We start from the raw sequence: 230686 nt of genomic DNA, 5'->3' as shown, positions 1-230686 counted from the left end.
CTATGCTTACAACCTAGTTCACGGTTATGGCGCAGCAAAGAATATCAACGCAACACCTGATCATCTAGATAAGAAAATCTTCCCGATGGTAGAGAAGATCAAATCACTCTCAGGTTTAGATGAAGTGTTGATTCCATCGGGTGGTGACCAAGTTAATATCGACCCTGAGTTACCGAAAACCTTACAAGCCGCGACTGAGCGATCAGGTAAAGATGTCTACGTGATTTCGTCAATGGAAGCATTTGTTGATGTATTACGTGAGAATGGTCACACGTTTGAGACATACCAAGGTGAGTTCAAATTGCCACGTTACACACGCATTCATAAAACCATTGGTTCAGTGCGTTATGACATCAAAAAACTCAACTTTGAAATAGAACAGTTCTTATTGAAGAAACTTGAAGTCGTGGTTGCTATCGCTAAGGCGCAAGGTATTACTGTACACACTGAGTTAATCGATATTGCTTGGAAAAAAATCCTTGAGTGTCATGCCCATGACAGCATGGGTGGATGTAATAGCGATGCCACAAACGCCGATATCATGCATCGCCTCAAACAAGCGGAAGAGATTTGTCACGGCCTTTACAACCTTGTTATTAAAGAGATTGCCAGCGCATGTAACGACGATGAGTTGATGCTATTCAACGGTCAAATGACACCTTATAACGGGATGGTTAAGGCGGTTGTATTTAGTGCGAGTGAGAATATTGCGGTTCTGGAATCGGGTCTGCCCCTGCCTATTGAAGTTCTTAATAAAGAAACGTTAAGTGGCGGTAAGATCATTGAAGTAACGAAAGACGGCGAGAAAGAGGTCGACGTACCACCATACTACCGATTTGAGCTGAATGTGCTTGTTTCAGAATTACCTGCAATGGGTTATCGCGTATTTGAAGTTCAAGCGTGTAAGCAAGCTAATATGGAGCAAGTGAACAGCGAGCAGACGGTAATTGAAAACCAAGCGTTACGAGTTTCTCTAGAGCAAGGTCAACTGCGCTTAGAAGACAAACTCAATGGTCGCGTTATCGAGCAATTGCTGACGTTTGAAGAGCAAGCCGACGATGGCGACTCCTACGACTTCTCACCACTGGAAGGTGATACACCAAACTACAGCACTTCGCTTGAGTGGTTGTCATGTACCGTTGGTGAAACGCAACAAAGCTTATCTGTTCGAGCAACGTTAGTGGTGCCGCAAGATCTGACGGCACGCCAAAGTGGTGAGCAAAATAGACAAGCGGTATTCGACATCACGATGAGTCTGGTTAGTGGTGAGTCCCAGCTTCTGTTTGATATCAACACCTTGAACAACACTTGCGATCACCGTGTTCGCGTTTTGATTAACTCAGATCTTCAGACGGATACTTCAATTAGTACTCAACCCTTCGCACTGATGGAGCGTCCTGTTGCTCCTGACCTAGCGCAATGGCGTGAAAAGTACCGAGAGTGTCCTGTCGATATTGAAACCACAGATGGTTCTGTCGCGATTGCGGAATCGGAGCGATCTCTGATTTTAACGGGACGTGGCCTTAAAGAGTTTCAGATATTGAAAGGCTCAGAGAGCGATAAGATCGCACTGACTTTGTTTAAGTCGACCGGACGACTTGGTAAGGATGACTTGTTATGGCGTCCGGGGCGTGCATCTGGCATCAACAACACAGTGGTATATACACCCGATGCTCAACTGCAAAAAGCGATGAGCTTTAGCTTTGCTCTGGCTCTGTGTGATAACGCACAGCACAAGACCATTCGTCAGTTAGAGCGCCGGTATTTAGACCAGCCTTTTGGGTACCAAAAACAATCGCTGAACAGCTTTGAAAATCGTCTTGAACGCTTCCAAGTTCGCTTTGAACCGAGACAGCATTCACCTTCATTCAGTCTGTTCTCATTACCGCAAGCGCTGGAACTATCTAGCTTAGGACACGCCTTCTACCGCGATAATGCGATCATTCTACGCGTGTTCAACCCAACTGGGAGCCCAATCGAGCTTGACCTTGATTCGCTAAAGCACTTTGCTGACGTTGAATTGGTGAACTATCGCGAGCAGCCACTCGATGGCGCTTACATTGTGCGCCCTAACAACAGCTTAGATGTGCGTTTAACGCTTGGTCACAAAGAGAAGTAGGAGAGAGTCATGATTACTAGTGCGATTTACAACAAAGTTGCCAAGCTATATGGCAACGCCGATGCGACAGAAATTACCGATGATATTCTTGCTCTAATGAAAAAGTGGCAAGACAAAGCACCGCAATATCAGAATTGGGTTGATCAACGTACCTCTTACTTGATCGCTTATGGCGACAGTTTTTCTAATCAAGGAGAACCAACGCTAACGACGATGAAGACATTCGCTGATCGCTACTTGAAGGCGGCATTGAGCAACATTCATATTTTGCCAATGTTCCCTTATACCTCGGATGATGGTTTTAGTGTGGTCGACTACCGTCAAGTGGATTCTAATCTCGGTAATTGGGAGCAATTGAATGCACTATCTGAGAACTTTGACCTGATGTACGACTGTGTCATCAACCATATCTCGAAGAGCAGTGATTGGTTCCAAGGTTACCTAGCAGGTGATGCGAAATATCAAGACTACTTTGTAGAGTCGGATCCGAGCCTTGACTATTCAAGTGTAACGCGCCCCCGTGCGTTGCCGCTCCACACTCTGTTTAGCAAGGCATCGGGTGAGGCTGTACATGTATGGACGACTTTCTCGGACGATCAAATCGACATTAACTTTCACAGTCCGAAAGTGCTTTTGGAAAGCATCGATATCTTGTTGATGTACGCGGCAAATGGTGGACGTTCGATTCGCCTTGATGCGATTGGTTTTATCTGGAAAAAGCTCGGAACTACATGTATCCACTTAGAAGAAGCACATGAAATCATCAAGCTGTGGCGAATCATTTTGAATGAAGTGATGCCAGGGACGCTGTTGATCACTGAGACCAATGTGCCGCATAAAGAGAACGTATCTTACTTTGGGAGCGGCGATGAAGCGCATATGGTTTATCAGTTCCCACTACCGCCATTAACGCTGCACGCCTTGATGAGCGAAAATAGCGAGACATTGACGCAATGGGCGACTTCGCTGACAAATGAAGCAATGGCGCAACTCGCTCAAGGTGATAAAACTACCTACTTTAACTTCCTTGCCAGTCACGATGGGATCGGGGTTCGTCCAACAGAAGGCATCCTGACGGACGAAGACCGCCAAATGATGTGCGCGCAAGTCGAACGCAAAGGCGGTCGAGTGAACTACAAAAATAACGGTGATGGTACCCAATCACCTTATGAGCTGAATATTAACTACCTCAGCGCGATTACAGAGCCGACCGATAGCATTGACGACAAAGCGAAGAAATTCATCGCAGCTCAATCTATCTTGCTGTCCTTCATAGGTGTTCCAGCGATTTATTACCACAGCTTGTTGGGTAGCGAAAATGACGTACAAGGTATGCTCGATTCAGGGATTAACCGACGCATCAACCGTGAAAAATTGGATTTAGCGAAGCTAGAAAGTGAGCTGGCAGACGAAGACTCACTGCGATCAAAAGTATTCAAGCCAATGACGCGCTTATTGAGCCTTCGTCAGCAGTACGTCGCGTTCTCACCACAGGCTTCTCAACAAGTCATGAATTTGGGTGATGGTATCTTTGCATTGCAGCGTGGCGAAGGTGAAGAAGCCATTCGATTTGCGGTTAACCTAACATCACAAGCTCAAGCTGTAGTGTTAGCGGATTCCGGCTTTGACCTCATTAGTGAACAGTTCATGCCAACAGAATTTGAGTTGGCACCATACCAATTTGTTTGGCTGACACAGCAAAAATAAGGAGCACATCATGAAACTTGCCCAACTTACAACTCCTGAGCTGATCATGCTTGATGCTGTGTTTGGAGATCGCTTCGACGCCATCAATGCACTGACGGACAAGCTTGAACAAACAGGCAAACTTACTAACAAAGCACAATTTCTTGAGGCAGTATTAAAGCGCGAAGAAGAGGGACCGACGGCCCTTGGCGAATACTTAGCCGTGCCTCATGGTAAATCAGAGGCAGTGAAAGAGCCTGTCTTCGCATGTGCATTTGTGAAAGATGAGCTGATGTGGAAAGGCCTAGATGGCGATGAGCCAGTCAACATGATTTTCTTGTTAGCGATACCGCCAGCAGAGGCAGGTTCGACACACATGGAGGTTCTGACTACGTTGACGTCATCGCTGGTTGATGACGATTTCCGTGACCAGTTACTCGCTGCGCGAAATACTCAAGAGATCATGGCGTTATTTGAAAAAGGTGATGCTGCTAGCGAGCCTCAAGTTGATAAATCAGAAGCTGAATCAGCGCAACAAGACAACGTCGCAAAAGACATCAGCCATATTGCTTACCCGGCAGTGCTCGGCATTGGTGTCATCATCTCAGCATTTTTGTTCTTACTGCTTTAGATTGGTGCACTGCCAAGCAGGTTTGTGGGTGCATTGAGAAAGGCTTTGCGCAAGTATATCCGCAGGATTAATACAAACACCTTCCCCTCGCCGATGTTGGCGAGGGAGCCTAGGTGGAAGTACAACTAACGACGGTGGTACTAGAAATATCGCTGCGACTCTCAAGTTGGGTGCGTCGGTACTACTACGCCACCGCCTTATACTTCAATTTCAACTTAGTCAGCACTTCTTTACCCTTGTCGGTACTATAAGGCCACAATAAAACGATAAACTTACCCACGCCGCGATTCACATCAGCTTTGGTTATCGACTTGCCCACTGAGTTTGCCATTAAGTAACTCACCCAAAAGCCACCAACTACGCGCATCAATTCAATTAGCTCATCGATTTGATCGTCGTCGATGACAATAAATTCGTCGCGGCGCAGATTGAGCACCGACTCGTGAGCTCTAGCAACCAATACATCATGCGCTTGCAAATAGGCTTGATGCAGGGCTTTATCGCGCATCACGATTTCGGGCATGCTGGCGTGGAAAAAACGAAAGCGCCAGATACTGCCAAACACTTCTTCGCAATAGCGCTGCAGGTACACCTCCGCCGGGGTGTCACTGGATACCGGAACAAAGGACTCACGGACGTAGGCGATATAGTCGGAAAATATCGACTTGATAATGTCTTCTTTATTGCGAAAGTAGTAATAGAGATTGCCAGGACTCATCCCTAGGTGGGCAGCAATATGGTTAGTAGTAATGGCGCGTTCGCCTTTCTCATTAAATAGCTTCAAGCTGGCTTGAATGATTTTATCTCGGGTCTTCATACTCGTTAACGAATCTACCTCTATCGAAGAGCTTAATAAACAAAAGCCCCAGCAAAATGCTGGGGCTTCAACTCATTTAGCCTTGGTACTTGTAGAATACCGTTGAAAGCGGCGGCAGACGCAGTGAGAGAGACTGAGGCTGCGCTTCACTCTCAACAGTCTCCGTTTCTGCTACCTGAGCTACACCAAAACCACTGCCGGCATAGAGGCTGTCATCGGTATTTAGCAATAGCTCATAACGACCCGCTAACGGCACACCCAATCGGAATGCTTCGTGTGGTACTGGTGTAAAGTTGCTGACAACCAGCACACGTTCGCCATCTTCACTAATGCGCTCGTGCGCCAAAATACTCGCTTCTGCGGCATCTTGTAATCGCCACTCAAAACCTTGCGGATCTGAGTCTTGATCAAACAACGCTTTTTCACGGCGATACAATAAGTTCAAGTCTTTAGTCAGTGCTTTCACACCTTGGTGACGTTCAAAATCAAGCAAGAACCATTGAAGCTGGTCATCGTGGTTCCACTCACCCGTTTGACCAAATTCCGCACCCATGAAGTTCAGCTTCTTACCCGGCTGAGCATACATGTAACCCAAGTAAGCACGAAGGTTCGCTGTTTGTTGCCACTCATCACCCGGCATTTTGTTATGGATAGAGTGTTTGCCGTATACCACTTCATCGTGTGATAGCGACAGAACATAATTTTCACTATGTGCATAAACAAGCGGGAACGTGATGGTATCGTGGTGGTATTTACGATTAATTGGATCTTCTTGAATGTAGGACAAGCTGTCATGCATCCAACCCATATTCCACTTAAACCCAAAGCCTAAGCCACCAGCAAAGGTTGGCGCAGAAACACCTGGGAAGGCCGTCGATTCTTCGGCGATCGTCATGGCATTCGGGAAGTGTTTGTACACTTCTTCGTTCATCCATTTCAAAGTTGCAATCGCATCGTAGTTTTCACGGCCGCCATCGACATTCGGGATCCACTGGTCATGACTACGTGAGTAATCGAGATACAGCATAGAAGCCACCGCATCCACGCGGATGCCATCGATATGGAATTGCTCAAACCAGTAAAGGGCGTTAGATACCAAGAAGCGACGAACGTGCTCGCGTCCAAGATCGTAAATGTACGAGTTCCAATCTTGGTGCCAACCGCGACGTGGATCTGGATCGTGGAACAGCGGCGTGCCGTCAAAGTTCGCTAAGCCGTGATCGTCCGATGGGAAGTGCGCCGGAACCCAGTCAAGCACAACACCAAGGCCAGCTTGGTGACACTGATCGACAAAGTACTTGAAGTCATCGGGTGAGCCAAAACGGCTAGTCGGTGCAAACAAACCTACTGGCTGATATCCCCATGAACCGTAGAACGGGTGCTCAGAAACTGGCATCAATTCAACATGGGTGTAGCCCATATCGGTTAAGTAAGGGATCAGTTCATCAGCAAGTTCGCGATAATTTAGGAAGTCGCCATTGTCATTACGTTTCCAAGAGCCTGCGTGCAGTTCGTAGAATGACAGTGCTTCTTTGCGTTTTTCTGTTACCGGACGCTGCTGCCAGTTGGTATCTTGCCAGTCATAGCGGTCATGGTTATAGGTAACAGAAGAAAACGATGGGTATTGTTCAGAATAAAAGCCCCATGGATCCGCTTTGTGCGGCAGACCTTCACCATCAGGTCCTTTGAGCTCAAACTTGTATTGAGTGCCTTCAGGTAGGTTTGGAACAAACAGTCCCCAAATACCGTAATCAAGTCGCTGCATTGGGTTACGACGACCATCCCAAGCGTTAAAATCACCGACTATACTTACCGCTGTTGCATGCGGTGCATACACTAAGAAACGCGTACCTTCGATGTTTTCACCATCACGTTCTTGGGTAATAAATTGCGCCCCCATGTGGTGATACATCTCTTTTGGTGTATGCAGTTCTTCATATTCCGCATACAAACCGTGATATTGGTACGGATCATCGAGCATCTGCTCGGTACCATTCCAGTCAACAGCCAACTGATAGTGGGTAAATCGTAAATCGAGATCCGATTCAAGGATAAATCCAGATGCTTTGTCTCGAACCATTGGCATTCTGGTGCCATCTTTTAAAACAACCGCTGCGGCGTCCGCACCGGGCATCCAAACCCTTAGCGCATGAGTCTCATCTTGTAGGTATGGACCTAGGAATGAGAATGGGTCAGCAAACGATGCACTCGAGAGTCGATCGTACGCCTGTTGTTGTCTTTTAAGCCCTTTTTTGTTCAACGTTCATCTCCCTCGACCTAACACTGTACCCCCCCTTTTTATTGTTGAGTCCCAGCCAATGGCAAAGACGTCGGAGGCACAAAATAAAAAGCCCGCGATATGCGGGCTATCTTTAAGATTTCATTGTACTGGAAACATCCTGTACGGGAAGTGACAAGCGCCCAATTTTGCATTGCAATCGGCCTATTTCACCGACAATTTACAATATAAATTTGAGAATGATATAACCCAGCCGCCAAAACGAAGAAAAGCACGACTCTTTGGAAATGACAGAACAAATATCCAAAAGAGTCGTGCTTTGTTAGCGATTCAATAATCTATGATTAGCTGGCTTTCGCGCGTACTTCCGTGAGGCGTTTAGCGATGCGATTCACCCCTTCTTGAGCGAAGATTTCTTCAAGATTCATCGACAATTTACGACGCCAGTTCGGGTACTCATTAACCGTACCAGGAATGTTTACTGGCTTATCCATCTCTAGCCAGTCTTCTAGCTGAACACTGAGTAGTGCAGAAGAACCCGCGGCTACGTGAAGCTGTAGCGCTTCGCTCAAATGCGCGTCCATAGGGACAAGACTTGCATCGCGACCCACACCTTCAGGTAGATAACCATGCCATGCGACGCTATCAATAATGCCTTGTTTGCACACTAGGCGGTCATCAAATAGACCCGCTAGCTGTTCTTCATTTGGATACAGACCAATCTCGCGGCCCATCTTCAGGTCATCACAGTGCCAGAAGCCACGTAGCGTTGGCATATCGTGAGTACACAATGCAGACATTGATTGATCCGCATAGTGCTCAGGAGAGATAAAGCCGCCATCTTCTGCTGTTTCGAAGAAGAACACCTTGTAGGAGTGCACGCCAGCGTCACGCAGAATTTCTACGATTTCATCTGGCACAGTACCCAAGTCTTCACCAATAACGCTACATTGATGACGGTGTGACTCAAGCGCTAGAATTGCTAGCATGTCTTCTACTGGGTAGTAGATGTAAGCACCTTTCGTTGCGTTCTCACCTTTTGGAATCCACCAAAGGCGCAGAAGACCAAGAACGTGGTCGATACGCAATGAACCACAGTGCTTCATGTTAGCACGCAGCAATTGGATGTACGCATCGTAAGACGTAGCTTGCAATACCTGTGGGTTTAGTGGAGGTAGACCCCAGTTTTGACCCAGAGGACCCAAGATATCTGGTGGAGCACCGATGCTCGCATCCATCACTAGGTTGCCATTGTCTGCCCAAGTTTCAGAGCCAGAATCTGCAACACCTACAGCTAGGTCACGGTACAGACCTACTGCCATACCCTTCTCTTCAGCTAGTGCTTGAGCTTCGTTGATTTGAACATCAGCGATCCACTGCAAGTACATGTAAAGCTGAACTTTGTCTTGGTTATCTGCAATGAACTTCTGTGTTGCTGCATTTTCGAAACGGCGGTACTTCTCTGGGAATACTGGCCAGCCCCACATGTTGCTGTCTTCTGCATGAAGCTCAGCGTGGATCGCATCGAATGCGGCTTGATGCAGTAGGCTCTCACCACCTGCTTCAATGAAGTCTAGGAACAGTTTCGCGCGCTCAGAGTGTTTGTCTAGATGACGAGATTTGAACTCATCGAAAAGCAGCGGCAATACGTTCATCTTAAGCTCAGCCACTTCGGTGTAGTTCACCCAGTGTGACTCACGCGCTTTTTGTAGACGTGCTTGGAACTCAGAACCACCAACGATTTGTTGTGCGTCTGCGCTCAATGCAAACTCCGCGACAGAGCTTACGTCGATATAAAGAATATTTAGCCAGCGACGTGAAGATGGGCTGTAAGGGCTCGCACCTTCTGGGTTCGCAGGGAAAAGCGAGTGAATTGGGTTAAGACCCACAAAGTCACCACCGCGTGCAGCGATATCAGCAACCAACTGTTTAAGGTCGCCAAAATCACCGATACCCCAGTTGTGCTGGGTACGAAGCGTGTAAAGCTGGATACTTGGACCCCAAAGCTTTTTGCCGTCGTCAAATGCGCTTTGCTTGTAACATGCACGAGGTGTGCGAATAAGCGTCATCTCGTAAGGCGCTTTGCGGCGCTTACGCTCTAGGTAAAGCTTGTGATAACCCCATGGAAGGTTTTTTGGTAACGCAAATACTAAAGGGCCACCCTCAGCACGTTCATCACGAACGATCTGAGATTGAAGATAGCCTTCAAGTACTTCTCCTTGCTCGGTCTCTAGACGCCAGCTGAAATCGCTTTCTCTCGCGCTCACACCTAAATGAAGTTCTACTTCAACTGCATCACCGTCTTTAACAACCAGTACTGGATCCAGCACTTCTTTCTTGTGCTTTTTCTCGGCAGATTTTAGTAGTGATTCATCATTTGTCGTGTCGTAGCCTAAAGACGCAAGCAGACGAAGAATGGTTTCGTCCTCAACTTTGGCTGCATCGCCCCACGCACTTACGTAGCTGTCGGCTATTCTTGCCATCTCAGCAACTTGTTTTAATGCTGTTTGTTCTGTCATCGCTCTCTCCGAAGGACTTCTCTTAACCTTCAAATCGGTAGGGTTATTATTAATTCAAGTAAAAACCAAGGTACCTTTCGGTACCTTGGTTAAATTTGTTAGCGTGAAACTGATTCAAGCTTCCAAATGTTATTCACGTAATCGCGAATCGAACGGTCTGAGCTGAACTTGCCAACTAGCGCCGTGTTTAGAATCGCTTTCTTCGCCCAACCCGCTTGGTCACGGTATTGCGCGTCCATGTCTTCATGCGCCTTCACGTAAGATGCGAAGTCAGCAAGACATAAGTACGGGTCACCACCATCTAGTAGGCTGTCGTATGTTGCACGTAGTAGACCTGGTTGACCTGGAGTAAACTCTTCACCTAGCAGTAGGTCTAGAGATGCCTTCAGTAGTGGGTCAGCGTTGTAGAAGTCGTAAGGGTTGTAACCTGCCGCTTGCGTGCGTTTCACACCATCAACCTCTAGACCGAAGATGTAGATGTTCTCGTCACCGACTTCTTCACGGATCTCAACGTTAGCACCGTCCATCGTACCGATAGTTAGTGCGCCGTTAAGAGCCATCTTCATGTTACCTGTACCTGATGCTTCTTTACCTGCCATAGAAATTTGCTGAGAAACGTCAGCAGCTGGAATCAACATTTCAGCCATACTTACACGGTAGTCAGGAATGAATACCACTTTCAGCTTACCGCCTAGGCGTGGGTCGTTGTTTACTTTCTCAGCAACCTTGTTAATCGCAAAGATGATCTCTTTCGCTAAGTGGTAACCCGGTGCAGCTTTAGAGCCGAAGAATACAACGCGTGGCGTCATATCAAATGTTGGGTCATTCAATAAACGGTGATACAGAGACAACACGTGTAGCAAATCAAGCTGCTGGCGCTTGTACTCGTGTAGGCGCTTGATCATCACATCAAAGATAGCATTCGTATCTAGCTCGATACCCATGTTCGCTTTAACCCAGTCAGCTAGACGCTGTTTGTTCTGCTTCTTAACAGCCATGTAGTCTTTCTGGAACTTAGCGTCATCAGCGAATTTCGCGATACCTTCCAGCTGCTCAAGCTTAGCTGGCCACTCAGAACCAATCTTCTCAGTGATAAGAGCCGATAGACCTGGGTTACAGAATTTCAACCAACGACGTGGTGTCACACCGTTCGTTACATTATGTAGACGAGTTGGGTACATCTCGTGGAATTCAGGGAACAGATCTGTTTTCACTAGCTGAGAGTGAAGTGCTGCTACACCGTTCACTGCGTATGAACCGATAACACATAGGTTAGCCATACGAACCATGCGGTGGAAACCTTCTTGGATGATAGAAAGCTTCGCTTGTTTCTCACCATCACCAGGCCACATTGCACGTACTTCTTGTAGGAAGCGGTGGTTGATTTCAAAGATGATTTCCATGTGACGTGGAAGTAGACGCTGGATTAGCGACTCAGACCAAGTCTCTAGTGCTTCTGGAAGTAGAGTGTGGTTTGTGTATGCGAAAGTCTTAGAAGAAATCGCCCACGCCTCATCCCAGCTCAAACCTTTCTCATCTAGAAGGATGCGCATCAGTTCAGGGATAGCAATGGTTGGGTGCGTATCGTTAAGCTGAATGGTTTCTTGCTTAGGAAGATCCGCTAGCGTGTAACCTGCTGCTTCGTGACGACGTAGGATGTCACGTACAGACGCCGCTGAGTGGAAGTACTGCTGCATTAGACGCAGAGTCTTACCTTTCTCGTGGTTATCGTTCGGGTATAGAACCTTAGTGATGTTACCCGCATCGATTAGCGCGTGCTGTGCTTCGAAGTAATCACCATTGTTGAAGCTCTCTAGAGAGAATGGAGCAATTGCCTGACATTCCCAAAGACGCAGTGGGTAAACTGTATCTGACTCGTAACCAACAATTGGAAGATCCCAAGGCATTGCTTTTACAGACATACCAGGAACCCATTGACGTACTTCTTTGCCATCAACGTTTACAACTTCAACGTGACCAAAGAAACCAATCTCTTGTGCAAGCTCTGGACGAGCGACTTCCCACGGGTAGCCTTCAACAGCACGCCATGCATCAGGCGCTTCTTTTTGACGACCATCTTCGAATGACTGCTTGAATAGACCGTATTCGTAGTGAAGACCATAGCCTACAGTTGGGAATTCTTGAGCTGCACATGAATCCATGAAACATGCTGCTAGACGACCTAGACCACCGTTACCAAGTGATGGGTCACGCTCTTCTTCTAGAAGGTCAGTTAGGTTGTGACCTAGTTCAGCCATTGCATCTGTAACTTGCTCGTACAGACCCATGCTGATTAGGTTGTTACCTGTTAGACGACCGATTAGGAATTCTAGAGATAGGTAGTTAACACTTTTCGCGCCCTTGATGCGCTCGTCCGCTTCAGTTTCAAGCAGGTCAAAAGTCGTTAGCTCAGCAAGCGCACGACCCATTGCTAGATACCACTGACGTTCTGTCGCAGTTTCTACTGTCGTTGCATACGTTGCTGATAGGTGTTTTTTAACACTTTCTTGGAAAGAAGCTTTATCAAATTTTTTCTGTTGCGCAGGTTTCATTACGAAATCTCACTTTCAAGTTTTATCCATCTGTCACATATCGTGCATGGTGACGTATCCATAAACATCCTCCTAAGTCCGACTCCCTGGAGGATGAGTGAGGAGGGCGTAGAGGGCGTACTCCCCTCCACTTAGTGATCGATCTCCCATTCCGCTCTCTGATTCGGTTTTTTCAGGTGATTGCGATCACGCCAAGCTCAGTTTTTAATCTAGCCACGAACTAAGAAAGAAATACTATCCGGCGGATAACTAATTACAAAAATTGTTGTGAAGATCACAGTTACCCGCAAAAAAGAATCAAAATTTCCCAAAATTTTGTATACATGGCAGACCAATCTCCCCTACCACATCAAGGATATAGTGACAGAGATCACAAATCCGAGGCGTAGTCGAGGGATTGACCACACAATAATCAAAACCGAGCGCTTGATCAAAAACTGTATAACCTACTGTTTTATATCTTCGAGCTGGCTCAACAAAGCTGTGGTAAACACGCCCTCCACCCCAAGGGCATTGAAAATAATAATCGTAGGAAATAACTCATGTGGATTCCTTCAAAGTTGACTCGACCTGGCCGCTTACACAATGCCATTGTTCGTCCTCGAGTTTTAGACCTGCTTGCACAGGCGCCTTTCTATAAACTGGTATTATTTCGCTCGCCAGCCGGTTACGGCAAAACCACCATGGCCGCTCAATGGCTCTCGGACAAACCTCATGTAGGTTGGTACAGCATTGATGAAAGTGATAATGACCCATTTCGCTTCGTCAACTACCTGCTGCAAGCCATCAACAAAGCCACCAGCAACAGTTGCCCAAATGCGCAAAAGTTGGCAGAGCGCCGACAGTTTTCTTCTTTGCATTCCCTGTTTAGCGAGGTGTTCGCTGAACTAACCAGCTACCACCATGAGTGTTATATCGTTCTGGATGACTACCACCTCATCAGCGACGAAGACATCCATGAAGCAATGCGCTTTTTCCTAAAGCACATGCCAGACAACATTACTTTGGTCGTCACCAGCCGAGGTAACCCACCACTGGGTACAGCGAACCTGCGCGTTCGCGATCTCATGATTGAAATTGGTAACGAGTTGCTTGCCTTCGATACTGAAGAAACCACGCGTTTCTTTAGCCAGCGCCTTGCCAGTGAGATCGATAACGAAACCGCGAATACGCTTCGCACCTATGTGGAAGGCTGGCCATCGGCACTGCAGCTTTTCGCCCTTCAAGCACAACATCAAAAGCGCACACTGGCCCAATCGGTAGAGACTATCTCTCAGTTCAATCACGCACACCTTTGGGACTACCTTGTTGAAGAAGTGTTTGATCTACTTGATAAAGAAACCCGTCATTTCTTAATGCAGTGCTCGGTGCTTGATCACTTCAATGACAACTTAGTCACCGCACTGACCAAACGTGACGACGCACTCAGTATGATCGAGTCACTCAACCGCTTTGGTCTGTTCATCTATCCATTAGAGGGAGAGAACAACTGGTTTAGGTTCCATAACTTATTTGCTGAGTTCTTATCGCACGAACGTAAAGCACGAATTCCACAGCAAGAGAACGACTTGCACCTAGCCGCGGCTAACGCTTGGCTAGAACAGAAAGTCCCTCACCAAGCACTACGCCACGCGCGCCTTGCTAACAACGCAGATTTGGTGGCGAGTATCTTGCTGGAGTTTGGCTGGAAGATGTTTAACCACGGCGAATTAACCACCCTGGAAGATGCCATTGGTGTGTTAAGTGCTGATCAGCTTTACAGTCAGCCGAAGCTATGTGTATTGCAAGCTTGGTTGGCACAGAGCCAACACCGATACAATGAAGTGGGCGAGCTGATTGCCAAAGCTGGTGAAGAAATGGCCGCGCGCAAAGTCAATTTGAGCAAAAAAGAAGAAGGCGAATTCCACGCGCTTCGTGCTCAGGTGGCAATCAACCAAAACTCACCAGACCAAGCCATCGAGCTAGCTGAACTCGCACTGAGCGAGCTCGACCATTCGGAATATCGCAGTCGTATTGTCGCTACCTCAGTCGTTGGTGAGGTGAACCACGTGATTGGTAATCTCAGCCGCGCACTGTCGATGATGCAGCAGACTGAAAAGCTGGCGCGTCAATATCACGTGTATCATCAAGCCTTGTGGGCACAGCTACAACAAAGTGAAATCTTGATCGCTCAAGGTTATGTACAAGCCGCGTTCGAGATCCAAGAAAGCGCCTTTAAACTCATTGAAGAGCAGCAACTGCACCAAGTCCCACTGCACGAGTTTCTATTGCGCGTTCGTGCACAAGTGCTTTGGTGTTGGAATCGCCTTGATGAGGCCGAAGAGTGCGCTTACAAAGGCATCGACGTACTGGGTAACATCGACCCAAGTAAACATCTGCACAGCTACTCCATGATTGCTCGTATTGCTATCGGTCGTGGTGAGCTAGACAAAGCCTCGAAGGTGATTGAGCAAATTCAACACCTCATCAAACAATCTACCTATCACGTTGATTGGACGGCGAATGCTTCATTGTCACTACTGCTGTACTGGCAAGCAAGAAACGACATGGAATCAATTGAACAGTGGCTAGAAACCGCTACTCGTCCAGACGAAGCATGCAATCACTTCTCTCAGTTGCAGTGGCGTAATATTGCCCGTGCGCAGATCCAGTTGGGACAGTATGAGCAAGCGCAAAGCACGCTGAACTTCCTAGAGCAAGAAGCGAGCAAGCATCAGTTAGTGACCGATCGCAATCGTAACCTGATTGTCGAAGCGATCCTCAATGTGCACAGCAAGAATGAAGACCAGGCCAAACAACTTCTGAAAGAAGCGTTAGTACTGACTAACCAAACAGGCATGATTGGCAACTTCCTGATTGATGGCGCAACTATTGGGCACTTGCTGGCTAACCTAGTGTCGAAGTCCGATCTTGGTGATCTTGAGCGTCACCGCGCTCAACTGCTAATGAAAGACATCAACACCACTCAGCGTAGCCGCTCAGTGCACTTTAACGAAGAGTTTGTCGAGAAGCTGGTCAACCACCCTAATATCCCTGAGTTAGTACGTACTAGCCCTCTGACCCAGCGTGAGTGGCAGGTTCTTGGATTGATTTACTCTGGATTCAGCAACGAGCAAATTGCTCAAGAGTTGGATGTTGCAGGCACAACGATTAAAACCCACATTCGTAACCTGTACCAAAAGCTCAACATTGCTAACCGTAAAGAGGCGATCAGCACCGCCGAGAACTTGTTGCAGTTGATGGGTTACTAATCTTCCCTATCTTCCATTAAACAAAGCCCGAGCATCATTGCTCGGGCTTTTTGCTTTAAAAGAGCGCTCACAGGAAGGAGCACTTGGGTCAATGGCTTTGCATGAAGCAAACACTCTGGACGGCAGCCTAATACCCGAATTATTCCTCGATTCCGCGAATCCTCATATTGCGGCGCCGTAGATACTCTAGCGTCACCAATAGCAGTACCGACATCAGAATTAGTAGCGATGCCACCGCTAATATGGTCGGGCTAATTTGCTCGCGAATACCAGACCACATCTGCCTCGGCACCGTGCGCTGCTCGGCGCCAGTGATAAACAATGCCACAACCACCTCATCAAACGAGGTGCCAAACGCAAACAGCCCACCAGAAATCATCCCCGGCCGGATCAGCGGAAACGTCACGGCGCGAAAAGTGTACACCGGATTAGCGCCTAGACTTGCCGCCGCTTTGGTTAAGCTATGGTCGAAGCCGCTCAATGTCGCGCTGACCGTAATCACCACAAACGGCGTACCCAACGCAGCGTGCGCCAGTATTATCCCAGGCATAGTCTGCGCAAGCCCAAATCGGGTGTAGAAGAAGTACATTGCCGCGGCCGAAATGATCACAGGCACTATCATCGGTGAAATCAGTAGCGCCAATATCGCATTACGAAACGGTACTTTCTCGTTGGATAAACCCAGTGCTGCCAGAGTTCCCAGTAACGTGGCCAAAATGGCCGCCATCAGAGCGATAAAGGTGCTATTTTGCAAGGCTTGACGCCATTGCTGGTTTTCTATCATCTCTTGATACCAGCGTAGCGAGTACGCTTCTGGCTCTAGATTCAACATCCCCTCAGTGAAGGTGAAATAGGGCGTCGCATTAAATGAGAGTGGGACAATAATCAAAATGGGGGCAATGAGAAATAACAGCACCAAGGTACAAAAGCCAAGGTAAGCCCAATACCCCACCTGCTCAGTTCGCGATGCGTAAGTTGGTAAAACCATGCCTATCCTCCTACTCGAATGTTGTTAATGCCCACCAAGCGGTTGAACAGGTAAAACAGCCCAAGCACCAAGAGCAGCAGCAAACCACCGAGTGCCGCCGCCATGCCCCAGTTGAGAGACGTCTGCATGTGATAAGCGATCATGTTAGAAATCATTTGCCCGCTGCGCCCACCTACTAACGCTGGCGTAATGTAAAAACCAATGGAAAGAATGAAGGTCAGCAAGCAGCCCGCACCAACGCCAGGTAGCGTCAGTGGCATATAGACTTTGGTAAAGGCGACTCGAGGCGGTGCGCCTAATGAGCGCGCGGCTCTAAAGTAAGTCGGGCTAATGCCCTTCATCACGCTGTAGAGCGGTAAGATCATAAATGGCAATAAAATATGCACCATGGACACCACGGTGCCAAAGGTGTTGTGAATAAGCGCTAATCGCTCGCTGGACAGCCCACTCCATATCAGAAGATCATTGACTACCCCCTGATTTTGCAGCAAAACAATCCACGACGTTGTCCTGACCAGAAGTGATGTCCAAAACGGTAACAACACCACAATTAACAGCAAGTTTGCATGTTTGTCAGGCAAGTTGGCCAATAGGTAAGCCAACGGATAAGCAAGCGCCAAACAAGCCAAAGTGATCACCAACGACATCCATAAGGTTTTGTAAAACAGGCCTAGATAGATTTGTCTCGACGCAGATTGCTCGGTGATTTCGCCGTTTTCATCCACCTTCAAGTCCAATGCGGCAAGATAGAAGTGAGAGGTATAGGCGGAGTTCAAATTCTTAATCGCAGCCCAGTATTTAGGCTTCTGCCAGCGTTTATCGATAGCGACAAGCTGCTCATAGGTGACTAACTTTCCGTCCAGTTTCGCCAGCTTGCGACCCGTTTTCATAAGTAAGCTACGCATGCCCGAAATTTCGATATTAAAGCGATTGGCGACTTTTGGCAGCTGCTTGGAGAGATAAAGCGCAGTGAGCTCCTCACTAAACGTATGAACAAGACGCTCACTCGGCACTGATTGAATATCCCAAGAAGCAATTTCAACCGTGGTATCAGGCAGCGACTCCACCACCAAAGAGTTATCGATGCTGCGATAGAGCATCTCGCCGATGGGAAACGCAAAGGACAGCAAGATAAAGCAAACCAAAGGGAGGGTAAGAAAAAGAGAGCGTATCTGCTTACGTCTTTCTGCTTTTGCCAGTTGCTGGGCGAGATCAGGCGTGTGATTGGAGAGCTGCTTTTCCAGCTCGGTCACCGACTCCAAGGATGAAAGCTCGCGACTCATAACGCTTCCTCCACTTTTGCCCCATCACGAGTAGTCTTATGGCCTAGCCCAGAGCGATTCTGCGCCTGAGAATCCGGCTCATGAAAATCTAAGGCATGACAATCCTGTTTTCGCCAACCTATCTCGACCTGCTCCCCCACCCGCACCACCAAGCCTTGCCCAGAGTCATTAGGAACTTTAACCACCAACTTGGCAAAACCTGATACTTCAATAATCAAGCGGAAGTGATCACCATGATAGATCATTTCATTCACTCGACCGACAAACCGATTTTGCAGCTCCGGCCCTTGAGGATTAATGACGATCTTTTCCGGCCTTATCGATAATGTGGTGAGCGAACGTTCATTGGCCACTTGCACCGACTTTGCCTGAACTTGGTACGAGCCGACTACTACCTGACAATACTGATCTTCTAGCGACTGCACTTGGCCGACTATTTGATTATTTTCGCCAATGAACTGAGCCACAAACGCATTGCTTGGCGATTCGTATAGCTCGTTTGGTGAGGCTAGCTGTTGCACTTGCCCATCGTTAAACACCGCGATGCGATCGGACATCGTCAGTGCCTCATCTTGGTCATGCGTGACATACAAAATGGTGATGCCCAGTTTTTCATGCAAGTGTTTGATTTCCATCTGCATAGTTTCACGGAGCTGTTTATCAAGAGCGCCTAATGGCTCGTCCATCAGAACCAGCTTAGGCTCAAACACCAAAGCCCTAGCCAAGGCGACGCGCTGCTGCTGACCACCAGATAGTTGCTTGGGATAGCGATTCGCCACATGAGAAAGCTCCACCATAGACAAGATGTTCTCAACTCGCTCAGCGATTTCTCGCGCGCTCATATTGCGCACTTTCAATGGAAACGCCAAGTTCTCGGCGATGGTCATGTGTGGAAACAGGGCATAGTTTTGAAATACCATGCCGATCTCGCGTTTATGCGGAGCAAGATGGTTCACCGGTGTACCATCAATAAAGATTTCACCATGCGTCGCTGTTTCAAATCCCGCGAGCATCATCAAGCAAGTCGTTTTTCCTGAGCCAGATGGCCCTAACATGGTGACAAACTCACCTGGGGCAATGTCGAGGTTAAAGTCCTTCACGACCAAGGTTTTTCCATCGTAGGTTTTCTTTACATGCTGAAAACTCACATAATCCGTTCGATTCGTTTTCATAGTCTCTGCCTTGATTAGGTTAAGTTAAGAGCGCCCGTGATGAGCGCTCTGTGCTATTAGTTCTTTGCGCCATAACTAAAGCTGGTACTTACTCAGATCGGGACGAGTTGCTATAGCGGCTTCAACAAGCTGAATCACCTCTGCACGCTCAGCGCCTTGTAGCAATTGACGTGGTGGACGCACCTGCTCCGAACCACGACCGCAAACTTGTTCAGCTAGCTTGATGCATTGGACTAAGGTCGGAATCGTATCGAGTTTAAGAAGTGGCAAGAACCAGCGATAGATTTCGAGCGCTTCGGCATAACGGCCTTGGCTCGCCAGCTTATAGATAGCGACTGACTCCGCTGGGAACGCATTGGTTAGGCCAGAAATCCAGCCCGTAGCACCGAGCATTAACGACTCGAGGGCAATATCATCCACACCACCAAATATGGTAAAGCGCTGATCGAACTTGTTATAAAGCTCAGTAATGCGGCGCGTGTCCGTGGTCGACTCTTTGATTGCAACGATATTGTCGAACTTTGCCAGCTTTTCCATGATGTCCAGATTCACATCCACACCATAAGAGACTGGGTTGTTGTAAATCATCATCGGCATCTCAGGTGTTGCTTCCGCGAGCGTGCGGTAGTATTCATACGTCTCAGTGTCTGACGTACGATAAACCATGGCTGGCATGACCATACAACCGTCAACACCAATGGCTTTCGCATCTTGCATGTAATCAATCGATGCGGCTGTAATTGACTCTGCGGTGCCGGCAATAAGTGGCACTCGGCCATTAACGACTTCTTGGGCGGCTTGCAACACTTGGCGCTTTTCCTCTGGGTAAAGGGCGCAGTTCTCCCCCACCGTACCAAGACAAATAATGCCGTTAACACCGTCGTTGATTTGGTTGTCGATGACAGTTTGAGTCGCATCCAGGTCAATCGTTAAGTCGCGTCTAAACTGAGTACTGACCGCTGGGTAAACACCTTTCCAATCTACGTTCATTGAAATCCTTCCGTTTGTATATTGTATGCAATTTTAAAAATGAGCAAAAAGCTCTTCACTATCCCAATTCCACTTGGGCTAAGTTCGTCAGTACCACCTGCGCTGCCACGAGATCAGCGAGGGCGCTACCGACAGATTTATACAGAGTTATTGAATCGGGATCGGTTCGTCCCAAATCTGTGCTTTGGCTTGTTTTTTGGCTTGTTTTTTGGCTTAGTTCAGCACTGCAAAGCTGCGGTAAATCCGCCACTATCTGCTCTGGCGAGAAGATTTGCTCAGCAATTGGGATCAGTAACTCTCCAGCCTCGGCTAGAACATTGATGCGGCTATCGACATATACCCGCGATCGCAGCACCAATTCGCTGTCACATTCTCGGTGCTGACGATGATGATTACCTACCAAGTCAACATGTGTCCCCGGCTTTACCTGCTCGCCCAATATCAATGGTTCGAGAGAGCCCGTTACACAGCTGATGATGTCTGCCGCCTGAATACCTTGCTCTATATCCGTGACTATCGACACTGAGAACTGGCGCTCGCTTGGTAAGCGCTGGTATTCATCACCATGAACAATACGCTCTGCCGCATTCGCGGCTTTCGCGGCATCTCTACCCCAAACAATGACGCGTTCAATAGGGCGAATCGCTGCGTAAGCCCAAGCAAAATAAGGCGCTAATCGACCCGTGCCGCAGATCAGCAAAGTCTTTGACTCTTTACGCGCTAAGTAGTCCGCTGCAAGCGCCGATGCGGCTGCGGTGCGCCAATAAGTAAGTACTTTGGCATCCATGGAAGCGAGAGGTGCACCATCACTGCGACTAAACGCTAACAGTCGAGATGCCAACACATCTTTCCCTTGCTCACCATTGCCCGGAAAGTAAGTAAATGTCTTAACCGCGATCAACTCATCATTCCACGCAGGCAGTAATGCCAAGGCATCATGACTATCCGCAGCCAGTGGCAATACTTGGCGCTGAGGCACATTTGCCGGTTTGGCATAAGTTTGACGCATCGCCGCAATAAGCGATGTCATCGTCAAACTTTGGCTAATACGCGGTGATTCAATTGTTTTCATTCATCCTCCATTGAAGACACTCTCACTAAGAAAGGCACCAACACTGTTATCGCATATAGATTGGGGGAGCGAACTTCACCAGTGTTGAGCCGTGCACCTTTTAGGTTTGTCGATTCAAACTCTTAGCTAATTCAACAGCCAAGTATTGAACTCTTCATTTAACTCGTCAGCGTAATCAGACCACCATTCATCGTTGATCAAGAATGCGGTATCAAAATTACCTGGTGCAGTTGGCAAGCTTGCTAGAATGTCTGGTGCGACTTTGGCCGACGAGGACTTACGAGTAGGGCCGTAGGCCACATACTTAGCTTGCTCCGCTAATGGTGTGGTGCCAGATGAGAACACAATAAAATCGAGCGCTTTTTGTTTGTTCTTGCTGCCTTTTGGAATTGCCCAGCCGTTCATATAACCAATTTGGCGATCCCAAATAATCTTGAATGGCTGACCTTCGTCTTTCGCTGCGTTGTGAATGCGACCGTTAAACGCAGAAGCTATCACCACCTCTTTGTCAGCCAACATTTGTGGCGGTTGAGCACCCGTCGTCCACCAAAGAACTTGCTCTTTGATGGTATCTAGTTTGGCAAATGCGCGAGCACGGCCTTCTTCAGTTTCCAACAACTCGTAGACTTCTCCCGGTTCGACGCCGTCAGCAAGCAGTGCCCACTCTAAGTTGCCCTGTGGCTGTTTTTGTAGGGCGCGGCGACCTGGGAAGTTTTCCAAATCAAACAGGTCAACCAACTTGCTCGGCATGGCTTTGCCTTTAAATGCATCTTGGTTAACCGCTAGAATGGTCGATACGACTATCGTATTCACCGCACATTCATGGATAGCACCATCAATAAAATCTTTCTCGGCAGGTGTTCCATCTTCACCTTTAGGGAGCATGCTCGGATCAAACGGTTCTAGCAGTCCCTCAGCACAGCCACGCACGATATCGGGCTTGTCCAAAGAGACCAGATCCCAGCGAACATTATTGGCTTCTACCTGCGCTTTGATTTCAGCAAGGCCACCACTAAAGTCTTCCGACACTATGGTGGTTCCAGTGCTAGCGATAAACGGCTTGTGATACGCCTCTACCTGGCTTTTGGTGAATGCGCCACCCCAAGAAACCACCGTCAATTTATCCTCAGCGACAGCATTGAACGCCAATGATGCACTCACGGCAGTCAGCATCATGCTGGTTGGCACCAAGTGAAATTTAGACATTTTGTTCTCCTTTTTGTCTTGTTCCGAAAGGCATCTTGGTACGGCTTTGGACGCCCGTTTTTGTTAACCTTTAATTAACATAATAACGAAGTATATTTTATACAATATTAAATATTAAAATTTTTTAGCTAAATCGGCGTAGTGTGAATGGCGCCACATTTATCGAAGTTTGCTGATTGGTGATCAATTGACTGACCAAATCCGCCGTGATCGCTGCCTGCGTAAGTCCAAGGTGCTGGTGCCCAAAAGCCAACACGATCTTGTCATCGCAGATCGTATCGATCACTGGCAACGAATCACTAGTTGATGGTCGCTCCCCCATCCAGCGATCGCCAACTGCGCGACGATCAATCCCATCTTGCAGCATAATGTCACCCTGCTTTATCAACAGCTCGGTACGTTTATGGTTAAAGGGAGCGGAAGGCGAACCATACTCGACAGTGCCTGCTAATCGAAGGCCGTGCTTCATGGGGGTCATGATGAATTTTCGGTCGGCACTGCTTACGGCCATGGGTAATTCATGGTCGAATTTCTTTACCATGACATGGTAGCCACGTTCGGCTTGAATAGGCACTTTGATGCCCGTCAACGACGCCACCAGAGGCGCAGAATGAAGGCCCGCCGCGAGCACGATACGATCAAAATGTTGAGCACAATTTTCAGTGATGACTTCGCCTTGCTTAGTAAGTGACAACACGCCCTTTTCAATAAATTTACCGCCAAGATCTTGAAAGCGTTGATTGAGCGAAACGCAGAGCTCATAAGGCTCTATGGTATGTCCAGTGTTAGGAAAAAAGATCCCATAACGAACCTGCAAACCGAGCTTAGGTAGCTTTCTTCGCAGACGAAGTTGATCCCAAATTTGGTATTCAACACCCGCTTGATTTAGGGCATTAAGCGTCTCTTGATATGACTCAAACAGAGTTTCACTTTCGAACACGAGCAGAGAGCCATCGACCTTGATTAACCCCTCTTCGTTAATAGAACTAAGCAGTGTTTCCCAGCTCGGTAATGAATGCTGATTAAGCTCAGTTAGGGCGCGCGTCGATGCATCAAATGACCGTTTTCTGGCACTAAAAAGAAAGCGAACCATCCATGGAAAAGTGCTCAACACATCTCGCCAACGGATGGATAATGGGCTTTGCGGCGAAAACAACATACTGGGGATTTGTTTGATTGTGCTGGGCGAAGCAAGGGGAAAAACTTGCTCTGTTGCAATGTGCCCCGCGTTGCCCTTAGAGCATCCTTGCGCGGTGCCTTGAGGATCAAAAATCGTCACATTGAAACCGAGTTGCTGCAATTTAAGCGCCGATGTGATACCGATAACGCCCGCGCCGATCACGGCGACATTCTGTTGAGTTGATCCTTGTTTAGCGGTCATGATCTTGCTCCGTGTCACACTTCATAAAATAAATTGTATAAAATATATTTAACATCAAAGTAACATTGCTAGAGTGTAATTCAACCAATTTCTTATCAGAGGATCTGAAAATGAGACAAGGCACGTTTTTCTGTATTGATGCCCATACTTGTGGCAATCCGGTGCGACTCGTCGCTGGCGGTGTTCCCCCCTTACAAGGCTCCACAATGAGCGAAAAACGCCAGTACTTTATGGAAAACCTAGATTGGATTCGTCAGGCGTTGATGTTCGAGCCGCGCGGCCATTCCATGATGTCGGGTTCAGTCGTGCTACCACCATGCAGTGATAATGCCGATGCCTCAATTCTGTTTATCGAAACCAGTGGCTGTTTGCCCATGTGTGGCCACGGCACCATTGGCACCGTTACTTCTGCCATTGAGAACAAACTGATCCATCCAAAACAGCCGGGTAAGTTGATCCTCGATGTACCCGCTGGGCAAATTCGCATCGACTATCAGATGCAAGAAGACAAAGTCACCTCCGTTAAGATCTATAACGTACCTGCCTACCTTGCTCATCGAGATGTGAAAGTTTACGTGGAAGGTATGGGAGAGATCAGCGTCGACGTCTCATACGGCGGCAACTACTACGTGATCGTCGATCCACAAGAGAATTACCCAGGACTCGAACATTACTCTCCTGACGAGATTTTGATGCTCAGCCCCAAGGTTCGCCAAGCGGTGTCTGAAGCGGTGGAATGCGTGCACCCCGACGACCCAACCGTGAAAGGGGTTTCCCATGTCCTTTGGACGGGTACCCCAACCCAGCCAAATGCTACTGCTAAGAATGCTGTGTTCTATGGCGATAAAGCCCTAGATCGCTCACCTTGCGGCACGGGCACCAGTGCGCGCATGGCACAGTGGCATGCCAAGGGACTACTCAAACCCGGTGATGATTTTATCCATGAAAGCATCATCGGCAGTCTGTTTCATGGCCGAATTGAATCAGAGACCACCGTCAATGGCCGCCCCGCGATTCTACCGAGCATCGAAGGATGGGCACAGGTTTACGGACACAACACAATTTGGGTCGATGACAACGACCCATACGCTTACGGATTTGAAGTCAAATAACAACAAAGGAAACGACCACCATGCTCAAGCCCCCTACATTTCAAGCCATTAATGCCTTCACTGGTGAGCCACTAGCGGATGACTTTCCCGTTCATGGTAAGCAGGATGTGGATGTCGCCTGTGAAAGTGCCCATGAGGTAGCTCGCTCATTTCGCCAACTGAGTGCCGATAAGCGAGCGCAGCTTCTCGACACGATCGCCGCCAAACTAGAACAAAACGCCAGTGTCATTGCCGAGCGTGCGCACCTAGAAACGGCGCTGCCTTTAGTTAGGCTAAACGGCGAGATAGGCCGCACCGCCAATCAGTTGCGCTTATTTTCCGATGTCCTGAAACAAGGTGCTTGGTCACGGGCAACGCTGGATACGCCAAACCCAGCGAGAACGCCTCTGGCAAAACCTGACATTCGCAAACAGCACATTGCTATTGGTTCGGTTGCCGTCTTCGGAGCGTCTAACTTTCCGTTGGCGTTCTCAGCGGCTGGCGGCGATACCGCATCGGCACTTGCCGCAGGATGCCCAGTGATTGTTAAGGGTCACAGCGCACACCCTGGAACTAGCGCGCTCGTCGCTCAATGTATCGAGCAAGCGCTCGCCGAATGCAAGCTTCCTCAAGCCATCTTCACATTATTACAAGGTAATCAACGCGAACTTGGTACATCGTTAGTGACCCATCCAAGGATTCAAGCCGTTGGATTCACTGGCTCTGTCTCGGGCGGTCGTGCTCTGTTTGATCTTGCTCAGCAGCGCGCCGTCCCTATTCCGTTTTATGGTGAGCTTGGCGCCATCAACCCAACCTTTATTCTGCCTTCAGCGCTAGATGATCCACAGAAACTTGCTGAGCAGTATGTTCAGTCGATGACATTAGGTAGCGGGCAGTTTTGTACTAAGCCTGGTGTAGTATTTGTTGTCGATAGTGGCAATGCCAGCGCGTTTATTGAGTCGACTCAAGCTCAGCTTCTCACCCACGCACCACACACCTTGCTTACACCTAGCATCCGCAATAGCTACTGTGAGCAAAGTAAACAGCGAGCAAGTGAAGCGGGATTGATGTGCACCACCCAAGACCAAGATTTTACTAAGGTCACAAGTGCGCTGTTTGTTACCGACAGCGACGCATGGCGTGCCAACCCGCAATGGGAAGAGGAAATTTTCGGCCCACAATCTATGGTAGTGATGTGCAAAGGCGTTGATGACATGCTCTCTATCAGTGAAACGCTAACGGGCTCATTAACCGCAACACTCCACACCCAAGAAGCTGACTACCCTGCGGCGAAACAGCTACTGGCTAGGCTCGAAGAGATAGCTGGTAGAGTCGTCTTTAACGGCTGGCCGACGGGAGTTGAGGTGAGTTACGCCATGGTTCATGGTGGCCCTTACCCGGCTTCGACCAGCGCAGCCTCGACCTCGGTCGGTGCAAGCGCCATCGAACGCTGGCTAAGACCTGTTGCCTATCAAGCACTCCCCGATGCCCTGTCACCTGATGCGTTAAAATCAGGCAACCCATTGTCGGTGCCGCAAAACCTTGACGCGCTAGGTTAATGACTGTTCAAAAAGGCACCAATGGGTGCCTTTGTTGCCTCGTGCTTCTCATAATAATGGCAATCTAGTCGGAACCATCGCCAAATTCGCTACACTCAGTGTATATTGGATAAAATATCTTTTTCTTGGAGACTTGGATGTCACAAAAGCCCGTTTTTAAAACCCGTACTCAATTGGTAGAAGAGGCCATTCGCACGCAAATCCTCAAAGGTGAACTGCAAACTGGACAACCCCTCAGACAAGACGCCTTAGCCAAAGAGTTCAACGTCAGCCGCATTCCCGTGCGTGAAGCTTTAGTTCAGTTAGAGGCTCAAGGGCTGGTTAGCTTTGAGGCGCATAAAGGCGCCACAGTGACAGAGCTTTCACCGGATAAAATCGATGAACTGTTTGAACTACGTGCCGTCATTGAATGCCACATCCTTGAACGCGCCATCCAAAACATGACAGAAGACGATCTAGCCCGCGCTCAACAAGTACGCGAACGTTTTGAAAGTGTGGTCAATAGCGGTGATGAAATCGAAGAGTGGAGCAACTACAACTTTGAGTTCCACAAAGCGCTTTATAGTCCAGCTAACATGCCGGAAACCATGGATGTGATCAGCAATCTCAACACCAAATGCGATCGCTATATTCGCTTGCAACTTCTATTCACAACCGGCATTAAAAAAGCAGAAGATGAACACTTAGCACTGTTCGATATGTGCCGAAACAAAGACGTCGACGGCGCAAAATATTTGCTCAAAAAGCACATAGTCGAAGCGGGAAACGCCATTCGCGATCTGCTGCTTGAGAGGCAAAATACGCCCGCTTAATGACTGCAGGCAACTAGCATTAAAATCGCTTGGGAGGTAAGCAAGGATGCATATAGGACCTCGATTTATACTTGCGGCGATCCGCAAAAAACTCAAAGACGAGAGACTGGGGTACAGTGCGCTGTCCGAAAAGACAGGTATCCCACTGTCCACTATCAAACGTCATTTGCACAGCCCGACATTAGGTCTCGACAAAATTTTGATGTATGTAAACTATCTCAATACTGACCTGGTGGAGCTTTCCAAGATCGCCAATCAAATACAGCATGAAAATGCGCAAATGATTGGCGGCGATCTCAGTGAGCTGTTTCTTGAACACCCTTACTTACTCGACTTTGTCTACATGCTTACCGCACGTAACATTGCCCCAGAAGAGATCGCTAAAACCTACAACCTCGATGACACTAGTCTGCGCTTCTATCTGCGCATCGCTGAGATACTTGGTTATATCGAAGATTATGGAGACGGCGTCATCTACCAATCAGGCAGCCGTTTCCTCACTGAAGAAGGCTCTGAGTTAGACTCCCTGTTTCGACAACGTTTTCAAGACGACTCTCTCTCCCACCCTATCGCCCCGAGCTTTTGCATCGGACGTATCCGACTCACCCAAACCCAACAAGAACAGCTCGAACAAGACTTTTACGCCAAGTTGATTGAACTCAATGCGATCAACAACTCCAACGAAGAAGGAGAGCAAACCAACGTCCTCATGCGCTTCACCCCAGGCAAGCAAATCTTGTTTTCAGACGGCTTGCCAAATATAGATGGGGGGCTACTTAAAGAAGTGTCAGAGAGGTTTGCGGGTGTTAGTTAAAAATCCAAAACGTCTCTAGTATTTGGGCGGCAGAGCTTTGTCGACAACCCTTAATATTCATCCCAACCCACAATGGACTAAAGTCACCACTCGCCTGCGATTCTGCTTTTGAGCGAAGTGGTGCCATAGCGATTGACGCATACGGAAATGGCGGGGTTTTGGGTGATATAAAACCTTGTTCAAGCATGACTTTATTGATAATCCCTCTCGCAGGACGACCCGAGAAAACATTGGTGACTTCTGTTCTACTATCGCCAGATTGAATCGCCGAACGGTGTACTTGACTGGTTTTGGCTTCATCACAGAGTAGAAACGCTGTGCCTATCTGGACGCCGCTGCACCCCATCACCATCAAATGTTCAACGTCGGTGCTAGAGCCAATTCCACCAGCGGCGATAATTGGAACTGTCAGGTGTCGCTTTAGCTCGCTTACCAAGTCATTAGTAGTCATTTGACTGGAGAGATCGTCGGTTAAAAACATCGCTCGGTGACCACCGGCCTCAATGCCTTGAGCAATCACCATATCTGCGCCATTGTTTTGCAACCAAACACCTTCTTCAACGGTGGTCGCTGAAGAGAGAATCACCGAGCCCCAAGACTTAATTCTCGACACAAGGTCAGGTGAAGGAAGTCCAAAGTGAAAACTGATTACCGGAGGTTTAAACGCTTCAATCGCATCTGCTATACCAACGTCAAAAGGGTAACGCAGTCCACCGATTTCACTTGGCGGTTTTGCACCAAGCAAGTCGTAATAGCCTTGCAGAGTAGACTGCCAAGTCGCGAGTGCCTCTTCATCGATTAGGGGCATGTCGTGACAAAAGAAGTTGAGATTATAGGGCTTACTGCTGCGCGCCGTGAAGGCTTCAACTTCAGAGACAACTTGTTCGGAGGTTAACATGCCGCAAGGAATCGAGCCCAAGCCGCCAGCTTCAGACACAGCTAACGCCAATTCCCAATTTTGAACTCCCGCCATCGGCGCTTGAATAATATCGAGCTCTATGCCCAGGATTTGACTCAATGTTGCCTGCATGCTGATTCCTTTCAGATATGAACTGGTGCACGCATGAAAATAGCAAAGACAAGAAAGGTGTAAATTAGAATGTTAAAAAAGTGTGACTATGGATTCATAATGCCAAATGGTTAGTCTCAATTTCAGGAGAGTAGCACGGCATGAAGGCGCTTCTGATCTTCCATACCGTACCTAATCGACCCCAGTTCTATACCAGTAACGATTTCGCTGTCGCGACAACGTTTTCCGTTGTGAAACCAAACATCTTGAATAGCTCGCCTGCTGGTGCAGACTCACCGAATGTCGTCATACCGATGATCTTGCCACCGAAGCCAACATACTTGTACCAGTAATCCGCAATACCCGCTTCAACCGCGATACGCTTAGTCACTGCCGCAGGAAGAACCGCTTCACGGTATGCTTCATCTTGCGCGTCAAATACGTCAGTTGAAGGAAGAGACACTACGCGTACTTTCTTACCTTCAGCCGTTAGCTCAGCGTAAGCGTTTGTTGCTAGTTCAACTTCAGAACCGGTTGCGATAAGGATCAGCTCAGGCGTGCCTTCACAATCTTTCAGGATGTAACCGCCTTTAGCAACATTTGCTAGCTGCTCAGCGTCACGATCCTGCTGCGCTAGGTTTTGACGAGAGAAGATAAGCGATGTTGGGCCGTCTTTACGCTCAATCGCGTATTTCCAAGCAACCGCAGACTCAACTTGGTCACATGGGCGCCATGTGCTCATGTTTGGCGTTACGCGTAGTGATGCGATTTGCTCAACCGGCTGGTGCGTTGGACCGTCTTCACCCAGACCGATAGAGTCGTGCGTGTAAACTTGGATGTTTTGCACTTTCATCAGTGCAGCCATGCGCATTGCGTTACGAGCGTATTCCATGAACATTAGGAATGTTGCACCGTACGGTACGAAACCACCGTGCAGAGCAATACCATTGATGATCGCCGTCATACCGAATTCACGTACACCGTAGTGGATGTAGTTGCCAGACGCATCGTCAGCCGTTAGCGACTGAGAACCAGACCACATGGTTAGGTTTGATGGTGCTAGGTCAGCAGAGCCGCCCATGAATTCTGGAAGCATCTTACCAAACGCTTCTAGCGCGTTTTGAGACGCTTTGCGTGATGCAATGTTTGCTGGATTCGCTTGAAGATCAGCAATGATCTTACTTGTAGCTTGTTCCCATTCAGCAGGAAGCTCACCGTTCACACGACGCTTAAACTCAGCCGCAAGTTCTGGGTAAGCCGCTTCATAAGCTGCTAGCTTCTCGTTCCAAGCTGCTTCTTTAGCCGTGCCTGCTTCGTTTGCATCCCACTCAGCTTTGATATCAGCTGGGATTTCAAATGGACCGTGCTCCCAACCTAGGAATTCGCGTGCTGCTGCAATTTCGTCGTGACCTAGAGGTGCACCGTGACAGTCGTGAGAGCCCGCTTTGTTTGGCGAACCAAAACCGATGATGGTTTTAGTACAGATAAGTGTTGGACGTGGATCCGCTTTTGCCGCCTCGATCGCTGCATTGATCGCGTCAGCATCGTGACCATCTACTGCTGGGATTACGTGCCAGCCGTATGCTTCAAAGCGCTTAGGCGTGTCATCAGAGAACCAACCTTCCACTTCGCCATCGATAGAGATGCCGTTGTCATCCCAGAAAGCGATCAGCTTGCCTAGACCTAACGTACCCGCTAACGAACACGCTTCGTGGGAGATACCTTCCATCAGACAGCCATCACCCATGAAGACATAAGTGAAGTGGTCAACGATGTCGTGACCTTCTTTGTTGAATTGCGCTGCAAGGGATTTCTCAGCCAGTGCCATACCAACCGCGTTAGTGATGCCTTGACCTAGTGGGCCAGTCGTCGTCTCGATACCTGGTGCATAGCCGTACTCTGGGTGACCTGGCGTTTTCGAGTGCAGTTGACGGAAGTTTTTAAGATCGTCAATTGATAGCTCGTAGCCACTTAGGTGAAGCAAAGAGTAAATCAGCATTGAGCCGTGGCCGTTTGATAGTACGAAACGGTCGCGGTCAGCCCACTCTGGGTTTGACGGGTTGTGATTTAGGTGAGAACGCCAAAGAACTTCAGCGATATCTGCCATACCCATTGGTGCACCTGGGTGACCTGAGTTAGCTTGTTGAACACCATCCATGCTTAGCGCGCGGATTGCATTAGCGAGTTGTTTACGGTTGTTTGTATCAGTCATTATCGTGCTCAAAGATTAATATAAATGTTCAAATTCTTGGATTGTTGCTTTGCCGCGTAGGCGCAAGAAATTTAGGAAGCGGCTCGACGATGTCGACACAATGCGCTCTTCCGGTACTTGGTGTTTAGTTAGCAGGTCGATGGCTTTGTCGAGTTTTGAAATCTCTTCACAAAAGTGCGCATCAGAGCCCGTGGTGAAATACACACCAATTTCATTCCCTAGACGGACAATCTCATCACAACGTGTGTCACTGCCCTTGCGGCTTTTGCCAGTGAGTGATGTATTGTTCACTTCCACAACAATGTTTAAGTCTTTTGCGCACTGTAAAACTTTGCGCATATCAAACGGGTAGTTAGGATTTCCTGTGTGACCCAATACATCGATTCGACCACTATTCATGGCATTAATCAGGGCGTCTGTATGGGCTTGCTCTGTGGATGGCGGGAAAACTGGCTCATGAAAACTGGCGATAACCCAGTCTAAATGTTGGTCACTAGAGCTAGGAAGATCTATCTCTCCCTTAGTGTTTAGAATGTTGGCTTCTACGCCGCGTAGTATGCCGACATCGTGGAGAAATCGGGGCAGAATCCTCTGATTATTGAAATACCAGTAATGGGGGGCGCCTGGCATTTCAGGAGCATGATCCGTAATACAAAGAAGCTCCAGCCCCTTATTTTTTGCTGCTAACGCGTTTTCTAGGACAGTACTGTATGCATGGCCGCTAGCAATAGTATGAGTATGGGTATCAATGACTATTTTCATGACTCTCGTCCTCTATCGCTTAAATCTTGAAAGAACCATCTTGGTTTAGATACAGGTTCAAGTCTGCTTTTTGAGAGTTGTTCAATACGTTGTCGACATTGATAGCATCTGACTTGTAATAAAAATCCAAGGCATCTTCCTCAGATGTACCACCACGAACTTTACGATTCACCAACCGGTCTTGTAAGAACAGGGGATCGGTATCAATAAACACGGTGAAATCAGCAAAATTCTTTAAGCCATTCCAAACAGGTTGATCTAGCAAAAGATAGTTGCCTTCAATAACCACAATATTCTTATCAACCGTCAGTGCATCATCCACTGGATCATGCAGATTTCGGTCATAATATGGCCATTTAGGGGCAGGCTCTTTTAGCTGTCTTAATTTTCTGACTAGCTCGGTAAGATTAAAGGTTTCATAAGCCCCCTTTATTGAGCGAAGTAGTACCTCTTCGCCATTTCGAGTCGTGGTGTTGCTGTCTAAGATTTCATTGGGAAAGTGAAAGCCATCGAATGGCAATACTTGCAGGGTTTCTAACGTATCATCTTGCTCTGAAAGATGTTCCCAGAATGCAGCAAGTGTCGATTTACCGCTGCCTGGAGGCGCAGCAAGAAAGATAATGACTCGATCTTGTTTTTCTTTGTAGAGTTTGGAGAATTTTTCAACTAGAGGTTTATGGATTTGTTCAACGTCGTTATTGGGAAATTCAGCTTGGGTTTCAAAGCCGCTAACGTTTAAATTCACTTTCATAGTGACACCTTATTGATGGATCTCCTCTTCTATTTTTTGAATAAGCATTTCACAAGACAGCTTGAGAACTGTAATGGTGAGAGATTCGTATCTCATCTGTGAAAACGTCTCAAATGAAGAGAACTTTAGTTGTTTTAGAGATTCAATATAAAAGCTATCTTGTTGCGAAGATAATATGGCTTGGCTCTCAATAAAGTCATAAATCATGTCATCACTAAATGACACTTTTTCTGGCCTAGACAAAGCGTACTCCAGCACTTGGTCGTAGAGGCCGATATCCGAATAGGTTTCCAACGAAATCTTACCCATTGCGAATACTAACTTTGACACCACATCAGTGGTCACGAGAGGCCCATCTTCTTTCAGCAACGGGTCCACAGCATACTCCTTCACTAGCTCGTCTTGGACGAATACTGATGGAAGTATGGCTTTTAACTTGAGGTTTATAATTTTGTTTGAAACTTGAAGAAAGGCGGTGGCGTTATCGCACTCATCCAACTTCTCCAATAAATCTTCAATTCGTGACAAAGTTTCTAACCTTTTGATTATGTGGTAACCGTGAGGCTACCACATAAATAAGCTTCGACTAAACCGTCAAACTCACGTCATAAAACTCCAGTAACGCTTTTTCTGCTTCCGCATTCCAAACATAGTTGTTTTGCTTCAAAATCGCATCCAGCTCACCAAAGAATGGGTCACTGTCTTCTAGAGTCTTAAACTGGTCGATTGCTGTTAAAGGCAAGTCGATGTGAGGGTAGATCAGTTTCTTACCGCCCGGTATATCGAGCTGGTTTAGAATCGTATCCGGGGCTGCTTGTAGTCCGCCTACGTGTGTAATCATGAACGATGGGTTTATCTTCCCTTTTGCAGAGAGGTCTAGCGACTCAATCATATCTCCAGTAGAGCCTCCTGAGGTACCAACAATATGCGTCGCTTCATAGTGAACGTTGTAGAAGTTAAACGGTACTTTGAATTTCTTATCTGTAGGACCAGCGAAGAAGTTTAGACAGCCATCGTTACCAAGCAGCTCATCCGCTTGCTCTAATACTTGTGATACCGCTGCGTAGACCATGACGTCATCGTAACCTAATCCACCGTTCAGTGATTTAAGGTACTCAACCGGGTCTTCCACATTCGCCGTATTTACATAGTGAAGTTCTACACCATTCTCTGCCGCTGTGCTTACTGGAATTAAGCTCTCAGCGCGCGCTAGACGTTCAGCATCTATATCAGTAACCACCAGCAGTTTTGGTTTTACTGGGCCATTGATCGCGTAGTCGATGGCGCCAATACCCATTGGACCCGCACATGCGAGTAGCGCCAGCGCTCCACCTTCTTTTATGCCCATATCATGTTCATAGACGTAAGGTGTTGTGTGGTAGCTCGCATGATAAGCACCAATAATGCACGACATTGGTTCTGCTAGCGACGCATCAGCAAAGTAGCTGCCTTCATATGGAAGTACACAGCCAAGGTCGATAGCAATTTTAGGAATAATCGAATACGTTGCGTTGCCGCCAAATGTCTCGTAGCTGTAACCTGCAGAATAACCAGAAGGTAATCCCATTGCTGGTTGAAGTACAAAAGAGTCACCAGGCTTAAACTTATCTTTTAAGTTGTCGCCAACTTCAACAATGATGCCCGCATACTCGTGACCAGTGATTACTGGCGTTTCCGCGATATCTTCCGGTACACGTTTGTGTTTACTACCTAGAAGTGCTGCTTTATACGTTGATAGGCACACACTGTTGGAAATGTTTTTAACCAATAATTCATCAGCCGAGATTGCTGGAAGGTCAAAAGTGCGAAGTTGAATGTTCTTCTCACCACAGATAACAGCTGCTGTTGTTTCAACCATGTTCTCTCTCCTCGTAGGGGCGCCGAGACGCCCCTGAAATAGTATTTATTAAGCTTGTTGTTCGATAGTCACCAGCAGCTCATCTAGCGCTGGGTCATTGATAAAGTTCTTGATGGTAATGACCGGTAGTCCTGTTGCTTTCACTGCGCGACTTTCAAGGCTTTCATGAGTCACCACAATGTCTGCTTCGTTAGGGACTTTTTCGATAGCAAAGTTCTTCACTTCAACATCGTAACCCGCTTGGGTGAGCTTTCTCTTGAAGGTCGACGCACCCATTGCACTTGAACCCATACCTGCATCACAAGCAAATGCGACAAACTTAATGTTTTTACCGTCAGTTGCAGCTTGAGTCGCCGCCGCTGTATTAACAGCGCCTTCTGCTTTCATGTCTTTCATATTGGTCACTGATTGCTCGAAGTCCTCTTCAGACTCTGTGCTCTTAGACATTTTCAGAATTGCACTTGCTACCAAGAAAGAAACGATGGTTGCTGTCGTCACACCTGCAATAGTCGCTAGGAAGCTTCCTTTTGGCGTTAGTGCCAAGTAAGAGAAGATAGAGCCTGGGCTTGGACCCGCGACTAGACCTGCATCAAGTAGGTTGAAGGTTGCGATACCTGTCGCTGCACCAGCAATCATCGCTACGATCATGATTGGCTTCATCAACACGTATGGGAAGTAAAGCTCATGGATACCACCGAAGAAGTGGATGATAATGGCACTCGGCGCAGAACGCTTCGACAAGCCTTCACCAAATTTCGCATACGCAAGCAGCATACCTAGGCCAGGACCTGGGTTAGACGCCACCATAAAGAAGATAGATTTACCCGTTTCAGCCGCAGCTTGAAGACCTAGAGGGTAGTAAATGCCTTGGTCGATGGCATTGTTTAGGAACAGTACTTTTGCTGGTTCATTGATAATCGCCAGTAGAGGTAAGAAGCCTGTTGCAACCAAAGCTTCAATGCCTGACTTTACAAATAGGTTTGCAGCAGTCACCGCAGGACCAACAATCTCGTAAGCAAATAGGCACAAAAGCATACCTACAATACCCAGTGAGAAGTTGTTCACAACCATCTCAAAGCCAGATGGAATACGGTGTTGGATACGCTTATCCATTTGCACCACAACCCATGCACTCAATGGACCCATGATCATTGCACCGACAAACATAGGAATGTCAGCACCAACGATGACACCCATGGTAGCAATCGCACCCGCTACCGCACCACGCTTGTCACCAACAAGTTGACCACCGGTATAACCGATTAACAGAGGTAACAAGTAGGTGATCATTGGACCAACAATACTGCCAAACGCCTCGTTTGGCATCCAACCTGTTGGGATAAACAGGGCAGTGATAAAACCCCACGCAATAAATGCGCCTATATTGGGCAAAACCATGGCGGTAAGATGTCCGCCAAATGATTGCACTTTCGCTCTCATGTTTGTAGTCACGTTACATTCCTTATTAGCAGGTTTTTATAATATCCAAGACTTCAGTTTTCGATTTTGCTGCCGCGAGCTTCTCTATATTTGTCTCGTCAACAAGCATTTCACTTAAAGATTGGATTACTTGAATGTGGGTATCTGAATCCTTGGCAGCTAAGGTAAGCAGTACGTTAGCTGGGCCAAGGTCTGAGCCGAAGTCCACCGGTTCAGTGAAGATGTGGATGCCTAAGCCTGTTTTTAGTACACCGGCTTCAGGACGAGCATGTGGCATCGCAATGCCTGGACACAGAACATAATAAGGACCGTTATCGATCGTAGACTGAATGATGGCATCAGCGTAGTTCGACGTCACATAGCCCTTCTCTTCTAGGTATTGTGTGGTCGTTCTTACTGCTTGTTCCCATGATGTGTTATCATGTTTCACAACGTCTACTAGGTCATGGTCGATTAAGTCATACAGCATTGTCTTGCCCCATAATGAATGTCGTTTCGTTGAGTTCATTATGGATTCTTTTCTCTAGGGCATGCAATCAACAACAAAATGTGACACCAATCACTTAAATATAGATGTCAATAGCGAAAAATCGCTCTAGGTAACAATTATCAACTGTAACTTTTCATAGCTATTTTTGTTTAGTTACAAGTCAATATGTATAACTTGATAAACCTCACTAATTGACAATTATATTAAATAATCAACAATCCAACTTAGATCACATTAGGACTATTGACCATTTCAAAAGTGTGATTCATAAGACTTTGTGAAAATACGGACTTTATCTATTCTCGCTCTATCTCATACGCTCTAGCTCTCAAATTAATTAAACAACCTGATTTTGTTTGTTACTTTCAGGTGCACACGTCAACGATCGTATGCACCTTCTCATCGGTTTATATCCTCCTATAGGCACACTTTATTCTGCTGTAGTGAAACGCCATGTTGTCCCTTGCGTTGTCACACCACCTTCATGCGTATCTACTCGCCAAAAATAGCGACTATTTGGCGCTAAAGTGTCATCATCCGAATCGCGGATACAACAAACCAAACTAAACAGATTCCATGCCGAATTAGGCCCTTAAACTATCGAACTTCCTCCAGTCTCAAAAACTAAGCCCTACCAGCCTAACAATCGACCCTTTGTTAATGTCATGTTAACAATTTATTGCGGACACATTTTATACAATATACCTTTTCCTTGTGATAACGATAACGAACCAAACACAACGAGGAAGTGATGAAAAAGACCAAACTACTGATGTTAGGAACGCTCGTCGCCAGTGTGCTCGCGACGGGGGCAATAGCAAAACCGTACCCACAAGGCACGCAACTTGCGCCTGAACAATCAATCACGCTCAATAACGGTGCGGAAGTCACGTCGATTGACCCTGCCAAGCAAGCTGCTGAGCCAGCGTTTAACCTAGGGCGTGACCTGTTTGAAGGGCTCACCGTTCAAGACAAACAAGGTCGAACGATTCCAGGTATTGCTAAGTCTTGGAGTGCCAATGCCGACAATACGGTCTACACCTTTAGTCTGCGTGACTCTAAGTGGTCGAATGGCGAGGCATTAACGGCTCACGATTTCGTCTACAGCTGGCAACGTCTACTGAATCCAGAAACGGCCTCCCCCTATGCTTGGTTTGCCGCCATTCCGAAAATCAAAAATTCCGCCAACATTATGGCAGGCAAAGCCGCACCAGAAACCTTGGGCGTGCGCGCTATTGATGACCTAACTTTCGAAGTTACCCTCGAACAGCCAGTACCGTTTTTTATTAAGCTGCTAAGCCACCCTGTATTAGCACCGGTACATCAAGCCACCGTTGAAAAATACGGCAGTGAATGGACTCAACCTACCAATATCGTCACCAACGGCGCCTTCAGCGTAGAGAGCTGGAAAGTGAATGAGAAGATGGTGATGAAGAAAAACCCACATTATTGGGACGCCGGCAATGTGGTACTTGAAGAGATCACTTGGCTACCCATTGGTGATGCCAACGTCTCCCTCAACCGTTACCTAGCAGGTGAAATTGATGAAGCGCTGTCGATTCCATCGGCGCAAAAAAACAAGCTTCTTAAACAGTTCCCCGAACAAGTGGCAGATACCAGCGCATCACTCGGCTCCACGTTCTACTACCTCAACACTGAAAAAGGGCCGACCAAAGATGTTCGCGTTCGAACAGCGCTCTCTTACGCTATCGACCGCAGCATTCTGACCAAAGCAATTTTGAAAAACGGCGGCATCCCTATGTTTACGCTGGTGCCACCACAAACCGACGGTTATCGCAGCCACACGCCTGAGTTTGCCAACTGGACGCAGAAAGAGCGTAACCAAAAGGCGAAACAGCTTCTCGCTAATGCAGGATACGGCAAAGACAACCCACTCAAACTCACCTTTACGGTTCCGACCTTTTCTAACGATGTGAAGATGGCGACTGCGATGGTAGGGATGTGGAAAAGTGTCTTGGGCGTGCAAGTTGAAATCCAGCAGCTCGAGCCAAAAGTTTTTTACGCACTCAAAGATCCCGGCAACGTCAGCCGCGGCGGCTGGACAGCGGATTACAACGAAGCATCGACTTGGTTAGACATCTTTGTCTCCACTGGCGAGTACAACGACTCTAAATTCAACAATGCGCTCTACGACAAACTTATGAACGAATCGAAAGTCATGGCGGATCCATCACAAGCATACATAGAAGCAGAAACCCTGCTCATTGACGAGATGGCCATCATTCCGGTTTACCGCCCTGGTAATGACCAGTATCTGGTGAAGCCTCATATCGGTGGCTACGAGCGCTCCAACCCTGAGTCTTCTTATTACCGCAAAAACGTCTACGTTACAGCACATTAAGACACCCATTTTGGGTCGACCTGACAGCAACGTCATAGCACGTAGGTAGGCCCTTTTTTCTATATTGGAGACGATTATGTTGTGGTACATCCTTCGGCGTCTTTGTATCGCCATACCTACCCTGCTATTCATCGCCCTGGTCTCGTTTTGGCTGATGCACATTGCCCCTGGTGGCCCATTTGATATGGAGCGTCCAATGCCAGAAGTGGTGCGTGCCAATATCGAGGCGAAGTTTCACCTCAACGAACCCTTTTTGATTCAATACGGCATCTATATCAAAAATTTCCTTCAAGGCGATCTGGGGCCAAGTTTTGTTTATCAGGACTTTACGGTGACTCAGTTAGTCGCTCAGTCTTGGCCTGTGTCTGCGGTGTTAGGCGTATTGTCATTTTGTATTTCGGTGCCCGTCGGGATGATATTAGGGACACTGGCGGCGCTAAATCGTAACAGTCGTTTGGATTATTTTTTGATGTCGCTATCAATGACAGGCGTCGTGATTCCCGCCTTTGTGCTCGCGCCGGTGCTAGTGACCATTTTTTCGGTTCATTTAGGTTGGCTCCCTGCTGGCGGCTGGGAAAATGGCGCGGCGGCATTCTTGGTATTGCCGGTGCTCAGTTTGGCGATTGGATCGGTTGCCAGTATCGCTCGTGTCATGCGCGGGGCGATGATAGAGACGCTGAACCAACCCTATATTCGTACCGCTCAAGCAAAAGGGCTCTCCACCAGCTACATACTATTTCATCATGCATTGCGTCCGTCTTTGATACCGGTCGTAGCCATGCTTGGACCTGCGTTCGTTGCTGTAGTCACCGGCTCGGTAATCATCGATATCTTTTTTGGTACTGGTGGCATGGGTCAGCACTTTGTATCCGGCGCGCTTAACCGAGACTATGGGCTGGTTATGGGAATCACACTTATCGTCGCTTCGCTAACCATACTGTTCAACTTGATTGTCGATATCTTATACACAGTGATTGACCCACGAATTAACGTCTAGGAGGCACCATGATCACCACTAAAAAACTCGATGCCTCTCAATTGTCCGAGCAGGTCATCAACCATATTGAAACCAGTCAAATTGAAGCTGTCGAAGGTCGCAGCCTTTGGCAAGATGCATGGAGCCGATTTCGTAAAAATCGTGCTGCCATGAGCTCCATCTATCTGCTGGCTTTTATTGTGCTATGCATAACCGCAGGGCCACACCTGACCCCATTTAGCCATGATGAAATCGATTGGAACGTAGTATCAGACCCGTATGAGCTGGGCAAGCCATCAATCAGCTCGCAGCACTACTTTGGCACCGATGACTTGGGGCAAGACCTGTTCGCTCGCACCATGAAAGGCGGCCAACTCTCTATCATGGTGGGCTTTATGGGCGCGCTTGTCGCGGTGGTTATCGGCACCATTTGGGGCAGTATCTCTGGTTATCTTGGCGGTGTTGTCGATAGCGTCATGATGCGAGTCATTGAAATTCTCGATTCCGTCCCCTTCATGTTCATGGTGATCCTTTTTGTCACTCTGTTTGGCAACAACATCTACCTGATTTTTGTCGTCATCGGCATGGTTTCCTGGCTGGGTATCGCTCGTGTAGTGCGAGGGGTGACCTTCAGTATTAAAAAACGTGAGTTCATAGAAGCAGCGCACTCTATTGGCGTTTCAAGGCTCACCATAGTAAGGCGCCATGTTTTGCCAAATGTACTTGGCATTGTCATGATTTACTCCTCTTTAATGGTGCCAGGTTTCATCATGTTTGAGTCGTTTTTGAGCTTTTTAGGCCTCGGCGTTCAACCGCCAGATACTAGCTGGGGCATCTTGATTGCCGAAGGCGCAAAAACTATTGATGTGGCCTTGTGGCAACTGCTGTTTCCATCGGCTTTTTTGGTCGCCACCTTGTTCTGTTTTAACTTCATTGGTGATGGTCTTCGTGACGCACTGGATCCTAAAGACCGCTAGGAATGCACATTATGACGATATTAACGGTAAACAATATGAACGTTGAGTTTGCAACGCCTGACGGCACAGTCAAGGCGGTCAACAATCTCAGCTATAGCATCAGTGCCGGCGAGACTTTAGGTATTGTCGGCGAATCAGGCTCAGGCAAAAGCCAATCGGTATTCGCGCTCATGGGACTGACTGCTCACAATGGCAAGGTGTCTGGCGAGGCTAACTTGCATGGCGAGAACTTATTGGCGATGTCTAAACGTCAGCTCAACCACATTCGCGCAGAGAAGATCAGCATGATCTTTCAAGACCCAATGACCTCGCTCAACCCATTCATGAAAATTGGTAAGCAGCTTTGCGAAGTACTGATCATTCACAAAGGACTGTCGCTAGTTGAAGCAAAAGCGGAGTCAATTCGAATGCTTGATGCCGTGCGTATTCCTTCTCCAGAGACTCGCCTTAATCAATACCCTCATGAACTATCAGGCGGAATGCGCCAGCGGGTAATGATTGCTATGGCGCTGCTATGTCGTCCAGAACTATTGATTGCTGATGAACCAACAACGGCGCTAGATGTAACGGTGCAAGCGCAAATCCTGTCCCTTTTACGAGAGCTGCAACATGAGTTTAATACCGCTATTTTGCTCATCACCCATGACATGGGCGTCGTGGCCGAGATGTGCGACCGAGTGCTCGTTATGTACGGTGGCAACCGCATGGAACAAGCGGATACTGAAAGCCTGTTTGCTCACCCAGCACACCCCTACACTCAAGGACTGCTCAACGCCATTCCATCGGTAAGTGAAGACATGGAACGCCTGCCGACTATTCCAGGTAGTCCACCCAGTGCACTGATTAACCATAAAGGCTGCCCATTCAAAGAACGCTGCCAACACTATAAGCCTGAATGTAGCGCCTCCATGCCTGCGTTTTCGCCGATATCTCAGCAGCAAGCGATCGCTTGCCATATCGCTGCTCAGCAAACCGTAACGCCCCTTTTTAATCAACCAACGACTCAGTCAGCCTAAGGAGTTCCTATGCAACGCAAAGAGATACTAATGGCGGCGCAAGATCTGCAAGTACACTTTACGGTCAAAAAGCACCTTATCCCCAGAAAACGTAAGGTGGTCAAGGCCGTCAATGGCATTGATCTTGATGTTTATCGCGGCGAAACCTTAGGAATCGTCGGCGAATCTGGTTGCGGCAAATCAACGCTAGCGCGTGCGCTACTGAGATTGATCGAGCCAACTCAAGGCGAACTCATCTGGAAAGGTGAAGACATGCGCGCATTTGGCAAAGCCGAACTTGCTCGCCGCCGCCGTGAATTTCAAATGGTATTCCAAGATCCCTCAGCTTGCTTGAACCCTAGGCTAACTATTGCAGAGTGCATTGCCGAGCCACTGCTCACACACGAACCTCAGCTCAAACGCCAAGAAGTCGAACGACGCGTCATCGCCATGATGGACAAAGTTGGTTTGTTGGCAAGCCAGCGTAATCGCTATCCTCATGAGTTTTCAGGCGGTCAATGCCAACGTGTCGGCATTGCAAGAGCACTAATCCTCAATCCTGATCTCGTCGTCTGTGATGAGCCAGTCAGTGCATTGGACGTTTCGGTTCAAGCCCAGGTCATTAACTTACTCGATGACTTAAAAAAAGAGATGGGACTGACCCTGGTCATGATTGCGCACGATCTGAGTGTGGTTCGACATATCAGCGACCGCGTGATGGTAATGTATCTTGGCAAACCGATGGAAGTAGGACATTATCAGCAAGTGTTTGATGAGGCTAAACACCCTTACACTAAAGCACTCCTTTCCGCAGTGCCCATCGCCAATCCAACACTCGCCAAAGCGCGCGACATTCAACTTTTGAGTGGAGATTTACCTTCTCCACTCAACCCGCCAAGCGGCTGCGTATTTAGGACTCGCTGCCCAGATGCAACGGAGCAATGTGGACAGCAACCACCCACGAAAACGGGTAACCAGCATCACCATATTTTTTGTACTCACTCGACATTAGGAACGTCCCCTGTATGAAACAGAACCCAATTTGTGAGCGATTAGCTCTTCTGCGCAATGCCATGAAACAGCGTGGCTACAGCGCGTATATCGTCACCAATAATGATCCACACAACAGCGAATACTCGGCAGCTCACTGGCTAGCGCGCAGTTGGATCTCTGGCTTTACTGGCTCAGCAGGCGATGCCGTGGTCACCGCTCAAGGTGGCGGCGTATGGACAGATGGCCGTTACTATATTCAAGCCGAGGAGCAACTATCTGGTACCAGCTTGTCGCTGTTCAAAGCAAAAGAAGTGGAAACGCCATCTATTGCCAAATGGCTAGCACAAACTCTACCGACACAGTCAGTGGTCGGTGTCGATGGCCGCTCTATCAGCTACGCGTTCTATCAGCAGCTTGAGCAAGAATTGACCCCAAAAGGCATTCGCATTGAGCTTGCCGACATCCTCACGCCGATTTGGCAAGAGCGTCCGCTGCGCCCACAAGCGCCAATCTTCAGCCATGATATCGCCTATGCCGGTGAGTCGGTGGATGACAAGCTCACTCGATTGCGCGACTACCTTCGCAATGAGGACGCGCAAGCACTACTGGTCTCTACCCTTGACGATGTCATGTGGAGCCTAAACATTCGTGGTGCAGACACGCCATATTGCCCGATTTCAGAAGCTTACTTACTCGTTACTGCACAAAGCTGCCATTTATTCATCGACCGATTAAAAATCAATGCCGCGCTTGAAAAGCAGCTGTTAGATGCAGGCATTGTGACGCTCGACTACGGCAAAGTCTCAGACACTATCAACTTGCTACCGAGCAAAGCCAAGCTTCATTTTAGCTCAACCAATACTGACAGCCTGCTCGCCAGCTCGATTAATCTGACCATTTCGTTAGTCGATACCCCATGTGTCGTCACCAAAATGAAGGCTCAGAAGAACCCAATCGAACTGGCTTCCATGGAACAAACCCTGATTCAAGATGGTGTGGCCATGGTGCGCTTTATGCACTGGCTAGAACAGCAGGTTCCGAGCGGCCAAGTGACAGAACTCGCAGCAGAGCAGCAGCTACAAGGCTACCGCAAGCAGCTTGACGGCTATCTGTCCGACAGCTTTAGAACCATCGCAGGCTTTGCAGAACATGGCGCCAAAATGCACTATGCTGCCAACGAACAAAGCAATGCGACCGTCGATGAAAGCAATCTGTTTCTAGTCGACTCTGGCGGTCAATATCCGGGTGGCACCACTGATATTACCCGTACTTTCCACTACGGCCAGCCAACTGAGCAGCAGCGTGTCGATTACACCCTAGTGCTCAAGGCTGTCATTCGCCTAACGAGCGCGCAGTTCTTAAAAGGCACCACAGGAGCGAACCTCGACATCCTTGCTCGTGGCGTCCTCTGGCAGCATGGCATTGACTACAAATGTGGTACTGGTCATGGTGTGGGCGTCTGTTTGAACGTGCATGAAGGGCCGCAAAACTTCTCTCAAAACATCAAAGAAGTGGCGCTAGAGCTTGGCATGGTGATCACCAACGAACCTGGTATCTATCGTGAAGGCGAATACGGCATTCGCATTGAAAACATCATGAAGGTAGTGCCGCGCACCTCAAACGAGTTTGGTGAGTTCTATGGCTTTGAAACCATCACCATTGCGCCAATTGCAACCAATCTTTTAAACCTAGCAATGCTCGAGTCCACAGAGCGCTCATGGCTCAATAACTATCATCAACAAGTGTTCGAATTGCTATCGCCATATCTTGCTGGCGATACGCTCGATTGGCTCAAGGGCGCGACGCATCCGGTTTAATCACTTCCTCTCCCGTGTTCCTTTCACGTGTTAGCCAGATGAAAAGCAAGCTCTGATGGCTAGTGAAGAAAGGTTTGCCAGCGCAAGCTGGCTTTTTTGGTTTTGTCGATAAAAGGGAAAGGCGAGTTTGTGGTGGGTTAGCCCAAAGACAGGCTAACCCACTGCTACTTATCGCTTTTCATACAGCGGGACATTTTCTCCCACTATGTATTTTTGCCTCAGTGTGCTCGACACCTTATCTAGCCCCATAATGATGGCGACGAGAACAAGTGTGATAAATGTCACCACATCCCAGTTCCACAAGCGCATGTTTTCCGCATAAACCAAACCGATACCACCAGCGCCAACAAAACCTAATACCGCCGCAGAGCGGGTATTTGATTCCAGTTGATACAAGGTTAATGCAAGAAAGGTCGGGAATGACTGAGTAAAGATGGCAAAACGATGTTTCTGTAGATTGTTTGCCCCTAGCGCGGTTAGCCCACGGGACGGCTTATTGTCTGCTGATTCGTGACTCTCCGCATACAGTTTGCCGAATAGTCCCAAATCTTGAACAAACACCGCCATCACCCCCGCAAGAGGCCCCAGACCCACGGCACGAACGAAGATCATGCCCCAAATAGCCATATCAATGCCACGCAGTACATCAAACAGACGACGCATCAAGGTAGCGATAATGCGAAACGGTCCAGTCATCACGTTGCGAGCAGCCATAAAGGATAAAGGCAATGCTACAAGAGATGCGGTTAACGTGCCGCCGAATACAATCGCCAGTGTTATCGCAATTTGCTTAAAATAATAGGCAAACGGCCAATCCCAGAAGTCTCTCCATACAAACATATGCAGGAAATAGCTCATGATTTTGCTATTCCCCATTTCAAACTGCTTTGAAGACACACCAAAGAAAGTAAAGAATAGGAAGTAATACACCAAAACGCTGATCGCGAGCACTGCAACAATGGTCAAATAACGTTTTTGCTGCGAGAAAATCGCTTTATTTTCTTGTTTGATTTGCTCTAACGTTAATTCCGTCATTTTGCATCTCCACTGATGACTTTTTTGCGCAGAACGCCCGACGTCATGTCTATGAGCGCGACGACAAGGATGATCAACAACAGCGTGATGCTGACCTGATCATGTCGACCCAAGCTGATGTTTGTCATCAACTCTTGACCAATCCCCCCCGCCCCTACTAAGCCAAGAATGGTCGATGAGCGAAAATTGATTTCAAATCGAAGAAATATATACGACAGGACGGTTGGCTTAATCTGCGGCCAAAAACCAAAACGCAATCGCTGGACGGGTGTTGAACCACACGCGGTCAGGCCTCGAACCGGCTTATCTGAAATGGTTTCGATAGATTCATAGAACAGTTTGGTCAGGCTACCTATCGTATGCAGTGTCAAAGCCACGAAACCAGGGAAGGTTCCGACGCCATAAGCCATCACAAACATCACCGCCCAAGCAAGCTCCGGCATGGTGCGTAAAAAGGCCACAAAAGAACGCACTGCCACTCGAACAGGCGCAGGAGCATAACCATTACTGGCGGCCAAAAACGCCAATATGATTGCCACAACGGATGACACTAATGTCGCAGCAATCGCGACATTGATCGTTTCCCAAAGAAGAGGGATTTGAATAGGTAAACGATAGCCCCAATAAATCAAAGAGCCGGGTACTGCTCGACCGTTTTCGTCTCTGCTCGCAAATAAAACATCCCATGAAAGCTGCGGAAGCGTATCGTAGATATAGTCAAACAGCGCAGGTGCATTGCGCAAAATGGTTGAAAGACTGAACTCTGCATAATGCCCAGAAAGCAAATAAAGCAGCATAAACATCGATGACCACATAAGTGCGTCCATCTTCTGCTTGCGGCGAGCCTGTTGGTAATATTGTTCAAACTGCATGAAATTGACCGTAGAAGTAAGAAGCTGGTAGGCACCTACCAGCTTTGTATTGGGAAGGGATTAACGCTGAGCGAATTTAGTCGCTTGTACCAAATCGATAATTGACTGATATTCAGCAACACTTGTCTCTTCAAGGTGAAGCGAACCACCAGCCGCTTTGCTAAAGCAAGCATTGTCTTCACGATCCAACTTTTTCACAGCTGATACAAGCTTGTCTTTGAAGTCAGGGTCTAGGCGGTTACTTACAATCGTTGGACCGTTGGCAATAAGTGGCGATTCCCAAATAATGCGGATTTTCTGCATTAGGTCAGCGTCGTGATCCATGTATCGTAGTAATGCCCCAGCGCTGTACCCTTTGTCCGCTTCACCCACCATTGATGACCAAGTTACCGCAGCATCAAACTGACCATTTAGAACACCGACGATGTCTTGCTCATGTCCACCAGAGAAGTTGACCGATTTGAAGAAACCATCAAATTGATTATCCATGTTTCCACCCAGCGTATTTTCTAACTGGTTGTTTGGGATAAGAAAGCCTGAAGTCGAGTTAGGATCAGCGAAAGAGAACACCTTGCCTTTCAAGTCTTCAATAGACTTATATGGGCTATCTTCTTTAACCAATATAACCGAGTGGTAGCCGCGAGAGTTATCGGTGTTATCGACTGTGATACCAACTAGATCCACCGCTTTAGGGTCATTTAAGTACACCTCAGCGTATGACTTAGGTGACATGTTGATGACCAAATCGATTTTTTCACCCAGCAAACCTTGAATAACTGCGTTGTAATCGCTGGAGTTACGAATGTTGGTTTTCACACCCAGTTCAGCATTCAAGAAATCAGCAACACACTGGTTATCACCGATTTGAGCTGCTGCATTCTGGCCACCTAGGATACCTAGGTTGATTTCACTTGGAGCAGCTGCATTCGCGTTGAAAGTCATGGCTGACGCTACAGCGATACCAATAGATAGAAGCTTTTTCATCACTTGTCCTTAAAGATTTATTATCCAGTTTTCAGATTGGATTAGTTGATTTGGTCGATCTCATCACCATAAAGGTGATGTAAAACATCATCATTGAGGCCAGAAGGATGCCCGTCGTAAATCACCTTGCCTTTAGCAAGACCAATTACTCGGGAGCAATACTCCTGAACCAGTTCAATTGAGTGCAGATTCACCATTACTGCCACACCATCACTGCTCACTTTTTGCAGTGCTTCCATAATGCGAACGGTATTTTTTGGATCCAACGAGGCAACAGGCTCGTCGGCAAGAAGGATCTTTGGGTTTTGCATCATTGCACGGCAAATCGCGACACGCTGTTGCTGTCCGCCAGATAGGTTTTCTGCTCGTTGCAGTGCATAAGGCAACATGTTGAGCCATTTCAGCAATTGGATGGCTTGAGCTTTATCTTGATCACTAAAGATTTTAAGTAGCGACTTAAGCGTCGATGTATGGCTCAAGCGCCCAAGTAGGACATTGGAAATCACATCCAAACGAGGCACTAAGCAGAAATCTTGGAAAATCATGCCGCAATGAGTACGCCACTCGCGAATCTCTTTTCTCGACATCGACAGTACGTTGTCTGTCGATAGGTCTTTGTGAACATTTAAAATTTCGCCACTCGTCGCAGGTATGGTGCCATTCAACGTATGCAGTAACGTCGATTTTCCCGCTCCAGAACGCCCTACCACAGCAACAAATTCACCAGCGTGAAGCTCAAAGCTGATCCCATCGAGAACCACTTTTCCTTCTTGATAAGATTTAGTCAAAGCGCGAGTTTCAAGAACCTTTCTACCCAATTGCGGGGATGCAATCTCGTCTGCATCCGATACAACTGTCAGTTCAGGCATGGTCATGGCCATAAATATTATTCCAGTCAATAGTCGTTATTGATTGAATATTAGAACGTGGGATTTTGACGAATTCGGGATAGTTTTATGACTACTTTATGAACAAACAACATGCACCATTCGAAATAAAGGTGTGAATACCACCGTTTCACTCAATTTATTGACGAACAAAATTAAGCATCTTGATCATTACGCTGGTTTCTCAACTGGCTACGCCATCACGTAGGGAGGCACAAAAACAGCCTTCTTCACTTGCGTGGGGTTATGACACTGCAAAATCCTGTCATCTCGTATCAAGTTAATGTGAATCCAAGATATATATATGTCTGCAATCAGCGAGTAGAAAACCTCGTTTACCTCAATTAATTCAGACCCTTAAGTACAAACAGATAAGTTATCGACACTATTGAATTGTTGCAGTTCTGCAAACAAATCGACACGTAACTTTCATCTTGTCCCTTCAGAGTAGCGTTATCAGAGAAACATACACATGTGAAAAGCAGCAATGGACTTGCTGTTTTTTGGGTTAACACATGTCTAGATAACTTACTCGCGAAGGAGGCCAACATGCCAGTCTACTTAGATATTGCTTCGGTACTAGAGCAGGAAGTTCGTGAACGTTACGTTCCCGGCGATTACCTTCCTGCGGAAGGCAAGCTTGCGCAGCGCTTTGATGTGAATCGCCACACGCTTCGCCGAGCGATTGATGAGCTGGTAAATACTGGCATGGTTCAGCGCCACCAAGGCAAAGGCAATATGGTGGTAAGGCAACCTAATGAGTATCACGTGCATTCGGGTGCGCACTTTACCAAAAATCTGATTGAACAAGGTGCAAGGCCACGCTGCGAGGTAATTCAACATCGAGTGTTCGTCGCACCGCTAGACATCGCAACCAACTTAGGTGTCCCTGAGGGCAGCAAGATCATCCATATCCGTACACTGCGAAAGACCGAAGAGTGCCCTCGTACCATCATTGATCACTACTTAGCCAATATTGAGTGGTGGAGCATTTTGAAGAACTACCAGAGTGGTTCACTGCACGAATTTATTAAACGCGGACTTGATATAGAGCTCGAGCGCAAAGAAACCCGTGTGGGTGCAAAAACACCAACGGGTGAAGAGTGCCGACTGCTGCAAATTACATCAAGTACACCAATTCTAAGAGTTAAAACCAAGAACGTTATCAAGGGAACCAACTTGGTGGCCGAGTTTTCGACCTCCAATAGCCGTTCCGACACAACTGAAATAGTAATGGAGCATTAAATGACAGCTGTCAGCGAGAGAGCAAGCTGGATGTCAACATTGGCACAAAGTCAGCAGAGCGAATTAGAGCAACTGTGGCACTCAACCAAGATTGAAGCGAGTTACCAAATGGTACGTCAACCAGAGATCGGGTTGGCACAAGTCCGCGCTCGAATGGGGGGAAGCGGTCGTGAGTTCAATATGGGCGATGCCACGATCACTCGAGCTGTCGTCAAATTGGACAGTGGGGAGATGGGTTACAGCTACTTGCGCGGTCGCAATAAAGCCCAAGCAGAGCTAGCCGCCGTCATTGATGGCCTACTACAGACCCAATCACACCATGAGCAGTTAATGCGCATGGTCGTTGAGCCTTTGGCGGCGATGAAGCAAGAACAGCAGCAGCTCAGAGCAAAAGAAGTGGCGACCAGTAAGGTGGACTTTTTCACCATGGTACGCGGTGAAGATTGATTCAAGGTACATGAACAAAGTTGGTTTAACGAATTAACCAAGTAAGGCAGAGATAATGACCACAATTACTACTGCATTTAAAGATGCAGTCCACGACAGCCAGCAGTGCTTTAGATTGCTGCTTAAGGCGATGTCTGAGCCAGGTGAGAGCGTCGCTCTAGATATGAGCAAAGGCTTTGGCTCGATGCATAAAGCAGCAACACAAACCTTGTTGAGTTTAAGCGACAATGCCACGCCGATCTGGCTGTCAGAGTCATACCGAAAAGACGCCGCCATTCTCGAAAACATTCGCTTTCACTGTGGCAGTCCCGTTACCGAAACACAAAACAGTGCCAGCTTTGCTGTGATAGCGGAGCAAGATTTGGCTGACTTTGATTGGAACAAAGCAACATTTAGCCTTGGCTGCGAAGAGTACCCTGATCAATCTACGACGGTCATCGTTGAGCTAGGCAGCTTAAGCAATGGTACTGTAGAGAATCCATCTAAAGGTGGCATCACGCTTACGCTATCAGGACCGGGTATCGAATCACAATCGGCGCTGCACATTGGCGTGGTCGCTCAGGAATTTCAGCACTTCTTACAAGAACGCCAAGAGCACTTTGCCTTTCCACTTGGTATCGATTTGATCTTAGTGTGCGACGAGATCATTGCCTGCCTACCACGAACCACACTTGTTGAGGTGAACTCATGTATGTAGCAGTAAAAGGTGGTGAGAAAGCCATTAACAACGCCCATCAGTTACAGGCTAAAAAACGTCGTGGCAATACCGAATTAGCAGAACTGACAGTGGCACAAATCAGCGAACAGCTCTCAGGTAGCGTTGATCGTGTGATGACGGAAGGTGGCATTTATGACCGTGAATTAGCCGCGCTGGCTGTAAAGCAAGCAAACGGCGATCTAGTAGAAGCGATCTTCTTACTGCGTGCTTATCGCACCACGTTGCCACGCCTTTCAGTTTCTCAGGCAGTAAACACCAGTGAAATGCGCATTGAGCGCCGCATCTCCGCTACCTATAAAGACCTGCCAGGCGGACAAGTATTAGGTCCAACGTATGACTATACCCACCGTCTGCTGGACTTTAGTTTGATTGCTGAGGGTGAAGCACCTCAACTCGACACATCGGATGTTCAAGCGATGGAAACTTGCCCTCAAGTGATGAGTATTCTTGAAAATCTCGACTTGATGACGACTGAAGAAGACAACCAACAAACCCCAGAAGATATCACCATGCATCCGGTGAACTATCCGTGTGATCGCAGCGCGCGATTACAGAACTTGGTTCGAGGCGATGAAGGCTTTTTGCTGGCGCTCGGCTATTCAACGCAGCGCGGTTATGGCCGAAATCACCCATTTGCAGGTGAAATCCGCATCGGTTTCTGCGATTTAAGCGTGGTGCCTGAGGAGCTTGGTTTTGCCATTGATATTGGTGAGGTTGAGCTAACCGAGTGCCAAATGGTCAATGGTTTCGTGGGAAGCAAGACAGAAAAAGCCAAACTGACTCGCGGCTATGGGTTGACGTTTGGCTCGACTGAGCGCAAGGCGATGTCGATGGCGCTGGTTGATCGTTCATTGCAGGCGGCAGAGTATGACGAAGCCGTTGATGGTCCAGCTCAGGACGAAGAATTTGTGTTGTCGCATTCAGATAACGTAGAAGCTGCGGGCTTTGTCTCTCACTTGAAACTGCCGCACTACGTAGACTTCCAAGCAGAGCTAGAGCTACTTCGTAAGATGCACAAAGAGCATGATGAATTCACTCAGTCACAAGGCGAGAAAAACCAGGAGAGCCAGTCATGAGCCAAGTATCAACCCATACTCCGGCGCAAGGTGTAACCGGTTACAACTACGGTTACCTTGATGAACAAACCAAACGTATGATTCGTCGCGCTCTACTCAAAGCGGTTGCGATTCCGGGCTATCAAGTGCCATTTGGTGGCCGTGAAATGCCAATGCCCTACGGCTGGGGAACCGGGGGGGTTCAGATCACCGCAGCAATCATCGGTCAAACCGACACGCTAAAAGTGATTGACCAAGGTGCCGACGACACAACGAACGCGGTTTCCATTCGAGAGTTTTTCAAGTCTGTGGCAAGCGCGAAAACCACCGAGAAAACCGTAGACGCCTCAATCATTCAAACGCGTCACCGTATTCCAGAAATCACCCTCGATAAAGACCAGATCCTGGTGTACCAAGTGCCAATCCCAGAGCCACTGCGTTTTATTGAACCGAGAGAGACGGAAACGCGCAAAATGCACGCACTGGAAGAGTACGGGATAATGCACGTCAAACTCTACGAAGACATCGCACGATTTGGTCATATTGCCACGTCCTACGCGTATCCGGTGTGCGTCAACGATCGCTACATTATGGATCCTTCTCCGATCCCTAAGTTTGATAACCCCAAAATGGACAATATGGCGGCGCTTCAGCTGTTCGGTGCAGGTCGTGAAAAACGAATCTATGCCATTCCGCCATATACCAAAGTGAAAAGTCTGGACTTTGAAGATCATCCATTTGAAATCCAACAATGGGATGAACCGTGTGCCATCTGTGGCGCTACGGACACCTTCCTTGACGAGGTTGTTATGGATGACAAAGGCAATCATATGTTCGTTTGTTCTGACACTGATTACTGTTCACAGCAAGTAGAACAACACACCACCCATGCTAAGGAAACGGAGAGTTACGCATGAGCACGTTAGCGGTAGAACAGCCGACATTTGATACCAACGCTTCAAAGATAAGTGAGCAGCCACTATTGTCGGTTCGTAACCTCACCAAGCTTTACGCACCTGGAAAAGGCTTTACCAATGTCTCGTTTGATTTGTACCCCGGCGAAGTACTAGGGATCGTGGGCGAGTCCGGTTCAGGCAAAAGTACCTTACTAACATCACTGTCGGGTCGCCAAACGCCAGACAGCGGTGAGGTGCTTTACATCCGCGGTCGCGGAGAAGACCAAGTGACTCAACTTGAAGATCTCTATTCGATGGCAGAGAGTCAGCGTCGCCAATTACTGCGCACTGAGTGGGGCGTTGTGCACCAACACCCAATGGATGGACTGCGCGGCCGCGTGTCTGCTGGCGGCAATATTGGTGAACGTTTAATGGCCGTGGGCGAGCGTCATTACGGCGACATTCGAACTGCGTCAACAAAGTGGCTCACTGATGTAGAAATTCCTCAAGACCGAATTGATGACATGCCAACGACGTTCTCTGGTGGTATGCAGCAGCGCTTGCAGATTGCTCGCAACTTAGTCACGCATCCGAAACTGATTTTTATGGATGAGCCAACTGGCGGATTGGATGTATCGGTACAGGCAAAACTTCTCGACCTATTACGCCGCCTTGTCACAGAGCTGGAACTGGCGGTGGTTATCGTCACTCATGATCTAGCGGTGGCCCGTTTACTGGCTCATCGACTCATGGTGATGCGTCGCAGTGAAGTGGTAGAGACTGGGCTAACAGACCAAGTGCTTGATGACCCACAGCACCCTTACACCCAACTACTGGTTTCTTCCGTGTTGCAGAACTGATGACTGAATAAAGGAATTTCTATCATGACAACAGAAACAAAAATCATCGTTTCCAATGTAAGCAAAACCTTTGTTCTGCATAACCAAAATGGCATTACCTTGGATGTTCTTAACAACGCCAACTTTAGCGTCGCGAGTGGCGAGTGTGTGGTGCTTAATGGCCGCTCCGGTTCAGGGAAATCCACTTTGCTACGGGCACTTTACGCCAATTACCTTGTGGATACTGGCGACATCGAAGTCGAGCACCAAGGGCGCTGGGTCAATATTGCTAAGGCGCAGCCGCGTGAAATCATCAATGTTCGCAAGCATACCATTGGCTGGGTCAGTCAATTCTTGCGCGTCATCCCTCGTATTAGCGCATTGGAAGTCGTGATGCAGCCAATGTTAGAAATGGGTGGCTGCCGCGATCAAGCCCAGCAAAAAGCGAAAACACTGCTGACTCGTCTAAATGTACCAGAGCACCTTTGGAACTTGGCGCCAGCCACATTTTCCGGTGGTGAGCAGCAGCGCGTGAATATTGCTCGAGGCTTTATCGTCGATTATCCCGTTCTGCTGCTAGATGAGCCAACGGCGTCGTTAGATGCTACTAACAGTGCGGTTGTGGTGAATCTGATTCAAGAAGCGAAAGAGCGCGGCTCTGCCATTGTGGGGATTTTCCACGATGAAGCGACTCGAGATCAGGTGGCGGATCGTTTGTATGACGTGAAGAAACAAAACGATGCCTCTCAACAGTCTGAGCAAAGCAATACTCAATCAAACCCTATCTCAGCATGCGCATAACGGGAGAAAGCAGCATGATTATCACCAATGTAAATTTGGTTCTTGAGAACGAAGTAGTAAAAGGCTCATTAGAGCTTCGTGACGGCAAAATCGTTAGCATGTCAGATTCACAAAGCCAGGTAACAGGCGCCTATGACGGAGAAGGTGACTTTCTCATGCCGGGCTTTATTGAACTGCATACCGACAACCTAGAACAGTACTTCACGCCGAGACCAAAAGTGGATTGGCCGCCTTTCTCGGCGATGAGTGCGCATGATACTCAGTTGATTGGCTCAGGCATTACCACAGTGCTAGATGCGGTGGCGCTGGGTGATTTTCGAGATGAGAAGCGTCAAACCAACTTGGATCTGTTCATCAACACTGTGGTGGATAGCCAAAAACGTAATCTAACGCGTGCCGAACACCTACTTCACCTTCGCTGCGAAGTGCCCCATGAAAGCACTGTTGGTATGTTTGAAAAGTACGTCGATTTACCGGAAGTTCAGTTGGTTTCTTTGATGGATCATGCACCTGGTCAGCGCCAGTTTGTCGATGTAGAAAAGTACCGCACTTACTATCAGGGCAAACACAATCTAACAGACAGTGAAATGGCGGCGTTTGAGAAGAAGCAAGTAGCGCTTTCTGAACGTTGGTCGACGCAAAACCGCAATGAAATCTGTCGTCAGTGTCGCGAACACAACATTCCAACAGCAAGCCACGATGACGCGACGACGGCTCATGTTCAAGAGTCAAAAGACTTAGGCATGGTGATCGCAGAGTTCCCAACGACAGTGGAAGCGGCGAAACGCTCTCATGAACTTGGACTGAAAGTGCTCATGGGGGCTCCTAATGTGGTTCGCGGAGGGTCTCATTCCGGCAATGTCGCTGCGCACGAATTAGCTTCTCACGGTGTATTAGACATCCTATCGTCAGACTATTATCCAATGAGTCTGCTCGAAGGTATCTACAAATTATCATGGGATGAGCGCAACACCTTAACACTTCCACAAGCTGTTCAACTGGTCACCAAGAACCCGGCGCAAGCATTGAGCCTTGATGATCGCGGTGTGATTGCGGAAGGAAAGCGTGCTGACCTGGTGCTGGCGAAGCAAGTGGATGGGCATCCGTTGGTGGCTCGTGTTTGGCGACAAGGTAAAAAGGTGTTTTAGCCGATGACTATTAGCACACTATTAGAAGCATCCTCGGATGCTTCTTTTTCACCTACTGTGGACTTCGCCAACGCGTCTACCAAGCGCAAAGGCAAACTTTACTACGTGATAGGGCCTTCAGGTGCGGGCAAAGATACCCTGATAAATGCCATTCGCACCGATCACCCTGAAGATATTATCGTTGCTCATCGCTATATCACGCGTCCCTTCGGTGCCGGTGGTGAAAACCATATTGCAGTAAGTAAGCAGGAATACCTATCTAGACAGCAGAAAGGACTATTTGCCATGAGCTGGCAAGCCCATGGCCTCTGCTACGGCGTGGGACTAGAAGTGAAGACCTGGCTCGATAAAGGCTTTTCTGTCTTACTGAACGGCTCGCGTGCGGAACTGTCTCAAGCGCAGCAGTGTTTTGGCTCAGATCTGGTTCCGATTGTGGTCAATGTCGAGCTAGATGTACTGCGAACTCGATTGCAAAACCGAGGGCGTGAATCCATCGAAGAGATTGAACTCAGGTTACAGCGCGCCAGCGAATTTTGCTTATCGGAACAAGAGGGTTTTTACCCTATTGATAACAGCGGCGACGTGCAATCCAGCGCTAAGCAGTTCCGCGACATTCGTTTTCAGCTTGAAGGGAAGTCGTAATGAAACTTGTCATGTTGGGTACAGGGAACAGCGCCATGGTGCCAGTTTGGGGCTGCGACTGCGAAATATGTGCCGAAGCAAGGCAGGATAGAACCCTACGACGTGAGAAAAGCTCAGCCTATATTGAACACAATGGCCGTAAGCTGCTACTAGATGCCAATGCCCCCGATCTTCTGGATCGCTTTCCATCCGGGTCGATCGATAAGATTCTGTTAACACATTTCCATATGGACCATGTGCACAGTTTATTTGATCTTCGCTGGGGCAAGGGCGCGCTTATTCCTGTGCATGCACCAGAGGATGAGCAAGGGTGTGATGACTTGTACAAGTACCCCGGTATATTGGACTTTTCGCAACGTTCACAGCCGTTTCAATCCTTTATGTGGCAAGACATCACCATCACGCCACTTCCCCTCAATCACTCTCGACCTTGCATGGGCTATGCCTTTGAGCTTAATGGCCGCTGCATCGCTTATCTGACCGATACCAATGGCCTGCCTGACGCGACGACAGAGTGGCTTAAACGACGCTCTGTAAACTGGATTGTGACCGATTGCAGTTTTCCCCCTATCGAATGCGAGCACACAAGGCTTAGCAATAACCACAACGATATCTACCAAGTACAAACCATCGCTGAGCAATGCCAGTGTGAGCGCATTGGCCTAATGCATTTAGGTCACACCGTTTTACTTTGGGCTAAGCAACACCCGCAGTGTTTTTCTGACAGCTTTCAACTTCTTCAGGACGGACAGGAGATCCAACTATGAGTCAGCCTCTTTCACCAACCCTCTCTGCCGAGTCGAGCGTTTCGCCGTGCAGCCAATTACATCGCACGGAACTCGGTCGCTGGACTGAAGTTGCTCAGCGATGTGTGTTAAATAATGTCACCCTAGGTGATTACAGTTATATCCAAAATGATTGCAATTTAATGTTTACCGAAGTGGGTAAATTCACTTCCATCGCCGCTACTGTTCGCGTCAATCCAAGCAATCATCCATGGTGGAGACCGACATTGCACCACTTCACTTATCGTCCTGGTAAGTACGGTTTGGGAGAAAACCCATCGGTATTAGATGACGAAGTGTTCAGTTGGCGTGAAGAAGACAAAGTCGTGATCGGCCATGATGTTTGGATAGGTCATGGTGCAATTATTTTACCTGGTGTCACTGTCGGAAACGGTTCGATTATTGGGGCGGGAAGTGTAGTGACAAAAGATGTCCCGGCCTACTCGATTGTGGTCGGTAATCCGGCGCGAGTCCTGCGCCCACGATTTGAGGATGACAGCTTTGGATCTCGTTTAGAGGCGCTAGCTTGGTGGGACTGGAGTGATGAGCAAATTGCGATGGCGCTGCCGCTGTTTCAAAAGGATACGCGAGAATTTTTAGCTTACTTTGAAAATATGCAATAACGCGTTATAGAAAAAATCCCAGCCAAAGTGCAGCTGGGATTGAACCATTCACACAACAACTAACGTCGACATTCCGTCGTATCCAACTCAACGATCAGCGATGCACCACTGTACTCACCAGAGACTTGAATGTAGCCCCAATAATTATCTTGCTTATCCAATACAATACACTCGCCATTACCAAGCTGCGCAGAGACCACATCCGAAGCCGAGCCTGTTGGCCAGCCTTGGTTGCTATAACGAAGCGTTAAATCACCACTACCGTGTGCGGTTGAAATCGCGATACTGCTACTGGTATTGACCGCCTCAACACTGAGCCACAGCGGGGCACTTGAAGAAAGGCAAATCGCCTCACCAGCCGTAACGCGGCCGCTGCCTGTAGCGTTATTACCACTGCACACATCGGGCACCGGCACTCCACCAATCAATTGCTGTGTCCACTGTTCAAATTCACTTTGATATTGCACTGCCCACTGATTGACGTGACCTTTGTAAGCAGTCCAATCACCGCGCCTGGTTTCCACCAGCATGTGCGCTAACTCTTCTTTATGGCGCTCAAACATAAACCTTACCGCTAAGTAACCCCAACGATAGATTCGGTCGACATCAAAACCGTCGTAGGTGGTTTCAAATATCTCTTGCAGGGTAAACGCGCTGCCATCAGCAATGGTGTCCAGCGCCGCTTGGTTGTCGTTTTGTTTTGAGATGTACTCTGCCACCCCTTCACTCCACCACACCACTTTCTCAGTCGGTGTCGAAAAGTTGCCATATAAATCAAAACGACCATCTAGGTAATGGACATACTCATGCTCTAGGTTCCAGATAAAATGATCTGGGTTGGCATAACTCGCTTCATAGGCAATAAAATTGGGCACATTGCCCTGCACCGAAGGGTCGCCTTCTAGATACATGCCACCGTTGTTTGTATCGATACCAAAGATGGGGCCAGCGTATTTACGGTAATCCGTACTGGAGTTGAAGATATTAACTTGAAGCTGGGTATTGTAATCGTCAGCAACGGGTTGATTGCCGGTTTCTAATTCAAAGTGAAAATGCGTTTCTTCAAAACCCATCTTGTCACACGCAGCTTGCTGCTGCGTAAGGGTCAGATCTTGAGAGAGAATACGAATTGTATCGCTACAGGTGTAATTTTGGCTCAATACCAGACCTTTAAGCTCGGTTTCAAAGCCGCAAATGCCATAGTCAGCGCAGTCCGCGTAGTAGCTGGCAACATCCGCCGCAGCAAGCCACACTGAATCTCCGTTGCCATACATAGTGTATTGGTCAAATAAGGCGGAGAGCTCTGATGTAACCACTGGGGTGATGGCAGTATTGGTGTACTGCGTCATACGCGCCAATTCACGGCCAGCATTGACAGCCATAAACTCAGATTGGGAGTTGAGTTTGGCACTGTCTTTTGCGAACGCTGCCAGATTGCGCACTAAAGACTCTCGCCCACCAATAGCGGTTTTAAAAGCACTGCTCCACTGGCCGCGATACAAAATAGTGAAAATACCATTAACCGCATCACGCATATTCCAGTGCTGAGCATAATCATCGTTCCAGCGAGCTAACCACTGTTCGATAACGTCTAAATATTCATGTTGCAGGCTAGCGCTGTCCATGGTGGTGATCACTTCTGCCAACACTTTGCCGTGCGCATCATTGCTGGCATAGAAATGTGTGTTGGCCACAAAGGTATCGACCGCTTCTTTGACCGCTGTCGTTACCCAAGAAGTGAGGCTGACGCCGTCGTTATAAAACTCAGCGTAATAGCCTGCACGCAAATACAGAAACAACGCTTCCAGCTCATCGCTGCCGGTTCCGGAATAGGTTTTAGCCAGTTCAGTGGCGTGTTTGGCCACGTAATACATATTGTTGGAACTGAAGGCGTCGATTTGAATTTGACTGTCAGCGGAAAACAAGTCATTTACGCACTCCGCACCTTGGGTTTTCAGCTCATTGATAAGGGTTTGGCTGTTTGATGTCGCGAAAGAGGACACATCGCACTCAGCCACAGCTTGGACACTAAATGTCATAACTTGTGGTTGAGGATTAATGGTGATTGCCCGCTCTTGAGACGGGCCGGTATCTAGGTTGTCATTATGGTCATCACTTTCATGAGCGTGATGGTGGTCGGCATCAATGACTTGAGGTACTGGCGCTGTATCCGCCAGCGCAGAGAAACTAACCAAGGACGCTGCCAAGGCCAGAGAAAGTTTGTTCAATTCCATTTATTTTTGTCTCTTTGGTCTAGTTGTGTAAGCAAGCTGCGATTTGCTATGGTTTCCAATAGCAATTTTTGCAAATAGCAGTCGTTTCAAAGTGCGCTTTTCACCGCACTGGAACATTCACCAAACTAGACACCAACCCCAGAATCAGAAACATTTTATTAACATCACGCCAATTTGGTTTCAGATACTGGGACTGGTAGAGTCAAAAAATGATTTTATAAAATATACATTAATCTAATTGCGTACATAGACTAGAAAGAAGCATTAACTTGCACGTCGAGAGCATTGAGTCTGCTCACCAGTCATTTCTTTGAGTGTCATGGTGGTTGCCGATACCTCCAGTACTTCGGTAGTGAGCTCTTGATACTCGCGCAGCGCCTCGGCTAATGGTTCTGATAACTCATTACCATTCGAATTGGCTGTCGCCATACTTAGTACCTCAAAACGCTCTGTCAGCATTGTCCCGTCTAGCTGCCAACTGCCCCCGGTAACCAACTCAACTTTGACCGCACCTTTTCCAGTCGTCACAGGATAATTTAGGAACACACGACCACTAAACTCACCATTCTCTCCATATGCGACATGCACCTTGGATTTGATGTCCGTTAGCTTATATTCGCACTGCCACGCTCCGGCGATATTTTGCGGTGTAATGGCTAGCGACTGCTTGGCTTGGCTCTCTGGCTGACTGCACCCCGCTACCGTCAATGCGGTGATGGCCGCGACGATCACTCTTTTCATACTGCATCCTTGTACTGGACCGATTGTCACTATAATTGTAGTTAATCCATTGTTTATTTGGCTGATTTGCTTCAAAGCTTTTAGGCTGGCATCACAATTAAACCGAGCGGTTCGAGCAGCTGGGCTTGCTGCCAATCACAGATCTTTACACCGGTTAAGTCGATGCGCCTTGGATCGAGTCCCTCTAGATCCACATGGCATAGATCGGCACCTTGGAGGCGACATTGATCCCAACAATCAGGCGAAAATACGCCGCGACTTAAATCGGAACCTTTCAGCGACGCACCTTGCAAATTAGCGCCAATCCAACGATTCTCAAACAAATCACATTTCTCAATGACTTGACGCTCAAAATTGGCGTAAGACAAGTTACAACCAGTAATGAACACCGAGCAAAAATACATGGTATGGCTGACTTGATTGGCAAATCTCGCCCTCGCAAAATTAGCGCCTTTGAGGTCACACTCTCTAAACTCGGCTCCAAAACACTCCGCTCCCTCAAAATTGCTCATCGCCAACTGACAGTTCTTGAAACTGGCATCCTTGAGGTTAGCGTAATCGAAGTGACAGCCTTCCAAGTCGCTACGATCAATAAACTTACAATGCTCGAAGCTCGCATCAGATAAGTCAGCACGAGAAAAGTCACATTGGTAGAACTGGCAGTTGGAAAACGAAGACTGCGATAAATCCTGCCGTGAAAAGTCGTGTTGATGAAAGGTTTTGTCTTGGTAGTGCGAATTACTTTGATACATAGTTTCTCGATATATGTGCTGCTGCCCCAAAAGGCACTGTGTTCCTCACGATTGGTTTACGGAGCATAACATTGAGGGCAACCTGAAACTAATAATAAATATTCATTAAAAACAACAATTTAAACACATGCAGAATAGCCAATTTAAGGGGTCATTTCAGCATGCTAACCCCCATGAAATTCAATGAGCGCACGCTCATGTCAAAAAAATAATTTAGAGCCGGAGAGAGCGATAGATAAGCTTTCCAATACGTTAGTTGACTTAACAATGAATAACGATAGAATTGGTTGACTTGGTCAACTAACTTCCTTTCACAGCCTTAGTTGACGCATGCGTTCTATCGCTCTTCAATACATTCTCAACTTGAAGGATTTAAGCTTGAAACAACCTCAACCCGTGCTGGGATCAAAAGGCACCCTATTTTTCCTCGTCATTATCAGCGCCTTTCCCCCTCTGACGATTGATTTGTACCTGCCTGCCCTGCCCACTATGGTCGATGTCTTTAATACCACCGAGTCCATGGTCAACCTGACATTAAGTAGCTATTTCATCACCTACGCCGTTGGTCTTCTGTTTTGGGGACCACTGAGTGAAAAATTTGGCCGCAAACCCATTTTGCTGGTTGGTATTGGTAGCTATATGCTGGCCAGTATTCTGTGTGCGCTTTCTGGCAGCATTGAACACCTTATCGCCTCACGCGTTGTGCAAGCCTTTGCGGGCAGTGCCATCACGGTGGTGTCGACCGCCATCGTTAAAGATATGTTTGAAGGTAGAGAACGCGAGCGCATCATGGCCACCATTATGTCACTGGTGATCATTGCCCCTATGGTAGCGCCCGTATTAGGAGCATTTTTGCTGCAAATCGCCTCTTGGCGAATGATGTTTGTTACGCTCGCGATTTTTGGTGCATGTGCATCACTGTTAGCGTTTTGCTACAAAGAGACCTTAGAAAGCCGCTACACAGGTTCATTAGTGCGATCTTGGACTCGTCTTGGTGTCGTGATTCAAAACCCGCGCTTTGTGATTCTGTTGTGCATTTTCTCCATCGCACCTATGGCTTTGATGGGTTTTCTCGCGGCGGGTTCTTACATCTACATCAACGGGTTTGGTCTAACCGAACAGCAGTTTAGCTATTTCTTCTCGTTCAATGCCATCGTCGCCTCTTTTGGCCCAACCATTTATATGAAGCTTTCACGCCACATCGCCGTGCAGAACGTCATATCAGGGTGCTTTGCCGTATTGGTTGCCGTTGGTGTTATGACACTTACCTTCGGTGATACGTCTCCATGGGCATTCGCGCTACTTTGCGCCCCTGCAACGCTCATGGTAATTATGATGCGTGTTCCAGCGACCAACCTAATGCTTGATCAACAAGACAAAGACACCGGCTCCGCAGTCGCGCTAATTCAGTTCTTTGCCATGATTTGCGGCTCAGCAGGCATGCTGTTGGTATCGATTCGACCAGAATCACTGATTGCCAACCTTGGCATGATCCAACTATGTATTGGTGTGATTGGCGGCTTGATGTGGCTGATGGTGAGAAATCGCGCCTTTGTGACGGATAATCTTGTGAAAGCAGCATAGCTGTTCGAAACATTTCTAAAAGGGGCAAAACGCCCCTTTTTTTGTATACTCGATAATCACTTAGGTAAAAGGAGTCTATAGAATGAAGTTTTTGGTTTTTCTGGGTTCGGTTCGTGAAAGCACTCCCCCTAGCCCAGCTCGGCTAGGAGCAAGAATCAGCCAGGCCTGCGAGTCACTCCTTAATCGCGCTTACCCCGAACACAATGTAGAAATCATCGACCCACTAACTCTCGATCTAGGTGAAATTTTCAAACCCGAGTTTGCCTATAGCCGAAAACAAGTTCCCGCCGACCTAAAACAGCTTGCTGATAAAATCGCGGAAGCTGATGGCTATGTGATGGTCTCCCCCGAGTACAATCATTCTATGAGCCCTGCTTTAGCGCACCTTCTCAATCATTTCGGCAGCTCGCTGTTTTCTTATAAGCCAAGTGCCATCGTTACCTATTCTGCAGGTCAGTGGGGCGGCGCTAGAGCGGCCGTATCTATGCGAACGTTTCTTTCAGAGCTGGGCTGTTTACCCGTTTCAGCAATGATACATATTCCAAACGCCGCGAAGGTGTTTAACGATGAAGGCAAAGCACATAGTGAGGAAGCGCAGAAGGAGTGGGACAGTTATATGAATCGAACCATGGCTCAGCTCGTATGGTGGGCAGAGGGCACCAAGCAGCAACGTGAAAACCTAGACCCAAACTCACTCATTGAAGCATTTCAACGCGACCCTTCACAAAGAAACGCACCCAAGTAATCGGGTAGCAAAACTACGCAAGTCTATCGCTTGTATTTGTGCAGTATGTTTTTAGGGCTGTGGCAAGAGTCGTGAGGACGCAAACCGGAAAAATTGAAAAGAGAGGGCTTTATTCAGCCCTCTCTTTCGTCTTTGATAACGGGAAACAGCTTTACTTACTGCAACACGCAAGCATCGATAAGCGCCTTAATGTCTAGAACATGCTTTCGCAACATAGATTGCGCTTCCGCAATTTCGCCAGAGCTCAACAGCTGATAAATACGACGGTGATCTTCTAAAATCTCTCCGTACGCGTCATCTGTCGTGGTCAAATGGCTGCGAATAGCGCCGATGTGGAACTGCACTAATTGATAACTTTTTTGAAGCAGAGAGTTTCCACAAAATTTAAAAAACGACTCATGAAACTCGCCATCTAACAATAGGAATGCTTGGTAGTCACGGTTTCTAAATTTATGCTCCATTTTCACGATGCTAATCTCTAAACTTTCCAAGAAAGCTTGTGAATCATTTCGCATCGATTCTTCTAATGCAATTGGCTCTAGATAACCGCGAAAATTGCAAAGCTCAATGATTGATTGTTCATCAGGCTGGAAAACAAAACTTCCTTTTTGAGGAATGATATCGATTAATCCTTCCTGCTTAAGGATAAACAGCGCTTCACGCACGGGGGTCTTACTGACTCCGAACGTTTCAGAAAGAGATGCTTCAGAAAGAGGTTGGCCCAACTTTAACTCACCACTCACTATTGATTGGCGTAAGCTCTCTGCCACATTTTCCGTTAAACTTTTTGGGCGAGTGATAGCTTTCAATCTCGATACCTCAACACTAAAATTCAGATCTCGTCAGTCTACCTTAAACTGACTCTATTCTCAGCAACAAATAGAGTATGGAGCGACCGACAAATACGTATAAGATTCAAATTCGTGATGGGGTGCATACTGATACATCACAAATTTAATCAACTATTTAGCTAGCGCATAGATTGGCGATTTCTTTTAAAGGCCAAGTAGCAACGCTAACAAGATATACCCTCCCCCAGAAACCACGCAGTAACGTTTATTGTTCGTTGCACGCAGCATTTTTTGCCCAAGTACCTGCCCACCTATGTACAACATAGCGCTAGATGAGACAAAGCCCAGTGTATACAGGCCAAGCCCATGACCTACTGAACTTTCCAAAATATGTACGTATCCATGGAAGGTCGCTAGCGCAGCTAACCCGCAAACAGCCCACTTACTCGGAGAGCGGACTAACCCACCAAACACAAGCGAAGCACCAACAAACAGAACTGACAATAAAATTATCGACTCAAGCATTGGGATCATTAAGCCCATATTCGCCAAAGCAGCGCCAACACACAGACTTACAATCAATATTCCCAAAACCATCTTATGGAATAATTTGCTGGAAGAGAAAAAGACACGACACAAAACACCGAGTCCGAACATGACCGCCAAATGATCCAAACCGGTAAACGGATGTATAAAACCCGACCAAAAACCACTCTCTGCATGCCCTGGGTGAGCCAAAGCCATCGCTGGCGACATCATAAGTGTTGCAATCCCTATTCTCTTCATAAACCAAACCTTGTTATCAACGAGACGTTCATTTCAATGACAGTAACCTGTCTCAATTACGAGACTAACATATCAGATACCAACCGTACAAATTCAAACTAATTTCTTGTTTAAAGAAGCCGATCACACAATCAAAAATCAAAATAAACAAAGACCAACAATTACTAGAATCAGTCAACGCAAACCCATAAAGTATCTAACATATCAGATTAATTCTATACGTTGATTACTTAAAAGATCCGTTAAAAGGCCAGAAACCACAATGCATATCCATTTAGACATCATCGGCGGAATCGCTGGAGATATGTTCACCGCAGCCATGCTGCATGCTTCTCCTGAGTTAAAACAACCATTGTTCGAAGCACTAGAAGTGGTAAGAGAGCAGACCCAAGTCGATTACTGGGTCGAAGATACTATGGATAAAGGCTTGAGTGGCCAGCGCTTTCATGTAGAGGAAACCAACTCCAGTACAGACCACCATCACCATCACCATCACCATCACCATCACCATCATGGTGAACATAGAAGCTGGAAAACCATCAAGGCATTACTGGAAACTGTCTCCATTGAAGACCAAGTAAGACAAAATGCGATTGGCATTTTCCAACTTCTCGCTCAAGCAGAAGCTGGAATTCATGGCAAAAGCGTAGAAGATGTCCACTTCCATGAAGTTGGCGCGTGGGACTGTATCATCGACATTGTTTCAGCCAGTTGGCTCATTGTGCATTCAAAAGCCACCTCTTGGTCATGCTCTGATATCCCTTGGGGAGGTGGAACGGTTGTTTGTGCTCATGGTGAAATCCCTGTACCTGCTCCAGCCACGTTAACGTTACTAAAGGGATTTAACGTCGTCGATGACGGGATAAAGGGTGAAAGAGTCACCCCTACTGGCGCTGCTATCTTAGCGTGGTTATCACCCTCTCAAACGGTCGCTCAAGGTAGTATCAGTAAAGTAGGTTATGGATTTGGAAAACGTAAACTGCCTAGCCGAGCAAACTTGCTTCGAGCGACAGTTATCGAATCCAACAACAAGAACGCACAACTCGACAGCCAACAGATTTGCGTCATTCAGTTCGATATCGATGATATGACCGGTGAGATGCTGGCAATTGCTAGAGAGAAAATTCGCAAGCAACATGGCGTTTACGAAGTGACGGAGTCCATTTCCCACGGTAAAAAGAATCGTCATATCAACACCTTTACTCTACTGACCTCTCCATCACATCAAGATTCAATCATCGAGTTTGTTTTCAATCATACATCGACGATTGGTGTTCGCTATTGGCACTGCATGCGCAAGGTCTTACCGCGCCTACACCACAAAGTGACGACGAATGACCAGCAATATGACGTTAAAACGGTTCAACGTCCTGATGGCTCGGTTACCAGTAAACTGGAGTCTGATCACTTAAATAACGCAGAGATGAATTACCAATCTCAAACTGCTCTTAAATCTCAGATAGAGGCGAACGCTGCTAATGAACACTCTGAATCATAAATTGGATCGCTTACGAGACATACTCAAGCGTCTAAGCAAAGTCACCGTTGCCGTTAGTGGTGGCGTTGACAGCATGACTTTGGCTTATGTGGCTCATCAAGTCTTAGGCCAGAATGCTAAAATGGTTCATGCCATTTCACCGGCGGTACCACCACAAGATACGCAGCGTATTCGTGATTTTTCTCAGAAGCACCAATGGAGCCTAGAGTTTGTCTCAAGCGGTGAAATTGACACTGAGGAGTATCAAAATAATCCCGTAAACCGCTGCTACTACTGTAAAACGTGTCTCTACAGCACACTCAAAAATCTCAATTTTGGTCAAGTCGTTTCCGGGACGAATCTTGATGATCTTGATGACTACCGACCAGGGTTAATTGCCGCCAAAGAACACAATATTGTGCACCCGTTTGTCGAAGCAGAAATATGCAAGCAAGACATTCGCGATATTGCATTGCAGCTTGGGCTACCAACCCTATCCTCGCTGCCCGCTTCACCTTGCCTTGCAAGTCGAATCGAAACAGGAATCCACATCGATGGCGATAACTTGCGCTTAGTCAACGCGGTAGAACAACATCTTCGCTCACGAGTCCACAGCACAACATTACGATGCCGAGTCAAAAAACAGCAGATTGGTATTGAAGTGGATAGCAATACGTTGCAGCGACTGTCACAAAGCGATATTGATGAGCTCATCCAGGACGTTAGTAAGATCACACACCAGTTTCACTCCTCGGTACCGATTCAGTTTATGCCTTATCAGAGAGGTAGTGCGTTCATCGGAGACAAACAATGTCAGACATCATTATAGATTTTGACCGCAAAGCGCGCTGCGCTGTTGAAGAAGCGATATTGTGTGAGCGCAAGAGCGTTACGCAAATCGAACAGATCATAGCAATTGGCCTTGAGAAACAAGTACGCTTTCTGTTTACACGCTTGGAAGAGCAAAAATGGCAAAAGCTGAATCCCACCCTTCGTGAGCACCTTGATTATTGCGCCTTGTCACACACCGCTGTGATGGGTAAGGTCGAGACGCCCCCTGCCCAAGAACCGATGATCGCTATTGTCTCCGGAGGCTCGTCAGATACCGGTGTATGTCGCGAAGCGCTAACTACACTCAACTATCATGGCTACTCGGCCAAACTTTTTGAAGACGTGGGTGTATCAGCACTGTGGCGATTAACCAATGCACTTGAAGACATTAACAAGGCAAAAATTATTATTGCGGTTGCGGGAATGGAAGCGGCATTGCCAACTGTGCTGTCTGGCATGACACACAGGCCAGTGATTGCTGTTCCGACCTCCGTTGGCTATGGAGTCTCCGAAGGTGGACAACTCGCACTCAACGCTTGTTTAGGAAGCTGCGCTGCGGGCCTAATGACCGTGAATATAGACAATGGCTTTGGCGCCGCATGCGCTGCCATCAAACTGCTTAAAAGCTTCTCATAAATGATTAAAAGGCTGCTTGAATAAGCAGCCTTAAATGTTACGCCCAAGGCATCAAACTACCTTCGCTGTCAAAACAGAATTCCTGCTCCGTCCCCATTACAGCTTCCGCTTTTTCCAGTTCTTCAACTACCGGCTTAAGCGCCTCAGAGACATAGATATTGTCGAGATCTAACGTGTTGCGAATCCAAACAATTTTGGCTTTGCTAATGTCATGGATTGGCGCCGTTTTAAGTGCAAACACAATCGCTTCTCTATCGTTGCCCATCACCATGGGTATCTTAGCAGTCGCCAACGTACCCGCTGTTGCGGCATTGGTGTACATTGCAGAGAAATCGAGCTTTTGAACCAGCTGACGAGTCGTAATATCCGCCATGCCAATACCTACTCCATTACCGTGGGTCGCTTGCGTTAAAGAGAGAACAACGGTGCTAGAAATGTTTGGCCCTTTAAAACCACCCACACCAGAACCGGGTCTGCCCGTCACATTGGGATCCATCCCTTCACCACTGATGTTCTTGCCAATCTCCTGAATAATCAGCACGTCAATATCGGGGATTTGAATGGTGGCAATATTACGTTTCGCTTTGGCGAGATATTCAGGTTCTAAAGATAGAATGTTTTGCTGCTCAACGACTTCAATATCCATCAGTTCATCATAAGCATTTTCAACTAGGCCTATGGCAAACGGAACATGAATTTTGTCTAGTAGACGCTCTCCCGCCTCTGGGATAACGCGATGAAAGTTGTGAAACCCATAACGATGCAGTGAAGAAGCGCCAACGTGATTACCCAAACCAATGCACAGCATTTTAAGCAGCCCGCTCTCTACTTGTCCCTTAAAGTCTGCATGAGGTTTGATTTTATTGCATAGGATGATCCCATCTGCTTCCATCGCTACTTTGTCCAGATAGAGCGGCACGCCATCTGACATTGTTGCGACATGAACAACTTCCATAGAGGATACGATTGGAACGCCCATTGACTTTTCAGTCACGCCGTAAGTTTCGAGTATCACAACCTGACCCTCAGCATTGGCAGAGCCGTGACTTCCCATTGATGGGACGATGAATGGGTTTGCACCGTGATGTTTAAGAAACGCAATGGCTTCTTGTAGTACAGGGATGAGCCCAGATATCCCTCGACTACCAACGGTAATCGCTAATGACATACCATTAAGGCACTCTGGATTCGGAAAACGTGATAACGACTCATTGATCGCCTTAGGAATGTCATTGAGCTTATTTCTTTCAAAATGCTGCTTTACCTGGGTCATTTTAGGAAGCTCACATTCAAAGCCGCCATCCAGCGTAAATTTAATCTCTTTGTCAAACATATGCGACTTACCTCTCTAACCTCAAAACAGCAAGAGAGGGCATTGCCCTCTCTAAACTTCAATCACGAAACAAAATTTATTAGTTTGCTGCGACTTGTTTGATAGTGCTCATCCACTCATCGTAAACATCTGCACCAAGTTTTTGCTTATATTCTTCACGTACCGGCTCTGTTGCATCAATAAAGAGTTGAAGCTGCTCAGGGCTTAGCGCATTAACCTGAGTACCTAACTTCTTGAACTCTTCAATTTGCTTGCCTTCCTCTGCCGCAACGATTTCTTGTTGGTAGATTTCAGCATCGCGCATTGTGTCTGTGATTAGCTTTTGGTCGTCTGCTGACAGGCTGTGCCAAAACTCTAAGTTCATTACCGGAATATAAAAGGTAATTACGTGACCCGTTAAGCTGACGTAGTCTTGTACTTCATAAAAACGCTGTGCATAGATGTGAGCGATTGGGTTTTCTTGACCGTCGATAACACCTTGTTGCAGGCCTGAGTACACTTCACCAAAGTTCATTGGCGTAGCAGAAGCATTAAGGGAGTTAAATGTCTTCACGTGCGCCGGAACTTTCATGGTACGGATCTTAAGACCCTTAAGATCTTCTGGAGTTTCAACTGGACGAGAGTTATTGGTCACGTGACGTACACCATTTTCCATCCAACCGATACCCTGCAAGTTCATGTTGTTCAATTTGCTCAGCATCTTGTCACCCGTAGCGCTGTGCACTGTATCTAGAGCAGCTTGTTTACTTGGGTAAATAAATGGAAGTTCAACAACATCGAAAGAAGGATCCCAAGAAGAGTAGAAAGACGATGGAGATACCGCCATTTGCAACATCCCAGATTGAACCCCTTCAATCATTTCGCGGTCTGGTCCCATTTGCGAGTTCGCAAAGATCTGGACATCAAACTTACCGTCAGAGTTCTGTTCAAGATCCGACTTAAATTTCTCGAGAGCACGGTGAAGGTGATAGTTTTCATTGGCGCCATGACCAATGCGGATTGTCGTAGCGGCCATAACAGAAGTGGATAGTGCAAGCACAGATACGGCTGTCGCCATGATTAGTTTTTTCATAATGCCCTCTTGTTTCCCTTTGGGGGTAGTGTTCGTTAGTGGTCTTTGCCAATCTCTTGGTCGTTATAGTAATTCTACTTCGTGATATCTAACATATCACACTCTAGATCTTAATTATTGATCATCATTTGAGAACTTGCTGTGAGAGCTGTCACGAAATATATCAATAAGTAATTTGAATTTAAAATAATAAAGCCTTAGCAATAGCTAAGGCTTTATATAATCTTATTTAACTACAACTATTATTAACCAATTAGTTCCGTTAAGAATAAGGATAAACTCGGTATAAATGTCACAGCCAATAAAAGAACTAACATCGAACATAAGAATGGTATTAATGCTTTAGATATCTTCTCAATACTGACATTAGATACTTGGCTTGCAACAAATATATTCACTCCTAAGGGGGGAGTACAGAAACCGATTGCAAGGTTAACGGTTAGGATGACACCAAATACAATTGGATCGACACCTAGCTGTTTAACTACTGGCAATAGAATTGGTGTAAGTATAATGATTGCCGAGATGGTTTCCATAAACATGCCAATAATTAATAGCATGCCATTAATGAGCAACAGTAACACTATAGGGTTGTCTGTCAATCCCACTAAAGTACTAGCAACTACTGAAGGAATTTGCTCAAATGTCACCAATCGACCGAATGCAGCAGCAAAAACAACAAGTACCAGTATCGTCGCTGACGTTAGCGTTGAGCGCGCAAAAATGCTTGGCAGGTCTGAAAACGAAATCTCTTTGTAAATGAAGAGACCACAGATGATTGCATACACAACCGCAACCGCTCCAGCTTCTGTTGGCGTAAACACACCACCATAAATACCGCCTAAGATGATGCCAGGAACAATAAGCGCCCAAATAGACTCTTTAAATTGAGCACCTACTCCTGCCCAAGAAAACGGAGTTGGCTCAACATCCATAATAGGTTGGTTTCTCACTACTACACGACTCATCGCCATAAAAGTAAGACCAAACAAAACACCTGGAACAATGCCAGCCAAGAACAGTTTACCGATGGAAACTTCAGCCGAAACACCATAGATAATGAAAGGAATACTTGGTGGAATCATCACACCAATCATGCCTGCAGACGCAGTCAGTGCCGAAGAGAAATCCTTTTTGTAACCTTGCTGTGTCATCGATGGGATGATGTTTGAGCCAATCGCAGCAACGGTTGCGGGTGCTGAGCCCGAGATGGCAGCAAAGAACATTGACGCAATAACGTTAACATAGCAAAGCGACGCTCGAATATGGCCAACTAAAGAATACGCAAAGCCGATAATTCGTTTAGACAATCCGCCCTTTTGCATCAGATCACCCGCTAGAATGAACAAAGGTACGGCAATTAGCGGAAAGGAATCCGCGCCTGTCACTATCGAGCGAGCCATAAGACTCAATGGTGGCGTACCATCGACAAAGCTCATGACAAACAGCGAACTCATTCCTAAGCTCATCGCAATAGGCATACCTAGAATAAGCAATAAACCTAAAGCACAAAATAATATAATTCCAGACATTTTATACCTCTACTGGTGAAGAGACTTTTGTTCTATTTACAACATAAAACTGAACAATTCTAAATACAGATAATAATGAACCAACAGGAGCCGATGCATACATAACTGCTATCGGAAGGTTGAGTACAACTGATTTTTGAGACAATACGTAAGGAAGAGTAATCAATTTATAAGATTGATATGTCATCGTTAATAGGAAAGCGACAATTGCTATATCAATGATTACTTCTAAGTATTTTTTAATTTTCTCTGGGAGAAGGTCTTGGAAAAACGTGACTTTAACGTGTTTTCTCTCTTTAAATGCATATGCAATCCCTACCCATATAAACCATATAAATGTCCATAACGTTAATTCCTCCGACCAGGACAAGGCATTCTGAAATACGTATCTCATTATTACCTGTATCGTAATCAGTATTACAATTGCTGCTAGAAGCAATGCCCCAACGGCACCTTCTAAGTTTTCATTTAGCCATTTCATCGTACTGCACTCACCAATTAACTTACTAGAACTGATATATCAGATAACATACACGCCAAAACTGAATAAAAACACCTCAAACCCGCAATAAATAGGGCGAACATTGGGTTTCTTGGGCTTGATCACAGTTTGCCAACAAAGGAATTTCGATCTTAAAAAACGACTGATATGTTAGATCTCAGATATCAAGTATTACAGACAAGAGGTAATGTGAAATGACCGGTGAGACCAAATTCAAAGTCTACGTATCAGACTATGACTACCCAGACTTAGATATTGAGCGCAGCGTCTTGGAGCCAATTGGTGCAGAGGTAATAGGCCTTAGATGCAAGACTGGCATTGGTTTAGGTGAGCTTGCAAAGGATGCGGATGCGATATTGCAGCAGTACGCAAAGATCCCAAGAACCACAATTGAGCAATTGGACAACTGTAAGATCATCTGTCGCTACGGTATTGGCGTCGACATTCTCGACGTAGAAGCGTGCTACGACCATGGCATCAAAGTGTCTAACGTCCCGGACTACTGCATTGATGAAGTGGCCGATCACTCTATCTCTCTCGGTCTCACACTTTTCAGAAGAATTCCGGCATACAACAAGTTTACGCACGAAGGAAACTGGCACTGGGATATGGATGGTTTAGTACCTAAGCGCTTCCGATCTTCTGTTTGGGGTCTGATTGGCTTTGGCAGAATTGCTCAAAACATTGCCAAGAAAATGACCGCGCTCGGCTTCAAGGTCGTCTCTTTCGACCCATATGTATCCGGCTCTTACATGAATACATTTGGTGTCGAAAAGGTAGATTTGGATACGCTCATTGAAACGTCAGATGTGGTTAACGTTATGTGTCCGCATACGCCGGAAACCGATCGTCTAATTAATGAAGATCGCCTGCGCCAGATGAAGCCAAACGCCGTACTCGTCAATGGTGCTCGCGGCAAAGTGGTCGATAACAACGCGCTTTATAAAGCGCTGGTTGAAGGTTGGATTGCGTCTGCAGGACTGGATGACCCAGAAGAAGAACCAGCCAAACTCGACAATTGGAACCCAAATGACAACCCAATATTTGGTTTAGATAACTGTATTGTGACCCCTCACGTTGCTTATGTATCGCAAGAAGCGTTCCAAGAATGCCGCCGTATTGCAGCAGAAAATGCCAAAGCCGTATTGCTTGGTGGTGAGCCCCTTGATCCTGTCGCTCGAGTTAAAACGCCTATTTCGGAACAGTAGTTATGAGAAACGAAACCATTACAGCCATCGAGGAGCACAAGGTATTTGCCATTGTTCGTGGCATATCTCCGGACAATGTTCGCCCAACGATGCAGGCTCTTATCAAAGGTGGGATCCGCCTGGTTGAAGTGACGTTTGATCGTAAGAATGGCGAAGCCAATACCTTAGCTGCGCTAGACATACTCTCGACCGAGTTTGCTGACCAATTGATTTTTGGAGCAGGCACAGTCACTACGGTCGAACAGGTCAAAGCAGTAAGCGATCTTGGTGGACAATTTATTGTGTCCCCGGATTTTAATCCAGAAGTCATAAAGAAAACTCGTGAGTTGGAGATGGTTTCACTGCCTGGAGTTATGACGCCAACAGAAGCGGTGCAAGCTGATGCCGCTGGTGCTGACTTTATCAAGCTGTTCCCTGGTGGGCTACTTGGTCCCAGTTATTTGGGTGCTTTGAGTGCACCTCTTTCAGACCTGAAATTTATCGCCGTTGGTGGAGTAAATGCAGACAACATCCCTGACTTTGCCAAAGCAGGTGCCGTTGGATTTGGCATTGGCTCCAACCTGGTTAATAACGCATTAGTCGACAACAACGAGTTCGACATCATTTACCAAAATGCTTGCCAATTTACGCAAGCTGTTGAATCAATTAGGAAGTAATCATGGAATACGCAAAAAAAATCATCAACCCTCGTCCAAATATCAATGAAGAGCTAATTGCGAAATGCGCTGAAATGACCGATACACTGAGCGTGAGTGCTGTATTCAGTGATGCTTTTAAGCGCGATGGCGTGATGGACCACGAAATCAAATTCCGTTCAGTCAATAAGCCATTTATCGGCTCTGCATTGACGGTAAAACTTAAGCCAGGCGACATCGTTGACTGCCTACCAATCTTCGATATTGCTAAGCCGGGTGATGTTGTCGTTATCGATGCAAACGGCACACCAAACACGTCTATCTGGGGCGGTTTGATGTCTGGCCTAGCACGTGCTGCTGGCGTAGCAGGTGCCGTTGTTGATGGATCTGTTCGTGATACTGACGAATCAAAAGTTCTCGACTTCCCAGTGGCGTCTCGCTCAGTGTCTCCTCGTGCTGCACACTCAGCAGAAACAGGGCGTACAGAACCTATTGAAATCAACGTTCCTGTGGTTTGTGGTGGTCAAATTGTAAAACCAGGCGACCTTGTAGTAGCAGATGAACTAGGTGTAACCGTTGTACCTTACGAGTTCGTTGAAGAAGTTTACCCAGCTGCGAAACAGCTTGCGGAAAACGAGAAAAAAGTTCGCGAAGAAATCCTAAATGGCGCAACTGTTGAAGAGCTACTTTCTAAGTTCGGCCGCATCTAATTCTCCCATAGGCTCATCGAAAGATGAGCCTTTTTACGAGGGCAATTCCATTGATTATTACAATAGATACAGGCACGACCAACACCCGCGTAGCACTGTTTGAAGGGAAAAACCGTATTGATCAGGTAAAGGCGAATGTAGGCGTTCGTGATACCAGTATCGATGGCAATAACCTTAAGTTGGTCAACACTATATCGACAGCCATTGAGGAGCTGAAAAGCAAGCATTCGCTTCAAGATTCTGACATTCAAGCGATCTTAGCGGCGGGGATGATTACCTCAAACCTAGGCTTACATGAAGTGCCGCATCTCGTCGCTCCGGCCTCATTGGATGATTTTGCTAACAACGTGACATCCATTGTAAATGACTCAATATCGCCACTACCGATTCATTTTATTCCTGGTGTAAAAAACCTTAATACCGACAACATAATCTCTGTTATGGGTCTGGATATTATGCGTGGTGAGGAAGTAGAGGCATTGGCGATTGCAGAGCAATTTAACATTGATCAAGATGCGATTATTGCACTGCCCGGCTCACACTCTAAATTCGTCGCGATAGATTCAAACAAGACGATCAACGGCTGCTGTACTACATTAGCAGGTGAGCTCAATGCCATCATCACCAATAACACGATCTTAACCAGTTCGCTGGAGAACCGTTTCTCAGAAACGCTTTGCAATGAAGCATTGCTGGAAGGCTACAATGCAGTTGAGCAATTTGGCATGGGGCACGCTTTGTTTTTGATAAGACTTCAAGAGCAGTTTGAAGGCCGCTGTCATGAAAAACTGGCAAGCTTCCTAGTCGGTGTCATTCTTCATTCTGATATTAAAGCCCTAACGTCTGCTCCACAGCTTGGCTTTACTTCAGAGACACCCGTTTACATTGGAGGCTCGGGTTTACTTTGTGAAGCCACAGCTTATCTACTCCAACAGCAATTTCCTGACAATCCTGTTCACCAATGCACTGATATTCAAGACTTATCTGCTGTCGGTTCCATGTTTGTCGCTGCAAAAGCAAACATAATTTAGTCAACCCCAATTGTGACTAACCATGAGCTTTCCGTACCTCGAGTGGAAAGCTCTTTTTTCGGAGTCTCGTCAATGAAAGCCATTACCTACCAACCTACTTGCGATCAATTCCAGCTAAGTGACATTCCTGTGCCTACCGCTTTCGAAAATCAGGCCTTAATCAAGGTCATTACGTGTGGGCTCAACCCTGTCGATACCAAGATCCCTAATTGGCAACATCTGGTTGAAAACATGGACAGTCATTTTGTTGTTGGGTTGGATGTTGTAGGCGAGATCGTAGACATCTCGTCACAGAATACACCTTGGCAAGTGGGCGACAAGGTTCTATTTCACGGCAATATGTTCGATCCCAACGGTGGGCTCGCCGAGTATTGTCTACAAGATCACCGAACCTTAACTCGATTACCCAAAGTCAGCGACGACTTCGCAGCTTCTACCCCATGCGCAGGCTGGACGGCATGGAGAGCATTGGTTGACAAACTTCGAGTGCAAACCAAACGCTCTCTACTCATTGCTGGAGGTGCAGGCGGTGTGGGAGGCTTCGCGATTCAACTGGCGAGGTACTTTGGCGTAAAAACAATCATAGCGACATGTTCTGAGAAAAATGCCGATTATGTGAGGCAGCTTGGCGCGACTCACATCATTGATTATCAAAATCAGGACGTGGTCGCTGAAGTGATGGCGATAACAGCAAGTCAAGGAGTCGATATTGCCCTTGACTGCGTAGGCGCTCAATCTGAGCTGTACTGTGCCAACTCATTAAAATTCGACGGTGAAATGGTTGAGCTTGTCGAGACGGCGGATCTCAATCGATATCTCCAAGCCAAAGCAAGAGGAGTCACGGTTCACCAGCTCAGTCTTGGTGCCGGCTATAACCATGGAAGCGCTGGTCGAGACTCTATCCGACGTGCAGGTGAATCTTTCAATAAACTCCTTGAACAAGGTGACCTTACCCCACCTAAGATCACGACTATCCCCTTTGAGGAAGCAGCGAGTGCGCTAATGGAAATCAGAAACCAGAGAACAGTTGGCAAGATTGTGGTCGATGTTTCAGGACAGAACAGGACATCCTGTTAATGAACGTATCCAGAAGAGGTGAACTACTGCTTTTTGCTGCCACATTATGCGCTGCTAGCGGGTGGGTAACGTCAAAGTATGTGTTATATGAAATGCCTAGTTCAATGTTCGTGGCTGGGCGATTTTTTATCGCTGCAGCGCTTCTTCTGCCGTTTTGCTTCCAAGAACTAAAACGTTTTTCTTGGTCGATTTTTAAGAATCTTATCTTTGTCGGCTCACTGCTCGCAGCTTCTATCAATGTGTGGGTTCATGCGGTCAGCACTACCAATAGCCTTGCTGAGGGCGCGTTTATCATGAGCCTTGCTATGATCATTGCGCCATTAACTCAATGGCTGCTCCTAAGGCAAAATCCTAGCTCTGCATTTTGGGTCTCTCTACCGCTAGCTACGCTCGGAATGATGCTGCTAACACTCAAAAATGGCTGGCACTTCGATCCAAGCTTGGGGTACTTTTTTCTTTCTTCGTGCCTGCTTTCTGCACACTTCGTACTAAACAAACGAGTAAGCGCTCAGCTATCAGCACTGCCTTCAATCTGTATTCAGATGTTTGTTGTCGCTATCAGTGGAGGCATTTTATACGTTATGGATGGTGCGCCCAGTATCGAGGTCTCGACTTCTGGTTGGTTCTATTTTGCACTCGCCACACTATTAGCCACGACCATGAGGTACTTAACCCAAACGATTGGGCAAGGCACAACATCGATTGCCACAGCCTCGCTCATCATGATCTTAGAGCCTATCTGGACTTTACTAATGAGTGTTGCGCTTTTTGGTAGTCATTTAAGCATCACAGATACGCTAGGTGGTGCGTTGATATTGCTGTCACTATATGTGTATGTAAAGCGCTCTAGCAGGCACGGCAATTAAAGAGTTGAGTGCTTAACACTTGTACTTATGCAGTATGTTTTTAGGAATGTGGCAATAATCATTCGGATGTAGCGTCAATCGATCTTGATGCTCTTCATCACTCTTGACGTAGTTACTGAGCGGCAGTACTTCAACCGCGATTTTATCTGAATCTGGACGCGCCGCGATATACTGTCGAACAAGTTCAAGATGCTTAGGATTCACACTGTAAACTCCAGTGCGGTATTTGGTCCCGACATCTTCCCCTTGCTTGTTGAGGCTGTACGGGTCAATGATTTCAAAAAAGAAATCCATCAACTGTTCGACAGTCACTTTATCTGGGTCAAACTCAGTGAGAACACACTCAGCATAGCCATCGTAGTCACTTGCAGTGGTATCAGTTGTGCCATTGGCTCTACCTGCTTGGGTTTTTACCACACCAGGTAAGTGGCGCATGAACTCTTGCACACCCCATAAACAGCCACCAGAAAAGTAGATCTTTTCCATCTTGTATCGCACCCCAAACACACTTTAAGGCAGGCAAGGTAACACAGTTTAGAGCGAGATGGGACTATGCTGACAAGGTCTAACACGAATTGATGGGGCTCGGCCTCTAAATCAAGGTCGGATATGAGAAGTAGGCGAAAATTCTGAATCAAACTCGATGCAAAGCGTACGAAGACAAATACTCTCGGTGCTAGGATATCAAAATATAAACGTCTGCCGCATTGTGGGAATCGCGGCTTAATGGAGAAAAACTATGCGTAATCGGCATTTAGGCGAGCTCGTATTGAGTGAAGCACAGATCCAAGCTGGTACAAAGACAGTCGCTGAGCTTATCAATCAACAATTCAAAGAAGTGGTGGTCATCTCTGTGGTACCGGGTGGTATCTTGTTCACCGCTGACCTAGTAAGACAGCTGACGATTGATGTGAGTATGGATACCATCTCATGCCCTCATACACCGGGTGATCGCAACAACAAATCCGAAATTGTTTATCATCAGAATATCGAAATTGAAGGCAAAGATGTCATCGTAATTGATGATGCCATTGAGTCCGGCGGTACCATGAAACGTCTGGTTGAGTATTTGTCCAAAAACTATCAACCGAAATCTCTGTCTATCGCCACCCTGTTTGTCAAACCGGGCAGAGTGGATATCCCATTCCCGCAGCTTTATGCCTATGAGATGGAAAACGATGATTTGCTCGTCGGTTTCGGGCTGCCTTGGAACGACAAGCTAAGAAACGTTCCTTACGTCTCCAAGCTTGTAAAATAACCAAAACACAAAGGGGCGTGTATAGCCCCTTTGTTTTGTCCTTTACTTTTCAACGACTGCGGCGAACTCTTCTGCAAACGCTCTAAAGGTTCTTGGCTCTTGACCTGTGACAAAAGCACTCGCTCTAAGCCATGCGGGCATCTGCTATCTACCCTACTCCCTGTTGCGTGATGAGCTAAATACGGGCGATGCCACACCCATACTTGAGCCCTGGATCCCCCAAGATCGAACCATGCTACTTGTCTACTCAGACAATCGACATTTACCGCTTAAGTCTCAGTTATTTATTGAGTTCATAAGAGAGAAGCGCGCCGAGTTTGAAGAAAAACTGTCAGGGATTTCCCAAACTCAAAGCGGTGAGTGACAGGCATCTCATTCACTAATCTCGACCACTATCCAATCACCCAAAAATCAGCTATTATCATCCGAAATTCAATTTAGGTGGTATTGTATGACAAGTAATTTTAAGTTAGCTGCCTCTGAGCTACTAGGGCGCAGAGTGCCAGGCACTAAAGCGCCACGCCTTGATGAATCGCAGCGCCCGAAAACACTCGACGATGCACTGCAAATCCAATCATCGATGATTGATATCCACAGTGACAAGGTGGGTGGCTGGAAGTGTTTACTTCCTCTCGCAGACGATAAGTTCGTCGTTGCGCCGATTTTTGCCGACAGTGTGCAAACTGGTGAAGTGTGTAAGCTGTTTGCGGACAATAATATCGCTCGAGTCGAGCCAGAAATCGCCTTCGTACTCAACAAAGCGCTGCCCACTAACCCTGAAGGCTATAGCGAAGAGCAAATCAACGATGCTATCGGCTCCTGCCACATGGCGCTAGAGCTAATGCAGTCACGTTTTGCGGACGATAGCGGTGCTGAGTTCTATGAAAAGCTGGCTGACTGTTTGGTTAACCAAGGGCTATTCATTGGTCCTGAGCTTCCTCGTGAGAAGGCATTTGATGCAGCAAATATCAACATTAACGTCTCTCAAGGCGACGATGTGCAAACCTTCGCAGGTGAGCACCCAAACAAACTCGCTCAAACGCCAATTTACTGGCTAATCAATACCATGACTCGTCGTGGTGTTGACTTCCAAGCAGGTGAAGCAATCATCACAGGTTCTTACTGTGGCATCGTTGAAGTGGCGTTTGATAAGCCTACTACGATTCAGTATGAAGGTTTTGGTGAATACCAAGTCACATTTAAGGCTAAAGGTTAAGCCTTAGCAAGAGTGAATGCGCGCAGCTCTGCGCGCTTGAACGACTCCATAGCTCTCTATTTTAAGGGGTCAACGCACTTATCTGATCATGTATTCGCTCCAACGCCTCGACTCGACGGATCTGACGGCTGTCAAACAAAGGCTCTCTGAGTTCGGCGATGGCTTGCTTTCTGTCATACTCCGACAACGACTCATTCTCGATGATCTCGGCTCGCGCCAACATATAGCTTTGAACGCTTTGCTCAAACTGCGCCCTTTTCTCATCCAGTGCCGCCAACCTTTGGCTCGCTTCAGCACCAACTAATGACTCTCGAACTAAAAACTGACTTTGCGCATCCATAGAGTTTGTCTCATTCAGCGCTGTCAGTAAGTTGGCGTTGTGATAGCTTTCCTGAAGCTCCGGGGACAGTTGTGCTAGTTCTTGTTGCCACATCTGCTGGTACTCTGCTGGGCTTTGAGCTATCTGTTTTAGCTCTTTTTGCCTAAGCGCAAGCTCTCGCATTTGGTTTTCTTCTGCAAATAATCTTTGCTGCTCCTCAACAGTAAAAAAGTGCGCTTGAAGTGCTAATATTTGCTGATGCAAAGCACTAAAGTCATCGGTTGCACCCAGTTCTGCCAATGCTGCTTTGTATTGGATGAATTTCTTAAAGAGCACAGGATCCATACCAGTTGAGCTGTCGCTATAGTGTTCAAATCTTTGCTCGATTGTCTTCACGTCTGTTTGACTAGCATCAGACAGAAAGTAATCGAAGGTATCACGAAGTGACGCCTCATCAACTTGAGTGTCCTGTTGAGAGGGCGCCTGTATTGCCAAATTCGAACTATCGCGGGCTGCCGTCCAAATCCGAGCGCCCGCAACAACAATGCTAACTACGGACAAGAACATCAGCCCCTTGGTTATCATTCGCATGGCTAGAGTCCTTGAAGTTGGAGTCGATTAGCATGTTGGCGGTATAAGGTTTTCGGGTCGGTTTCAAATAAGTGGTGGATACCAAGCAGGCCATTGATTTCATCAAGATGATTCATCTTGTAATCGTCGCCAATCACCTTGCCTAAATGGGTGCTGCACTGACCCACTAGGCCATCATTAGGCTCATCAAAAGCAAGTCCTAGGATAAGCATTGCTGGATCGGCAGGGTCGAGCACATTAGTGTAGGTTGAAGTGCCTGTCCAAGAGTAATAATAAACGCCATTGTCTGCTTGCCAGTCACCATCACCACAAGTGGCGGTAGGCACACCTTCTGGATAATGGGCATTAAACGCCAGTGACCCCTGTGTTGTGAGCGCTTCAAGTGAGCTCAGTCCGTTTTGAGGTAAATCGGAGCCACCAGAGAGCAAACCAATCAGTGTGGTCAATCCACCCGCCAGTTTTACTGCGATTGCTTCAGCGGCAGAGCCTTCAGGGACGGTGCTGCGCACCAGATCTGCCACTTTAGAGCCTTTGTTTACACCACCAATACTTGTCACGGAGGCCACCATTTCCGGCGCTACCGAAGCAACATATCTGGCAGTCGGCGCACCGTGACTATGACCGATAAGATTGACCTTTTTCGCGCCAGTGACTGCGAGTACGTTCTCTACCTGAGTAAGTAGTTGCTCACCTCGAACTTCAGAGCTGTTGGTTGCTGAAATCTGCGCGACGAACACTGTTGCTCCATCCTTACTCAAGGTTTGCGGAATGCCGTAGAAGTAATCAAAACCCGCTAGAGAATCAAAACCAAACAGCCCATGAACCAACACGATGGGGTATTGGGTTTGTGTGTATCCAGACTGATGACCAAACAGTTTAGCTTGAACATTGAGCGCCATAGCCGCGCACAAAAAAACCAGTGACATGTGTTTCATTGTTATCTTTCCTTGTCAGACCTCCGATGAGTCGATCAGCGTAGTAGAGCAAATTTGAGGTCGCCAAAGTGCATTTAAAAAATGTGAATTTGTGCCCATATTTGCATATCAACCTCATTTGCAATGATCACATCCATCGAATAAGCAACTATTGTCATACGGTTTTAACGTGCAAGTCATAAAGATAAATAAGAATAATTACTCCACCCTAAACCACGGATATCAAAATGAATTACAACAAGTTAATCCTTTTAGTTGGTAGCTTATTCGCACTACCAAGCGTCGCAGACACAGACGTCTACCTCACTAATAACTCCGATAAGCCATTGACCATTCAGGTACAACATCAGGGAACAGCAGAGCTGAATTACGGTGAAGAATGGCAGCAGCACATCGAAACACTGGGGCCTTGGGAAACCAAGTCTGTGCTCAGTTTTAATCGCTGGGAGGGCGTGAAATCCAATCACACTTATCAGTTTGAAACCGTGGTTTCTAACCCAAAAGGGGAGAGTGTCACCCTAAGTCAGGTGATGAAAGGTCATTGGTACAATTCAACCATCGAATATGGAGTATCTTCGGCGGATGTTGGTCTCGTACTCAAAGAGGATCGCGACATACACAGATCAATGACCGACGCCTTTGATAGCGGCACCGAGCTCGCATTTAAGTCCGTCAAAACCGCACGCTACGACGATTTGTATTACACCATTACCCCAAAAAAGGTCGATGAAACTATCGACAACAACGATCAGCACTTAAAACTGATGACCTACAACATTTGGGCTCTGCCGGCTATCGCTTCACATATCGGCGATCGCTACGAGCTACTGCCCAATTATGTCAAAGGTTATGATGTGCTCGCACTGCAGGAGGTATTTGCCAGTGGCCGCGATGCTTTTTTGAGGGAGTTGGCCAAAGAGTACCCTTACCAAACCAAGATGTTGGATAAGGAAGGCATCAACATCTACGACGGTGGCGTCATCATTGTCAGCCGTTACCCTATCGTCAATGAGGCACAATATGTGTTTCCGGATTGTTCTGGCACCGATTGCTTCGCAGACAAAGGGGTCAACTATGCCGAAATCATTAAAGGCGGTGAGGCATACCATGTCTTCGCTACGCACACCGCTTCGTTTGACACAGACACGGCGCGTGCATTTAGACAGAAGCAGTTTCAGCAAATCAAGGCTCTCGCGCATTCATTACAAATTCCCGCTCACGAGACCGTGGTCTACAGCGGTGACTTCAACGTTAACAAGCTCAAGTTTCCAGAAGATTACCAGCAGATGATTACCAACCTGAGCGCTATCGAGCCCGCGTATTCTGGCTACACCGAATCGACATTTGATCCGCGCATCAATGACTTTGCGGGCGAAGCGCTATCTGGCGGCGAGAATGTCGAATACCTCGATTACGTCATGGTGAGTAGCGAGTTTGGTCAGCGTGCCTCTAACGACAACCGAGTCGATGTCCCTCGTTCAACCGATGATAGTTTGTGGAAACACTACAATCTGTCGGACCACTTTCCAGTTGTGGCGGCGATTAAGCCATGAAGCGCCTGACCTTATTAACTGTGTCCGTCATTTTGGCGGGCACAGTGATGCTGTATGTTAGCGGTAATACCCCGTCCCAAGTGCAAGACGCGACTCCAGAAAAGGCAGAAGCAGACACAAACAATGCCGTTCTGATTACTGATTCAACGAGTAGGGTCTCTGCTGGCAGATCTGCATTACCAATAACTAGAAAAAAAGATGGGCTAACTACAAGCCTTGAACATTACGCTCATCAGCTTCAATCTGAAAAAGGTAAAAGACTTATTGAGTCACTCGAGTCATTCTGGCGCAGCTGCTTGTCTCAGAGTAACTGCGAGGACAGCCTTATCGCCCTAAAGCAAATCATAACCCCAAACTACTTCGAGCTTACAAAAAACTACCCAGAGCTTAGTCGTCTTTGGCAACAAAGGCTTGGCACCTTGCTCTTTGAAAACGAACAGTCACTGATATCACGTATCGCTCAATTTAAACACCAAGCGAAACTTGTTTGGGGAGAGTGGGCAGAGGTTTTGTTGAGCGATGAATTTGCGGCTTATGATTTCGAACTAAATCAGCAAAACCTACCACTAGAAAGTCCAGAGCAATATCGTGAGGCGTTTGAGGTGCTTTTAGAGGCGTCCCAAGAACATGATTTAGGCTTAAATACCGATGTAGCCAAGTTCGAAAAAGCGGTGAGCTCCTTACCAGACATAATGAACCAGGACGAAAAAAGCGCATTTATTGACGAGCTTGAGCACACCTATTTGTCGCCGGCACAGAGCGAGGAAATTCGAGCCAGAGAGCGGCAAGTCACCACGCAGCAAAACATGGTCCGAGACTATCACGTTGAATTGAATCAGCTTGAAAATAGTCTTTCGCAGCAAAGAAAAACTGGCTATACGGGGCTAACTGACGCTCAATGGCAAACGATCTACCAACAAAAAGTCAGCGAGTTTCGACACGAATTTTTTGATAGCTTTTAGCGAGTAAGCGATAGGTTTTGGTCTTGATGAAGTCTATAAAGCAAGGAAAGAAACTAACGGATATGAGTGATATTGCCTGCTATACGCAACGAAGGCACTACTTTGGGTCGTGCCTTCGTTTTTTTAAGTGGCTTTGTTACTCGATTTCAACCATAGGTCTAAACGTCATTTCATGCATCACTACATCAGCTGGCAGCTCTAGTACCTGAATCACCGCTTTAGCAACACTTGCTGGATGCATATACTCAGGGCGCTCTGCCTCGCGGAAATTCGTATCGGTGCCACCAGGGAACAGTGAGGTTACTTTAATGCCATGAGGCTGCGCTTCTTTCATCAAGATGGCGCTAAAACCTGCGAACCCTTGTTTCATTGCTGAGTAGATACTCATGGTTTCGTTGGCACGTTTCGCAGCTGTGCTCACTACATTGATGATTTGACCTGATTTTTTTGGCTTCATCACTTTAAGCGCTTCACGGCTTAGTAGTGCCGGCGCACGAAGATTGATAGCGTATTGCTCTTCAAACTCTTCTAACGTGAACTCTTCAATCGAGCATTTACGAGAAATCATGCCCGCATTGTTGATCAGTACATCAACACCACCAACAAGTGCGATTGCTTTGTCAAACAGAGCTACCGTTTCACTTGCGTCACTGAGATCCGCAACAACAACCTCGCAACCGGTTTGCTGTTTCAACTGAGCCAGCTTGTCTTCGCTGCGCCCTGACGCAACAACCTTAAAGCCCTTTTCACACAGTTGTTTAGTAAGCTCGTAACCAATGCCGCTCGTCGCGCCTGTAATTAGGATAGTTTTCATATAGTTCTCTCAAAGCAGTGATAGGGAGGCATGTAACGCAAGGTATAAAGTAGCACTGCTAACAACAAAAGGCAGTTACATACTGTAAACTCACCTAATAGCCTACCTAGTCACATGAACTAAGACCAGGTAGGCTCTGAAGTACTTTGTATCAAGCCTTTTCTAGTGTCCTACGACGACGAACCCCCACTATTGAAAACACGGCAAGACCTAGCCCAAAAAACTCTTCAAGACCAACCGCACCACCACTACCGCTATCTCCGCCCCCAACTCCGGGCTTTGACTCAATCTTTTTCGGCAACACAATATCAAATAAGAGCGGATACCAGTCAGACATTTCACTCGTCTGATAGCTGATAGCAATACTCAGTGTTTCACCCTCTAAGTCTTCAGAAAAACTGGCTTGCAAATCGATCACGTTATTCTTCGCATCTGCTCGCTCCGACTCAAAGTTTAGCCCTGCAGATTGGTCAATCACTGCGGATGAAAGTTGCTGGTTACCCATCAATTGAATGCGACATAATCTTTCTTCCTCAATCTCACAGCTTTGAACAATAATTGGTGAGGCGTGTTTGACAACTTGAATCTCTTTTTCTGAAAAATCTTGATTCGAGATAGTTACGACATAATTACCAGCCTCGAAATCGCTAAAGTCTAGGATTGCCTGATCCCCACTTTGTTTAATATTCAATTCTTTACCAGCGACCTCGACTCGATAGCCTTCAAGAAGGCTAATGTCGCCAAGCACGACCTCGAATTCAGCAGGGGCTAGTGATACATTGTCTACATTGACAAAAATAGGCTCTTTGCGAAATAAATGACGGATATCGAAATTAACTGTAGTTTTACTCACCGCCTTCTCATAATTCTCGCCCGTCCAGCTTAGCGAAGGCTCTGTAATCAGTAGCTCTACCGGAATGGCTTTCGCGTGAAATAGCCAGCGCTCATAACCATACTCCTCAACAACGCGACCAGCGAGATCATCGGCAAGCTTTTGAGTGAACTCTCGTTCTGAGTACTTGGATGTAGCACTCAGGTGAACTCCATCGCTCTGCACCTCAATCGAGATATCAAAGTAGTTACCAAGCCAGTCCAATTGACGATGATCCGTTTCATAGGCCAAATCGTCGAAATTCACCGCCGTAGAAGACCTCAAGCAGCTGTAACCATTTGGATCTGGCTGAATACAGGGGGCTAAAGAAGACACCAAATACAATTTGGAATCTTCACTTAGAGGGGCTGACAACCCCACTTGAGCGGCAGTCGTATTATTAATTTGAGGTACATAGGTATTACTTGCATCCGATACGAGGTTAGATGCTTGCTTTGTCGGTACCAGGACAGAACCTAACACCGACTTTCTTACCCCTTCCGCACCTTCAATCTTGTACATCCCTATCACGCTGACACACTCTCGATAGTTATCATCAAGAGTGACATCAAGATAGTTATTATCCGTAACGGTGACAGCACCACCCTCGTAGTCATACTCATCGGGAAAATCGAGTCGATCGCAATCGGAACTACGAAAAATCTCATAACGACTCGATACATCAGGCCACTCCACACGATAGCCGTCCGAATTTTGAGACAATGAGAGAGACTTCATATCGTAACGCTGATGGATCATGTCTTGCTCGGCGATTCGTAGGAATGCCGCCATATCCGCACTGTCTTCCGCACCAGCAGCACGGCCGAGATCAATTCCATGAAGTTTTTTCGAATTCGAAAAGCTTACTACCGCTTCACAATAGCTGTTTGCTGTTTCCCAGCAAGATGAATAGTAGGCCATGATGCTATAAAGGCTTTCTGAGGAGTTAATATAGCCATAGTTAATAGCACCAAAATGATGTTCGCCACCAGCTCCCCAACCACCAGTCTCTAGGGTGTATCTATCGTGATTTGCCCCTAAATTATGCCCGGTTTCATGAGCACTAACGCGGCCATTACCAATCGTATTCGCTTTCACTAAATTAAAGTACGGTGGATCACTGTAGTAATCAGGTCGATTGATGTTATCTTCGTCATAGCCTAAACCACTATAGGCTACACCACCCCAACCACTGTTTAAGTTGTTATCGGTAATAATCTGCACGACATCGATAGCATTGATTGCAATAAGACGTGACACTTCAGGTATTGCGCGTACAGCATCCCTCGTTTCAATTGTTCCAGACTCTTGAGGAAAATCAAAATCAGCGAATATAAGGCGATTTTTGATCCCTTTTTTCATATCTGTTTCATTAAAAGCTCGTTCAGCATTCACAAGATCTGCTTGCAATAGTTCTCTAGCTACTGCGATATTCTCAGGTGTTACCTCACTGTCCCCAGTCAAATAACGGACGGTGGAATGATCGAACACCACTATTTGATGAACTGTATCGCGCTTAATAGGTGGTGCAGGTAAAGATTGATCTGCTTGAATGAAAGATTGATAGTAGGGAGAAAAATAACGAGTTCTAGATTGTGCTTGCGTATAGTGAACAATATTATCTTCAATTAGATGCGGCCGAACTCGCGAACGCACAGAATAGTCGTCATTTCGCCAAGTCACGGTGTAAGTAGCTTGCTTCCAATGCAACTGCGCCACCAGCTTATCGTCCACTAAAGCAATTGAACTAAGGTTGTTGTCCTTCTCGCCCTGATATTTGAGAGCACCGATAAGACGATTACCTTTGCGATCTGCCACTTCAAACTGCATCTGCTTCATCGCTATGGATGGTAAATCAACGACTGCAGGAAGCTCAGCAAAGCCATTTTCCAGTTCATGCCATGACTGATGTGCAAAAGTACTAAATGAGCATACAGCAAGCATGCTCGTGCTCGCTACCTTAATTAACGTAGGTAGCTGGGACTGTTTAAATTTCATTATTGACATCCATTTCCGAATTATCGTTACAGTAAGTTCATTAACTACGACTTACTTGGACACCAATGTAACATCACTTCCATTAATAATATAAACACGAGCATTATAGTGAGATGCATTTATCACTAATGACAATGCATATTAAGAACACCAGTCACTAAAAATCAATTATCATTCACCCATCAAATATCCCGGGCAAGGATAATTACCACGGATTATTTATTAGTTTTAGATTTATTCTATTAAAAAAACGCCGCTAACTTAAGCGGCGTTTTTTCTAGCATTATGTTTAAGCTGTTTCCACCGTTCTCACCGGCGCTGGGTTGCGAATCAAGAAATCAAACGCGCCCAAGCTCGCTTTTGCACCTTCGCCCATTGCGATGATGATTTGCTTGTAAGGAACGGTGGTGACATCACCCGCCGCAAACACGCCTTTCAAGCTGGTTGCGCCGTGGGCATCGACTTCAATCTCACCGCGTGGCGATAGTGCTACCTTTGTACCTTTTAGCCATTCACTGTTTGGCACTAGACCGATTTGAACAAAGATACCAGCAAGCTCGATTTGCTTGATTTGATCTGTGTTGCGGTCTTTATACTCAAGACCTGTCACTCGAGTGCCATCACCTAACACTTCCGTGGTTTGAGCCATCGTGATGATATCAATGTTTGGCATGCTGTTGGCTTTGTCGATAAGCACTTGGTCTGCACGAAGTACATCCGCAAATTCCAGAACCGTAACGTGCTCAACAATACCCGCTAAGTCAATCGCTGCTTCAATGCCTGAGTTACCACCACCGATAACGGCTGTGCGCTTGCCTTTGAATAGTGGGCCATCACAGTGTGGGCAGTAAGCCACGCCTTTGTTGCGGTACTCTTGCTCACCAGGAACGTTCATTTCACGCCAGCGTGCACCAGTACTTGTGATGACAGAGCGAGCTTTTAGCACCGCGCCACTTTCTAAAACTACGTGAGTGTAACCGTCATCGGTATCTTCTGCGTCAATGATATTTGCTGCACGCTGCTCAGTGATGACTTCAACGCCGTACTCTTTAACGTGCTCTTCTAAACTAGCCACCAGCTTAGGTCCTGTGGTCGCTTTCACTGAAATAAAGTTCTCGATTGCCATGGTATCCATCACCTGACCACCGAAGCGATCTGCGACAACACCAGTGCGAATACCTTTACGCGCTGCATAGATAGCCGCAGAAGAGCCCGCAGGGCCACCGCCTACAACCAGTACATCAAACGGTGCGGTTTCGTTTAGCTGATTGGCTTTTTTCTCCGCTGCACCTGTGTCGACTTTGTTTAGAATTTCATTCAGTGACATGCGGCCTTGGCCGAACAGTTCACCGTTAATGAACACGCTTGGTACCGCCATAATATCGCGCTGTTTTACTTCATCTTGGAATGCAGCACCGTCGATCATAGTGACGTTTACCAGTGGGTTAATTGCAGCCATCATGTTGAAGGCTTGAACCACTTCTGGACAGTTCTGGCATGACAGCGAGATAAAGATCTCAACATCTAATGGTGAGTTCAGCTGTGCGATTTGCTCAATGGTTTCGGCTTCTAGCTTGATTGGGTGACCACCTGTGTGCAGTAGCGCTAGCACCAGTGATGTAAATTCGTGACCCATTGGCAGGCCGGCAAAACCGATTGCAGTGCCCTTCTCTGGGTTTACAACGCGCATGACTGGCTTGCGCGGGCTTACAGCGTCGTCGCGAACGACGTCAATTTTGCTGCTAAGTGATGCGATGTCATTAGCAAGAGATTCGATCTTGCTTGCCGTATCACTGTCATCAAGACTTAGAACCAATTGAACTTGGGTTTTAACGTTTTCTAGATACGCTTTTAATTGCTGCTTCATTGCTTGATCTAACATACTGATACCTATTCTATAAGACTGCTTAACATCAGAAGGAATTTAAAAAGGGATAACGAAAAGGGGACCCTTTTGATGTTGAATTAATAATGTATTTAAAGGGTGCACGCCCCCACTTTTACAAGCCAATGGTAGAAGCCATAAAAGTGACTACGGGGCGTGCAACACGGACACGAATGCCGTTTATTGCTGCGTTTTGTTAAGCTCTACGAGCGTTTAGATTTTGCCAACTAGGTCTAGAGATGGTGCTAGTGTTTCTTCACCTTCTTTCCATTTCGCTGGGCAAACTTCACCTGGGTTAGCCGCTACGTATTGTGCTGCTTTCACTTTACGCATTAGGTCTTCTGCGTCACGGCCAATACCTTCTGCTGTGATTTCCATTGCTTGGATAACGCCTTCTGGGTCAACAAGGAACGTTGCACGGTCTGCTAGACCTTGACCTTCACGCATTACACCGAAGTTGTTAGTGATAGTGCCTGTTTGGTCGCCAACCATGTAGTAGTTGATTTTGCCGATAGTGTCTGAGCTGTCGTGCCACGCTTTATGCGTGAAGTGCGTATCTGTTGATACTGAGTAAACCTCAACACCGCGCTCTTGAAGCTCTGCATAGTGGTCTGCAAGGTCACCAAGCTCTGTTGGACAAACAAACGTGAAGTCCGCTGGGTAAAAGAAGAATACTGCCCATTTGCCTTTCACGTCTTGCTCTGTGATTTCTACAAAGTCGCCCTGTTTGAATGCTGTTGCTGAAAATGGCTTGATAGTGGTGTTAATCATAATTTCTACTCTCTCAAAGTGTTTGTGTTGCGCTGTCCTGCGCCGATGTAGATAGTTTGCAACAGCCGCTTGTTTTTGAAAATTCGTCCTTTCCTATTCATTTGATAGGAGATTCCTATTAAGTTTGTGCGGGTATTATCAACGACATAAAAAAGCCCCCTCCAGAGTTGAGGGGGCTGATATTTCATATGTTTAAACGAAGCTGAAGAGGTTACTCGGCAGCAATCACTACCGTTGCTGGCATCCCTGTGAAAAGGTCGTGCCTGCCTTGATACGCTTTGTCCTGCTGGTCTGGGAGTTCGATAGTCAACTCCGATTGATTGCCATAACCATTCACTGTCACGGTTTGCCCCGCTAAATGCTCGATACGATGACCCTGAGTTTGGTAATCATACTGACCAGAGCGAAGACCGCGATTGATGGTAAGGTTTAACGTATTACGGTCATTGCGATCAACATGATGCAGCGGATCTTGCACCGATACAGACCAGCTATCACCATTGCGCTCTAGGAGAACCAACGCCGGTTTGTCGACGCTCACGTTAAGCGGCTCACCACCCTGAGTGGCAATACTTTCACTACCAGCTTGATGAAAGGCCATAGCGACAACTTCTCTATTCGCATCCACTCTGTAGTAAACCACGTGGCTCAATTCGTTGGTTCTAACAACCAACTGCTGCTTCAGCTGCTCGACCAACTCTGGCATTTGCTCAGCAGAGACGTTTGGAATCGCGATATATTGATAGCTTGAACCGACGCCTTCGCCACTTGGGTGCTGACCATGGTCAATCGCAATGTGGAACACCGACTGGGTATCACCATGAGTGCTGTTAATGGCATCGCCACCACGCAGCATCACCGATGTTTCTGAGCTCGCTAGCACCACATACCCCATTTTATCCTGATGGAACCAAGCGCTGTCTTGAACCGACAATGTGTCGTCGAGGTAGTCGCCTTCATCAACGCTTTGTTGATCGCCACCATCAATTTGATAGGTCAACGGCGTATCCCATGCCGCCTGATCTAAGGTAGTAATGATGTTGCCGACTTCCCAGCCGTCGCCATTTTTGGTTCTTGTCACCTTAGATCCCAGCGCCACTGCCATGTTATCGATAAACGCTACCGACTTATTCGCAGAGGCAGAGTTATAAGGCGCTTCGCTGTCGTACTTAAATGAGGCAAAACCATGATTGCCATTAGAGATCACGCCGGAGTAATGTTTAGGGTTAAAGAGTTTGAAATCACTCTTCATTGGCAGTTCATCAACTCTAAGCTCCTCTGTTAGACCAGGTAAAGCATGCCAATCCCAGCTGTCCATGACCTTAGAGTACTCATCACCATCAACAAGCAATTGCAGAACACCACCACCATTGTGATAACCGACATCCGGTTCAAAACTCTCTGCCCCCATAGAACGCGATGAATTCATTTTGAACGACATATAGTACGCCGGCGTTTGCTGTCCAGACTGTCTTTGCACCATGAAATCGCTGTTCCAGTAAGCACGATTCACCGTCGCTTCATGGGTATTGTTTTCTAGGTTATTGCGAAAGTTCACCAGTTCTGTTTCGCGGCGGATCTCTGTATCACTGCTTTTCGCCTCCAAAACGGTATCAATCCCTTTGATAAGCTTGGTAAATCCGAAAATAGGCGTGATATCCGAGGCATGACTACGACCAGCCGTCTGAAAATCTAGGCCACCGCGATAGACGAAATTTGGGTAACTATCGAGTACGAAATCTGCCGACTGATTGTAAGTGGCATTGCTCAGCTTCCACGGCGTGTCAGCAAGGATACCAACCACTTCCGAAGGCGTTCCCGCCATCCACTCAAAGCCATACGCAAAGAACGCCATGTCTTGTCTCGCCCCAACGTGATGGGAGACCGTACCATCAGGTAAAATCCCCGATTGACCGTATTTAAAGGCATAACGAGTATTGGTCTCTAGCCACATTTTTAGGTCGTACAAGGCTCCTTTGGGTGTCCATTCCGGTAACAATGAGGTGTTTTGCGCAGCAAACGGAGCATAGTCGCCATACCACCAAGGCTGGTACGTCAGCGGCTGATTATAATCACTCCACAATACACTCATCATGAGCCAAGTTCGCATACGGTGATGACGGTTTGCATCCGCCCAAGCACCAGGGCTGTGTTTTAAATCCTGTTGTAGATAGTAGCGGTTATATTCTGGTTGGCGCTGACGATAGGGAAGATCAAATGCGATTTGCAGCAGCGCTTGAAAGCTCTCTTTAGCTTGCTTCGCTTGGGTATCACCCCGAGAAATATCTCGATTCATCACGGGTGACATCACAAAACCAGCAGCACTAATAGGATCGGTAAATCGCCATTGGTGGGTCACCATATTGTGCATCAGAGTAGGCGTATTCGCGAAATCCTTCAGCGGGAAGTGCGCCGTGTAACGACTGATCGCTTTGTATAGCGCGCTCAGTAAACGCTGACGTTCAAACGCTTCCCCTTGATAGCCGAACTGGTCACTGTAAGTTAACGCATAAGCCAACGCATTAATTTGATTAGCTGCTAGCATCAGTTCCTTGCCAAGCACGCGCGGTCGAATATCCAAAAGCTCATCTTCGTTTCTTGCATGGTAGAACTCCATACCTTCAAACGCACCATCGTTGTCGTTGAGCTCTTGAATGTAATCTTCTATCTCGCCGTCGGTATACACAAAAGCGCCTTGCAGACGCCTGTTGCCCTCAAGGAAAGACATGGCACGTTGATGCAAAAGATCCCACTGCGTCTGATGAACCACATTAATCGTAATAGTCCGCTTCTCTACTTGAGCCTCTCCATGTTTCAACACCACGTCAATGGGATATTGACCCATAGACAAACCTGCGTCTTCACTAAGTACGAACTCACCAAACAATCTACCGTTTTCATCACGCTGATTTCTTAGCATAAATGGTGAATGTTGACCTCCTGCAATTTCGTAGTGCAGAGCGTCGCTTAATTGGCTTGGCTTGTAGTTCAGCGGATGATTGAGGCGACCGACGACCCTTTCGCCAACCTTGGCGTCGACGCTAATATCAAAGTATTCATGATCATAACTGGCAACTGCGAGAGCTTGGGTCTGGGACGACACTGACGTTCGCGCTTCAAGTAATTCCATAAAAGGCAGATCAGAAGCATGTAGAGGGGAATTGAAACCGAGTACGACAAGGCATGCCAATCGAGTTTTGTTGAGCATTGAGATTCTCTATTTTTATTGGAACAGGAGCGGAGAATCTAATGGCTCGACGTTATAAATTTAAGTCAAGTTTTTGTTATTAAATCAGTTATTTACCTCACCTATATATACTCAGCTCAAGTTAAAGACAGGTTTGCAAATACAATGTTGCGAGCAAAGGCTTGGAGATTCATACCCAGAATACGTCCTCTACCGAACCGGCTCTCAGACGACTAATAACTCAATTCTTCTGAATGCACCTCTCAGTTTCACATTCCGAGACCGATGACTTATCCATAACCGCCGCCAATAGCTTATCCCTAACTCGCTAATAATAAATTCGCAAATTAGAGACAGCGCTTTTTTAGAAGTGCGTCACATTACTACTAGACTTAATTCTGTGAAAGCAACGGAGTGCCACAAATGAAAACCACCATCTTAGTGATTCTTAGCTTATTCTGCGCCGCCGTCATCGCGCAGGATAGTGACATTACTGTCACGGGGGAGACATTCGAAATCCAAGTAGGCAGTAAAAGTGGAGATCGCGTGGTTGGTACCCTTGGTGCGAGCCGCAACGTCACAGGTTCCAGTTACAGTTTCTCACTGGTCGATAGTGGGGAGAGTTCGGCCTACCAAATAGAAACAGAGCTTGATTATGCCAATCGTCCACGAGGTGTGCTTTACGTCAAAGACAACAGCCAAGTAAGCGACGTAAACAACGTTTCGTTGACGGTTTTTCTCAATGACAGCAACGGGCTTGTGGCAACAAAAAACATCACTATACATCAGGTCAGCGAAACACAGTGGAGCAAGTATCTCTCCCATCTAAAAGAGTTCGTTCTGACCAGCAAAAGAATGTGGGGGGAGCGTTATTACACTTCGGATGAAGTAGCGGCACTGGTCAAAAGCATTAACGACAATGATGGGAAATTTATTGATTTAAAAGCATATACCAGCAGTCTTGGTGACAACAAGGCGACTCAAAACGGCAAAGACTTTGAAGAAGCCGTAAACCGCATTGGTGGGCTTGGTTACGCCTACCACAGCGAGAAAAGTGAAGAGCAAAAAGAAGTCCTGCGCGCTGCCATTGTGAAAGCATTCAATGCCTTTGTAGATCGCTTTCCTAGGCAAGGATTCGCCGATAATCGCAACATGACCCACGCCGATAGAACACATCAATGGCGTTTCACCGACGCACTCTCCTTGCCATTGGTTTACATCCTTGAAGATACTTTAAAAAAAGAGTTAGCAGGCGATGAGGACGCTAAAAAGTTTAGAAACAACGTTAACGCCCTTTATCAAATTGCCTTTGACCTGCCAGAGACAGACCGAGACCCTGAGCGTTTGCGCTACTTCATCGAAGATGATTTTGCAGCGTCGATGGGGACATGGTCTGACGCTAACCGAGGACACAGACTCCGCAGCTGGGCAGTCTACGTTGGCTTACTCGCAGACTACAACAAACCTATTACCGATGTGGCGTGGTGGTACACCGATTATGCCCCGCTAAAAGAAAAGGGCAGCACCCTCCTTCCGGGTTGGGAACCCAGTGGCAGCTTTAGTGATCTTAAAACTTGGCTCGACACAAACAGTCGACGCCCTCATCGATACGGTCAATCGGGTTTACTGCCTGATGGTTCGCTATCTCATCACGTTGGGCATCGACAAGACCTAGCCATGCTCGCGTACGGATTTGAATGGTACGCAGAGAGTGTCTTTGAAGTGGCAGAGCTATTAAATGGGACGGATTGGGAAATGAGCACGCTTCCTCTGGAAGAGTCTACTGAAGTAATGCTCTATACCTATAGCGCACTGCTGTTTAAAGATGTACTGGATTTCCAATCATTAGGTCGAACCTTCCTATCTAGCAATGCCAACAAGTTCGGTACTAAAAACCTATCCCGTTCTATTGAGCACATGGAAAAAGCAAGCGACGACCGAGCCTTCAAAGGCGATAAAGAACTCGACGCTCTGCACACTAGCCTAAATGATGAGTCACACAAAGCGCCCGGCACCCACGCATTTTGGAATGCTGACATGCTGGTGCACCGACGCATAGAAGACAGTACTGAGTGGTATTCATCATTTAAGATGCAATCTTCACGAACGCGAGGTGCAGAGAGCTTTAACAAAGACCCCGGAATGCATAACGGCTCCGGTATTCTACAAATTAAAGTGGATGGCAAAGAGTACGCTGATGCACGCTACAACTGGGACTGGCATGTTCTACCTGGACTTACCGAAGAGTGGAAAACCGACGCCATTCCGATGCAATCAGCAGAAAGCAAATTCAACCCTAGTGCGTTTGCAGGCACCTTGAGTGATGGTAACTACGGTATTGCGAGTTTCCATTATGGCAGCGAAAACTCATATACCAGCGCCGCCGCTAAGAAGAGCGCGTTCTTCTTAGATGACATGGTGATTGCGCTAGGTACGGACGTGGCACGTGTCGAGCGTGGCAATGATGAGAGCACTTACATGCCAATTGTCACCACTATCGACCAGCCAAGATGGCACGATACACTCACCTACTACACCCAAGAAAAAGGCGAGAAAACCGTGGCCTGCTGTATCGTTAAAGACAGTAAATTCAGCTCGGAGCATCCAACGTGGTTCCATCAAGGAGACGTCGGCTATATCACGATTCCGAAAACGGGTGAGAAACAGCGTCATACCTTGGTCACGGGGACATCCGTTGTCGATACCATCGATAGCATAGGCACTGAGAGCGTGTTTATTATTGCCCTCAACCATACGCCTAACCCAACAATCAAAGAAGACAGCTACCACTATGTTCTCGTGCCGAATGTCGAGGCAGACGTCATGCCCGATAAAGTCAAAAGCTACGGAGAAAACGTAACAGTCGTAAACACTGGTTCAGTGCAAGGCGTACACTACAAAGACAGCGCTAAGGAAGTGTATCAGTTGGTGTTCCACAAGGCAGGGAGTGTGACGCTCAGCGGTGCTACGTTTACCGCATCACAGCCTATGCTATTGCAACTTGCTAACAATGGCGGTTGGGTCGTCACTGCGCAAAACCCAGAGGCATTCAATAAGCACATTGATCACGAAGATGATAAGAACCATAAGTTTGAAGTCGTGCTTAAAGAAGGCGCACACACCCTTGATTTTACGACATCGCTTAGCCTTTCTACGGGTTCGTATCAGTACAAAACACAAGGGCTGAGTACCGACTTTGTAGACGGACAGACTGCAACGGTCACTGCTGTTGACAGTGGCGGCAGCCAAGTAAGCTTCAACATGCCAGATAATGTCGACAAGAAGGCTTATGAGTACCGCCAAGAGCTCTACTCAGGAATGCCCGCCAGTATTAGTCTAGGTGCTTCTAATTGACCCTCAGAGTCGGATAGAAACAAGAAGGGAGAGCACTTTTGCTCTCCCTTCTCTTTGTGCCTAAATAATTAGTTATCTGAGCTAGCTTCTACTTGCTTAGCACGCTTCGCTTCCTCTAACCACGAATCAAACAAAGCCCTGTTTTTTGTTATCCACGCTTGCATGTAGGCAACCGTATTGTGCTGACCCTTTTCAGTCTTGTGCAGTAAGTGATTTTCAGCGCTGACTTCATTAGGCTTTAGTTGAATGATTTCAAACAGGCGATGGACATCTGGATGAGCCAGAGCCAGTTCTTTATTGGCGACAATGCGCTGACTGTTCATCTCAAAGCCATAGTTTTTGCCATGGGGCAGTGTTGTATCTTTGTTTTCTGGCAGAGCCGAGAATGGCACCTCTAGCCAGACACTCTCTTTCTCAGGCTGAAGTTCATAACTAATCCAATGCGGTGTCCAAGTGTAGTAGAGAACCGATTTGCCAGCTCTTTGTTTGTCTATTACCGAATCCATCAAAGCATTGTAGTCACCTTGGATCTGCTCCACCGTATCAGAAAGTCCGTACCTTTTGATTTGATGATCGATAACTTTGGAACATACCCAATCAGGCTGACACCCGATAAGTTCAGCTTTGCCGTTACCGTCGTGATCGAACAATTTCGCGATAGCTGGGTCTTTCAATTGATCTATCGAAGACAACTTATGCTTGTCTGCCGTCGCCTTATCGATTTGATAACCTTGAGCTGATTGAGGGACGTAACTACCACCCACATAGACTCGCCCATCTTTATCACCACTACTAAGCAACTCTTGATGCGTTGGTAGCCATGCGGCCGCAAAAAAAGCACCAGAGTTCACTGAGACGTATTGATAAGCTTCCGCGTATGTCATGATTTTGGGTGCATTCACCTCATAGCCAAGCTCTTTAAGAGCATGCATCACAAGTTCAGTTTGAAAAGATTCTTCTTCTAATGAGGTTTTGATTGGCTGAAGCGTTGTTTGGGCAAAGGATGATAGTGGCAATAAAGCGGTGGTGCTCAGAGCACAAACGACGAAAAAATGAGACTGTTTAGGCATGAACTCACTCCATAAGTTTCAATGAATACAGGTTGTTGCTTGGCTTATATGCAACTTACAACCCTAACTATAGGAGCGTTCTTTCGAGGATGCGTAAATCTCATTTGAGACTCAGCGAAATAAAATGGATGCGCGCCCCAAACTCCTTACGTCAAGCAATGGGAGTCTAGGGCGCGCAACACGGACTCGATAATCCGGTTTACATCAAGCGATGCGCTTAGATTTTACCAACTAGGTCTAAAGATGGTGCTAGTGTTTCTTCGCCTTCTTTCCATTTTGCTGGGCAAACTTCACCTGGGTTAGCCGCTACGTATTGTGCTGCTTTCACTTTACGCATTAGGTCTTCTGCGTCACGGCCGATGCCTTCTGCAGTGATTTCCATTGCTTGGATAACACCTTCTGGGTCAACTAGGAATGTTGCACGGTCTGCTAGACCTTGACCTTCACGCATTACACCGAAGTTGTTTGTGATAGTGCCTGTTTGGTCACCAAGCATGTAGTAATTGATTTTGCCGATTGTGTCAGAGCTGTCGTGCCACGCTTTGTGCGTGAAGTGCGTGTCTGTCGATACTGAGTAAACTTCTACGCCGCGCTCTTGAAGCTCTGCATAGTGGTCAGCAAGGTCGCCAAGCTCTGTTGGGCAAACGAATGTGAAATCAGCTGGGTAGAAGAAGAACACTGCCCATTTACCTTTCACGTCTTGTTCTGTGATTTCTACGAATTCGCCTTGTTTGAATGCAGTTGCTGAAAATGGCTTGATAGTCGTGTTGATCATAATTTTACTCTCTCAATATGGTCTTGTTATCTGGTGTGGCACTGTCCTGCGCCGATGGATACATATTGCAATGAGAGCGCGTTTTTGAAAATTCGTCTGTGCCTATCTATTCGATTGGTATTTTCTATCAATAGCGATTGGCTTTAGCTATCGATGTTGACAACATAAAAATTGGCAGTATCATTTCGACTTTATTGGAAATGTAGTTAACCTTAGTTTTTATTTTCGACTGGCGTCATCAACCAAGCCCATCATCCACGAAGATGAAAAGCGTCAACCACTGCCAGGTTATAGGTACGAATAATGAACACCCCAACACTTGCTATCCAAGATGCCATCAACTGGATGATGACCCACAATGTCATGTTAAAAGCGACGCCAGGAAGCAGTAAACACGCCGCCGTAAGCCTCACGCCTGCAACGATTTCCGAAGCCCGATTCAATGCACTTCGTAAATCAGCGCCTATTTTTGGTCAATTGATCAACGCGGTGGCTGAAAATCATCAGTTTCTTCAAGAAGCGATTGAGCCCGTTGCCCAAGGCGACGCGTTTTTCAGTGAGCTACTTGCGATGCACAAAGCGATTCACCACAAAGGTAATGCCAAACGTACGCCGCTGCTCATGATGCGCACAGATTTTATGGACGACCAAGAGCTGGGACCACAACTTATTGAGTTTAATGGGATTGCAGCAGGTATGGGGCCGTTTGGGCAGCGTACTCATGAACTTCATCGTTATCTGCAAAAGCAAGATCCAAATGCGTTTAGCAACTGGAACGAAAACCCAGATGCACGGCTTATCGATAACTTGGCGCTCACCCGTTTAGCGGAGGGGGTTGCTCATGCGGCGCAGAGCATTAAAGTTCAAACTGAAGAGCAAGACCGCGCTAAATTTTTAATGGTGGTTCAAGAAAATGAAGACAACATTTTCGATCAGTTCTTACTCGAACAGCACTTGCGTGCAATGGGCATTGAAACCTATCGACGCACCTTCAAGCAACTGCATAGCTCATTGACCACTGGAGAAAATGATCGACTAGTACTCGATGGTGTTGGTGGTATCGACGTAGTGTATCTACGAGCGGGCTATCAATATTGCGATTACGCTGCACACGATCTCGATAGCAAAAAATGTTGTGACACCTTAATGAACACGCGTATTTTCATTGAGCAACATAAGGTTGCCGTCAATGCCACAGTGAGCCAACAACTCGCTACAAGTAAGCGAGTGCAAGCGCTGCTGACGTCGATGACTGCCGAGCAACTGACACGTTTCGATCTGACCTTGCAGCAAGCAGAGCGCATAAAAAGACTTCTTGGTAACATGAGACTGGTGAACGAGAACAGCGCCGAGTTTATTCGCACTGAAGGTGTCGACAACTGGGTGCTTAAAAACCAAGGAGAAGGCGGCGGACACTGTATTTTTGGCGAGGACATTCCTCAAAAGCTGCAACAATTGACCCCAGAACAATATGAGACTTGGGCGCTGATGCGACGAGTTCGCCCAGCACCAAGGAAAACGCCTGCTCTCGTGGTAAGAGAGGGTGTAGCAGATACCGTCGATGACCTCATTAGTGAACTCGGCCTTTTCACAGTTCACTTAAATGGCAAGTCGGTGACTGCAGAGGGTGGATATGCTGGCTATTTGGTGCGAAGTAAAGCATCGACGACCACCGAAGGCGGCGTACATAGCGGATTAGGTGTCCTCGACTCTCTTGCGTACGAGGCTCATTGAGCGCGCTTAAAACAGCACACTCCCGAATTATCCTGCACAACCTGACACTCACTAATCAACCTTTGTTTTAATTCAATACGAGCGCGGCGAAGCCGCGCTTTCGTTGCTGGTAGAGTCAAGCCTTGTGCTTTCGCATATTCAGCTTGCGTCACCCCGTTTAAATCGCAAACTTCAATGATATGTCGATCGCTATCAGACATGTTAGGCAAGATACGCGGTAAGCAGGTTTGCAACTGAGTCATGACGGGTGTCACTGATTCTGGAGCCTGGAGGTCATCCATCGACTCAAGCTCAATCTTCTTTCTTAAAAGATCTATCAGGTGGTTTTTCGTCACTTTAAAAATCCAAGCTTTGCCATCAGTTAGAGAACAAAATCGTTCGCTATGACTCATCGCTTTAAGAAACACTTCCTGCATAATATCTTCAGTTTCATGCTGGCTTTTGGTTTGTTTCAGCAGCCAAGCGTATAACATCGCTTCCGTGTTATCCCAAGCCGTCATTAAGCACTTCATTATCTCAACCTTTCTCAATCAATCACGCTACTTGGCAATACAAATAGCGCAGAACTGTCTATACCGTTATGACTCCAACATGGCTTGGATTTGTTCCACAGTTGGCACTGATCCTGTGTGGCGAACGATACCTTCAACTCCCACTCCAGGCGTGCTCATCACTCCCGCTTTCATAATCGCCTCTAGACTCGTCACTTTCTCTACCTCCACGTCTTGCCCAAGAGATCGTGCGACATCGGCAATGCGTTGAGCGGTCACCTGGCAGTTGTGGCAACCTGAACCATATACTTGAATTGTTTTCATAGTTTAACTCCAATTAATCACATTAGTAATAAGCATTAAATACCCACCCCACGATGGAAATCGCAATAAGCAAATAGCCAACAATTAACGCCAGAAAGCGATACTGCATGACTTGTTTTAGCATCATAAATTCAGGCAGACTCACAGCCACCGCCCCCATACAGAATGCTAAGGTCGTCCCTAAAGGCATCCCTTTTTCAATCAAAGAAGCCATAATTGGCACGACCCCAGAAGCGTTGGTGTAAATAGGTATGGCACTCAACGTCGCGAGCGGTACTGTCCACCACTGGCCATCCGACAAGTTCTGTTCAAACCACTCAGCGGGTACAAAACCATGAATAAAGGCACCAATCCCAACGCCGATAATCACCCATTTCCAAATGCGTTTGACGATAGTGCCCGTCTCATTGGCTGCAAACTGATGTCGCTGCTGAAAGGTCATCTTAGGCGTACTTTGAGCTGCGTAATTGGACTCAATTGATGGACTCTCTTGAAGGTAAACCTTTGAGAGAAAGGGTTGCAGCCAGCGGTGTGCTTTTAGGGCGTCCACCAGAATGCCAGCGAGAATGCCTAGAGAGAGTCCACTCACGACATAAAGCACCGTGAACTTAATACCAAGAATGCTGCCAAGCATGATGACGACCACTTCATTGATAAGCGGTGAGGTAATCAGAAAAGCGATAGTGATACCAATAGGGATGCGAGCAGACACAAACCCCATAAACAATGGAATTGAGCTACATGAGCAAAAAGGTGTTACTGCACCAAACATCGCCCCTAAGCCATACCCCACTCCTCTATGTTTACCTCGAAGGTAATCTCTGACTTTTTCTGTACTTAGCGCAGCCCGTATCAGAGAGATAACGTAAATCAGCACAACAAGAAGCACCAAAATCTTACTGGTGTCTTCAATGAAAAAATGAACGCCAATGCCCACCGACGTCGATGGAGAAAGTCCAAGTAATGAATAGGCAAGCCAGTCTGCTAACCAAGTAAAAACATCCAACATTATGTGATCCTATAGATAAGTCTCTATAGACATCACGTATGAGGTGCAAAAAGGATGCTTTTTTAATTCAAAAAAACTCGTCGCGACCTAAAACACATCGATAAGCTGCACTCTAATTCGATAAGCGCCACAAAAAATGAAAGACTTTTTGCTCTAACTCGGTCTGATTAGGCCTATTAACGACAAATTCGTCGCTTGCAAACACGCGGCACCATCAGGGGAAGAGTATGTTAATCAAGAAGAATCATCGCTGGGCATTATCTGAGAACGACGCGACGCCAGAGTCGGTTTACAAAGAGCGACGAGAGATCTTAAAAAAGCTTGGGATTGCTGTGGTTGGAATGCCACTAGCTGCCAATGCTCAAGCTGGGATATTTGATATTTTCTCCTCTAAAGAGACGACAGCGACAACCGACCCTAGGGTAAATCTTGATGTCACCAAACCCGAGCAATATCAAGCTAGCCTTTCACTCACTCCAGAAAGTAAAATACTAAAATACAATAACTTTTACGAGTTTGGTACTGACAAAGGCGACCCTGCTAACAACTCTTCTGAGTTTATCACTGACCCATGGACAGTTGAGATCGACGGCTTGGTTAACAATCCAATCAAGCTCGACTACGATGACATTTTTAACAAGTTTACGCTTGAGGAGCGCATCTACAGACTGCGCTGTGTAGAAGCTTGGTCGATGAATATCCCTTGGATTGGTTTTCCGCTTGCCGACCTGATTAAAATGGCAGACCCTCAAAGCGGAGCGAAATACGTGGCATTCGAAACGCTCTACGATCCAAAACAGTTTCCAGCACAGCGCTCGTGGAGCAGTATTGATTACCCTTATGTTGAGGGGCTAAGACTCGATGAAGCGATGAACCCACTCGCGCTCATCTCAGTTGGGCTTTATGGCAAAACGCTTGCGCCACAAAACGGCGCACCACTAAGGCTTGTCGTGCCATGGAAGTACGGCTTTAAAAGCATTAAGTCGATTGTTCGTATTCGCCTTACTGACAAAGAGCCGCCAACAACCTGGAATCGTTCTGCACCAAGTGAGTATGGCTTCTATGCCAACGTCAACCCACAAGTCGATCACCCAAGATGGAGCCAAGCGAGCGAGCGCTTTATTGGTGAAGGAAGCCTACTGAGCAGTCGCAGGCAGCCTACCTTGATGTTTAATGGTTATGAAGAAGAGGTCGCGCACCTATATAAAGATATGGACTTAAGGAAGTTCTATTAATGAAGCTCTCTCCTAAGTCCATAGTCGCGCTAAAGGTACTCATTCATACCGTGTCACTTGGCTTTTTTGCTCTACTAGTCATAGCCATCAACAATGACAGCTTGGGTGGCGACCCAGTGCAGAGCATTATTCATTTCACTGGCATCAGTGCGCTTAATACTCTGTTCGTAACCCTTCTCGTCTCACCGTTAGCACGATGGAGCAAACAAGGTCTATTAGTACGAGTGAGACGGCTACTCGGCCTTTACTGTTTCTTTTGGGCTGTATTGCACCTCATCGCCTTTTCGACGCTAGATCTTGGGCTAGACTGGAGCCTACTCGCCTCAGAAATAGTAAAACGACCGTACCTCACTGTCGGTGCTGCTGTTTGGGTTATTTTGCTACTGCTATCGGTTACATCAACCCAAGCCATGATGCGCAAGCTCGGTTCAAAGTGGCAAAAGCTGCACAACTGGGTTTATTTGGCGGCGATACTAGCGCCTATCCACTTTTATTGGTCAGTTAAATCAGAGGTGGCGGAGCCAATCGTCTACATGCTCATCGCTGTATTACTCTTAGCGGCGCGGTGGAAAGTGCTCAAAAAGCGCCTCGGGGTCAAGGCTTGACCATATCCTTTTCGGAAGGTTTTGAACAAAAACGATGACCGTTTGGCTAAAGTGTGCGATCGAGCCATTTGAATTCTGTATTTGTTGATTAGCCAGGAGTTTTTTGTGAATCAAATGTTTTAACATTGCGTTGTCCGCAGTCGTTTTAACACTGACACAGATGGTGATAGAAAATGGAATTAATAAGTACAAGCTGTACGCCTCGCCAAGCACACATCAATGCCGCTCTCGGCTCTCTCGTCGTGGTCGCAGTCGCAATCTTCTTTATGGATATAATGGGTGGCACCCCATCAATACTCTTTGCTATTGTCGCGTCAGTCGCTTGCATCGCGAATCTGCGTCATTTGTTTGTTCAGCCCAAAGTAGGTATTGAAGAAGCTAAAGTGATCACTGAATCCGTTGAAAGCCCCCCTGCCGCTGAGCAACAAAAGCCACCACGCAGGCCACCAAATCTATATTTGGTTAAGTAGCAACTTATAAAAAGGTTCAAACACTGCGTTTGAACCTCTGATGTTATATTTAATGGCGCTTGAAGGTGAAGACCTTCCTCTTATTCAAAGTGGATAACACCCTTTAGTAACTCTTTGTTGTCGACAACGGAATTCTGATAATCCAAACCCACGGTAGCAAAGTCGAAGCGATGTGTGAGCATCATGTTGGCCGTCAATTTACCCTGCTCCATCAACTGCTGCACTTTGCTAAAGTCTTCCATGGTCGCATTGCGACTGCCCATTAGCGTGGTTTCTTTTTTGTGGAAATCAGGGTCGCTGATCTCTAGATTGCCTTTAAACAAACCAACGAAAACAATCTTGCCACCATGACGAATATGATTCACCGCGCCGTTCATCGCGTGTGGGTTACCTGTCGCATCAATCACTACTTGAGCCAACGCACCGCTAAATTGCGCTTTAAGCTGCTCATGGAAATCTGCATCCATTGGGTTAAGCGTTGCTAGCTTGAGTTCACTTTCTACGTGAGCACGACGCTCTGCTTGCGTATCTGCCACGACAACACGTGCACCATCTGCTGCAGCGATAGCAGCTGCGCCAAGACCAATTGGGCCTGCACCGACCACCAAGACAGCATCGTCTGCCGATAGCGCAGCACGTCTCACTGCATGAGCACTGATTGCAAACGGCTCAATCAAGGCTGCAGTTTCATTGTCAACGCCGTTAACCTTGAGCACGTTCGATTGAGGAACCGAAAGGTACTCACAGAAGCCGCCATCTTGATGCACACCAATCACAGAAATGTTTTCACAGCAGTTGGTTTTGCCGCTCAGGCACGATGGGCACTCAAAACAAGCCACATAAGGGATTAACGCGACTTTATCGCCAATTTGGAAATCGCCTGAGACGCTCGCGCCCATTTCAGTCACTTCACCACAAAGCTCGTGGCCCAAAACGCGCGGGTAGCTGAAGAAAGGCTGGTTACCAGTAAATGCGTGAATATCCGTGCCGCAAATTCCCACTGCAGCCACCTTAACCAATAGCTCGTTCGGAAGCACAGTTGGCATCGCTTTTTCGGTATAGCGCATTTGATGAGGCTGTTCACATACTAGTGTTTTCATTGTCTTGTCTCTTACGTATTTGGAATAGCTCAATTGTATTTAAACGGTTTTTTATTGGTTTTTTTTCACTAAAATATGGGCTTTCTATCAATTTTGATGGGTTTTTAATGGTATTTTATTGCAATCAAAGCAACGACTAGGACGTCAATCATGGCGCGCAATAAGAATCTTCGCGAAACCACCACCAACCAGTTACTCGATGCAATCAAGCTTGGCCACATCGACTCACCGTTACCGTCACAAGCAGCGCTGGCGGATCTGTTTAGCGTCAGCCGAACCACGATTCGGCACGTAATGAATGACTTGTGTGATAAAGGCGTGCTTGAGCAAGAGGACGCTGAATGGACAATTAAACGCTCACCTTCTGAGCAAGATGGCTACAACACCCCACTATCAGAGAACGAACTGCAGCGGGCACAGTTCGAGGTGTTTTTTAATAACGCCATCAAATCCAAGCAGATGATGCCAGGGCAGGAATTTACCGAGCTAGAGCTGTCAAAACAGTCCAAATGCTCGACCACTGTGGTACGTGAACACCTCATTCGCTTCTCGCGCTTTAGTCTGATTGAGAACATCCACCGCGGCCGCTGGCGCATGGTTCAGTTTGAAAAAGGTTATGCCGCGAGCTTATTTGAGCTGCGCGAGATGTTGGAGTGCCATGCCTTAAGCCGCTTTATGAACTTGCCATTGAGTGATGAGCGATGGCAAAAGGCGCAATATTTACTGCATGAGCATAGAGAGCTTCGCGACACTATGGTCAGTGAATTTCGCGCGTTTTCCGAGCTCGACCAGAAGTTTCACTCGCTGCTGCTTTCAGCGTCCAACAATCCATTCATGGATCAGTTCTATGACATCATCTCGATGATATTTCACTACCATTATCAATGGGATAATACTGACCTACGCAAACGCAACATGGTAGCGATTGAAGAGCACATGGCCATCTTAAGCAAGATGTTGAGCCGAGATGACATTGGGGCGATGGGCGAGCTAAGACGGCACCTTCAAACCGCCAAGCGAACGATGGAAAACAGTCTAATAATGGAAAAGCCAGCGTAATGCTGGCTTAATTATTTCGTCGTCTTGATTACGAGCCAAACACCATATTTGGCAGACCAATCGAAATCATCGGGATGTAAGTAATCATCAGTAGCGCTACAAGCAACAAGATCCAGAATGGCATCACTTCCTTCACAAAGTCTTCTATCGACACCTTAGTAATCGAACAGGTCGTGAACATCACTGTACCGAGCGGTGGCGTGATGGTGCCGATCGCACTGTTGAAGATAAAGATGATACCGAAGTGCACAGGATCAATGCCGTAAGACGCCGCCACAGGCGCTAGCAGTGGAGCCAATACGATCATTACTGCGTTGCCTTCTAGGAACATACCAATGATCAGCAAGAACAAGTTCACCAAGAGTAAGAAGGTAAACGGACTTTCAACCGCACCAGTCAACCATGTCGCCAGCTCCTGCGGTACGCGCTCCCAAGTCAGGAACTTAGAGAAACCCACCGCCACACAGATGATCAACAAGACGTTTGCAGAAGCGAGCACCGATTCTTTCGTCGCACTCCAAAGCAAAGACGTGTTCATCTGCTTATAAACAAACATACCCAATACAAGCGCATAAAGCACCGCAGCTGCACCCGCTTCTGTTGGCGTAAACACACCAAAGCGAATACCACCGATGATGATGACAGGCAGCAAAAGTGCCAAGAACGCATCTTTCGCAGAGATAGCGATTTCCTTCGCAGAGGCGCGCTTTTCACGGATTGGCGCATAATTGCGTTTTTTGGAGATAACCGCAACCAGACCCATCATCATCGCACACAACATGACCCCAGGAACCACACCCGCTAGGAACAGCTTACCAATCGATACGTTGTTAACGTAACCGTAGATAATAAGGGCAATACCTGGCGGAATGATTGGCGTGATCAGTGATGATGCTGCCGTTACCGCAGAAGAGAACGACGCGCTGTAACCACGAGCCACCATTTGAGGCACGAGAAGTTTCGAGCTCATTGCCGCATCGGCAATGTTAGAACCTGAAAGGCCGCCCATCAAAGTACTCAGCACCACGTTAACTTGCGCTAGACCGCCATTCATGTGACCAGTCAGCACTTCGGAGAACTTTAATAGGCGCTGGCTGATACCAGAGTGGTTCATAAACACACCCGCCATGACAAAGAACGGGATCGCCAGTAGCGTAACCGATTCCAAACCACCCGCCAGACGCTGTACCAGCATCATCATCGGCAAATGATCATTAAGAAGGAAATAGGCCAACGTCGCTAGGAAAATACAGAACGCGACCGGAATACCCAATGTAAACAAAAACAGCAGGGCAGAAATTGGCAGAATGACTGACATGATTAGTCTTCCTTATTGCGAGGGGCAAAAAACGAATAAAGATGCTTAAGTTGGTGATAAAGCATGAACATGCCACTCACGGGAACCGCTGCGTAGATATAGATGTAGGGAAGTTTTAGCGCTGGAGTAAATCTCACTTGAGAAAACGGCAGCAGTTTCCAGCCCCAATACACCATGAACATCAGTGCAAAAATCACCAATAGCGGTCTAATTAAGTTATCTAACACGTTCGCTGCCGACGCTGGGATTTTGTGAACCAGAAAATCGATTCTGACCACTTCATCTGTACGCATCAACGCGCTCGCACCCATAAAGGTCATCCAAACAAATAGGGCTAGACAGACTTCTTCAACCCAGGCACTTGGCGCGTTAAATACGTATCGTGTCACCACGCCATAGCTCATCAGTACGACGATTACGGCTAAGAATGAGGCTGCGACAACGGTGTCGAGCTGACTGATTCGGTCAAGTGTTGCCATGATTTTGTTTTTTGGCGACAGCTCGGTGTGATTGAGTGAAACTTGAGTTTCCATGATGTGCTCCAAAAGCTGAAATAAGGGGGCTCAACAAAGAGCCCCACATTGGTTACAGCTGTTCTAACTTGTCTTGAACGTCTTGATATAGATTTGGAGTCCACTCAGGGAACTCGCTTTGCACCACTTTACGTGCTGATTCTTCAAACGCTGTGATGTCCACTTCGTTGATCGTCACGCCTTCAGCTTTTAGCTGGTCAATCGCTTGCTGCTCGCTTTCTGCAATCAGTGTCGCGCCATAGCTCACCATATCGCGGCTGGTTTCAAGGATAATGCGTTTCTCTTCATCAGAGAGTGATTCCCAGAACATAGTACCGGCAACAAATGGCGACATATGCTTAGTGTGCGCCGTTAGGTTGAGGTTTTTCACCACTTCGTGGAACTTACCGCCATGCAATACGACCGCTGGGTTCTCCACCCCTTCAATCACGCCTTGAGAAAGACCTGGATAGACATCCGCTAGAGACATTGGCGTTGGAACGCCGCCCATCGCTTTCACCGTTGCAACAAACAAGCGAGAGTGCTGTACGCGAACTTTCACACCATCTAAATCAGCCGGTGTTTTCACCGAACCTTTAGAAAGCAGATGACGCGTACCGTACACCACATCTGGCACTACGATTTTCAGCCCTTTTTCAGCCAAGTCATCGTTCAAACCTTCGAACCACTCGGTGTGAAGCAGTTTGGATTTTTTCTCGAACGATTGAGAAAGGTAAGGGGCATTGATGATGCCAAGATCTGGCACCGTATCCATTAGGTAGCCGTAAGAGCTGATGGTAATGATGTTGGCACCAAATTTCGCTTGCTCCATCACCTCTGTTTCGCTGCCCAATTGGCTTGATGGAAACAGACGGAATTGGATTTCACCGTTTGATTTCTCTTTTACTTGGTCAGCCCAGTAGTGCATCGCTTTGTCGATAGGCTCACCCGGTTGGTTACCGTAAGCGATCATCACTTCCGTCGCTGCGTTGGCGCCAAACGCCATCGCTAGGGTGATACCGACAGCACAAGAGAGTTTTTTCACAGTGGTTTGTAGGGTAGTCATTGCTTTTGTTCCTTTTTATATTTTTGCTTTTAGTGGCCGGCTGTTTACTTCGAAAGCTGCTGAATCGCGGCTCTCATACCGAGCGTTTGGATGTTGCTTACATAACCTGTCACCATAGCCTCAAGGTTTGGTAACTCAGTTAGGTCGCATCCCCAATGCTGACTCATCGACAAGAATGCCTTCACATTGCTCGCCTGCGTTTCAGGGTGAGCACGCCATGCGGTGAAAGGGTCTAGAAGATGTTGGTCATCACTGAGTGGAATCTCTTCATCACCACGCTTACCAAGATAGAAGCAGTACAGCGCCGCTAAACTAAAGCTAAGGTGCTTAGGTGCCATGCCTTCTTGCTCAGTGAACGTTAGAAGCTGTGGTAATAAGCGCGTTTTGAACTTTGTCATTGAGTTCAGCGCGATAGAAAGTAGGTAATGTTTGATGTATGGGTTTTTAAAACGGTCGATAACGCTGTCTTTAAACGCAAGCAGCTCATCTTTATCCATATCCAGAGATGGAATCACTTCGTCTTCAAGCAAGCGATTTAGGAATGGATAGACGTCGTTATCATTGATGGCTTCGCTAACGGTATCAATACCGCATAGATAGGCAACCGGCACCATTGCGGTGTGTGCACCATTAAGAATGCCAACCTTACGTTGTTTGTAAGGGGTAATGTCTTCAACGACCTTTATGTTGAGATCGAGTTGGTCTAGCTTGAGTTTACTCTCAAGCCATTTCGGACCTTGGATAACGAACAAGTAGAAATACTCTGCAGCAACGACAAAATTGTCTTGATAGCCCAATGCCGTTTCAAGTTCGCTGAGTTCGTCTTTTGGGTTACCGGTGACTATTCTATCAACTAACGTGGAACAAAATGTGTTGGCCGTCATAATCCAGTCACAAAATGTTTCGCCAAGTTGCCATTCGTTAGCGTATTTCAGCACAATCTCCTTTAGCGCATCGCCATTGGCATCAATCAGCTCACAAGGCAGGAAGATAAGTCCCATGTCTTGCGCGCCATTGAAGAACTCAAAACGTCTAAACAAAAACTGCGTCACTTTTGCAGGGAAGCTAACGGGAGGAAACGCATCAAATCTATCTTGATCGTTGTAAACGATACCTGCTTCCGTGGTATTCGAGACCACCCACTCAAGCTCTGGGTTTTCAGCAATCTTGAGGACTTCTTCATACTCACCGTACGCCATCACTTCGCGATTAACAGAAGTGATCACACGAGGCTCGGCAACACTTTCACCTTGTTCGTTGATGCCTCGGATAAGCGCAGTGTAGACGCCTCCTTGGGTATCCAGTTTTGGGTGGCCAGCATCAATTGGTCTAACTACGGTAATACCCGCATTAAAGTCAGTGTGTTCATTAAGTAAGTCAAATTGCCAATCTACAAAAGCGCGTAGAAAATTGCCTTCGCCAAACTGAACCACTTTTTCAGGTCTGATGGCGTGGATGGATGGATCTCTTGTGAGTAGTGTCATTCTTAATCCCTAAACGATAGGTAATAAACGATAGGTAAACGCTGTTGTCGGACAGGTGTTATCGATTGTGGGATTGAGTGTAAGCCGGGCTTTTCACTAACACGCGACAAATTAATCGCAAACGTGTAAGTGATCATCGTTATCTGTTTTTTATCTGTTTTTTATTTGCTATTTCATTTCAAACACCCGTTCATTAAGACAACACATTCTCTATATCAGGTCTGATGACTGCTTATTTTATATATCGTTGGGGGAGGCGCTGTTTTTAATTGATTAAAATACAACTCTAGCGTTAGAATGTTTGCGTCGGACGGGAATCACATGACTGGGATACCCATGAAAGCTTTTATCAAAATTCACTCAACAGACAATGTTATTGTTTGCTTACAAGCACTAACGAGCAATCTCACGTTAGATGTCGACACAACCGAACTCACGTTGAAGCAAGACATGGATCGCGGCAGTAAGGTTGCCCTGAGCGATCTGAATACTGGCGATGCCATCTACAAATACGGCAGCATCATAGGTACAGCGACTCAGCCTATTAAGCGTGGCGAGTGGGTACATACTCACAACATGAAGACCACGCTATCTGACACCAATGACTACCAATACACCCCGAACTTCGTTCGTCCGCGCCGCTATGAGCAAGCCATGCCAACGTTTAAAGGCTACGAAAGAGCCAATGGTGATGTGGCGATCCGCAATGAAATCTGGGTCATTCCTACCGTTGGCTGCGTCAATGGTATTGCTCAGCAAGCGATTGACCGCTTTAAGCAAAAGCACCCAGCTGTTGATTGCGATGGCCTTTTTTTATTTCCGCATAACTATGGCTGCTCGCAGCTTGGCGACGACCATGAAAACACTCGCCAAATCCTCGCCAATATGGTTCGTCACCCAAATGCGGGCGGAGCGTTGGTCATTGGCCTCGGTTGCGAAAACAACCAAATAGCCCCTTTCAAAGAGCTCGTCGGTGACGTCGGCGATAACCGTGTCCGATACATGATCGCCCAAAATGAGCAAGATGAAGTCGCCGTCGCCCTTGAGCACCTAGAGGCGATTTACAACACGGTTTGCCAAGACCAACGCGTTGATATTCCATTAGGCAAACTCAAAGTTGGCCTTGAATGTGGTGGCTCCGATGGCTTATCTGGCATCACAGCCAACCCAATGCTGGGCGAATTTTCAGACTTTCTCATCCACTTTGGCGGCACCTCTGTACTCACCGAAGTACCAGAGATGTTTGGCGCAGAGCACATCTTGTTTGAGCGCTGTATTGATAAACAAACCTTTGATAAAGCTGTCGAGATGGTCAATGGATTCAAGCAGTACTTTATCGACCACAATCAGCCAATCTACGAGAACCCATCACCGGGCAACAAGAAAGGCGGCATTTCTACGCTGGAAGATAAATCCATGGGTTGTACTCAAAAAGCAGGCACCAGCCCAGTCATTGACGTACTTGAATATGGAGAAGTGTTGGCAAAACCTGGCCTTAACCTATTAAGTGCACCAGGCAACGATGCGGTGGCAACGTCTGCTTTGGCCGCCAGTGGCTGTCATATGGTGCTGTTCACCACAGGCCGTGGCACCCCGTATGGCGGTTTTGTTCCAACTATAAAGATCTCGACCAACTCAGAACTCGCTGCCAATAAGCCGCATTGGATAGACTTCAATGCGGGCAAGTTAGTGGAAGAAGTTTCAATGGAAACTTTGGTTGAGCAGTTTATCGATAAGGTGATTACGGTCGCGAGTGGTGAGCAAACCAATAATGAGCGCAATGGTATTCGTGAACTCGCGATATTTAAGTCTGGTGTGACTTTGTAGCGCCCAAAAAAAAGAAAAGCTCTACCAATTTGGTAGAGCTTTATTAGCTTTGTGGCGTTAAATAACCTTCTAATACATCACTCAGAGTTTTTATGTAATCGCTCAATCATGGATCTAACTTCTTCACTATTAAAGTCCTGGCGATGCAGTGTTTTCTCTATCGCTCGAGTCATAGAGGGGCTTCGAGACTGGGCTTTTACTATAAGCTGCTCTACACGCGGTACGGCTGATGCACTTTGTATGGTGCTCCATTCGATTAGTGCCACGCCCGCTTCATACTGCCCCATCATCGCTAGAGATTCCAACGAAGCGTCAACTAATGCAGGAGTAGACTCTTTACTGGCGATCACATCTTTAAGTTGCGGTACCAAACGCTCATTGCTTAAGTAAGACATACTAGATAGCGCCCACCCAACCTTACTATCCTGTTGTTCACTATTACTCCCACCAGCGACGGCAATTAAAAACTCTAGGTCACTTTCAGCGGCATTTTGAGCGATGCCACGAGCCAGATCTCCCAAATAAAGGCTATCATTGGGCAGCTTGGCAAAGCTGGCCTTCAACTGCTCCATATGACGTTCGCTCCTAGTTATGTATCGAAGTGATTGCTTAGCTGCGTAAATGGTATCAGAGCTGGGTTCGACAAGTGCTCCCAACGCTTCTAGCAAGACAGCGACCGATTCTGGTGTATTAATCGACGCTAACAAGCTGAGGAGGTATTCATGGGTGCGCTGTCCATCGTCTGGGAGCAACAACTTTGCCCTGATCTCATTGTAGACAGCAGTATTTGGTTTTCGCTTTAGTGCTTCTATTAAGCGCTTTTCGATATCGAAGCTTTGATTCCCCTCAGCGCGAGTGCCTAAAAGAATTTGCCAGAGCGACTCCGACGACCAAACCGTTTCCATTGTTGCATCTGATTCAACTGTCTCGATACTGTCGGGGCTTGCAGTGTTCAAAGGTTCAACGGTATCCAGCGTGGACAGGCTTTCGACCTCTTCTTTCGTCGGCTTATCGACTCTGCCGCCCCATGTACTCACCACGTAAACACAACCCAAAAACCCAGCGAGCAATATGGTACGTTTCACTGCTTGATTCATTTTGTATTGCTCCAACCAATTGCATCTGAAACTTCCATATAGGTGTCGAAGATATCTGTCACTTGCTTGGTTTCATCGATATGTACAATATTGAGACTGTTATTGTTCGACGAAAAATCAACGGTCTGACCGTATTGCTCTAGTATTAGGCTCAATTTTTGGCTTGCCAATGGCACGATGCCATCACCAGACAAGCTATCTCTAGTCTCACCATTTTCTACGTAGCGTAGTGTGCTTGGGTGGGGGTGATCGCCACCTAAAAAAGCTCCATAGTCATAGAGGTCATAAACACCCACAAAATCGACATCAGTATCTAAAATACCAAACCTTGTCCCACTGTATGTGAGCTCTGCCAGAGCTACTTCATCTAGAGATAAAACGTCATTGTTTAAGTTTGTCATTGAAGGAGCTTCAGGAGACAAAAAGTCAATACCTGGCGCTCTGAGGTCTAGTATCTTTCTCCCAAAATACCAGCGCTCTCCCGCCATCATTTTTATTACTTCCCAGTTGTCTTCGCATACCCCTCCATCGTTGTCGTGGACGCTTTGGGGAAGACAGTGGAGCTCCATGAACTTATAAAATCGACCAAGCGGTGAACCTTGATGCGGAGTGCCTGTTGTAATCAGCGCTTTTACATGTTCCTTGAACTTTGAATCAACACTTTGGACATACGCCCGCGCAGCCAAACCTCCACGACTATGACCAATGAGCACTACTTCAGTGTCAATTCCAAACTGATCAACTATTTGACCTATTGCCTCCTCGACCTCCTTGCCGAGCGAATTAAAGTGCGAATAGTCTCCATTGCATCCAATTGTTAATTCACAGGTTTTCCCATCTAAACCTGTAGGCCCCAAATTGCCATAGCGATCAAAGCCACCAAAATCTAAGCTAAAGCAAGACTCTTTGCGATCATTAAACTCGGGAAGAGTAGTGATTCTCTCTTGCCATGTCAGAGTTTGACACTTTCCCGCGTAGAAACTGTCGTCATCAATAATAGCTTCCCATGTTGAAGAGTCAGAAGCGAGACCATGCAGCCAAAGTGTCGCTTTCGCTATCTCTATAGTGTCCAGTTTTGCGGTGAGCTGATACTCTGCGTTATCCAAAGCCGAAAGCGCGATGAAATGCCGGCTCCCTGTTTGTAACCTCTGCAAACAGGTCTCCTCAACTGAATCACTCTGGTTTGAACGACAGTCGTATTCAAACTTAGTCGGTATCGCGGTTTGACTGACGTAGAGGTCAACATCTCCAGAAAGTTGCGACAAGCCAATATTAAGTAAAATATCTTCAGGTGTCTCAACCACAAAGTAGTGCCATTGCCCCGCTTCAATTGAGTCACTAAATGAGGATGAAAGCGTCAATGCTGTAGGGCTAAAGGATGTATGCCTATCAATATCATATGGGTTAGCATCATCTTCATTAGGCACACCATCTCCATCGATATCAGGGTCATCACTGTCAGCAACCTTGTCCCCATCGGTATCTCGTTCAAGCACATTGCTGGAATTGCGGACGATGTGAACAAACTGTTCCGGATCAGATTGAATATCGGAATAGTTTTGAAGCTCGCGGACGATATCTGTTGGATTCTCAATTTGTTTCGCTAGGTCACTTGGTGAACTCGGTAGCAACGACAAACGTACAAAATCCTCGGCGATTAATGTCATCCTCTCATTCTGACTGGCAATAAAGTCACCAAACAACGAATCGGCATCTATCTGCATTTGAGCCGCGAGTTGACTTCTCGCCTTATCGAGAGCGATACCTGTCTGAGTATTCAAGTACAGTAACGTAGTAAACGGTGTAACGACCGTCTGACCCGGAGGCGCTACCATTAAAAAGTCTTGTACCACATATTGCTGAAGGCCTTGATCAAAGGTCTCACCAGCGTGTGACTGTACGTACACTGGATAAAGTGAGGCATCAAGGCTGTCTGGCACTTGCAGCGTTGCAAGCCCCTTTGATTGTGTGAGTGCTGTGATTTCGCTTGCACCTGTATCTAGCCAAGCCGTAGCGCCGACTAAATATCCATCGATAGCCGTAATAGAATAGTCAGTGTAGACCTCTGGAATGGAAACTTTAGGTGCACCATTTTCCTCACCATCACCTCCTCCGCCTCCACATCCTACTACCCAAAGTAGAGAAAGTACTGGCACCCACTTGCTTTTATACATGGCTTGACTCCTTGTAATGCCATTTAATCTGTAACTTGTTAGCGTGCATTCAAAACAATACCAACCCGGTTGCATAATCAACCTAACACACTGAAAAAACGACGCAAGTTATGTAGTGAGTGACCGTTAACAAAAGCACAGTTAGTATCACGTTATGTTTAAGGAGCCGTATTAGATGATGAGGCCTAAACGCGGAGTCAGAACTCTACTTTCTAACTCTTAAAACGGGGATTTTTCTCGCAATCGATACTGCAAAGGAGAAATGGTGTAAAAGGATTTAAAGCTACGTACAAAAGCACTAGCCTCGCTGTAATTTAGAGTTTCTGCGATGGTGCCTATATCCAGCTCCGTACTTTTTAGCAGTTGTGATGCTACCGTCATCCGAGCGCGCAAGACAATTTCACGCAAGCTAAGCCCTGCGCGTTGTAAGTAAAAACGCAGCTGTCTTGGGGTAACGGAAAACTCATAAGCAACATCCGCCACCGTACTTTTAGTAAAGTGCGAGCTAATCACAACTTCAGACACCCTGCGTTCTATATCAGTCAGCTTGCTGCCATCAAGGCCATCATTCGATATCAATGGGTTAGACAGCAAAAGATCGATATTTGAATGTTCGAGTGAAATAGGATCATTAAGCCAACTAGTGGGGAGTTTGATGAGTGTATGCGGCTGATTGAAACGCAGTGTACAACCTGAGAAGAGAGCTCGATACCGCTCAACGTAACGCGGTGCAGGATAGCAAAAATCGAGCACCAGTTTGTCCATATCCGCACGCTGACCAAGAATGATTCGGATCAGCAGAGCCCAATATCCCGCGGCAAAGTCTTCACTGAGCAGCTGCACCGCATCATCGTTAACATCAATACCTGGCACTATCATTAAATAGTCAGACGCTTCCACCAGCGACTCTTCATAGTACGTCGTCGTCATCGCCAAAAACTGCTGAGAAAGTGTCAACCCCATACGCACACTTGAACTGGCAGCAACGACGTAACCATATAAACCAAAATCTTGCACAGTTACGCGCTCATAAAGTTTTAAATACAGGCCAGGTATGAATTTATTGTAATGGCGCGCCCAGTGCTCAGCTTGTGTCAAATCCAAATCCGCCTGCTTGGTGACACGCTCTGTCAGTTGGCGTTTGATTGACAGAGCCATTGACGGCCGCTCGCTTTCAATCACTTCTATTAAGTGCTGAACGATCACTTTAGCAAAATAGTGGTTTTGTTCGCGTAAGTTCATCCATGTCTCATAAATCAATCTCGACATGTCTAAAATGTCAATTTTCTCTAAAAGAGTCAATTATTGCACATCGGAAACTGCAACGATTAGGGCCTAAAAACGTAACAATAAGGTAGGCCATTCTATGGAGAAGATACCCAATTTCTATGCCTCTCCACGCACCTTTATGGGCGCGGAGCGCATTCACAACCTAGCTGAACACAAGCTCGACTATGCGATGCTTGGCGTTCCTTACGCTGAAGGTACATTCGCCCCTTATATTCAAGCGGGACAAGCAGAAATGCCTAATGCCCTTCGTGATAACCCTGTGACCATTTTCTTTGATATTGGCGATGTCGGGCTCTACGACGTCGATACCGATTTAACCCTACTTGAAGGCATTAAAATCGGCGATATCGGTGATGTCGTAATTAGCCCAGGAGAGGGAGAGTTAAACAGAAACCGCATCACAAATAGCGTCAAAGAGATCTTAAAGTCAGGTGCCGTACCTATCACTGTAGGAGGCGATCACTCCATCACTTACCCGCTGGTTCGTGGTTTTGAAGACTGCGGGCACCAAATCGATTTTGTCTACTTTGATGCTCACCTCGACTTTGCGGACATGCCGCTGCAGTCTGAGTTTAATCACGGTACTCAAACCACACATATCCGTAAGCTCCCTTTTGTGCGAAACATTACCGTTATCGGTGCACGCAACTCTACCGCCGCAGAATTTAGGCGAGCGAAGCAGGCGGGGATTCGAATCATACCCGTTAGCGAAGTCGACGCGCTCGGCGCAAAGACGATCATGCAAGAAGTGATTGATGCCAGTGTATCAACCTATGTCTCACTCGATATCGATGGTATGGACGCGGTTTACGTTCCGGGCACGACGCACCCAGAATCTGGCGGTATGACGTTCAAACAGCAAAAAGATCTCCTGTTCGAACTCAATAAGGCCGCAGAAGGCAATATTTGTGGTTTTGATATTGTCGAGCTTTGTCCTGCCAATGACGTCAATCACATTACCGCCCTCACCGCATCCAAACTCACCGCTCTGATGATGGGCTATCGCAGCCATTTTTTGAATAAGTAGGTCACCACTATGCCAATCATGAAACACAACCAATCCTATTTTCCTAAAACTGGATACGGCAAAGAGGACGTTCTCAATAAGCTTGATGAGCTGAAGCAAGAAATGGTACCCGTCGAAGGCGGCCGCTTTGGTATGTACTCACTAAAAGGCAGTGAAGATATCCAGGACATCGTAGAACAAGCGGCGCTCAAATTCTTCTCGTTCAACGCACTATTCACATTCATGAACAAGCCGGCAGGTCAAATTGAAGACGAGCTCATCGAGATGATCCGCGAAATCTTCCATGGTAGCGACGACATGCGCGCCAACTTCACCACCGGTGGTTCTGAGTCCATTTACTGCGCGATGAAAGCAATGCGAGATTGGGCACGCGAAACCATGCCGCACATCAAAGAGCCTGAGTTAGTCATGCCCTATTCGGCGCATTCGGCATTCTCGCGTGGTGGCAAGTACTTCGGTATCAAGATTGTTCGGACGCCAGTTGCCGCAGATAACCGCGTGGATATCGAAGCGACCAAAGCCGCCATCAACGAAAACACCATCGGTCTTATTGGCTCTGCGCCATGCTGGCCATTCGGTGTTTACGATCGTATTGAAGCGTTATCTGATCTGGCAACAGAAAAAGGTCTGTGGCTTCACGTCGATGCCTGTGTGGGTGGCTACCTCGCCCCCTTCGTTAAGAAAGCAGGCTACGAGCTTCCGAACTGGGACTTTACCGTACCGGGCGTGCGCTCTATTTCTGCTGATATGCACAAATATGGCTACGCTCCTAAGCCAATGTCGACAGTGATGTATCGCGGGGGAGATGAGCAGTTTCATCACTATACCGTCGTTGATGACTGGCCTTGTGGTGCGTACTTTACCCAGTCATTGGGGGGTAGCCGTACCTTCGCCTCAACCGCGGGTGCGTGGGCAGTGATGAACTACCTAGGTGAAGATGGCTATGTCGAAAATGCGAAACGCATTATGACCATTAAGCAAATGATGATTGATGGCTTAGCGCAGTCAAATGATCTTCGCACCGCCAACACGGATTTGTCACTGCTCATTATTGACTCTCCTACCTTGGACATCACTAAAGTCGTTGCTGGTATGTCTCAGCGAGGTTGGAGTTTGCTAGGCAACGCTCAGCCACCAGCGATTCATCTGGCTATTGATCCAATTTCGGATGAACAAGTCGAACGTATGCTTATCGACTTTTATGATGTGGTCGAAGAGGTGAGATCTGGGGAGGGGGAACAGCAAGGCTCCCTTTCGTATTCAGGAGGCCATGGGCAAAGCTACACACCTAAGTGGGTGAGACAAGTGCTGGAGATACTACCTAAAAAGCTCTCTAAGTAGCCCCTAAAGTTAAAGGTAGCTCAAGTGCAGTGAGCTGCCTTTGCCTCAAATGATTCCATAACGGTTTAAATTGACACAGGCCGTAGTGACACCTTACTAGCTATTAGTATGAGCTGAAAGCCCTTGCGAACACACTCACGAATGACTAGTGCACTTCTACCTGCATGCATATATACTCTGCATCAACTTTTTAAACCAAGAAGAAACCATGAAGAACTATCTGACTACATTCTTAAAAGGAATGGCGATGGGTGCAGCGGACGTTGTACCTGGGGTATCGGGAGGTACGATCGCCTTTATTACTGGTATTTACGATACGCTACTTGAGAGTATTCGCCGCGTAAACCCAAGTATACTGGGCATCTGGAAACGTGATGGCTTTAAAGCGGCATTTGACCATATCAATGGCTTTTTCCTTATCGCTCTATTTGGCGGCATCCTAACGTCAATCCTGTCATTGGCGAAGTTCATCTCTTGGGCTCTAGAAACCCACCCTGTTCCAGTATGGTCATTCTTCTTCGGCCTTATCTTGGTCTCGGTCTACCACATGATTAAACAGGTCGAGCAAAAGACGCTGTCTCGCTTCGTGTTCTTGCTACTCGGCGCGGTCTTTGCCTACAGCATCACGGTTCTTAAACCGCTGCAAATGGATCCAACCAGCCTAAACATCTTCTTCGCGGGCTGTATCGCGATTTGTGCGATGATTCTACCTGGTATCTCGGGCAGCTTTATTCTTCTATTGCTTGGCATGTACACACCTGTATTAGGTGCGGTTAAAGGTCTTCAACTAGACGTTATGGTGATCTTTGCGATGGGCTGTTTGATTGGTCTACTATCGTTCTCACACGTGCTGTCTTGGTTACTGAAGCGTTTCCGTGATTTCGCTCTAGTGTTCCTTACGGGTCTAATGCTTGGCACCTTACCTAAGCTTTGGCCTTGGAAAGAAACCATTTCATGGCGTACCAACTCAAAAGGTGAGCAAGTACCACTAATCCAAGAAAACCTATCACCATTCAACTTTGAATCTGTGACAGGTCAACCTTCGCAACTGGCAACTGCCGTTGTTCTAATGTTAGTGGGTATTGGCCTAGTACTAGCGCTTGAAAAGGTTGCGGAGAAAGGTGAGAAATAATCCCACCGGCTAGAAAGAAAAGGCTCACTTAGTGAGCCTTTTTTGATCGTATTGGAACGTAAGTTAGAACACAAAGTTAACCATGATGGTGTACATGTTCGCGTCGGTGTCCGAGCCTGGTGAGTCGATAAATGGTCCACTGATCGGTCGACCGTTATTATCCAACCCAAAACTCTCAAATCGCTGCCATTCTGCATTAATCGATACGTTGTATAAAACATCGTACCTCAGGCCGAGAGTCCAACTATCGCCTGTCTTTCCATCATAAGCGTTGTCATCAGAAGCCTCACGATAAGTCTGACCGTAAGCTATGTAAGGCGTAAATTTCTGCACTCGATAAGCAGCACTGCCATACCAAGACGAGCCTAAGTCATTTTTCTGCCCTTCAGCCGTTAACTTCAACTGACCAAAGTCATACTCACCACCGAGTGAATAGAGCTTTATATTTTGATCCGGCTGCCTTTGCTCATTCCATGGCGCTGGAACCTGGTGGAGCTTTATTATCTGGTCAAAATTGGAATCTAGATAAGCAAAGTTCACTCTAAAACTATCACCGATAAGCTGTAGATTTGCCCCCCACATATTTTTAGTTTCAAACTCCAACGTCACGGAAGGATTAAAATCAACTTCATTATTGTCTTTAAACCCAACAAACGGCGTGAGAGCCAGTTGCAACTCATCATTAATACCATAGTTCCAAGTCACACTAGCGCCATTAAACGCGGTGATACCGAGTATGCTGTTGTATACCTCTTCATTTGGTCTGGCCATTGTGTAAGCGTGACCGACATAGTAATACTCAGACGCCAAAAACAGAGGCAACCGAAGGCGTCCCCCTCTAAACTCAAAATCACCAATAGAGTAACCTAAATAGGCCCACTCCAACTGAGGTTCGCTCCAGTGATCTTGAGGGCGTTTAACAACCTGTACCGACGCTTTGAAAGCCTCGTAAAAATAATCTAACTGCACGCCAAACGTAGTATCACAATCAAAGCAGTTTTCATCACTGACATTACGATTGATCATCACTGGCATATCGTTGTCAGAGCGTGCCCAAGAAGTGGAACCAAACCCACTAATAGAAAAGTTTTCGGTAATATCCACCGCGGAGAATGCTGGTATTGATACCGCTGCTAAGCTCATTGTAAGAAGTTGTTTTTTCATTATTATTTATCCTCACTCACCACATAGAGTACTTTCGCTTCACTCGGTACCGCATCCAGCGGCGCATAACCAATTCGATTCGGCTTTTCAGTCAGCCATGCCACCAGCGTGATGACGTTAGCATTGCCGATTTCTTTTGGCGGTCTTGCTTTACCAGAGAAAGATAGGCTTGCCCAATAGGCATTCATTTGTGCCACATCTTTGCCAAGTAAGGATTGATAGAACTCAGAGCGTTCGCTAGAGGCCTCTGGCCAGTCAGAGAGTTCCACTCGTTTGCCTTGCAGTGATTTGGCCTTGCCTCGATACAGCATCCTTGCCTTACTGCGGCTAAGTTCATCAAAATCTTGATTGAAAGTAAAAACGGCGTAGTCAGTCGCAGCAAAAGCACGACTATCCGGTGGGACAAGTGCAAGACCAACAAAGAGCATGGTCATGGTGACCAGTATTCTAATTGGCCGAGCTTTTGGAGAAGAACTGACTAACCGCATCATCACCTCGTAAGTTGACTATTTCTCAAATAGGGCTGCGCTTTCTTACAACCTAAATGACGTTAGAACACAAAGTTAACCATTAACGTGTACACGCTGGCGCTGTTATCAGGTAATGGTGTAGACGGAATAGTAATCGTTCTTTCTGGAGCGAATGGACCTGTGCCATCGTTGAGTACTTGGACATACTGATATTCGGCGTTAATTGACACATTACTCAACAAATCGTATCTAACGCCCAGAGTCGACGTCATATTTGAGCGCTCTCCATCTTGATACAGCTGTCCGTATGCTATGTAAGGAGTAAATGGCGCCATTCGATAGCTAGCCAAGCCATACCAATCCATACGCCGCGATTCTGTCTTTTGGAACTCAAAGGTTGTTTTGAGAGCACCGAACTCATATTCAGTACCGATAGAATATATTTTAACGGTGTTCCGATCGGTACCCTCTATCGGAAATGTAGACTCGAAAGGAGGAAATGGTATGGATACAAACCCCGTACCCGAAGAGGTCACATCAAACTCGCCATCCATCACCGAAAAGTTCCAGCGATAAAAATCACCAATCAGCTTGGCGTTCAATCCGTAAAGACGATCGGTTTCAAAATCTAACGCAAAGGTTGGGCTAAACTCGACCTTGTTGTTGTCATTAAAACCCACATAAGGCGTTAAGGAGAGCTGGAGTTCATCCGTTAAGTAATGATTCCAAGTAACAGCGAAGCCGTTATAGCCGGTAATGCCGAGAAAGGCGCCATACACTTCAGTAGGCAGCCTCGCAAGAGTGTAGGCTTGCCCTACATAGAAGTATTCAGATGCTAAATACAGCGGAAGACGCTGGCGGCCAGCTCGGATATCAAAATCCCCCACTTCATAACCAACGAACGCCCACTCAAGGGAAGGGTTGCTCCAATTATCCTGTGGTCGTTTGACGCCTTGAACCGATGCTTTAAACCCGTTGTTGTAATAGTCCAGCTGCAAACCAAAGGTGGTGTCACAATCAAAGCAATTCTCATCTTTGATGAAGCGATTGATAAATAGTGGAGTATCGTTATCAGAGCGAGCCCATGACGTAGAGCCAAAGCCACTAAATGAAAGCGTATCGGTGAGTTCAATGACAGCGTGAGCCGGTGCGCAAAGTGAGGCTAGAATGAACGTGTGAGACAGTTTCTTCATCATTACTTGCCCCCCTCGACCACGTATAACACATTGACACCATCTGGCAGCGCGCCAAGAGGTGCATAGCCAATACGCTCAGGTTTCTGGCTTACCCATTCAACCATGGCATCAATATTAGCGGCATCGATTTCTTTCGGAGGGCGGGCTTTACCGGAGAATGAGAGGCTTGCCCAGTAAGCGTTCATCTGCGCCACATCTTTTCCTAGTAGCGATTGATAGAAATCTGCACGTTCAGATGAGCTTTCAGGCCAGTCCGATAACTCAACCCGTTTGCCTTGCAGTGACTTGGTTTTACCTCGGTAAAGCATGCGCGCTTTACTTCGGCTAAGCTCGCTGAAGCTTGAGTTCATTGAAAAGATGGCGTAAGAGTCTGACGCGCTCACTTTGGGCGTGTAAAAAGAGGCTGCGAATATCATTAAGGCTACCACTAGCAAGCCCATGATATTTCCAAGGTTTGTGCATTTTAGCGAATGACGTTTTTTAATCATTATTATTACACTCTAGCGAATTCCTTTCCTAGACTTAGGATAGATTAGTGTACGAACAGTTATGTTCAAGAATATTCGCTAGGAATCCGGGATATGAATGCGTTAAACAAGATGTCGATCAAAACTCGAATCCTTTTAATGGCTGTTTTGCCCTTAATTGTGATTTTGGTCTTTTCCGCTTGGGAAGCGTTCAGAACACAGAAAAACCTGCAACAAATGTCGGTACTTTCCCATCAATCACAGGCACTTAGCTATCTGGAAAAGTACAGTGCCATTTTGCACCAAGCTCGGTTAGAAAAACTTCAAAGAACATTTAACAGTAACAAAAATGTCATATTCCCTAAATTAAATGAGTGTCTCGACAAATTACAACTTGTTCTAGATAAAGCCTATTACCTAACCGATATAGATACCGTCCAAAATACACTTAATGAACTGCGAGAGGCACAAGCAGAAATAGAATTCGTAGGGGATATTGAAGAGCTCGAAGAGTGGAGCTCATGGGTCGAAGAACTGGTCTCTATTCTTATTGCCAAGCTTGAAAGCGTTAAAGTTGACACAGGCTCTCGCTCAATTGAGTCTCATTTAAGTGCATTATTTACCCTAGAGTGGATACGTTTTTGGGCAACCGAAGAAAACTGGCTAATTCATATAGATATCTATGAAGGACACGGAACGAATGACGAACATCATGAAGAAAGCCACGAAGCATTGGGTACGCTATTCGAAAGACAACAATATCTCATCGACCGATTCTTAAATATCAACGCTGATGCCTCACAAGTCAGTCTGCTGCTCAAAACCTTTTCTGATGAGTCGTTTATCGAAAGTATTCAATTTCGCGATCGCGTGTTAAGTGACGAAGGTGCAAAGCCAAAACTTGCGGAAATTGTTGCCGGTGTTCAAGCTCTAGACCGTCGCTTAGAATTAATCCAGCAAGCAACCGAGCAAATCAATAAGCAGCTTTCTAATGATATGAGCATGGGGATCAGTGCCCTTGAAACTCGGTTATGGCTCACCATTGGGATCACCGTGTCTGTGATGCTAGTGTTGCTCATTCTCAGCTTTAACATCGCTCGTCGTATCATCTTTTTCCTGAACAATACCCTAGAGACATTTGAGAAAATCGAGAAACATGAAGGTGATACTGTACTGGCTTCTACCGAAGGGCACGACGAGTTTAGCCATTTTGGCGGGCAAATGAATCGCTTGATAGAAGAGCGACGTGAGAATGAACGACGTATGGTAGCCGCAAAAGATGAAGCCGAGCGCGCCAATGTCGCAAAAAGCTCTTTCTTAGCCAACATGTCCCACGAAATACGCACCCCGCTAAATGGCATTATCGGCATGTCAGGGATCTTGTCAGATTCCCAACTCGATCCCGTGCAACGCGACTACCTCAACACCATAGAAACCTCATCACAGACGCTGCTGATCTTGATCAACGATATCTTAGACATTTCTAAGATCGAGTCTGGTAACCTGCTCATCTCGCTGCATAGCTCAAACTTACGTGAGATCGCCTATGACACGATCGCCATCGTGATGTCGAAAGCCAAAGAAAAAGATCTCGATCTTCAAGTTCGCTTCACGCGTGGCATGCCCCATATGCTCATTATCGATGATCACCGCCTGCGTCAGATCTTAATGAACCTCATGTCCAATGCCGTCAAATTTACTAGCGAGGGTCATGTGGGTATTAGTATCGATGTTGAGCATCTTGGTGGGGAACGATGTGCGCTAACGATGGCTATCGAAGACACAGGAATTGGTATCGATAAAGAAAAACAAGATTCAATCTTTAAGCCCTTTACTCAAGAAGACAGCTCAGTTACCCGTCAGTTCGGAGGAACCGGTCTAGGATTGGCGATTTCCTCCCAATTGGTTGAACTTATGGGGGGGCGAATAGAGATAGATTCAGAAAAGGGCAAAGGAAGTCGCTTCTACTTCACCATAGAGTCAGGTATTGCGCAAGAAAAAGCACAGGCCTCACCCTTGTTAAATCAAACACAGTTTATTGTCATCACCAACCAACAAGGGTTTGCTCAATCGGTAACCGATGAGTTAAGCCACTTTGGTTTACAGCACCAAGTAACACATGCCCATATCGCTGAAATCGCAGACACTACCAATAACAGCATTATCATCTACTGCATAAGTAACAACCAAAGTGCGCGTACTGAGTTGATGAAGCTCGGCGTCACTTGGCCTTCAACCCCTATTGTTCTTGTTCAACCACAAAATACGGCAGCAGGTGACTACCAAGGGCTTATTGCCGGACTTGTCACCTATCCGCTACTCGGCGCTCGATTAATTGATGCACTCTCTAACGCGCCAAAACAACACCAAGCACTGGGCAAAACGAGGGAGCCAAAACTCGAGGTAGTCGGAAACGGTAACCCAGCAGAACATATCAGGGTCAAGCCGACACAACCGACACTGCAAGAGATGGCAAAAAGTCCCGATAACCAATCCATCTTGCTGGTAGAAGATAATCTGGTAAACCAGAAGGTGGCCTCGTTACTACTCAAAAAGTCCGGCTATCACGTAGACATTGCCAACAACGGACAAGAAGCCTTGAACTTCCTGTGCGACGACAGCAATTACTATCACGTGGTGCTGATGGATTGCATGATGCCAGTGAAGGACGGTTTTACCGCGTCAGAAGAGTTTCGACTGTATGAAGAGCAGTATAATAAGGCACGAACACCAATTATCGCACTCACGGCTAGCGTGCTCGATGACGACATACAACGCTGTACCGATAGCGGGATGGACGATTACGTCTCTAAACCCTTCAACAAGTCTGTACTGCTGGAGAAAATAAAAACCATTCGAGAGCAGCCCGAGTAGCACCCGAGCCTTATCAACCACATCGATTCAAGAAGAGGCTTTTTATGCGCTGACTTTTTCTCTAAAATCAGCGCAACGTTTTCTATCAAGATCAAATCATGAACAAGAGCTTCATTACTAATGTCATCGCACTTGCGCTACTTGGCGCGGGTTATCAACTGGATAATAGCCTGCTGCTATACGCGGGTCTTTTCGCGTTCTCCGGTGCTGTTACCAACTGGCTTGCTATTCACATGCTGTTTGAGAAGGTACCAGGCCTCTATGGCTCTGGCGTCATTCCCGCTCGCTTTGAAGATTTCAAACTGGCCATCAAGAACCTAATGATGGAGCAGTTCTTCACTAGCGAAAATATTGACCGCTTTCTTAACAAAGAAATGGGTTCGGGCATCAACATCAACCTTGAACCAGTATTAGAAAAAGTCGACTTTAACCCAGCCTTTGATTCTCTAGTTGAAGTGATAGAAAACTCACAGTTTGGCGGCATGCTCGCCATGCTTGGCGGCTCAGAAGCGCTTCAGCCAATGAAAGAGCCCTTTGTCGAGAAAATGCAGCAAGCTGTCATCGATATTAGCCAAAGTGACTCGGTCAAACAGGCGCTGATTGAGCAACTTGAATCCCCAGCTATGCTTGATGAAGTAAAAGGCAATGTAGAAGCCATTATCGACCAACGCCTTAGCGAGCTAACACCAAAGCTAGTAAAAGAAATCGTTCAGAAGATGATTAAAGAGCATCTAGGCTGGCTTGTCGTCTGGGGCGGCGTATTTGGTGGTGTGATAGGGGTTATTTCTTCGTTGATGATGTAACGCAGCTTCAAATCAGTTATCGAAAATAAAAAAATTCGAGCTAGAAATGGCTCGAATTTTTTTATTTTCGATAACCTATCAACGACGACGTAATAGATTACCATTCACGTTGTTTGAATAAATACATAGCCATAGCATTCACATATCATGACTGCCATAATTGAGAAACTAGTGCACTTGGTCAATCAACATGAGCAATAAGATAAACGTCATCACCCTCCCTAAGGGAAACCCCTGTCAGATCATCGACAGTGCCTTCGATGACGAAGGCGGGATTATTGGTGCTCATCGACATGACTACTTTGAAATCATTTGGTGCTTAGATGATGTAGGCAAACAGGGCATCGATTTTGTCGAGTATCCGAGTAAAAAAGGGCGCTTTTTCACCATCGCACCGGGACAAGTTCACGAGACAGCCGAGCTCACTGACAATTATCGTATGATGATTTTCTCAACCGATTTTCTTGAGAACCGTCCGCGCCACCAGCGTATGTTCAATGCCGTCTTTCGCTCTCACGATGACCAACAGCCCTACTTTGATACCTCTGATGAAGGACTCGCCTATTTCGAGCCTCTCTTTAGCCTGCTACTGGATGAATTCCACCAACCACAAACCGATTGGGATCTGATTGAGTCACTGCTTACCAGTTTTTTGCGCTACTTGCTAAGATTTTCCATCGACACCGAAGACACACAGGTGGTAAAAGATGCTCGTATTACCAAGGTACTTGGGCTGATTGAAAGCCACTATCGCTCACAACGCCACGTTCAGTTTTATGCCGACGAACTATCCATTACCAGCAAACGCCTCAACGAGTTAACCAAGAAGCATGTCGGTAAGACCATTACCCGCCTTTTGCATGACCGAATCCTATTAGAAGCGAACCGAGACCTACTATTTTCCACTAAAACGGTAAAAACCATCGCTTTGGACTTAGGCTTTGATGATCCTTCTTATTTTGGACGCTTTTATCGAGGTCTAATGGGTGAGTCTCCGGCAGAATTTCGAAAACGGACGTCAAAATAGTACCAGATAAAGGTCAGTATATCCCTTTCTTAGCCCAGTTTTGGTAACGATAATACCAGTAATAGTGTTTGTATTACTTTCAACGTATTTTGGTTATCCATGAGCATAAATCTAAAGTCTGATCCGATTCAGAAATCGTTTATTCAGTATTTGTTGCCTGCATTATCGGGCATGGTCATCAAATCCATCTTCATCATGGGTGACGCTTGGTTTGTGGGCAAAGGCGTTGGTGCTGAAGGTCTGGGTGCCATCGCTCTCACAATTCCGGCGTACTCTCTTTTTTCTGCTATCGCCATGATGATTGGTATTGGTGGCGCAGCGCTGATGTCGATTGAATTTGGCAAGGGCAACCTCAAAATCGGTCAAACCTTGTTTAGCCAATCGATGCTAGCAACGGCAATTATTACCACGATTACTGTCGTGTCTGCGTTGATTTGGCTAGATGAGATCATTGCGCTCATGGGTGCCAGCGGCTACATGGCGCAGCTCGCGCACGATTATTTAGACGTTATGCTTAAGTTCTTCGTGCTCTACGCGTTGGCTTGGGTCATGTCTTGCTTTGTGCGCAACGATACCAACCCGAAACTGGCCATGTATGCCATGTCACTGGGCGCAGTAACAAACCTAGTTCTTGATTACTTCTTTGTACTTGAGTTTGGTTGGGGCATGAAAGGTGCCGCCTACGCGACGGCTATTTCACAAGGTGTCATTGCAATTGTTCTACTGACGCATTTTTGGCAGCAAAAAGGACAGCTACGCTTGAGCTTGGAAGGTTTAGGGCTAGATAAAGTCGGTCAAATCTTGAAAATCGGCGTTCCGACATTCTTTATCGAGATCACCTCTGCACTGACCATTTTGCTATTTAACTATGTGCTACTTAGCCAGTTTGGCGAGAGTCATATCATCGCTTACGGCTTAACAGCTAACGTCGGTGTGTTTGCGCTGTTTGTCATCGTTGGTATCAACCAAGCTTGTCAGCCAATCATCAGCTTTAACTACGGTGCCAGCAAAACCGAGCGCGTATACAGCACACTCAAGCTTGGACTGGTCACTTCCATTGGCAGTGGACTGTTATTCCTGTCGATTATCTGGTTCACAGCGCAAGACGTGGCACAGTTCTATTTGGGTGCAGAGAGTGAATTACTAGAGCTTTCCGCCACAGCTCTGCTGTTTTTCTTTTATGCCACGCCGCTTATGGGTCTTAACCTGGTCGTTGCCAATCTATTTCAAGCCATTGCCAAACCGAATCAAGCCACCATTATTTCGCTGGCACGCGGTTTTGTGTTTGTCGCGCTAGGGGTGGTTATTCTGCCAGGTCTGTTTCCTGCCAATGGTATTTGGGCAAGTATCCTGTTTGCCGAGGCCGCTACAGCACTAATCAGTTTAGTCTTACTGTTTGCCTTCCTTAAAAGGCAACAGATGAACCTGTCTGAAGCATAACGAGTGCAGCTCTCTTACTATCAACCTTGAACGTAAGAGAGCAATTTTTCACGTAGCCATAAATTGGCTTTGCTATTCTGCTCTCTCTTATGCCCCATCAGAACATAGCTTACCGGCAATGAGCTAAATGGAACCGGCAAGATCTGCAATCCAAACTGCTCGGAAAACTGCTTAGCCATATTAAAGCTTGTCATACCAATGCTTTCGCTGCTCCCGACTAACGCCATTAGAGCGAGAAGCGACTCACATTCTGCGGCGACTTTGCGCGGCTGAATATGTTCCTTGGTAAAATAGTCCACCAGAAAAATCTCTTCGCGGCGCAGTTTTAGTGTGATGTGTTTTTCTTGGTAATACTCCACAGCACTGATCGCCCCCTGAATTCGAGGATGCTGCTTGCTGGCTATCACACAAATCTGGTCTGAGAAGAACGGCTGAGTAAAATAGCTTGATGTCGAGGACTCAGAAAACTCAATCGCTAAATCGGCCTGCCTTAGATTGAGCTTTTCACGTAGTTGCGCTTCGGTAACGGTTGTCGGAGACAGCACAATTTCACAGTTCCCTAAACTTTTATCGGCTTCGATTTTCGGAACTAGATTAAGCATCACAGGTTCCGTGGTGTACACCACGAAACGACGCTTTCCTTCAACAGAAAACTCTTGGGCATCGTTCAACGTATTCTCGATCGCCTCCAATGCAGGCTCTATTTGACGAGCCATCTCATGCGCCAAATGCGTTGGGGCAATTCCTCTCCCATCTCGAACAAACAGTTGTTGGCCTAACTGGTTCTGCAGCCGCTTAAGAGCACCGCTAACACCAGGCTGGGTAAGGTCGAGTACTTCTGCCGCTACGGTAATGGATTGAAAGCGATACACAGTTAAAAACACGCGCATTAGATTGAGATCAAAATCAGACAGTTTCATATATATAGCCAATAGTTATGTTTTAACTAAATTTATATGCATGTTTGGTTATGAGTCAAGCCGATATAGTGACCTTGTTTCCTGTTAATACTGTGATGAGGTTTTCTATGCTTCGAGCGCTTACTCCTTCAACTATCGCTATCGCTGTTATGGCGTCATTCACCGCTAACGCAGACTACGCGGGCCTTGAGGACTACCAAGGTAAACCCGCGAGCCCCCATACGTTGGAGGCCAACCAGGCGCTTGCGTCTACACTACCGTGGCAAGACACAACAGCATTTGACCGCACTACGCGTGGCCTTATCGCGGAATTTGGTACTCATGCTGCAGGTGAGCTAAAAAATCGATTTGAGTTCATGGCGGAGCTTTCTGTCGATGAGATCCCACCGACAGTCAATCCATCAATCTGGCGTCAAGGTATGCTCAACTATGCTGCTGGTGGTCTTTATGAAGTGACCGATGGTGTGTACCAAATCCGAGGCGCAGATCTCTCTAACATGACCATCTACCGCACAGACAATGGCTATGTGATTCACGATCCTTTGCTATCGAAGGAAGCGGCAGCGGCCTCTTGGGATTTTGCCAAGCAGCATCTACCAAAAATCAACGGTGAGCATAAGATCACGGGCATGATTTACTCTCACATGCACGCGGATCACTTTGGTGGCTCTCGTGGTATCTATGAATCTGGTGACTTCAGCGAAGGTGCGCAAATCTATGCACCAAAAGACTTCATCAAGGAACTTGCTGACGAGAACGTGATAGCAGGTACCGCGATGGGACGTCGCGCCAACTATCAGTACGGTACAACGCTGGATAACGATGAGAAAGGCATTGTCGACAACGCACTTGGCCTGGGTACATCACGTGGCGAAGTCACGCTGGTGGCGCCTACCACTGAAATCCAAGAACGCGAGAAAGTGATCACTATCGATGGTCTCGATTTCCACGCTATCAATATGCCTGGCGCGGAAGCACCTGCTGAGATCGTGCTGTATGTGCCTCAATATCGCTCTCTAAACACCGCTGAGCTGACTTACGACGGTATGCACAATATCTACACCTTCCGCGGCGCAAAAGTTCGTGACGCGCTTGTGTGGACTAAATACCTGACAGAGCTAAAGATGCGTTACGTTGATACGGGTCTTGTCGACAACATCCACGCTGCGCACTCCGCGCCAGTTTGGAATGATGCGAATACGCCGCAAAATGAAATTGCCGATTACATGACACTGCAACGTGACAACTACGGGTTTATTCACAACCAAGCGATGCGTCTAGCAAACCACGGTGTGACGATCCACGATGTAGGGCGCGAAATAGAAAATCTAGTTCCTGAGTCTCAAAAGCAAACTTGGCACACTAACGGTTATCACGGCTCTTACAGCCATAACGCTCGTGCCGTAGTAAACCTATATCTGGGATATCATGACATGAACCCAGTGAACACCAACCCACTGCAAACACAAGACAAATCATGTGTGTATGTGCAAGCAGCAGGGGCAGATGTTCTATACAACGCGGGTATGAAGCACTTTAAACAAGGGGAATATCAAGAGGCCTCTCAACTGTTTAACGACTTGGTGCAATGTGACCCAAACAATGTGACGTACCGCTATGCGCTTGCAGACAGCTTCGAGCAGCAAGGCTATCAATCTGAAACTATGGCTTGGCGAAACTCTTACCTACAAGGTGCGGTTGAGCTTCGAACTGGCGAGATCCAACCTTCTATCAAGTTGGCCTCCGCAGACGTGATTGCCAATACACCGACGGGAATGTTCTTAGACTTCATTGCTGTTAGGCTCAATGCAGAAAAAGCCGAGCAAGCAGGTTTAGACTTTACCTTTGGTTTGTATCATCCAGATGTGGAAGAGCGCTACTACGGTGAAGTGTCGAATGCCAACATGAGCAACATCGAAGTCGATACGCTACCAGAAACCAATGTAGAACTAATCATCCACAAATCGGATCTTACCCGAGTGGCACTGGGGCAGGCGTCGCTCGATGAGCTACTAAAATCGGGTCAAGCAGGCATTAAAGGTAATGCCGAGCTCATTGGCAAACTCGCGGCTTCACTTGATGAGTTTGATGGCATGTTTGAAATCTTGCCTATGCCTAATAAGTAAGGCGAAATACAAATGAAAAACCCAGAGCAATGCTCTGGGTTTTGTCTAACTACACTGTGATCTTTCTATCTAAAACATACATCGGCCCATCGTGCCAATCCTGCTGTAACAGAGCCAAAGTAGTTGCCCGAGACGACTGGAATGTTTGGCAGTACATCTTGCACCGCTTTGCGAAGCACTGAAGAGCGTGCCGAGCCTCCCGTCATATAAATCACATCCGGTAACGTGCCCGCCTGTTGCGCCGCTTCTTTAACTAGTGCTTGAATTTTCTTGGTCGGATTATCAATCGCGGCCGCCATATCTGATTGGTTGATTTCAATACCTACGTGCTCGCTGTAGAGATCGAGCATCGCTTTGTACTCGGCATTTTCTTCGAGCGCAATCTTGGCTTTTTCCGCCTCACGAATCACCGCATAGCCCAAGGTTTCTTGGTGCAAAGCGATTAAGCGATTCACTTTTTCAGGCTCCAACGCCTCTTTTGCCAACAACCGTAGCTCTTTCAAGTTGTCGTGAGCATAGAACTTTCTTTGCGCTTGTACGTCGTTAATTGCAATAGGATTCCAGAATTGAGTCACTGGGATATCTAGGCCAGAAAGACGTTTTGTGCCCATACCAAAGGCATGCATAAATCGGCGAAATGCAATGTAGATGTCCAAATCATTACCGCCGACAAGTTGGCCTGTGTGGCCAATCAGCGATTGCTGTCTATCGTCTTTTCCAACCCACGATGGCCCCATCTGAATATAAGAGCAGTCGGTTGTACCACCACCAATATCGACCACTAATACGTTTTTGTTTTCAGTCAAAGTCGATTCGAACTCGAGCCCGGCGGCGACTGGCTCATATTGAAACTCGACATCTTTAAAGCCAGCGCGATTTGCCGCTCGAAGCAGAATTCCCTCTGCTTGTAGGTTAGATGCATCGCCACCTCGGCCTAGAAAGTTCACCGGACGACCAATCACGGTTTGCTCAATTGTGCGCTCTAGGTTTGCTTCCGCTTTACGTTTGACGTTACTCATCATGGCGCAAACTAGGTCTTCAAAGAACGACAACTGCATATCGCGCAGCCCCATCGCACCTAAGAAGGATTTTGGCGACTTAATGTAATAGACATCTTTCGGGTCTTCTAAATAAAGATTCAGAGCTTGCTCACCAAACAGCACATCGCTTGGGATCACTTCAATCCCTTCTTCACGGTTCATCTTGACGGCACGGCGCAATACGGCCTCACCAATGTCATTAGATGGACGAATGTCTAAACAGCGAAATAGGTACTCCGATACGGTTTCTGCTGTTGGTGCACAGAGGGTTGATGCAATGTAGCAGTTATCCCCAACCAGCGGGATTTGCTCAACGCTGCCATTGTTTAAATGCGCTACGGAGCAGTTTGCGGTTCCGTAATCAAAACCGATAGCCATAAGAATTACCTCAACACGTGAAAAAGGTCGCAAAGAATAGCAGCCTGACAATGAACTTCAAGCGCCAAACCGTAAACCCTGCACCAATAGACAGGTCAAACGCAAAAATGGGGCTACGACCTGTCGTCGGAGCCCCATTCGCTTTGTTTACACTGTAAAGCGCTCTTAATCAAAGTACCTAGTCAAAGATGGCGATACTCTGACGGCTAACCGCAACAAGATCGCCGCGATTATTCCAAATATTGGCTTGGGCGTGAGCATAGCCTTCAGCGGCTTGCCTTGTGTGTGATTGATATGCAAACCAATCTTCAGGCTGCACTGAGCGGTGAGGATGAATAAACTCTAAATTCCACATCATCGTGCTGGCTGGTGCAGGAGTGCCCATCATCTGCAATACGCCGGGAGGCCAGGCATCAACCAGACAGATTAAATGCGCGTCAGAAATCGACTCTGGAGAGACCTTAAATCGCATCCAACCCCAGGTATGTGAGTCTTTACTTGCAGTAAAAGGCAGGTGACCACGGGCAAGTGCTAGGTCAATGTGTGACGTGTAGTTCGGCGCACCTTGCTCAATCGATGGAAATCTTGGTAGGTCATCGGGTACTGGCATGATGTGGTTATCGTTGTTGTTCACTACAATTTTGGACTCACGATCGGCACCAAAACAGCCCTGTTGGAACACCGCCACTTGACCATTTTGCACCAAACGCGCACTGAGCTGAGAAACGCTTTTGCCTTCCCTAAGAACCTCAACTTCAAAAGTGAACGGCACATCCACCAAAAGCGGGCCAACAAAATTGGTGTTAAGCGAGCGCAACACACGCTCGCCAGTCAAGTGAGACTGCATCACGGTATACAGCAATGAAGCGGATAACCCACCAAAAACGGTTCGCCCCTGTCCCCATGACGCCGGGATCGACATATGTTCACCGGTTTTCGCACACAGCTTGGCTGTTGCGATTAATTCGTCGAAGTGCATCCCTACCACCTTATGTTAACACCTTGTTACTCAACAATAACTGGTCGGATGGGTTGCTGCAAGGGGTGTCACCTGATTTTGTTACATTTCACACACATCCAGCAATAACATTTCAACATCAATCTAAACATTTCCCTAACAGGCAAATAATCCAAGTTGTTTTACTGCTGAATCACGGTACTGCGAGGAGACGTATATTCAAACGAGTATTGTTTTAAGCTAAATCGGTTGATCGCAAAATCAAAGATAGTGCCGTCTTCAAGTACGCCAATCGCTTCAACGCAAAGTGTAGGCGTACCGCTTTTCAGCTTTAGAGGCTTTGCATCCTCTGCAGATATGCCTTCTGCGTAGACTTTTTCTCGACTGTGTTTGATTTTGTGGCCGAGTTTATGCTCAACATATTGGTACTTTGAGTTTTGAATCGTTTCTACTGACAAGTCTGGGAACAACGCAAACGGCATATAGCTGTGCTCCAACACCTCCGGCACGTCATTAATCATTCGAACGCGCTTAATGAAGTAAACTTGATCGCCTGTCACGACATCAAGTTTTTGCGCCACATATTCGTCAGCCTCTTGAAGCTGAAATGAGATGATTCGGGTTGACGCTTTACCGCCCTGCTGCTCAACTTCTTCCGTAAAGCCAGAGTGACTTAACGCATCATGTTGCGTCTTAGCTGATTTGATGTAAGTACCATCGCCACGCACTCGATGCACAAGATCTTTTTCAACCAGCATCTTCATCGCATTTCTAATGGTCGCTCGGCTTACGCCAAACTCTTGTTGCAGTTCTTGTTCGGTAGGTAATAAAGAATCTCGAGGATACGTCTTGTCGGCAATTCTTTGTTCTAGTACTTCCGAAACTCTAATGTAGAGGTGTTTACTCATGATGTCGCCTCGTTGAATTTTTTCAAAAGGATACATTAATAGTACTTTTAATTCAATAAAGAGTACTTATAGCCTTTACCAGTCTAGAAAAGCATACATTTATGTGATCTAGAGTTATTTTTTGAACTTACAAACTCAAATGTACTTTAAATGTACTCAACCAAAGAATACATTTAACGCACTTAATCGACATCCAATAGGTTCAGAAATGAAGAAACAAAACCTTACTATCGTGGGCGCTGGCAGCACATACACTATCGGTATGATCATGAGTTTGATCGCTGAAAAAGAGACATTTCCACTAAAAAAGATCACTTTTTATGATACTGACGCAGAACGCCAAGCACTTAATGCCGAAGCGACAAAGATCCTATTAAAAGAACGTTACCCAGAAGTAGAAGAGTTTCACTACACCACAAACAAAGAAGAAGCATTCAAAGATAGCGACTTTTTCTTCATCCAAATCCGTAGCGGCGGCTTGCAAATGCGTGAGCGTGATGAGCAAATCCCTATTGCGCACGGTTGTGTTGGCCAAGAGACCTGTGGTCCAGGTGGTATGGCTTATGGTCTTCGCTCAATCGGTGACATGATTGAAATCATCAACGATATCCGAAAACAGTGTCCAGACGCATGGATCCTAAACTACACCAACCCAGCAGCGATCGTTGCAGAGGCGCTCAATCGCGAGTTCCCGACTGATAAAAAGATCCTCAATATCTGTGATATGCCTGCGGCTATTATGGTCAGCTATGCGCAAATCCTTGGCTGCGAGATCTGGGATCTGGTTCCTGAGTACTTCGGACTCAACCATTACGGCTGGTTTACCGGCATCAAAAACCGACAGGGTGAAGATCTTACTGACCGTATTAAGGGTGTGATTCTTAATGAGGGTATCAAAGCGGTAGATTCTGAAATCGTTAATGACCCATCATGGCAAGCAACGTTTAAGAACATGCAAACAATGCTTAGTGATAACCCAGAGTACTTGCCAAACACCTACCTACAGTACTACCTGTACCCTGAGAAAATGGCCGGGAAAGAGGACATCAACAATACGCGTGCACGCCAAGTCATTAATGGGCGAGAAAAACGTGTCTTTGACCTTTGCCAGCGCGTCATTTCCGCTAAGAGTACTGCTCAGGAAGAGCTACACGCTGATATTCATGGTCGTTACATGGTTCGAGTCGCAGCATCACTTGCTTACAATTTGTGCGAAACCTACCTAGTCATTGTTCCAAATAACGGAGCTATCTCAAATATTCAAGAAGACGCGATGGTTGAAGTCCCAAGCTTGCTAACAAGTAGTGGGCCCAAAGCTCTAAGCGTCGGTAAGATACCAACATTCCAAAAAGCCATGATTGAAAGCCAACTCGGCTATGAAAAGCTCGTGGTTGATGCTTGGTATGAAGGTAGCAAGCAAAAACTCATCAACGCCCTCACTCTAAACCGCACTGTGGTCAATGTACCCAAGGCAAAAGCGATCGTTGAAGAAATTCTTGAAGAAAACAGAAGTTATTTACCTCAGTTTAATAAATAGTTTACAAGGATAATAAAATGAATACCTCTGCCCTACGACACAATGCCAAGGAGGCGACGCAAAAGTTCTCCAGAGCAGCGATACAGGTTATTCTTTTTATTGCCGTAATGGGTACAGCAATGGCTGTTGCGGCAATTATGAGAATGGAGTTTATGCCTAGCTTCATTATTTCAATCGGCGACATGATTATGTCAATGATGTTTGGGATGCTTGGTAATCTCCCTATTATATTTTGTATGGGATTGGCTGCAGCACTCGCACAAAAGAAAAAGGTCGATGCTGCTATAACGGCGCTTATATCATTCCTGTTCTTTTTGGTTGCTAACAATACTTATCTGACTAATAACAATATGTTAGCAGAAGAAGGCATTGCGGGATTATACGGTACTGGTCAAGCGATGGTACTCGGTTTCCAAGTTGTCGACATGGGCGTTATTCTTGGCATGCTAATGGGTATCCTAGTCGGTTGGTTACATAATAAATACCAAGGCTTGACCTTTGGTGCTTATTTTAGAATCTATGAAGGCTCTCGCTTTGTATTTATTCTAATGATTCCAATTACTGCTGTACTTGCTATCTCTGCATGTTACTTCTGGCCGCCGATGAACAACATGATCAACAACTTAGCATCGTTGATTGAGACATCAGGTGTGTTCGGCATCTTTAACTACACCGCATGGAACTTCTGGCTAATTCCTACAGGTCTGCATCACCCGCTATGGATGTCCTTCTTCTACACGCCTTTAGGCGGTACTGCAGAGGTTGGCGGCGAAGTGATTCATGGTGCGCAAACCATCTTCCTTGCTGAGATGTCGCATATGAATGAGCTCACTGAGCTAGATCCATCGATTAAGTATGTGAGCTTCGGTCTGACTAAAGTGTTTGGTTCTCTAGCTATCGCGGCTGCGTTTATCCGCACTGCGTCCAAAGAGAAGAAAGCCTACGCTAAGAGCATCATTATTCCGAGCTTAGCGGTAGCGGTAGGTACGGGCATTCTTGAGCCATTGCACTTCCTATACATCTTCATTGCACCATCAATCTGGTTTATCTACGGACTTGTTGGCGGTATTGCAGACAGTATTACCTACATGCTTGGCGTTAGCACTTATATGCCAAACGGTATTATTGACCTCATTATTACCAATATTGCAATGCCGTTAAGTTTAACTAAGGCTCACTTCACTATATTAATCGGTATTTTGATGATGCCACTATGGTATTTACCAACAGTATGGATCATTAAAAAGAGAAATATCGACATATTCCAAGACCAAGAAGTATCTAATGAGGACGTAATTAAAAGTGCCGTCAGTGACAATTCAGACGTAAAACACTTTATTGCTGGCTTAGGCGGCCAAGAAAATATCGAAACCGTTGGTAACTGTTTTACTCGATTACGTATTCAAGTTAAAAACCCAGACTTAATTAATAAGTTAGAGATAGAGAAAGGTAAACAAACTGGCGTCGTTGTTAATGGCAATAATGTACAAATTATCATTGGCATGCACGTAGAAACCTATAAAGAGAAAATGTGTGACGCATTAGGTTTAGAAGCCTAGACCATTCAAATTTCAGGGAGGATATCTTCCTCCCTTATAAAATTTAAATTTTTTGAGGTAAGTTATGAGAGATACATATAACGTAAAGCTAGTTGGCTTAAAAGACGTACAACTATTAAATGAACAGCTTGATGACTCTAATCTAAAATCAAATGAAGCCATCATTAAAACTGAGATGTCACTAATTAGTGCCGGTACCGAGCTATCTCGCGTTTATGGTATTAAAAAAGGTGTCGAGTACCCTCTCTACACTGGGTATATTTCCGTCGGCGAAGTCGTTGAAAAAGGCGATGAATTATCTGGCATCGAAGTGGGTGACCGAGTTATGTTCAACGGTCCGCACAAACAATTCCAACGTTTCGAGCACAACGGACGCAATCTAGAGCTTATCCTTAAAGTCGATCCAGAATTGACTTTGGAGCAAGCGGCTCTGGTTTACCTAGCCTCTATCTCGATGAATGGTGTCGCTATTGCTGACGTCAAACTTGGTGACACAGCGGCTGTATTTGGCCTCGGTACTATCGGCCTTATCACCGCGAAGCTTCTGCAACTCGCCGGTGCAAAAGTCATTGCCATTGATCCTGTCGCTTCTCGTACCGAAGACGCGAAAAGAATCGGCATTCAGCACGTTGTTAGCTGTGCACCAGAGCATCAAGAGTCGGAAGTCATGGCATTAACAAATGGTCGTGGCGTTGATATTGCCATTGATGTCGCAGGAGTATCTCCTGCTATCGAAACAGCGGTTAACTGTGCTGCATTCAATGGCCAGGTGATTTTGAGCGGCTCCCCACGTGCCGAGCATCAAGGTAATGTTACCGCCATTCTTAATCGCATTCACATGCGCATGCTGACCGTTAAGGGTGCATACAATGGTTTGTATCCATTTTACGAGCAAGAAGGCTCACGCATGTGCGTAGAGCGTAATATGCAGTACATCGTCGATTGTCTGAAAGATGGTCGTTTAAAAGCGGAAGACTACATCAGCCATATCCTGTCTCCTCGTGATGCAATGCAAGGCTATCAAGGCTTGATGGAAGATCGTGATAACTACAAGTGCGTCGCATTCGACTGGACTCAGCTGTAACAGGAGAGCAATGATGAAACTTGGAATCGTGGGTGCCGGCGGCATCGTAAAAGTCTGCTTAGAAGCACTTCAGAAAGTTGATGAAATTACGGTGTCCGCTATCTGCATTCTTGAAAAAGAACGTCAGGTTGCAGAAGAGCTTGCTGAGAAATACGCCATAGAGACGATATACACCGATTACGATGACTTCTTGGCTGACATAACAATTGAAGCTGTATACGTAGGTATCATCAATAGTCTGCATTATGCGTTCACCAAAAAGGCGCTTGAAGCAAACAAGAACGTCATATGTGAAAAGCCGTTTACGTCACTAGCGAGTGAAACTAGAGAGCTGGCAAGCATGGCGGTGAAAAAACGCTTGTACCTGTTTGAAGCCATCACATTGCTGCACTTTAGAAACTACCGATATGTCCAAGACAAGATCGGTGAGCTTGGTGATATTAAACTGGTGCAGTGTAATTTCTCTCAGTTTTCAAGTCGCTACCCTCAGTACAAAGACGGCAATGTCCTTCCTGCTTTTAGTCCTGAGTTATCAGGTGGTGCCCTGTATGATTTGAATGTCTACAACATTCATTTCGTGATGGGACTGTTTGGCACGCCAAGCGATGTACACTACCTAGCGAATCGAGGGCACAACGGCATCGATACATCGGGTATCTGCACCCTTCAATACCCAAGTTTCATCGCATCATGTGCGGCAGCAAAAGACTCTACCAGCCCAAACTTTGCCATTATACAAGGTGAGAAAGGCTACATTAAGGTTGAAGGAGCGACAAACTTCTGTCCAAGCGTAACATTTGTGTCTGGTGAGCATACCGAAACGTTTGATGAAGCGGATCATGAGAATCATATGGTCGAAGAGTTCCAGAGCTTCGAGCGTCTGTTCCGAGAACAAGATCTTGAGCAATGCTATCAACATCTAAACCATTCGGTTTCTGTGATGAACGTTATCGAGCAAGCACGATTAAGTGCTGGGATCGCTTTCTCTTGTGACACTAACTAACTGCTCCTACCCCCGAACAGTTTTTTCCAAAGCCCCATTCGGGGCTTTTTTTGTTATTGACAAAAGTAGAAGGTTTATTCTACGCTGTGGGTAGAATAAACCTTCTACTTTTGGAATGACGTTATGGCACAACAGCAAATAGCAGAAAACCTCGAGCAAGCTTTTGCGCAAAAAGGATTCGCAGAGCCAAGTGTCGCCGAGCTAAAAACACTGTCTGGTGTGAGTATGCGCACCTTATACAAATACTTCCCTTCCAAAGAGAGTATGGTCGTTGGTGCTCTAAACCATCGACACCAACGCTACATCGCACTGTTAGAAGAGTGCGCACAGCAAAGTGGGCTAGATGCCACCCTTTCTGCCTTTGACGTTCTTGGTGGCTGGATGAAAGAGCACGCGCCGAAAGGTTGCCTATCGGTCAACGCGCTTGCTGCTTTTCCTGACAACATGGAGATAAATTCAACCGTTGAACAACACAAACAACAGGTTATCGAATCTCTTGCCAAACTGAGTGGACACGAGGATCTTTCAGATGCTCTATTCATTCTGCATGAGGGAACAACAACCGCTTATCCCATTTTAGGTGAATCGGCGATTACCGTTGCCAAAGTAGCTATCACTGCATTGTTTTCTACCCATTCAACAAGCCACATAAAAGGAACTCAACAATGAGCACGGTGATGACAGGCGTACAACTGGTTGGCCATGGCGATCTAGACCAGCTAGAAATTCGCAGCGATATTCCGCTACCTTCGCCAAAAGCCGATGAGGTTTTAATTAAAGTCAGCGCAGCCGGCGTCAATAATACCGATATAAATACACGTATCGGTTGGTACTCCAAAGGCGACAACGACAGTGATGATGCGGGTTGGGCTGGCAATGCGCTAAGTTTGCCTCGTATTCAAGGTGCGGATGTGTGTGGTCATATCGTCGCGGTAGGTTCAAATATCGATACAGGTCGCATCGGCGAACGCGTACTGATTGACCCATGTTTGCGTTATGTCGACGGTCAAAAGCTTGAGCATTTCTGGTACTTTGGCTCTGAGTGTGATGGCGGTTTTGCGGAGTATACGACCGTAGATGCCCGCCAGGCTTACAGTGTAAATTCAAGCTACAAGGACATTGAGCTTGCCTCATTTCCATGTTCATACTCCACTGCTGAGAACATGCTAACGCGTGCAAATGTTACCTCAGGCGATGTTGTATTAGTTACTGGTGCCTCTGGTGGGGTGGGCTCCGCAGCTGTTCAGCTAGCCAAAGCGCGGGGGGCAACCGTTATTGCTGTAACCAGTGAATCCAAAGCAGGGACACTGCTGGAGATTGGCGCGGACAAGACGGTATGTCGCGGTCAGAACTTAGTGGAAGCGCTTGGCAACAACAGTGTTAATGTCGTGATTGATCTTGTGGCAGGGCCACAATGGCCTGAGCTACTAGACGTTATGGCTCCAAAAGGGCGCTACGCCGTCTCTGGTGCGATCGGTGGCCCTATGGTTGAGCTCGATGTTCGTACTCTGTACCTAAAAGATTTGTCATTCTTTGGCTGCACCGGACTCGAAGATGAAGTGTTCCCGAATCTAATCAGCCGCATTGAAGGGGAGCAGATTAAGCCACTTGTCGGCAAAACATTTGAGCTTGCAGATATCAAACAAGCACAAACTGAGTTCGTAGAAAAAAACCACATTGGCAAGATTGTTCTCAACGTGAGCTCATCTTAATCGGATCTAAGAGAATATGAGGGCGCTTCTGCGCCCTCTTTTTTAGCTATTTCTTTCTCGCTGGAAGCATATCCGTCATAGAACCTTCCACAACTTCAGCCGCAAAAGCAAACGTCTCTGCTAGCGTAGGATGAGCATGAACCGTATGGGCAATATCTTTTGCTCGCCCGCCTAACTCAAGCACTGCTGCTGCTTCGTGAATCAACTCACCCGCGTTTTCGCCGCAGATACCAGCACCAATTAGTGTCCCTGTCTCTGCATCAAACAACGCTTTCGTCACACCATTGGTAGCATTCACACTCTGGGCACGCCCGCTCACCAACCAAGGCACCTTGCCCACACTGTATTGCACACCTTGTTCTTTGGCCTCTGTCTCGGTTAAACCGACCCAAGCAAGTTCTGGGTGTGTGTAAGCAACAGACGGAATGGCCGCAGGGCAGAACGTTGAATCTAAGCGAGCGATGTTTTCAGCTGCAACTTTGCCTTCATGAGTGGCTTTATGTGCAAGCATTGGTCCATCAACAATATCGCCAATGGCATACACATGACCCACATTAGTTTGCATTCTATCGTTAACTTTAACGCGCTCTTTTGCGTCAAGTTCAACACCAAGCAGATCTAAACCAAGGTTGCCTGTATTCGGTGCTCGACCTACTGCAATCAACACTGCATCAAACAAGCTAGGTTCTGGGGCTTTTTTTCCTTCGAATGACACTAAGATACCATCTGGTTGAGCGTCCATTTGGGTAACTAAAGTTTTGGTTAGCGTTTGATAGGTTTTCTTAGTCGCACGTTGCAAAGGTTGGACTAGATCTTTATCCGCACTTGGAATGATGTGGTCTTGTGCTTCTACGATCGTAATGTTCGATCCAAGCGCTGCGTAAACTTGTGCCATTTCAAGTCCAATGATGCCGCCACCTACGATAAGCAAACGTTCTGGAATAGACTCCATTGCCAGAGCATCGGTTGAATCCCAGATACGCGGATCATTTGGCGCGATAGCCAGTGAGATCGAGTGGGATCCCGTCGCAATGATGGCGTGCTTAAACTCAACAATTTGATCGTTCTCACCGGTAACAGCGAGTGTATTGGTAGAGGTAAACTGCCCTTGCCCTTGAAGTCGCGTAACCTTGCGCGCTTTCGCTAGGCCAGCGATACCTTTGGTGAGTTCGTTAATCTTTGACTGCTTATGCTCACGTAACGCCCCGAGGTCGATTTTGGGCTCGGCAAAGCTGATCCCCATAGATTGGCCAAGTTTCGCGTGCTCAATCAGCGATGTTGCATGCAATAGCGCTTTGGAAGGGATACAGCCCACATTGACACACACACCACCTAAAGTATCTCTACTTTCAACAATACACACTGATAAGCCCAAGTCAGCGGCTCTAAATGCTGCGGTATATCCGCCGGGTCCACCACCGAGTACTGCAACATCTACGTTGATAGATTCCGTCATGCTGTTTCTCCTTGAATATCTGGTTGGATTTGCTGGGAATTTGCTTAGAGAGCCCCAGTATAGACTGGTTAAATGTCTGGGCAGTGTTAAATCTTTCGGCTAAGTGACCTAGGTTTCAAACTTCGCTTTATCTGTCATAAATAGTCGCTAGTATTAGCGCTCCCATCAATGGCAAACGAATCACACGATTAATAATGCGAATCAAAGCACTCATCACTATTGCGGCGCTTACCCTTTCTGGTTGCTCTTCCTATCAAATGAACCAACTAGGGTTTCGCTCATCTCCCGTTAATGTTTACCCAAACTATATGGATACGATTGAGCTTTGTGAGGTCGCGAACGGTTACCGCCCTACCAACCAAACCATCGTTTCGGTAGGAAGCGAACAATCAAAGCGAGGACTGACTCATGATCGTTGTGACGAACTAGTCAAAGAACTCTATTTCAGCCGTTTCATTAAGAGCATTAAGATCACCCGTCCAGAAACGCCAGCAGAGCCCGTCCCGACACCTCTGCCAGCCAAGCCTCTACCACAACCCGTAGCCAAACCTCAATAGTGCCGTCATCAAGATGCAGGGTTAATGAAACGAGGTTGGCTTGTACTTACGATAATTGTGCGATGAAGCAACCACATTGCGAACGTTGCAAGCATGATGACCAGTGCGCCGATGGCAAAACCTAGCTCTGTAAGTTGATAGTGCGCTAGATACGCAATAACAACGTAACTCGCGCTTTGCAACGCGGTCGAAAACAATTTCATCCCGCCATCAACTCGGCCTCTGACTGAATTATCAACCTCATGATGGAGTTTATTGACTCTTGCAATACGGTTAGTCGCGTTAAACACTCCGATAAGCAGTGCCACTAACACAATGGATAACGGTGACAATGTCATTGTCATCACACAAAGCAGCACGCTGATGGATGCCATACTCACCAACATAAGCTGTTGATGGCTTACTTTATTCATTACTTTGACGATCATCAGTCCACAAACCATGGCTCCTACGCCGTAGTTTATCTGCCACCAAGCAAACCACTCACCAGATTGTTGATTCTCTGAAAGGTAGATAGGAACCAATTTTGCCAAATACGTCATCATGGGATAGCCCACACACGATAATGCAATGAAAGCGAAAAATCGCGGAGATTGGCGGAATATACTCACTGATTCACGCAGTTGCTGGTGGTACGGAGTCCTTTTCTGCTTCGACGAAACAGATCGATGCCGGATAGCGACAAAACACATCAAGGCGACGACGGACAACGATGCAGTTAGCAGAGCAAACTTCTCCAGTGACCACAGTTCCAACAACCAAACACCCATACCGCCAGCGCTCAAGGTCGTGATCTGCATGATGATCTCTTGCTGACTGGAGATACGGCCATATTCGCTCGGATCATAAAGCTCTTGAGTAAACGCACCATTGGTTGCCCATGCAAGATCGCTCGCGATCCAAAACGCGACTAGGCAAAAAGCGAGTACCCAAACTGAAGATACGCTGTGGTCATTACCTAAATGCGAACGGCTAATCACAGTACCAGCAATCACGACACTACTGGCCGCAAGCAGTTGTATCAATTGGGTGAGCGCTAAAATACGCTTTCGGGGATAACGGTCTATTGCCGTAGCAATAAACGGTGTCAGTACAAATGACACTATCGTACAGACCAAGGTCACGACAGCCAAAAACGTTCCATTGCTTCCCTGCTTGAGAATGAACCATGGTAACGCCATCAACATCATTCCCGATGCGATACCATCAAACATCAACCCTAGTAGGTGTAGTCTTCTATTCTTTTCCATTCTGTTTCTTCCCTAACCTTGTGACTGATCTCAAGGTTAAAAGCTCAATATAACTTGAGGTCAAGCTATAATTACCTAAAAGATAAGGAGTAATTATGGAGCTTTCTGTAGGACAAGTTGCAAAGCGCGCGGAAGTCGCCGTTTCTGCGCTGCACTTTTACGAGCAAAAAGGGATGATCACCAGTTGGCGTAATCAAGGCAATCAAAGACGGTATGACAGTTCGGTACTGAGGCGAATAGCCGTGATAAAAACGGGTCAACAATTAGGGCTTAGTTTGGAAGAAATTAAACAGGCGCTATCCAGTTTACCGCTCAATCGAGCACCGAGTCAGGAAGAATGGCAACAAATGGGACAAGTCTGGCGATCCATACTGGATGAAAAGATTTGGCTAATGACAAAACTCAGAGATGAGCTTGGCGAATGTATTGGCTGTGGCTGCTTATCATTGTCTAAGTGTCGACTGCGCAACCCACAAGATGCCCTAGCTGATACGTTAGGGAACGGCGCCACGCTATGGAAGCAGCAAAAGTGAGATGCGCTTGACTGAATTGCAGAAGTCTTACGCATTCGCATCTGATTAAGTTACACCAAGATATCTTCTTCTTTCAATTTAGGCGCGAAGGTAATGGTCTGTTTGTTAAAGCTAAAAGTTGCCGGCCCGTGTGTGGAGCGAGTCGTCACCTTCTCGTCATCAAACTGAACAGTAACGCGGGTATGAGTTTGCATCATTGACTCGACGGTATTTAGCTCTAGTTTCGCATACAGCTCGAGCTCGATGCGTTCTTTCTCTTCATTTAGCGCATCTAATGCCTCAGTATCGGCACTATTAAGCGCTGCAAGCTCGGCATTTTGCTCATCACTTCGGCTCGATTTAGGGATTTTCTTAAGCTCAATCTCACGCCTGATGGCGATCATTTTACGCTCTTGTAGCTCTGTGTAGCGATCTTGCAATTGCTCAAGCTTCTTAGCGTAATGTTCATAGTTAGCAAACGCTTGAATGTAGGTTGCTGTATCACCTTCAACACCAAGGTGATGACATTGAACCTTGCCGCCAACTTTTGCCTCACCGCCACTCAATGTGCCCTGCTTCTTGTTACTACCAATCACCAACAAATCGCCAGAGCAACGTATGTCGTTATTCAGACTATGTACAGTGAAGTGAATGTCGCCCTTGGCCGTGATATCCGCAAACTGTGCGTAGTTGGCAACGACGTCACCTCCAGACTCCAGTCGGCAAGATTTCTGTTCACCATCATTAACATTGTGGCCGATAATACCTTTCGCGACAGTAATATCGCCTTTTGCTTTAAGAAATGCCGATTCAACAAAACCGCCGACGGTGATTGTGCCAGTGGCTGTCACTTCCATGTTAGGCTCTACATTGCCAGAAATCACGACGCTGCCTTTAAACTTAATGTGGCCTGTTGAGATATCAACATTACTTAGACAAAGCGCCTCGTCTATTTCAACACCAGAGGCTTTGATGATTGGCATACCGGACATCGTAGACAATAAAGTGTTCGGGTTTTCTGGTGAGAAACGAGTGCCTGCACCAGGTTTTAGAGGTAAGTCTTTTACCGCCCTTGGTGGGATAATGGCGCCAGTGACGGTATAGCCATTTTCTCCAGATATCGCAGGAATACGTCGCATCACTTGTTCATTTTCACCAACGGTGACGACAGCGCCCAAGTCACGCATATCGACTTTGCCGTTGGGGCCTGCTTGTTGAGGTTTTAAAACTCGCTGCTTGGGATCGGCAACCAAAGGAATGAACTGGGCATCTTTGCCTTCTTTGGGACGCTTACCTATCGCAACGGGCTGGGTGTACGTTTCGCCTTTTTTCAACTGCTGACTGAGCAACAGTACCTTTTTAAGCGCTTTCTTATTGAGGCCTTTCACGACTCGAGCGTTGGTTAAAGCAGAGATAATGTCATTCGGGGTTAAAGCTTCGCCTGCGTACGCACCGGTTACCTTAATACTAGCCAGCATATCTTGCTCAGTGAGTACCACTTCTGCGGTTGCGTTACGTATTTCCGCGAGCGTCATGCCCGAGAATGCTTCCCCCTTTGCCGCTTGCGCCGATTTGATAAATTGGTTCACAGCGCTGTCATCTACCCAGAAATCTTGTGCGTTGATTTCCTGCAGCGCATTGCCAAGCAAAGTGAGCTCCAACGCTAAACCTTGTTCGTACTCTTTAGGCAATCGAGCGATAATTTGTTGCTTATCTGAAGAGAGAGATAGAACACTTTTCCACATGACTGACGACCACTTCCTTATGCGAACTCACGCTCGCAGAAACTAGTTGCGAGTGTGATCATGCTTCAATAACTCATTCTATCTTAGTGAAGTCTCACTACTGAGACTACCTTTATCAACGAAAACTACGGGAGTGCTCACGGTAAATTGTTCAATAACTTGAACGTGATTCTAGAATACGATGCTCTATCGAATAGGAGTGTGTAGATTGTTTGATGCAATTTACAGTGTAAAAATGAGCAATGATGAATTTACACTGTAAACACTCTTGTCGTTTACAGTGTAAATCTGGCGGTCGAAAGCACTAAGTCTATTTACACTGTAAAACAGTCAACAGTTGAGAGAGCTCTTCACGAAATGCTTGCTCGGCTTTTTTCTTGCCAGCAAAACCAAAATACTCCGCAATCGCTGTCCAGCTCCACTCTTGAGCAACAACTGCGACAATGAGCAGACTCAGATGACCAGCGTTAAATGACAATGCCAACGGAAGCAACGGCGCCAAGAACGGCCGAACCGAATTAAAACTGTTCCCTCCTCTTGCATAGTTTGATACCAAAGGGGAAACAGAGAAAGACGACAAAGACTTAGACTCTGCGCTATTCATTAAAGATAGTGCTAGCGATGGTTCAACATCTTGGGCATGCGAGCGAAGAGCAAAATATAGGGAGCCATTAAACTGATTGCGAGCTTCATCTATCCATTCAACACTATCTTCAGATAGAGGGCGAATGAAAGTACTGCTGAAAGTGCCGCTTGCTTTATCTTTCGCGCTACCAATTCGAACAGGGCCAAACTCATTTGCTTTCCAGAAACGGACAAGCTCTGTTGTCGCGCCAAAGTTTGTAGCTAGATAATCAACATCGCCTTTCGCCGCTTGAGACAAGGCGCTCAACATTTCGCTTCCTAACCCTTTACCTTGCAACAATGGGTGAACCGCAATACGCATTACGCGAAGGCAAGTTTGCAACGCAGCCGCCGATAGTCCTAGGTGGTTAGATAATTCCATTGGGACCAGGTGCCCGGCCGGACGAGCTCGACCTAACTGAACTCGCTCGATGAGTTCGGTGTCTAGCTCCCCTTCCCTGTTCACCAAGAGACTGCCAACAACGATATCATCGTAGCTCATGATATACAGCTTCATGGTTTTATTGTTTAGCAACCACATTAGGTCATTCGGCGAAGTTTGATAATGTGCATTAACCAGCAAAGCGAAAGCCGCATCGAGACACTTACGATTAGAAGACGCGCTTGCTGCATCGAAAGATTCCCAAGTTAGAGCTTCTCGTCGGATCGGTTCTGTAACCATAGGCTTTGGCAAAGAAGTAAGCTCTGCATTTAGCAAAAACGTTGATGAAGCCCACGGCTCCATCAAATCATACTGGCTCCAACGAATTGGCGTGTCGAGATGGTAGCTCTTAGTCCCTTTTCGATTCTCAGTTAACCACGGCAGAAACTTAACACTGAAACCGCGACCACATCCTTCATACCCATGTATGGTGGTACTAATGACCATTCGGTGATAGTGCTCCACCATCTGCTTTAACATCGAGATGGGTAGTGCAGCCGCTTCATCCACGTACAACAAATCACAGTTTGGCTTAGTCTGTAGCAGTTCATCTGGCGCGATAAACTCAAGTGTAACGCTAGAAGCAGATAAACTCTGTCCAGCCAACTCACTGTTAAAATGCGCTAGCGCCGATACCACCGCCGATTTGCTTGGTGCGGTAATCAAAACGCGAAGAGGCCGGTAACCATTGAACCTTGCAGCAGCAATACCCAGGGCGCTGCTTTTCCCGCGGCCGCGATCTGCCGTTAGAACAAGCGGGCGTTTTCTGTGTCCCGAGACAACATGATGAATAAGCTCAACGGCTTCTTCTTGCTGTTCGAATCGATTAATAGCGCTTTTAGATGCAAGCGATGTAAGACGGGTTTCATCGTCTAAACAAAAACAACTCGGCTGTGCCACTTCTAAGCTGCTTTCTTCAAGCGTTGGCAACTCAGATATTGCACCTACAAGCCAAGGATGGAGTAACGACTGTTCAGACTGAAGCAAAATAAGCAATCCACCGCCAACCAAAGTCCCAAGCGCAGCATTAAAACTGTTAGCGTCAAACTGCTTATCAATGGTGACCACTAACAGCTGCGTATCTTGCCCTAAAAGACGTTTACCTTGATTGGGAGGAATATTAACTAGCCCATCAATTTTCGTTGAACCGATATGGAATCGAGAGTGCAAAGGAAAGTGGTCAACAAAATGGGCGAGCAAAGTTTGCTGCCAATGTGACTCGCCTTTTAATACCGTTACAGCGCGTACAAATTGAGCCTGAGCGAGCTGCTGTAATTGAGTTATCGAGCTTAGCTGTGAGTTAATACGATAGGATAAAGAGTGATTTGCCATGGCGAAGTCATTGTTAAAAACCTTGGCCAATCTTAGCACAAAAAAATACCCCGCTCTTGCGGGGTATTGTTGTTGAATTTATTGCATCTTTTGTTTCAGAAACTCTAGGATTTGTTCCATGGTCTGGTCATCGACCTTTTTCAGGTTAATCGCTAGGTTTGGCCCCTTGCGCGTATAGCTTGCACGGCCTTTCACTAAATCAATCTTAGTCACTTTGGCACGCTTTGGTGGCGACAGCTCATGGATCCAGTTTTCTAGTGTTTCAGACACATCTTTAGTGATACGAGCGACGCCCTGCGCGTGGCTAGTTTGCCAAACAAAACCATCCGACTGCTGACAACGATCAATGAGTTTAGTCTGGTTGTCTTTGTCGAGTTCACTGAATTGCTTGTGTAGTCTAACAATCGTTGGGCGACCCAAGTCACTCACATTTGGATACGCTTGAAGTAGTTCTAATGGCAAATCGGCGGCCTTTAGAGCACCACTGACTAGTGCTTCGCTACACTGGAACATTTTTGCCAATGCTTTCTGATCTTCTGCTTCACCATTTTCAAGTTTAGCAAGCATCTCTTTTCCTTTTTCATAAAGTGAAAGAGGCTTATGAGCATTTGCGACATCAGAAAGGAACTTAGCGTGTTCAGAGTTAATGTTTTCCGCAACGTAAATCAAAAACTCTTTTTGCGCCAAAATACATGACATACGACGGCGACTACCATCCAATACCTCGATGGTACCGTCAGCTTGACGGCGACCAACTGCTGGGTATTGCTGACCTTTGTCGCGCAAAGTTGCCAATACATCTGACAGTGCATGCTCGTTTAAAAAGGATTGCTCACGCGCGTTTTCTTGGAAAACAAACGTGTTAGCTTCTACTTCATTTGCTGGAACGCGAACCAATTCAAACGACACAAGTTCTTCACCCGCTACAGACAGTTCAATCACTTGTGCCTGCTCTTTTGCAGCCGTTTGTGCTTCTTGAGGTGTCGTTGCACGTCGTTTATTTGCTTTACCAAATAGCTTGGCGTTTAATTCTGAAGTTTTAATTGCCATTTCTTACATTACCCTTGATTCAGTGAAGCCCAGTTGCTGTGCAATACTCTTTCTAACTCTAGTGCACTTTTTTGAACAGCGTCTTGAGCAACCGCCAACGTTTTCTTACCACCCTCGAAATCAGACGCCGTCAAATCGAAAACCGTACTGTAGGTGTCAGCACAAGTCTCAAATGCGCGGCTTCTCGGGATGGTGGCCATCATCACTTGGTCGCCAAGTAAGTAATTCATTTCAGTTAGTACCGACACTTGCTTCTTGTTGTCATCTTCAAACATAGTAGGCATTAGACGAACAAACTCTAACCCCTTCCAGTCTTCAGGGAACATCTCATAAACCGTTGGCAAATGCTGGAAGAAATTCACTGTCGACGCCCAGTCAAGGCGCTTTGCGGCACATGGAATTAGCAGTGCATTCGATGCGTACATTGCATTCCATACTAATGGATCCACGTGAGGACCGGTATCAATCATAATGACATCGAAGTCTTCAGCAATCTTGTCGATCAGCTTCTCTTTTAGAAGTTTAACGATGTCGAGAGATTGGCTTTGCGACAGCGTTTGCCATGCTTCAGCGTTAAACATGGCATCTTCTGGAAACGCAGATACCGTTTTAAGATTTGGATATTGCGTTGGCAGTAGTACGTTACGACGAAGAAACTCTAAGTCAATCTCTGTACCTTCTGGGACATTTTCCAACATTACATCAACCGCAGAATAGATATTCTCATGGTCAGCAACGCTGATTTGCGGGTTTAAGAACAAACGAAGTGAGCCTTGTGGATCAAGGTCAATTAGACAAATACGGTAACGTTTGTCTAGGTTCAACGCTAAGCAAGCCGCCAGGTGTACAGCACTCATCGACTTACCCGTACCACCTTTTTGGTTCTGTACGTTGATAATCCATGGCTTGTTATTAGCGCTATTCTTGCGCTCGTGGAACTTAGGCACACCTGCCGCATCCATTAACATATGCGCTTCTTGCAGCGAAATAGAGTAATGATTAGCGTTGTTTTTCGTAAACTGATGACCGCCCTGCTCTATTTTACTGATGGCATCGTCCAGCTTTCTACGAGTTAGGCCAGAGCGCGTTTCCATCATCGCTTTTGACATCGCTGGGAAGTGATCATCACTGCGCTCTTCCAAAACGATTTCAATACGATCCGCTTGCACTTGCTGAGTTTGCTCTGCAAGTTGGTAGAGATTGTCTATTGTTTGTTCTCTTTTCATACCCAAGTTCCAACCAAGTAACCTAATTGTTTATGTACAGCAATATCGTACAATCTCAAGAAAAAGCTGTCCACTCATCTACATAGATTATTTACATTAATTTGACTGGCATCTAGCTCTATGATGATTATTTGCGCAAAGTATCACCAAATAGCGAGTATTTCTGTTAATAAAAGTACCCGGAAAACTAAAAACTTTTAAAGTGTTACGGCGTCACTCATTTACAATGTAAAGACAACTTCTATCGGAACGATACAACTTGGCCTATAAATTACGGAGGTTGCTCATTTGAAAACAAATTGAGAACAGCCACTTACATCTAAGCATTGATGAGACTCAGAATTTGACTGTTCTAAGTAAAGAGAAAAGCATATCAACCACAAGATAAATCAGCATTGGAACAATGATCAAGGGATTACCTTGATCATTGTTTCGGGAAACAGCTAGACGATGAAAGCATGATCAAGGAAAATTCTCGAATGAAAGCAACTCTACTTAACCCCAAAGGATGATCATCTTTAGCGGAACAATGATCAAGTAAATGAGCTTCACGGAAGCATGTAAAATCTCGGTTAGATTACGGCTTAAGTCCCGCGAAGCAAAGGATAGTGCTCAAATTGGCGTATAAATAGACATAAATCGAAACACGGCAGTTACTGGGCTGAATCACTTGATCATAGTTCCGCAGATGCCGTAACCAAATATATAACAACAATACACTATCCGGATTCGATGACTTAAAAAATTGCTTGTATTACAAAGCGACAATTTGATTATTTCTTCTTCAATCACACACCACTTGATCATGCTTTCGGAGTAAAACTAGAGGATTGACCAAGATATTCTCTAATCTACACACAGCTTTTCTACTATTTCTGTGGATAACTTGTCACTAGATGATGATCATTGATCCGAAGCTATGATGATCAAGCTTTCAATAATGCGGTGATCATGCATTCGGGAAGAGTTGATCATGCTTTCAAAATATGATGATCATGGTTTCGTAATAGTGTTGATCATAGTTCCATAGGGGAGTTTGGTTATTTGCTTTTATTTCAGTAACTTAAACGAAATTTATTTCACAGATCATAAGATCACTTAATCAAATTAGATCAGTATAATCATAAAGATCAGTCTTTTTACCAATAAACAAAATAGCGCTTTATTTATGATCCAAATTTCATTATCCTATGGAACAATATCGAATTTACGGATAATGTGATCTAGATCCAACCATGAGCAATGAAGATAAAATCTTGATTAGATCCCCAAGGGATCACAAAGGCGGACACCTTTTTGAAGTCACGGAAACAGCCGTTGATTGGATCGAACAATATCAACATTTCAAAGGGGTAACCAAAAGCATCCTTGAGTTAATGAATCTAATTTCCCTACGCGGATTCAGCTCTAAAGACGGTTTTGTTTCAACAACCGAACTGATTGACGCCACGGATGGCAAGTTGACTCGTGCAGCGATTCAACAGCGATTACGTGCCGCAGTAAACATCGGTTTGTTCAGTCAGCATGGTGTAAGATTTGAAGAAGGATTGGCAGGTAAGACGATGCTTCATCGCTTCATCAATCCCAATCAACTTGTGTCAGTACTTGGTGCAACGAGTTTGGTGACAGAATCCGTTAAACAATCCGAAAAGCAGAAAAAGTCCAAAGCACTTGCTCAAACTCAAGTAAACAAACGCCTTCTCAACGAGCACGGTTTATATACGCCACCAGCTATGCGTGATGAAGCGGATCAGTTTGTTGTCTCCCCCACAAACTGGGCAGGGATCATCGATCAAGCGCTCGCACCACCTAGAACTCGTAAAAGTTATCAGAAATCAATGGTCTCGATCTCCGGAACGAAAGCCGTGATCGAAACACGTTCTTCCAAGAACATCATGACTGTTGATGATCTCATGACACTGTTTGCGTTGTTTACTCTTACTGTTCAGTATCATGATCATCATCATGAGGAGTATCATCTTGATGCGAAGCACGTGCCCAACAAAACGCCACTCTACATCACTGATATCCTGTCATTGCGTGGCAAAAAAGACAGTGGTCCAGCACGTGACTCGATTCGCGATAGCATCGATCGAATTGAATTTACTGACTTTCAGTTACATGAACTGACCGGGCGTTGGCTCAGTGAAAACATGCCGGAAGGCTTTAAAAGTGATCGCTTTAGATTTTTAGCCAGAACGATCACCGCATCTGAAGAAGCACCTCGCGAAGGCGCGGATGGTGAGATCAAGATCAAGCCAAATCTTTACATTTTGGTATGGGAGCCATCATTCTATGAAGAGTTGCTTACTCGTGACTATTTCTTCTTGTTCCCACCAGAGATCTTGAAGCAGCACACGCTCGTTTTCCAACTCTACTCATACTTTCGTAGCCGCATGGCCCGTCGTCATACCGATTCATTGATGCTGACAGATTTGAATCAGAAATTGGCGCGCAATATTGAATGGCGCCGTTTCTCAATGGATTTGCTGCGCGAACTTCGTAACCTTGCTGAACATGTGGAGTCTCCGAATAAGTTTGATGTCAATTTGTGGGGCTATCACTTGACGCTGACGTGCCACGATCCGGATGCAAAACTGCCTGATTTCCAAGTCGATATCCGCTGTGACGTGGAAGAAGTGTTGCGTTATTCACGTGCTCGTACCACCAATGCGGGCAAACGTAATATGGCTCCAACGCTACCTAACCCACTACGAAATGAACTCGTGACTCGCAAGCAGCTCGATGAACTGTCGACTATCATTGATGGTGAGTTTGAGCCTATCCAGCGTAAAGCGCCCTCTCCTAGAGGCAATTTAGGCCGTCGAGTTAAGCAACGTAAGCATTTAGTAGAGATCAATGCAGATGAGATTACCATCATTCTATCGAAGTACACCTCACCAGAGGCTCTAGAACGCAGTGTAACCGCTTTGTCTGCCATGACGGGTCATTCGATAGCTTCGATAAAACAAGAGTGTTCTGAGCTCATGGAGAAGCTTGATTGGTTGCGTGTAGATGGGGATATCATCGCTTATGAGGTACTGAGCCGCGTGGTAGAGCTTTATAATTCTCGTCAGGAGAATAAGCACCTATCTATCGAAAGGTTGATTTCTGCACTCGCGGTACGTAAGAAAGTATGTAAACAAGTGCACGAAGGCCATATCGATGAGTCGGTGTTCCGAGTGTTGGACGAGGTTTCGGTTTAACGATTTCCAATACTGAAAAACCTTGTTACATAGGTTTTTCAGTATTGATGGTATTTACACATAACGCTGACAGTCTGCTGACATAATAGACAGTGCCTCTGGCTATTATTTATCCCGAATAGACAACCTTTTGTCCTTTCTAATGAAATAAGTAGATTGGCTCATATTGTTACATTCATTCTGATATATTTTTTGGCGAGTTCGTTTGGACTCGCTTTTTTTTATCAAAAATTCACCATTATGCTCAAAGTTGCATTGGGCTTAAGGGCAATAGCATCAAGGGACTGCGTTAAAAAAGGAGATCTGGATCAAGTCGATTTTTCGAGGTGGAATCTCCTAAATGTACTGCCGTCTTTTGCGGATTTCAAAGCTTATAAACTCCTTTCTAATACTTCTGATGAGAATTTCCGAGCCAATCACATTCTGACTCAGTTTTTCTTAACAACAATTTTGTCGTTTGCTACAGATTAGGTGTCCAGACATGGTTCATCAGGAGGTAACAATGTCCATCAATTCAATCGACCATGACCAAATGACATCCATCACCAACAAGTGGGATCAATCTGAGGACTTTCAAGAGGAAACACGTCCTGCAAAACAAGCGAAATCCGCTGATGCACGACGCCGCATTGAAGCATTAAGAGAAATCAGAGAGAGTGGTCTATCGCTGGAAGAAGCGAGAGATCTAGGACTCATCCACTAAGCTACGGTTGAGTAGCGATGGAGCAAAAGAGTAGGGTGGCATAAGCCACCCTTAATTCTATCTAACACCTAATTTCGGCGTAATATCAAAGCGTGTAGTCACGGCTTTCATTTGAGTTTGCTACACCAAGGGTGCTATATTCTCAGCCTTGCCACACTAACCGATATAGAGAACCATGTCGTATAACCTTTCTTTGCTTCCCCCTGCCGAAAAAAACAAAGTGGAACTTGATAAGCAAGCCTCTTATGTTGTGTGGCAAATGAAGGAAGCCAAAGCTGGCCCTGAAGCGATTCGCGAACAGCTAGAACGGATTCAGGATGACGCTGAAAAAGCATGGTTTGAGGCGTGTGTCGACAAATACAAAAAGATGATGGGAGTGATGTAACACTCTTCGTTGCCGCATAGAATTGAATTGTGACGACGATTTGCTAAAATCCTCCGCGTTAAATTGAATTAGAGAGAACATCCCAATGGGAAGAAGTTTTGAAGTGCGCAAAGCCTCAATGGCGAAGACACAAGGCGCAAAAATTAAAGTTTATTCCAAGTACGGTAAAGAGATTTACGTTGCTGCTAAAAACGGTGGTGCCGATCCTGAAATGAACCTGTCGCTTAAGCACCTGATTGCTAAAGCAAAGAAAGATCAAGTTCCAGCGCATGTTATCGACAAAGCGATAGACAAAGCCAGCGGTGGTGGTGGTGAAGACTACCAACCAGCACGTTATGAAGGTTTTGGTCCAGGTGGTGTGAGCGTGATCGTTGACTGTCTAACCGACAACGGCAACCGTACTTTCCAGGATGTTCGTCAATGCTTCGTTAAGACGGGCGCTAAAATTGGTAGCCCTGGCACCGTAGCACACATGTTTGATCACCAAGCTGTAATCCAGTTTAAAGGCGACGATGAAGAGTCGGTACTGGAAGCTTTAATGATGGCAGACGTTGATGTGACCGATATCGAGCTTGAAGATGACGTGATCACGGTATTTGCCCCTCACACTGAATTCTTCAAAGCAAAAACAGCGCTGACTGCTGAGTACCCAGAACTGACGCTAGATGTAGAAGAAATCACTTTCGTGCCACAAACGCACACTGCAATCGCTGGCGAGGACGCGGAGAAATTCCAGAAGTTCCTTGATATGCTAGACGACTGTGATGATGTTCAGCAGGTTTACCATAACGCTGAGCAATAATTAGGGCACTTTACCCCTAAATAGTGATGAAAAGGAGCGAACTTCGGTTGGCTCCTTTTTTGGATCTTGGGGAACGCTAACTCGGTCAAATTTACAAAACTCACCCCACTACCGAGTGTGTGGTTGTTAACACTTTTATCAACCGACACTGCTCGATAGGCACGAAATTTCTTACTGTATGAATGGTCAGATATCAGGCTAATAACGCAGACAGCTAAAACAATCAATATCATGGACAATACATACACTATGGTCAATGAAGGTCACAAAGTGTTATTTCGTCGCCACCCCAAGCCGACCATCGGTGTTATTTTACCGATGCTAAGTGGCTTCTACATGGGCGAAATCACCAGCACACTTAGAGCCTACGGTGCGGAACACGGAATCAATCTGATATTTCTTCGTGTTGGCCACAATCGCGACTTTGATATTCCCTTTGCTTTTGATCACATCGATGGGCTTATTGTCGTACTGCACGCGTCCGCTAGTGCATTGGTGGAAAAAGCGGTACAGAGAGGAATACCTGTGATCTCTGTGGCGGCCAGTTACTCCCCATTGGCGGTTGAATCTCTATCGAGTGACCAAGCGAGTGGCGTAAGCGCGCTGTACGACCACCTAGTTGGGCTTGGACATGTTGATATAGGGTTTTGTGGCGATCTCTCAGTTAACGACGTTAGAATGCGTTTTAAGGCGTTTCAGAAACGTGCCGAGCGTAATGGTAATGCGATTACGAAACGACACATTCTCAATGTCAGTAATACCGCTTTGCAGGGGGGCAGAGAAGCGTATGAGCGCTATTGGCAAGATAATGCTCCATGCAGCGCGGTCATCTGTGCCACCGATCATATTGCTGTCGGCCTGATGGAAAGCTTGTCTGAAAACGGCATTCGCGTTCCCGAACAGGTAGCGATTGTTGGGATTGACAATATTTTCATGGGCGAACGGACGCAGCCAAGATTAACGACAGTGGATCAGCAACTTGAACGCCTCTCCGTTGCCGCCGTAGAGCGATTGATGATGCGTTTATCAGGTGCACCTTTCGCGAGCGATCTTGGCTTGATTGAGCAGTCCATGGTTGTGCGCCAATCTTGCGGTGCGACAAGGCCAAGCCACAATCCACACTTTACTATTCGTAATCAATTGCTCAGTCATTCTGAGCGCTCACCCGCTGAACTGCACGAAACACTCTATTCACAAGGGCAATCCGGGTTCTCTTCCATCGTGAATGCTAGCTGTTTGTTTGATACACCGGTTGCATGGGCAATCAATGGTGCGAAGTCGGGTATCGACAGTTGTGTTGTCGGTTATGCGCACACCGATGGCCGTCACCTCAGTAGCGTTGAACAAGGCATTCACTTTCCGACGGAAACCTTTCCCGTCAGCAGTTTGTACTCACTCCCTGAGTCATTTGTGATGACCTTACTTTGTGTCACCGATAGGCAAGAGGTTCGCACCGAAGTGATGGCGATTGTAGAGCCGATTGAAGGCCAGCCTGATCTTGCGAAACTTTCCAGTTATCACAATTACCTCGATATGCTTGCACTGTTCTTGCAGCGTGATTTGCTGTTGCAGAGTTCGCAAAGCCGAGCGCAGATCTCAAGCGATCTCGCGAATCAATTGCAGGTGGTGAGCCATTCTTCGAACGATGCGATTTGGGATTGGGACTTACTGACTGACAAACTGATATGGAGTAGCCGGTGGAACGATATTCTCAAGTTCGACAACGGTGAACCGAACACGCAAGTGCTGACCAGTCGCGCATTTTTCGATTTGGTGCACAGCGACGATATTGACGATTTAGAGCAGAAATTACTGGCTCAAATCGAGCAAGAAATCCCATTTAAAGTGGAGTTTAGATTGCGACGAACGGATGGTATCTATGTGTGGGTATCCTCTACAGGTAAAGTGATTTGCGACAAGTTTAGTCGTCCAGTTCGATTTCTTGGTGCCATGACGGACATCACTGAGCAAAAGCACTCTGCAGATAGAATTCGTCAATTAGCCTATCATGACCCGCTGACTGGGCTTGCCAACCGCCGTATGATGACCGATCGCCTTAAGGCGCATATTGCAGAGAAAACAGAGCGTCCATTAGCGCTAATGTTGATGGATCTGAACCGTTTTAAGTTCGTCAATGACACCTATGGCCATGATGTGGGCGATGCCTTGCTATTGCATGTCTCCAAACAGCTCTCAGGAGTTGTGAGACGAAACGATTTGATTGCGAGATTTGGCGGTGATGAGTTTCTATTGATGTGTGATGTAGAGACACCAGCTCAGGCTTTAGAGCTTGCTAGCCGCATTCTGAGAGCGGTAGAGAAGCCGTTTTTCGTCAATGGCAGTGAGTTCAGCACCCAGGGTAGTTTAGGGATAGCGTTTTATCCTTTTGATGCGAATAGCGCGGATGAACTGATTAAAAAGTCCGATATTGCCATGTATCGAGCCAAGCGTTCGAAAAGTCGAAAGGCGGCGCTCTACGACTCGACGCTGGAGCAAGAAAGTCAGCAACTGCTAACCATTGAGCAGAAACTGCGGCGAGTGATTGGCAATGGCGATCTTGATGTATGGTACCAATCTATCTACAGCTCAGAAGGAGTAGGGGCGGTCAGTGTTGAAGCACTCGCGCGCTGGAAAGATGAAGACGGGCAATACATTTCACCGCAGCTTTTTATTGGGGTGGCTGAGGAATCTGGACTTATCGTTAAACTGAGTGAGTTTGTGCTTAAGCGTGTATGTGAGGATCTAGCAAATAAGTTGATCGATGACGGCATAAGTGTATCGATCAATGTGAGTTCGAGCTTACTTTGTCGCACACATTTTGCGATAGAGTTTGTTCAAACCATTCTGTCCCATGAGTTGTCACCGTCTCAGTTTACCGTGGAGATCACTGAGAGCGTTGCATTGAGTGACTTTGAACAGTGCCTTCGAGCGCTGAACACGCTAAAAACGGCGGGTATTCGTATTTCTCTCGACGATTTTGGTACCGGTTACTCTTCACTCTCTATGTTAAAGCAACTCCCTTTAGATGAAGTTAAGATTGACCGCAGTTTTATTGCCGATTTCGAAACCGATTTAGCGCATAGCGCCCTTGTTGAGTCAGTGATCACCATGTCTCATGCATTTGGCTACGATGTTGTGGCTGAAGGAGTGGAAACCCACGCGCAGTTCTTGAAACTCAAGCAGATGAATTGCGATATGTTCCAGGGCTTTTGGTTCGCAAGGCCAGGGCCAATCAGACATGTGGCGCAGCCTTCTTACGCTGATATCTAATCAACCTATCTCGAGTTTATGAAAGCATGATCAAGGTGAATGCCTTGATCATGCTTTCGACTGTATGATCGTTTTTGGCTGACAGCACCATGCGGCAAATGCTCGGATTCTTGGCAGTACGGTCAGATTCAGTAACAGTGCACATGGCCACGCAACCATAAAACTGCTCGCCCATACGGCAGGCCATTCTGCACTGAAACCCATTTTGTAGCCAGAAATGATGCCTGACATCATTGTCGCCATTGTGAGTGACGACAGTAGTGCGGTTAACCAGAATTGTGTTTTGCTCATATTATGTATCTTCTATTTGTTGCTTGTGTTTTGATGAGAAAAGTATAAACCTAGTCATTACCTGAAAAAATACGGTTATTTAGGATTATGGATTCCATATTTGGATACATTGATGACGTTTACTTGTTTTGTAAAGTCGTCGAGGAGGGCTCTGTACTGGCGGCTGCGAATCGCTTGGGACTCCCTCAGTCGACAGTGTCGAGAAGGATTTCCTCGTTAGAACAAAAGCTTGGACTAAGACTGCTTGAGAAGCATGGACGTGAGCTTGCGCCGACAGAGGTAGGCAAAATGGCATTCGACCAACTGAGCAGTGGCGTCGAGCAGATAGAAATCGGGCTAAACAACGTGACGGAGAAAACCGATCTGGTCGCTGGAAGGGTTCGATTAGCGGTGCCTCATAGTTTCTACCATTCATTTATTGCACCGATTGTGGAACAGTATTTAAAGAGCTACCCCAATGTGCATATTGATCTGGCGTTGAATCACGATCAAAGCAAACCAAAAACCGATCGAGAGCTTTTGATCACGTTCGATACCTCTGACATGGAAGATCTTATTGCCCGTCCACTCTTTACCGCCAAACACGGCTTCTTTGCTAGTGCTTCCTATCTTGATGAGCGTGCGCCAATTGAAACATTAGAGCAGTTAAAGCAAGCCGATTGGATCACGATTGATGATGCTAGGCGCATCCAAGTGGTCAACGATGGGAGAGCCGTTGGAGATATTGAGCTGAAACCAAGGTTGGTTGTCAATGATATCCAAGCCTTGGTTGATGCTGTCGAGCGCGGGCTTGGAGTGGCGTCATTGCCACTCAAGCACGTGTCGGGAAACATTAATCTCGTTCATGTTGTTCCTGAATACTACCGTAGTGACCGTCAGGCCTTTTTGGTGTACAAAGGCAGACAGTATCAACCTAAAGCCGTAAAAGCCCTAATAGAAGCGATTCTTGCAACCGCTCGTCACATGGACACGGCCGTTAATCCGAATCAAATAAACAAGGAGCCGAAATGAAAGTAAGTTTTATTGGACTGGGCGTTATGGGATACCCAATGGCAGGACACCTAGTGAAAGCAGGCTTTGAGGTGTGTGTATTTAATCGCACGACAGAAAAAGCGCAGCGCTGGGCGAATGAATACGCAGGACAATATGCAGAGTCAGTTGCGGAATGTGTCAAAGATGCGGATGTTGTGGCTGTCTGTGTGGGTAACGATGATGATGTTCGTCAGATGACGACAGCAGAGCAGGGCGCGATCGCATCAATGAAATCGGGTTCGGTGCTCGTTGATCACACTACGACGTCGGCAACCTTGGCTGAAGAATTGGGAGCTGCATGTGAAAGTGCTGGGATTCGTTTTATGGATGCTCCGGTTTCTGGTGGTCAAGCGGGCGCGGAAAATGGTGTGTTGACCATTATGTGTGGCGGTGACGCTCAAACCTTTGATGCCCTTCAGCCACTCTTTGATGCTTATGGCAAGTCTTCGGTACTGATGGGAGATGTGGGTCAAGGTCAGCGTGCAAAAATGGTGAACCAAGTGTGTATTGCTGGCGTGCTTACGGGGCTTTCAGAAGGTTTACTACTGGCTCAAAAGAGTGGCTTAGACATTCCTTCGTTGGTGGATTGCTTGAAAAATGGTGCAGCAGGCTCCTGGCAGATGGAAAATCGTGCCAAAACCATGGACAAAGACCAATATGATTTTGGCTTTGCCATCGACTGGATGATCAAGGATTTAGGTTTCTGTCTGGATGAAGCTCAAAAGCAGGGTATAGAGTTGCCATTGACTCTGCAATCTATCGAGCGTTATCGCGCCTTGTCAGAGTCAGGCGAAGGGCGCTCTGACACGTCGGTATTGTTTAAAGCGGTGCGTGCAGACGCGCACAAATAACCTTTACAGTGTAAATAGCGTGAGCGGGATGTTGAGAGGCTGTGACTTGTCGACTCATCAATCGATGCGACAATTGTCACAGCGCTTTTTGCCCATTAGCCAGCCCGACACCGTGTAGCGGTGACGGGCAAATTTCAAGTAACACCAGTCACATATTGGTTTTAACAGTGGCCAGCGTGTAAAAGCGTAATAGTGTCCTCGGCCGACAAGACGCCATGCTTGATACGTGACGTCTAACCCTTCCCAAAGTACCCCGTTCTCGTCATAGGCATGCAATCTCTCAGAGGCAGATTTTGGGTCAATGTCTGGGTAGCGTTCAAAGGTCTCAGAGAAAATGTCGACCAACTGAATAACATTATCCGTGTCATGCTTCTTCAGAGCGGTCATCTCTTTCACGCAAAGTGGACAGTGACCATCATAAAACAGGATGAGTGATGTCGGCATAGAACCTCAATGATTAACTACTGGAATTAGTATCGATATTTAATACTTGCTTCCAGTTGTAATCGATCTCTTGATACGTGGCGATACACTTATCTTTTTGCTCATCAAGATAGTCTTTTTCAATCTCATCGAGCAGGTTGGCGTGGTTGTCAGGATCGCTACCATAAACTAAGCACAAGGTACTGAAATAGCGCTGCAAGTCGAAACTGTGCTCGCCAATGTATTCGTAAAAATCATAGTAGTCGGGTCTATCTTCAGACTCAAACGCGAACATGTCTGCGGCACTGATGGTGGCATCGGCACCGTGCTCAACGTAATTCAGCATGATGACCGCAGCAAAATTATCAACGGCATCTTCTTCTTTGCCTAAAATAGGAATGCCTTGATCGGCGATGTAAGCATGCCCGGCTTCATGAAGTAGAGTGTGGAGTAGAGTGTCGATGGCACCTTGTTGCGCAGGTTTACCAAATCGATTTTGATAGTCATTTTTGGTGAAGTAATTGAGAGAATCGGTGTAAAACGCGTACGGCATGTGCACAGTATGCGTTGATGGATCATAGAGGGGGCCGTCTTCGCCGCCATATTGGATGGTCAGCGCTTGATTGAATGAGAAGTAGTCGTTGGACAGTTCGACTAGCAACTCATTTGCACCGCTTTCTTTGATTGCCTGCTGCGCGGTTTTGTCAGTGGAAGATTGTGGTTGTTGGTAATTAATAGCGACTTCAGCATACGCCATGTGGGTAAGAAGTAATCCAGTTGCGAGAGCAATTCTTTTCACAGTAGTCCCTTATTGTTTGTATTATTTGTCAAATTAGTCGATCTTGCGAGATTGTGTTACCATCCGGCCTTAACCAGTGTAGTTATTCTTTTGGCCTAAAGCATCTCTCGGTGTCTCAAAGGCTTCAATACACCCATCGCGAGTCGTTTGGGTTGTCATTATGTCGACGCTTCCTCGGCACTCAAAAAGTTATGGATATAGAAACAAGGTCGTGTGGTGATTTTGCAGAGATCGCCAGCTATCCTATTTTTACTACACTACAATATCGAATCGAAACCTCATTAAGGAAGATGAGCGATACAGCAAAAAAAGAGGTCATATGAACAACACCATCTCTGTTGGCACGTTAGAATCTTTTTTGATCGCAATCAGCGTTCTTTTTCTTGGTCACATCATCAACAGTAAGCTACCTGCGCTTCGCAAGTACAATATTCCAGAGCCCATTGTCGGTGGCTTGATCGTCGCCATCATTATTACTGTGTTGCACTTCAACAATATCAATTTAGAGTTCTCTCTTCCGTTACAGAAAACCTTTATGTTGATGTTCTTCGCAACCGTGGGGTTAGCAGCTAATTACACTCAGTTGATGAAAGGCGGTGCCAAAGTCTTTGTGTTCCTGGCGATCGCCTCTATTTACATCATTATACAAAACAGTGTCGGTGTTGGCCTTGCCACTATGCTTGGTCTTGAACCTTTGATGGGGTTAATTGCCGGATCTATCACTCTTTCTGGTGGTCACGGCACCGGCGCCGCTTGGTCTACGACGTTCACTGAAACGTACGGCATTGCGAATACCCTAGAAATTGCCATGGCTTCAGCTACTTTTGGTCTCATCATTGGCGGTATTATTGGCAGTCCAGTTGCACAGCGCTTGATAGACAAAAATGATTTTGAGTCAGAATACGGTCGTGGCAATGATACCCACGAACGTTTTCCTGAGCTTGTTACTTACAACGAAAATGAACGTGATCGAGTAACTGCTAAAAAAGTGGTTGAGGTTCTGTTTATCCTGCTTATCTGTGTCACAGGCGCTAAGTATCTACACGAGTGGGTCAACACCTTTGAAATCTCATGGCTGATGATCCCCGACTTTGTTTACGCTCTATTTATTGGTGTGTTCATTACTAACGTTTGCGAAGTGACAAAAAGCTATAAAGTGGATGCAGAGACGGTGGATATCCTCGGTACGGTTTCCCTATCTCTATTCCTAGCGATGGCTCTGATGAGCTTGCAGTTGTGGAATATCTTTGACTTGGCGATCCCATTCTTAATTATCCTTGGTGTTCAATCTGTCGTTCTGGCTATTTTCGCTTACTACGTTACCTTCCGTGTAATGGGTAAAAACTACGATGGTGCTGTGATTGCGGGTGGACATTGTGGTTTCGGCTTAGGTGCGACGCCAACGGCTGTCATGAATATGGGCTCAATTGTTAACCGCTTCGGCCCATCTCCTCAAGCTTTTATGGTGGTGCCTATTGTTGGTGCGTTCTTTATCGACATCGTTAATCTAGTCATACTTCAAGGGTTCATTGCTGTGATTGGCTAACTCTCTGCTGAACATAGAAAAGTAATAAAAAGTCTCGCTTTTGCGAGACTTTTTTCGTTTTTGAGACAACAGCGATTTAGTTTGGCAGAAAGTTTCATTTTTTTGGCTACTCTGGTATCTAAATGTAAGTACAAAGTAAATTTAATCTGGCAACGCCGCATTCGAACAATAAAGTCAAGATAGATAACGCGCAGACCAGAAGCAGTTGGCTTGGAACCTAGATCGAACGCCCGGGCGCAAGCGGGTGATTCAAGGAGCAGAACATGAGTACGATTTCGTTAGCATCTTTAGTACAGGTATCGGGAACTTTGATTGTCGATGCGCAGGGTAATCTCACGGTATTGCCAGAAGGGACTGCTCCGCGTCCTGGGGATGTAGTTATCGACATCTTGGATAACGCTGAGGTGGGTGAAGAGCTTAATATCGAATTGATTCAACCTGATGGTGAGGGACAAACGGTTAATGTCGGTGATGTCGATGCTGAGGCTATTATTGCGCAAATTGAACAAGGCCAAGATCCAACTCAAAATGAAGAGGAAGCACCAGCTGCAGGTGAAGAAGGCGGTTCTAGCCCAATTGCGATTGGCTCTATTTCCCGTGCAGGGGCACAGACTATAGCGGCAACCAGTTTTGATACGTCGGGACTGCAAGCTCAAGGCCTCACCGAAACCCAATCTCTCGCAGTCCTTGATGCTCTTGGATTCGTACCTCCTGTCGTGACGGCTGTGACCTTGGTTTCAGATGAGCTCGGTGTTGGCGAGGGCACAGACTTCGATTTTAACGTCAGCCTTTCTGAAGCTCCTCCTCTTGCCATAAACATTATTATTCAGCTTCCGGAATCTTTGGACGTTGATCTAGAGAACATCTCTTTTAGTGAAGGAGTGACCATATCTGGAGGGGTGTTAAACGTTCCTGCTGGTGTTGTTACTTTTAATATCGTTATTCCAACTGTCGATGATGACATTGTTGAAGCGACCGAAAACTACACATTTGTTGTTGGTGGTGTTGAGGCTTCTGGGGAGATCTATGACAACGACAAACCAACAGTTCTCTCTGTCGTTCCAGAAGGGGGAGAAAGCGGTGTTGTCGAAGGTGGAAACCTCGTATTTACCGTCACGCTATCAGAAGAAACGCTCACTGAAGTTCAATACGCACTCAACTTACCAGAATCGACGGATGTCGATCTCACCACCATTTCATTCACGGTCGGTGTCACCCTAGTCGATGGAAATTTGAATGTTCCGATTGGTGTAACGACATTTGATATCATTTTACCTACCGTTGACGATCAGTTGGTTGAGCCTACTGAAACGTATGTTTTTGATGTTGAGGGTGTAAGCTCAACGGGTACCATTCTGGATAATGACAAGCCGTCGGTTCAATCTGTCGAAGTGGCTGGCGATGACGATTCAGTCGTCGAGGGCGAAAACCTAGTGTTCAACGTGACACTTTCAGAGCCGACGCTATCGCCAGTTGAGTATCCGCTCTCGCTCCCGCTATCTCCTGATGTAGATACTGCAGATATCAGCTTTACCAACGGTGTTACGCTGGTTGATGGTATGGTTAACGTTCCGGTTGGTGTGACTACTTTCGACATTATTTTGCCGACAGTGGACGACAACCTTGTTGAACCCACTGAAACCTACACATTGAATCTTGATGGAGTTGAGTCGACCGGCAGTATTGTTGATAACGATAAACCTTCAGTGACATCGATTGATGTCGCCGGAGATACCGATTCCGTTGTTGAGGGTGAGAACCTTATCTTTAGTGTGACGCTCTCAGAAGAGACCTTGTCACCTGTCGAATATCCACTGACTCTTCCTGATTCCGATGATGTAAACACGTCAGACATTAGCTTTACCAACGATGTAACGTTGGTTGATGGCATGCTTAATGTTCCTGTGGGAGTGACTACCTTTGATATTATTCTCCCAACGGTGGATGACCAACTTGTTGAGCCAACAGAAACCTACACGTTAAATGTCGATGGTGTGGAGTCTACTGGCAGCATTTTCGATAACGATAAACCATCGGTGACCTTGATTGATGTAGCGGGTGAGGATGATTCGGTAGTGGAAGGCAGCAACCTTGTCTTCAGCGTAACCTTATCTGAGCAAACACAATCACCCGTGCAATACCCTTTAACACTGCCTGCTTCTCCCGATGTTGATACAACAAACATCAGTTTTAGCAATGGCGTGACTTTGACCGACGGAATGCTCAATGTCCCTGCCGGTATTACGACCTTCAATATCGTTGTGCCAACAGTGGATGATGAGCTTGTTGAGCCTACAGAAACGTACACCCTATCTGTTGATGGTATTGATTCTACAGGTACTATCCTAGATAACGATAAGCCATCAATCAGCTCGATTGATGTTGCTGGTGGTGATGATTCTGTCGTTGAGGGGGACAACTTAGTCTTTAATGTCACGCTTTCAGAGCAAACCTTGTCACCTGTAAAGTACCCGTTGTCACTGCCTGTTTCTGAAGACGTAGACACGTCCAACATTAGTTTCACCAACGGTGTGACATTAGTGGATGGTATGGTCAATGTGCCGATCGGTGTGACAACGTTTGATATCGTGTTACCAACGGTGGATGACGACATTGTTGAGGCAACTGAAACATATACATTATCGCTAGATAGTGTCGATGCTACGGGCTCTATCCTAGATAACGACAAGGCAACGGTAACGTCAGTTGTTATTTCAGATGACACTGTTGAAGAAGGTGGAAACCTGATTTTCAACGTGACGTTATCAGAACAGACGCTTTCTCCAGTTGAGTATCCACTGACCTTGCCTGCATCAGATGATATCAACACTGGGGGTATCACATTCACCAATGATGTCACGTTGGTCGGGGGGATGATTAACGTACCAATCGGTGTCACAACATTCGATATTATCTTACCGACAGTGGACGATGAGATTGTAGAGGCGACAGAGTTTTACGATCTTCAAGTTGATGGTGTTAGCTCAACCGGTACGATCTTAGATAATGACAAGCCAACCATCACATCTATTGATGTTTCTGGTGAGGATGATTCCGTTGTAGAAGGCAATAATCTTGTCTTCAGTGTGGTGCTTTCTGAAGAGACGCAATCGGCGGTCAACTATCAACTTGACTTGCCATTGTCTCCAGATGTCATTACCTCTGACGTGAGTTTTTCTAACGACGTAACGCTTGTGGACGGCGTTCTCAATGTACCTGCTGGTGTTACTCAGTTTGATATTGTGCTGCCAACCGTAGATGATGAACTTGTTGAGCCAACTGAAACCTATACCTTGTCAGTCGATGATGTCCAAGCAACGGGCAGTATTCTAGATAATGACAAGCCGTCTATCACTTCGATTGAAGTCGCTGGTGACGATGACTCTGTCATTGAGGGCAACGATTTAGTTTTTAATGTCACGTTATCAGAGCAAACCTTATCACCAGTGGAATACCCACTTACCTTACCTGCATCCCCTGATGTCGACATTGCCAACATCAGTTTTACCAATGGCGTAATGCTTGCCAATGGTATGCTTACCGTACCTGTTGGCGTAACAACGTTCGATATTGTCCTGCCGACTGAAGACGACACCATCGTCGAGCCGACCGAAACTTACATGTTAACGTTAGATGGCGTGGAGTCGACAGGTACTATCCTCGACAATGATAAACCTTCGATCGAGTCTATTGATGTTGCTGGTGATGATGATTCAGTCGTAGAGGGCAATGATCTCGTCTTTAATGTGACGTTATCAGAGCAGACGCTATCACCCGTTGAGTATCCACTTACGCTACCGGCCTCCCCTGATGTCGACATTTCGGGCATTAGCTTCTCCAATGGCGTAACTTTGGTCGATGGCATGCTCAATGTGCCTATCGGCGTGACGACCTTTAATATCGTTTTGCCAACCGTAGACGATACCCTAGTTGAGCCAACAGAGACGTACGCCCTTACCATAGACGGCGTAGACTCGACGGGCAGCATTCTAGACAACGACAAACCTTCGATCACCTCTATTGAGGTCGCAGGTGATGATGACTCGGTCGTAGAAGGCAATGATCTCGTCTTCAATGTAACACTTTCCGAGCAAACTCTGTCCCCAGTGGAGTATCCACTTAACTTACCGATATCGCCAGATGTCGACACAGCGAACATCAGCTTCACTAATGATGTCACTTTGGTGGACGGCGTGTTGAATGTGCCCGTTGGCGTGACCACTTTCGACATCGTACTCCCTACCGTAGATGATGCGCTTGTTGAGCCCGTTGAGACCTACACACTGACTTTAGATGGAGTGAGTGCCACAGGTAGCATCATCGATAACGATAATACCGATCCGATTGCCGAAAATGACCCTGAAGGTCTAGATCGAACAATAGGCACGGTCGGCTCTGAGAAGCCTGGTTGGACATTTGATACCAATGACTCAGATGACCTAATTGATAGCGTTACTGCCTCTTACGATGGCTCTGACACCGGCTATCAGGTATATGGCAGCGACAAATTGGGGATCGACGGCACGTCCACCGGTGGCTCTAACGAGCAAATCCAGTATAACCGCAATGAAGGAAAGTCAGAGAAGCTAACTATTGATCTCAAAGCTCCAGCGGTCGGTGGCTCATTCTCCGTTACGAACTTGTACGCGGATGAAGGGGGAACGGATAACCACGAGCAAGGTAAATGGAGCGCCTATTTGGGTGATACATTGATTGCTTCCGATTATTTTTCAAATGAAGAAGGTAATGCAGGTATTTTCAATATTGATACCGGTGGCTTTGCCTTTGATCGAATTGAGTTTGAAGCCGTTGAGTTCACGGATGGTGCAGCAAGAGGGAATGATTCTTCAGACTATTTCTTGCAGGGTGTTTCGTTCGATGGCGCTGACGCCTATGTATTTGCCCAGGGACAAGAAGTTCGTATCCCACTAAGTGAAATCCTTGCTAACGATAGCGATCCCGATGGCCATAGCTTTAGCGTGACGTCCATTTTTGGTGAAAGTTTAGGTGATGCCTACATTGACGGGAATGATGTCGTGTTTGAATTGCCTGATGAGTTTATCGGGAATGCTCAGTTCCAGTACCAAATCACTGATGAGCGGGGCGGTACTGATACCGCAACGGTTAGCGTGTTAATTAACCCGGCACCAGTAGCTGTGGATACTATTGCCTTTGAGGCTGAAAATAACGATGTGACCGAAGGTGACAGCTTCATTTATAACGTGACTCTCGATGGCACCACCAGCGTTAAAACCTTTTTTGATATTGCGTTCGGTGCCGGTTCCGACTCAGCTTCGGCAAATGATATTGATTTAAGTAGCTTAGACTTTAGCGATGAAGTGACATACAACGCGGTAACTGGTGAACTAGAAATCCCTGCAGGAGTCTCTTCATTTTCTATCGAATTACCAACCGTTGATGATAACCGCTTCGAGAACACAGAAGACTTCACCTTAACGATTGGTGGGCAGTCTCTCGCAGGTAACATCCTTGATAACGATGACGTGACACTCACGCTTACCGGTGGTGGTGAAGTAAGTGAAGACGCAGGTTCTGTCGAGTATGTTTTAGGCCTAAGTAATCCATCGGACGTTCCGCTTACCGTCACTCTTGAGCGCATTGATGACACGACCGACAGTGGTGACTTTACCACTACGACGGCGAGCTATAACAATGGCAGCGAGGATGTCACACTCGATATCATCAATAATCAAATCGTGATTCCTGCTGGCGTTACCGCAGTGGATATCAATGTCGGCATTGTTGATGACGACGTGTATGAGCAAGATGAAGACTTAAGCCTCAAAGTCACGGAGCCTGCTGGTCTAACTACCAATGGTGAGACTGGAATCACCGTTGGCGCAACCATTTCTGATGATGGCGAAATTGATGGTAAGCCAGACGGTGACAATGACAATCTCGCTCCAGTCATTGATCTCGACGATAGTGAAGCGGGCACAGGCTACTTAGCGACGTTTACCGAAGGTGATGACCCCATCATGGTGGTGGATAGCGATATCGTCATTGATGATGATATTGACGTTATTACCAAAGCGGAAATCAAGCTCACCAACCCACAAGCGAGTGACAGCTTACAAGTTGTTGGCTCGCTACCAACAGGTCTGGATGTCACTAGAGCGACCATAGCGGGGGCATTGGTACTCACTATTTCAGGTGAGGGTTCCACGGCTGACTATGAAGCCGCGCTAAAACTGCTTCAATTTGACAATGATAGTGAAGACCCGATCAGCACCGATCGAATTATTGAAATCTCGGTATTTGATGATCAAAGTGTGCAGTCAAATGTCGCTACCTCGAACATCACTGTTGTCCCAGTAAATGACCTTCCAGAGTCAGAAGACTTTAGTTTTGATATCAGTGGAAACGACCCTGTAAGCGTGGTGTTTGATACGGGGACTGGTCCGATTGATGGAGTGGATACTGGTGGTACCGATGATCATATCTCAGACATTGAAGATGATTTGAATGGTCAGCAGGTGAAGGTTGCTATTACAGAGCTTCCGCTAAGCGGCAAGCTTTATCATGACGGTGTTGAAATCACTCAAACTAATGTCGACAACGGTGATACGTTTGACCCAACCAAGATTACCTTTGAACCGAGTGAGGATGCACAAGGCTTTATTCTAGGTACAAAAGACATTCCGACTGGGGATGATCCAGCAAACGACCTAGAAAGCACCAGAGAAGAGTTCTACAACTGGGGTGGTGAGGTTGATGGTAAAAACCGTGAATTAGAGCTTGCTAATGGCGATATTATTGAAATTTCTGGCTCAGGCAGATTGACTCAATACCGAGGTGATGTACAAGCAAATCATGTGGGACATGGTCTTGGTATTGGCGGCGGACAGGGCATCAATGAAGGGGAGTCATTAACGATTGATTTCTCCCAACGCCCAGCCACAACTATCAGCATGGGCTTAGATGGTGTTGGTGGTTACTTCTCACCCAACCAAGTCGAAGCAAAAGAAACGGCGGTTACTATCACGTTAACGCTGCGCGATGATGATGGCAATACCTTTGAGTACCCTCTGGAGAACTTCCAAAAAACAGCGATTAACAACCAGGATTTGTTCCACGAGCTTAGCTTTGATGTTGCGACGCTTGCTGATATTGATGGTGTTACCAACGTGTCAGATATGGTTATCGTTGGTGTTGAGTTTGGCACCGATGGTGCTGGCAACTGGGAGCTTCGTTACCTCGAAACGGGTGTAGACGACAGCTTTAAATATAAAGCGGTAGACTCGGATGGTGGAGAAAGCCAAGAATCAGTCGTTACTATCAATGACCAGCGTGAAAACCAAGCACCAGATGCGGTTGATGACCCGGTAGGATATCACTTGGTTCAAGGTGACATGGGGGATGGCAACCAAGGTTGGAATGATGTCCAGCTCGATGCCTTTTATCCACGTTCAGATGAGTCAGTGGTGTTCAATGGTAGAGGTCTCGGTGTTGAGGCTACGGATGTTCCTGGCGGTAGCCCAGAAGCCCAAATTCAGTTCAATAGAGCGGAAGGGGCATCGGAAGAGCTGATAATCACGCTTGATGAGCCTGCAACCTCAGGTCGTTTTGCCGTCAATAATCTGATTAAAGGTGAAGGTGGTGGTGAGCAAGGTAAATGGTCTGCTTACTATCAGGGTGAATTGGTCGCGAGTGACTTCTTCTCTGATGACTCGACCAACAGCCCAACATTCAATATAGACACAGGTGGCGTAGCCTTCGACCGATTGATTTTTGAAGCGGTTGAGTACGTTGATGGACCTGTCGATAGACCCGATTCTTCAGATTACTTCTTGAAAGGTTTGGAAGTGAGTGGACCTGATGCGTTTGTATTTGGACATGATGAACCTGTTGTTATCCCGCTTACTGACATTTTGGCGAATGATAGTGACTTGGATGGCGATAGTATTCGAATCACCTATGTGTTCGGTGAAGACGAGGGTGACGCTCGAATCGAAGGTGACAATGTTATTTTCGACCTCCCTGAAGGCTTCTCTGGACTAAATAGTTTCCAATATCAGATCACTGATGACAAAGGTGGTTTTGATACTGCGACAGTAAATGTACTCGTCAACCCTGCTCCAGTCTCGGTCAGCAGTATTACTATTGATGTGGATAGTCAATCCGTAGAAGAAGGAGATAGTTTCCTCTACAGCGTTACTCTCGATGGCAGCACCTATGCCAAAACCCTATTCAACATCGACTTTAGCGTTGCTGATACCTCATCAGACAATGATATCGATCTTGCTGCGTTGGAATTCAGCAACGGTGTAACTTACAACGCGAATTTGGGTGTTTTGGAAGTACCGAAGGATGTGTCTTCATTTACCATCGAAATTCCAACGGTAGATGATAATCGTTACGAAGGTGATGAAACGTTTGGAATTGTTATCGATGGTCAAACTGTTACAGGCACAATCATAGACAATGATCCTGTAACGCTTTCATTAACGGGTGGCGGAGAAGTTAGTGAAGATGCTGTCTATGCCGAATTTACCCTTGAACTTAGTAACCCGTCTGACGTGCCGTTAACTCTGCAGTTGCAGCGTATTGATGGCACCACTGACAACAACGACTTTACTACAACAACGGCAAGCTACAACAACGGCACGGAAGACGTTGATATCCCAATTATTGGAGGTGAAATTGTTGTACCAGCTGGTGTTACTGATGTCGAAATTCGAGTCGGTATTAATGATGATGACCAGTACGAACAGGATGAAACGTTTGAACTTAAGGTATCTGAATCAGCAGGTCTCACAACGAATGGTGTGACGGGCGTTACCGCAGGCGCGACCATTTCTGATGATGGCCAGATTGGCGGTAATCCAGGCGGTGACAATGACAACCAAGCACCAACGATTGATCTCGATGGTGAAGACTTCGAAGTAGTCTTCGAAAGCCAAAGTGCTGGACACTCCAATGTGCTTGGTTACTACTTAGTTGATGGACAAGGTAACCCGTCCGATCCAGTTGTTCTGATTCAAGATTCTAAGTCAGGTATTGCCAGCCAAACGGTACTAGCAGAGTTAGACTCTTTGGATAATGTCGAGTTTTTCCTAATCGCGGATGGCGCGGATAGTACACCTGATGATGCAACCTTGAATTTTAACGACCAAGGTGAACTGCTAGTGAATGGTCAAGCTCCAGCTAAGCCTGTTTTCCTATCAACCGATGATAGTGAGCAGTTTAATATCATCGATAACGGCAATGGCGAAACAGAAATCCGCATAGAGGATATCGTGTTGGGTAATAGTGACCAAGACTTCAACGACTTGGTCGTAACATTGCGTCCTTCAGCGTCAAGTCAAGGTGACGGTTACCAAAATACCTTTACCGAAGGTGATAGCTCGATAGCCATTGTCGATGAAGATATCAATATTCAAGATGATATCGACACCATCACTAAAGCTGAGATCAAGTTTACTAACCCTCAAGCCAATGACTCTCTTGGGTTTAACTTGAGTGGAACACTTCCGGCTGGGCTGGTGGTTGTAGAGACGGCAACTCTAATCACTATAACGGGTGAAGCGAGCAGTGCGGATTATGAAGCTGCATTGAAATTGCTCGAATTTTCTAACGACAGTCAAGATCCGAGCGACGTATCGCGACAGATTGAGATTACCGTATACGACGATCAAAACTTGGCATCTAATGTTGCCACATCCACGATCAATGTTGTTCCCGTCAACGATCCACCGGAGTCAGAAGACTTCAGCTTCTCTATTGATGGCAACGATCCAGTCTCTGTTGTGTTCGATACAGGTACAGGAACTATTGAAGGCGAGGGTAGTGACCATATTTCTGACATCGAAGATGATGCCGATAGTACTCAAGTAGAGGTGACGATTACCGAACTTCCTATCGGTGGAACACTGTTCTACAACGGTGTTGCCATCACTCAGACTAACGTCGACAACGAAGAGACCTTTGATCCGACTCAAATCACCTACCAACCAGATGCTGATGCACAAGGCTTCGTATTGGGTACCAAGGTTATACCAACCGATAGTGACTTAGAGAGCACTAAGGATGAGTTCTACAATTGGGGTGACAAGGTTGATGGTAAGAATCGCGTTCTAGAATTAGAAAATGGTGACTCCATATCCATTAGCTCTAACAAAGGCAACCTGACTCAGTACCGAGGTGATGTACAAGCTAACCATGTAGGGCATGGTTTAGGTATTGGCGGTGGCCATGGTATTAATCAAGGTGAAGAGCTCACAATTGACTTCTCAGAGCGTCCCGCGACTCATATTGACCTTGGTCTAGATGGCATGGGTGGCTACTTCTACAGCGGACTAGAAAACGACAATGAGTCTGCTGTGACGATTCAAGTGACGCTCAGCAATGGCGATGTGGTCGACTACGTACCAGACGTACAGAAAGAGACGTCAGGAAACAATAATCTGTTCCATGAGCTCAGCTTCTCTGTAGATGACCTATCGGGTGTTGATGAAGGCGTGTTCATTGCCGGTGTAACGGTCGGAACCGATGGACCTGGTAACTGGGAACTTCGTTACATCGAAACGGCACTCAACGACAGCTTTAAATACAAAGCCGTCGATAGCGATGAGGGAGAGAGTCAAGAGTCTGTAGTTACGATTGTTGACCAGCGTGATAACAACATGCCACCGACGCTGGATTTAGATCTTAGCGAAGAGGGTACGGGCTATGAAGCTCTGTTTATCGAGGGAGATGCAGCGATGTCGGTCGTTGATACCGACATTACGATCTTTGATGAAAACAATGTCATCTCTTTGGCAGAGATTGTGTTGACCAACCCACAAGAGGGCGACAGTCTTGAGCTGGTTGCGCCAAGCAACCCTAACCTGCCTGCCAATCAGCTTGTGAGCGGCATTACTTTTATCTCTGAAACACTAGGCTCAGGCGCGATAAAAATCACGCTGATGGGTGACGCTTCAGCCGACGATTACGAAGCAGCAATTAGCCTGATTCAGTTTGAGAACGATAGCCAATCTCCATCGCAAGATGATCGAATTATTGAGATTACGACGTTTGATGATGCAAGTGAGCCATCCAATACGGCAGTTTCGACCATCTCGGTGACCGGTGTTGCTGATGTAACTGTTGCGGCAGCAAGTGGCTTTGAAGATAGCAAAATTGACCTCGATATTAGCCTACCAGCCGGCAGCGCTGCGGAGTCGATTGTCATCTCCAACATTCCTACTGGTGCAAAAATCTTCGATGGTAATTCCGAGCTCACAGTGACAGATAACTCGGTGTCTGTCACTCCATTGATGCTTGATACGTTAACAGTGCAACCACCAGAAGACAGCGATGTTGACTTTACTCTACTGGTGACAGGTCTTGATGCCTTAAACCAAGAGGTTGAAGCTCACGACCTAGAGGTTGTTGTTAAACCGGTGACGGATAAACCTATTTTGCAAGTGTCTGGTGATGAAATCGTTGCTTCAATAGACTTTGAGAACGTCACACTCAATCGCTCTTGGCGTGGTGATGTGACAGAGACTGAGCTTAGCTCGAATGGTTCTGTAGGCACTTGGGGAACAAACAACCCTGGTGGCGTTGTCGAAGTGGGTCGAGAGGACGTTTATCTTGGTGGTAATGCCCAAGACAGAGACAATCAACTGTTTGAAATAGAAGGACGCCGTGGCAAAGACGACTCGTTGTTTACTGAGTTTGAAGGCAAAGGTGGTCAATTCTACGAGCTTAATTTTGACGTAGCAGCGCGACGCGTTAACGACTCACCACTCAAAGTGTTCCTAGTAGACGAAGAGGACAACCGTACAGAGCTGTTTGAGTTCGATGATTCCGTAAATCGAGACTGGAATGATGTTCAAGAGTTCTTCCAAGTACCGAAAGACGGCACTTATCGTATTGAGTTCGAATCTGAGCAAGACGATAGCTACGGCGCACTTTTGGATAACATCGTATTGTCAGCGCGCAGCAACGTAGGCTATGAAGATACCTATATCGATATCAGCGATATTGTTGCCAAACTTACTGATACGGATGGTTCAGAAACTCTGACTCTGTTGATCCAAGGTCTGCCACAAGGTGCGATTGTCACTAACGGTACGCAAACATCGAATGCTGGTGCCAATGGCAAGGTCGATATTTCAGATTGGAGCAATCTGGATGACCTGCAGATTCAAGTGGCTGACAAAGGTACCTATCCGCTGACGATTACTGCAACTGCTTCCGAGGGAGATACCACGTTCTCTCCTGCCGATAAGTCAGAGACTGAACTCATTGATCTTATCGTGCTTGAAGCTCCTACCTCAGTGGAGCCAAATACGCCACCACTTGTGACGGATTTTGAGTTCTTTGCCCCTGATGACACCATTCCTCTTAGCTTTGCGGATTTTGTTACCGATGCAGAGGACGATGTGAGTAATGATAAGGACAGTTTGGTCGAGATTGTCGGCGAGCCAGAGTTTGGTCAGCTTTACTTCTTATCAGGTACAGGCGAGCGTTTTGATTTAGATGTAGGAGACCTCGTTGAGGACACCACCAATATCTATTATGACCTAGAGGTTGGTTTTGATGTGTCGGCTCTTGGCTATAACCATCAAGGACAAGATCCATTTGGTAACGGTGTTGAAGTGACGGGGGGGACTTATACTGGCGATAAACCGCACATTGGTGTTGAAATGGAAGAGATCGCCTTCGATGGTGCTGGCGCGGCTAAACAATCAGGCTTCTTCACCAAGCGGGATGATGAGAACGGACAAGGTAAAGAGACAGAAGCTAAGCAGAATGAGTTTATGTCTATTCGATTTACAGCGGGTATGATGACTCGAGCCTTGGTTGGTGTTGGTAGCTTAACTGGACAGTTCAGCGCAGCTGCGAATGGTAACGGTGCAGCTCAGATATTCGTTTATCTCTATGCGGGCGGTACCTTGCTTGATGAAACGCCGATTGTAATGGACAACAGTACCATCGTTGATCATCAGGCGGTCATCGAGGTCACATCGACTCTTCCTTTTGATGAAATGCGAATCATGCCTTACAACGCTGAAGGTAAGGACGCTGGCTTTGTCCTACAGAGCTTAACCGTCACTGATGGCGAAGTTGCCGATGCGTTCGATTATCGTGCGGTGGATTCTAATGGGCTGCAAAGCGATGATACAGCAACGGTTAATGTCAATATCGTACCAAACGGTAATGTAGCCGATGTGGAAGAAGTGGATTACGCCGTGCAGGGTGGCAGCGGAGTGACTGTTATTCACGGCACGGATGGTGACGATGTGCTTGAAGGTGGTTTGGGCAATGATGTCCTCACTGGTGGTCTAGGTAACGATACCTTTAAATGGGGAGCCGATGACCTCGATGGCAGTTACGATGTCGTCACTGACTTCTCTCAAGTCGATGGAAACCGCGATATTCTGGACTTAACGGATGTGTTTGAAGGTAGCGGTGAAACTCTTGATGACTTGCTAGATAATAACAACATCACAGTGACGAATACGGCAGATGAAACTGGTACTCTGGTTAACATCAATAAAGATGGTAAGAGCGTCACCATTGAGCTTGAAGGTGTGACTGGAATATCGTCATTGAGTGTTCCTGAACTAAGCCAGATTATTATTGTTCACGATACGTAGTAACGCTGCGGTAAGCGGCTACCAAAAAATCAAGGCAAAAACCTAGTGTCGACGGGATGATTTGTGTTTACAAATCATCCCGTTTTTATCTAGTCAATGAAGTTCGCAGAACGCTTTTGTACAGCAAAGTCTTCAACATTACCCAGTGTTGTCTCAGCGATATTTTCGAGTGCGTCAGTGGTTAAAAACGCTTGGTGACCTGTGAACAGCACATTGTGACACGCCGATAGGCGACGAAAGACATCATCAACAATTACATCGTTGGATTTATCTTGAAAAAACAGCTCCTTCTCACTCTCGTACACATCTAAGCCTAGAGCGCCTATACGACCCTGCTTGAGCGCTTCTATTGCAGCCGATGCGTCGAGTAGTTCTCCTCGACTGGTGTTAATAATCATCACGCCATCTTTCATCTTACCGAAAGCAGTAGCATCGAGAAGGTGATAGTTTTCAGGCTGCATAGGGCAGTGCAGTGAAATCACATCCGATTTACTGATCAGTTCATCGAGCTCGCAGTATGTAGCTCCGAGTTCTGTCACTGCCTCATTTGGGTACGGGTCATAACAAAGCACGTTCATTCCTAGCCCTCGAAGGATACGAATGGTCGCAATGCCTATCTTGCCAGTGCCGATAATGCCTGCAGTTCGCCCGTGAAAGTTGAATCCAACCAGGCCTTCCAATGAAAAGTTCGCGTCTCTAGTGCGCTGAAACGCCTTATGGAAACGGCGGTTTAGCGTCATCATCATGCCGACAGCGTGCTCAGCAATGGCTTCGGGAGAATAAGCCGGAACGCGCGCCACTTGAATGTTCAGCTCCTTCGCTGCTTCTAGGTCAACGTTGTTGAATCCAGCACAGCGCATGGCAATCATCTTAATACCACGATGTGCGAGCTGCTCTAGAACTGGCCTCGACAAATCATCATTCACAAAAGCACAGACGACGTCGTGTCCTTTCGCCATCTTTGCCGTCTTTTCATTGAGTCCAAAGCTATAGAACTGATAGTGCAATGGTCTTGACCCTTTCGCGCTTTCAAAGGCAACTTCGTCGTAAGATTTGGCGCTAAAAAATACAATACTGGTCATTATTATTCCTCACTCTTGGGCTAACGATAGTGTAGTTGAGCGTGCCTGTTAGCAAAGTATCACACCCTTAATACGTAGATAAACCGAGCACCTGTGTGGGTATATAACGTGAGGTGATGAATTTTAGTTGAGTAAGATTTTATGTGTCGTCCACTCCGTTATTCAATGTCATCAAATGGCAATTAATAAGTGCTCAGTCGACTAAAATAGATGACCAAGCATTCACCTAAAAGAGCGTTATTTATGACCCGAAAGACTTTTTCATTAAGCCCATTATTACTCGGTCTATTTTTTGTCCTATCGGCGAGTGCGGCTAACTTTGAAGGCCCAGACTCCGTTGAGAATACGATTGCTCAGCAAACGGAGCAAAAGAAAGACTGGCGCAATCAGTTAGCGGATAAGGGTTTTACCTTTGGTGCGGACTATTTTGCTCTGGGGCTAAAATCGCCCAATGGTGTTGATGGCGCTAACGTGAATGCAGCTTCAGGCGTTGCCAGATTTTACGGTTCGTGGAATCTACTTGGCCATGGCACAGACAATGCGGGCAGCCTAGTGTGGAAGGTTGAACACAGACACAGCTACACCGATACCGATCCGAAGAGTTTCGCGTGGCTTGGGCAAGATCAAGTAGGCTACGCGGGTATGATTGCACCTGCATTCACTGACCAAGGTTTTCGCGTCACGGATCTAAACTGGAAGCAAAAAATCAGTGATGGCCGAGGCTCCATTATTGTCGGTTGGCAAGACGTGACCAACTATGTTGATGTTTATGCCTTAGCAAGTCCTTGGTCCGGATTTACGAATCTTGCGTTTTCAACCGGTGCGGGCGCGATGGGTTTACCCGATGATGGTGTGTTGGCACTCTCTGCTGGTCATATGTTGGGTGACAATTTCTACATTATCGGCGGTATTGCTGATGCGAAAGGTAAATCAGAGGACATTTTTGATGGTTTCGACACTGCCTTTGCCGGTGACGCGGCGTACTTTAAAACCTTAGAAATTGGCTGGACTGCTTCTCAAGAGAAAATCTATACGGATAACTTGCACCTGACCTTTTGGCACATGGATGCGGGCTCTCGCCATAGCTTGTCATCGACTGTATTGGAAGATGGTACGGTTATAGGCGGCGAGTCTGGGCAAGGTGTGAACTTCTCTTGGAGCCAATTTGTTACTCCGCAAATAATGCCATTTGTTCGTGGTGGTATTTCTGAGGGGGATGTTGCCTTGTATGACCGCTCATTGTCAGTCGGTATGGGCTATTTTGGTTTAGGTCAGCCGACCAATAATTTGGGCTTTGCCATTAACTGGTCACAAACCAATGAAGACACACTACAAACGTTCTTAAATGCTGGGGAAAGACAGGTTGCTGCAGAGCTTTACTACAACATGCAGTGGGGGGATCACGTTCAAATTACGCCTGATATCCAATACATCAAAGATCCTGCGTTTTCGAGTGAAAGTCATGCCTGGGTGTTTGGCATACGCGCCCGTATCTTTATCTAGCTGTTAGTATAAAAAAATCCCGCTCGAGTTGAGCGGGATTTTTTGTGGGTTTAGCTTGCGGCTTTGACTTTGCCTTGTCTCAAGTCGTTGAGTACCTGAGCTTTTGGACCATCCGCTATGATGGTGCCTTTTTCCATGACAATGACTCGGTCAACCACATCCAACATGGACGTTTTGTGGGTAATCAGCAGCAGTGTTTCCGACTCTTTGAGCTGCTTGAGCTGGGTTTTAATATGCAGCTCTGAGCGGTTATCCATCGAACTGGTGGGCTCGTCCATAATTAAAATCGGAGGGCGAGCTAAGAATGCTCTGGCAATCGCGACAGCTTGTCTTTGACCACCTGATAGGAGCAAGCCACCTTCACCTACTTGCCTTTCAAGGCCCGCAGGATCTTGTTGAGTGAAGACGGTCACCCCAGCGCGATTCGCTGCGTCCATAACATCGCGATCATCGACCAGTGGTCGCCCTAGCGTAATGTTGTCGCGAATAGATCCGTAAAATAGAGCGCAGTCTTGTGGTACACAGCCAATATTGCGTCTTACGTCCACGTGGTGAAGCTGAGCAATGTCGGTTTCATCAATCCTGACATGACCTTCAGTTGGTTGGTAAAGACCTATTATGAGCCGCTCAAGCGTGGTCTTCCCTGAACCAATACGACCGATGATAGCCACTTTTTCTCCTGGCTCTATCGTTAGGCTTAAATCCCGAATCGACGCCATGGGTGAATCTGGGTAGTGGAAGGTGACGCGATCCAGTTCGATTTTACCGTGAATGATAGGGCGGTGAATGTAGCGCTTGCCTTCTTCTTGCTCGTCGGGCATCGCCATGACCTGTTCGATAATCGTCATTGACGATTTGGCTTGGTTGTAGCGTGTTGATAGCAGCGAAAGCTGCACTAAGGGACCGATTGCACGGCTACTCAACATAGTAGCGGCAATGAGCCCACCCATGGTCAGCTCACCTTCTGCAATTAAGTAAACGCCGAGAATGATCATGCCTATGTTGGAGGATTGCTGCACAAAGCCAGCGGTATTTTGAATACCATCAGTGATACGTTTGCTTTTAATATTCCAGTTTGCCATGTGAGCGACCGCTTCTTCCCAGCGGTACTGATATTGGCTTTGGGCGCCAAATATTTTCACAGTTTCTAGTCCAGCTAAGCTCTCGATTAAGTTAGCGTATTTTTGCGAAGCAAGACGCGACCCTTCGTCGATAGTTTTGCGCAGCGGCCCTTGGATGAGTAGCGAATAAATAATGAGAATCACAACCCCGACAATAGGGATGATCACCAAGTTACCTGCCATTAGCCAAATGATAACTAAGAACAGCAGCGCAAACGGAAGATCAATCAGGGAAGCTATGGTTGCTGAGGTGAAAAACTCGCGAATCGATTCAAACTCTTGCAAGTGACGCGCAAACGCTCCGACCGACGGTGGACGCGACTCCATTCGGATGCCCATCACCTTGCTAAACAGCTTAGATGAAATAAGAATGTCTGACTTTTTACCTGCTACGTCAATAAAGTAACTGCGCATGAGTTTGAGCAGTAAATCAAAGCCGAAGACGATAAAAATACCCGCAGCCAGTACCCAGAGGGTTTCAAAGGCAAGATTTGGCACCACTTTGTCGTATACCAAACGAGTGAACAGCGGCGCGGCAATAGCGAAGATATTGATAAGTAGCGAGGCAATCAACACATCGCGGTAGATGCGTTTTGATTCCCATAAGGTGCCCCAAAACCAGTGGCCATCTCGGGTCTTAAGTACTTCAGGAGAGCGCTCGTCGTAGCGAAACTGCTTTTTAACCAAGAAGTAACGCCCCGAATACTGGGCAATAAGATCGTCTAGCGCAATGGAGATGGGCACCATGCCAGACTCAAGTGTAATGATTTCCGCTTCATTTTTTTCTTGATCGATACTGTTCAGCACGCACGCATCGCCGCCTTTGAGAAGCAGAATGACAGGAAAAACGATGGTTGGTATAGCATCCAGATCCGCCCGGTTTTCTTTGGCGACCAAACCCGCACGCTCGGCTGAGCGTGGCAGTAAGAATGGAGTCAGTTTGCCTGAAGATAGGGGCAGGCCATTAACCAACGCCTCAGGGGAGTTGGCTAAGCCGTAATATCGACTGATGTAGATGAGCGAATTGAGTAACGGATCCTTCATGGATTCTGCACCTATTATTTGTCCACGATAAAGCCTTGGAACACATCAACAAAGTGCTCAGACAAGAAGTCGAGCTGAGTTTGTGTTTCCACGCGAGAGGCGATGGTTTTGATACCTAAGTTGTGTGCTGTTCTTGAAATAGACGTCAGCGTAAACTTCTGTTTTTCATCATCAAGTTGATGGGTGTACAAGTAATCCAATTTCACGTAATCGGGTCTAAACTCGTTGAGGTATTCCAAAGATTGGAAGTTGCGTCCGTAATTATCGACACCAAATTTTGCTCCCGCATTGCGAATGGCATTACAAAATAGGGCGGTGTGATGCGGGTTACTGATAAAGCAGCTCTCTGGTATCTCAAAGTGCAGCTTCTCACAAATACTGGCGTGTTTACTTAGTTCTAACGATATCCAACGAATGAAGCTTGGCTGAGCAATACTGGTCGGCGTGATGTTGATGGCGATGGCATCAGACATTTCTTCACGCTCTAGCTTATTGATGACCGATATAATGACGTGTTCATCGAAGATGTGGCTTGCATCAAGCTGCTCAAGCGCCAATAGATATTGGTTAGCCGTGTAGCGCTCGCCATCTTTTTCAATCGCAGAGAACACCTCACGGTGATAGGTTTCACCCCAGCTACTATTGGCAGCTTGGAAGCGGAAAGTCACTTCGTCGTCGTTGATGGCCTCTTCGACCAAGGCGCGCCATTGCTGTTTGCCCATGATGACGCCAGTGTGTTCGTTAGAGATGTAACCATAATCTATCTCTGGATTCGATTTAGCTTTGGTGAGCGCGTTATCCAGCACAGACAGCATTTGCGTAGAATTTTTGCGCTCTTCATTAAACACCACACCAAGGGATGCTTTTGCTTTGCTAAGACCAGTTGGGTCTGCATTGAGATCTTGAATACAGGTGATGATGCTGTTGGCTGCGAACTTGAGTTCATTTTCATCAATATTCGGGAATACAAAACCAAACTCATCCGTCGAGATACGAGCGATCACGGTGTTTGGCAAATTAATGGTCATCGACAGTAGATCGGCAAGCTCGCGCACTAGCCCATCCCCAGCCTCATAACCTTCCCCCTTATAAGTCTGCTTAATAAATTCAGCATGCAAGATGGCGACGCCACCCAATGAAGATTCGCTCAGCCACTGATTGAGCTGTCCCATGAAGAAAGCACGGTTACCAAGGTGAGACACGGGATCCATATACGCGCGTTCGCGCAGCTTCTGTGCTTCCTTCGCTTGCTGTTTGAAGGATTCTTCTACGTGTGCCGACATACTATTGATGCCATCTACGACAGCAATCAAATCTCGGGTTCTAGGTCTAAGCAGCGGTTCACCAAACTGACGATTGGCCACTTGTTCCATTTTAACCACAATGGCGCGCAGTGGATTCAGCGCTCGGCGTAATATAAACGCGATAGCGAGTAAGCCTAATACGAGAATGCCCAAAAATGCCGCTGAAAGACGCTCAAACGCATGCCAAAGCTGAGAATAGGCCTCGCCAGGGTGACTAACAATTTCTACCTCTGCCAACTGTAGCCAGCCACTAGTGACGACGCGAGAGTCCTGGATTGGCGAAAACAGAGGAAGATTGGTAAACCATGCAGGTACGTCGCTCGGTTTGATTGGATAAGTGCGCAGTATTTCTTCATCACTCTCAAGAAATACCAGGCGAACCGTAGAGTAGGTGCTGCCATCAAATAGGGCGTTGATCACCGATTCCACGGCGACCTTGTCTTGAGACTGTAGGTACGGCGCCAAGGCAAGTCCGACGGTATTGATGGTGTTATTGACTTCAGAGCGTTGCTGCCGCTCCAAAAAATCTTTGGTGGTGTTAATTTCGATAATAAACACCGACGTCAATAACAGTAAAAAAACGGCTATCATGCCGACCACTAGCTGTCTGTATAGTGTCATAATTATTTACTCGTCGTAATTTACCTTTGGTTTCCGTAACGTTAATGAGCGCTCGCGACTGCGCAAATCATTCCATAATTTTAGTCTCGACGACTTTCCGGCTAACTTGCCTTGGGTGGTTTTCATGGTCCACAAGTTGCGACCATTAAAACTGTATATCGGGAGTAGATCGCCGCGTTTAGACGCGGGTTTTATTTCGCCAATAAGATTGTCTAAGATCAGCGGTTGAGAGCGTGGTGTTTCGTAGTAGGCAAGCACCATGTGGAATTGATTGAGCTCAATCGCCTTAACGTAGACTAAACGTAGCTTTTTATCGGAGATACCGAGTTCGAGCAGCGAGAAGTATTTGGCGATGGTAAAGTCTTCACAGTCACCAGCATTGCTCCCTAAAAACTCCAGCGGCGTTGCCCAGTAGTCTTTTCTTCCCCACAATCGAATATCATCGACAAAGTTGAGCTGGTTGAAGAACTCGTTCACTCCAGACAGTTGTTGTTTCTCGGATTTTCCCTGTAAACCAGCCAGCACAGAACGCCATGTCTGAACACGTTTACCCGCCCGCTCTCCGTACGTCTTGGTAACTGTACTAATCCAACGCTGTTCTTGTTTGGTGTAGGCGTCAGTGGTCGTCGCGAGCGATAAGGTTACCGCTGCGGCACAACCGATTAATGTAAACTTCAATTTGGCGCGCAGACGCCCCATTCGCTCACTCTTTATCACTAAGTCCCTTTACTCTTTTAGAGCGTTGTTTTGTGCGCTTATTATTGGTTTGAGCAGGTAATCTAGTACCGTGCGTTTACCTGTAATAATGTCAACCGATGCGGTCATGCCCGGAATAATAGGCAAGGTTTCATCGTGACCAAAGCTAGTCTTTTCGGTTCTGACTCGAACAATATAAAAGCTGTTGCCTTCCTCATCCTGAGTCGTATCCGCGCTGATATGTTCTAGCGTTCCATCTAAGCCGCCGTATTTGGTAAAGTCGTAGGCGCTGAACTTGACGATAGCGTGTAATTCTGGGCGTAAAAAAGCGATATCTTGCGGCGCAATTTTCGCCTCAACGAGCAAGGTGTCTTCGGTTGGAACGATCTCAACAATATCCATGCCGGGCTGAATAACACCGCCGACAGTGTTGACGTTAAGTGTTTTGACCGTGCCGTTTACAGGAGACACCACGACAGTGCGGTTTACTCTATCTTCAAGACCAACAGCGGATTCTGTCATGGAAGAGAGCCGGTCTTGTGCTTCGTTGAGTTTTTCTTGCTGTTCTGAGCGGAATTTTTGTGCAATGTCGATACGGCTGAGTTTGGATTCCTCGATGGCAGAGCGCAGGGTAGGCAATTTAAGCTCCGTTGAAGTAAGCTCTCGTCTAGTGTCGTTGACTTGTCGTTGCAATTTAAGCAGTTCAACTTTTGGGACGACACCTTCATCGGCTAGAGGTTTGGTGATGTTTAACTCGTCACGGGCTAGGTTGTAGCCGTTTCTTAGATTTCGAACTCGGGCTTGCATCTCAACGAGATCCTGTTGTTTCTGTCTGACCTGTTGATCAATAACAGAGAGCTCGTTGCGAAGTTCATTGAGATCTTGGCGGTATTCTGCTCTTTGGCGAGACACTAGGTTCTTATTGTTCTCTTCAAATGTAGGCGGGTAGGCGAGCTTATTGGTATCCAGTGTGACAGATTCTCGCCAGTTGTTTCCTGATTTTGACTCATCAATAATAACGCTAGTCAGTGACGCTGAGAGTTGCAACACGCTCGCTGTAAGATTGAGAACCTGCTGCTCACGCTCGCGAAAGTCCGATCTGAAACGTGTATCATCAATCAGCAGAAGTTGTTGCCCTTGAGTGACCGAGTCGCCCTCTCGAACGAGAATTTCTTTAACGAGACCACCTTCTAGGTTTTGAATCACCTGTATTTGCGAAGAGGGAACAACTTTACCTTGGCCGACGGTCACTTTATCGATTTCTGCCCACGCAGCCCAGACCACAGCACAAACAAAAAACAGCAACATCACCCAAAGCATGATTCTGGCACTGGTAGGAGTATTGAGCAGCAAAGCAGCGGTTTTGTCGTCGATGTAATCCAGCTCGGCGTCCGACACCTTTTTGTATTCTTTATTATCCATATTCCATCCGCAGGGGTGATGTTCAGGAGTCGACTAATAGTTTGATTCTATTACCAAGATTATCCATCTGTAACCTGTTCTCATAGAAAGAGTCGATCCATCATGCATTATTGGACGTAGTTCACGGTGTGACCGTTTGTTAAGGGGGCACTTCGTCACTAGCGTTATCCGAAAGTTTAGCAGCGACGTGGTGAATATAAAGTAATGAATTATCGAAATATTGTCTGGCTTGAAGAAATTCATCACCCATTAGTGACAAACTAGGCGATAGAATTCAAAAATCGACGTCGAGATAGGGAATTCGGGTTGTTTTCTGTCACATATCGGCGCAAAATTCACAAAAAAGTGAGGAGTTGTTATGGGAATTGAAGATATTCGCCGCGAGTATTCGAAAGGTGGCTTGCGTCGTAAAGATTTAGAAGACGACCCGATTGATCAATTTAACAAGTGGCTAGCGCAGGCGGTGGAAGCCAAGCTTAGCGACCCAACCGCGATGACTGTGGCAACGGTTGACGAAAATGGTATGCCATTTCAGCGCATTGTTTTGTTAAAGAGCGTCGATGAGAACGGCTTCGTGTTTTACACCAACCTTGGTAGCCGTAAAGCGCAGCACATCGAACATAACAATAAGGTGAGTTTGCATTTCCCTTGGCACACTCTTGAGCGTCAGGTGCATGTTACTGGTGTAGCGGAAAAGTTGACGGCGATGGAAAACATGAAGTATTTCACCTCGCGCCCAAAGGAAAGCCAACTTGCAGCGATTGCGAGTAAACAAAGTAGTCGTATTTCGGCACGCGGTGTTCTTGAAGGTAAATTTCTGGAACTGAAACAGAAATTTGCTAAAGGCGAGATCCCAGTACCAACGTTTTGGGGTGGCTACCGTATTCGTCCTGAATCGATTGAATTTTGGCAGGGTGGCGAACACCGACTGCATGACCGTTTCCTGTTTAGCAAAGATGGAACCGGTCAATGGGATGCAGAAAGATTGGCGCCGTAACTGCTATTTAGCGTTTAGATTTTATCTAAGCTGCGGTTTTCGCAGCTTTTTTTATATTTTTGCTTCGATATAGTACAAATTGCAACCACCGTAACTTGTTGGTTCATGATCATTGTTCCGGAAGCTTGATCAAGTAAGGATCCTTTTTTATGCTTCTGTTTCTAGGTGATCTATTCATAGTAAGCCCAATAACGATAAGCGATTGCGCGATTCGCTTTCCCAAATTCACTGGAAATCGATATACTCCGCGGCTCGACATTCCATTTACACTGAGGCTGGAAACATGGTGAAACGCAATAATGACATCCTTGATCATGCTTCCCCTACGCCAATCATTGTAAAGCCGGCTGAAATCGTTCGTCTGCCTTCACATATGGACTCTCACGAGCACCATTACACGCAAGTTGTGATTGGACTCAAAGGTCAATCTGAGTTCGATGTTGGCGGTGTTGGCAACAAGGTAGGCCCTGGACAGGGCTGTGTGGTGACATCTGGCCTTGATCATGCTTTCGGTGGCATTGTTGATCAACCGGATATTTTGGTGTTGAACATGCCACTGCCAAGTGATGATGATCCAGTACTTCTTCAAAGAATCAATGATTTATCGAAGAGTAAAACTTACTTTCAACTTGATATTCAAATTCAAAAGCTGATTCAGATGTTGGTGGCAGAAATGAAAAGTAGCCCAGATGATCTGTTACTCAGTCGTGCATGTAACGACACTGTGGTGGCGTTATTGCAGCGTCACATTTCAGAGCTTAAGACGTCACTGCGTGACTCTCGTTTCGATCTTGAACAGATTGATCGCTACATCGAGCAGCATTTAGCCCATAAGATCTCCGTCGCTCAGCTTGCCGGTAGTGTGTTTCTAGGAGAGAGTCAGTTCCATATGCTGTTTAGAGAGCATTTAGGCATTACGCCACACCAATATGTGCTGAACAAGCGCGTTGATGCAGCCAAGCGATTGATTGAACAAGGCAACTTAAACTTAGGTCAAATTGCAGAACTCACTGGTTTTTCTGGTCAAAGTACCTTTACTCATGCCTTTTCTAGGTTGCAAGGCATCTCTCCGTCGCAGTATCGCAAGCGTTTCTCTTAATCTTCATGTCGGAAGACAATAAAGCTTGGTCGATTCCAATAAAGTTTGTTACGTCTGCTCTGTTGGTTCACTTGGCGGAGATTTATGTGAACCGGTTTTAGCAAACACGCCTTTGCCCCAAAATGAGTTATGCCTCAAAATCACACGATGATGCTCAGTCAATTTTGATATACAAAAAGTAATAAGAGGCAAAAGACAAACCCCCGTGATTTTGTGTCCGAAACTGATATGCACCATCAATACTGGACACCAAGCTAAGCGACTCTCTCATATCTGTAGTTATTCATGAAGTGTAAATGTAGTAAAGTTACTGACACGGGGTTGTCCAGTTGTGAGTTGCCAGGCCAGCAGCTGAGCGTATTTTTGCTACCCTGTTGGTGAATGCAATTTGGTGAAGGGGAAGTGATGAACAAGGTCGTATTGGTATTTGGTGGATTGGGGAACGCTAAATCGTCAGTGGTTAGTTTGTATGAGAACCTACTGCACACCCTAAGCTCTCGTTTTGATGTAGTCGCCATCGACCCAGCAGTTCAACATTACCTGTCCTTTGCATCGCACTTTCAATTCCCTTACTCCGCTCGTTACGCAGATCTTGATGCGTTTTTACAGGCTCACTCACACACTGATGTTGCTGCGGCCTTCGTCCTAACGCCGGTTGGCGTACATCTATCCATCATTGAACAAGTGAGTAATGCACTCGACACTCAAGACCTTCTGTTTGTGGTTGAGAAACCATCTTTCTCCTTGGCAGAAATCGACAGAGGCTTTAACCAAGTCATCCCGGAGCTTAAACGTCGTGGAGCTCAGTTTTACTTTATCGATACCGTTTTAGTTTCTCCTTCGTTGGAAGCACTCTTCGCTGATTCATCTATGGCACTACCTGACTCTGTCCCCCGCAAGATTATTGCGATTGCTGCCGACAACCCTAGTGACAGTCATGAAGTAATCCAAGACTTCCGTTTTGAAAACCGAGTTGAATTACTCAACGCCAGAACGCTACTCAACTTAGCTACCAGCGGCGGCGGAGGTTATGGCTTTGATATGGGCATTCACGCGATTGCTGGGCTGGTTCGCTACCTCCATAAATCCGGCATGGGAGGTGTGCAGGTTGAACTAAAACAGGTCTGTGCTGAACGCATTAGCGAATCGCAGTTGGAATACACACAAGGCGCTGAAACCCATCTCTATGTCGAAGGCAAACTAACGTCGCCGGAAGGTAACGTTGAAGTAGTGATTGAGGCAGGAAAAGCCGGTGATATCTGGGACAGAAGGTTGGAACTGCACTACCCAGACCGCGTCATCGCAATTGGTTTTGGCACCCTCAAGCATCCTCCGTATCTGTGGGAGAGAAGCTCCGATGGCATCAAGAGCACCAGATTTGATGTTTCTGGCTCAGGTTATGCGATGCACTTTAACGACATCCTCTACGCACTTGGCTTTGATGCTGAGCCGCTATTCTCACAACAAGAGAGTGAAGCTTTGATGTCACAATCGATGAACTTGCTGAGCAGCATATTTGACGCCATCGGCAATACCCATCAAGTTCGTGAACAAAACACTGCCGTGGTTAATGCACACACCCCCAAATACCTATCGGAAGCAGAGCTAGAGGTTCGGGTAGAGCTTAGCCAATACACAGATAGCTTACTCATGGATTAAACTGTATTAGTTTCGACTAAATAACTGTTCCTAAATGTGATTCAACTAGGGGCGTCTCAGAATTTGGAAAATATAGCACGCTAAGGGGTCACACGACGATTCGGAAAATGAAAATATTGTACGCTAAGAACGGCTTTGTTTCCTAAATTAGGTGGAACGACAGGTAGAGCTATAGTGGTTTCTGGTTTCTGGTTTCTGGTGTATGGGCAGAAAGTAATGCGGTGTAACCTGTTGATTTATATCGCCAGATCAAGAACCAATAGGGAGTAAACCGCATGGACAACAATCATACCGTTACCAAGCTTCATAAACCAGACAACCCGCTCAATGAACTGTTAAAGCAGGGAGCACAGCAGTTTCTGGCTCAAGCCATCGAAGCTGAGGAGGGGCTGATGGGGAAGATCATCGTAACGCAGATTTGCCCCTAAATCATTTAGGCAATAGAACAAAAATGCCCACTAGAGCTAACCTCTAGTGGGCACTAAATGTTATTTAGAACGTAGGACAATTACTCGTAATCAGAAGCGTAAGTATCTTCGTAAGAGTGAGAGTAAAACTCGAACAAGTTACCAAACGGGTCTTCTAGGTAAACCATCTGCGCTTGTTTTAGCTCGTCTTCTGGGTGGTAACGGTGAATATCCATGCGCACTTTACCGCCAAACTCTTCGACACGCTTAATTGCAGATTCAAACAGCTCTTTTGGTAGTTGCAGACAGAAGTGGAAGATACCTAGGCGAGAAAAGTCAACGTTATGACGCTCTTCACGGTCAACCATTTCGAACAGTTCCACACCAATACCATCAGTTGTCACTAGGTGAGCGATGTTGAAGCCTTTGAAACCTTCACCAAACACTGCAATACACATACGACCGATTGCAGATTCACGTTCTTCGATTACTTTAGTGTTGTTCATTACAACGCGAAGGCCCAGAGCTTTAGTGTAGAACTCTACAGCTTTGTCCATATCGCCAACCATGATGCCCACGTGATTCATTTTCATAACTTTCTCCAAAAACTGATTTAATTATTTGTTTGTGTCTCTTTTCGATGTGGAGAAGTATAGGCATGAAATCACCAAACTTAAAATTATCAATAATTATAAATTTGATAACATAAAATTATAATTGTTTGGTGTGTAGCATTCTATGAGTAATGACTTAGCTGACTCATTTTTGTCCAAAAACGTTTCAGAAAGTGATCAAACTGTAGCTTTCTATAGTCCAATAATTGCTTGAAAAGGCTAGTTTCCTATGCCTTCCGACACTTCAAATGAATCAACTACTGAGACTCGCTGTCGATGCAGATCATCATGGCATCAGGTCGCCAATACTCAAGCTCGCAATCCATCAACATCCCATCTTGCTTGTAGTTCACACGGCAGATCTTGAGGACAGGTTGTCCTTCTGCCAAATTGAGGGCTTTGGCGACATGGCTAGGCGCTGATGTTGGAATGACGTCGAAGTGAGAACGCCCTGTCTCGTAGCCATACGTTTCTTGGTAGCACTGTGTGAGTGACATGGTTAGGTTTTTATCCAAGATGTCGGGGAATAGCGAGGCAATCAGGCAATTCTCCACAAACAGCACTACACGTCCATCGATGTATCGCAGTCGCTCTATGACATGAATCGGTGTAATCGTGTCAACCGACAGCGCCTTTGCGTATTCACCACTTGCCATCTCAGTTCTAACATTCACCAGCTTAGTTTCAGCAATTCGGTCTTGATCGCGAATCATCTGATGAAAGTGACTGCGTGACAGGGGGTTATAGCGGATACGCTGCGGCGAAACATACCAGCCACGACGCTCTTCTCGATAGATCAAACCTTCGGTTTCAAGGGAGGTAAGGGCGTCTTTAATGGTAATTCGAGTAGTTGAGAAGAGTTCACTCAACTCACGCTCAGAAGGTAGCTTCTGCCCAGCCTGCATAATGTTTCCTGAGATTTGATCTCTTATGGTGGTTTTGATTTTCGCAAGCTGAGTGAGGGTTTTCATTGTTGTGACCTAGTCCAAAGGCGTATAGATGAACAAGATACGACAGCTTGGTAACAGTTTTATGAAGGCTTAAAGCCGCTTCTCGCGTTAACGGTAATCTGCTAAATTCTAAGATCTTTCCTAACTATGACGTTATTAAAACTCAGTTTTGCTCAAAATCAGCAATAATTAAAAATTGGTTCCACTAAATTAATAACCTCATAATCAAACAACATGAAAAAACTCAACCTCGCTTTTATCGCTCTTGTTCTAACTATCTTAGCTGGTTGTTCTTCAACCGCGTCCGTCGACAATGCAAAAACCAGCAGCTATGCCCGTTCTCATGAGCTTGTTGGCCAAGCATCGTGGTATGGAAGCAAATACCATGGCAAGCGCACCGCAAGTGGCGAGCGATATAACATGAGAGCCTATACTGCGGCTCATAAAACGTTACCGTTTGGCACCATCGTTAGGGTGACGAATACCAACAATGGCAAAACTGTCGATGTGAAAATCAATGACCGTGGTCCCTTTGTGAAAGGTCGTGTTATTGATCTTTCACGAAAGTCGTTTGACCAGATTGGTAACATTAATGCTGGTACTTTACCGGTTAAGATTGATGTGATTGATGATAGTAATACGTTTAGGTATAAGCACTAAATCTCCTCTTCCTGCCCAAATATAGCCGTCATCCCACGGGCCGTGCACCTACGCAGGCAGGGATCTTCTTCAAGCGCGCACCAAGCCTCAAGTAGATTCCTGCCTGCGCAGGAATGACGCGCGTTGCAGGAATGACGCGCGTTGCTGGCTCTTCACACTCACAATAGTCGTCATCTCACTGGCTGTGCGCCTACGCAGGCAGAGATCTACTCAACGCTCACACCAAGCCTCAAGTAGATTCCTGCCTGCGCAGGAATGACGTGCGTTGCAGGAATGACGCGCGTTGCTGGCTCTTCACACTCACAATAGTCGTCATCTCACTGGCCGTGCGCCTACGCAGGCAGAGATCTACTCAACGCTCACACCAAGCCTCAAGTAGATTCCTGTCTTCACAGGAATGACGTACGTTGAGAGCAAGGTCGTCACCTATTCCCTTCATCAAACTGACGCATTTCTGCCATTTAACCTCCATAAAACCGTCAAAAACTCTGCCCTAAATTGTCACATTCGCGAAATAGCATAAAAAGTGAACTTACTGACCTAGTCCAGAAGGATAGAGACAATGAAAACTTTGCTTAACCGTGCAAGTATCGCAAAACTTGGCACTGCTACTCTGATTGCAGCGGCGATCTCTTCTACTGCCATGGCTGACGACGGTGTGCAAGCACTGACCGAAGCGGCAAAAAAAGAAGGGGCGGTTTACAGTGTGGGTATGCCAGATAGTTGGGCAAACTGGAAAGATACTTGGAATGACCTTGAGTCCACTTACGGCTTGAAGCACCAAGATACTGATATGAGCTCGGCACAAGAGATCGCTAAGTTTGAAGCAGAAAAGAAAAATGCGACAGCGGATATCGGTGATGTGGGCTTTGCGTTTGCACGCGTAGCGGTACAAAAGGGTGTGACGCAGCCTTATAAACCAACCACTTGGAGTGATATTCCTGATTGGGCGAAAGACAAAGATGGCCACTGGGCTTTGGCGTATACCGGTACTATCGCGTTTATCTCAAACAACAACCTAGTAAAAGATGCACCGACGTCTTGGCAAGATATTCTTGAAGGTGATTATAAAGTTACTGTCGGCGACGTAGGTGTTGCAGCGCAAGCGAACAATGCGGTACTAGCCGCAGCATTCGCCAATGGTGGTGATGAATCAAACCTTAAGCCTGCTATTGAGTTTTTCTCGAAGCTTGCTAAACAAGGTCGTTTATCATTCACTGACCCAAGTATTGCGAATCTAGAAAAAGGCGAAGTCGAAGTCGCTCTCCTTTGGGATTTCAACGCGCTGAACTACCGTGACCAAATCGACCGTTCGCGCTTTAGCGTTAACATCCCACAAGATGGTTCGGTTATCTCTGGTTACACCACCATCATCAACAAGTACGCGAAGAACCCGAACGCAGCTAAATTGGCTCGTGAACACATCTTTAGTGACCGCGGTCAAATCAACCTTGCAGAGGGCTACGCTCGCCCAATCCGCTCTAATGTTGAGCTGCCTACATCGATTCAAGAAAAGCTGATTTCAAACGACCAGTACGGCAACGTACACCCAGTGACTGACTTTAAAGCATGGGAAAAATCAGCGCGCCGCCTACCTCGTCAGTGGCAAGAAAACGTGCTTATTCATCAGCAGTAATTTGAGAACCTAAGTAAGAGGTAAGTATGAGCAATAAGGTCATTCTTGTTGTCCTCGATGGTCTCAATTATCAAGTAGCCCGTGATTGCATGGGCTACTTGAACGGCTTAATCGAGCAGCAAAAAGCAACCCTATATCCCATTCAGTGTGAGCTTCCATCAATGTCGAGACCACTCTATGAGTGCATTTTGACTGGAGTGCCACCTGTTCTGAGCGGCATTGTTAATAATCAAATTGTACGCCTATCGAATCAAGAATCCATCTTTAGCCTAGCCAAATCGCAGGGCAAGGTAACGGCAGCTGCCGCTTATCACTGGGTGAGTGAACTCTATAACCGAGCGCCTTATGATGCGGTTCGTGACCGTTTTACCGACGATGAATCACTCAACATTCAGCATGGTCGTTTCTATCATTGGGATCACTACCCTGATGAGGCTTTGTTTATCGACGCAGAATCACTCAGACAGCAGTTCAATCCAGACTTTCTCCTAATCCATCCAATGAATATCGATGACGCAGGGCACAAGCATGGCTTGGATTCGAGGCAATATCGAAACAGCGCGCGCGCTGCGGATATTTACCTATCCAACTACATCAGTACTTGGATTGATGCGGGTTATCAAGTCATGGTGACCAGTGATCACGGTATGAACGATGACCTTTCGCACGGCGGCATCTTGCCTGAAGAGCGTGAAGTCCCACTGTTTGTCATTGGTGATACCTTTACCCACGCCGACACAACCGTGAAGCAAACAGAGCTTTGTGGACTGTGTTGTCAGCTTCTCGGGCTTGAGCATCGTAAACCTTATGCACCGGAAATGATCGCGCTATGAGTAGCTCAGTAATCGAAACGCCGAGCAACGGCAAGACGCAGTCTCGTCAGGGCGCGTCTCTGTGGAATCGTTTTAAACCCGTGCTTTGGCTTGCGCCTTTTGTGCTGTTTTTCTATCTATTCCAGCTCGCCCCAATGGTTTGGGTGTTTTTTAATAGCTTTCAATACGATGGCGAGTTTTCGCTGGACAATTACCTTGAGGTATTTGACTCCAGCTTCATGATTCAAGCCTTTAGCAACAGTATTTGGTTGTCGGTATGGTCGAGTGTGATTGGTCTCGCCATTGCTGCGTTATTGGTGTCATCGCTTCGCAGAGTCGATAGCCGACTGCGCGATGGTGTTATTGCCTTTACTAATATGAGCAGTAACTTCGCTGGTGTGCCTCTGGCGTTCGCCTTCATCATTATTCTGGGTGTCAACGGTGCAGTCACGTTGCTCCTTAAGCAGTATGGTTTGATTGAGGGGTTCAATCTCTATGGTAAATGGGGACTACTGGTCATCTATATTTACTTTCAGATCCCACTGGGTGTGCTGCTGCTCTATCCCGCGTTTGATGCGCTGCAAGATGATTGGCAGTCCGCGTCGGCGCTGCTGGGTGCGAAAACGCATCAGTATTGGACTCAGGTTGCTCTACCTGTGCTGTCGCCTGCGCTGCTTGGCACCTTCATTATCTTGATTGCTAACGCAATGGGCGCCTACGCCAGTGTCTACGCGCTGACCACGGGCAACTACAACGTGATTACCGTGCGCATCGCGAGCTTAGTATCGGGTGATTTGTTCCTTGAGCCGAATCTGGCCGCGGCCATTTCCGTGATTCTAATGGCGATTCTCGCCTTCATTACGGTTATCAATCAGTGGCTATTGTCGAGGAGTTATCATGCTTCAAAATAGCAAATCTCTCGTGAGTAAAAAGCTAACAAGCAATGTTAGTACTTACTATCATAAAGCCGTTGTTTACGGAATCGTTGGACTGATGCTGGTTCCGATTATCGCGACCTTGGTGTACTCCCTGTCATCAAGTTGGGGAGCCACCATATTACCCGACGGCTTTACCTTTAATTGGTATATTCAACTGCTTACCGATTCACGTTTTCTTGCGGCATTTGGGCGTTCGCTGTTGGTCTGTTTCGCGGCTCTAGCATTGAGTGTGGTGTTGATCCTACCGGCGATTTTTGTGGTGTTTTACTACTTTCCAAAACTCGACAAGTTAATGAACGTGCTTATTTTGTTGCCGTTCGCTGTACCGCCTGTGGTCTCTTCAGTAGGGCTATTACAGATCTATGCCGACAGTGCGGTGCCTTTGGTCGGTACGGCATGGATTTTAATTGGCACCTATTTCACTATTGCGCTGCCGTTTATGTACCGCGCGATATCCAATAGTTTCGAAGCGATTAACTTGAACGATTTGATGGATGCGGCTCACTTATTGGGCGCAAGCACAACCAAGGCATTTCTCTTGATCATCGTTCCGAACTTGAAGAAGGGTTTGTTGGCGTCGCTGTTCTTATCTTTCTCTTTCCTATTAGGAGAGTTTGTGTTCGCCAATATCTTGGTGGGAACCCGTTACGAAACACTGCAAATCTATCTCTACAACATGCGTCAAACCAGTGGCCATTTTACCTCTGCGTTAGTGATGACTTACTTTTTCTTTATCTTCCTACTGACATGGCTTGCCAGCCGTTTTAGCAGTCAACAACAAAAGGGCAAATCATGAGCTACGTATCTGTTAGTCAACTTACCAAGCGATTCGGCAATAACACGGTTTTTGAAGATATAGACTTCACGATTGAGAAGGGAGAGTTCATCACCCTGCTCGGGCCTAGTGGCTGCGGAAAGTCAACGTTACTTCGCAGTTTGGCGGGACTCAATCCCGTTGAAGGCGGCCAGGTTTTAGTGGATGGTGTCGATATCACTCACGCTGCGCCGCAGCAGCGTGGCATCGGCATGGTATTTCAATCTTATGCTTTATTCCCGAATATGACGGTAGCCGAAAACATCGCGTTCGGCCTCAAGATGCAAAAGCTGGCTAAGGCAGAGATAGAGCGCGAGGTCGCCAAGGTGATCGAGCTGGTGGAATTAACGGGTAAAGAGAAACAGTACCCGCACCAACTATCCGGCGGTCAAAGGCAGCGCGTTGCTCTTGCCAGAGCTTTAGTCGTTAAGCCACGTATTTTGTTATTGGATGAGCCTTTGTCTGCGCTGGATGCCAAAATCCGAAAGAACCTTCGCCAGCAGATCCGCGCTATCCAAAAAGAGCTGAACCTGACCACTATCTTTGTCACCCATGACCAAGAAGAGGCGATGATCATGTCTGATCGTATCTTCTTGATGAACAAAGGCGAGATTGTCCAGCAAGGCGAGCCAGAAGCCATTTATACCCATCCAGTGAATGAGTTCGTCGCCGGTTTTATGGGTCACTATAATCTGGTGGAAGCAGCACAAGCCAAATCGCTGTTTGATCTCGAAGTGAACAGCAAAGTCGCAATCCGTCCTGAATCCATCTATGTGCGTGAGCAAGGACGTCAGTATGGTGAGCACATTTCGGCGCCGAGAACCGGGGTCATTAAGAATCATCAACTGCTTGGCAATGTTATTCGCTACCAAGTGGATGTGGATGATTGTGAACTTACCGTTGATCTGCTTAACCGATCATCAGAGCGCTTGCTGTCTGTTGGCAGTCAATTGGAGCTGCTGTTTAACCTAAACGAAATTCAACCTGTGAGAGCTTAGAATGTCTAAACCCCTTTATGTATTCGATATGGACGAGACGCTGTTTGATGCCGACTGTGCCATGCTGTGGAACCAATTCTTGGTGGAAAAAGGGATAGCGACCGCACCAGATTTTTTGGAAGAGGACGAACGCCTAATGGCACTCTACGCGCAGGGAAATATGGACATGGAAGACTACTTAAAGTTTTCCATGTCGCCACTATCTGGTGTGTCGATAGAGGCGGTCTCTTTGTTGGTGGAGCAGTGCATTGACGAGAAGATAATGCCTCGCTTATTTCCACAAGCTGCCACACTGATTGAGCAGCTTAAACGTGACAATATTCAAATGGTTATCATCTCCGCATCCGTGAGCTTTCTGGTGTCGGCTATCGGTAAACGTATTGGTATTGATGAAGCGATGGGGATTGATTTGGCGGAAGAGGGCGGCTGTTACACCGCTCGAATCGACGGCATTCCTACTTATCGCGAAGGCAAAGTCGCAAGGCTGGAACAATGGTTGACAGAGAGTATGATGCAGTACTCGGAGATCCATTTCTATACCGACTCTATCAATGACCGACCACTGTGTGAGTTTGCTGACCATGCTTATTTAGTAAACCCGTGCCCGCTGCTAAAAGCACTCGGTGACAAGAAGGATTGGCAGCAGCTTCATTGGTTTTTGTAATCCATCGATACCTGACGTTTAAGCTCCGAAGGTCGTTTATTACGACTCTCGGAGTTTATTGTGACTGTTATTATGGTTCTATCTTTTGGACTTCTTTTACCTCAAAGTCAGCAAACCAGACTTCGTCTTCGCCGGCATTCAGTCCTGTTTTGTCATTAAGAGAGCGATAGATGCCCCACTTGGGACGTACAAAGATGTCGGTACTGTTGTTACTGCCAGAGCGCCAAAGCTCGATATTATGCTTATAAATTAGCAGAAATAGAGCACTATTGGAGGGGTAATTGTAATACAAAAGTCAAAAGAAACTTCGCTGAAGTATTCAAGGAACCGTAATGTGATAAGTTGCGCCCAACATGTGCTACAACATTAAATGTTAAATTGGTTACATTATGTAACTGTGCGTCTTGTGGTTTTAGATGTGACCATGTATTAATTTTGTTAATAAGCGTAGAAAACAGCAAAAAGCTCGGAGTTTTTGACAAGTAATTCTCAAGCACTCAAAATACACTGCCTGCCATTGTAGTAGTTCAGTCGATTTTTCGGCTGAGTAGAGATTGAGGAACACACATGTTTACAGCAACAGATGTGCTAAAAACGGAGTTTGTCGAGCAGCCGCTTGCGAAGCTCTGGTCACTGATCTCTCCACTCTATATGGTGGATGAGTCTCAATGGTTGAAACAGCTTTTACCTTTGGCAACACCGCAAGGTGACGAAGCCCAGCAGATCCCACAGAACACCACTCAGCTCATTGAAGCCATTCGTGCTGACAAAAATGCTATTCAGATGATCGATGCCTTGCTGCTTGAGTACAGCTTAGATACTCAAGAAGGCATTTTGCTGATGTGTCTTGCGGAAGCCTTGATGCGTATCCCTGATTCTGCGACGGCAGATGCGCTTATCCGCGACAAGCTCAGCGTGGCTGACTGGAAGTCACACCTTAAGAATTCTGACTCTGTGTTTGTGAATGCCTCAACTTGGGGCTTGATGTTGACGGGTAAAGTGGTGGGTCTGCCAGATTCGCAATCTCAAAGCCCAGCCAAAGCGGTTAACCGCTTGGTGAACAAATTCTCTGAACCAGTGATTCGCAAAGCCATGTATCAGGCAATGAAGGTCATGGGGCATCAGTTTGTATTAGGCCGCAGCATTGGCGAAGCTCAAAAGAACGGTAAGAAAATGCGTGACCGTGGCTTTACCTATTCGTTTGATATGTTGGGTGAAGCAGCGCTAACCAAAGCTGATGGCGATAAGTACTTCAAAGATTACCTAATGGCAATTGAGGCGGTTGGTAGTGATAAATATGGTTTAGATACCAGTCCCGCTCCATCTGTTTCCATTAAGCTTTCTGCACTGCACCCCCGTTATGAAGTGGCGAACGAAGAACGCGTACTGACTGAGTTATGCGAGACGCTGACTCAGCTACTGACTCGCGCTCGTGAACTCGATGTTGCTATTACCATTGATGCGGAAGAAGCAGACCGTCTTGAGCTTTCTCTCAAGCTATTTGAAAAGGTTTACCGCAGCGATGTCGCTAAAGGTTGGGGTAAATTTGGCCTGGTTATTCAGGCATACTCAAAACGTGCACTGCCTGTGCTGGTTTGGGTCAATGCACTGGCGAAACAGCAGGGCGATTTGATTCCACTTCGTCTTGTGAAAGGCGCGTATTGGGATAGCGAGATCAAGTGGTCTCAGCAAGCGGGTTACGTAAACTACCCTGTCTATACCCGTAAAGAAGCGACTGACGTGGCATACCTAGCCTGTGCTCGCTTCCTACTGAGTGACAATGTACGTGGAAACATCTTCCCGCAGTTTGCGAGCCACAATGCGCACACGGTGACTGCGATTGCGACTATGGCGCAGCACACCGATTACGAATTCCAACGCCTGCATGGTATGGGTGATTCCCTGTATGACCATGTGATGGATACCTATAAGCAACCGGTTCGAATCTATGCACCGGTGGGTAGCCACAAAGATCTGTTGCCATATTTGGTACGCCGACTGCTAGAAAACGGTGCGAATAGCAGCTTTGTACATCGTCTGGTGGATGCTCGCTGCCCTGTTGAGAGCCTGACGGTTCACCCTGTCGATGCACTCAACGCCAACGACACCCTGCATAACGACAATATTGAACTGCCACCGTCTATCTTTAGCGATCGTAAAAACTCGATTGGTGTTAACGTTGATATCGAGAGCGAAGTGAAAGAGTACGAACACAAAGTGGACGTATTCCGTAGCAAGCAGTGGCAGGGTGCGCCAATCATCAATGGACAGTCCCAATACGAAAGCATGATCAAGGCAGGCGCTGCGATAGATACGATTACTGCACCTTATGATCGTCGAATCGTCGTTGGTCAGGTCGCTATGGCGAACCTTGATCATGTTTCCGAAGCTATCAAGGTTGCTGAGGAAGGATTCGCATCTTGGTCAACGCTTCCTTATGCCGAACGTAGTCAGTGCTTACTAAACCTGGCAGACAAGCTAGAAGATAACCTGCATGAGCTGGTGGCAATTTGTCATCAAGAGGCTGGAAAAACTATTCACGATAGTATTGATGAAGTGCGCGAAGCGGTCGATTTCTGTCGTTACTACGCCAAGCAGCCACACATCTTCAAGACACAATCGGTACTCGGTTTCGATGGTCAATCTAAATCGATGACTCGCGGTGGGCGCGGTGTGTTTGTCTGTATTAGCCCATGGAACTTCCCGCTGGCTATTTTCCTAGGTCAAGTGAGCGCAGCTTTGGTTGCCGGTAATACCGTGGTTGCTAAACCTGCAGAACAAACGTCTCTTATCGCTGTACGGGCGGTTGAGCTGATGCTTGAAGCTGGCTTCCCTGCAAGCGCAATTCAGCTCATTACTGGTCGCGGCGCGGATGTGGGTCATGCTCTAACTTCTCACAGCGCGATTGCTGGTGTTGCCTTTACCGGCTCGACACCAACTGCGCAGCGCATCAATAGCACCTTGGCTGCACGCCAAGTGGCACCCGTGCCATTTATCGCAGAAACCGGCGGTCAGAACGCGATGATAGTGGATTCTACCGCGCTCCCAGAGCAAGTGGTGCGTGACGTGGTTCGCTCAGCGTTTGCGTCGGCGGGTCAGCGCTGTAGTGCTCTGCGCGTATTGTACATTCAAGAAGATATCGCCGAGCGCGTGATTAATCTGATTCAAGGTGCAATGGATGAGCTAAAAGTTGGCTTGCCATACCTGCATTCGACCGATGTTGGCCCTGTGATTGATGCCAACGCGAAGCAAAAGCTTCTTGCTCATATTGAAGCTATGACTAAACAAGGCAAGAAAGTGGCCCAGCTATCTCTTGATGATGAATGTGCTGAGGGCGATTTTGTACCGCCATGTGCGTTTGAAATCTCTGATATCTCGGTACTGACTGAAGAGCACTTTGGTCCAATTTTGCACATAGTGCGCTTTAAAGCGTCTGAACTGCCGAAAGTTGTCGACAGTATTAATGCGACAGGCTTTGGCCTAACTCTTGGCGTACATAGCCGCAATGAGTCCACTTACGAATGGATTGAGAAACACGTTCGTGTTGGTAACTGCTACATCAACCGTGACCAAGTCGGTGCCGTAGTCGGTGTTCAACCGTTTGGTGGACAAGGGCTGTCGGGCACAGGTCCAAAAGCAGGTGGTCCTCACTATCTGTATCGTTTTACTGATGTCGTTAACGGCACCGCTTCCATTTCAAAGTAAGGAGAAAGAGTCATGGTTAATAACGCAACAATTTTCTCTGATGTTTTGAGTGCATGGGAGAGCTGGAATATCACCGATTTTGCTGAGCAACGTGAGTGCTTACTTTCTGTTCAGCGCAACATGGCAGAGCTAAATGCGACGCTGGCAAGCGTGATGGCGTTTCACGTTCAACAAGCCAATATCCTGCTGGCTAACCCGCATGTGATGCCAGGGCCAACAGGCGAAACCAATGAGCTTTACGCGGCAGGTCGTGGTGTGGCCTTGGTCGTGCTTGAGAGCATCGAAGCGCAAGCAAAAATAGCGGCGGTTGCTCAGATAACAGCAGCGCTGATTGCTGGCAATGGCGTCATTGTTTGCTCTGGTAATGAGAAGTTTAATCAAATTTTAATTTCGGCAGTCGAGCGTTCTCAATTGCCGTCTAACCTAGTCCAGATTGTCGCTTTAGAAGAAGCCACTACCTTCATCGACTTCGATGTTCGTGTCGTCGGTCTTGTAGGCTCTGAAGAAACACAATGGCAGGTTAACCATCAACTGGCTAATCGCGATGGAGCGATAGGTCTTTTGGTATCTGAAACGGATCTGGCGTCACTTCCAACGTCGCACGATCCGAATCTAGTGTTGAGGTTCATAACGGAAAGAACAAGAACCATCAACATCACAGCAGTGGGGGGCAACGCTACCTTGCTTGAACTTGGTAGCTAGTGGCTAAGGTCTTCGGACCCGCTCCACGTCGCCCTACCAGCCTCCAGCACTAAGCATGTTGGAGGCTGAATTCTAGGATGAGGAAATAATAATGATTCAAAATAGCTTCGCTATTACGACAACTTTTATCGCTTACTTGGCGATGATGCTTGCTATCGGCGTGATCGCTTATAAGCGCACGGCGAGTTCAAGCGACTACTTTCTTGGTGGACGCTCTTTAGGCCCTTGGCCTGCTGCGCTATCTGCTGGTGCATCAGACATGAGTGGATGGCTGCTACTTGGTTTGCCGGGCTACGCCTATGCAGCGGGTATTGAGGCATTTTGGTTAGCGGGTGGCCTATTGGTGGGTACTTGGCTTAACTGGCTTATCTGCGCGAAACGACTACGTACTTACAGTATTACGACTGACGCTCTGACTCTTCCTGAATACCTATCTCGTCGTTTTAACGACAACTCTAAGGTTATTCAGGTTGTATCTGCGTTCTTCATTTTGCTTTTCTTCCTTTTCTATACCAGTTCTGGTCTAGTGGCAGGCGGTAAACTGTTTGAAACGGTATTTGGTTTGGACTACACCATCGCGGTTATCATCGGTACTGTGTGTGTTGTGTCTTACACGCTATTTGGTGGCTTCCTTGCGGTATCTTGGACTGACTTAGTTCAAGGCCTACTAATGGCAGCAGCGCTAATGATTGTACCGGTGATCGGTATGCAAGGTGGTCTTGGTCAGCTAACGGCAGACCTTAGAGCGATTAACCCTGAACTGCTGACACTTTGGAATGACGCGAAAGGTCAGCCTTTGTCTGCAGTTGCCATCATTTCATTGGTCGCATGGGGCTTAGGTTACTTTGGCCAGCCACACATTTTGGCGCGTTTTAAAGCATCACGTAGCAACAAAGATCTCACGACGGCGCGCCGCATTGCGGTCATTTGGTCTGGCCTTTCTATGATTGGTGCGTTGCTAGTGGGCGTGGTTGGTCTTGTATACATCACTAATACCGGCGGTGACGTTCTAGCAGATGGTGAGAAGATCTTCATGCTGCTTGTGAACGCGCTATTCCATCCTGTGATTGCGGGTATCTTGCTTGCGGCAATTTTAGCAGCAATCATGAGTACGGCGGATTCACAGCTATTGGTGTCATCTTCAGCATTGGCAGAAGATTTCTACAAGCAAGTCATCAACAAAGATGCGACTTCTGAGCAAGTTGTGATGGTTGGTCGTGTTGGCGTTGTTTTGCTATCTGTTATCGCGCTGGTGCTTGCCATGACGCCAGACAGTTCGGTGCTTGGTCTAGTCTCTTACGCTTGGGCAGGCTTTGGTGCGGCGTTTGGTCCTGCAATCCTACTTAGCCTTTACTGGGCAGGTATGAACCGTAATGGTGCTATCGCAGGTATCATCGTTGGTGGTGTGACTATCGTTGTATGGAAACAGCTTTCTGGCGGTATCTTTGATATCTATGAAATCGTCCCTGGTTTCATTCTGTCTTGGATTTCTATCATGGTCGTGAGCTCAATGACGGGCGGCCCTGATAAAGCGGTTCAGGCGCAACATGCGACGTTTGAGAAGAACTTGGTTGAGTTAGACTAAGTTAGATAAAACCTCGATGGTACTAAAAAGCCCCAATTTTTGGGGCTTTTTTGCGATTGGCTAATGAGTTAACGCATTATCTAACCGCCTTGCAGAGCTAAGTTAGCGAGGTTTGGAACTGCTCTGGTGGTGCTGTAGATATTGCCTTTTGATATGGCTATGTAGGACAAAATCGGATAGTCGTCAGTGCCCGCTACACCAGTTGAGGATTGGGTTCTCGTGTGGCTTGATGATGCACATGTAGCCTGTAGACCATAATAATTGATATGACACCGATGAGTGCAAAGCCCCAAATCGCCCACAGTACGTAGTCATAACCACCCATTTGCCAGATCAAAGATCCAATGTAAGGTGACGTCGCAAAAGCTAGCAGATACGGCACCGCGAGTGCACCAGCGATAGCGCCAAAATTGAGGTCGCCCATCACTTCTCTAGTAACGAGTGGTTTGACGATACTCAACACTCCATATGCAGACCCCTGGAGCAGAACGAACACAAATACTAAATAGGTCACACTGGATGATGCGATTAAGCACAACGTGGCGGTGGTGACAGACACAAAACACAGAACCGTAATTTTCATCACTGACCAGTGTCTGTCAACGAGCGTCCATGCGACTCGTCCGGCAACCTGCATCGGGCCGATTAAGGAAATCACAAGCACTGCTAGGCTATCTGGCAGTGTCCGCTCACTCATTAATGGGAGTCGGTGATTTATTACCACACCATGGTTTAGAGCTAACATCGAAAATCCGCATGCGAGCAGCCAAAACAACGGAGATGTCAGAAAATGAGTGGCACTCTCTATTTTGTCTGTAGAAGTAGGAGAGGTGCTTGCTACACTGCTCGCTAAGTAGTCTCTCACCACAGCTCGCGACCCAAAAAACATCAGAGGAACAGCAACGATAATGATGCATATTGAGAATATCTGCAGTGTTGACTCGATCCCAAAATGTTCGTGAAGATAATGCACCGAGGGGAAGCAAATGGTGCTGGCAAAACCTGCCATCAAAGTAATCAAGGTAATGGATCGTTTGGCGCCCGCCTTCATGCAATGAACCAAAAATGCAAAACATGGTTCATACAAGCAACCAGCCATGGCGAGCCCCATGATTGACCACAGAACATAGAATGAAAAGAGAGTGTCAGTGATACTAATGAGGTAGAGAAGAACGCCTCCTGCAGTCGCAGAGAGTGTCATCATCAGTGAGCCGTAACCTTGGTCGATAATGCGTCCGGCAAAGGGAGCCACGATAGCGGATACTCCAACGGCAAGCGTTAAAGCCAACGTTATGTCGGATCTTGACCAGTCTTGTGCAGACTCCCAGTGTAGCAAGGTTGCAGGGAATACATAATACAAGCAACACCACAATATCGTTTGCCCAAGCGCTAATAACCAAACTGCCTTTTTCATATCTCTACAATTCCAGATTTGTCGAATTGAAATGATAAGTCTAGTACATGACAGAAATAAGATGGCGGTTATAGAAATGGTTAAAGATGTTTTACTTCGATAGAGTGATGATTAAAACCAATACTTCTCGCAACCTTTAGTAAGGCTAGTTGGGTTTTGAACGCTCTTGGTTTTTGCGTTCGAGCAGTTTCTAGAAAGCTATTAATGCCCCATTTATGGCTTTTGACCATAAGGTAGTATTCATCCCTGTTGGGTGAAAGAACGGCAACAGCACACTCTAGGTCTCCCGATTGAAAGTGGTGCCTTAATTCCCTTAGCAACATAAGACCTCTTTAAAGTGATTAAAAAAGGGAGCGAACTTGCTCCCTTTAGGATGAGATTAAGGATTAGAGGAAAGCGCGATACGGCAGCTCTGGGTCATTCTTAAAGATGTCTGCAAAGCCACGGAAGTGTTGATAGTGCATACGTCCTTTGTCTGTTGGGTAAGTGTATTTACCACCAACTTGCCAGAAGAACGGTGCGAAGCCATATTGAAGGCGCTCTTTCTTCATGTTCCACAACATTTCAATTTCGCGTGGGTCGTTTTGGAAGTTCGCCCAAATATCGTGGTGGAATGGCACAACGACTTCACAATTTAGTGATTCAGCTGCACGAAGAATGTCCGAAGAAGTCATTTTATCTGTGACGCCTCGTGGGTTTTCGCCGTATGACAGCAACGCTACATCGATTTTATGGTCGCTACCATGTTTTGCGTAGTAGTTAGAGTAGTGAGAATCACCAGAGTGGTAAACCGAGCCGCCCGTTGTTTCTACGAGATAGTTAACTGCGCGGTCATCCATTCCATCGAGAATCTCTTTGTCTAAAGATGATGTGCCTTCTGGTAAGGTAACTAGAGCGGTACGGTCAAATGCATCTAGCACCTTGATGTTGACATCTTTGATTTGAATTTCATCACCGACTTTTGCAATAACGCAGCGATTTGCTGGTACACCCCATTTCATCCATAGGTCAACGCACGCTTTTGGCCCGATGAATTTCACGTGTTCACCGCAGTTCTGAAGAACCGCCGCGGCGACATTGATATCAATATGGTCACCATGGTCGTGCGATGCCATAACCGCGTCAATTTCTTTGATTGCAAATGGGTCGAGAGGGAAGATCGCGGTGCGCAGATTAGGCTGAAGTGCTTCCACGCCACCCATACGCATCATCTGGTGTTGGTTTTTCATTTTTTGAACCGCTTGGGTCTTTTTACCAGTACCACACCAGAAGTCCATCGATAGGTTTGCTCCACCTTCTGACTTTAGCCAGATGCCAGTACAGCCTAACCACCACATTGAGAAAGTGTTCGGTGCAACAACGGTTTGCTCAATCTCTTCATTTAGCCAAGTGCCCCACTCAGGGAATGTGTTTAGGATCCAAGACTCGCGAGTGATTTCGTTTACATTGCTCATGTTAATACCTTTTATTTCACAAATTTGATTAATTTTGGATGTAGGGAGCCTAGCGCCTTAATTTTGACTAAGGCACTGAGCTGAAATTTATAATTGTTCGAGGGCGAGAAAGCCCGTTCGAATTAAACCAAGATGACTTGTGTCCCTTGAGCTTCAATTCGTTTTACGACATCGGGGTCGGCGTCTTTGCCCGTAATGACGATGTCGATTTGTTTGGTGTTGCAAAATAGCATGCCTGTACGCTGGCCAACTTTAGAGCTATCCACAACAACAACCAGCTTATCGATTTGTTCCAACATCTGTTGCTCAGCAACAGCGGTCAACATATCCGCTTTATATAAGCCCGCATCGGTCAGCCCTTTGCCAGAGGTAAACATCCAGTTTCCAGCATAGCCACCCAGTGAATTAGGTGTTGGATTAAGGAAGATGTTTTGCGCTTTGTTGTATTGACCACCAATGATGATCACATCGTTATGGTCTTCATTGATTAGATAGCTAGCTAGTGGAAAGTAGTTGGTGACAATTTGAACATCATCACCACACAGCTGTTGTCCGAGTAGAAACGCGGTAGAACCACAGTTAATGACCACAGTGTCACCTGTTTTACAAAGCGATGCTGCAGCGTGTGCTATTTGCGCTTTCTCTTCATAAAAATCAGTACTGTTGATATTAAGTGGTGACCACTTTCTCTTCTGATTTTCAATTTTTTCTGCACCGTTTCGTACTTTTCTAAGCTTACCAAGCTCGTCTAATTTAGCGATGTCCCGCCGAGCAGTCGCCGGGGAAACACTAAAATTATCAATAATATGAGAGACATTTATTGTCTGCATTTCTTCGAGTAACGATAGGATACCGTTGTGTCTTTGTACTTCATTCATACTTATCACTTCATTAGTTTCTGTGACAACTTCTTGATTACTTATGAGTCTAATAATCACGGCTGTGATTGTCAAATAGTCTTAAATCAAAAACATGACAGCTATCACCTTATTTTTTAAGTAATTGATTTATATGTTATTTTTGTTTGTTGGTGTGATCCATTACACAATTACCCATATTACAATGATGGATAATTGATATAAATCAAACTAATCACAAGTGAGCATTGAATGACTACTTTTGATTGTTAAAGTTAGTCCCGTGAGCAAAATAACAAATCACTGAATCCTACAAATCACTAAAATTACAAATTACATTAAGGGTAAAGATATGGAGTTCCTATACGACATCTTCTATATTTTTTACAGTCAGGTTATGACCAAAGCACCACTGCTGCTTGGTATCGTGACTTGCCTCGGTTACATCCTCCTCAAACGTGACGCGACAACCGTGATCGCTGGATCAATTAAAACCATCGTCGGTTTTATGATTGTTCAAGTGGGCGCAGGCACTCTGGTTGCTGGCTTTAAGCCTGTGATTGAAAAAATGAGTGAAATTCATGGGTTAACTGGTTCGGTTATTGACCCATATACCTCTATGATGGCCACCATGGAAACCATGGGAGACAATTACTCCTGGGTTGGGTATGCCGTACTAATGGCCTTGGGTATCAATATTCTATTGGTAGCCTTTAGACGAATCACAGGCATACGTACCATCATGCTTACGGGACATATCATGTTCCAACAAGCTGGCCTTATCGCTGTATTCTATTTTGTGCTTGGCGCGAGCATGTGGGAAACCATCATTTACTCGGCGATATTAATGGCGCTTTACTGGGGTATTTCCTCAAACATCATGTTCAAGCCAACGCAGGAAGTGACGGGTGGCGCAGGTTTCTCTATTGGTCACCAGCAGCAGTTTGCTTCTTGGATCGCGACAAAGGTAGCACCTAAGTTAGGTGATAAGAACGACAGCGTAGACCACATTAATCTGCCGAAGTGGCTTCACATCTTCCACGACAGTATCGCAGCGACAACCCTGGTAATGACGGCATTCTTCGGCATTATCCTACTTTCTTTTGGTCTCGATAATCTGCAAGACATGGCAGGTAAAACTCACTGGCTAATCTATATCTTTGAGACTGGACTGAAATTTGCGGTTGCGATTCAAGTTATCGTAACGGGTGTTCGTATGTTTGTGGCAGAGCTGTCAGAGGCATTCAACGGCATATCTCAACGCCTCATCCCAAATGCAGTATTGGCTATTGATTGTGCGGCTATCTACGCTTACTCACCAAACGCAATGGTATTTGGTTTCCTATGGGGCGCAGTCGGTCAATTCGTGGCAGTGCTCGCGATGTTGGCATTCGACGCACCTATCATGATTATTCCTGGCTTCATCCCAATGTTCTTCTCGAACGCAACGATTGGTGTATTCGCTAACCACTTTGGTGGCTGGAAAGCGGTGATGAAGATCTGTTTCGTCATGGGCCTTATCGAAGTTGTGGGCTCTGCCTGGGCAATTCATATCTTTGCTCAATCAGGCACTGAGTTTAACGGCTGGATGGGCATGGCTGACTGGGCGCTGGTATTCCCTCCAATTATGCAAGGTATCTCAACGTCTGGCATGTTCTTCTTTGTTGTTGTTGCACTAGCGGGTGTCTATATGTACTTCGCATCAAAGGCTCTGCGAGCTGAAGAAGATGGCGAAGCCTTACGTGCTGAGACTATGACAGCTATGACACCTGAAGGAGTTGAGGTTGAGGTAGAGGTTCCTGCGAAATCTTCAGCGTTGGCAGAAGCTCCTCAAGCGAGCAGTGCAAGTGAGCACAAACCGGTACGCGTTCTAGTTTGCTGCGGCTCTGGTCAAGGTTCTTCTATGATGTGCTCAAAGAAGATTAAAGAATTCCTTGATAAGAAAGGGGTGCCAGCCACGACATTCAACAGTGCGATCACGGACTACAAATCACATCTAGGGTCGTTTGACATTGTCGTCACTTCTGTCGCTTTAGCAGAGAAAATCAGCAACCTTCCGGAAGGTAAGCAACAGTTGGCGGTCAAAAATATGATCATGGTGAAAACCTTTGGTGACGAACTGATTTCTATCATCGAAAACCACTTCCATAAATAAAAATGAGCTCAGTAGCCTAGCTACTGAGCCGAATAATAAAACGCTAGTAACGAAACAAATAAGTGAGCAGAAATATGAACTTAAAAGAGTCTTTGATTAACAACAATTCAATCCAACTCAATGTGAAAGCGACCGACTGGCAGTCAGCAATAAAAATCGGTACTGACGCCTTAGTTAAAGCTGGTGTTGCAGAAGAGCGTTATTACGATGCGATCATCGAGGCGATTTCGACAGAGGGTCCTTACATCTGCATCCATGACGCGTTTGCACTGCCACATTGTCGTCCAGAAGATGGCGTTATCAAAACGGGCTTTGCGTTGACCGTTCTTGAGACACCTATCGTCTTTGATGGTGTTGACGAACCCGTTGATGTCCTTATTACTTTGGCTGGCAAAGACTCTGAAGAGCACATTGAAGGCACAATGCAGGTCGCAAATCTCATTGAATTTGATGAAGATTTTTCCAAGCTGCGCGCCTGTAAAACACCAGAAGATGTTGCAAACCTAATTGATATGGCGCTTTCCGAAGCAGAAGCGGCTTAAGGAGTCGATATGTCTATATATAGCCAGTTGAAACAGCGTGTTTTAGAAGCGAACTTGCAGCTCCCGAAGTACGGTTTAGTGACATTTACATGGGGTAATGTTTCTGAGTTTGACCGTGAAAATGGTGTGATAGCCATCAAGCCATCAGGCGTTGAATACAGCGACATGACGGCAGAAGACATGGTGGTTGTGGACATAGACGGTAATGTCGTTGAAGGGAATCTCAATCCATCAAGCGACACTGCGACACACCTTGAGCTGTATAAAGCGTTTCCAGAAATTGGTGGCATTGTCCACACGCACTCGCGTAGTGCGACGATCTGGGCGCAAGCTGGCATTGATATCCCAGCATTGGGAACGACTCATGCCGACTATTTTTATGGTGATATTCCTTGTACTCGCAAATTGTCCAACCGTGAAATCTCAGAGGAGTATGAGAAGAATACTGGGCTCGTAATCATCGAAGAGTTTGTTCAACGCCGCATTGAACCGATGGCAGTACCTAGTGTGATTGTTGCAGGACATGCTCCTTTTTCTTGGGGTAAAGATGCGAATGATGCGGTCCACAATGCGGTTGTTCTAGAGGAAGTTTCCGCTATGGCACTTGCGACACGTTCGCTCAATAGCGGCATTAAGATTCAGCCTGAGTTATCTGACAAACATTACCTTCGTAAGCACGGCGAAAATGCTTACTACGGTCAGCATTAATTGGCTTGCTAAGGAGAGGATATGTATCAAGTACTCGCGCTAGATCTAGACGGGACGGTGTTGACGGATGATCACACTATCCATCCCGAAGTGAAACAAGCGATACATGAGGCTAAACAACATTGTCATGTGATGATAGTCACTGGTAGGCACCATACAGCCGCTAGGCCTTACTACTACGAGCTTGGATTAGATACGCCAATCATTTGTTGTAATGGGACCTATGTCTATGACTACAAAACAGAAACGGTGCTGACTCACAATGCCATTGAGCACCAACATGCGCTCAAATTTATTGAGCTTGCTGATGAACACAAGCTCAAGATGGTGATGTACATCACCGATGCAATGACGTACTCCAACTATAACCCATTTGAGTACATGTTGGTGTTGGAAGAGTGGGCAGAGCAAGCTCCTGAGCGCCATCGCCCTAATATTTACCGAGTGGATTCGTTTACCGATACCGCGAGACAGACAGACTATGTGTGGAAGTTTGTCGTTGAGGGTGAGCAAGCTGCAGTCGATAGGTTAATGCAAACGCCATGGGTGACAGAGTACTTCAACGGTGAGCGCTCTTGGTCAAACCGGATCGATTTTGCTGCTAAGGGAAATAGCAAAGGGCGACGGTTGGCGGAGTATGTGAGTAGCTTAGGGTTTGTCCCGTCTCAAGTTATCGCTATTGGAGACAATCACAATGATATTTCAATGCTCCAGTATGCGGGGTTGGGTGTTGCGATGAAAAACGCAGATGACATCGTGAAGTCGAATGCTCAAGCCATATGTAAAACAGATAACAATCAAGATGGACTTGCCCATCTAATACGTGAACAAATTAAAGGATAAAACCATGACTAAACCAATGATTCAGATTGCGCTAGACCAAACTGACCTTACAACAGCAATCGAAGTGGCTAACAACGTTCAAAGCTATGTTGATGTCATTGAGGTTGGAACGATTCTAGCATTTGCTGAAGGGATGAAAGCAGTTTCTACGCTACGCAAAAACCACCCAGACCATATTCTAGTGTGTGACATGAAGACCACAGATGGCGGAGCAATCTTGGCTCGTATGGCATTTGAGGCTGGCGCTGATTGGATCACGGTATCGGCAGCGGCACATATCGCAACTATTGATGCATGTAAAAAAGTTGCAGACGAGTTCAACGGCGAAATTCAAATCGAGATCTATGGAAACTGGACTATGGAAGATGCGCAGGCATGGGTCGATCTCGGTATCACGCAAGCTATCTACCATCGCTCTCGAGATGCAGAACTGGCAGGTGTCGGCTGGACTGAAGAAGACCTAGTTAAGATGCGTGCTCTGTCTGAGCTTGGCATTGAGCTCTCAATCACTGGGGGTATTGTTCCTGAAGATTTGTACTTGTTCGAAGGCATCAAGGCAAAAACGTTCATTGCTGGTCGCGCCCTAGCTGGTGAGAAGGGACAAGAAACCGCTGAAGCACTGAAAGCGCAAATTAATCGTTATTGGAGCTAGGTATGTACCAAAATTTATTGCGTCATCGTGTTGGGTTGTACGAGAAGGCCTTGCCCAATAACCTTAGCTGGGAAGATAAGCTAAAAGCGACCAAAGAGCTAGGCTTTGATTTTCTAGAAATATCGGTTGATGAATCCGACGAAAAACGCAGCCGCCTGGATTGGAGTGATGAGGAAATATATGGGCTTCGCCATCTATGTGAAGCATATCAAGTGCCTCTACAGTCGATGTGCCTGAGCGCTCATCGTAAGTTTCCATTTGGCTCAGCGGATCCTCAAGTACGCGAACAAGCGGTGATGCATATGGAGAAAGCCATTGCACTCGCTTACAAGCTGGGAATTCGAACCATTCAACTGGCTGGTTATGACGTTTACTATGAGCCTGCGGACAATGCGACTCATCAGCGTTTTATAGAAGGCATGAAGCTATCTGCTCAGTTAGCGGAGCGAGCAGGTGTGATGTTGGCCGTTGAAATTATGGATACGGACTACCTAAATTCGTTGAGTAAATTTGAAGTATTAAGTCGAGAGATTAACTCGCCTTACTTCACCGCATACCCTGACGTTGGTAATATCTCGGGTTGGAACTATGACATCGTCACTGAACTTAAGTTAAGTAAACCGAGAATCACACAGATTCACTTAAAGGATACTTACCGAGTCACCCCGGAGTATAAGGGACAGTTCCGAGATCTCGTTATTGGCGAAGGCGAAGTGGATTTTAATGCGATATTTAAAACACTGAACCAAACGGAATGCGTAGTGCCATTAGTAATCGAAATGTGGGCTCATGATGAGAAGTGGAAAGACAACATTCTCAAAGCTCAGAGTAAATTGAATGAAGTGTGTCGTCAGACAGATATGATGCCTTTGTTTGAGCACTAACGAATAAAGCTAGAGGATTGCTTGTCAGGTCACTCGGGCTTAGCCATTACAACGGTTGGTGTCAGAACTAAGATGCTCCAGTTTTGACACCTAATCGGCAACCTTCTGAGCCCCCCAGATGAGTTGCATGTATTGCGGGAATGAAACCTAACCTAAAAGAAAAGATTCATTGCGCTACCAGCAAGGACTAGATGCTAGATTGCGATGGTAATGTGGTCTCGACCTACTTTTGCCATCTCCATCAGAACGTCAGTGTGGTACTTTTTCTTCACCGTCACTCGAGTGCCGATTTCACTCGCAATCTTGATGATTTCAAGTGCGTCATTAGGGTGTAGTGATGAATCTTTTGAAATCTCGATGTTTACCCCAAGTTTTACGAGTTCAATAGCGTCGGTTGAATGCATGATAGTTCTCTCAATTTATAATTTTCGATGACTATAGCATTATCATTTTATGCAACTCCACCAAGTTTCTGTGAAATCTCATGTTTCTCATCTCAAATTTGACTTTTATCAGTGTATTGAATCGTTGTTATTGAGTGATCGTCTCCGCGTCCTATTTTTGCCTTTTCGACATTGGATATACGAGATTCAACCGCAATAATTCCCAAAGGGTTTCTGTTGTCCGCCTATACTTTCAAAGCATTGGCTTGAAGGAGAAATATATGGACAGCGATGACGTTCAAAAAGTCAAAGATTTGCTTATAGCAACCAAGTATGGAGTGTCAGCATCTGAGATGCCCATCATTATTTAAGTGCCGCAGGAGAGAGGGTTGGCCATTATCAAACAGCTCATTGCCGACGGTGAGGATGTACAGGTGTTAGGCGAAGGGGAAAATCCAGAGGAGCTTGTGCTGTACGCTATAGGCAGCATTGATGACAGTATTGCTCAGTACGAGTAGGTAGCACTATGACTGCCTTTATTATCTAGGGTAACTCACGATATTGTGGAATATCGCCTCTTCTGATACCGCTTCATAGCCATGCGGTTGGTCACTGTAAAAACGCAAACTTTCACCGGCATTTAGTAAGTGCCACTCTTGGTCAAAGAATATCTGCACTTGGCCACTTATCACATGCACATGCTCAATAACGCCCACACTGTGTGGGCTAGACATTTGTTGATGATGCCCGGACAAAGTGATCTCAAAGACCTCAATGCCAGTGTCTTCCTGAAAAGGAAACAGGGGCTTTACCTTCATTCTGGAATCGTCAGGAAAAAGCCGTTCGGGAGTCTGCAAGCTCGGTTCATTGGCAAAAAAAGCCGAAAATGAGGTCTCAAGTCCGCTGGCGATCTTCCACAACGTCGCGATCGTCGGGCTCGATTCCTCTCGCTCTATTTGTCCAAGCATGGCTTTGGATACGCCTGTGAGCTTGGACGTTGCATCTAGGCTCAATTTCTTCTTCTTTCGCTCTGATTTTAGATGCTGGGCGATCTCAGACTTAAATTTGGAGTCTTGCATTTGGCTTTGTCCTGTTGTGCGTTATAGCGCACGGTGCTATCTTTATTTTGTGCGTTATTACGCACAGATGGAGTTACTATACAGAAAGGGATGACAATGAGCCAAAATATTTCCACGTTGCACCACATAACCGCGGGCTTTACTGCGGTGCTCGTCGGTTATACCAGTTCGGTGGTGATCATATTGCAAGCTGCAACATCAGCAGGCGCTTCGCCCGAGCAAATAGAGAGTTGGTTGCTCGCACTTGGTGTAACGATGGGAATAACGTCGATAGGTTTCTCATGGTTTTACAAAATACCGATTTTAACTGCGTGGTCGACGCCGGGTGCTGCGATATTGGTAAGCTCAGCCACGCAATATGACATGCCTGCTTTGATAGGCGCCTTTGTAGTTTCTGGTCTAATGATTGTTATTACTGGCCTCGTACCTCCCCTGTCTCGAGCGCTGCAACGTATTCCAACTCCTCTCGCTACCGCTATGCTCGGTGCAATTTTGTTACCATTCTGCGTTCGCGCATTTGAGCCAGCAATGACGACACCCTATGTTTTTGTATGGATGTTTCTCACTTTTATCGTGAGTAAGCGCTTTGTGCCCAAGCACACTATGCTGCTTTTGCTTGTCGTCGGTTGCGCTCTGGCGTTTTCTGCTGATGGTGGATCGATGTCAAACCCAGAGCTAGCCATTGCCCAAGCGAGTTGGGTGACGCCTACGTTTGATTGGTCAGCGATCCTAAATATTTCTATTCCGCTTTATATCGTGACCATGCTGTCTCAAAACCTGCCTGGCGTGGCGATGATGAAAAGCTACCAATATGAGACGCCAGTAAAATCGGTACTGATAGGGACGGGTATTGCCAACGTGCTATCCGCTCCTTTCGGTGGGTTTAGCGTCAATCTCGCTGCTATTTCCGCTGCGATTTGTATGAATGACGATGTCGATAGTGATAAGAACAAACGATACCGGGCAGTGATTTGGGCGGGTGTGTTTTATCTCGTTGCTGGGCTACTAGCATCGAGTGTTGTGTCGATATTTTTGGCGTTCCCGAAGGAAATAACCCATATGCTTGCCGGCTTTGCATTGCTCGGAACCCTGATGATGTGTTTGCAAAGTGCGTTTGATTCGCCAGACTACCGTGAGCCCGCTTTGTTAGTGCTGGTGGTCACGTTATCGGGCGTGACGATTTTGGGTATTAATGCGACCTTGTGGGGGCTTATTGCAGGTTGGTTGTATTCAGTTCTTCTTTGTAGCTCTGATAAAAAAGGCCACTAAGTGGCCTCTGATTATCAGGAGTAGCAGTGGGGGACTGCTGTACTCAAAATGTGCGAGCTAGAGTCTACCCTGGCTGCGGCACATAATGATTTTGTCTTCTACCACTTTCGCCATAGCAGCTTTTGGTAGCTCGTTATAAACACGAGGGTCGTTAACGCCTGGTTGTTCTTTAAGCACCACTTTTAGTGCATCTGAATAAGCAATTTTAAGCTCTGTCGCCACGTTCACTTTAGCAATGCCCAGGTCGATGCAGCGTTGTACATCACGGCTAGCAACACCTGACGCTCCATGAAGGACGAGAGGGATATCAATCAGAGAAGCAATCTTCTCTAGGCGCTCAAAATCGAGTTTTGGCTCTTCTTTGTACATACCGTGGGCGGTACCGATGGCAATGGCAAGCGAGTCGACATCGGTTTGCTCTACAAGCAGTTTGGCATCTTCAGGGTGTGTATATGGGTCATTGACCGACTCAACGATAAGATCGTCTTCTTGACCAACAAGCTGACCAATTTCCGCCTCAACAGAACAGCCATAAGCGTGACAAATTTGCACCGCTTCACGGGTTAGTGCGATGTTTTCTTGCAGTGGCAGTGCACTTCCATCAATCATGGCAGAGCGAATACCGAGTCTTACCTTTTCACGAATGTCGTTAAGATCATGGTGGTGGTCAAGGTGCACCACGACTTGCATGTTACGCTCTTTTGCTGCGGCATTCACCATGTGAAGAAGTTCGCGAGAGCCGCCGTAGCCGTAGGTGCCAGGTGTACCCGCAAGAATGACCGGAGATTCCAACGACTTCGCGGTATCTAAAATAACCTGCACGGTTTCTAGGTTGTGGAAGTTGAACGCTGGGATTGCATAGCCATCGCGTCGTGCTTGTCGTAACCAGTAATTGCTATTGATAATATTATTCATCTTCTTGACCCCAGCTAAGTAAAATTTTGCCTGACATTGGTTGTGTTGGTAGTTGTGAAACGCGAGTGATGTACATATCTGGCTCGTAGATACCATCGAGCAATACGTTGGTGTTAACCTTACCCTCAGAGAACAGTTGGCAAGCGATATCCCACTCTTCTCCCGGGTATGGGTAGGAGTAGTTCATCCAGCTACCGACAATCGATAGCTCCTTGCGAAGCACTGTTTCGTAGTCTTTGTAAGCAATATTGAAATCTTTATGGATGGTGCCAACCAGATAGATGCAAGCTCGAGGGCCAGCGATATTTAGGCTGAGCATAAAGGTTTCAGGTACACCCGCGAGCTCAATGATCATCTGATTCTGAGTTGATGAAGAGAGCTCAGTAAACTCAGCCATTTGTTCGCTATTGAGAGAGTTAACGGTACGGTCAGACCCTAATCGACGTGCTGTTTCGAGCTTGTCATCACAAATATCAATGGTGGTCACTGATGCTGCGCCTAACGCTTTTGCGACTTGCAGTGTGAGTAGGCCAATTGTGCCCGCACCAACAATGACAACATGCTTATCTTTACAGCCGCCTGCCATGACGATGGGATGAAGGCCGACGGTGATGGGCTCAAAAAATGCGCCTTCAACTAAGGAAACTGTGTTTGGAAGTTTGAAACAGCACTTTTGTGGGATAGCAACGTAATGTGCGTTACCGCCTTGACGGCGAGAGCCCACGAAAGAGTAGTGTTTGCAAAGGGAGTACAACCCTTTCTCACAGACATCACACTCTTGGCAAGGAACAAGTGGCGCACAGCAAACACTGTCCCCTTTTGTGTATTTTTCAACATCTTGGCCAACAGCAACGACTTTGCCTGAGAACTCATGGCCGAGCGTAATGGGGTAGAAGTGTGCGCCTTTGTCGAACACTCGAGGGACATCTGAGCCACAAAGGCCGGAGTAGTACACCTCGACCAACACTTCGTCTGCGCCTATTTCTGGCATGTCGTAGGCTGTCAGTTGGAGTACTTGGTTCTCCACGACTTCGACATGATGATTCATATTCATAGTTTTTACTCGCAACGACACCCACATCAAAAAGTGTGTAGGTCTTACTTAACGTCTTAAATGTGAAAGAGTGAAGGGCTGGCAGGTTGCCCTGCCAGCGAATTGGATTAAGCGTTAGCTTCTGTTAGCGCTTCTTTTTCTTGTTGGACTTGCTTTTCGTATTGTTTAGCACGAGACCATGTCATGGCAACAGCGACGGCGTAGACACCACCGATAATGACGAGGCCACCTAAGTTTTCAAGTCGGAACAGTTCAATCAGGATATATGTGATTGGTGCGCCGCCTTGGTCCATAGAACCGATTAGGTTGCTGCCTGTTACGTGACCCGTTGTCTGACCTAGTTTGGTTAGGAATGGGATGGTTTGCGTCGCAATCCATAGCGTTCCTGCCATGATGATAGAGCCAGAAATGATGGTTCTAAATAGGTTACCACTGTGAATCGCTACACCCATTGCTACAAAGAAGCCGATTGTTGCTAGGTCGCCGAATGGCAGAATCGCATTACCTGGCAGTAGTACAGCAATGAAAATCGTCAGTGGGATAAACATTAGACTTGCAGATACCACGTTGGTTTGGCCAAGCAATAGTGCAGGGTCTAGACCGATCAAGTAGTCATCACCACCAAACTTACTTTGTAGACGAGCACGAGCTTGTTTAGCAATTGGATTCAGACCATCCATGATTGGCTTAATAACACGAGGCATCAGTAGCATAACCGCGGCGGTTTTCACTGCTAATTGCAGTACGTTCTGTAGGTCATAACCTGCAAGCAAACCAATCGCTAGACCCATGATGAAGCCAACCACTACTGGCTCACCGAATGCGCCGAATTTCTTCTGAATGCCGTCGGTAGAGAAGTGAATATTACGAAGGCCTGGAATCTTTTCAATGATAGCATCAACCATTACCGCAATAGGGCCACAGTAAGCTGATGTGCCATGTGGAACCGCAATGCCGTCTAGGCCAAAGTAGTTTTTAGTATCTCTTGCGAACCAATCACCGAGTTTGTAAGCGAATGCAGCGTGGACGATAACGCCAACAATACCTAGCATATAGCTGTCGGTTGCCATGTGAACCATCGCACCAGTAAAAGTCATGTGCCAGATGTTCCAGATATCCACGTTTACTACGCGAGTCATCTTAGATACCAGCATGAGAATGTTGACTGCTATAGCAATTGGAATGGCAATTAGCGCCATCTCACTTGCCCAGGTAATCGGAGCGGTGCCTGGCCAGCCAAGGTCGACAACGCTTAGTTCAATACCGAAGTTAGCTGTCATCTCTTGTGCTGCAGGACCAATTGACTCCAACATCAAGCCGATGACGAGACCAATACCGACGAAACCAATACCAATATGAAGGCCTGACTTAAACGCATCGCCGAGCTTCATTCCGAATGCCATTGAGAAAATCATGATCACAATCGGCAGCATTACTGTTGGCCCGAGATCGAGCACATATCTGATAATTTCGTTTAACATAGTAGGGTATTCCTTTAGTCTCTCGATGGCACGCTGTTTGAGAACGGTGCCATTGAACAGGGATAATTAAAGAACAACAGCCAGCATTTTTTCTTTTAGTTCGTCTGCGCCCACACCTGAGATAAATGGCATGCCGTGGAACAGAGGAATGTCGCCAAACGTGCGATCCACTTTTGCAGTGGTACAGATAAAGGAGACCTCATCGCAGATGTAGGTATCGATCTCGTTAACGCGGCATTGAACAATTTCGATATCCACGTTGTGTTCTTCACACAGATCTTTGATCTCTTCTGCTGCCATGGTTGAGGTTGCTACTGCACCGCCACACGCTACAATCACTTTTTTCATGCTACTTCCTTATCTTTGTTTAATATTTTCGAACTGAATGTGGCCGTGATTGCTTCAATCGATGGCGCGTTTTTGAGTTCGTTAAAAAATGCTTCGTCCTGCAATGATGTGAACAAGGCACGTAATAGCTGCATTTGTTCCGCAGGGTCTGTAACCACAAGGGCGATAATTAGCTCTGCGATCAGCTCACCATCATCATCGGCTCTTTCGAAAGGGATCCCCTGAGATGGTTTAATTAAATAGACGCAAGGTTTGTTCGCATGTGATGCGTCGCAGTGGGGAATTGCCACTGCACCAAACCCTAGATCAATGCCTGTTGGGAAAATCGATTCACGCTCGTGAATCGCAGCGTGATAGCTCTCCTTTACAAATCCTTCGCCTGTTAAGAAGTCACTTAGGTGGTCGAGTACTTCTTTGTTTGTCTTTAGGTCAACATCGGTGTTTACCAAAAGTTGAGTTTCTATCATTTTCTTAACCTTTCGTTTTGCTTCGGAGTAATCATAATCAAAACCTTCGAATAAAAAAGCGATCTGCCGCACACTTCGTTAACTTACGAAAATAAACAAAAATTAACGAAGACATTCGTAAGTTTTGTTGGTATGTTTCGGGGTATTCGTTTAATTAAGTTGCAAACTCGAAAGTGTGAATGGCTTTCGTTTTCGATGAGGTAAGTTATGAAACAGATCGTTGGTTTACATAAAACAAACAATAATATAGGCGTATATTCAGTATGTTCCGCTCACCCTTTGGTGATTGAGGCGACATTTCGTTACGAACTTGATAATTCGTTGCCCGTAGTAATTGAGGCAACATCGAATCAAGTGAACCAATTTGGCGGTTACACAGGGATGAAGCCAAAGGATTTCGTAAGTTACGTTTACGAGATCGCAAATGAAGTCGGCTTTCCGATAGAGAGAATCATCCTTGGCGGTGATCATTTAGGCCCTAATTGCTGGCAAAACGAAACCTCTGTTCAAGCGATGGAAAAATCACGCGAATTAATCAAGCAGTATGTTGAGGCGGGCTTTACTAAGATTCACCTCGATGCCTCAATGTCATGCTCCGATGACAGCGTACCTTTAGAGCCTTCGGTCGTTGCGAAGCGAGCGGCTGAGCTTTGTGCTGTGGCAGAAGAATTTGTACCAGCAGAGACCAGAGATAAGATCACTTATATTATTGGCACGGAAGTACCAGTGCCTGGCGGTGAAGCTTCCGAGATTGATACGGTTCATGTCACTGAACTTGCCGATGTACGCCATACCATAGATACCCATGTTACGGCCTTTGAAGCGCTAGGTATTGGCCATGTGATCGATAAGGTTGTCGGTGTTGTGGTTCAACCGGGCGTAGAGTTTGACCATAGTAAAGTCATTCGCTATCAAAAATCGGCCGCAGCAGAGATTTCACACTATATCGAAGACACGCCTTGGATTTACGAAGCGCACTCTACGGATTACCAAACAGCCAAGCATCTAAAAGATCTCGTTCAGACTCACTTTTCGATTTTGAAAGTAGGACCTGCTCTGACGTTTGCCCTGCGTGAAGCTTTGTTTGCTCTTGCTGAAATTGAAACCTGTTTGGTGAAATCTGAGCACAACAGTCAGTTTAAGAAAGTGGTCGATGATGTACTACTAGATACACCAAAGTACTGGAAGTCTTACTACGGCGAGAAGCATTCCGATATCATCAATAATCTGCATTTTAGCTTTTCAGATCGCATTCGCTATTACTGGACGGATGAACGTATTCAAGCGGCTCAGAGCCGTTTGATAGAGAACCTGAATAAGGTTGAGATTCCTCTGACTATGCTCAGCCAATACATGCCAAATCAATATCTTAAAGTAAGCTCCGGAGAGATTGAAGCAAAGGCTCCTGCGCTGATAATCGACAAGATCCAAGAGGTCATCGGCCAGTATTCATCGGCTTGTCAATAATCTGATATCGAGGGACGAAGCGCTTAGGCGCTTCGTTTGTTGTTGAGTGTTAAGGATGGGTCCTATGAATGTCACTTTAAGAAGAAAGAAGATACTGGATTTACTCTGTGCACAAGGGACGGTTGAGGTGAAAGCCCTCGCAGAAGAGTTGAATACGTCTCATGTCACGGTAAGAAATGACCTCACTAGTCTCGAAAAAGAAGGAAAACTCGAGCGTTTTTTTGGTGGAGCGGCTTTGCCGGCCTTGATGAGAATGCCTGTCGCCTCTCAAAATGGTATAGACCGCGAGCTTGCCGTTAATCAGCGTTACCAGATTAATGATGAAGCCAAGCGAAAAATTGCTGCAAAAGCGGCTGAGTTAGTCGTGTCCAACTCGACCATCATTATCGATAGTGGCAGTACTACCCACCTGCTTGCTCAGGCACTGGCAGATACTGGCAATGTCACGGTGATCACCAACAATCTAGCCGCTGCTTCCACATTGGCCGGGATTGGCTCTATTACGCTCGCGATTAGTGGCGGTGTATATCGTAATGTCTCTCAGTCGATCCATGGACATAAAGCGGAAGAGTTTTTTGACGGTGTGTACGCGGATATCGCGTTTATTGGCGCGGATGGCCTAGACCCAAAGAAAGGAGTGACGACGTTCAATGAAGGCTATAACGTCACACAAACGATGGCGAAGTGTGCTAAAACGGTGGTGATTTTAGCGGACTCTTCTAAACTATCGCGCTCTGGTTTTAATCAAGTGCTGTTGCCTGAGCAGATAGACATGCTGATTACCGATAGCGGCATTTCGAGTGAGGATATGGCGCGATTCCGTTCTCAAGGCATCCACGTTGTTGCCGTTTAGTGCATGCTATTTTAGACGATGAGATAGCAAGCCCTATGGAGCAAATCTATAGGGCCATTGCCTAAATAAAACAATAGTAAGCTTTATACTACAACGACTTGGACACCACACTGCTCAAATCGAGTTTTATCTTCTGAGCTAATACCTTCATCAATCACAAGCACATCAATACGTGCGATATCCAGTACCTGATTGAACCCGATTCGACCGAGTTTTGTTGAGTCGACAACCGCAATTACTTTCTTGACGCACTTTGCCATGACATCAGTAATTGCGTAGCCCTCGTTGAATGTTGTAATCCCTTTTTCAGGATCAAGACCATCAGCCCCTACGACTAATATGTCGGCCTGAACACCATCTAAGCATTGTTCAGCACGAAAGCCGTGCAAAGATTTGGTTTTGTTGCGGTACGTACCGCCGATGACAACCAGAGTGGTATTTTCTGCATCCATAAGAGATACGCAAGCCGCCAGGTTATTGGTAATGATGGTGTTGCCACCGCGAACGGCAAGTTGCTCGGCCACAAGGTGTGTGGTGCTGCCGCTATCGAGAATGACGGTGTCTGATGGGGCAATCATTGCCGCTGCGGCTTCGGCGATTTTGTGTTTTGACGCGCCATTGATTTCATAACGACGGTCAATTTGTACTTCGTTATCGATTTGCGATAACGGCAGATGTTTGATGGATTGTGCTCCGCCAAAAAAACGCTTAAGTTTGCCTTCTTGTTCCAGAGCTTTCAAATCAGCACGTAAGGTAACCTCAGACGTATTAAGTGTGACGGCCATGTCTTTGACAAGCACCTGACCATGCTCGTTCAATGACTGAAGGATAGTCTCTCTACGTTCTAGCTGATTCATCACAACTCCTTTATATTCTTTCGTATTCTTTCAATTTCGATAGTATAACCTTGTTATTATTTTTGTATACCACTTATGTAGTAACAGCGTATTGATTAAAAAGTAAATAAAAAGTCGAAGCTTAGACCGTATTCTCGGTGTTTTCCTACTTTTTTACCGAACTCCATTCGAAAATTCAGTTAGAAAAGTCGAATGGTCGATTTGCGACTGCTTTCGAGATTTCTAACTGTATATTTAGATTGAACGTTATGCTGTTTTGAGGTGCGCGATAGACTTGTTGTCCAGTGCGCCACTTAATCGAGTGAGTAACAAAGCTAGGATCACAATCGCTGCGCCAACCCAAGGGGTATGCATGAGTCCTGCTTTTGCGACGATGTGACCACCACCCCAAGAGCCAAGGGCAATGCCAACGTTGAAGGCTGCGATATTTAGGCCTGAAGCGACGTCGATACCATCAGGTGCATATTTCTCGGCAAGTTTTACCACGTAAACTTGTAAGCCCGGCACGTTACCGAAGGCAAAGGCACCCCAAACTAGAATAGTGATAACAGCGGCAATCGGGTTTACTGCGGCAAAGTTAAATACCAATAGAATGCCCGCCAAGCCGGCAAAGATAATGGTCAGCGCCTTGATTGGCCCCATAGAGTCCGCCATCTTGCCACCCCAGATGTTGCCCACAGCAACGGACACGCCGTACACCAACATGATTAGGCTCACTGCACTCGATTCAAAACCTGACACCTGCTCCAAGATAGGGGCTAGATAAGTGAAAGCGGTGAAGGTGCCGCCATAGCCGAGGGCGGTGATCGCATAGACAAGCAACAAGCGTGGTTGCGCCAATACCTTGAGCTGAGCAGAGAGTTTTGCTGCCGGTGGTTGCTTAAGATTATTTGGTATTAGGAATGCACTGCCAATCAGCGCGATGAGACCCAATACAGCCACCACCAAGAAAGTAGTTTGCCAGCCAAAAATTTGTCCAATGTAGGTACCAAGAGGCACGCCAGTGACAAGTGCCACGGTGAGACCGGTAAACATGATCGCAATCGCACTGGCTGCTTTCTGTTTCGAAACTAGTCCGGTTGCAATGGTCGACCCAATCGAGAAGAACACGCCGTGAGCAAGACCTGTCAGTATGCGCGCTAGAACAAGAGTATTGTAGCCAGGCGCTTGCCAAGCTAAGAGATTACCCGCAACAAACAAACTCATCACAGCAAGCAAAACATATTTACGCTTCCAGTTACCGGTTAAAGCAGTGAGCACGGGTGCACCAACAGCAACACCAAGCGCGTATAAGCTGACTAATAAACCTGCTGAAGGCAGTGATACACCCAGATCAGCGGCCATAGTTGGGATTAACCCAACAATAACGAACTCTGTTGTGCCGATGGCAAAGGCACTGAGAGTTAATGCAAAAAGTGCAATAGGCATTGTATTTCTCCAATAATTTGCAGTTGCTGATTAAAGACGTGAACTGCTTTCGTTTTGTTAAGCGCATTATTGAAGAAAGTTGAATTGTAAAAAACAGCAGTTGTTACAAATGATTTTTGCCAGTTTTGCAAAGGTGGTTCAGGTGAGGTTACTAAAAGTTAACTACTTGAAGTTATAGGGAACTCGACCCACAATCTAAAGCGATCAGACAATGTGTGCTAAGGAGTGAGTATGTCTACATCGGTAAAACTTAAAGCGGGCGATGCGTTTCCATCACTACAAGCGACCTTGTTGGATGGTACATCGGTAACTCTTGGAGAGCCCCAAGGCGGTTTAACGTGGCAAGCGGTATTCGTTTATCGCGGCAAACACTGCCCTTTGTGTACGAAATACCTCAATGAGCTGGAGTCTTACAAACAGGCATTTGCAGATGCGGGTGTAGATATTCTGGCAGTGTCAGGAGATTCGAAAGCGCAGCTAGAACAGCATTTAGAAAAGCTCGATGTGAGCTTCCCACTGGCTTATGGTGTGACGGAAGAGCAAATGAAGCAGCTTGGCGTCTATATT

188 protein-coding genes (2 of these 188 only partly in view) are annotated in these 230686 nt (G+C 46.6%); 99 read left to right on the top strand and 89 right to left on the bottom strand.

The window, feature by feature from the left end:
- The 3 genes in view from ACVA6Q_RS01365 to ACVA6Q_RS01355 are tightly spaced (at most 10 nt apart) and all read left to right on the top strand, a layout consistent with a single transcriptional unit that may run on beyond the window.
- A protein-coding gene (locus ACVA6Q_RS01365) for a glycoside hydrolase family 38 N-terminal domain-containing protein (protein ID WP_446646221.1) crosses the window boundary here: on the top strand, positions 1 to 2119 show its 3' portion. Its footprint begins 509 nt before the window's first position; the window shows 2119 of its 2628 coding nt (coding positions 510-2628); its start codon lies off the left edge, out of view; it ends in the stop codon at positions 2117 to 2119.
- 9 nt (positions 2120 to 2128) lie between these two features.
- On the top strand, positions 2129 to 3826 hold the full coding sequence (locus ACVA6Q_RS01360) for a sugar phosphorylase (protein ID WP_446646220.1): 1698 nt from the start codon (positions 2129 to 2131) through the stop codon (positions 3824 to 3826).
- Positions 3827 to 3836: 10 nt separating this feature from the next.
- On the top strand, positions 3837 to 4436 hold the full coding sequence (locus tag ACVA6Q_RS01355) for a fructose PTS transporter subunit IIA (RefSeq protein ID WP_446646219.1): 600 nt from the start codon (positions 3837 to 3839) through the stop codon (positions 4434 to 4436).
- A gap of 184 nt (positions 4437 to 4620) precedes the next feature.
- Here the strand turns inward: ACVA6Q_RS01355 and ACVA6Q_RS01350 are convergent, their stop codons facing one another.
- The 4 genes from ACVA6Q_RS01350 to ACVA6Q_RS01335 form a co-directional block, all read right to left on the bottom strand.
- Positions 4621 to 5253 carry a TetR/AcrR family transcriptional regulator gene (locus tag ACVA6Q_RS01350; RefSeq protein ID WP_446646218.1) on the bottom strand — a complete coding sequence of 211 codons (633 nt, stop codon included), beginning with the start codon at positions 5251 to 5253 and terminating at the stop codon, positions 4621 to 4623.
- A 76-nt stretch (positions 5254 to 5329) separates the two neighbouring features.
- On the bottom strand, positions 5330 to 7513 hold the full coding sequence (gene glgB / locus ACVA6Q_RS01345; RefSeq protein ID WP_446646217.1) for a 1,4-alpha-glucan branching protein GlgB: 2184 nt from the start codon (positions 7511 to 7513) through the stop codon (positions 5330 to 5332).
- Positions 7514 to 7836: 323 nt separating this feature from the next.
- Complete coding sequence (malQ, locus tag ACVA6Q_RS01340; RefSeq protein WP_446646216.1) at positions 7837 to 10011, bottom strand: 4-alpha-glucanotransferase; 2175 nt, start codon at positions 10009 to 10011, stop codon at positions 7837 to 7839.
- Positions 10012 to 10109: 98 nt separating this feature from the next.
- A complete protein-coding gene (locus tag ACVA6Q_RS01335) occupies positions 10110 to 12563 on the bottom strand; it encodes a glycogen/starch/alpha-glucan phosphorylase (protein ID WP_353499985.1) in 2454 nt (817 codons plus the stop codon).
- A gap of 542 nt (positions 12564 to 13105) precedes the next feature.
- Between ACVA6Q_RS01335 and malT the strand changes: the two genes are divergently transcribed.
- Positions 13106 to 15814: an HTH-type transcriptional regulator MalT gene (malT, locus tag ACVA6Q_RS01330; RefSeq protein WP_446646215.1), complete on the top strand. Its 2709-nt coding sequence runs from the start codon at positions 13106 to 13108 to the stop codon at positions 15812 to 15814.
- A gap of 139 nt (positions 15815 to 15953) precedes the next feature.
- Here malT and ACVA6Q_RS01325 read toward each other — a convergent pair whose 3' ends face one another.
- The 7 genes from ACVA6Q_RS01325 to ACVA6Q_RS01295 form a co-directional block, all read right to left on the bottom strand.
- A complete protein-coding gene (locus ACVA6Q_RS01325) occupies positions 15954 to 16802 on the bottom strand; it encodes an ABC transporter permease (protein ID WP_446646214.1) in 849 nt (282 codons plus the stop codon).
- Between the two features lie 2 nt (positions 16803 to 16804).
- Entirely contained in the window at positions 16805 to 18085 is a 1281-nt protein-coding gene (locus ACVA6Q_RS01320; RefSeq protein WP_446646213.1) for an ABC transporter permease, read from the bottom strand.
- Entirely contained in the window at positions 18082 to 19257 is a 1176-nt protein-coding gene (locus ACVA6Q_RS01315) for an ABC transporter ATP-binding protein (protein WP_446646212.1), read from the bottom strand. Before ACVA6Q_RS01315 ends, ACVA6Q_RS01320 begins: the two co-directional genes overlap by 4 nt.
- Before the next feature lie 75 nt (positions 19258 to 19332).
- Positions 19333 to 20247, bottom strand: coding sequence for a dihydrodipicolinate synthase family protein (locus ACVA6Q_RS01310; RefSeq protein ID WP_446646211.1), 915 nt, complete (start codon positions 20245 to 20247; stop codon positions 19333 to 19335).
- 58 nt (positions 20248 to 20305) lie between these two features.
- Positions 20306 to 21319, bottom strand: coding sequence for an ornithine cyclodeaminase family protein (locus ACVA6Q_RS01305; RefSeq protein ID WP_446646210.1), 1014 nt, complete (start codon positions 21317 to 21319; stop codon positions 20306 to 20308).
- A gap of 126 nt (positions 21320 to 21445) precedes the next feature.
- Positions 21446 to 22495 carry a polyamine ABC transporter substrate-binding protein gene (locus ACVA6Q_RS01300; protein WP_446647153.1) on the bottom strand — a complete coding sequence of 350 codons (1050 nt, stop codon included), beginning with the start codon at positions 22493 to 22495 and terminating at the stop codon, positions 21446 to 21448.
- A 154-nt stretch (positions 22496 to 22649) separates the two neighbouring features.
- A complete protein-coding gene (locus tag ACVA6Q_RS01295) occupies positions 22650 to 23906 on the bottom strand; it encodes an NAD(P)/FAD-dependent oxidoreductase (protein ID WP_446646209.1) in 1257 nt (418 codons plus the stop codon).
- Positions 23907 to 24016: 110 nt separating this feature from the next.
- On the opposite strand from ACVA6Q_RS01295, the gene ACVA6Q_RS01290 reads away from it, so the two are divergent.
- The 4 genes from ACVA6Q_RS01290 (at position 24017) to ACVA6Q_RS01275 (ending at position 28182) form a co-directional block, all read left to right on the top strand.
- A complete protein-coding gene (locus ACVA6Q_RS01290) occupies positions 24017 to 25018 on the top strand; it encodes a 4-hydroxyproline epimerase (RefSeq protein WP_338166991.1) in 1002 nt (333 codons plus the stop codon).
- A 20-nt stretch (positions 25019 to 25038) separates the two neighbouring features.
- Entirely contained in the window at positions 25039 to 26556 is a 1518-nt protein-coding gene (locus tag ACVA6Q_RS01285; RefSeq protein ID WP_446646208.1) for an aldehyde dehydrogenase (NADP(+)), read from the top strand.
- Positions 26557 to 26693: 137 nt separating this feature from the next.
- Entirely contained in the window at positions 26694 to 27368 is a 675-nt protein-coding gene (locus ACVA6Q_RS01280) for a GntR family transcriptional regulator (protein ID WP_446646207.1), read from the top strand.
- A 46-nt stretch (positions 27369 to 27414) separates the two neighbouring features.
- Entirely contained in the window at positions 27415 to 28182 is a 768-nt protein-coding gene (locus ACVA6Q_RS01275; RefSeq protein WP_446646206.1) for a transcriptional regulator, read from the top strand.
- Here ACVA6Q_RS01275 and ACVA6Q_RS01270 read toward each other — a convergent pair.
- The 8 genes from ACVA6Q_RS01270 to ACVA6Q_RS01235 all read right to left on the bottom strand — a co-directional run bounded on the left by ACVA6Q_RS01270 (position 28175) and on the right by ACVA6Q_RS01235 (position 36683).
- Positions 28175 to 29212 carry an NAD(P)H-dependent flavin oxidoreductase gene (locus ACVA6Q_RS01270; protein ID WP_446646205.1) on the bottom strand — a complete coding sequence of 346 codons (1038 nt, stop codon included), beginning with the start codon at positions 29210 to 29212 and terminating at the stop codon, positions 28175 to 28177. The genes ACVA6Q_RS01275 and ACVA6Q_RS01270 overlap by 8 nt on opposite strands.
- Before the next feature lie 187 nt (positions 29213 to 29399).
- A complete protein-coding gene (tkt, locus tag ACVA6Q_RS01265) occupies positions 29400 to 31403 on the bottom strand; it encodes a transketolase (RefSeq protein ID WP_446646204.1) in 2004 nt (667 codons plus the stop codon).
- A gap of 15 nt (positions 31404 to 31418) precedes the next feature.
- Positions 31419 to 32165: a PHP domain-containing protein gene (locus ACVA6Q_RS01260; RefSeq protein ID WP_446646203.1), complete on the bottom strand. Its 747-nt coding sequence runs from the start codon at positions 32163 to 32165 to the stop codon at positions 31419 to 31421.
- 19 nt (positions 32166 to 32184) lie between these two features.
- Positions 32185 to 32916 (bottom strand): nucleoside/nucleotide kinase family protein, encoded by a 732-nt coding sequence (locus tag ACVA6Q_RS01255; protein WP_446646202.1) that lies wholly within the window; start codon positions 32914 to 32916, stop codon positions 32185 to 32187.
- Positions 32917 to 32925: 9 nt separating this feature from the next.
- Complete coding sequence (locus tag ACVA6Q_RS01250; RefSeq protein ID WP_112460261.1) at positions 32926 to 33444, bottom strand: MltR family transcriptional regulator; 519 nt, start codon at positions 33442 to 33444, stop codon at positions 32926 to 32928.
- Between the two features lie 58 nt (positions 33445 to 33502).
- Positions 33503 to 34774 carry a zinc-binding dehydrogenase gene (locus tag ACVA6Q_RS01245; protein ID WP_112460262.1) on the bottom strand — a complete coding sequence of 424 codons (1272 nt, stop codon included), beginning with the start codon at positions 34772 to 34774 and terminating at the stop codon, positions 33503 to 33505.
- Between the two features lie 48 nt (positions 34775 to 34822).
- Positions 34823 to 36226, bottom strand: a complete 1404-nt coding sequence (locus tag ACVA6Q_RS01240) for a PTS mannitol transporter subunit IICB (RefSeq protein ID WP_446646201.1) — start codon at positions 36224 to 36226, stop codon at positions 34823 to 34825.
- A 13-nt stretch (positions 36227 to 36239) separates the two neighbouring features.
- Complete coding sequence (locus tag ACVA6Q_RS01235) at positions 36240 to 36683, bottom strand: PTS sugar transporter subunit IIA (RefSeq protein ID WP_446647152.1); 444 nt, start codon at positions 36681 to 36683, stop codon at positions 36240 to 36242.
- A gap of 772 nt (positions 36684 to 37455) precedes the next feature.
- On the opposite strand from ACVA6Q_RS01235, the gene ACVA6Q_RS01230 reads away from it, so the two are divergent.
- The 6 genes from ACVA6Q_RS01230 (at position 37456) to ACVA6Q_RS01205 (ending at position 44824) form a co-directional block, all read left to right on the top strand.
- A complete protein-coding gene (locus ACVA6Q_RS01230; protein ID WP_446646200.1) occupies positions 37456 to 39066 on the top strand; it encodes a peptide ABC transporter substrate-binding protein in 1611 nt (536 codons plus the stop codon).
- Positions 39067 to 39142: 76 nt separating this feature from the next.
- Complete coding sequence (oppB, locus tag ACVA6Q_RS01225; protein ID WP_446646199.1) at positions 39143 to 40063, top strand: oligopeptide ABC transporter permease OppB; 921 nt, start codon at positions 39143 to 39145, stop codon at positions 40061 to 40063.
- A gap of 8 nt (positions 40064 to 40071) precedes the next feature.
- Entirely contained in the window at positions 40072 to 41019 is a 948-nt protein-coding gene (locus tag ACVA6Q_RS01220) for an ABC transporter permease subunit (protein WP_446646198.1), read from the top strand.
- Positions 41020 to 41030: 11 nt separating this feature from the next.
- A complete protein-coding gene (locus tag ACVA6Q_RS01215) occupies positions 41031 to 42035 on the top strand; it encodes an ABC transporter ATP-binding protein (protein ID WP_446646197.1) in 1005 nt (334 codons plus the stop codon).
- A gap of 9 nt (positions 42036 to 42044) precedes the next feature.
- Entirely contained in the window at positions 42045 to 43043 is a 999-nt protein-coding gene (locus tag ACVA6Q_RS01210) for an ABC transporter ATP-binding protein (RefSeq protein ID WP_446646196.1), read from the top strand.
- Positions 43040 to 44824 carry an aminopeptidase P family protein gene (locus ACVA6Q_RS01205; protein ID WP_446646195.1) on the top strand — a complete coding sequence of 595 codons (1785 nt, stop codon included), beginning with the start codon at positions 43040 to 43042 and terminating at the stop codon, positions 44822 to 44824. The genes ACVA6Q_RS01210 and ACVA6Q_RS01205 overlap by 4 nt, the downstream gene beginning before the upstream one ends.
- A 168-nt stretch (positions 44825 to 44992) precedes the next feature.
- On the opposite strand, the gene phnE (ACVA6Q_RS01200) is transcribed toward ACVA6Q_RS01205, so the two are convergent.
- Genes phnE (ACVA6Q_RS01200) through phnC form a run of 4 tightly spaced genes read right to left on the bottom strand, consistent with a single transcriptional unit; the run spans position 44993 to position 48596 of the window.
- A complete protein-coding gene (gene phnE / locus ACVA6Q_RS01200; RefSeq protein WP_446646194.1) occupies positions 44993 to 45859 on the bottom strand; it encodes a phosphonate ABC transporter, permease protein PhnE in 867 nt (288 codons plus the stop codon).
- Positions 45856 to 46731, bottom strand: a complete 876-nt coding sequence (gene phnE / locus ACVA6Q_RS01195) for a phosphonate ABC transporter, permease protein PhnE (RefSeq protein ID WP_446646193.1) — start codon at positions 46729 to 46731, stop codon at positions 45856 to 45858. Before phnE (ACVA6Q_RS01195) ends, phnE (ACVA6Q_RS01200) begins: the two co-directional genes overlap by 4 nt.
- A 60-nt stretch (positions 46732 to 46791) precedes the next feature.
- Entirely contained in the window at positions 46792 to 47715 is a 924-nt protein-coding gene (gene phnD, locus ACVA6Q_RS01190) for a phosphonate ABC transporter substrate-binding protein (RefSeq protein ID WP_446646192.1), read from the bottom strand.
- Positions 47716 to 47756: 41 nt separating this feature from the next.
- Positions 47757 to 48596, bottom strand: a complete 840-nt coding sequence (phnC, locus tag ACVA6Q_RS01185; protein WP_446646191.1) for a phosphonate ABC transporter ATP-binding protein — start codon at positions 48594 to 48596, stop codon at positions 47757 to 47759.
- A 555-nt stretch (positions 48597 to 49151) separates the two neighbouring features.
- On the opposite strand from phnC, the gene phnF reads away from it, so the two are divergent.
- Genes phnF through ACVA6Q_RS01130 form a run of 11 tightly spaced genes read left to right on the top strand, consistent with a single transcriptional unit; the run spans position 49152 to position 57801 of the window.
- On the top strand, positions 49152 to 49847 hold the full coding sequence (gene phnF / locus ACVA6Q_RS01180; RefSeq protein WP_446646190.1) for a phosphonate metabolism transcriptional regulator PhnF: 696 nt from the start codon (positions 49152 to 49154) through the stop codon (positions 49845 to 49847).
- Positions 49848 to 50294 carry a phosphonate C-P lyase system protein PhnG gene (gene phnG / locus ACVA6Q_RS01175; protein ID WP_446646189.1) on the top strand — a complete coding sequence of 149 codons (447 nt, stop codon included), beginning with the start codon at positions 49848 to 49850 and terminating at the stop codon, positions 50292 to 50294.
- Positions 50295 to 50349: 55 nt separating this feature from the next.
- Entirely contained in the window at positions 50350 to 50991 is a 642-nt protein-coding gene (gene phnH / locus ACVA6Q_RS01170; protein ID WP_446646188.1) for a phosphonate C-P lyase system protein PhnH, read from the top strand.
- A complete protein-coding gene (locus ACVA6Q_RS01165; RefSeq protein ID WP_446646187.1) occupies positions 50982 to 52088 on the top strand; it encodes a carbon-phosphorus lyase complex subunit PhnI in 1107 nt (368 codons plus the stop codon). Before phnH ends, ACVA6Q_RS01165 begins: the two co-directional genes overlap by 10 nt.
- On the top strand, positions 52085 to 52984 hold the full coding sequence (locus tag ACVA6Q_RS01160; protein WP_446646186.1) for an alpha-D-ribose 1-methylphosphonate 5-phosphate C-P-lyase PhnJ: 900 nt from the start codon (positions 52085 to 52087) through the stop codon (positions 52982 to 52984). The genes ACVA6Q_RS01165 and ACVA6Q_RS01160 overlap by 4 nt, the downstream gene beginning before the upstream one ends.
- Entirely contained in the window at positions 52981 to 53823 is an 843-nt protein-coding gene (gene phnK / locus ACVA6Q_RS01155) for a phosphonate C-P lyase system protein PhnK (RefSeq protein ID WP_446646185.1), read from the top strand. Before ACVA6Q_RS01160 ends, phnK begins: the two co-directional genes overlap by 4 nt.
- A gap of 24 nt (positions 53824 to 53847) precedes the next feature.
- Complete coding sequence (phnL, locus tag ACVA6Q_RS01150; RefSeq protein ID WP_446646184.1) at positions 53848 to 54603, top strand: phosphonate C-P lyase system protein PhnL; 756 nt, start codon at positions 53848 to 53850, stop codon at positions 54601 to 54603.
- A 14-nt stretch (positions 54604 to 54617) separates the two neighbouring features.
- Positions 54618 to 55751, top strand: a complete 1134-nt coding sequence (phnM, locus tag ACVA6Q_RS01145; RefSeq protein ID WP_446646183.1) for an alpha-D-ribose 1-methylphosphonate 5-triphosphate diphosphatase — start codon at positions 54618 to 54620, stop codon at positions 55749 to 55751.
- 3 nt (positions 55752 to 55754) lie between these two features.
- Positions 55755 to 56393, top strand: a complete 639-nt coding sequence (gene phnN / locus ACVA6Q_RS01140; protein ID WP_446646182.1) for a ribose 1,5-bisphosphokinase — start codon at positions 55755 to 55757, stop codon at positions 56391 to 56393.
- Positions 56393 to 57160, top strand: coding sequence for a phosphonate metabolism protein PhnP (gene phnP / locus ACVA6Q_RS01135; protein WP_446646181.1), 768 nt, complete (start codon positions 56393 to 56395; stop codon positions 57158 to 57160). The genes phnN and phnP overlap by 1 nt, the downstream gene beginning before the upstream one ends.
- Positions 57157 to 57801: a DapH/DapD/GlmU-related protein gene (locus tag ACVA6Q_RS01130; RefSeq protein WP_446646180.1), complete on the top strand. Its 645-nt coding sequence runs from the start codon at positions 57157 to 57159 to the stop codon at positions 57799 to 57801. Before phnP ends, ACVA6Q_RS01130 begins: the two co-directional genes overlap by 4 nt.
- Before the next feature lie 59 nt (positions 57802 to 57860).
- Here the strand turns inward: ACVA6Q_RS01130 and ACVA6Q_RS01125 are convergent, their stop codons facing one another.
- The 3 genes from ACVA6Q_RS01125 to ACVA6Q_RS01115 form a co-directional block, all read right to left on the bottom strand.
- On the bottom strand, positions 57861 to 60035 hold the full coding sequence (locus ACVA6Q_RS01125) for a collagenase (RefSeq protein ID WP_446646179.1): 2175 nt from the start codon (positions 60033 to 60035) through the stop codon (positions 57861 to 57863).
- A 264-nt stretch (positions 60036 to 60299) separates the two neighbouring features.
- Positions 60300 to 60776 (bottom strand): hypothetical protein, encoded by a 477-nt coding sequence (locus tag ACVA6Q_RS01120; RefSeq protein ID WP_446646178.1) that lies wholly within the window; start codon positions 60774 to 60776, stop codon positions 60300 to 60302.
- An 80-nt stretch (positions 60777 to 60856) separates the two neighbouring features.
- The gene (locus tag ACVA6Q_RS01115) at positions 60857 to 61528 is read right to left on the bottom strand and encodes a Qnr family pentapeptide repeat protein (protein WP_446646177.1); all 672 of its coding nucleotides are present in this window, start codon (positions 61526 to 61528) and stop codon (positions 60857 to 60859) included.
- A gap of 378 nt (positions 61529 to 61906) precedes the next feature.
- On the opposite strand from ACVA6Q_RS01115, the gene ACVA6Q_RS01110 reads away from it, so the two are divergent.
- Together ACVA6Q_RS01110 and ACVA6Q_RS01105 are read left to right on the top strand one after the other, a co-directional pair.
- On the top strand, positions 61907 to 63112 hold the full coding sequence (locus tag ACVA6Q_RS01110; protein ID WP_446646176.1) for a multidrug effflux MFS transporter: 1206 nt from the start codon (positions 61907 to 61909) through the stop codon (positions 63110 to 63112).
- Positions 63113 to 63194: 82 nt separating this feature from the next.
- Positions 63195 to 63857 carry an NADPH-dependent FMN reductase gene (locus ACVA6Q_RS01105; protein ID WP_446646175.1) on the top strand — a complete coding sequence of 221 codons (663 nt, stop codon included), beginning with the start codon at positions 63195 to 63197 and terminating at the stop codon, positions 63855 to 63857.
- Positions 63858 to 64012: 155 nt separating this feature from the next.
- Here the strand turns inward: ACVA6Q_RS01105 and ACVA6Q_RS01100 are convergent, their stop codons facing one another.
- Together ACVA6Q_RS01100 and ACVA6Q_RS01095 are read right to left on the bottom strand one after the other, a co-directional pair.
- Positions 64013 to 64666 (bottom strand): GntR family transcriptional regulator, encoded by a 654-nt coding sequence (locus ACVA6Q_RS01100; protein ID WP_042500107.1) that lies wholly within the window; start codon positions 64664 to 64666, stop codon positions 64013 to 64015.
- A 186-nt stretch (positions 64667 to 64852) separates the two neighbouring features.
- The gene (locus ACVA6Q_RS01095; protein WP_446646174.1) at positions 64853 to 65434 is read right to left on the bottom strand and encodes a HupE/UreJ family protein; all 582 of its coding nucleotides are present in this window, start codon (positions 65432 to 65434) and stop codon (positions 64853 to 64855) included.
- A 262-nt stretch (positions 65435 to 65696) separates the two neighbouring features.
- On the opposite strand from ACVA6Q_RS01095, the gene ACVA6Q_RS01090 reads away from it, so the two are divergent.
- Genes ACVA6Q_RS01090 through larB form a run of 3 tightly spaced genes read left to right on the top strand, consistent with a single transcriptional unit; the run spans position 65697 to position 68378 of the window.
- Entirely contained in the window at positions 65697 to 66932 is a 1236-nt protein-coding gene (locus ACVA6Q_RS01090; protein WP_446646173.1) for a LarC family nickel insertion protein, read from the top strand.
- Positions 66913 to 67740, top strand: a complete 828-nt coding sequence (gene larE, locus ACVA6Q_RS01085) for an ATP-dependent sacrificial sulfur transferase LarE (RefSeq protein ID WP_446646172.1) — start codon at positions 66913 to 66915, stop codon at positions 67738 to 67740. The genes ACVA6Q_RS01090 and larE overlap by 20 nt, the downstream gene beginning before the upstream one ends.
- Positions 67722 to 68378, top strand: coding sequence for a nickel pincer cofactor biosynthesis protein LarB (gene larB / locus ACVA6Q_RS01080; protein ID WP_418642712.1), 657 nt, complete (start codon positions 67722 to 67724; stop codon positions 68376 to 68378). The genes larE and larB overlap by 19 nt, the downstream gene beginning before the upstream one ends.
- 37 nt (positions 68379 to 68415) lie before the next feature.
- On the opposite strand, the gene ACVA6Q_RS01075 is transcribed toward larB, so the two are convergent.
- The 4 genes from ACVA6Q_RS01075 to ACVA6Q_RS01060 all read right to left on the bottom strand — a co-directional run bounded on the left by ACVA6Q_RS01075 (position 68416) and on the right by ACVA6Q_RS01060 (position 72796).
- A complete protein-coding gene (locus ACVA6Q_RS01075; RefSeq protein WP_446646171.1) occupies positions 68416 to 69711 on the bottom strand; it encodes a lactate racemase domain-containing protein in 1296 nt (431 codons plus the stop codon).
- A gap of 79 nt (positions 69712 to 69790) precedes the next feature.
- On the bottom strand, positions 69791 to 70783 hold the full coding sequence (locus tag ACVA6Q_RS01070) for a TRAP transporter substrate-binding protein (protein WP_418642710.1): 993 nt from the start codon (positions 70781 to 70783) through the stop codon (positions 69791 to 69793).
- Positions 70784 to 71028: 245 nt separating this feature from the next.
- A complete protein-coding gene (locus ACVA6Q_RS01065; protein WP_446646170.1) occupies positions 71029 to 72315 on the bottom strand; it encodes a TRAP transporter large permease in 1287 nt (428 codons plus the stop codon).
- Between the two features lies 1 nt (position 72316).
- Positions 72317 to 72796: a TRAP transporter small permease gene (locus tag ACVA6Q_RS01060; RefSeq protein WP_418642708.1), complete on the bottom strand. Its 480-nt coding sequence runs from the start codon at positions 72794 to 72796 to the stop codon at positions 72317 to 72319.
- Positions 72797 to 73011: 215 nt separating this feature from the next.
- Between ACVA6Q_RS01060 and ACVA6Q_RS01055 the strand changes: the two genes are divergently transcribed.
- The 6 genes from ACVA6Q_RS01055 (at position 73012) to ACVA6Q_RS01030 (ending at position 78344) form a co-directional block, all read left to right on the top strand.
- Positions 73012 to 74025, top strand: coding sequence for a C-terminal binding protein (locus ACVA6Q_RS01055; protein ID WP_418642707.1), 1014 nt, complete (start codon positions 73012 to 73014; stop codon positions 74023 to 74025).
- Positions 74026 to 74027: 2 nt separating this feature from the next.
- Complete coding sequence (locus ACVA6Q_RS01050; protein WP_446646169.1) at positions 74028 to 74681, top strand: bifunctional 4-hydroxy-2-oxoglutarate aldolase/2-dehydro-3-deoxy-phosphogluconate aldolase; 654 nt, start codon at positions 74028 to 74030, stop codon at positions 74679 to 74681.
- A 2-nt stretch (positions 74682 to 74683) separates the two neighbouring features.
- Positions 74684 to 75370 carry an RraA family protein gene (locus ACVA6Q_RS01045; protein WP_418642705.1) on the top strand — a complete coding sequence of 229 codons (687 nt, stop codon included), beginning with the start codon at positions 74684 to 74686 and terminating at the stop codon, positions 75368 to 75370.
- Between the two features lie 50 nt (positions 75371 to 75420).
- On the top strand, positions 75421 to 76401 hold the full coding sequence (locus ACVA6Q_RS01040) for a 2-dehydro-3-deoxygalactonokinase (RefSeq protein ID WP_446646168.1): 981 nt from the start codon (positions 75421 to 75423) through the stop codon (positions 76399 to 76401).
- 72 nt (positions 76402 to 76473) lie between these two features.
- Positions 76474 to 77478, top strand: a complete 1005-nt coding sequence (locus tag ACVA6Q_RS01035) for a zinc-binding dehydrogenase (RefSeq protein WP_446646167.1) — start codon at positions 76474 to 76476, stop codon at positions 77476 to 77478.
- Positions 77478 to 78344 (top strand): DMT family transporter, encoded by an 867-nt coding sequence (locus ACVA6Q_RS01030; protein ID WP_446646166.1) that lies wholly within the window; start codon positions 77478 to 77480, stop codon positions 78342 to 78344. The genes ACVA6Q_RS01035 and ACVA6Q_RS01030 overlap by 1 nt, the downstream gene beginning before the upstream one ends.
- Positions 78345 to 78356: 12 nt before the next feature.
- On the opposite strand, the gene ACVA6Q_RS01025 is transcribed toward ACVA6Q_RS01030, so the two are convergent.
- Positions 78357 to 78830: a peptide-methionine (S)-S-oxide reductase gene (locus ACVA6Q_RS01025; RefSeq protein WP_446646165.1), complete on the bottom strand. Its 474-nt coding sequence runs from the start codon at positions 78828 to 78830 to the stop codon at positions 78357 to 78359.
- Between the two features lie 253 nt (positions 78831 to 79083).
- On the opposite strand from ACVA6Q_RS01025, the gene ACVA6Q_RS01020 reads away from it, so the two are divergent.
- The 3 genes from ACVA6Q_RS01020 (at position 79084) to ACVA6Q_RS01010 (ending at position 80818) form a co-directional block, all read left to right on the top strand.
- Positions 79084 to 79602 carry a phosphoribosyltransferase gene (locus ACVA6Q_RS01020; RefSeq protein ID WP_446646164.1) on the top strand — a complete coding sequence of 173 codons (519 nt, stop codon included), beginning with the start codon at positions 79084 to 79086 and terminating at the stop codon, positions 79600 to 79602.
- Positions 79603 to 79708: 106 nt separating this feature from the next.
- Entirely contained in the window at positions 79709 to 79966 is a 258-nt protein-coding gene (locus tag ACVA6Q_RS01015) for a LysR substrate-binding domain-containing protein (RefSeq protein WP_446646163.1), read from the top strand.
- Between the two features lie 87 nt (positions 79967 to 80053).
- On the top strand, positions 80054 to 80818 hold the full coding sequence (locus ACVA6Q_RS01010; RefSeq protein WP_446646162.1) for a hydratase: 765 nt from the start codon (positions 80054 to 80056) through the stop codon (positions 80816 to 80818).
- 61 nt (positions 80819 to 80879) lie between these two features.
- On the opposite strand, the gene ACVA6Q_RS01005 is transcribed toward ACVA6Q_RS01010, so the two are convergent.
- Positions 80880 to 81728: a lipase secretion chaperone gene (locus ACVA6Q_RS01005; protein WP_446646161.1), complete on the bottom strand. Its 849-nt coding sequence runs from the start codon at positions 81726 to 81728 to the stop codon at positions 80880 to 80882.
- Positions 81729 to 81730: 2 nt separating this feature from the next.
- Positions 81731 to 82627, bottom strand: a complete 897-nt coding sequence (locus ACVA6Q_RS01000; RefSeq protein ID WP_353500166.1) for a lipase family alpha/beta hydrolase — start codon at positions 82625 to 82627, stop codon at positions 81731 to 81733.
- Between the two features lie 263 nt (positions 82628 to 82890).
- Here ACVA6Q_RS01000 and ACVA6Q_RS00995 point away from each other — a divergent pair, with 263 nt between their 5' ends.
- Together ACVA6Q_RS00995 and ACVA6Q_RS00990 are read left to right on the top strand one after the other, a co-directional pair.
- Entirely contained in the window at positions 82891 to 84216 is a 1326-nt protein-coding gene (locus ACVA6Q_RS00995; RefSeq protein WP_446646160.1) for a sphingomyelin phosphodiesterase, read from the top strand.
- Positions 84213 to 85178 carry a chromosome partitioning protein ParA gene (locus ACVA6Q_RS00990; RefSeq protein ID WP_446646159.1) on the top strand — a complete coding sequence of 322 codons (966 nt, stop codon included), beginning with the start codon at positions 84213 to 84215 and terminating at the stop codon, positions 85176 to 85178. Before ACVA6Q_RS00995 ends, ACVA6Q_RS00990 begins: the two co-directional genes overlap by 4 nt.
- Before the next feature lie 136 nt (positions 85179 to 85314).
- Here the strand turns inward: ACVA6Q_RS00990 and ACVA6Q_RS00985 are convergent, their stop codons facing one another.
- From ACVA6Q_RS00985 to ACVA6Q_RS00965, 5 genes are all read right to left on the bottom strand, one after another.
- Complete coding sequence (locus tag ACVA6Q_RS00985) at positions 85315 to 85992, bottom strand: SDR family oxidoreductase (protein WP_446646158.1); 678 nt, start codon at positions 85990 to 85992, stop codon at positions 85315 to 85317.
- Between the two features lie 151 nt (positions 85993 to 86143).
- Complete coding sequence (locus ACVA6Q_RS00980) at positions 86144 to 88861, bottom strand: M12 family metallo-peptidase (protein WP_446646157.1); 2718 nt, start codon at positions 88859 to 88861, stop codon at positions 86144 to 86146.
- A 289-nt stretch (positions 88862 to 89150) separates the two neighbouring features.
- Entirely contained in the window at positions 89151 to 90743 is a 1593-nt protein-coding gene (gene ahpF / locus ACVA6Q_RS00975) for an alkyl hydroperoxide reductase subunit F (protein ID WP_446646156.1), read from the bottom strand.
- A 216-nt stretch (positions 90744 to 90959) separates the two neighbouring features.
- On the bottom strand, positions 90960 to 91517 hold the full coding sequence (gene ahpC / locus ACVA6Q_RS00970; protein WP_042500071.1) for an alkyl hydroperoxide reductase subunit C: 558 nt from the start codon (positions 91515 to 91517) through the stop codon (positions 90960 to 90962).
- A gap of 211 nt (positions 91518 to 91728) precedes the next feature.
- Positions 91729 to 94725 carry a polysaccharide lyase family 8 super-sandwich domain-containing protein gene (locus ACVA6Q_RS00965; RefSeq protein ID WP_446646155.1) on the bottom strand — a complete coding sequence of 999 codons (2997 nt, stop codon included), beginning with the start codon at positions 94723 to 94725 and terminating at the stop codon, positions 91729 to 91731.
- Between the two features lie 402 nt (positions 94726 to 95127).
- Between ACVA6Q_RS00965 and ACVA6Q_RS00960 the strand changes: the two genes are divergently transcribed.
- A complete protein-coding gene (locus tag ACVA6Q_RS00960) occupies positions 95128 to 98058 on the top strand; it encodes a polysaccharide lyase family 8 super-sandwich domain-containing protein (protein ID WP_446646154.1) in 2931 nt (976 codons plus the stop codon).
- 68 nt (positions 98059 to 98126) lie between these two features.
- Here ACVA6Q_RS00960 and proX read toward each other — a convergent pair whose 3' ends face one another.
- A complete protein-coding gene (gene proX, locus ACVA6Q_RS00955; RefSeq protein ID WP_446646153.1) occupies positions 98127 to 99128 on the bottom strand; it encodes a glycine betaine/L-proline ABC transporter substrate-binding protein ProX in 1002 nt (333 codons plus the stop codon).
- Between the two features lie 217 nt (positions 99129 to 99345).
- Positions 99346 to 99903 carry an alkyl hydroperoxide reductase subunit C gene (ahpC, locus tag ACVA6Q_RS00950; protein WP_353500001.1) on the bottom strand — a complete coding sequence of 186 codons (558 nt, stop codon included), beginning with the start codon at positions 99901 to 99903 and terminating at the stop codon, positions 99346 to 99348.
- A gap of 303 nt (positions 99904 to 100206) precedes the next feature.
- On the opposite strand from ahpC (ACVA6Q_RS00950), the gene ACVA6Q_RS00945 reads away from it, so the two are divergent.
- The gene (locus tag ACVA6Q_RS00945; RefSeq protein WP_446646152.1) at positions 100207 to 101637 is read left to right on the top strand and encodes a glutathione synthase; all 1431 of its coding nucleotides are present in this window, start codon (positions 100207 to 100209) and stop codon (positions 101635 to 101637) included.
- Here the strand turns inward: ACVA6Q_RS00945 and ACVA6Q_RS00940 are convergent.
- The 3 genes from ACVA6Q_RS00940 to ACVA6Q_RS00930 form a co-directional block, all read right to left on the bottom strand.
- Positions 101631 to 102137 (bottom strand): sigma-70 family RNA polymerase sigma factor, encoded by a 507-nt coding sequence (locus tag ACVA6Q_RS00940; RefSeq protein ID WP_446647151.1) that lies wholly within the window; start codon positions 102135 to 102137, stop codon positions 101631 to 101633. The genes ACVA6Q_RS00945 and ACVA6Q_RS00940 overlap by 7 nt on opposite strands.
- Positions 102138 to 102215: 78 nt before the next feature.
- Positions 102216 to 102452, bottom strand: a complete 237-nt coding sequence (locus tag ACVA6Q_RS00935) for a thioredoxin family protein (protein WP_446646151.1) — start codon at positions 102450 to 102452, stop codon at positions 102216 to 102218.
- Positions 102453 to 102474: 22 nt separating this feature from the next.
- On the bottom strand, positions 102475 to 103461 hold the full coding sequence (locus ACVA6Q_RS00930) for a permease (protein ID WP_446646150.1): 987 nt from the start codon (positions 103459 to 103461) through the stop codon (positions 102475 to 102477).
- 227 nt (positions 103462 to 103688) lie between these two features.
- On the opposite strand from ACVA6Q_RS00930, the gene msrP reads away from it, so the two are divergent.
- The 3 genes from msrP (at position 103689) to ACVA6Q_RS00915 (ending at position 105771) form a co-directional block, all read left to right on the top strand.
- The gene (msrP, locus tag ACVA6Q_RS00925) at positions 103689 to 104696 is read left to right on the top strand and encodes a protein-methionine-sulfoxide reductase catalytic subunit MsrP (protein ID WP_446646149.1); all 1008 of its coding nucleotides are present in this window, start codon (positions 103689 to 103691) and stop codon (positions 104694 to 104696) included.
- Positions 104696 to 105301: a protein-methionine-sulfoxide reductase heme-binding subunit MsrQ gene (gene msrQ, locus ACVA6Q_RS00920; protein WP_446646148.1), complete on the top strand. Its 606-nt coding sequence runs from the start codon at positions 104696 to 104698 to the stop codon at positions 105299 to 105301. The genes msrP and msrQ overlap by 1 nt, the downstream gene beginning before the upstream one ends.
- A 173-nt stretch (positions 105302 to 105474) precedes the next feature.
- Complete coding sequence (locus ACVA6Q_RS00915) at positions 105475 to 105771, top strand: hypothetical protein (RefSeq protein ID WP_446646147.1); 297 nt, start codon at positions 105475 to 105477, stop codon at positions 105769 to 105771.
- Between the two features lie 80 nt (positions 105772 to 105851).
- Here ACVA6Q_RS00915 and ACVA6Q_RS00910 read toward each other — a convergent pair whose 3' ends face one another.
- Entirely contained in the window at positions 105852 to 106871 is a 1020-nt protein-coding gene (locus tag ACVA6Q_RS00910; protein WP_446646146.1) for a zinc-binding alcohol dehydrogenase family protein, read from the bottom strand.
- 150 nt (positions 106872 to 107021) lie between these two features.
- Here ACVA6Q_RS00910 and ACVA6Q_RS00905 point away from each other — a divergent pair, with 150 nt between their 5' ends.
- Entirely contained in the window at positions 107022 to 107930 is a 909-nt protein-coding gene (locus ACVA6Q_RS00905; protein ID WP_042500034.1) for a GntR family transcriptional regulator, read from the top strand.
- Between the two features lie 28 nt (positions 107931 to 107958).
- On the opposite strand, the gene ACVA6Q_RS00900 is transcribed toward ACVA6Q_RS00905, so the two are convergent.
- Genes ACVA6Q_RS00900 through ACVA6Q_RS00885 form a run of 4 tightly spaced genes read right to left on the bottom strand, consistent with a single transcriptional unit; the run spans position 107959 to position 112310 of the window.
- Entirely contained in the window at positions 107959 to 109248 is a 1290-nt protein-coding gene (locus tag ACVA6Q_RS00900) for a TRAP transporter large permease (protein WP_446646145.1), read from the bottom strand.
- A 2-nt stretch (positions 109249 to 109250) separates the two neighbouring features.
- The gene (locus ACVA6Q_RS00895) at positions 109251 to 109781 is read right to left on the bottom strand and encodes a TRAP transporter small permease (RefSeq protein ID WP_446646144.1); all 531 of its coding nucleotides are present in this window, start codon (positions 109779 to 109781) and stop codon (positions 109251 to 109253) included.
- Between the two features lie 52 nt (positions 109782 to 109833).
- A complete protein-coding gene (locus tag ACVA6Q_RS00890; RefSeq protein WP_446646143.1) occupies positions 109834 to 110826 on the bottom strand; it encodes a C4-dicarboxylate TRAP transporter substrate-binding protein in 993 nt (330 codons plus the stop codon).
- Between the two features lie 44 nt (positions 110827 to 110870).
- Positions 110871 to 112310 carry a tagaturonate reductase gene (locus ACVA6Q_RS00885; RefSeq protein ID WP_446646142.1) on the bottom strand — a complete coding sequence of 480 codons (1440 nt, stop codon included), beginning with the start codon at positions 112308 to 112310 and terminating at the stop codon, positions 110871 to 110873.
- Positions 112311 to 112646: 336 nt separating this feature from the next.
- On the opposite strand from ACVA6Q_RS00885, the gene ACVA6Q_RS00880 reads away from it, so the two are divergent.
- The gene (locus tag ACVA6Q_RS00880) at positions 112647 to 114137 is read left to right on the top strand and encodes a UxaA family hydrolase (protein WP_446646141.1); all 1491 of its coding nucleotides are present in this window, start codon (positions 112647 to 112649) and stop codon (positions 114135 to 114137) included.
- Positions 114138 to 114214: 77 nt separating this feature from the next.
- On the opposite strand, the gene ACVA6Q_RS00875 is transcribed toward ACVA6Q_RS00880, so the two are convergent.
- The 3 genes from ACVA6Q_RS00875 to ACVA6Q_RS00865 form a co-directional block, all read right to left on the bottom strand.
- Entirely contained in the window at positions 114215 to 115234 is a 1020-nt protein-coding gene (locus tag ACVA6Q_RS00875) for a hypothetical protein (protein WP_446646140.1), read from the bottom strand.
- Complete coding sequence (locus ACVA6Q_RS00870) at positions 115231 to 117408, bottom strand: esterase/lipase family protein (RefSeq protein ID WP_446646139.1); 2178 nt, start codon at positions 117406 to 117408, stop codon at positions 115231 to 115233. The genes ACVA6Q_RS00875 and ACVA6Q_RS00870 overlap by 4 nt, the downstream gene beginning before the upstream one ends.
- Before the next feature lie 219 nt (positions 117409 to 117627).
- Positions 117628 to 118650 (bottom strand): AraC family transcriptional regulator ligand-binding domain-containing protein, encoded by a 1023-nt coding sequence (locus tag ACVA6Q_RS00865; RefSeq protein WP_446646138.1) that lies wholly within the window; start codon positions 118648 to 118650, stop codon positions 117628 to 117630.
- A gap of 124 nt (positions 118651 to 118774) precedes the next feature.
- Here ACVA6Q_RS00865 and ACVA6Q_RS00860 point away from each other — a divergent pair, with 124 nt between their 5' ends.
- From ACVA6Q_RS00860 to ACVA6Q_RS00850, 3 genes are all read left to right on the top strand, one after another.
- On the top strand, positions 118775 to 119725 hold the full coding sequence (locus ACVA6Q_RS00860; protein WP_446646137.1) for an arginase family protein: 951 nt from the start codon (positions 118775 to 118777) through the stop codon (positions 119723 to 119725).
- A 9-nt stretch (positions 119726 to 119734) separates the two neighbouring features.
- Complete coding sequence (locus ACVA6Q_RS00855) at positions 119735 to 121066, top strand: pyridoxal phosphate-dependent decarboxylase family protein (RefSeq protein WP_446646136.1); 1332 nt, start codon at positions 119735 to 119737, stop codon at positions 121064 to 121066.
- 208 nt (positions 121067 to 121274) lie between these two features.
- A complete protein-coding gene (locus ACVA6Q_RS00850; protein WP_353500014.1) occupies positions 121275 to 122198 on the top strand; it encodes a DUF368 domain-containing protein in 924 nt (307 codons plus the stop codon).
- Between the two features lie 63 nt (positions 122199 to 122261).
- Here the strand turns inward: ACVA6Q_RS00850 and ACVA6Q_RS00845 are convergent, their stop codons facing one another.
- The 4 genes from ACVA6Q_RS00845 to ACVA6Q_RS00830 form a co-directional block, all read right to left on the bottom strand.
- Positions 122262 to 123362, bottom strand: a complete 1101-nt coding sequence (locus tag ACVA6Q_RS00845; protein ID WP_446646135.1) for a porin — start codon at positions 123360 to 123362, stop codon at positions 122262 to 122264.
- Positions 123363 to 123364: 2 nt separating this feature from the next.
- Positions 123365 to 123796 carry a hypothetical protein gene (locus ACVA6Q_RS00840; RefSeq protein WP_418643022.1) on the bottom strand — a complete coding sequence of 144 codons (432 nt, stop codon included), beginning with the start codon at positions 123794 to 123796 and terminating at the stop codon, positions 123365 to 123367.
- Positions 123797 to 123912: 116 nt separating this feature from the next.
- Positions 123913 to 125025, bottom strand: coding sequence for a porin (locus tag ACVA6Q_RS00835; protein WP_446647150.1), 1113 nt, complete (start codon positions 125023 to 125025; stop codon positions 123913 to 123915).
- 2 nt (positions 125026 to 125027) lie between these two features.
- Positions 125028 to 125516, bottom strand: coding sequence for a hypothetical protein (locus tag ACVA6Q_RS00830; RefSeq protein WP_446646134.1), 489 nt, complete (start codon positions 125514 to 125516; stop codon positions 125028 to 125030).
- Positions 125517 to 125609: 93 nt separating this feature from the next.
- Here ACVA6Q_RS00830 and ACVA6Q_RS00825 point away from each other — a divergent pair, with 93 nt between their 5' ends.
- The 4 genes from ACVA6Q_RS00825 to ACVA6Q_RS00810 all read left to right on the top strand — a co-directional run bounded on the left by ACVA6Q_RS00825 (position 125610) and on the right by ACVA6Q_RS00810 (position 131639).
- A complete protein-coding gene (locus ACVA6Q_RS00825; protein ID WP_446646133.1) occupies positions 125610 to 128369 on the top strand; it encodes an ATP-binding protein in 2760 nt (919 codons plus the stop codon).
- A gap of 98 nt (positions 128370 to 128467) precedes the next feature.
- Positions 128468 to 129172 carry a DUF445 domain-containing protein gene (locus tag ACVA6Q_RS00820; RefSeq protein WP_418642692.1) on the top strand — a complete coding sequence of 235 codons (705 nt, stop codon included), beginning with the start codon at positions 128468 to 128470 and terminating at the stop codon, positions 129170 to 129172.
- A gap of 190 nt (positions 129173 to 129362) precedes the next feature.
- Positions 129363 to 130199, top strand: a complete 837-nt coding sequence (locus ACVA6Q_RS00815) for a helix-turn-helix domain-containing protein (RefSeq protein WP_418642691.1) — start codon at positions 129363 to 129365, stop codon at positions 130197 to 130199.
- A gap of 99 nt (positions 130200 to 130298) precedes the next feature.
- Positions 130299 to 131639: an MATE family efflux transporter gene (locus tag ACVA6Q_RS00810; RefSeq protein WP_429760399.1), complete on the top strand. Its 1341-nt coding sequence runs from the start codon at positions 130299 to 130301 to the stop codon at positions 131637 to 131639.
- Between the two features lie 20 nt (positions 131640 to 131659).
- On the opposite strand, the gene ACVA6Q_RS00805 is transcribed toward ACVA6Q_RS00810, so the two are convergent.
- A complete protein-coding gene (locus tag ACVA6Q_RS00805) occupies positions 131660 to 132559 on the bottom strand; it encodes a LysR family transcriptional regulator (protein ID WP_446646132.1) in 900 nt (299 codons plus the stop codon).
- Between the two features lie 107 nt (positions 132560 to 132666).
- Between ACVA6Q_RS00805 and ACVA6Q_RS00800 the strand changes: the two genes are divergently transcribed.
- On the top strand, positions 132667 to 134685 hold the full coding sequence (locus ACVA6Q_RS00800) for an alkyl/aryl-sulfatase (protein WP_446646131.1): 2019 nt from the start codon (positions 132667 to 132669) through the stop codon (positions 134683 to 134685).
- 65 nt (positions 134686 to 134750) lie between these two features.
- Here the strand turns inward: ACVA6Q_RS00800 and yegD are convergent, their stop codons facing one another.
- The 3 genes from yegD to ACVA6Q_RS00785 form a co-directional block, all read right to left on the bottom strand.
- A complete protein-coding gene (gene yegD / locus ACVA6Q_RS00795) occupies positions 134751 to 136103 on the bottom strand; it encodes a molecular chaperone (protein ID WP_446646130.1) in 1353 nt (450 codons plus the stop codon).
- A gap of 178 nt (positions 136104 to 136281) precedes the next feature.
- Complete coding sequence (locus ACVA6Q_RS00790; protein WP_446646129.1) at positions 136282 to 137082, bottom strand: acyl-CoA thioesterase; 801 nt, start codon at positions 137080 to 137082, stop codon at positions 136282 to 136284.
- A gap of 161 nt (positions 137083 to 137243) precedes the next feature.
- Entirely contained in the window at positions 137244 to 137969 is a 726-nt protein-coding gene (locus tag ACVA6Q_RS00785; protein ID WP_446646128.1) for a GntR family transcriptional regulator, read from the bottom strand.
- Between the two features lie 208 nt (positions 137970 to 138177).
- Here ACVA6Q_RS00785 and ACVA6Q_RS00780 point away from each other — a divergent pair, with 208 nt between their 5' ends.
- The 6 genes from ACVA6Q_RS00780 to ACVA6Q_RS00755 all read left to right on the top strand — a co-directional run bounded on the left by ACVA6Q_RS00780 (position 138178) and on the right by ACVA6Q_RS00755 (position 144864).
- Positions 138178 to 139506: a 6-phospho-alpha-glucosidase gene (locus ACVA6Q_RS00780; protein WP_446646127.1), complete on the top strand. Its 1329-nt coding sequence runs from the start codon at positions 138178 to 138180 to the stop codon at positions 139504 to 139506.
- Between the two features lie 17 nt (positions 139507 to 139523).
- Positions 139524 to 141065, top strand: a complete 1542-nt coding sequence (locus tag ACVA6Q_RS00775) for a PTS transporter subunit EIIC (RefSeq protein ID WP_446646126.1) — start codon at positions 139524 to 139526, stop codon at positions 141063 to 141065.
- A 64-nt stretch (positions 141066 to 141129) separates the two neighbouring features.
- A complete protein-coding gene (locus ACVA6Q_RS00770; RefSeq protein ID WP_446646125.1) occupies positions 141130 to 142149 on the top strand; it encodes a zinc-dependent alcohol dehydrogenase in 1020 nt (339 codons plus the stop codon).
- Between the two features lie 10 nt (positions 142150 to 142159).
- Positions 142160 to 143152: a Gfo/Idh/MocA family protein gene (locus tag ACVA6Q_RS00765; RefSeq protein WP_446646124.1), complete on the top strand. Its 993-nt coding sequence runs from the start codon at positions 142160 to 142162 to the stop codon at positions 143150 to 143152.
- Between the two features lie 123 nt (positions 143153 to 143275).
- A complete protein-coding gene (locus tag ACVA6Q_RS00760; RefSeq protein ID WP_446646123.1) occupies positions 143276 to 143821 on the top strand; it encodes a TetR/AcrR family transcriptional regulator in 546 nt (181 codons plus the stop codon).
- A complete protein-coding gene (locus tag ACVA6Q_RS00755) occupies positions 143818 to 144864 on the top strand; it encodes an alcohol dehydrogenase family protein (RefSeq protein ID WP_446646122.1) in 1047 nt (348 codons plus the stop codon). The genes ACVA6Q_RS00760 and ACVA6Q_RS00755 overlap by 4 nt, the downstream gene beginning before the upstream one ends.
- A gap of 46 nt (positions 144865 to 144910) precedes the next feature.
- Here ACVA6Q_RS00755 and lpdA read toward each other — a convergent pair whose 3' ends face one another.
- On the bottom strand, positions 144911 to 146320 hold the full coding sequence (lpdA, locus tag ACVA6Q_RS00750; protein ID WP_446646121.1) for a dihydrolipoyl dehydrogenase: 1410 nt from the start codon (positions 146318 to 146320) through the stop codon (positions 144911 to 144913).
- A 194-nt stretch (positions 146321 to 146514) separates the two neighbouring features.
- Between lpdA and ACVA6Q_RS00745 the strand changes: the two genes are divergently transcribed.
- Positions 146515 to 146877 (top strand): hypothetical protein, encoded by a 363-nt coding sequence (locus tag ACVA6Q_RS00745; RefSeq protein ID WP_353500028.1) that lies wholly within the window; start codon positions 146515 to 146517, stop codon positions 146875 to 146877.
- A gap of 8 nt (positions 146878 to 146885) precedes the next feature.
- Here the strand turns inward: ACVA6Q_RS00745 and ACVA6Q_RS00740 are convergent, their stop codons facing one another.
- Positions 146886 to 148127, bottom strand: a complete 1242-nt coding sequence (locus ACVA6Q_RS00740) for an MFS transporter (protein ID WP_446646120.1) — start codon at positions 148125 to 148127, stop codon at positions 146886 to 146888.
- Positions 148128 to 148222: 95 nt separating this feature from the next.
- Here ACVA6Q_RS00740 and soxR point away from each other — a divergent pair, with 95 nt between their 5' ends.
- Entirely contained in the window at positions 148223 to 148660 is a 438-nt protein-coding gene (soxR, locus tag ACVA6Q_RS00735; RefSeq protein ID WP_353500030.1) for a redox-sensitive transcriptional activator SoxR, read from the top strand.
- A 50-nt stretch (positions 148661 to 148710) separates the two neighbouring features.
- On the opposite strand, the gene ACVA6Q_RS00730 is transcribed toward soxR, so the two are convergent.
- The 4 genes from ACVA6Q_RS00730 to ACVA6Q_RS00715 form a co-directional block, all read right to left on the bottom strand.
- Positions 148711 to 150384, bottom strand: coding sequence for a DUF342 domain-containing protein (locus ACVA6Q_RS00730; RefSeq protein ID WP_446646119.1), 1674 nt, complete (start codon positions 150382 to 150384; stop codon positions 148711 to 148713).
- Between the two features lie 310 nt (positions 150385 to 150694).
- Positions 150695 to 152782 (bottom strand): GNAT family N-acetyltransferase, encoded by a 2088-nt coding sequence (locus tag ACVA6Q_RS00725; protein ID WP_446646118.1) that lies wholly within the window; start codon positions 152780 to 152782, stop codon positions 150695 to 150697.
- A 78-nt stretch (positions 152783 to 152860) separates the two neighbouring features.
- Entirely contained in the window at positions 152861 to 153832 is a 972-nt protein-coding gene (locus ACVA6Q_RS00720; RefSeq protein WP_446646117.1) for a ParB/RepB/Spo0J family partition protein, read from the bottom strand.
- Positions 153833 to 153840: 8 nt separating this feature from the next.
- On the bottom strand, positions 153841 to 155058 hold the full coding sequence (locus tag ACVA6Q_RS00715) for a ParA family protein (protein WP_353500034.1): 1218 nt from the start codon (positions 155056 to 155058) through the stop codon (positions 153841 to 153843).
- A gap of 1235 nt (positions 155059 to 156293) precedes the next feature.
- On the opposite strand from ACVA6Q_RS00715, the gene ACVA6Q_RS00710 reads away from it, so the two are divergent.
- The 5 genes from ACVA6Q_RS00710 to ACVA6Q_RS00690 all read left to right on the top strand — a co-directional run bounded on the left by ACVA6Q_RS00710 (position 156294) and on the right by ACVA6Q_RS00690 (position 163424).
- A complete protein-coding gene (locus ACVA6Q_RS00710; protein WP_446646116.1) occupies positions 156294 to 158264 on the top strand; it encodes a replication initiator protein RctB domain-containing protein in 1971 nt (656 codons plus the stop codon).
- A gap of 502 nt (positions 158265 to 158766) precedes the next feature.
- A complete protein-coding gene (locus ACVA6Q_RS00705; protein ID WP_446646115.1) occupies positions 158767 to 158967 on the top strand; it encodes a PA3496 family putative envelope integrity protein in 201 nt (66 codons plus the stop codon).
- Positions 158968 to 159142: 175 nt separating this feature from the next.
- A complete protein-coding gene (locus tag ACVA6Q_RS00700; RefSeq protein WP_338167070.1) occupies positions 159143 to 159352 on the top strand; it encodes a DUF3283 family protein in 210 nt (69 codons plus the stop codon).
- An 85-nt stretch (positions 159353 to 159437) separates the two neighbouring features.
- A complete protein-coding gene (locus ACVA6Q_RS00695; protein ID WP_353500037.1) occupies positions 159438 to 160154 on the top strand; it encodes a YebC/PmpR family DNA-binding transcriptional regulator in 717 nt (238 codons plus the stop codon).
- A 231-nt stretch (positions 160155 to 160385) separates the two neighbouring features.
- Positions 160386 to 163424, top strand: a complete 3039-nt coding sequence (locus ACVA6Q_RS00690; protein ID WP_446646114.1) for an EAL domain-containing protein — start codon at positions 160386 to 160388, stop codon at positions 163422 to 163424.
- A gap of 48 nt (positions 163425 to 163472) precedes the next feature.
- On the opposite strand, the gene ACVA6Q_RS00685 is transcribed toward ACVA6Q_RS00690, so the two are convergent.
- Complete coding sequence (locus ACVA6Q_RS00685) at positions 163473 to 163715, bottom strand: DUF2798 domain-containing protein (protein WP_446646113.1); 243 nt, start codon at positions 163713 to 163715, stop codon at positions 163473 to 163475.
- An 87-nt stretch (positions 163716 to 163802) separates the two neighbouring features.
- On the opposite strand from ACVA6Q_RS00685, the gene ACVA6Q_RS00680 reads away from it, so the two are divergent.
- Together ACVA6Q_RS00680 and ACVA6Q_RS00675 are read left to right on the top strand one after the other, a co-directional pair.
- Positions 163803 to 164726 (top strand): LysR family transcriptional regulator, encoded by a 924-nt coding sequence (locus ACVA6Q_RS00680; protein WP_446646112.1) that lies wholly within the window; start codon positions 163803 to 163805, stop codon positions 164724 to 164726.
- Positions 164723 to 165598: an NAD(P)-dependent oxidoreductase gene (locus ACVA6Q_RS00675; protein ID WP_353500040.1), complete on the top strand. Its 876-nt coding sequence runs from the start codon at positions 164723 to 164725 to the stop codon at positions 165596 to 165598. Before ACVA6Q_RS00680 ends, ACVA6Q_RS00675 begins: the two co-directional genes overlap by 4 nt.
- Before the next feature lie 57 nt (positions 165599 to 165655).
- On the opposite strand, the gene ACVA6Q_RS00670 is transcribed toward ACVA6Q_RS00675, so the two are convergent.
- Together ACVA6Q_RS00670 and ACVA6Q_RS00665 are read right to left on the bottom strand one after the other, a co-directional pair.
- The gene (locus ACVA6Q_RS00670) at positions 165656 to 166042 is read right to left on the bottom strand and encodes a thiol-disulfide oxidoreductase DCC family protein (RefSeq protein WP_446646111.1); all 387 of its coding nucleotides are present in this window, start codon (positions 166040 to 166042) and stop codon (positions 165656 to 165658) included.
- Positions 166043 to 166055: 13 nt separating this feature from the next.
- Complete coding sequence (locus ACVA6Q_RS00665) at positions 166056 to 166778, bottom strand: DUF4344 domain-containing metallopeptidase (RefSeq protein ID WP_446647149.1); 723 nt, start codon at positions 166776 to 166778, stop codon at positions 166056 to 166058.
- Positions 166779 to 167139: 361 nt separating this feature from the next.
- Here ACVA6Q_RS00665 and gltS point away from each other — a divergent pair, with 361 nt between their 5' ends.
- Both gltS and ACVA6Q_RS00655 read left to right on the top strand, forming a co-directional pair.
- Positions 167140 to 168366, top strand: a complete 1227-nt coding sequence (gene gltS / locus ACVA6Q_RS00660; protein ID WP_418642684.1) for a sodium/glutamate symporter — start codon at positions 167140 to 167142, stop codon at positions 168364 to 168366.
- Between the two features lie 263 nt (positions 168367 to 168629).
- Positions 168630 to 181976 (top strand): Ig-like domain-containing protein, encoded by a 13347-nt coding sequence (locus tag ACVA6Q_RS00655; protein WP_446646110.1) that lies wholly within the window; start codon positions 168630 to 168632, stop codon positions 181974 to 181976.
- Positions 181977 to 182065: 89 nt separating this feature from the next.
- Here ACVA6Q_RS00655 and ACVA6Q_RS00650 read toward each other — a convergent pair whose 3' ends face one another.
- Positions 182066 to 183058: a 2-hydroxyacid dehydrogenase gene (locus tag ACVA6Q_RS00650; protein WP_446646109.1), complete on the bottom strand. Its 993-nt coding sequence runs from the start codon at positions 183056 to 183058 to the stop codon at positions 182066 to 182068.
- A gap of 243 nt (positions 183059 to 183301) precedes the next feature.
- Here ACVA6Q_RS00650 and ACVA6Q_RS00645 point away from each other — a divergent pair, with 243 nt between their 5' ends.
- On the top strand, positions 183302 to 184561 hold the full coding sequence (locus ACVA6Q_RS00645) for a carbohydrate porin (protein WP_446646108.1): 1260 nt from the start codon (positions 183302 to 183304) through the stop codon (positions 184559 to 184561).
- A gap of 50 nt (positions 184562 to 184611) precedes the next feature.
- Here ACVA6Q_RS00645 and ACVA6Q_RS00640 read toward each other — a convergent pair whose 3' ends face one another.
- Genes ACVA6Q_RS00640 through ACVA6Q_RS00625 form a run of 4 tightly spaced genes read right to left on the bottom strand, consistent with a single transcriptional unit; the run spans position 184612 to position 190769 of the window.
- Positions 184612 to 186726, bottom strand: coding sequence for a type I secretion system permease/ATPase (locus ACVA6Q_RS00640; RefSeq protein WP_446646107.1), 2115 nt, complete (start codon positions 186724 to 186726; stop codon positions 184612 to 184614).
- A 14-nt stretch (positions 186727 to 186740) separates the two neighbouring features.
- The gene (locus ACVA6Q_RS00635; RefSeq protein ID WP_353500046.1) at positions 186741 to 188651 is read right to left on the bottom strand and encodes a bifunctional diguanylate cyclase/phosphodiesterase; all 1911 of its coding nucleotides are present in this window, start codon (positions 188649 to 188651) and stop codon (positions 186741 to 186743) included.
- Between the two features lie 6 nt (positions 188652 to 188657).
- Positions 188658 to 189341: a transglutaminase-like cysteine peptidase gene (locus ACVA6Q_RS00630; RefSeq protein WP_420884635.1), complete on the bottom strand. Its 684-nt coding sequence runs from the start codon at positions 189339 to 189341 to the stop codon at positions 188658 to 188660.
- A gap of 36 nt (positions 189342 to 189377) precedes the next feature.
- Positions 189378 to 190769, bottom strand: coding sequence for an HlyD family type I secretion periplasmic adaptor subunit (locus tag ACVA6Q_RS00625; RefSeq protein ID WP_446646106.1), 1392 nt, complete (start codon positions 190767 to 190769; stop codon positions 189378 to 189380).
- Between the two features lie 358 nt (positions 190770 to 191127).
- Between ACVA6Q_RS00625 and pdxH the strand changes: the two genes are divergently transcribed.
- The 4 genes from pdxH to ACVA6Q_RS00605 all read left to right on the top strand — a co-directional run bounded on the left by pdxH (position 191128) and on the right by ACVA6Q_RS00605 (position 194952).
- On the top strand, positions 191128 to 191766 hold the full coding sequence (gene pdxH, locus ACVA6Q_RS00620) for a pyridoxamine 5'-phosphate oxidase (protein WP_446646105.1): 639 nt from the start codon (positions 191128 to 191130) through the stop codon (positions 191764 to 191766).
- Between the two features lie 283 nt (positions 191767 to 192049).
- Positions 192050 to 192865 carry a helix-turn-helix domain-containing protein gene (locus ACVA6Q_RS00615; RefSeq protein WP_446646104.1) on the top strand — a complete coding sequence of 272 codons (816 nt, stop codon included), beginning with the start codon at positions 192050 to 192052 and terminating at the stop codon, positions 192863 to 192865.
- A gap of 405 nt (positions 192866 to 193270) precedes the next feature.
- Entirely contained in the window at positions 193271 to 194524 is a 1254-nt protein-coding gene (locus ACVA6Q_RS00610; protein WP_446646103.1) for a hypothetical protein, read from the top strand.
- Between the two features lie 275 nt (positions 194525 to 194799).
- A complete protein-coding gene (locus ACVA6Q_RS00605; protein WP_446646102.1) occupies positions 194800 to 194952 on the top strand; it encodes a hypothetical protein in 153 nt (50 codons plus the stop codon).
- An 80-nt stretch (positions 194953 to 195032) separates the two neighbouring features.
- On the opposite strand, the gene ACVA6Q_RS00600 is transcribed toward ACVA6Q_RS00605, so the two are convergent.
- Together ACVA6Q_RS00600 and ACVA6Q_RS00595 are read right to left on the bottom strand one after the other, a co-directional pair.
- On the bottom strand, positions 195033 to 195524 hold the full coding sequence (locus ACVA6Q_RS00600; RefSeq protein ID WP_446646101.1) for a VOC family protein: 492 nt from the start codon (positions 195522 to 195524) through the stop codon (positions 195033 to 195035).
- Positions 195525 to 195802: 278 nt separating this feature from the next.
- Positions 195803 to 196516 (bottom strand): UTRA domain-containing protein, encoded by a 714-nt coding sequence (locus ACVA6Q_RS00595; protein ID WP_446646100.1) that lies wholly within the window; start codon positions 196514 to 196516, stop codon positions 195803 to 195805.
- A gap of 213 nt (positions 196517 to 196729) precedes the next feature.
- Here ACVA6Q_RS00595 and ACVA6Q_RS00590 point away from each other — a divergent pair, with 213 nt between their 5' ends.
- The 10 genes from ACVA6Q_RS00590 to putP all read left to right on the top strand — a co-directional run bounded on the left by ACVA6Q_RS00590 (position 196730) and on the right by putP (position 209009).
- Positions 196730 to 197155, top strand: a complete 426-nt coding sequence (locus ACVA6Q_RS00590; RefSeq protein ID WP_353500058.1) for a septal ring lytic transglycosylase RlpA family protein — start codon at positions 196730 to 196732, stop codon at positions 197153 to 197155.
- A 562-nt stretch (positions 197156 to 197717) separates the two neighbouring features.
- The gene (locus ACVA6Q_RS00585; RefSeq protein ID WP_446646099.1) at positions 197718 to 198791 is read left to right on the top strand and encodes an ABC transporter substrate-binding protein; all 1074 of its coding nucleotides are present in this window, start codon (positions 197718 to 197720) and stop codon (positions 198789 to 198791) included.
- Between the two features lie 26 nt (positions 198792 to 198817).
- A complete protein-coding gene (locus ACVA6Q_RS00580; protein WP_446646098.1) occupies positions 198818 to 199624 on the top strand; it encodes an alkaline phosphatase family protein in 807 nt (268 codons plus the stop codon).
- Complete coding sequence (locus tag ACVA6Q_RS00575) at positions 199621 to 200514, top strand: ABC transporter permease (protein WP_446646097.1); 894 nt, start codon at positions 199621 to 199623, stop codon at positions 200512 to 200514. Before ACVA6Q_RS00580 ends, ACVA6Q_RS00575 begins: the two co-directional genes overlap by 4 nt.
- An 82-nt stretch (positions 200515 to 200596) precedes the next feature.
- A complete protein-coding gene (locus tag ACVA6Q_RS00570) occupies positions 200597 to 201337 on the top strand; it encodes an ABC transporter permease (protein WP_446647148.1) in 741 nt (246 codons plus the stop codon).
- Positions 201334 to 202353 carry an ABC transporter ATP-binding protein gene (locus ACVA6Q_RS00565; RefSeq protein ID WP_446646096.1) on the top strand — a complete coding sequence of 340 codons (1020 nt, stop codon included), beginning with the start codon at positions 201334 to 201336 and terminating at the stop codon, positions 202351 to 202353. The genes ACVA6Q_RS00570 and ACVA6Q_RS00565 overlap by 4 nt, the downstream gene beginning before the upstream one ends.
- Position 202354: 1 nt before the next feature.
- Entirely contained in the window at positions 202355 to 203017 is a 663-nt protein-coding gene (locus ACVA6Q_RS00560) for an HAD family hydrolase (protein ID WP_446646095.1), read from the top strand.
- Positions 203018 to 203584: 567 nt separating this feature from the next.
- On the top strand, positions 203585 to 206722 hold the full coding sequence (gene putA, locus ACVA6Q_RS00555; protein WP_446646094.1) for a bifunctional proline dehydrogenase/L-glutamate gamma-semialdehyde dehydrogenase PutA: 3138 nt from the start codon (positions 203585 to 203587) through the stop codon (positions 206720 to 206722).
- A 12-nt stretch (positions 206723 to 206734) separates the two neighbouring features.
- Positions 206735 to 207424: a 1-pyrroline-5-carboxylate dehydrogenase gene (locus tag ACVA6Q_RS00550; RefSeq protein ID WP_353500069.1), complete on the top strand. Its 690-nt coding sequence runs from the start codon at positions 206735 to 206737 to the stop codon at positions 207422 to 207424.
- A gap of 91 nt (positions 207425 to 207515) precedes the next feature.
- Entirely contained in the window at positions 207516 to 209009 is a 1494-nt protein-coding gene (gene putP / locus ACVA6Q_RS00545; protein ID WP_446646093.1) for a sodium/proline symporter PutP, read from the top strand.
- Positions 209010 to 209202: 193 nt separating this feature from the next.
- Here the strand turns inward: putP and ACVA6Q_RS00540 are convergent, their stop codons facing one another.
- The 3 genes from ACVA6Q_RS00540 to ulaR all read right to left on the bottom strand — a co-directional run bounded on the left by ACVA6Q_RS00540 (position 209203) and on the right by ulaR (position 212755).
- Positions 209203 to 210423 (bottom strand): MFS transporter, encoded by a 1221-nt coding sequence (locus ACVA6Q_RS00540; RefSeq protein WP_446646092.1) that lies wholly within the window; start codon positions 210421 to 210423, stop codon positions 209203 to 209205.
- Positions 210424 to 210809: 386 nt separating this feature from the next.
- On the bottom strand, positions 210810 to 211877 hold the full coding sequence (gene ulaG, locus ACVA6Q_RS00535) for an L-ascorbate 6-phosphate lactonase (protein ID WP_446646091.1): 1068 nt from the start codon (positions 211875 to 211877) through the stop codon (positions 210810 to 210812).
- 122 nt (positions 211878 to 211999) lie between these two features.
- On the bottom strand, positions 212000 to 212755 hold the full coding sequence (gene ulaR / locus ACVA6Q_RS00530) for an HTH-type transcriptional regulator UlaR (RefSeq protein ID WP_446646090.1): 756 nt from the start codon (positions 212753 to 212755) through the stop codon (positions 212000 to 212002).
- A gap of 331 nt (positions 212756 to 213086) precedes the next feature.
- On the opposite strand from ulaR, the gene ACVA6Q_RS00525 reads away from it, so the two are divergent.
- From ACVA6Q_RS00525 to ACVA6Q_RS00500, 6 genes are all read left to right on the top strand, one after another.
- Positions 213087 to 214889: a PTS ascorbate-specific subunit IIBC gene (locus ACVA6Q_RS00525; protein ID WP_446646089.1), complete on the top strand. Its 1803-nt coding sequence runs from the start codon at positions 213087 to 213089 to the stop codon at positions 214887 to 214889.
- 74 nt (positions 214890 to 214963) lie between these two features.
- Positions 214964 to 215431: a PTS sugar transporter subunit IIA gene (locus ACVA6Q_RS00520; RefSeq protein WP_446646088.1), complete on the top strand. Its 468-nt coding sequence runs from the start codon at positions 214964 to 214966 to the stop codon at positions 215429 to 215431.
- A 15-nt stretch (positions 215432 to 215446) separates the two neighbouring features.
- On the top strand, positions 215447 to 216139 hold the full coding sequence (locus ACVA6Q_RS00515; protein ID WP_446647147.1) for an L-ribulose-5-phosphate 4-epimerase: 693 nt from the start codon (positions 215447 to 215449) through the stop codon (positions 216137 to 216139).
- A gap of 21 nt (positions 216140 to 216160) precedes the next feature.
- Positions 216161 to 216982: a pyridoxal phosphatase gene (locus tag ACVA6Q_RS00510; RefSeq protein WP_446646087.1), complete on the top strand. Its 822-nt coding sequence runs from the start codon at positions 216161 to 216163 to the stop codon at positions 216980 to 216982.
- Positions 216983 to 216986: 4 nt separating this feature from the next.
- Complete coding sequence (locus ACVA6Q_RS00505; protein ID WP_353500084.1) at positions 216987 to 217634, top strand: 3-keto-L-gulonate-6-phosphate decarboxylase UlaD; 648 nt, start codon at positions 216987 to 216989, stop codon at positions 217632 to 217634.
- A 2-nt stretch (positions 217635 to 217636) separates the two neighbouring features.
- Positions 217637 to 218518 carry an L-ribulose-5-phosphate 3-epimerase gene (locus tag ACVA6Q_RS00500; RefSeq protein WP_446646086.1) on the top strand — a complete coding sequence of 294 codons (882 nt, stop codon included), beginning with the start codon at positions 217637 to 217639 and terminating at the stop codon, positions 218516 to 218518.
- A 194-nt stretch (positions 218519 to 218712) separates the two neighbouring features.
- Here the strand turns inward: ACVA6Q_RS00500 and ACVA6Q_RS00495 are convergent, their stop codons facing one another.
- Complete coding sequence (locus tag ACVA6Q_RS00495) at positions 218713 to 218922, bottom strand: hypothetical protein (RefSeq protein ID WP_353500086.1); 210 nt, start codon at positions 218920 to 218922, stop codon at positions 218713 to 218715.
- A 368-nt stretch (positions 218923 to 219290) separates the two neighbouring features.
- Here ACVA6Q_RS00495 and ACVA6Q_RS00490 point away from each other — a divergent pair, with 368 nt between their 5' ends.
- A complete protein-coding gene (locus tag ACVA6Q_RS00490) occupies positions 219291 to 219419 on the top strand; it encodes a hypothetical protein (protein ID WP_446646085.1) in 129 nt (42 codons plus the stop codon).
- Positions 219420 to 219440: 21 nt separating this feature from the next.
- On the opposite strand, the gene ACVA6Q_RS00485 is transcribed toward ACVA6Q_RS00490, so the two are convergent.
- The gene (locus ACVA6Q_RS00485) at positions 219441 to 219980 is read right to left on the bottom strand and encodes a helix-turn-helix domain-containing protein (RefSeq protein WP_446646084.1); all 540 of its coding nucleotides are present in this window, start codon (positions 219978 to 219980) and stop codon (positions 219441 to 219443) included.
- 96 nt (positions 219981 to 220076) lie between these two features.
- Here ACVA6Q_RS00485 and ACVA6Q_RS00480 point away from each other — a divergent pair, with 96 nt between their 5' ends.
- Positions 220077 to 221249 (top strand): benzoate/H(+) symporter BenE family transporter, encoded by a 1173-nt coding sequence (locus ACVA6Q_RS00480; RefSeq protein ID WP_446646083.1) that lies wholly within the window; start codon positions 220077 to 220079, stop codon positions 221247 to 221249.
- Positions 221250 to 221306: 57 nt separating this feature from the next.
- Here ACVA6Q_RS00480 and gatY read toward each other — a convergent pair whose 3' ends face one another.
- The 5 genes from gatY to gatA form a co-directional block, all read right to left on the bottom strand.
- Positions 221307 to 222164, bottom strand: a complete 858-nt coding sequence (gatY, locus tag ACVA6Q_RS00475) for a tagatose-bisphosphate aldolase subunit GatY (RefSeq protein WP_353500089.1) — start codon at positions 222162 to 222164, stop codon at positions 221307 to 221309.
- The gene (locus ACVA6Q_RS00470; protein ID WP_446646082.1) at positions 222157 to 223218 is read right to left on the bottom strand and encodes an alcohol dehydrogenase catalytic domain-containing protein; all 1062 of its coding nucleotides are present in this window, start codon (positions 223216 to 223218) and stop codon (positions 222157 to 222159) included. The genes gatY and ACVA6Q_RS00470 overlap by 8 nt, the downstream gene beginning before the upstream one ends.
- A 107-nt stretch (positions 223219 to 223325) precedes the next feature.
- Entirely contained in the window at positions 223326 to 224699 is a 1374-nt protein-coding gene (locus tag ACVA6Q_RS00465; RefSeq protein ID WP_429761720.1) for a PTS galactitol transporter subunit IIC, read from the bottom strand.
- Between the two features lie 66 nt (positions 224700 to 224765).
- Entirely contained in the window at positions 224766 to 225047 is a 282-nt protein-coding gene (gene gatB, locus ACVA6Q_RS00460) for a PTS galactitol transporter subunit IIB (RefSeq protein ID WP_042499917.1), read from the bottom strand.
- Positions 225044 to 225514 carry a PTS galactitol transporter subunit IIA gene (gene gatA / locus ACVA6Q_RS00455; RefSeq protein ID WP_112461833.1) on the bottom strand — a complete coding sequence of 157 codons (471 nt, stop codon included), beginning with the start codon at positions 225512 to 225514 and terminating at the stop codon, positions 225044 to 225046. The genes gatB and gatA overlap by 4 nt, the downstream gene beginning before the upstream one ends.
- A 207-nt stretch (positions 225515 to 225721) precedes the next feature.
- On the opposite strand from gatA, the gene gatZ reads away from it, so the two are divergent.
- Together gatZ and ACVA6Q_RS00445 are read left to right on the top strand one after the other, a co-directional pair.
- Positions 225722 to 226981 carry a tagatose-bisphosphate aldolase subunit GatZ gene (gene gatZ / locus ACVA6Q_RS00450; RefSeq protein WP_446646081.1) on the top strand — a complete coding sequence of 420 codons (1260 nt, stop codon included), beginning with the start codon at positions 225722 to 225724 and terminating at the stop codon, positions 226979 to 226981.
- Between the two features lie 64 nt (positions 226982 to 227045).
- The gene (locus tag ACVA6Q_RS00445; protein WP_446646080.1) at positions 227046 to 227834 is read left to right on the top strand and encodes a DeoR/GlpR family DNA-binding transcription regulator; all 789 of its coding nucleotides are present in this window, start codon (positions 227046 to 227048) and stop codon (positions 227832 to 227834) included.
- An 83-nt stretch (positions 227835 to 227917) separates the two neighbouring features.
- Here the strand turns inward: ACVA6Q_RS00445 and ACVA6Q_RS00440 are convergent, their stop codons facing one another.
- Positions 227918 to 228691 carry a DeoR/GlpR family DNA-binding transcription regulator gene (locus ACVA6Q_RS00440; RefSeq protein ID WP_353500095.1) on the bottom strand — a complete coding sequence of 258 codons (774 nt, stop codon included), beginning with the start codon at positions 228689 to 228691 and terminating at the stop codon, positions 227918 to 227920.
- Between the two features lie 246 nt (positions 228692 to 228937).
- The gene (locus tag ACVA6Q_RS00435) at positions 228938 to 230119 is read right to left on the bottom strand and encodes an MFS transporter (protein ID WP_446646079.1); all 1182 of its coding nucleotides are present in this window, start codon (positions 230117 to 230119) and stop codon (positions 228938 to 228940) included.
- A gap of 231 nt (positions 230120 to 230350) precedes the next feature.
- Between ACVA6Q_RS00435 and ACVA6Q_RS00430 the strand changes: the two genes are divergently transcribed.
- Positions 230351 to 230686: the 5' portion of a peroxiredoxin family protein gene (locus ACVA6Q_RS00430; RefSeq protein WP_446646078.1), read on the top strand. It continues 204 nt past the right edge of the window; the window shows 336 of its 540 coding nt (coding positions 1-336); its start codon is at positions 230351 to 230353; its stop codon lies beyond the right edge, outside the window.

It is taken from the genome of Vibrio sp. DNB22_10_4, from assembly GCF_052879755.1.
Note: the sequence above shows the minus strand (reverse complement) of the source record. Positions and strands in the feature narration are given on the sequence as shown.

Coding starts and splice junctions, on each gene's coding strand:
- ACVA6Q_RS01130 (WP_446646180.1), top strand. CDS start 57,157: ATGAGTCAGCCTCTTTCACCAACCCTCTCTGCCGAGTCGAGCGTTTCG.
- ACVA6Q_RS01220 (WP_446646198.1), top strand. CDS start 40,072: ATGATCACCACTAAAAAACTCGATGCCTCTCAATTGTCCGAGCAGGTC.
- ACVA6Q_RS01045 (WP_418642705.1), top strand. CDS start 74,684: ATGGAATACGCAAAAAAAATCATCAACCCTCGTCCAAATATCAATGAA.
- ACVA6Q_RS00730 (WP_446646119.1), bottom strand. CDS start 150,384: ATGTGGAAAAGTGTTCTATCTCTCTCTTCAGATAAGCAACAAATTATC.
- ACVA6Q_RS00820 (WP_418642692.1), top strand. CDS start 128,468: ATGAACAAGAGCTTCATTACTAATGTCATCGCACTTGCGCTACTTGGC.
- ACVA6Q_RS00505 (WP_353500084.1), top strand. CDS start 216,987: ATGACTAAACCAATGATTCAGATTGCGCTAGACCAAACTGACCTTACA.
- ACVA6Q_RS01205 (WP_446646195.1), top strand. CDS start 43,040: ATGAAACAGAACCCAATTTGTGAGCGATTAGCTCTTCTGCGCAATGCC.
- ACVA6Q_RS00435 (WP_446646079.1), bottom strand. CDS start 230,119: ATGCCTATTGCACTTTTTGCATTAACTCTCAGTGCCTTTGCCATCGGC.
- ahpF (WP_446646156.1), bottom strand. CDS start 90,743: ATGTTAGATCAAGCAATGAAGCAGCAATTAAAAGCGTATCTAGAAAAC.
- ahpC (WP_353500001.1), bottom strand. CDS start 99,903: ATGATCAACACGACTATCAAGCCATTTTCAGCAACTGCATTCAAACAA.
- ACVA6Q_RS00935 (WP_446646151.1), bottom strand. CDS start 102,452: ATGAAAACAATTCAAGTATATGGTTCAGGTTGCCACAACTGCCAGGTG.
- tkt (WP_446646204.1), bottom strand. CDS start 31,403: ATGACTGATACAAACAACCGTAAACAACTCGCTAATGCAATCCGCGCG.
- larB (WP_418642712.1), top strand. CDS start 67,722: ATGTCAGACATCATTATAGATTTTGACCGCAAAGCGCGCTGCGCTGTT.
- ACVA6Q_RS00740 (WP_446646120.1), bottom strand. CDS start 148,127: ATGGAAAAGAATAGAAGACTACACCTACTAGGGTTGATGTTTGATGGT.
- ACVA6Q_RS00655 (WP_446646110.1), top strand. CDS start 168,630: ATGAGTACGATTTCGTTAGCATCTTTAGTACAGGTATCGGGAACTTTG.
- ACVA6Q_RS01030 (WP_446646166.1), top strand. CDS start 77,478: ATGAACGTATCCAGAAGAGGTGAACTACTGCTTTTTGCTGCCACATTA.
- ACVA6Q_RS00650 (WP_446646109.1), bottom strand. CDS start 183,058: ATGACCAGTATTGTATTTTTTAGCGCCAAATCTTACGACGAAGTTGCC.
- ACVA6Q_RS01350 (WP_446646218.1), bottom strand. CDS start 5,253: ATGAAGACCCGAGATAAAATCATTCAAGCCAGCTTGAAGCTATTTAAT.
- ACVA6Q_RS00985 (WP_446646158.1), bottom strand. CDS start 85,992: ATGAAAACTATCCTAATTACAGGCGCGACGAGCGGCATTGGTTACGAG.
- ACVA6Q_RS00525 (WP_446646089.1), top strand. CDS start 213,087: ATGGAGTTCCTATACGACATCTTCTATATTTTTTACAGTCAGGTTATG.
- phnH (WP_446646188.1), top strand. CDS start 50,350: ATGACCACAATTACTACTGCATTTAAAGATGCAGTCCACGACAGCCAG.
- ACVA6Q_RS00440 (WP_353500095.1), bottom strand. CDS start 228,691: ATGAATCAGCTAGAACGTAGAGAGACTATCCTTCAGTCATTGAACGAG.
- ulaR (WP_446646090.1), bottom strand. CDS start 212,755: ATGAATGAAGTACAAAGACACAACGGTATCCTATCGTTACTCGAAGAA.
- lpdA (WP_446646121.1), bottom strand. CDS start 146,320: ATGACGGAATCTATCAACGTAGATGTTGCAGTACTCGGTGGTGGACCC.
- yegD (WP_446646130.1), bottom strand. CDS start 136,103: ATGGCTATCGGTTTTGATTACGGAACCGCAAACTGCTCCGTAGCGCAT.
- ACVA6Q_RS00980 (WP_446646157.1), bottom strand. CDS start 88,861: ATGAAATTTAAACAGTCCCAGCTACCTACGTTAATTAAGGTAGCGAGC.
- phnP (WP_446646181.1), top strand. CDS start 56,393: ATGAAACTTGTCATGTTGGGTACAGGGAACAGCGCCATGGTGCCAGTT.
- ACVA6Q_RS01355 (WP_446646219.1), top strand. CDS start 3,837: ATGAAACTTGCCCAACTTACAACTCCTGAGCTGATCATGCTTGATGCT.
- ACVA6Q_RS01335 (WP_353499985.1), bottom strand. CDS start 12,563: ATGAAACCTGCGCAACAGAAAAAATTTGATAAAGCTTCTTTCCAAGAA.
- gltS (WP_418642684.1), top strand. CDS start 167,140: ATGAACAACACCATCTCTGTTGGCACGTTAGAATCTTTTTTGATCGCA.
- ACVA6Q_RS00615 (WP_446646104.1), top strand. CDS start 192,050: ATGGTGAAACGCAATAATGACATCCTTGATCATGCTTCCCCTACGCCA.
- ACVA6Q_RS01125 (WP_446646179.1), bottom strand. CDS start 60,035: ATGGAATTGAACAAACTTTCTCTGGCCTTGGCAGCGTCCTTGGTTAGT.
- ACVA6Q_RS01275 (WP_446646206.1), top strand. CDS start 27,415: ATGCATATAGGACCTCGATTTATACTTGCGGCGATCCGCAAAAAACTC.
- ACVA6Q_RS00755 (WP_446646122.1), top strand. CDS start 143,818: ATGAGCACGGTGATGACAGGCGTACAACTGGTTGGCCATGGCGATCTA.
- ACVA6Q_RS00875 (WP_446646140.1), bottom strand. CDS start 115,234: ATGAATCAAGCAGTGAAACGTACCATATTGCTCGCTGGGTTTTTGGGT.
- ACVA6Q_RS00645 (WP_446646108.1), top strand. CDS start 183,302: ATGACCCGAAAGACTTTTTCATTAAGCCCATTATTACTCGGTCTATTT.
- ACVA6Q_RS01305 (WP_446646210.1), bottom strand. CDS start 21,319: ATGAAAACAATTGAATCACCGCGTATTAGCCAAAGTTTGACGATGACA.
- ACVA6Q_RS00840 (WP_418643022.1), bottom strand. CDS start 123,796: ATGACCATGCTCTTTGTTGGTCTTGCACTTGTCCCACCGGATAGTCGT.
- ACVA6Q_RS00805 (WP_446646132.1), bottom strand. CDS start 132,559: ATGAAACTGTCTGATTTTGATCTCAATCTAATGCGCGTGTTTTTAACT.
- ACVA6Q_RS01035 (WP_446646167.1), top strand. CDS start 76,474: ATGAAAGCCATTACCTACCAACCTACTTGCGATCAATTCCAGCTAAGT.
- ACVA6Q_RS00780 (WP_446646127.1), top strand. CDS start 138,178: ATGAAGAAACAAAACCTTACTATCGTGGGCGCTGGCAGCACATACACT.
- ACVA6Q_RS00560 (WP_446646095.1), top strand. CDS start 202,355: ATGTCTAAACCCCTTTATGTATTCGATATGGACGAGACGCTGTTTGAT.
- ACVA6Q_RS00700 (WP_338167070.1), top strand. CDS start 159,143: ATGTCGTATAACCTTTCTTTGCTTCCCCCTGCCGAAAAAAACAAAGTG.
- ACVA6Q_RS00870 (WP_446646139.1), bottom strand. CDS start 117,408: ATGTATAAAAGCAAGTGGGTGCCAGTACTTTCTCTACTTTGGGTAGTA.
- ACVA6Q_RS00500 (WP_446646086.1), top strand. CDS start 217,637: ATGTACCAAAATTTATTGCGTCATCGTGTTGGGTTGTACGAGAAGGCC.
- ACVA6Q_RS00585 (WP_446646099.1), top strand. CDS start 197,718: ATGAAAACTTTGCTTAACCGTGCAAGTATCGCAAAACTTGGCACTGCT.
- ACVA6Q_RS00775 (WP_446646126.1), top strand. CDS start 139,524: ATGAATACCTCTGCCCTACGACACAATGCCAAGGAGGCGACGCAAAAG.
- ACVA6Q_RS00850 (WP_353500014.1), top strand. CDS start 121,275: ATGAAGAACTATCTGACTACATTCTTAAAAGGAATGGCGATGGGTGCA.
- malQ (WP_446646216.1), bottom strand. CDS start 10,011: ATGACAGAACAAACAGCATTAAAACAAGTTGCTGAGATGGCAAGAATA.
- phnN (WP_446646182.1), top strand. CDS start 55,755: ATGACTATTAGCACACTATTAGAAGCATCCTCGGATGCTTCTTTTTCA.
- ACVA6Q_RS00495 (WP_353500086.1), bottom strand. CDS start 218,922: ATGCATTCAACCGACGCTATTGAACTCGTAAAACTTGGGGTAAACATC.
- ahpC (WP_042500071.1), bottom strand. CDS start 91,517: ATGATTAACACCACTATCAAGCCATTTTCAGCAACAGCATTCAAACAG.
- ACVA6Q_RS00770 (WP_446646125.1), top strand. CDS start 141,130: ATGAGAGATACATATAACGTAAAGCTAGTTGGCTTAAAAGACGTACAA.
- ACVA6Q_RS01120 (WP_446646178.1), bottom strand. CDS start 60,776: ATGAAAAGAGTGATCGTCGCGGCCATCACCGCATTGACGGTAGCGGGG.
- proX (WP_446646153.1), bottom strand. CDS start 99,128: ATGCCTAAACAGTCTCATTTTTTCGTCGTTTGTGCTCTGAGCACCACC.
- ACVA6Q_RS00595 (WP_446646100.1), bottom strand. CDS start 196,516: ATGAAAACCCTCACTCAGCTTGCGAAAATCAAAACCACCATAAGAGAT.
- ACVA6Q_RS01310 (WP_446646211.1), bottom strand. CDS start 20,247: ATGAACGTAGATTGGAAAGGTGTTTACCCAGCGGTCAGTACTCAGTTT.
- ACVA6Q_RS00480 (WP_446646083.1), top strand. CDS start 220,077: ATGAGCCAAAATATTTCCACGTTGCACCACATAACCGCGGGCTTTACT.
- ACVA6Q_RS01295 (WP_446646209.1), bottom strand. CDS start 23,906: ATGACCGCTAAACAAGGATCAACTCAACAGAATGTCGCCGTGATCGGC.
- ACVA6Q_RS00890 (WP_446646143.1), bottom strand. CDS start 110,826: ATGACTACCCTACAAACCACTGTGAAAAAACTCTCTTGTGCTGTCGGT.
- ACVA6Q_RS01280 (WP_446646207.1), top strand. CDS start 26,694: ATGTCACAAAAGCCCGTTTTTAAAACCCGTACTCAATTGGTAGAAGAG.
- ACVA6Q_RS01105 (WP_446646175.1), top strand. CDS start 63,195: ATGAAGTTTTTGGTTTTTCTGGGTTCGGTTCGTGAAAGCACTCCCCCT.
- pdxH (WP_446646105.1), top strand. CDS start 191,128: ATGGGAATTGAAGATATTCGCCGCGAGTATTCGAAAGGTGGCTTGCGT.
- ACVA6Q_RS00800 (WP_446646131.1), top strand. CDS start 132,667: ATGCTTCGAGCGCTTACTCCTTCAACTATCGCTATCGCTGTTATGGCG.
- ACVA6Q_RS01005 (WP_446646161.1), bottom strand. CDS start 81,728: ATGCGAATGATAACCAAGGGGCTGATGTTCTTGTCCGTAGTTAGCATT.
- ACVA6Q_RS01300 (WP_446647153.1), bottom strand. CDS start 22,495: ATGATGCTGACTGCCGTGAGTGCATCATTGGCGTTCAATGCTGTCGCT.
- phnC (WP_446646191.1), bottom strand. CDS start 48,596: ATGGCCATGACCATGCCTGAACTGACAGTTGTATCGGATGCAGACGAG.
- gatZ (WP_446646081.1), top strand. CDS start 225,722: ATGAAACAGATCGTTGGTTTACATAAAACAAACAATAATATAGGCGTA.
- ACVA6Q_RS00815 (WP_418642691.1), top strand. CDS start 129,363: ATGAGCAATAAGATAAACGTCATCACCCTCCCTAAGGGAAACCCCTGT.
- ACVA6Q_RS00670 (WP_446646111.1), bottom strand. CDS start 166,042: ATGCCGACATCACTCATCCTGTTTTATGATGGTCACTGTCCACTTTGC.
- ACVA6Q_RS00930 (WP_446646150.1), bottom strand. CDS start 103,461: ATGTTGGATGTTTTTACTTGGTTAGCAGACTGGCTTGCCTATTCATTA.
- ACVA6Q_RS01255 (WP_446646202.1), bottom strand. CDS start 32,916: ATGAAAGTGAATTTAAACGTTAGCGGCTTTGAAACCCAAGCTGAATTT.
- ACVA6Q_RS01235 (WP_446647152.1), bottom strand. CDS start 36,683: ATGCTGTATGACTTAATCGACCATGACCTAGTAGACGTTGTGAAACAT.
- ACVA6Q_RS00520 (WP_446646088.1), top strand. CDS start 214,964: ATGAACTTAAAAGAGTCTTTGATTAACAACAATTCAATCCAACTCAAT.
- ACVA6Q_RS01025 (WP_446646165.1), bottom strand. CDS start 78,830: ATGGAAAAGATCTACTTTTCTGGTGGCTGTTTATGGGGTGTGCAAGAG.
- ACVA6Q_RS00845 (WP_446646135.1), bottom strand. CDS start 123,362: ATGAAAAAACAACTTCTTACAATGAGCTTAGCAGCGGTATCAATACCA.
- ACVA6Q_RS00745 (WP_353500028.1), top strand. CDS start 146,515: ATGCGAATCAAAGCACTCATCACTATTGCGGCGCTTACCCTTTCTGGT.
- ACVA6Q_RS01260 (WP_446646203.1), bottom strand. CDS start 32,165: ATGAAAATAGTCATTGATACCCATACTCATACTATTGCTAGCGGCCAT.
- ACVA6Q_RS00880 (WP_446646141.1), top strand. CDS start 112,647: ATGAAAGCTTTTATCAAAATTCACTCAACAGACAATGTTATTGTTTGC.
- msrQ (WP_446646148.1), top strand. CDS start 104,696: ATGAAGCTCTCTCCTAAGTCCATAGTCGCGCTAAAGGTACTCATTCAT.
- ACVA6Q_RS00995 (WP_446646160.1), top strand. CDS start 82,891: ATGAATTACAACAAGTTAATCCTTTTAGTTGGTAGCTTATTCGCACTA.
- putP (WP_446646093.1), top strand. CDS start 207,516: ATGATTCAAAATAGCTTCGCTATTACGACAACTTTTATCGCTTACTTG.
- ACVA6Q_RS01270 (WP_446646205.1), bottom strand. CDS start 29,212: ATGCAGGCAACATTGAGTCAAATCCTGGGCATAGAGCTCGATATTATT.
- ACVA6Q_RS00900 (WP_446646145.1), bottom strand. CDS start 109,248: ATGTCAGTCATTCTGCCAATTTCTGCCCTGCTGTTTTTGTTTACATTG.
- ACVA6Q_RS00810 (WP_429760399.1), top strand. CDS start 130,299: ATGAGCATAAATCTAAAGTCTGATCCGATTCAGAAATCGTTTATTCAG.
- ACVA6Q_RS00565 (WP_446646096.1), top strand. CDS start 201,334: ATGAGCTACGTATCTGTTAGTCAACTTACCAAGCGATTCGGCAATAAC.
- ACVA6Q_RS00580 (WP_446646098.1), top strand. CDS start 198,818: ATGAGCAATAAGGTCATTCTTGTTGTCCTCGATGGTCTCAATTATCAA.
- ACVA6Q_RS00600 (WP_446646101.1), bottom strand. CDS start 195,524: ATGAAAATGAATCACGTGGGCATCATGGTTGGCGATATGGACAAAGCT.
- ACVA6Q_RS00765 (WP_446646124.1), top strand. CDS start 142,160: ATGATGAAACTTGGAATCGTGGGTGCCGGCGGCATCGTAAAAGTCTGC.
- ACVA6Q_RS00785 (WP_446646128.1), bottom strand. CDS start 137,969: ATGAGTAAACACCTCTACATTAGAGTTTCGGAAGTACTAGAACAAAGA.
- ACVA6Q_RS01070 (WP_418642710.1), bottom strand. CDS start 70,783: ATGAAAAAACTAATCATGGCGACAGCCGTATCTGTGCTTGCACTATCC.
- ACVA6Q_RS00790 (WP_446646129.1), bottom strand. CDS start 137,082: ATGCACTTCGACGAATTAATCGCAACAGCCAAGCTGTGTGCGAAAACC.
- ACVA6Q_RS00680 (WP_446646112.1), top strand. CDS start 163,803: ATGGATTCCATATTTGGATACATTGATGACGTTTACTTGTTTTGTAAA.
- ACVA6Q_RS00940 (WP_446647151.1), bottom strand. CDS start 102,137: ATGACGGCTTGGGATAACACGGAAGCGATGTTATACGCTTGGCTGCTG.
- ACVA6Q_RS00665 (WP_446647149.1), bottom strand. CDS start 166,778: ATGGCGTATGCTGAAGTCGCTATTAATTACCAACAACCACAATCTTCC.
- ACVA6Q_RS00895 (WP_446646144.1), bottom strand. CDS start 109,781: ATGGAAACTCAAGTTTCACTCAATCACACCGAGCTGTCGCCAAAAAAC.
- ACVA6Q_RS00485 (WP_446646084.1), bottom strand. CDS start 219,980: ATGCAAGACTCCAAATTTAAGTCTGAGATCGCCCAGCATCTAAAATCA.
- ACVA6Q_RS01075 (WP_446646171.1), bottom strand. CDS start 69,711: ATGTTTGACAAAGAGATTAAATTTACGCTGGATGGCGGCTTTGAATGT.
- ACVA6Q_RS01325 (WP_446646214.1), bottom strand. CDS start 16,802: ATGGTTTTACCAACTTACGCATCGCGAACTGAGCAGGTGGGGTATTGG.
- ACVA6Q_RS00570 (WP_446647148.1), top strand. CDS start 200,597: ATGCTGGTTCCGATTATCGCGACCTTGGTGTACTCCCTGTCATCAAGT.
- ACVA6Q_RS01290 (WP_338166991.1), top strand. CDS start 24,017: ATGAGACAAGGCACGTTTTTCTGTATTGATGCCCATACTTGTGGCAAT.
- ACVA6Q_RS00465 (WP_429761720.1), bottom strand. CDS start 224,699: ATGTTAAACGAAATTATCAGATATGTGCTCGATCTCGGGCCAACAGTA.
- ACVA6Q_RS00470 (WP_446646082.1), bottom strand. CDS start 223,218: ATGAATATGAATCATCATGTCGAAGTCGTGGAGAACCAAGTACTCCAA.
- ACVA6Q_RS01245 (WP_112460262.1), bottom strand. CDS start 34,774: ATGGTTGAAACAACAGCAGCTGTTATCTGTGGTGAGAAGAACATTCAA.
- phnF (WP_446646190.1), top strand. CDS start 49,152: ATGCCAGTCTACTTAGATATTGCTTCGGTACTAGAGCAGGAAGTTCGT.
- ACVA6Q_RS00860 (WP_446646137.1), top strand. CDS start 118,775: ATGGAGAAGATACCCAATTTCTATGCCTCTCCACGCACCTTTATGGGC.
- ACVA6Q_RS00575 (WP_446646097.1), top strand. CDS start 199,621: ATGAGTAGCTCAGTAATCGAAACGCCGAGCAACGGCAAGACGCAGTCT.
- ACVA6Q_RS01090 (WP_446646173.1), top strand. CDS start 65,697: ATGCATATCCATTTAGACATCATCGGCGGAATCGCTGGAGATATGTTC.
- ACVA6Q_RS00885 (WP_446646142.1), bottom strand. CDS start 112,310: ATGACACTACTCACAAGAGATCCATCCATCCACGCCATCAGACCTGAA.
- msrP (WP_446646149.1), top strand. CDS start 103,689: ATGTTAATCAAGAAGAATCATCGCTGGGCATTATCTGAGAACGACGCG.
- ACVA6Q_RS00905 (WP_042500034.1), top strand. CDS start 107,022: ATGGCGCGCAATAAGAATCTTCGCGAAACCACCACCAACCAGTTACTC.
- ACVA6Q_RS00910 (WP_446646146.1), bottom strand. CDS start 106,871: ATGAAAACACTAGTATGTGAACAGCCTCATCAAATGCGCTATACCGAA.
- ACVA6Q_RS01315 (WP_446646212.1), bottom strand. CDS start 19,257: ATGAAAACGAATCGAACGGATTATGTGAGTTTTCAGCATGTAAAGAAA.
- ACVA6Q_RS00720 (WP_446646117.1), bottom strand. CDS start 153,832: ATGGCAATTAAAACTTCAGAATTAAACGCCAAGCTATTTGGTAAAGCA.
- larE (WP_446646172.1), top strand. CDS start 66,913: ATGAACACTCTGAATCATAAATTGGATCGCTTACGAGACATACTCAAG.
- ACVA6Q_RS01065 (WP_446646170.1), bottom strand. CDS start 72,315: ATGTCTGGAATTATATTATTTTGTGCTTTAGGTTTATTGCTTATTCTA.
- phnE (WP_446646194.1), bottom strand. CDS start 45,859: ATGACGGAATTAACGTTAGAGCAAATCAAACAAGAAAATAAAGCGATT.
- ACVA6Q_RS00915 (WP_446646147.1), top strand. CDS start 105,475: ATGGAATTAATAAGTACAAGCTGTACGCCTCGCCAAGCACACATCAAT.
- ACVA6Q_RS00610 (WP_446646103.1), top strand. CDS start 193,271: ATGAACAAGGTCGTATTGGTATTTGGTGGATTGGGGAACGCTAAATCG.
- ACVA6Q_RS01020 (WP_446646164.1), top strand. CDS start 79,084: ATGCGTAATCGGCATTTAGGCGAGCTCGTATTGAGTGAAGCACAGATC.
- ACVA6Q_RS00590 (WP_353500058.1), top strand. CDS start 196,730: ATGAAAAAACTCAACCTCGCTTTTATCGCTCTTGTTCTAACTATCTTA.
- gatA (WP_112461833.1), bottom strand. CDS start 225,514: ATGATAGAAACTCAACTTTTGGTAAACACCGATGTTGACCTAAAGACA.
- malT (WP_446646215.1), top strand. CDS start 13,106: ATGTGGATTCCTTCAAAGTTGACTCGACCTGGCCGCTTACACAATGCC.
- ACVA6Q_RS00855 (WP_446646136.1), top strand. CDS start 119,735: ATGCCAATCATGAAACACAACCAATCCTATTTTCCTAAAACTGGATAC.
- ACVA6Q_RS00695 (WP_353500037.1), top strand. CDS start 159,438: ATGGGAAGAAGTTTTGAAGTGCGCAAAGCCTCAATGGCGAAGACACAA.
- ACVA6Q_RS00760 (WP_446646123.1), top strand. CDS start 143,276: ATGGCACAACAGCAAATAGCAGAAAACCTCGAGCAAGCTTTTGCGCAA.
- ACVA6Q_RS00685 (WP_446646113.1), bottom strand. CDS start 163,715: ATGAGCAAAACACAATTCTGGTTAACCGCACTACTGTCGTCACTCACA.
- ulaG (WP_446646091.1), bottom strand. CDS start 211,877: ATGAGCAATGTAAACGAAATCACTCGCGAGTCTTGGATCCTAAACACA.
- ACVA6Q_RS01115 (WP_446646177.1), bottom strand. CDS start 61,528: ATGTATCAAAGTAATTCGCACTACCAAGACAAAACCTTTCATCAACAC.
- gatY (WP_353500089.1), bottom strand. CDS start 222,164: ATGAATAATATTATCAATAGCAATTACTGGTTACGACAAGCACGACGC.
- phnM (WP_446646183.1), top strand. CDS start 54,618: ATGATTATCACCAATGTAAATTTGGTTCTTGAGAACGAAGTAGTAAAA.
- ACVA6Q_RS00835 (WP_446647150.1), bottom strand. CDS start 125,025: ATGAAGAAACTGTCTCACACGTTCATTCTAGCCTCACTTTGCGCACCG.
- ACVA6Q_RS00960 (WP_446646154.1), top strand. CDS start 95,128: ATGAAAACCACCATCTTAGTGATTCTTAGCTTATTCTGCGCCGCCGTC.
- ACVA6Q_RS00945 (WP_446646152.1), top strand. CDS start 100,207: ATGAACACCCCAACACTTGCTATCCAAGATGCCATCAACTGGATGATG.
- ACVA6Q_RS01285 (WP_446646208.1), top strand. CDS start 25,039: ATGCTCAAGCCCCCTACATTTCAAGCCATTAATGCCTTCACTGGTGAG.
- ACVA6Q_RS01230 (WP_446646200.1), top strand. CDS start 37,456: ATGAAAAAGACCAAACTACTGATGTTAGGAACGCTCGTCGCCAGTGTG.
- ACVA6Q_RS01050 (WP_446646169.1), top strand. CDS start 74,028: ATGAGAAACGAAACCATTACAGCCATCGAGGAGCACAAGGTATTTGCC.
- ACVA6Q_RS01060 (WP_418642708.1), bottom strand. CDS start 72,796: ATGAAATGGCTAAATGAAAACTTAGAAGGTGCCGTTGGGGCATTGCTT.
- ACVA6Q_RS00705 (WP_446646115.1), top strand. CDS start 158,767: ATGTCCATCAATTCAATCGACCATGACCAAATGACATCCATCACCAAC.
- ACVA6Q_RS00825 (WP_446646133.1), top strand. CDS start 125,610: ATGAATGCGTTAAACAAGATGTCGATCAAAACTCGAATCCTTTTAATG.
- ACVA6Q_RS01210 (WP_446646196.1), top strand. CDS start 42,045: ATGCAACGCAAAGAGATACTAATGGCGGCGCAAGATCTGCAAGTACAC.
- phnG (WP_446646189.1), top strand. CDS start 49,848: ATGACAGCTGTCAGCGAGAGAGCAAGCTGGATGTCAACATTGGCACAA.
- ACVA6Q_RS01160 (WP_446646186.1), top strand. CDS start 52,085: ATGAGCCAAGTATCAACCCATACTCCGGCGCAAGGTGTAACCGGTTAC.
- ACVA6Q_RS00605 (WP_446646102.1), top strand. CDS start 194,800: ATGGACAACAATCATACCGTTACCAAGCTTCATAAACCAGACAACCCG.
- ACVA6Q_RS01165 (WP_446646187.1), top strand. CDS start 50,982: ATGTATGTAGCAGTAAAAGGTGGTGAGAAAGCCATTAACAACGCCCAT.
- ACVA6Q_RS00540 (WP_446646092.1), bottom strand. CDS start 210,423: ATGAAAAAGGCAGTTTGGTTATTAGCGCTTGGGCAAACGATATTGTGG.
- ACVA6Q_RS00445 (WP_446646080.1), top strand. CDS start 227,046: ATGAATGTCACTTTAAGAAGAAAGAAGATACTGGATTTACTCTGTGCA.
- ACVA6Q_RS01320 (WP_446646213.1), bottom strand. CDS start 18,085: ATGAGTCGCGAGCTTTCATCCTTGGAGTCGGTGACCGAGCTGGAAAAG.
- soxR (WP_353500030.1), top strand. CDS start 148,223: ATGGAGCTTTCTGTAGGACAAGTTGCAAAGCGCGCGGAAGTCGCCGTT.
- ACVA6Q_RS00725 (WP_446646118.1), bottom strand. CDS start 152,782: ATGGCAAATCACTCTTTATCCTATCGTATTAACTCACAGCTAAGCTCG.
- ACVA6Q_RS00635 (WP_353500046.1), bottom strand. CDS start 188,651: ATGACACTATACAGACAGCTAGTGGTCGGCATGATAGCCGTTTTTTTA.
- ACVA6Q_RS00690 (WP_446646114.1), top strand. CDS start 160,386: ATGGACAATACATACACTATGGTCAATGAAGGTCACAAAGTGTTATTT.
- ACVA6Q_RS00625 (WP_446646106.1), bottom strand. CDS start 190,769: ATGGATAATAAAGAATACAAAAAGGTGTCGGACGCCGAGCTGGATTAC.
- ACVA6Q_RS00710 (WP_446646116.1), top strand. CDS start 156,294: ATGAGCAATGAAGATAAAATCTTGATTAGATCCCCAAGGGATCACAAA.
- ACVA6Q_RS01000 (WP_353500166.1), bottom strand. CDS start 82,627: ATGGCGCTCAATGTTCAAGCTAAACTGTTTGGTCATCAGTCTGGATAC.
- ACVA6Q_RS00965 (WP_446646155.1), bottom strand. CDS start 94,725: ATGCTCAACAAAACTCGATTGGCATGCCTTGTCGTACTCGGTTTCAAT.
- ACVA6Q_RS00990 (WP_446646159.1), top strand. CDS start 84,213: ATGAAGCGCCTGACCTTATTAACTGTGTCCGTCATTTTGGCGGGCACA.
- ACVA6Q_RS01360 (WP_446646220.1), top strand. CDS start 2,129: ATGATTACTAGTGCGATTTACAACAAAGTTGCCAAGCTATATGGCAAC.
- ACVA6Q_RS00510 (WP_446646087.1), top strand. CDS start 216,161: ATGTATCAAGTACTCGCGCTAGATCTAGACGGGACGGTGTTGACGGAT.
- phnE (WP_446646193.1), bottom strand. CDS start 46,731: ATGCAGTTTGAACAATATTACCAACAGGCTCGCCGCAAGCAGAAGATG.
- putA (WP_446646094.1), top strand. CDS start 203,585: ATGTTTACAGCAACAGATGTGCTAAAAACGGAGTTTGTCGAGCAGCCG.
- oppB (WP_446646199.1), top strand. CDS start 39,143: ATGTTGTGGTACATCCTTCGGCGTCTTTGTATCGCCATACCTACCCTG.
- ACVA6Q_RS01055 (WP_418642707.1), top strand. CDS start 73,012: ATGACCGGTGAGACCAAATTCAAAGTCTACGTATCAGACTATGACTAC.
- ACVA6Q_RS00640 (WP_446646107.1), bottom strand. CDS start 186,726: ATGAAGGATCCGTTACTCAATTCGCTCATCTACATCAGTCGATATTAC.
- ACVA6Q_RS01010 (WP_446646162.1), top strand. CDS start 80,054: ATGACAAGTAATTTTAAGTTAGCTGCCTCTGAGCTACTAGGGCGCAGA.
- ACVA6Q_RS01215 (WP_446646197.1), top strand. CDS start 41,031: ATGACGATATTAACGGTAAACAATATGAACGTTGAGTTTGCAACGCCT.
- ACVA6Q_RS00550 (WP_353500069.1), top strand. CDS start 206,735: ATGGTTAATAACGCAACAATTTTCTCTGATGTTTTGAGTGCATGGGAG.
- phnK (WP_446646185.1), top strand. CDS start 52,981: ATGAGCACGTTAGCGGTAGAACAGCCGACATTTGATACCAACGCTTCA.
- gatB (WP_042499917.1), bottom strand. CDS start 225,047: ATGAAAAAAGTGATTGTAGCGTGTGGCGGTGCAGTAGCAACCTCAACC.
- ACVA6Q_RS00675 (WP_353500040.1), top strand. CDS start 164,723: ATGAAAGTAAGTTTTATTGGACTGGGCGTTATGGGATACCCAATGGCA.
- ACVA6Q_RS00865 (WP_446646138.1), bottom strand. CDS start 118,650: ATGAACTTACGCGAACAAAACCACTATTTTGCTAAAGTGATCGTTCAG.
- ACVA6Q_RS00715 (WP_353500034.1), bottom strand. CDS start 155,058: ATGAAAAGAGAACAAACAATAGACAATCTCTACCAACTTGCAGAGCAA.
- ACVA6Q_RS01095 (WP_446646174.1), bottom strand. CDS start 65,434: ATGAAGAGAATAGGGATTGCAACACTTATGATGTCGCCAGCGATGGCT.
- ACVA6Q_RS00830 (WP_446646134.1), bottom strand. CDS start 125,516: ATGATTAAAAAACGTCATTCGCTAAAATGCACAAACCTTGGAAATATC.
- phnL (WP_446646184.1), top strand. CDS start 53,848: ATGACAACAGAAACAAAAATCATCGTTTCCAATGTAAGCAAAACCTTT.
- phnD (WP_446646192.1), bottom strand. CDS start 47,715: ATGAAAAAGCTTCTATCTATTGGTATCGCTGTAGCGTCAGCCATGACT.